At 34.1% G+C, this 230,686-nt stretch carries 184 protein-coding genes, 6 tRNA genes and 1 pseudogene (1 of these 191 only partly in view); 72 read left to right on the top strand and 119 right to left on the bottom strand.

The features are described from left to right. The 12 genes from BN863_RS01750 to BN863_RS01695 form a co-directional block, all read right to left on the bottom strand. Window positions 1-645, bottom strand: the 5' portion of a protein-coding gene (locus BN863_RS01750; RefSeq protein ID WP_038526741.1) for an N-acetylornithine carbamoyltransferase. Its footprint begins 291 nt before the window's first position; the window shows 645 of its 936 coding nt (coding positions 1-645); its start codon is at window positions 643-645; its stop codon lies beyond the left edge, outside the window. Window position 646: 1 nt separating this feature from the next. Continuing rightward, window positions 647-1,774 carry an aspartate aminotransferase family protein gene (locus tag BN863_RS01745; protein WP_038526738.1) on the bottom strand — a complete coding sequence of 376 codons (1,128 nt, stop codon included), beginning with the start codon at window positions 1,772-1,774 and terminating at the stop codon, window positions 647-649. Continuing rightward, a complete protein-coding gene (proC, locus tag BN863_RS01740) occupies window positions 1,771-2,571 on the bottom strand; it encodes a pyrroline-5-carboxylate reductase (RefSeq protein ID WP_038526735.1) in 801 nt (266 codons plus the stop codon). The genes BN863_RS01745 and proC overlap by 4 nt, the downstream gene beginning before the upstream one ends. A gap of 13 nt (window positions 2,572-2,584) precedes the next feature. Further along, the gene (gene argC, locus BN863_RS01735) at window positions 2,585-3,562 is read right to left on the bottom strand and encodes an N-acetyl-gamma-glutamyl-phosphate reductase (RefSeq protein ID WP_038526732.1); all 978 of its coding nucleotides are present in this window, start codon (window positions 3,560-3,562) and stop codon (window positions 2,585-2,587) included. Further along, window positions 3,559-4,740, bottom strand: a complete 1,182-nt coding sequence (locus BN863_RS01730) for an argininosuccinate synthase (protein ID WP_038526729.1) — start codon at window positions 4,738-4,740, stop codon at window positions 3,559-3,561. The genes argC and BN863_RS01730 overlap by 4 nt, the downstream gene beginning before the upstream one ends. 22 nt (window positions 4,741-4,762) lie before the next feature. Further along, window positions 4,763-5,335, bottom strand: coding sequence for a GNAT family N-acetyltransferase (locus BN863_RS01725; protein WP_038526726.1), 573 nt, complete (start codon window positions 5,333-5,335; stop codon window positions 4,763-4,765). A 62-nt stretch (window positions 5,336-5,397) separates the two neighbouring features. Next, on the bottom strand, window positions 5,398-6,015 hold the full coding sequence (locus BN863_RS01720) for a GNAT family N-acetyltransferase (RefSeq protein ID WP_038526723.1): 618 nt from the start codon (window positions 6,013-6,015) through the stop codon (window positions 5,398-5,400). A gap of 503 nt (window positions 6,016-6,518) precedes the next feature. Continuing rightward, a complete protein-coding gene (locus tag BN863_RS01715) occupies window positions 6,519-7,496 on the bottom strand; it encodes a ThuA domain-containing protein (RefSeq protein WP_038526721.1) in 978 nt (325 codons plus the stop codon). 26 nt (window positions 7,497-7,522) lie between these two features. Then, window positions 7,523-8,575: a sugar phosphate isomerase/epimerase family protein gene (locus BN863_RS01710; protein WP_038526716.1), complete on the bottom strand. Its 1,053-nt coding sequence runs from the start codon at window positions 8,573-8,575 to the stop codon at window positions 7,523-7,525. A gap of 66 nt (window positions 8,576-8,641) precedes the next feature. Then, complete coding sequence (locus BN863_RS01705) at window positions 8,642-9,793, bottom strand: Gfo/Idh/MocA family protein (protein ID WP_038526713.1); 1,152 nt, start codon at window positions 9,791-9,793, stop codon at window positions 8,642-8,644. A gap of 6 nt (window positions 9,794-9,799) precedes the next feature. Continuing rightward, complete coding sequence (locus BN863_RS01700; protein ID WP_038526710.1) at window positions 9,800-10,972, bottom strand: MFS transporter; 1,173 nt, start codon at window positions 10,970-10,972, stop codon at window positions 9,800-9,802. A gap of 181 nt (window positions 10,973-11,153) precedes the next feature. Continuing rightward, on the bottom strand, window positions 11,154-12,185 hold the full coding sequence (locus BN863_RS01695; protein WP_038526707.1) for a helix-turn-helix transcriptional regulator: 1,032 nt from the start codon (window positions 12,183-12,185) through the stop codon (window positions 11,154-11,156). 214 nt (window positions 12,186-12,399) lie between these two features. On the opposite strand from BN863_RS01695, the gene BN863_RS01690 reads away from it, so the two are divergent. Next, the gene (locus BN863_RS01690; protein ID WP_038526704.1) at window positions 12,400-15,225 is read left to right on the top strand and encodes a TonB-dependent receptor; all 2,826 of its coding nucleotides are present in this window, start codon (window positions 12,400-12,402) and stop codon (window positions 15,223-15,225) included. Between the two features lie 104 nt (window positions 15,226-15,329). On the opposite strand, the gene BN863_RS01685 is transcribed toward BN863_RS01690, so the two are convergent. From BN863_RS01685 to gltB, 10 genes are all read right to left on the bottom strand, one after another. After that, complete coding sequence (locus BN863_RS01685; RefSeq protein WP_038526701.1) at window positions 15,330-17,558, bottom strand: DUF7133 domain-containing protein; 2,229 nt, start codon at window positions 17,556-17,558, stop codon at window positions 15,330-15,332. 136 nt (window positions 17,559-17,694) lie between these two features. After that, window positions 17,695-17,925, bottom strand: a complete 231-nt coding sequence (locus tag BN863_RS01680) for a c-type cytochrome (protein ID WP_148304553.1) — start codon at window positions 17,923-17,925, stop codon at window positions 17,695-17,697. Beyond that, window positions 17,897-18,082, bottom strand: a complete 186-nt coding sequence (locus BN863_RS01675; RefSeq protein WP_148304552.1) for a hypothetical protein — start codon at window positions 18,080-18,082, stop codon at window positions 17,897-17,899. Before BN863_RS01675 ends, BN863_RS01680 begins: the two co-directional genes overlap by 29 nt. A 306-nt stretch (window positions 18,083-18,388) precedes the next feature. Further along, window positions 18,389-19,654, bottom strand: a complete 1,266-nt coding sequence (ilvA, locus tag BN863_RS01670) for a threonine ammonia-lyase IlvA (protein WP_038526693.1) — start codon at window positions 19,652-19,654, stop codon at window positions 18,389-18,391. Between the two features lie 31 nt (window positions 19,655-19,685). Further along, entirely contained in the window at window positions 19,686-21,164 is a 1,479-nt protein-coding gene (gene ilvC, locus BN863_RS01665; RefSeq protein WP_038526690.1) for a ketol-acid reductoisomerase, read from the bottom strand. 10 nt (window positions 21,165-21,174) lie between these two features. Next, window positions 21,175-21,702: an acetolactate synthase small subunit gene (gene ilvN / locus BN863_RS01660; RefSeq protein ID WP_038526687.1), complete on the bottom strand. Its 528-nt coding sequence runs from the start codon at window positions 21,700-21,702 to the stop codon at window positions 21,175-21,177. A 2-nt stretch (window positions 21,703-21,704) separates the two neighbouring features. Further along, window positions 21,705-23,438 (bottom strand): biosynthetic-type acetolactate synthase large subunit, encoded by a 1,734-nt coding sequence (gene ilvB / locus BN863_RS01655; RefSeq protein WP_038526684.1) that lies wholly within the window; start codon window positions 23,436-23,438, stop codon window positions 21,705-21,707. A gap of 9 nt (window positions 23,439-23,447) precedes the next feature. Further along, window positions 23,448-25,133: a dihydroxy-acid dehydratase gene (gene ilvD / locus BN863_RS01650; RefSeq protein WP_038526681.1), complete on the bottom strand. Its 1,686-nt coding sequence runs from the start codon at window positions 25,131-25,133 to the stop codon at window positions 23,448-23,450. A 515-nt stretch (window positions 25,134-25,648) separates the two neighbouring features. Then, a complete protein-coding gene (locus BN863_RS01645; RefSeq protein ID WP_038526678.1) occupies window positions 25,649-27,115 on the bottom strand; it encodes a glutamate synthase subunit beta in 1,467 nt (488 codons plus the stop codon). A gap of 5 nt (window positions 27,116-27,120) precedes the next feature. Beyond that, the gene (gene gltB / locus BN863_RS01640; protein ID WP_197539164.1) at window positions 27,121-31,626 is read right to left on the bottom strand and encodes a glutamate synthase large subunit; all 4,506 of its coding nucleotides are present in this window, start codon (window positions 31,624-31,626) and stop codon (window positions 27,121-27,123) included. Between the two features lie 451 nt (window positions 31,627-32,077). Here gltB and BN863_RS01635 point away from each other — a divergent pair, with 451 nt between their 5' ends. From BN863_RS01635 to BN863_RS01610, 6 genes are all read left to right on the top strand, one after another. Beyond that, window positions 32,078-33,148, top strand: coding sequence for an outer membrane beta-barrel protein (locus BN863_RS01635; protein WP_038526673.1), 1,071 nt, complete (start codon window positions 32,078-32,080; stop codon window positions 33,146-33,148). 80 nt (window positions 33,149-33,228) lie between these two features. Then, window positions 33,229-34,530, top strand: coding sequence for an ammonium transporter (locus tag BN863_RS01630; protein WP_038526670.1), 1,302 nt, complete (start codon window positions 33,229-33,231; stop codon window positions 34,528-34,530). Between the two features lie 130 nt (window positions 34,531-34,660). Beyond that, the gene (locus tag BN863_RS01625) at window positions 34,661-34,999 is read left to right on the top strand and encodes a P-II family nitrogen regulator (protein ID WP_038526667.1); all 339 of its coding nucleotides are present in this window, start codon (window positions 34,661-34,663) and stop codon (window positions 34,997-34,999) included. Window positions 35,000-35,019: 20 nt separating this feature from the next. Continuing rightward, window positions 35,020-36,246 carry an ammonium transporter gene (locus BN863_RS01620; protein WP_038526664.1) on the top strand — a complete coding sequence of 409 codons (1,227 nt, stop codon included), beginning with the start codon at window positions 35,020-35,022 and terminating at the stop codon, window positions 36,244-36,246. Between the two features lie 239 nt (window positions 36,247-36,485). Further along, a complete protein-coding gene (gene metK, locus BN863_RS01615; RefSeq protein ID WP_038526661.1) occupies window positions 36,486-37,739 on the top strand; it encodes a methionine adenosyltransferase in 1,254 nt (417 codons plus the stop codon). 103 nt (window positions 37,740-37,842) lie between these two features. Then, entirely contained in the window at window positions 37,843-38,292 is a 450-nt protein-coding gene (locus BN863_RS01610) for a hypothetical protein (RefSeq protein WP_038526658.1), read from the top strand. A gap of 45 nt (window positions 38,293-38,337) precedes the next feature. On the opposite strand, the gene BN863_RS01605 is transcribed toward BN863_RS01610, so the two are convergent. The 3 genes from BN863_RS01605 to BN863_RS01595 form a co-directional block, all read right to left on the bottom strand. Beyond that, window positions 38,338-38,419, bottom strand: a tRNA-Tyr gene (locus tag BN863_RS01605). 139 nt (window positions 38,420-38,558) lie between these two features. Next, window positions 38,559-41,264, bottom strand: a complete 2,706-nt coding sequence (locus tag BN863_RS01600; protein ID WP_038526655.1) for a TonB-dependent receptor — start codon at window positions 41,262-41,264, stop codon at window positions 38,559-38,561. A gap of 36 nt (window positions 41,265-41,300) precedes the next feature. Next, complete coding sequence (locus tag BN863_RS01595; RefSeq protein ID WP_038526652.1) at window positions 41,301-42,143, bottom strand: GLPGLI family protein; 843 nt, start codon at window positions 42,141-42,143, stop codon at window positions 41,301-41,303. A gap of 158 nt (window positions 42,144-42,301) precedes the next feature. On the opposite strand from BN863_RS01595, the gene BN863_RS01590 reads away from it, so the two are divergent. Together BN863_RS01590 and BN863_RS01585 are read left to right on the top strand one after the other, a co-directional pair. Next, complete coding sequence (locus BN863_RS01590) at window positions 42,302-43,081, top strand: hypothetical protein (protein WP_038526650.1); 780 nt, start codon at window positions 42,302-42,304, stop codon at window positions 43,079-43,081. Between the two features lie 3 nt (window positions 43,082-43,084). Beyond that, window positions 43,085-43,699: a deoxynucleoside kinase gene (locus BN863_RS01585; protein WP_038526647.1), complete on the top strand. Its 615-nt coding sequence runs from the start codon at window positions 43,085-43,087 to the stop codon at window positions 43,697-43,699. 4 nt (window positions 43,700-43,703) lie between these two features. Here the strand turns inward: BN863_RS01585 and BN863_RS01580 are convergent, their stop codons facing one another. The 5 genes from BN863_RS01580 to BN863_RS01560 all read right to left on the bottom strand — a co-directional run bounded on the left by BN863_RS01580 (window position 43,704) and on the right by BN863_RS01560 (window position 51,489). Continuing rightward, window positions 43,704-44,702, bottom strand: a complete 999-nt coding sequence (locus tag BN863_RS01580; RefSeq protein WP_038526644.1) for an App1 family protein — start codon at window positions 44,700-44,702, stop codon at window positions 43,704-43,706. Between the two features lie 123 nt (window positions 44,703-44,825). Beyond that, on the bottom strand, window positions 44,826-47,165 hold the full coding sequence (locus BN863_RS01575; RefSeq protein ID WP_051774428.1) for a sodium-translocating pyrophosphatase: 2,340 nt from the start codon (window positions 47,163-47,165) through the stop codon (window positions 44,826-44,828). 124 nt (window positions 47,166-47,289) lie between these two features. After that, window positions 47,290-47,817: an inorganic diphosphatase gene (locus BN863_RS01570; protein ID WP_038526641.1), complete on the bottom strand. Its 528-nt coding sequence runs from the start codon at window positions 47,815-47,817 to the stop codon at window positions 47,290-47,292. A 130-nt stretch (window positions 47,818-47,947) separates the two neighbouring features. Further along, window positions 47,948-50,440, bottom strand: coding sequence for a DUF5686 family protein (locus tag BN863_RS01565; protein ID WP_038526638.1), 2,493 nt, complete (start codon window positions 50,438-50,440; stop codon window positions 47,948-47,950). 68 nt (window positions 50,441-50,508) lie between these two features. Continuing rightward, window positions 50,509-51,489 (bottom strand): pyruvate dehydrogenase complex E1 component subunit beta, encoded by a 981-nt coding sequence (locus BN863_RS01560; RefSeq protein ID WP_038526636.1) that lies wholly within the window; start codon window positions 51,487-51,489, stop codon window positions 50,509-50,511. Window positions 51,490-51,988: 499 nt separating this feature from the next. Between BN863_RS01560 and BN863_RS01555 the strand changes: the two genes are divergently transcribed. The 5 genes from BN863_RS01555 (at window position 51,989) to BN863_RS01535 (ending at window position 57,227) form a co-directional block, all read left to right on the top strand. Then, window positions 51,989-52,735: an electron transfer flavoprotein subunit beta/FixA family protein gene (locus BN863_RS01555; protein ID WP_038526634.1), complete on the top strand. Its 747-nt coding sequence runs from the start codon at window positions 51,989-51,991 to the stop codon at window positions 52,733-52,735. A 52-nt stretch (window positions 52,736-52,787) separates the two neighbouring features. Next, on the top strand, window positions 52,788-53,750 hold the full coding sequence (locus BN863_RS01550; protein WP_038526632.1) for an electron transfer flavoprotein subunit alpha/FixB family protein: 963 nt from the start codon (window positions 52,788-52,790) through the stop codon (window positions 53,748-53,750). Between the two features lie 158 nt (window positions 53,751-53,908). Further along, complete coding sequence (locus tag BN863_RS01545) at window positions 53,909-54,526, top strand: bifunctional nuclease family protein (protein ID WP_038526629.1); 618 nt, start codon at window positions 53,909-53,911, stop codon at window positions 54,524-54,526. A 14-nt stretch (window positions 54,527-54,540) separates the two neighbouring features. Beyond that, window positions 54,541-56,256: a NupC/NupG family nucleoside CNT transporter gene (locus tag BN863_RS01540; RefSeq protein WP_038526626.1), complete on the top strand. Its 1,716-nt coding sequence runs from the start codon at window positions 54,541-54,543 to the stop codon at window positions 56,254-56,256. Window positions 56,257-56,402: 146 nt separating this feature from the next. Next, on the top strand, window positions 56,403-57,227 hold the full coding sequence (locus BN863_RS01535; RefSeq protein ID WP_038526623.1) for a thymidylate synthase: 825 nt from the start codon (window positions 56,403-56,405) through the stop codon (window positions 57,225-57,227). A 43-nt stretch (window positions 57,228-57,270) separates the two neighbouring features. Here BN863_RS01535 and BN863_RS01530 read toward each other — a convergent pair whose 3' ends face one another. Continuing rightward, on the bottom strand, window positions 57,271-57,567 hold the full coding sequence (locus BN863_RS01530) for an isoamylase early set domain-containing protein (protein WP_038533005.1): 297 nt from the start codon (window positions 57,565-57,567) through the stop codon (window positions 57,271-57,273). Between the two features lie 244 nt (window positions 57,568-57,811). On the opposite strand from BN863_RS01530, the gene BN863_RS01525 reads away from it, so the two are divergent. From BN863_RS01525 to lspA, 5 genes are read left to right on the top strand one after another with little or no spacing between them, the layout of a single operon-like run. Then, complete coding sequence (locus tag BN863_RS01525; protein WP_038526620.1) at window positions 57,812-58,732, top strand: dihydrofolate reductase; 921 nt, start codon at window positions 57,812-57,814, stop codon at window positions 58,730-58,732. Window positions 58,733-58,778: 46 nt separating this feature from the next. Continuing rightward, window positions 58,779-60,338, top strand: coding sequence for an NAD(P)/FAD-dependent oxidoreductase (locus BN863_RS01520; protein ID WP_038526618.1), 1,560 nt, complete (start codon window positions 58,779-58,781; stop codon window positions 60,336-60,338). A gap of 11 nt (window positions 60,339-60,349) precedes the next feature. Further along, window positions 60,350-60,907 carry a sugar O-acetyltransferase gene (locus BN863_RS01515; RefSeq protein WP_038526615.1) on the top strand — a complete coding sequence of 186 codons (558 nt, stop codon included), beginning with the start codon at window positions 60,350-60,352 and terminating at the stop codon, window positions 60,905-60,907. 59 nt (window positions 60,908-60,966) lie between these two features. Further along, a complete protein-coding gene (gene fabD / locus BN863_RS01510) occupies window positions 60,967-61,863 on the top strand; it encodes an ACP S-malonyltransferase (RefSeq protein ID WP_038526612.1) in 897 nt (298 codons plus the stop codon). Further along, window positions 61,863-62,363: a signal peptidase II gene (gene lspA, locus BN863_RS01505; RefSeq protein ID WP_038526609.1), complete on the top strand. Its 501-nt coding sequence runs from the start codon at window positions 61,863-61,865 to the stop codon at window positions 62,361-62,363. The genes fabD and lspA overlap by 1 nt, the downstream gene beginning before the upstream one ends. A 40-nt stretch (window positions 62,364-62,403) precedes the next feature. On the opposite strand, the gene BN863_RS18720 is transcribed toward lspA, so the two are convergent. The 3 genes from BN863_RS18720 to BN863_RS01490 form a co-directional block, all read right to left on the bottom strand. Further along, window positions 62,404-62,595, bottom strand: coding sequence for a hypothetical protein (locus BN863_RS18720; protein WP_038533003.1), 192 nt, complete (start codon window positions 62,593-62,595; stop codon window positions 62,404-62,406). Between the two features lie 244 nt (window positions 62,596-62,839). After that, complete coding sequence (gene galE, locus BN863_RS01495) at window positions 62,840-63,862, bottom strand: UDP-glucose 4-epimerase GalE (RefSeq protein WP_038526606.1); 1,023 nt, start codon at window positions 63,860-63,862, stop codon at window positions 62,840-62,842. Then, window positions 63,855-64,988 (bottom strand): DegT/DnrJ/EryC1/StrS family aminotransferase, encoded by a 1,134-nt coding sequence (locus tag BN863_RS01490; RefSeq protein WP_038533001.1) that lies wholly within the window; start codon window positions 64,986-64,988, stop codon window positions 63,855-63,857. Before BN863_RS01490 ends, galE begins: the two co-directional genes overlap by 8 nt. Before the next feature lie 115 nt (window positions 64,989-65,103). On the opposite strand from BN863_RS01490, the gene BN863_RS01485 reads away from it, so the two are divergent. Together BN863_RS01485 and BN863_RS01480 are read left to right on the top strand one after the other, a co-directional pair. Further along, a complete protein-coding gene (locus tag BN863_RS01485) occupies window positions 65,104-66,390 on the top strand; it encodes a 3-deoxy-D-manno-octulosonic acid transferase (protein ID WP_084817445.1) in 1,287 nt (428 codons plus the stop codon). 100 nt (window positions 66,391-66,490) lie between these two features. Then, on the top strand, window positions 66,491-66,892 hold the full coding sequence (locus BN863_RS01480; RefSeq protein ID WP_038526600.1) for a hypothetical protein: 402 nt from the start codon (window positions 66,491-66,493) through the stop codon (window positions 66,890-66,892). 65 nt (window positions 66,893-66,957) lie between these two features. Here BN863_RS01480 and BN863_RS01475 read toward each other — a convergent pair whose 3' ends face one another. The 4 genes from BN863_RS01475 to BN863_RS01460 form a co-directional block, all read right to left on the bottom strand. Continuing rightward, window positions 66,958-67,350, bottom strand: a complete 393-nt coding sequence (locus tag BN863_RS01475) for a hypothetical protein (protein ID WP_038526597.1) — start codon at window positions 67,348-67,350, stop codon at window positions 66,958-66,960. A gap of 148 nt (window positions 67,351-67,498) precedes the next feature. Continuing rightward, complete coding sequence (locus BN863_RS01470; protein ID WP_038526594.1) at window positions 67,499-67,951, bottom strand: GNAT family N-acetyltransferase; 453 nt, start codon at window positions 67,949-67,951, stop codon at window positions 67,499-67,501. A gap of 10 nt (window positions 67,952-67,961) precedes the next feature. After that, window positions 67,962-68,954 (bottom strand): L-glyceraldehyde 3-phosphate reductase, encoded by a 993-nt coding sequence (gene mgrA, locus BN863_RS01465; protein WP_038526591.1) that lies wholly within the window; start codon window positions 68,952-68,954, stop codon window positions 67,962-67,964. 61 nt (window positions 68,955-69,015) lie between these two features. Next, window positions 69,016-71,265 carry a penicillin-binding protein 1A gene (locus BN863_RS01460; protein WP_038532999.1) on the bottom strand — a complete coding sequence of 750 codons (2,250 nt, stop codon included), beginning with the start codon at window positions 71,263-71,265 and terminating at the stop codon, window positions 69,016-69,018. A gap of 351 nt (window positions 71,266-71,616) precedes the next feature. On the opposite strand from BN863_RS01460, the gene BN863_RS01455 reads away from it, so the two are divergent. Continuing rightward, complete coding sequence (locus tag BN863_RS01455; RefSeq protein WP_038526588.1) at window positions 71,617-73,896, top strand: patatin-like phospholipase family protein; 2,280 nt, start codon at window positions 71,617-71,619, stop codon at window positions 73,894-73,896. Window positions 73,897-74,383: 487 nt separating this feature from the next. Here the strand turns inward: BN863_RS01455 and BN863_RS01450 are convergent. The 4 genes from BN863_RS01450 to mutS all read right to left on the bottom strand — a co-directional run bounded on the left by BN863_RS01450 (window position 74,384) and on the right by mutS (window position 77,484). Further along, window positions 74,384-74,469 (bottom strand) — tRNA-Leu (locus tag BN863_RS01450). 84 nt (window positions 74,470-74,553) lie between these two features. After that, window positions 74,554-74,639 (bottom strand) — tRNA-Leu (locus BN863_RS01445). A 20-nt stretch (window positions 74,640-74,659) separates the two neighbouring features. After that, window positions 74,660-74,731 (bottom strand) — tRNA-Gly (locus tag BN863_RS01440). A gap of 131 nt (window positions 74,732-74,862) precedes the next feature. Next, window positions 74,863-77,484 carry a DNA mismatch repair protein MutS gene (gene mutS, locus BN863_RS01435; protein ID WP_038526585.1) on the bottom strand — a complete coding sequence of 874 codons (2,622 nt, stop codon included), beginning with the start codon at window positions 77,482-77,484 and terminating at the stop codon, window positions 74,863-74,865. A gap of 134 nt (window positions 77,485-77,618) precedes the next feature. Between mutS and BN863_RS01430 the strand changes: the two genes are divergently transcribed. After that, the gene (locus BN863_RS01430) at window positions 77,619-78,155 is read left to right on the top strand and encodes an RNA methyltransferase (RefSeq protein WP_038526582.1); all 537 of its coding nucleotides are present in this window, start codon (window positions 77,619-77,621) and stop codon (window positions 78,153-78,155) included. On the opposite strand, the gene folK is transcribed toward BN863_RS01430, so the two are convergent. Beyond that, on the bottom strand, window positions 78,152-79,273 hold the full coding sequence (gene folK, locus BN863_RS01425; RefSeq protein WP_038526579.1) for a 2-amino-4-hydroxy-6-hydroxymethyldihydropteridine diphosphokinase: 1,122 nt from the start codon (window positions 79,271-79,273) through the stop codon (window positions 78,152-78,154). The two genes, BN863_RS01430 and folK, sit on opposite strands and share 4 nt — an antisense overlap. A 158-nt stretch (window positions 79,274-79,431) precedes the next feature. On the opposite strand from folK, the gene BN863_RS01420 reads away from it, so the two are divergent. The 3 genes from BN863_RS01420 (at window position 79,432) to rpsU (ending at window position 81,374) form a co-directional block, all read left to right on the top strand. Next, on the top strand, window positions 79,432-80,136 hold the full coding sequence (locus tag BN863_RS01420) for a queuosine precursor transporter (RefSeq protein WP_038526576.1): 705 nt from the start codon (window positions 79,432-79,434) through the stop codon (window positions 80,134-80,136). A 141-nt stretch (window positions 80,137-80,277) separates the two neighbouring features. Next, window positions 80,278-81,141, top strand: coding sequence for a sigma-70 family RNA polymerase sigma factor (locus tag BN863_RS01415; RefSeq protein WP_038526573.1), 864 nt, complete (start codon window positions 80,278-80,280; stop codon window positions 81,139-81,141). Between the two features lie 38 nt (window positions 81,142-81,179). After that, window positions 81,180-81,374 carry a 30S ribosomal protein S21 gene (rpsU, locus tag BN863_RS01410; protein ID WP_038526570.1) on the top strand — a complete coding sequence of 65 codons (195 nt, stop codon included), beginning with the start codon at window positions 81,180-81,182 and terminating at the stop codon, window positions 81,372-81,374. Between the two features lie 64 nt (window positions 81,375-81,438). Here rpsU and BN863_RS01405 read toward each other — a convergent pair whose 3' ends face one another. After that, complete coding sequence (locus BN863_RS01405) at window positions 81,439-82,233, bottom strand: DUF2797 domain-containing protein (RefSeq protein ID WP_038526567.1); 795 nt, start codon at window positions 82,231-82,233, stop codon at window positions 81,439-81,441. Between the two features lie 40 nt (window positions 82,234-82,273). On the opposite strand from BN863_RS01405, the gene BN863_RS01400 reads away from it, so the two are divergent. Further along, window positions 82,274-83,806: a GH3 auxin-responsive promoter family protein gene (locus tag BN863_RS01400; RefSeq protein ID WP_038526564.1), complete on the top strand. Its 1,533-nt coding sequence runs from the start codon at window positions 82,274-82,276 to the stop codon at window positions 83,804-83,806. A gap of 25 nt (window positions 83,807-83,831) precedes the next feature. On the opposite strand, the gene murI is transcribed toward BN863_RS01400, so the two are convergent. From murI to BN863_RS01360, 8 genes are all read right to left on the bottom strand, one after another. After that, on the bottom strand, window positions 83,832-84,611 hold the full coding sequence (gene murI, locus BN863_RS01395) for a glutamate racemase (RefSeq protein WP_038526561.1): 780 nt from the start codon (window positions 84,609-84,611) through the stop codon (window positions 83,832-83,834). A gap of 66 nt (window positions 84,612-84,677) precedes the next feature. After that, window positions 84,678-85,187, bottom strand: a complete 510-nt coding sequence (locus BN863_RS01390) for an OmpH family outer membrane protein (protein WP_038526559.1) — start codon at window positions 85,185-85,187, stop codon at window positions 84,678-84,680. Window positions 85,188-85,218: 31 nt separating this feature from the next. Then, a complete protein-coding gene (locus BN863_RS01385; RefSeq protein ID WP_038532996.1) occupies window positions 85,219-86,298 on the bottom strand; it encodes an OmpH family outer membrane protein in 1,080 nt (359 codons plus the stop codon). Between the two features lie 169 nt (window positions 86,299-86,467). Beyond that, window positions 86,468-89,140 (bottom strand): outer membrane protein assembly factor BamA, encoded by a 2,673-nt coding sequence (gene bamA / locus BN863_RS01380; protein ID WP_084817443.1) that lies wholly within the window; start codon window positions 89,138-89,140, stop codon window positions 86,468-86,470. Beyond that, the gene (locus tag BN863_RS01375) at window positions 89,073-89,756 is read right to left on the bottom strand and encodes an isoprenyl transferase (RefSeq protein ID WP_051774425.1); all 684 of its coding nucleotides are present in this window, start codon (window positions 89,754-89,756) and stop codon (window positions 89,073-89,075) included. The genes bamA and BN863_RS01375 overlap by 68 nt, the downstream gene beginning before the upstream one ends. A 59-nt stretch (window positions 89,757-89,815) precedes the next feature. Then, complete coding sequence (gene porG / locus BN863_RS01370; protein WP_038526554.1) at window positions 89,816-90,505, bottom strand: type IX secretion system protein PorG; 690 nt, start codon at window positions 90,503-90,505, stop codon at window positions 89,816-89,818. 99 nt (window positions 90,506-90,604) lie between these two features. Then, window positions 90,605-91,489, bottom strand: coding sequence for an NAD kinase (locus tag BN863_RS01365; protein WP_038526551.1), 885 nt, complete (start codon window positions 91,487-91,489; stop codon window positions 90,605-90,607). Window positions 91,490-91,491: 2 nt separating this feature from the next. Continuing rightward, a complete protein-coding gene (locus BN863_RS01360; protein ID WP_038526548.1) occupies window positions 91,492-92,151 on the bottom strand; it encodes a CBS domain-containing protein in 660 nt (219 codons plus the stop codon). A gap of 91 nt (window positions 92,152-92,242) precedes the next feature. Between BN863_RS01360 and BN863_RS01355 the strand changes: the two genes are divergently transcribed. The 7 genes from BN863_RS01355 (at window position 92,243) to clpX (ending at window position 98,767) form a co-directional block, all read left to right on the top strand. Then, on the top strand, window positions 92,243-92,956 hold the full coding sequence (locus BN863_RS01355; RefSeq protein WP_038526545.1) for a pyridoxine 5'-phosphate synthase: 714 nt from the start codon (window positions 92,243-92,245) through the stop codon (window positions 92,954-92,956). 20 nt (window positions 92,957-92,976) lie between these two features. Beyond that, window positions 92,977-93,741, top strand: a complete 765-nt coding sequence (locus BN863_RS01350; RefSeq protein WP_038526542.1) for an alpha/beta fold hydrolase — start codon at window positions 92,977-92,979, stop codon at window positions 93,739-93,741. Window positions 93,742-93,781: 40 nt separating this feature from the next. Beyond that, a complete protein-coding gene (locus tag BN863_RS17890; protein WP_051774423.1) occupies window positions 93,782-94,840 on the top strand; it encodes an energy transducer TonB in 1,059 nt (352 codons plus the stop codon). A 26-nt stretch (window positions 94,841-94,866) separates the two neighbouring features. Continuing rightward, entirely contained in the window at window positions 94,867-95,214 is a 348-nt protein-coding gene (locus BN863_RS01340) for a phage holin family protein (protein ID WP_038526539.1), read from the top strand. 162 nt (window positions 95,215-95,376) lie between these two features. Beyond that, window positions 95,377-96,705, top strand: coding sequence for a trigger factor (gene tig, locus BN863_RS01335; protein ID WP_038526536.1), 1,329 nt, complete (start codon window positions 95,377-95,379; stop codon window positions 96,703-96,705). Between the two features lie 93 nt (window positions 96,706-96,798). Then, the gene (clpP, locus tag BN863_RS01330) at window positions 96,799-97,473 is read left to right on the top strand and encodes an ATP-dependent Clp endopeptidase proteolytic subunit ClpP (RefSeq protein WP_038526533.1); all 675 of its coding nucleotides are present in this window, start codon (window positions 96,799-96,801) and stop codon (window positions 97,471-97,473) included. 61 nt (window positions 97,474-97,534) lie between these two features. Beyond that, window positions 97,535-98,767, top strand: a complete 1,233-nt coding sequence (gene clpX, locus BN863_RS01325) for an ATP-dependent Clp protease ATP-binding subunit ClpX (protein WP_038526529.1) — start codon at window positions 97,535-97,537, stop codon at window positions 98,765-98,767. A gap of 181 nt (window positions 98,768-98,948) precedes the next feature. On the opposite strand, the gene BN863_RS01320 is transcribed toward clpX, so the two are convergent. Beyond that, the gene (locus BN863_RS01320; protein ID WP_038526526.1) at window positions 98,949-99,479 is read right to left on the bottom strand and encodes a gamma carbonic anhydrase family protein; all 531 of its coding nucleotides are present in this window, start codon (window positions 99,477-99,479) and stop codon (window positions 98,949-98,951) included. Between the two features lie 26 nt (window positions 99,480-99,505). Continuing rightward, window positions 99,506-100,507, bottom strand: coding sequence for a PorP/SprF family type IX secretion system membrane protein (locus BN863_RS01315; protein ID WP_038526523.1), 1,002 nt, complete (start codon window positions 100,505-100,507; stop codon window positions 99,506-99,508). 292 nt (window positions 100,508-100,799) lie between these two features. Between BN863_RS01315 and BN863_RS01310 the strand changes: the two genes are divergently transcribed. Beyond that, on the top strand, window positions 100,800-101,702 hold the full coding sequence (locus BN863_RS01310; RefSeq protein ID WP_038526520.1) for a NifU family protein: 903 nt from the start codon (window positions 100,800-100,802) through the stop codon (window positions 101,700-101,702). Window positions 101,703-102,109: 407 nt separating this feature from the next. Next, window positions 102,110-102,928, top strand: coding sequence for a mechanosensitive ion channel family protein (locus BN863_RS01305; protein ID WP_038526518.1), 819 nt, complete (start codon window positions 102,110-102,112; stop codon window positions 102,926-102,928). Between the two features lies 1 nt (window position 102,929). On the opposite strand, the gene tsaB is transcribed toward BN863_RS01305, so the two are convergent. The 22 genes from tsaB to BN863_RS01195 all read right to left on the bottom strand — a co-directional run bounded on the left by tsaB (window position 102,930) and on the right by BN863_RS01195 (window position 130,061). After that, window positions 102,930-103,604 carry a tRNA (adenosine(37)-N6)-threonylcarbamoyltransferase complex dimerization subunit type 1 TsaB gene (tsaB, locus tag BN863_RS01300; RefSeq protein ID WP_038526515.1) on the bottom strand — a complete coding sequence of 225 codons (675 nt, stop codon included), beginning with the start codon at window positions 103,602-103,604 and terminating at the stop codon, window positions 102,930-102,932. A gap of 16 nt (window positions 103,605-103,620) precedes the next feature. Then, complete coding sequence (locus BN863_RS01295) at window positions 103,621-104,892, bottom strand: efflux RND transporter periplasmic adaptor subunit (protein ID WP_038526512.1); 1,272 nt, start codon at window positions 104,890-104,892, stop codon at window positions 103,621-103,623. A gap of 3 nt (window positions 104,893-104,895) precedes the next feature. After that, a complete protein-coding gene (locus tag BN863_RS01290; protein ID WP_084817442.1) occupies window positions 104,896-106,248 on the bottom strand; it encodes a TolC family protein in 1,353 nt (450 codons plus the stop codon). Between the two features lie 51 nt (window positions 106,249-106,299). Continuing rightward, the gene (locus tag BN863_RS01285) at window positions 106,300-107,457 is read right to left on the bottom strand and encodes an efflux RND transporter periplasmic adaptor subunit (protein WP_038526507.1); all 1,158 of its coding nucleotides are present in this window, start codon (window positions 107,455-107,457) and stop codon (window positions 106,300-106,302) included. A gap of 18 nt (window positions 107,458-107,475) precedes the next feature. Next, window positions 107,476-108,735, bottom strand: a complete 1,260-nt coding sequence (locus tag BN863_RS01280) for an ABC transporter permease (RefSeq protein WP_038526504.1) — start codon at window positions 108,733-108,735, stop codon at window positions 107,476-107,478. A 1-nt stretch (window position 108,736) separates the two neighbouring features. Then, entirely contained in the window at window positions 108,737-109,981 is a 1,245-nt protein-coding gene (locus BN863_RS01275) for an ABC transporter permease (protein ID WP_038526501.1), read from the bottom strand. Next, window positions 109,974-110,675: an ABC transporter ATP-binding protein gene (locus BN863_RS01270; RefSeq protein WP_038526498.1), complete on the bottom strand. Its 702-nt coding sequence runs from the start codon at window positions 110,673-110,675 to the stop codon at window positions 109,974-109,976. The genes BN863_RS01275 and BN863_RS01270 overlap by 8 nt, the downstream gene beginning before the upstream one ends. A 106-nt stretch (window positions 110,676-110,781) precedes the next feature. Next, window positions 110,782-111,003: a hypothetical protein gene (locus BN863_RS01265; protein WP_038526495.1), complete on the bottom strand. Its 222-nt coding sequence runs from the start codon at window positions 111,001-111,003 to the stop codon at window positions 110,782-110,784. Next, window positions 111,003-111,551: a DUF420 domain-containing protein gene (locus tag BN863_RS01260; RefSeq protein WP_051774421.1), complete on the bottom strand. Its 549-nt coding sequence runs from the start codon at window positions 111,549-111,551 to the stop codon at window positions 111,003-111,005. Before BN863_RS01260 ends, BN863_RS01265 begins: the two co-directional genes overlap by 1 nt. Next, complete coding sequence (locus BN863_RS01255; RefSeq protein WP_038526492.1) at window positions 111,544-112,290, bottom strand: SCO family protein; 747 nt, start codon at window positions 112,288-112,290, stop codon at window positions 111,544-111,546. The genes BN863_RS01260 and BN863_RS01255 overlap by 8 nt, the downstream gene beginning before the upstream one ends. Then, window positions 112,283-112,999 (bottom strand): hypothetical protein, encoded by a 717-nt coding sequence (locus BN863_RS01250; RefSeq protein WP_038526490.1) that lies wholly within the window; start codon window positions 112,997-112,999, stop codon window positions 112,283-112,285. The genes BN863_RS01255 and BN863_RS01250 overlap by 8 nt, the downstream gene beginning before the upstream one ends. A gap of 109 nt (window positions 113,000-113,108) precedes the next feature. Continuing rightward, on the bottom strand, window positions 113,109-113,489 hold the full coding sequence (locus BN863_RS01245) for a cytochrome C oxidase subunit IV family protein (protein WP_038526487.1): 381 nt from the start codon (window positions 113,487-113,489) through the stop codon (window positions 113,109-113,111). A gap of 24 nt (window positions 113,490-113,513) precedes the next feature. Continuing rightward, on the bottom strand, window positions 113,514-114,494 hold the full coding sequence (locus tag BN863_RS01240) for a cytochrome c oxidase subunit 3 (RefSeq protein WP_038526485.1): 981 nt from the start codon (window positions 114,492-114,494) through the stop codon (window positions 113,514-113,516). A 44-nt stretch (window positions 114,495-114,538) separates the two neighbouring features. After that, window positions 114,539-115,120: a cytochrome c oxidase subunit 3 gene (locus BN863_RS01235; RefSeq protein WP_038526482.1), complete on the bottom strand. Its 582-nt coding sequence runs from the start codon at window positions 115,118-115,120 to the stop codon at window positions 114,539-114,541. Window position 115,121: 1 nt separating this feature from the next. Then, window positions 115,122-116,015 (bottom strand): heme o synthase, encoded by an 894-nt coding sequence (gene cyoE, locus BN863_RS01230; RefSeq protein WP_038526479.1) that lies wholly within the window; start codon window positions 116,013-116,015, stop codon window positions 115,122-115,124. Window positions 116,016-116,079: 64 nt separating this feature from the next. Continuing rightward, window positions 116,080-118,188 (bottom strand): hypothetical protein, encoded by a 2,109-nt coding sequence (locus BN863_RS01225; protein WP_038526477.1) that lies wholly within the window; start codon window positions 118,186-118,188, stop codon window positions 116,080-116,082. 142 nt (window positions 118,189-118,330) lie between these two features. Beyond that, complete coding sequence (locus tag BN863_RS01220) at window positions 118,331-119,050, bottom strand: energy transducer TonB (protein ID WP_038526474.1); 720 nt, start codon at window positions 119,048-119,050, stop codon at window positions 118,331-118,333. Between the two features lie 57 nt (window positions 119,051-119,107). Continuing rightward, entirely contained in the window at window positions 119,108-119,488 is a 381-nt protein-coding gene (locus tag BN863_RS01215) for a VanZ family protein (protein WP_158408960.1), read from the bottom strand. Beyond that, window positions 119,481-119,861, bottom strand: a complete 381-nt coding sequence (gcvH, locus tag BN863_RS01210) for a glycine cleavage system protein GcvH (protein WP_038526473.1) — start codon at window positions 119,859-119,861, stop codon at window positions 119,481-119,483. Before gcvH ends, BN863_RS01215 begins: the two co-directional genes overlap by 8 nt. A gap of 66 nt (window positions 119,862-119,927) precedes the next feature. After that, entirely contained in the window at window positions 119,928-127,124 is a 7,197-nt protein-coding gene (sov, locus tag BN863_RS01205; RefSeq protein ID WP_038526470.1) for a T9SS outer membrane translocon Sov/SprA, read from the bottom strand. Between the two features lie 6 nt (window positions 127,125-127,130). Next, window positions 127,131-127,712, bottom strand: coding sequence for a Holliday junction branch migration protein RuvA (gene ruvA, locus BN863_RS01200; RefSeq protein WP_038526467.1), 582 nt, complete (start codon window positions 127,710-127,712; stop codon window positions 127,131-127,133). Window positions 127,713-127,787: 75 nt separating this feature from the next. Beyond that, entirely contained in the window at window positions 127,788-130,061 is a 2,274-nt protein-coding gene (locus BN863_RS01195) for an NADP-dependent malic enzyme (RefSeq protein WP_038526464.1), read from the bottom strand. A gap of 388 nt (window positions 130,062-130,449) precedes the next feature. On the opposite strand from BN863_RS01195, the gene BN863_RS01190 reads away from it, so the two are divergent. Next, window positions 130,450-132,321 (top strand): BamA/TamA family outer membrane protein, encoded by a 1,872-nt coding sequence (locus BN863_RS01190; RefSeq protein WP_038526461.1) that lies wholly within the window; start codon window positions 130,450-130,452, stop codon window positions 132,319-132,321. Between the two features lie 76 nt (window positions 132,322-132,397). Here BN863_RS01190 and BN863_RS01185 read toward each other — a convergent pair whose 3' ends face one another. The 12 genes and pseudogenes from BN863_RS01185 to BN863_RS01130 form a co-directional block, all read right to left on the bottom strand. Continuing rightward, a complete protein-coding gene (locus BN863_RS01185; RefSeq protein WP_038526459.1) occupies window positions 132,398-133,306 on the bottom strand; it encodes a hypothetical protein in 909 nt (302 codons plus the stop codon). 61 nt (window positions 133,307-133,367) lie between these two features. Continuing rightward, the gene (gene queG, locus BN863_RS01180; RefSeq protein ID WP_394331995.1) at window positions 133,368-134,291 is read right to left on the bottom strand and encodes a tRNA epoxyqueuosine(34) reductase QueG; all 924 of its coding nucleotides are present in this window, start codon (window positions 134,289-134,291) and stop codon (window positions 133,368-133,370) included. An 86-nt stretch (window positions 134,292-134,377) separates the two neighbouring features. Then, window positions 134,378-135,400: a Holliday junction branch migration DNA helicase RuvB gene (ruvB, locus tag BN863_RS01175; RefSeq protein ID WP_038526453.1), complete on the bottom strand. Its 1,023-nt coding sequence runs from the start codon at window positions 135,398-135,400 to the stop codon at window positions 134,378-134,380. Window positions 135,401-135,457: 57 nt separating this feature from the next. Then, window positions 135,458-136,273, bottom strand: a complete 816-nt coding sequence (locus BN863_RS01170) for a DNA/RNA non-specific endonuclease (RefSeq protein WP_038526450.1) — start codon at window positions 136,271-136,273, stop codon at window positions 135,458-135,460. 84 nt (window positions 136,274-136,357) lie between these two features. Continuing rightward, a complete protein-coding gene (locus BN863_RS01165; protein WP_038526448.1) occupies window positions 136,358-138,148 on the bottom strand; it encodes a cytochrome c oxidase subunit I in 1,791 nt (596 codons plus the stop codon). Window positions 138,149-138,184: 36 nt separating this feature from the next. Further along, the gene (locus BN863_RS01160) at window positions 138,185-139,258 is read right to left on the bottom strand and encodes a cytochrome c oxidase subunit II (RefSeq protein ID WP_038526446.1); all 1,074 of its coding nucleotides are present in this window, start codon (window positions 139,256-139,258) and stop codon (window positions 138,185-138,187) included. 48 nt (window positions 139,259-139,306) lie between these two features. Continuing rightward, a complete protein-coding gene (locus tag BN863_RS01155) occupies window positions 139,307-140,662 on the bottom strand; it encodes a hypothetical protein (protein WP_038526443.1) in 1,356 nt (451 codons plus the stop codon). A gap of 28 nt (window positions 140,663-140,690) precedes the next feature. Beyond that, complete coding sequence (locus tag BN863_RS01150; RefSeq protein WP_038526441.1) at window positions 140,691-141,248, bottom strand: c-type cytochrome; 558 nt, start codon at window positions 141,246-141,248, stop codon at window positions 140,691-140,693. Between the two features lie 9 nt (window positions 141,249-141,257). Beyond that, window positions 141,258-141,791, bottom strand: coding sequence for a DUF3341 domain-containing protein (locus tag BN863_RS01145; protein WP_038526438.1), 534 nt, complete (start codon window positions 141,789-141,791; stop codon window positions 141,258-141,260). Between the two features lie 39 nt (window positions 141,792-141,830). Further along, a pseudogene (gene nrfD / locus BN863_RS01140) lies at window positions 141,831-143,252 on the bottom strand (NrfD/PsrC family molybdoenzyme membrane anchor subunit); the annotation flags it as partial. Window positions 143,253-143,283: 31 nt separating this feature from the next. Then, window positions 143,284-146,568: a TAT-variant-translocated molybdopterin oxidoreductase gene (locus BN863_RS01135; RefSeq protein WP_038526433.1), complete on the bottom strand. Its 3,285-nt coding sequence runs from the start codon at window positions 146,566-146,568 to the stop codon at window positions 143,284-143,286. A 30-nt stretch (window positions 146,569-146,598) separates the two neighbouring features. Continuing rightward, on the bottom strand, window positions 146,599-147,891 hold the full coding sequence (locus BN863_RS01130; protein ID WP_038526430.1) for a cytochrome c3 family protein: 1,293 nt from the start codon (window positions 147,889-147,891) through the stop codon (window positions 146,599-146,601). Between the two features lie 211 nt (window positions 147,892-148,102). Here BN863_RS01130 and BN863_RS01125 point away from each other — a divergent pair, with 211 nt between their 5' ends. Continuing rightward, window positions 148,103-148,498: an SPOR domain-containing protein gene (locus BN863_RS01125; protein WP_038526427.1), complete on the top strand. Its 396-nt coding sequence runs from the start codon at window positions 148,103-148,105 to the stop codon at window positions 148,496-148,498. A gap of 190 nt (window positions 148,499-148,688) precedes the next feature. Here BN863_RS01125 and infB read toward each other — a convergent pair whose 3' ends face one another. The 3 genes from infB to rimP are packed head-to-tail and all read right to left on the bottom strand — an operon-like array spanning window position 148,689 to window position 153,380. Further along, window positions 148,689-151,643 carry a translation initiation factor IF-2 gene (gene infB, locus BN863_RS01120; RefSeq protein WP_038526424.1) on the bottom strand — a complete coding sequence of 985 codons (2,955 nt, stop codon included), beginning with the start codon at window positions 151,641-151,643 and terminating at the stop codon, window positions 148,689-148,691. A gap of 30 nt (window positions 151,644-151,673) precedes the next feature. Continuing rightward, a complete protein-coding gene (gene nusA, locus BN863_RS01115; RefSeq protein WP_038526422.1) occupies window positions 151,674-152,906 on the bottom strand; it encodes a transcription termination factor NusA in 1,233 nt (410 codons plus the stop codon). A 12-nt stretch (window positions 152,907-152,918) separates the two neighbouring features. Continuing rightward, window positions 152,919-153,380: a ribosome assembly cofactor RimP gene (rimP, locus tag BN863_RS01110; RefSeq protein ID WP_038526420.1), complete on the bottom strand. Its 462-nt coding sequence runs from the start codon at window positions 153,378-153,380 to the stop codon at window positions 152,919-152,921. Window positions 153,381-153,535: 155 nt separating this feature from the next. Between rimP and BN863_RS01105 the strand changes: the two genes are divergently transcribed. Further along, window positions 153,536-154,363, top strand: coding sequence for a universal stress protein (locus BN863_RS01105; RefSeq protein ID WP_038526416.1), 828 nt, complete (start codon window positions 153,536-153,538; stop codon window positions 154,361-154,363). 81 nt (window positions 154,364-154,444) lie between these two features. Here the strand turns inward: BN863_RS01105 and BN863_RS18435 are convergent, their stop codons facing one another. The 4 genes from BN863_RS18435 to BN863_RS01090 all read right to left on the bottom strand — a co-directional run bounded on the left by BN863_RS18435 (window position 154,445) and on the right by BN863_RS01090 (window position 157,007). After that, window positions 154,445-154,582: a hypothetical protein gene (locus BN863_RS18435; RefSeq protein ID WP_158408959.1), complete on the bottom strand. Its 138-nt coding sequence runs from the start codon at window positions 154,580-154,582 to the stop codon at window positions 154,445-154,447. Between the two features lie 231 nt (window positions 154,583-154,813). After that, entirely contained in the window at window positions 154,814-155,269 is a 456-nt protein-coding gene (locus tag BN863_RS01100) for a hypothetical protein (protein ID WP_038526413.1), read from the bottom strand. A 146-nt stretch (window positions 155,270-155,415) separates the two neighbouring features. Next, entirely contained in the window at window positions 155,416-156,516 is a 1,101-nt protein-coding gene (locus BN863_RS01095; RefSeq protein WP_038526410.1) for a hypothetical protein, read from the bottom strand. Between the two features lie 418 nt (window positions 156,517-156,934). Then, window positions 156,935-157,007: transfer RNA gene (locus BN863_RS01090), tRNA-Gln, on the bottom strand. Window positions 157,008-157,159: 152 nt separating this feature from the next. Here BN863_RS01090 and BN863_RS01085 point away from each other — a divergent pair. Together BN863_RS01085 and BN863_RS01080 are read left to right on the top strand one after the other, a co-directional pair. Continuing rightward, window positions 157,160-160,471, top strand: coding sequence for a glycosyltransferase family 117 protein (locus BN863_RS01085; RefSeq protein WP_038526407.1), 3,312 nt, complete (start codon window positions 157,160-157,162; stop codon window positions 160,469-160,471). Between the two features lie 2 nt (window positions 160,472-160,473). After that, window positions 160,474-161,100 (top strand): polysaccharide deacetylase family protein, encoded by a 627-nt coding sequence (locus BN863_RS01080; protein ID WP_038526404.1) that lies wholly within the window; start codon window positions 160,474-160,476, stop codon window positions 161,098-161,100. Here BN863_RS01080 and BN863_RS01075 read toward each other — a convergent pair. The 4 genes from BN863_RS01075 to BN863_RS01060 form a co-directional block, all read right to left on the bottom strand. After that, window positions 161,097-161,393 carry a thioredoxin family protein gene (locus tag BN863_RS01075; protein WP_038526401.1) on the bottom strand — a complete coding sequence of 99 codons (297 nt, stop codon included), beginning with the start codon at window positions 161,391-161,393 and terminating at the stop codon, window positions 161,097-161,099. The genes BN863_RS01080 and BN863_RS01075 overlap by 4 nt on opposite strands. A 141-nt stretch (window positions 161,394-161,534) precedes the next feature. Continuing rightward, on the bottom strand, window positions 161,535-162,770 hold the full coding sequence (locus BN863_RS01070) for a metallophosphoesterase (RefSeq protein WP_038526399.1): 1,236 nt from the start codon (window positions 162,768-162,770) through the stop codon (window positions 161,535-161,537). A gap of 101 nt (window positions 162,771-162,871) precedes the next feature. Continuing rightward, window positions 162,872-164,275, bottom strand: a complete 1,404-nt coding sequence (locus BN863_RS01065; RefSeq protein WP_038526396.1) for an aldehyde dehydrogenase family protein — start codon at window positions 164,273-164,275, stop codon at window positions 162,872-162,874. Window positions 164,276-164,280: 5 nt separating this feature from the next. Then, window positions 164,281-164,889, bottom strand: coding sequence for a TetR/AcrR family transcriptional regulator (locus BN863_RS01060; RefSeq protein WP_038526394.1), 609 nt, complete (start codon window positions 164,887-164,889; stop codon window positions 164,281-164,283). A 200-nt stretch (window positions 164,890-165,089) separates the two neighbouring features. On the opposite strand from BN863_RS01060, the gene polA reads away from it, so the two are divergent. The 3 genes from polA to BN863_RS01045 are packed head-to-tail and all read left to right on the top strand — an operon-like array spanning window position 165,090 to window position 171,741. Continuing rightward, window positions 165,090-167,930, top strand: coding sequence for a DNA polymerase I (polA, locus tag BN863_RS01055; protein ID WP_038526391.1), 2,841 nt, complete (start codon window positions 165,090-165,092; stop codon window positions 167,928-167,930). Between the two features lie 48 nt (window positions 167,931-167,978). Further along, a complete protein-coding gene (locus BN863_RS01050) occupies window positions 167,979-169,538 on the top strand; it encodes an McrB family protein (RefSeq protein WP_051774417.1) in 1,560 nt (519 codons plus the stop codon). Next, window positions 169,525-171,741 (top strand): DUF2357 domain-containing protein, encoded by a 2,217-nt coding sequence (locus BN863_RS01045; RefSeq protein WP_051774416.1) that lies wholly within the window; start codon window positions 169,525-169,527, stop codon window positions 171,739-171,741. Before BN863_RS01050 ends, BN863_RS01045 begins: the two co-directional genes overlap by 14 nt. Before the next feature lie 53 nt (window positions 171,742-171,794). Here the strand turns inward: BN863_RS01045 and BN863_RS01040 are convergent, their stop codons facing one another. The 3 genes from BN863_RS01040 to BN863_RS01030 form a co-directional block, all read right to left on the bottom strand. Beyond that, complete coding sequence (locus BN863_RS01040) at window positions 171,795-172,595, bottom strand: tryptophan-rich sensory protein (RefSeq protein WP_038532980.1); 801 nt, start codon at window positions 172,593-172,595, stop codon at window positions 171,795-171,797. A gap of 139 nt (window positions 172,596-172,734) precedes the next feature. Further along, window positions 172,735-173,295 (bottom strand): type 1 glutamine amidotransferase domain-containing protein, encoded by a 561-nt coding sequence (locus tag BN863_RS01035; RefSeq protein WP_038526388.1) that lies wholly within the window; start codon window positions 173,293-173,295, stop codon window positions 172,735-172,737. A gap of 226 nt (window positions 173,296-173,521) precedes the next feature. Continuing rightward, a complete protein-coding gene (locus BN863_RS01030; protein WP_038526385.1) occupies window positions 173,522-174,589 on the bottom strand; it encodes a methyltransferase in 1,068 nt (355 codons plus the stop codon). 327 nt (window positions 174,590-174,916) lie between these two features. Here BN863_RS01030 and BN863_RS01025 point away from each other — a divergent pair, with 327 nt between their 5' ends. Further along, window positions 174,917-175,855 carry an NAD(P)-dependent oxidoreductase gene (locus tag BN863_RS01025; protein ID WP_038526382.1) on the top strand — a complete coding sequence of 313 codons (939 nt, stop codon included), beginning with the start codon at window positions 174,917-174,919 and terminating at the stop codon, window positions 175,853-175,855. Window positions 175,856-175,936: 81 nt separating this feature from the next. Here the strand turns inward: BN863_RS01025 and BN863_RS01020 are convergent, their stop codons facing one another. After that, the gene (locus BN863_RS01020) at window positions 175,937-176,269 is read right to left on the bottom strand and encodes a DUF2853 family protein (protein WP_038526380.1); all 333 of its coding nucleotides are present in this window, start codon (window positions 176,267-176,269) and stop codon (window positions 175,937-175,939) included. Window positions 176,270-176,642: 373 nt separating this feature from the next. On the opposite strand from BN863_RS01020, the gene rplM reads away from it, so the two are divergent. From rplM to BN863_RS00965, 11 genes are all read left to right on the top strand, one after another. Further along, window positions 176,643-177,098 (top strand): 50S ribosomal protein L13, encoded by a 456-nt coding sequence (gene rplM / locus BN863_RS01015; RefSeq protein ID WP_038526377.1) that lies wholly within the window; start codon window positions 176,643-176,645, stop codon window positions 177,096-177,098. Continuing rightward, window positions 177,098-177,484: a 30S ribosomal protein S9 gene (gene rpsI, locus BN863_RS01010; RefSeq protein WP_038526375.1), complete on the top strand. Its 387-nt coding sequence runs from the start codon at window positions 177,098-177,100 to the stop codon at window positions 177,482-177,484. Before rplM ends, rpsI begins: the two co-directional genes overlap by 1 nt. A 203-nt stretch (window positions 177,485-177,687) precedes the next feature. Beyond that, a complete protein-coding gene (gene rpsB / locus BN863_RS01005; RefSeq protein ID WP_038526372.1) occupies window positions 177,688-178,461 on the top strand; it encodes a 30S ribosomal protein S2 in 774 nt (257 codons plus the stop codon). Window positions 178,462-178,561: 100 nt separating this feature from the next. Then, entirely contained in the window at window positions 178,562-179,527 is a 966-nt protein-coding gene (tsf, locus tag BN863_RS01000) for a translation elongation factor Ts (RefSeq protein WP_038526369.1), read from the top strand. Between the two features lie 178 nt (window positions 179,528-179,705). Beyond that, window positions 179,706-180,413, top strand: coding sequence for a UMP kinase (gene pyrH / locus BN863_RS00995; RefSeq protein WP_038526367.1), 708 nt, complete (start codon window positions 179,706-179,708; stop codon window positions 180,411-180,413). Window positions 180,414-180,454: 41 nt separating this feature from the next. After that, complete coding sequence (frr, locus tag BN863_RS00990; protein WP_038526365.1) at window positions 180,455-181,012, top strand: ribosome recycling factor; 558 nt, start codon at window positions 180,455-180,457, stop codon at window positions 181,010-181,012. A gap of 141 nt (window positions 181,013-181,153) precedes the next feature. Next, complete coding sequence (locus tag BN863_RS00985) at window positions 181,154-182,401, top strand: hypothetical protein (protein ID WP_242404060.1); 1,248 nt, start codon at window positions 181,154-181,156, stop codon at window positions 182,399-182,401. A gap of 59 nt (window positions 182,402-182,460) precedes the next feature. Further along, window positions 182,461-184,872 (top strand): efflux RND transporter permease subunit, encoded by a 2,412-nt coding sequence (locus BN863_RS00980; protein ID WP_038526360.1) that lies wholly within the window; start codon window positions 182,461-182,463, stop codon window positions 184,870-184,872. Window positions 184,873-184,921: 49 nt separating this feature from the next. Beyond that, window positions 184,922-186,355, top strand: a complete 1,434-nt coding sequence (gene asnS, locus BN863_RS00975; protein WP_038526357.1) for an asparagine--tRNA ligase — start codon at window positions 184,922-184,924, stop codon at window positions 186,353-186,355. Window positions 186,356-186,443: 88 nt separating this feature from the next. Beyond that, window positions 186,444-187,907, top strand: coding sequence for an RNA polymerase factor sigma-54 (gene rpoN, locus BN863_RS00970; RefSeq protein WP_038526354.1), 1,464 nt, complete (start codon window positions 186,444-186,446; stop codon window positions 187,905-187,907). Between the two features lie 67 nt (window positions 187,908-187,974). Further along, window positions 187,975-188,571: a hypothetical protein gene (locus BN863_RS00965; protein ID WP_038526351.1), complete on the top strand. Its 597-nt coding sequence runs from the start codon at window positions 187,975-187,977 to the stop codon at window positions 188,569-188,571. Here BN863_RS00965 and BN863_RS00960 read toward each other — a convergent pair. From BN863_RS00960 to BN863_RS00925, 8 genes are all read right to left on the bottom strand, one after another. Further along, on the bottom strand, window positions 188,566-189,297 hold the full coding sequence (locus BN863_RS00960) for a porin family protein (protein WP_038526349.1): 732 nt from the start codon (window positions 189,295-189,297) through the stop codon (window positions 188,566-188,568). The two genes, BN863_RS00965 and BN863_RS00960, sit on opposite strands and share 6 nt — an antisense overlap. Before the next feature lie 105 nt (window positions 189,298-189,402). Next, window positions 189,403-189,888 (bottom strand): ExbD/TolR family protein, encoded by a 486-nt coding sequence (locus tag BN863_RS00955; RefSeq protein WP_038526347.1) that lies wholly within the window; start codon window positions 189,886-189,888, stop codon window positions 189,403-189,405. 16 nt (window positions 189,889-189,904) lie between these two features. Next, the gene (locus tag BN863_RS00950) at window positions 189,905-190,543 is read right to left on the bottom strand and encodes an ExbD/TolR family protein (protein WP_038526344.1); all 639 of its coding nucleotides are present in this window, start codon (window positions 190,541-190,543) and stop codon (window positions 189,905-189,907) included. A gap of 6 nt (window positions 190,544-190,549) precedes the next feature. Beyond that, window positions 190,550-190,897 carry a hypothetical protein gene (locus BN863_RS00945; RefSeq protein ID WP_242404059.1) on the bottom strand — a complete coding sequence of 116 codons (348 nt, stop codon included), beginning with the start codon at window positions 190,895-190,897 and terminating at the stop codon, window positions 190,550-190,552. 90 nt (window positions 190,898-190,987) lie between these two features. Next, entirely contained in the window at window positions 190,988-191,761 is a 774-nt protein-coding gene (locus BN863_RS00940) for a MotA/TolQ/ExbB proton channel family protein (RefSeq protein WP_038526338.1), read from the bottom strand. A gap of 88 nt (window positions 191,762-191,849) precedes the next feature. Next, window positions 191,850-191,937: transfer RNA gene (locus BN863_RS00935), tRNA-Ser, on the bottom strand. 73 nt (window positions 191,938-192,010) lie between these two features. Further along, entirely contained in the window at window positions 192,011-193,042 is a 1,032-nt protein-coding gene (locus BN863_RS00930) for an asparaginase (RefSeq protein WP_038526335.1), read from the bottom strand. A gap of 8 nt (window positions 193,043-193,050) precedes the next feature. Further along, window positions 193,051-193,818 carry a TatD family hydrolase gene (locus tag BN863_RS00925; protein ID WP_038526332.1) on the bottom strand — a complete coding sequence of 256 codons (768 nt, stop codon included), beginning with the start codon at window positions 193,816-193,818 and terminating at the stop codon, window positions 193,051-193,053. A gap of 53 nt (window positions 193,819-193,871) precedes the next feature. Here BN863_RS00925 and BN863_RS00920 point away from each other — a divergent pair, with 53 nt between their 5' ends. Together BN863_RS00920 and BN863_RS00915 are read left to right on the top strand one after the other, a co-directional pair. Next, window positions 193,872-194,324 carry a retropepsin-like aspartic protease family protein gene (locus tag BN863_RS00920; RefSeq protein ID WP_038526329.1) on the top strand — a complete coding sequence of 151 codons (453 nt, stop codon included), beginning with the start codon at window positions 193,872-193,874 and terminating at the stop codon, window positions 194,322-194,324. A gap of 43 nt (window positions 194,325-194,367) precedes the next feature. Then, window positions 194,368-195,000 carry a response regulator transcription factor gene (locus BN863_RS00915; RefSeq protein WP_038526326.1) on the top strand — a complete coding sequence of 211 codons (633 nt, stop codon included), beginning with the start codon at window positions 194,368-194,370 and terminating at the stop codon, window positions 194,998-195,000. A 389-nt stretch (window positions 195,001-195,389) separates the two neighbouring features. Here BN863_RS00915 and odhB read toward each other — a convergent pair whose 3' ends face one another. Next, window positions 195,390-196,604, bottom strand: a complete 1,215-nt coding sequence (odhB, locus tag BN863_RS00910; protein WP_038526323.1) for a 2-oxoglutarate dehydrogenase complex dihydrolipoyllysine-residue succinyltransferase — start codon at window positions 196,602-196,604, stop codon at window positions 195,390-195,392. Window positions 196,605-196,638: 34 nt separating this feature from the next. After that, on the bottom strand, window positions 196,639-199,398 hold the full coding sequence (locus BN863_RS00905) for a 2-oxoglutarate dehydrogenase E1 component (protein WP_038526320.1): 2,760 nt from the start codon (window positions 199,396-199,398) through the stop codon (window positions 196,639-196,641). 118 nt (window positions 199,399-199,516) lie between these two features. Here BN863_RS00905 and BN863_RS00900 point away from each other — a divergent pair, with 118 nt between their 5' ends. After that, window positions 199,517-200,044 (top strand): porin family protein, encoded by a 528-nt coding sequence (locus BN863_RS00900; protein ID WP_038526318.1) that lies wholly within the window; start codon window positions 199,517-199,519, stop codon window positions 200,042-200,044. Between the two features lie 56 nt (window positions 200,045-200,100). Continuing rightward, a complete protein-coding gene (locus BN863_RS18580) occupies window positions 200,101-200,238 on the top strand; it encodes a hypothetical protein (protein WP_038526315.1) in 138 nt (45 codons plus the stop codon). A 121-nt stretch (window positions 200,239-200,359) separates the two neighbouring features. Here the strand turns inward: BN863_RS18580 and BN863_RS00890 are convergent, their stop codons facing one another. After that, window positions 200,360-200,710 carry a hypothetical protein gene (locus tag BN863_RS00890; protein ID WP_038526312.1) on the bottom strand — a complete coding sequence of 117 codons (351 nt, stop codon included), beginning with the start codon at window positions 200,708-200,710 and terminating at the stop codon, window positions 200,360-200,362. 9 nt (window positions 200,711-200,719) lie between these two features. Further along, a complete protein-coding gene (locus BN863_RS00885) occupies window positions 200,720-201,694 on the bottom strand; it encodes a polyprenyl synthetase family protein (RefSeq protein ID WP_038526308.1) in 975 nt (324 codons plus the stop codon). A 131-nt stretch (window positions 201,695-201,825) separates the two neighbouring features. Here BN863_RS00885 and BN863_RS00880 point away from each other — a divergent pair, with 131 nt between their 5' ends. The 8 genes from BN863_RS00880 (at window position 201,826) to BN863_RS00845 (ending at window position 214,404) form a co-directional block, all read left to right on the top strand. Beyond that, entirely contained in the window at window positions 201,826-202,434 is a 609-nt protein-coding gene (locus BN863_RS00880; protein WP_038526305.1) for a TetR/AcrR family transcriptional regulator, read from the top strand. Next, window positions 202,434-203,777: a TolC family protein gene (locus BN863_RS00875; protein WP_038526302.1), complete on the top strand. Its 1,344-nt coding sequence runs from the start codon at window positions 202,434-202,436 to the stop codon at window positions 203,775-203,777. The genes BN863_RS00880 and BN863_RS00875 overlap by 1 nt, the downstream gene beginning before the upstream one ends. 11 nt (window positions 203,778-203,788) lie before the next feature. Next, window positions 203,789-204,955 (top strand): efflux RND transporter periplasmic adaptor subunit, encoded by a 1,167-nt coding sequence (locus tag BN863_RS00870; protein ID WP_038526300.1) that lies wholly within the window; start codon window positions 203,789-203,791, stop codon window positions 204,953-204,955. A 9-nt stretch (window positions 204,956-204,964) separates the two neighbouring features. Then, on the top strand, window positions 204,965-208,444 hold the full coding sequence (locus BN863_RS00865; protein ID WP_038526298.1) for an efflux RND transporter permease subunit: 3,480 nt from the start codon (window positions 204,965-204,967) through the stop codon (window positions 208,442-208,444). Window positions 208,445-208,548: 104 nt separating this feature from the next. Next, window positions 208,549-210,303 carry an aspartate--tRNA ligase gene (aspS, locus tag BN863_RS00860; protein WP_038526295.1) on the top strand — a complete coding sequence of 585 codons (1,755 nt, stop codon included), beginning with the start codon at window positions 208,549-208,551 and terminating at the stop codon, window positions 210,301-210,303. A gap of 41 nt (window positions 210,304-210,344) precedes the next feature. Next, window positions 210,345-212,138, top strand: a complete 1,794-nt coding sequence (locus BN863_RS00855) for a chloride channel protein (RefSeq protein WP_038526292.1) — start codon at window positions 210,345-210,347, stop codon at window positions 212,136-212,138. A 49-nt stretch (window positions 212,139-212,187) separates the two neighbouring features. Then, window positions 212,188-213,975: a chloride channel protein gene (locus BN863_RS00850; RefSeq protein WP_038526289.1), complete on the top strand. Its 1,788-nt coding sequence runs from the start codon at window positions 212,188-212,190 to the stop codon at window positions 213,973-213,975. Window positions 213,976-214,164: 189 nt separating this feature from the next. Beyond that, window positions 214,165-214,404 carry a hypothetical protein gene (locus tag BN863_RS00845; protein ID WP_038526285.1) on the top strand — a complete coding sequence of 80 codons (240 nt, stop codon included), beginning with the start codon at window positions 214,165-214,167 and terminating at the stop codon, window positions 214,402-214,404. Here BN863_RS00845 and BN863_RS00840 read toward each other — a convergent pair. Then, window positions 214,401-214,850, bottom strand: coding sequence for a nucleoside deaminase (locus tag BN863_RS00840; protein WP_038526282.1), 450 nt, complete (start codon window positions 214,848-214,850; stop codon window positions 214,401-214,403). The genes BN863_RS00845 and BN863_RS00840 overlap by 4 nt on opposite strands. 40 nt (window positions 214,851-214,890) lie before the next feature. Between BN863_RS00840 and dxs the strand changes: the two genes are divergently transcribed. Next, window positions 214,891-216,663, top strand: coding sequence for a 1-deoxy-D-xylulose-5-phosphate synthase (gene dxs / locus BN863_RS00835; RefSeq protein ID WP_038526279.1), 1,773 nt, complete (start codon window positions 214,891-214,893; stop codon window positions 216,661-216,663). A gap of 83 nt (window positions 216,664-216,746) precedes the next feature. On the opposite strand, the gene BN863_RS17885 is transcribed toward dxs, so the two are convergent. After that, window positions 216,747-219,953, bottom strand: a complete 3,207-nt coding sequence (locus tag BN863_RS17885; RefSeq protein WP_051774414.1) for a T9SS type A sorting domain-containing protein — start codon at window positions 219,951-219,953, stop codon at window positions 216,747-216,749. 50 nt (window positions 219,954-220,003) lie between these two features. Then, a complete protein-coding gene (dgt, locus tag BN863_RS00825) occupies window positions 220,004-221,347 on the bottom strand; it encodes a dGTP triphosphohydrolase (protein ID WP_038526277.1) in 1,344 nt (447 codons plus the stop codon). A 231-nt stretch (window positions 221,348-221,578) separates the two neighbouring features. Here dgt and BN863_RS00820 point away from each other — a divergent pair, with 231 nt between their 5' ends. Both BN863_RS00820 and BN863_RS00815 read left to right on the top strand, forming a co-directional pair. Then, window positions 221,579-224,320, top strand: a complete 2,742-nt coding sequence (locus BN863_RS00820) for a TonB-dependent receptor (RefSeq protein ID WP_038532975.1) — start codon at window positions 221,579-221,581, stop codon at window positions 224,318-224,320. A 133-nt stretch (window positions 224,321-224,453) separates the two neighbouring features. Next, window positions 224,454-226,445 carry a hypothetical protein gene (locus BN863_RS00815; RefSeq protein ID WP_038526274.1) on the top strand — a complete coding sequence of 664 codons (1,992 nt, stop codon included), beginning with the start codon at window positions 224,454-224,456 and terminating at the stop codon, window positions 226,443-226,445. Window positions 226,446-226,515: 70 nt separating this feature from the next. Here the strand turns inward: BN863_RS00815 and BN863_RS00810 are convergent, their stop codons facing one another. Further along, window positions 226,516-226,875 carry a toxin-antitoxin system YwqK family antitoxin gene (locus BN863_RS00810; protein WP_038526271.1) on the bottom strand — a complete coding sequence of 120 codons (360 nt, stop codon included), beginning with the start codon at window positions 226,873-226,875 and terminating at the stop codon, window positions 226,516-226,518. Between the two features lie 861 nt (window positions 226,876-227,736). Between BN863_RS00810 and BN863_RS00805 the strand changes: the two genes are divergently transcribed. After that, window positions 227,737-230,040 (top strand): inorganic phosphate transporter, encoded by a 2,304-nt coding sequence (locus BN863_RS00805; RefSeq protein ID WP_038526267.1) that lies wholly within the window; start codon window positions 227,737-227,739, stop codon window positions 230,038-230,040. Window positions 230,041-230,686 lie beyond the last annotated feature (646 nt).

Here is a 230,686-nt window from a genome sequence, read left to right as displayed (position 1 = left end):
GTCTTTCGTAATTTCAGGATTAAGCTCATAGCCTTCGGGATGCGTTATGGTTAAATCGACATCCATTTTTATCATCATTTCAACAAATGAATTGGGTACCGCCTGTGGCAATGCTTTAGGGTGTGGCGCCCAAGATAAGACTACTTTTGGACGTGCTTTTTCAGATAATTCTGAAATGGTAATCGCATCTGCCAATGCTTGTAACGGATGTGCCGTAGCGCTTTCCATATTTACAATAGGCACAGTGGCGTACTTTTCGAAGCTGTTAATTACCATTTCTGCATAATCTTTATCTCTATCCATTAGGCTTGGAAAGGCACGCACAGCAATCATATCGGCATATTGAGAGATCACAGCAGCCGCTTCTTTTACATGTTCGGAAGTTCCGGCATTCATAATTGTACCGTCCTCAAACTCTAAATTCCACGCATCGTTTACATTTAAACTCATGACATCCATTCCAAGATTTTTCGCCGCCTTTTCTGTACTTAACCGCGTCCGTAAACTCGAATTAAAGAACAACATCACTAAGGTTTTATTCTTACCCAAGTGTTTATGTTCGAAAGGATTCATTTTTAAAAGAATAGCTTCTTTTATGGTTTCTGAAAGATTTGAAATATCTGATATTTGCGTGTATTTTTTCATGCTAAGCTAATTCTGTTTTTAAAGCCTCAAAGAATATGTCTAAGTGTTCTTTTTGAATCGTTAATGGCGGAAGTATTCTTAATAAATTAGGATTTTTTGCACTTCCTGTAAATATATGATGGTCGAAAATAAGGTTTTTTCTAAGGTCTGAAATCGGAAAATCGAATTCTAATCCTAACATTAAACCACGACCTTTAATTGATTTTAATTGTGGTAATTGGCTTGCTTTTTCAAGAAAATATGCTGAAATCTCTTTAGTGTGCGCCAGCAAATCTTCTGCTTTTAGCACATCTAAAACAGCAATAGAAGCCGCACATGCTAAATGATTTCCTCCAAAAGTAGTTCCTAATAATCCAAATCGTCCTTTTATATCTGGATGAATTAAAATACCTCCAATAGGAAAACCATTCCCCATACCTTTTGCCATAGAAATAATATCTGGCGTAATGTTATGTTTTTGAAATGCGAAGAAATCTCCCGTTCTACCAAATCCCGATTGTACCTCGTCGGCAATAAAACATGCATTATATGTTTTACATAATTTCTCAAGTCCTTGGTAAAATGCGGTTGTACTTTCGTCTAAACCTCCAACACCTTGAATAAATTCTATAATTACAGCACAAACATCGTTATTTTTTAACGCTTGTTCTACTCCTTCTAAGTCGCCCAATTCAAAAAACTCAACATCTTGTTGGGCGTTTAATGGCGCTACAATTTTAGGATTATCGGTTGCTGCAACGGCGGCAGAAGTTCTTCCGTGGAACCCATTTTTAAAGGCAATAATTTTAGATTTTTCATTATGAAAAGATGCTAATTTTAATGCATTCTCATTCGCCTCTGCTCCTGAATTACATAAAAATAACTGGTAGTCTTTACATCCTGAGAAGTCGGCTAATTCTGCTGCTAATTGTTCTTGCAACGGATTCTGAATGGCATTGCTATAAAATGCAATCTCTTTTAACTGACGCGTTAAACGGTCTACGTATGTTGGGTGTGCATGCCCTATAGAAATTACAGCATGACCACCGTATAAATCTAAATATTCTACATTTTTGTCGTCGTAAACAAAAACGTCTTTCGCTTTTACTGGGGTAATATCGTAAAGCGGATATACTGGAAACAAACTCATATTTGTTCTTTTTTAATGTTGCTAATTTTATTGTAAGACGCTACCATTCCCTGAATTAAAGACGAACTTAAACCTTTGTGTTCCATTTCGTTTAACCCTTCAATAGTACAGCCTTTTGGCGTTGTAACCTTATCGATTTCTTCCTCTGGATGATTCCCAGTTTGGATAAGCAAACTAGCTGCGCCTTCGCAAGTATGCATCGATAATTCTTGAGCCTCTTCGGCATCGAAACCTAGTTGTATTGCCGCTTGTGTTGTGGCGCGAATTAATCGCATCCAAAAGGCTACACCACTAGCACAAATAACCGTTGCAGCTTGCATCTGGCTTTCTGGAATAATTAAGGTATGGCCTAATCGATTAAAAATAGCCTGAGAAATCTTGATACGTTTTGCTCCCTGCGTATTACTACAAATACAAGTCATAGATTTCCCTACAGCGATTGCTGTGTTTGGCATGGCACGAATTACAAACTGATTTTCGCCAACAACCCCTTCTATTTTTGGGATTGAAAATCCAGTAACAGTTGAAATTAACACGTGTTTTTCTGTTAAATACGGTGTAATTTCAGCTAATACTTTTTCAAAATGAGCAGGTTGAACCGCAAATATTAAAATATCAGATTTTTTGGCTGCTTCAACATTATCACTAGTAATAGTTACATTCGTGTACCCATTAAATTCTTCTAGTGATTCTAAATTTCTTTTGGTTAAATAAAGAGTAGTAAACGCATTATCGATAATTAAACCTTTTGCGATAGAATGCCCTAAATTTCCCGTTCCGATTATAGCAATTTTCATATGGTTAGTGGTTTTAGAAGTAAGTAGCTTTTAATTGAACCCCTTCGGTTTCTTCAAATCCGAACATTAAATTCATATTCTGAACCGCTTGTCCTGAAGCGCCTTTTAACAAATTATCAATCACACTTGTCACTAATAATTTATCGTTGTGTTTATGTAAATGAAGGATACATTTATTCGTATTTACCACTTGTTTTAAATGAATATCTTCATCTGAAACCACTGTAAATTTAGCATCCTTGTAAAATGATTTATACAATGTTTTTGCGTCTTCTAAAGTCCCTTCATATTTCGTGTAAGCTGTTGCAAAAATCCCTCTAGAAAAATCACCACGATTTGGCATAAAAATGATTTCTGAATTAAAATTACTTTGTAATTGCTTTACCGACTGATTGATTTCCCCCAAATGCTGATGTGTAAAAGGTTTGTAGTACGAAAAGTTATTATCTCGCCACGTAAAATGTGTAGTTGCAGATAAAGATGTTCCGGCTCCTGTTGCCCCCGTTACAGCATTAATATGCACATCGTCTTTAAATTTCCCGTCTGATGCTAATGGTAATAATGCCAATTGAATTGCCGTTGCAAAACATCCTGGATTTGCTAAATACTTCGCATTAACAATAGCCTCTTTATTTAGTTCCGGAAGTCCGTAAACGAATTCCATACCGTTAAAATTTGCATCGGCTTCTAATCTAAAATCGTTACTTAAATCGATAATCTTAGTCGCATCAGAAAAGCTATTATTTTCTAAAAACGCAGTAGAATTCCCATGGCCTAAACATAAGAATAACACATCTACATCGGCATTAATGGTATCTGTAAATTGTAAATCTGTAGACCCAATTAAATCTTGATGCACTTTACTCACCGCATTTCCGGCATTAGACGTACTGTAAATAAAATCGATATTCACCTGTGGGTGATACATTAGTATTCTAATCAGTTCTCCTGCAGTATAACCTGCTCCTCCTACAATTCCGGCTTGTATCATGATTTCTTATTTACGAGTTGGTATATCTTATTCTGGTTTCCAAGAATTTTTATAAATCCTTTAGCGTCATCTGCTGTCCATCCTTTGTTCTCTTCACCATAACTTGCAAATGTAGAATTCATTAAGTCGTGTTCAGACACGATTCCATCTAAAGAGAAATGGTAAGGCTTAAGTGTTACAACAACATCTCCTGTTACATTTTCCTGACTACTAGATAAGAATGCTTCCATATCTCGCATTACAGGATCTAAAAACTGACCTTCGTGTAAATGCATCCCATAGAAACTAGACAAGTAATCTTTATGTTGCATTTGCCATTTAGTAAGTGTATGTTTTTCTAATAAATGGTGTGCTTTTACTGTAATTAAAGCTGCGGCAGCTTCAAAACCAACACGTCCTTTAATTCCAACAATAGTATCTCCAACATGAATATCTCTTCCTATGGCGTATTTTGAAGCTACTTCATGTAACGCTTCAATATTTTTTTCTGGAGCGGCTTCGGTTCCGTTAAAGGCTACAAATTCACCTTTTTTGAACGTTAACGTTACTTTTTGTTCATCTGTTTTTTCTAATTGAGACGGATATGCTTCGCTAGGTAATGGTTTTTCTGATGTTAATGTTTCTTCTCCGCCTACACTAGTTCCCCACAATCCTTTATTTACAGAATATTTAGCTTTTGCCCAGTTCATGTCGATACCATTGGCAACCAAATAATCGATTTCTGTCTGTCTGGCTAATTTCTGATCTCTAATAGGCGTAATAATTTCAATTTCTGGCGCTAGGATTTGAAAAATCATATCGAAACGCACTTGGTCGTTTCCTGCTCCAGTACTTCCGTGAGCGATATATTTTGCATCGATGCTTTTTGCATACTCTACAATTTCGATGGCTTGAATAATACGTTCTGCACTCACAGATAACGGATATGTATTATTTTTTAACACATTTCCGAAAATTAAATACTTCACTACTTTTTGGTAAAATGTAGCTACGGCATCAATATTTTTATAAGTAGAAACGCCCATTTTATAAGCGTTACTTTCTATATGGCTAATTTCTTCTTTAGTAAAACCTCCGGTGTTAACACTTACTGCGTGTACATCGTACTCTTTTGATAAACTTACTGCACAGTATGATGTGTCTAAACCTCCACTGTATGCTATTACTAATTTTTTCATTTTACTATAATTTAATTACTTCTTATTTTATTTGACCTATTTCCTTGGCAAAACAGGCATTTACATAATATCTAAAATTTAATTCGTCTCTCAGTTTTCCTAATTTCTCAAGCTCTTCGACCAATACAACCGACATTTTTGATAAGGTAACATGAGTCATCCCCAACAATTCGTTGTAATAATGAACTTTAGTAGTTTGAGCTATTGAAATTAAAAAAGTATCGTTAAAGTATTCGGTTAGTCTGGCCATAAGTAATAGACCGAGATTATATTGCCTATAATCACTATCGACCCACAGTGATGATCTTTCGTATATTAAATGCTCTTTAACCTGATGCTCGTGAACAAAAATGTGTCCGCAAATACGATTATCTTTAGTTAAAATAAAGCAACCATTTTCAACACGTTTCTTAAGCATTTCTACACTCACATAATACAGCGTAGGAAGCACTCTAGATCGCTCCGAAATAATCTCTAAAGACTTATTAGAAAGTTTATAGACCAACTTAAGCTCAATACCTTCTTCCTCGCAAAAGGTTTCGGCCTGTGCAATCACTTGATCAATTTTAATATCTGTATCGACTAGTATATCCATTTTACTTTTAATGACTGCTTATTTGGTCAGACCCCATTTTATGTACAAAAACTACACCAATACTATTTATCTTGCTTTTTTAGAAATAAATGTTCCTTAATACTTTTTAAACGTTGAAATACTTTAGATTTTACTTCTTTTTGATCTTTTGGAGGTTGTTTATCTGGATCGTACAACATTCCTGTACATAAACACATTTTTTGTTCTGTACGTTGTAAAACATCATAATTCTTACAGGTTTGGCACCCGTCCCAAAAGGTTTGATCGTCTGTTAATTCTGAGAATGTTACAGGCTTGTATCCTAGATCTGAATTCATTTTCATTACAGGTAATCCTGTTGTTATACTGAAAACTTTAGCATCTGGAAACTTTGTTATAGAATGATTGAAAATTTTATGTTTTATTTGCTTTGCCAGCCCTCTATTTCTAAAGTCTGGATGTACAATTAAACCAGAATTGGCAACAAACTTACCGTGTCCCCATGCTTCAATATAACAGAAGCCTGCAAACTTACCATCTTCTAAAGCGATAACAGCATTTCCATTTATTATTCTAGCAATAACGTACTCGGGAGTTCTTTTAGCAATCCCAGTACCTCTTACTCTAGCTGAATCGGCTATGGTTTCACAAATAATTTCGGCATAAATAGTATGCGATTTGTCGGCAATAACTATTTCCATATCTTAAACTTGTATTGAATGTCTTTAATTTATTTTTTTTCGATAGCTGAACCGGACTCACCTAAGTTCAATAAAATTATAAATACACCCTAAGGGCGACGAACAAGAATACGGCGCATAGGATTCGGGTTAATTAAAAAATTAACTTTATTTAAATTTACTATGATAAAAAATTTGGACACTATGAAAAAATTAAAATTACGTAATAACTTGCTTTAGACGAAGATTAAAAGCGGCGGCGAGGTGCACTTGCGGGCAACCTACGAAATACGTAACGTATATTATTTTTTAAATTTTCCATGTTGTAAAGCTATAATTTTAAATTGAAATGAGCAACAACTATTATGCTATTATTAACGAAAATTATTGATTATATTGCTTTTAGATGCTTTTATTTAAAATAATTCAAAATTTATTGCATATACTACATTATAGAAAATAAAAACCCTCTAAAACGTTCAATTTTAGAGGATTCATAATTAATATATACTTTAAGCTACTTTCTACTTTTTATAAGTAAAATTACGCTTAGACACTTTCGTTGCTGTTGGAAAATCGCTTGGAACTTCTGTTTGAGTAACTTTTCCTGTTGCTGCCCATTCTACACCTCTATTTAAAAAGGTAATAAAGCCAACACATTCAAAAGCCTCAACATCATGACCTAAAGTGGTATGAAATATTCTTCCCTTTTTATAGTTGATAGTCATAATTACAGGTTCTTTTTGTTTTAACGCAGCATCTTTTAAAGTAGACACTGCAGTAGACAAAATACTTACATTATTTGCAGGACCTCGCATCATAGCATAACATTCGTCGTTGGCATGCATCCATACTTTAGGCAAGCCTTTAGTAATTGGGTGTTCCTCATTATAGTTAGTTACAGCAAAATCTTCACGCTTCCCATGTTTCCCTCCTGGTCCCGGCGTATAATCTTTCTTCGGATTATCGTTTTCGTCTAAATATAAATAAGGTCCACTTTTTTCGGTACGACCTCCCCAGCCTCCAATACCAATCATTTCGTTGTAAGCCTCCCATTCTGGAAAACTATTATCTGCGGCATGCACACTTACAAAACCACCTCCCTTTGCTATAAATTCTTCAAAAGCTTTCTGAGTTTTTTCTGGCCATGGAGCTGCTTTATAGCCGAAATTAGAAATAATTACATCGTATTTTGAAAATTTAGGATTAAAATCAGGGTCGGTTATTGGCTGACCTTCTTCACCCTCTTCTACATTTGCATAATCTAACCAATCTTTATATTTTTCACTTTTATGCAAAAAATGTGTTCTTGCAATATCTACAGTAAACTTTCCTGTTTCCTCTAAATATTGTTTCATCATAATTGTAGACTTTGGCCACACATCATGATTGTTTTGCCCATCAACAATAAGGACTTTTATTTTCCGCCCAACCTCATCTGCACTATATCCCTGAGAGATAAAACACAAACTCAGGAAGAGTAAAACAATATATTTTTTCATATTAAATCTATTTATTTGAAAACGAATTAAATTCCTAAAATACTCTTTAAATAATTTTCATCTGGTTTGACTCCCGCAAAATCATCGAAACTACGTTCGGCAGCTTCAATAATATGCTTTTGAATAAAAGGCGCACCCTCTCTTGCTCCTTGATCAGAAGATTTTATACAACACTCCCATTCCATGACTGCCCAAACATCGCAATCGTATTTAGTTAATTTCGTAAAAATACTTTTAAAATCAACTTGTCCATCTCCTAAAGATCTAAAACGTCCAGCACGGTCTTGCCAATCGGAATACCCCCCGTACACACCTTGCTTTCCAGACATATTAAATTCAGCATCTTTTACGTGAAAGGACTTAATGCGTTCGTGATAATAATCGATAAACTTTAAATAATCTAACTGCTGCAGTACAAAATGACTCGGGTCGTAAAGAATATTGGCGCGCTTATGATGTCCCGTCGCTTCTAAAAACCGTTCGAAACTCACACCATCATGCAAATCTTCACCTGGATGAAGCTCGTAACACACATCGACACCGTGTTCGTCGAAATGATTTAAAATAGGCAACCAACGTTTTGCCAACTCTTCAAACCCCATCTCTACCAAACCTTGCGGCCGCTGTGGCCAAGGGTATACTGTATGCCACAACAACGCTCCAGAAAAGGAGGCATGCGATTTCAACCCCAATCTTCCACTGGCGGTTCCGGCTTTTTTAACCGTATCGATTGCCCATGTTGTCCTAGCTTTAGGATTGTTTTTATATGCATCTGGCGCAAAACCATCGAACAGTGTATCGTAAGCTGGATTTACGGCAACTAATTGCCCTTGTAAATGTGTCGATAATTCTGTGATTTCTAATCCGTATGAATTTACTTTCCCTTTTAATTCGTCGCAATAGGTTTGACTCTCGGCAGCTTTGTCTAAATCTATCAATTCAGGCACCCATGTTGGGATTTGAATTCCTTTATAACCTAAATCTGCAGCCCATTTACAAATAGTATCTAACGAATTAAATGGCGCCTCACTTCCTGCGAATTGCGCTAAAAAAATTGCTGGTCCTTTTATTGTTTTCATATATTAACACTCTCCATAAAGAGCGAACTTTATTCCTCAAACTTTCTGAAAAAATTGAGTACGTTATTATTTTTTAAATGTTGTCCATGCGGCATTATTCTTATCGCTTTCTACCGCTGCATAAATAAACTGCATACCTCGCACACCATCTTTAACCGTTGGGTAATCCGGTCGCTCTATAGTTTCACCGCTTAAAATAGCCATAACATGAGTTGCGAAATTTTTATAAATTGTTGCAAATGCTTCTAAATATCCTTCCGGATGACCTGCAGGAATACGCGATACATTAAGCGCTGCGTCGTACAAATCGTTTCCGTTTGGCGTATATACTTTTACAGGTTCTTCAAGCCAATGTGTTATTAATCGGTTCGGATTTTCCTGCTCCCATTCTAAGCTCCCCTTGTCTCCATAAACCTTTATAGCCAAATTATTTTCTTCTCCTAAAGCAATTTGAGAAATAGACATGGTGCCTTTTGCTCCATTTTCCATACGAAGCAGTAAATTGCCATCGTCGTCTAAGACTCTACCTTCTCCAAATCTCCCTAAATCGGCTGCTAATTCTTTAATTTTTAATCCAGTGATGTATCCCATTAAATTCTCGGCATGTGTCCCAATATCTCCTAAAGCACCTCCAATACCGGATTTAGTTGGGTCGACTCGCCAAGAAGCTTGTTTCTGCCCTGTTTGCTCTACGGCGGTAGATAACCACCCTTGCAGGTATTGCACTTGTATTTTTCTAATATGTCCTAAATCCCCATTTTCAACCATAGCTCTCGCTTGCTTCACCATAGGATATCCCGTATAATTATGCGTTAAAGCAAAAATCTTTCCGCTCTTTTCAACTATAGATTCTATTTCTAAGGTTTGCTCCAAAGTTAAGGTCATCGGTTTATCGCACACCACATGAAAACCATGTTCTAATGCCAATTTTGCTGGCGCGAAATGCATATGATTTGGTGTTACTATAGACACAAAATCCATACGAATACTTTCGGGCAGTTCTATTTCTTTTAAGATCATCTCTTCAAAACTACCATAACACCTATCTTCAGGAAGGAATAACGCCGCTCCTGATGCTTTCGATTTTTCTGCATTACTACTAAACGCTCCACAAACCAAATCGATCATCCCATCGATAGCAGCAGCTTTTCTGTGTACATCTCCAATGAATGATCCGGTTCCTCCACCAATCATTCCCATTCTTAATTTTCTTCCCATAATAAATTATGCTTGTTCTATTTTATTTCGTTTTTTCATATACATGTTCAATCCTAAAAATGCTACAATTAGAATAGCTGGTAAAATGGACATGGTACGTAAAGCTTCAGAAGCATTAGCATCATCCATTAATTTTCCCATAATAGGTAATACTAAAGACACCGAAAACATACCTGCTCCTCCCATAATCGAGAGTCCTAACGCTCCTGTTTCTGGTAAATATTCTGCTACAAACCCTAACATAGTAGGCCAAAAGAATGTGACTCCAACAGCAAAAACAGCTGCTGCAACAAAGGTCATTCCACCAGTAGTTATGGTTAATAACCACAGACCAATAAATGTGAATATCGCCGAATATAGTAACATCCCTGAAGGCTGTAATTTATGAACGACTTGACCCGCAAACAATCTCCCTAATGCCATAATACCATTAATAAATGCTAACACTAAAAGCGGCACGGCAACAGATTCTTTTAAAAGGGATTCGATACGTTGTGTGGTTCCTAATTCGGATGCGGATGTTAACAACATACAAAACACCATAAATAGGAATAGTGGTTTACAAACACTTGAAAACATTTTTTTATTACTAATTCCCATTTGAACACGTTCTGTTACTGGAAATTTTTGACCATAAAATAAAACAGCGTATAAAAATAGAGGTACAAATAAAGTAGCCACCATAATTTGCCAACTCAAGCCTAAAACATCCATAATTAACCATCCTACAATTGACCCTATAACAATACCGCCAGGGAACCAAACATGAAACCGATTTAACATTTTAGTTTTTTCGGATGTGTACATGGATGCAACCATCGGATTTAAAGCCGCTTCTACCATACCGTTTCCAATACCTACAAATAATGTCGCTAAGAATAACGAGGTCATCGAGTCTGCTAAAATGGTCCATACAATCCCAACAGCATGCATAATGAATGCAATCCAAGTAATTTTTTTAATGCCGAGAAAATCTACCAGAGGTCCTCCAAATATCATGGCTAGAGTAAACCCAAAAAAAGCAGGCGTAAATGCATAGCCAATTTGTTCTAAAGTTAAACCAACACCTTCTGGTCCGAAAACGGTTTCTAACCGTGCTCGAATAGCAAATGTCATTGCAGTGGTTATTAGAGCCAGACAGCTCCCAAGAAAAAGTCTTTTCTTATTGATAGTTTCCATTTTTATGTCTTTGGTTAGGTTAGTTTGTGTCAGAATTAAAAGAATAACATCTTAAACAACCTAAGCCTATCTATAAACAAGGAGAACGGGAAAGGATTTGAAAACTATTCTATAAATTTCTACTTAGTGAAAATAGAAAATAGATTTCAGAATGAGGTGTATAATTATTCAGTGAAATATTTTAAACACATTCGGTATTCGCTATAGCATGTTTTAATCTATAACTATTTGGCGAACACTTTTCGTGTTTTTTAAATACAGTTGCGAAGTACTGACTTGTTGCAAAACCACAGGTATATGCAATTTCAGCGATTGTTAAATCGGTATTCTCTCTTAACATGGTCTTAGATAAAGCCAAGCGTTTCATCATTAAATATCGCATAGGCGTCACATTGGTAAGACGCTTGCAATGATGTGTAAATCGTGTAATACCCACGCCTGCAGATTCAGCCATAAGTTCTACAGTCCAATTTTCAGATAAGTTTTTTTCTAGTTCGTCTAGAAAGAATTTTACACTTCGAGAACTATCGGTAAGTTTTTCATCTAAAACAACATCTTCTGCATCTAATAAGTCTAGCAACAAAATCAATAAATAATTAATCAGTAATCTAATCCTGGACGCATTACTACCATTATCGTCGGTATTAATAGCCTTATTAATCCTTACAAAGCATTCACGAACTCTTTGATCTGTTTTCCAAATAGATTTTTCATTCTGTCTTAAAATGGCAGTCAAGCGATCTAAGTCTTTCGGAATTAAAGTTATCCAATCTGGCCACACCCATTCTTGATGTGGTCGTCGTACTCCCAGATCAATTATCACCCAATAAAACTTCCCCATACCTACATACGGATTTCCTACTTTATGGGCTTCCCATGGACGAGTAATTGTTAAGTGGTTTGGTGTTAATATAACGTCCTTATTTTCTTGTGCATAAGGCATGCTACCAGATTCTAAAAAATGAAATTCAATACCTTCATTTCTATGCCAATCTAATCCCCAATCCTGTGGTTCGTTAGCATCCCAATACCCAATACTATTAAGCCCTAACGTATTTTCGTCTAATCTATCGCCAGGATAAGTATGTCTCGCGAGGGCTTTAAATTTTATTTTTTTTCGATTATACGCATCAATTAATGGCAAACAAGTATCAGCATGATAAACCACACCATAAGCTTTATAAGGCTCAATATTTACTTTGTTTGCTTTCACTGAAATTATTTAAACACAATTCTCATGCAAAATACACTTTATTTATGAATTTAAAATTTTAGATTCGTAAAAATTAAGAATGTGTCATTTACTCATCCAATTGGTCCATATTGTATGAATTCTTTCAGTGTGTTTTAGTACACAGAAATCATCTGTAATTTTATAATTTTGCATTCAATTTTTCAAACAAAATAACTTTTCACCACTTTAACCTATGAATTTAATTAAAAGCTTAATTGCTTTCTTATTCCTTACCCAATCGTTTATAATTCACTCCCAATCGTCTATAAGCGGTACACTTTCAGACCAGAATAATCAACCCATAGAAGGCGGTACAATAAGCCTAAGTAGCCAATCTAATCGTTACACCATTTCTGGACCTAAAGGAGAATTTAATTTTACCAATATTCCTTTTGGCGAATACACTATTAATATTTCTCATTTAGGTTTTAAACCCATTTCTGAACGTATTAAAATTGATAAAGACAACATGACATTGTCTTACTTTTTAGACACCGATTTACTTAATTTACATACAGTAGTGCTTACGGGAAATTTCTCACCTAAAGCACAATTAGAATCTAGCACTTCTGTAAGCACACTCAATAGCGAACACATACAACAAGTATATCCACGAGGTACAGCTAATTTACTAGAAAACATTCCCGGAACGTTTACAGATGCCTCTGCAGGCGAGGTATTTACTAAAGTGTATACACGGGGAATTTCGGCTGCAGCCGAAGACGACATGGGATGGTATTACGTGTCTTTACAAGAAGACGGTCTTCCTGTTAGTCTAGTGCAACATTCGTATTATAGCCCAGATATTTTTAATCGGGTAGATTTAACCACGGGTAAAGTTGAGGCTTTACGCGGCGGAACCGCTTCTATAATTGCTATGAACGCGCCAGGAGGGGTTTACAATTTTATATCTAAAAACAATTCTTCTGAAGGTTTAAACGGCGAAGTTCAACTGCAAACAGGTATTCAAGGCGACGGCAATATGATGTATAGAGCAGATGCTGTTATAGGTGGCGCCTTGGGTAATAACTGGTTTTTTAATGCTGGTGGACACTACAGACATGATGATGGCGCAAGAAATACAGATTTTACATTTAGTAAAGGTGGGCAATTTAAATTTGATGTTACCAAAGAAACTTCTCGAGGCTATTTTAAACTTTACGGAAAATATCTTAACGATTACACTAACAGGTATAATGGTGTAGCTGCCACGAATTGGGATAATCCAACAGCGGCTTTTGGACAGAATTTTCATAATACAGCCTTGTTAATGCCAAGTTTTAACGCAAATATTCCAGATGGACGCACTTTGTCTGAAGGTGGAACAAATAGCTTCAATCCTGCAAATGGAGTACATGCTAAAGATTTAGCGTTTGGATTCGATTTTTCTCAAAACCTAGGAAACGATTGGTCCATTAAAAATAATATGAAGTTTTCTTCAAAAAACGCAAATTGGCAAACGGCAATAAGTAATGCATTTGTATCTATTAGCGACCCTACTGCTTATTATTTAGTAAGTAACGGAAATCCTTTTCCTGTTGGACAAATAGTATTTAGAGAAGCAAATTCTGGAACAGAATTAGCACGCATAGATAATAGCGGAATTTTTAGCGGTGAAGCTTCTCAATATTTAACAGATGGCACATTACCCAACGATGCTATTATGGGTACATCTACCTGGTATAAGGATAATGATGCAGATGAATTTATGCAGCAATTAACATTAAATAAATCTTGGGACACACACGATTTAAACTTTGGTTTTGCAACAGGATTTTCAGATACTTCGGTATTTACACAAGGAAGTTTTGCCTTTTCTACCTACGAAAACAGTCCGCAAATGCTACAGGTTACATTAGAAAATCCAGGAGAGCCTGTAATAGCTCTATCAGACGAATTTGGAGTGAGTAATTACGGTGGTTTATTCTTTACAAATAGTCGCGCTAAAATTAGTCAGGTTGCCGCTTTCGCAAACGACCAATGGGAAATCTCAGACAGAATACAACTTGATTTAGGATTACGTTTTGAATCGATTAATCACAACGGAAGTAATGATAGCTATGCGCCTTTTACTCAAAGCGGAGGATTAGATCTAGATGAAACCACTGCTTACGACAATAACATTTTAGCACCTACTGGAGAGATTCATGAGTTTGATTACACCTATAATTACTTATCGTATTCTTTCGGATTAAATTATAAATTAACGCGTGATGCATCTTTATTCGGACGTGTATCTAAAGGAAATAAAGCTCCGGAATTAAATTATTATTTTAATAATTTTTCTAACGTACCAATCAATCAAGCCGGTGAAATTCAACAAATCAATCAAGTCGAGATTGGGGTAAAATCTATACTTAAAGACTTTTCGTTTACAACAACTTTATTTTGGAGCGAATTAAATAATATCGGTATTTCTAACTTCGAGTTTGATGGCGACACAGGTAGTATTTTCTATACTCCAATGCAATTTAACACGTCTAGAACTTTAGGTTTAGAATGGGAATCTATCTACACCCCATTCCAGAACATTGCATTTAGATTTAATGGAATTATTCAAAATCCGAAAGCAACTGATTGGACCATTTACGATGCTTCTGGCACGGTTGACACTGCCGATGATAGCATTGTAGACTACTCAGGAAACACTTTGCCTTTTAACCCAAAAGTCATGTTTAACCTAGCTATTGAATATAATAAAAATAGAGTATCTTCATTCTTAAAATGGCGATATACAGGAACACGTGAAGCTAACGTAGGTAATGCTTTTCAATTAGATGCTTTTAGTGTTTTTGATGCTGGCTTAGGGTATAAAATAACCAACAATTTAAGTGCAAACCTGCTAGTAACAAATCTTTTTAACTCAGATGGTTTAGCTAATTTTATGGGAGCTAATTCTTTTGGAGCCAATGCCAACGGCGTAACATCAGAATATATAGATAACAATCCGAATGCTAGTTTTATTGTTATTCCTATTTTACCACGAGCTAGTTTACTTCAATTAAATTACACCTTTTAGTCATTTAATTCTTATTTAAACACACACAACTAGACTTGATAAATCAAAAAAGGTTGGAGATAAAATCTCCAACCTTTTTTTTCTCGCTATAAAAATCAATCTACTTACTCGTTGTATAATTCTTCTATAGTCCAATAATCTTCTCGTCCTTTAGATTCTTCTCTAGCAGCTCTTACTACTTTTCTATGCACAGAGCTTTCATCGTTCATAGCTCTTACATAACTTAACACATCTGCAATCCATTGATCACTATTAGAGTTAAGCGGCATCATAATACCGTATTCAACACCTTCAATAGAGCCAATAAGTCCATTTATTAAAATCTTACTTAATTTTTTCTGATCTCCAATAACACGTTCGCTACCAATTAAAGATGGCGCAATTAACGTCCCGTCTTCTGTAGCTACTCCTTTTAAATCTGCCCCGTGACACGTAATACATAATTGCTTATACGCATCGTAACCTTTATAAATTCCTTTTTTCTCATTTACATGTCTATTAGCAATTCTTTTTTTCAAGGTTTCAAGCTGAGAATCGTCTTTCTTTAAACTCTCTTTAACCGAATGCGACACTATTTCGTGATTACTATATTTATCGTTAATAGCATTTAATAAGGCTGTTGCTTTATCATCTTTACTATATCTTAAACTTAACGCCAATTGATTAACAACATCGACATTAGCATCTGAAACCAAATTTTCTAACACTGAAAGAAAACTAGTATCTCCAGCTTTCAAGAAGTTTTCACTTAATCTAATTGCCGTAACTCTTACTCTTGGATCGGTATCGGTTAACTTTTCTGTAATTAAAGTTTTATCGACATCTCCTAATCCTTCTAAAGTCCAAAGTGCAGTTACGCGTTCAATTCCAAAATCTTTATCTGCATTAAACAAACCATCAAAAAAGGATTCGTTATCTCTAGCTAACGCTTGCAACTCTGGGATAACCGTTTTATCATCTTTTAAAATGATTAATTTCTGAGCCGTATTTCTATACCAACCATTAGGATGTCCTAAATACACGATAAGGTCTGCAGCGCTTTTTCCAATTAGGTTAGGCTTCCCATCGGGCTCTATATCTTCATGTACAATACGATAAATACGTCCTTTCCCAATATTTTTATCTAAACCTTTACGTTCGATTACCGGACGAATGGCACTTCCTTTTTTAGTCCAATTACTCTCTTGAATAATTCCACGGTACATATCTACAATGTATAACGCACCATCTGGTCCTGTTTTAGCTTGTGTAGGTCTAAAATTTAAATCTGTAGACGCCATAAATTCTGCTTGATCGTAAGCATTATATAATACACGCTTTCCATTTTCAACCTTAACTTTAGCACGACGAATTAAACGACCAACGGGCTCTGGAATAAACAAATCACCATAGGTTGAAGGCGGTAATTTATGTCCTCTAAAAATTTCTTGACCCGCAACACCCGTAAAATGATTTAATGTATTATCTGGTCTTAATCGTTTTGGTCCTCCTTGAACATCTGGAGTTCCAACAATTGGCCATGGTTCCATAAAACCTTCAGAAAGTCTTCCTTTAGGATTAAAATCGCCATACACTGCAGGCTGCTGGAAGCCATACGCTGGGTTTTCGCTACCCGCAGAAGAGTAGTACATGACACCCATATCGTCTTGCGTTAAGCCCCATTGCCCAGAAGGCATATTATCTAAAGAATCTACGATAACTTCATTCTTTTTAAATTTAAAACGTACGGGATTATATGTGGTATACACCCAGTTATCTAAATTCCAGATTAATCCGCTTTGTTGATGCTCTAAATTTCCACCACGACGATCTGGATTATAATACACGCGTTCTTTTTTATCGGCTACACCATCACCATCGGTATCTTTATAACTCCATAAATCATAAGAATAGGTTTCGTTAACAATTAATTCGTTTTCTAGCGGAAGTATCATTCTTGGTAACAATAAACTATCTATAAAAACAGTACTCTTATCCATTTTACCATCACCATCTAAATCTTCTAGTAATTTAATTTTACTAATAGAACGGTTGGTTCCTGTACCATCTACATCTTGCATATATGTATTCATTTCTGCTACATACATTCGTCCATCTCCATCCCAAGCCATTGTAATAGGCTCATCAATCATTGGTTCACTTGCTACAAGCTCTACTTTATATCCTTCGGGTAAGTAAAACGATTTTAAACTTTCTTCTGGAGAAAGAAAATCGGCTGCTGCTTCTTTTACTATTTCTGGTTTTTCGTAAATTTTATCGACATATTCTTTTTTCTCGCAATTGAAGAAGGTTAATACTGCAAGTGATAAAATGCTAGTTTTTATAATTTTCATTGTTTGGTTAATTAGTTTGTGGGTGATACATATTAAATAGATTACATCTTAGCTATTAACATTTTTTGAACCTCAGCTTATAGGAATTACACTGAAATTCTTAAAAGATGCTTTTAGATTATTTTAAGGCACTGATTCAAGCTACAATTTTAAACGCTTCTCCCCTTGAAACATTAGGTAAAGGTGCGATAGACACTACATAATCAGGCCAATTTTGTGGTTCTGGTTTATAAATAAGTTCAACAATTCTTTCGTATGTATAATTTCTTTCAGCGATTTCTACAAATGGAGGTCTAAGATTTTTTTTATCTTTTAAATGACAAGCAACGCAAGTGTTTTTAGCTAATAATTTGAGCTTCTGCATCATAAATTACAGCAATCTCCTCGACTGTAGCTGCTTTGGAAGCCTCTAGAACTTCTGTCTTGGTTTCTTCATAAGAAAAAGTCTCTTTTTTCTTTTCTTCTGTTCCACCACAACTCATTAGTACCACACCTGAAAGCATTGCTACTAACATATAATTCATAATTGTCATTTTTAGGCTTTTTTTTACACATCTAACCTTGATTTCATCATTAAACATAAGACCAAAATCAAATATATGTATATTAAACCTTAAGACAGTGCAGAATTTTTCAGTGAAAAAAATCACACTATTTTATACTGTTAGTTAAACGAACTTTTAAGTCTAAATAAACAAGAAATCTAGAAACACTTAAATTTTAAACATAAAAAAACCACTAGTTTTTAATGTTAAAACTAGTGGTTTTTTTATATTTAAACAGACTCAGAAATTGACATCTAAGCTGTGTGTTTTTTCAATACATTTTATTTAAACCAAAAACTGAAATAGATCTGGATTATCGTTTAAATAATCGCCATAGAATTTTCTAGATTTCATTTTCTCCATTAAAGGTATTAAATCTTTACTCGATTTTAACTCTATACCTACAACAGCCGATCCGTTTACACGATTTGTTTTTTTAGCATATTGAAAATATGTAATATCATCGTTAGGACCTAATATTTCGGCTACAAATTCTTTTAATGCACCTGCACGTTGCGGGAACTTAACTATAAAGTAATGTTTTAAATTCGTGTATAATAAAGCACGTTCTTTAATTTCTTCAGTTCGTGTAATATCGTTATTACTTCCACTAATTACACAAGCTACATTTTTACCTTTAATTTCTTCAGCATAAAAATCTAGAGCAGCAATACTTAAAGCACCTGCTGGCTCTACAACTATAGCATCTTTATTATAGAGTTCTAAAATAGTTTCGCAGATTTTACCTTCTGGAACAGTAATCATTTCGGATAAATTTTGCTTACAAATTGCAAAGGTTTTATCGCCCACTTTCTTCACTGCAGCACCATCAACAAAGTTTTCAATGCTTTTTAATTCTGTATTATATCCATTTTTTAGCGATGTTTTCATAGAAGGCGCACCTTCTGGTTCTACACCAATAATTTTAGTATCTGGAGACAATTGTTTAAATACAGTAGATAAACCGGAAGCTAATCCGCCACCTCCAACCGGAATGAATACATAATCTAAAGGTGCGTTAATCTGACTTAACATTTCTAAACCAATAGTTGCTTGTCCTTCAATAACCTTTTGATCGTCGAACGGATGAATAAACGTTTTATTTAAACGTTCACACTCCAACATTGATGCATGATAAGCATCATCGTAAGTATCGCCAACTAAAACAATGTTAGTATATTCTTCACCAAACATTTTTACTTGATCAATTTTTTGATTCGGTGTTGGCGAAGGCATAAAAATAGTTCCCTTTATTTTTAACAATTTACAAGACAGAGCCACACCTTGCGCATGATTCCCTGCACTTGCACACACAATACCGTTTTTCATTTGTTCTTCGGTTAAAGACGACATCCTATTGTATGCACCACGAATCTTATAAGAACGTACTAATTGTAAATCTTCTCGTTTAAAAAGAACATTTGCATTATAGCGTTTAGAGTATTGTAAGTTTTTAACTAAAGGCGTTAAAACAGCAACCGATTTTAAACGTTCGGCTGCTGCTTGTACTGCTTTTAAACTTGGAAAATATGTTTTGTTTTCAGTTTGCATAATTGTGTTAGGCTAACACTAAAGCATCTTATTATGCTTCAGTTTTTATTGTTTTCATTGCAGTCATTGCTGTTCTTAACGATTTTCCAATCGCTTCAATAGGATGATTCCTAATAGCATCATTTACCGCAATTAATTCAATATTATCAACCTCGTTAGATGTTGAGTAAGGCTTACCAATTACATCTGTTTTAATTCCTTTCATGAAATCTACCAACATTGGTTTTGCTGCATGATCGAATAAATAACAACCGTATTCTGCTGTATCAGAAATTACACGGTTCATTTCGTAAAGTTTCTTTCTTGCAATTGTATTTGCAATTAAAGGTAATTCGTGAAGCGATTCGTAGTAAGCTGATTCTTCAATAATTCCTGCGCTTACCATAGTTTCGAAAGCTAATTCTACACCCGATTTTACGATAGCAACCATAAGTACGCCATTATCGAAATACTCTTGGTCTGAAATTTTTTCTGACGTTAATTCTGTTTTTTCGAATGCTGTTTCTCCTGTTGCTTCTCTCCATGTTAATAAGTTAACATCGTCGTTAGCCCAGTCTTCCATCATAGTTTTAGAGAAATGACCAGAGATAATATCATCCATATGCTTTTCGAAAAGCGGACGTAAAATATCTTTTAATTCTTCAGATAATTTATAGGCTTTTATTTTAGCTGGATTCGATAAACGGTCCATCATCGTTGTAATACCACCATGCTTTAATGCTTCGGTTACAGTTTCCCAACCGTATTGAATTAATTTAGCAGCATAACCTGGCTCGATACCTTCTTCTACCATTTTGTCGAAACATAAGATAGATCCCGTTTGTAACGCTCCACATAAAATAGTTTGCTCTCCCATTAAATCACTTTTCACCTCAGCAATGAAAGACGACATTAAAACTCCTGCTCTATCTCCTCCAGTTGCAACTGCATAAGCTTTAGCCTGAGCTAAACCTTTTCCTTCTGGATCATTTTCAGGGTGTACAGCGATTAATGTTGGTACACCAAATCCTCTTTTATATTCTTCACGAACTTCTGTTCCTGGACATTTAGGAGCTACCATGATTACTGTTAAATCTTCACGTACTTGAGTACCTTCTTCAACAATATTAAAACCATGAGAGTAAGATAATGTTGCTCCTTTTTTCATTAAAGGCATAATCGTTTCTACAACATTAGTATGCTGCTTGTCTGGAGTTAAGTTTAACACCAAGTCTGCAGTTGGAATTAATTCTTCGTAAGTTCCAACAGTAAAGTTATTTTCTGAAGCATTAACGAAAGAAGCACGTTTTTCTTTAATTGCTGCTGCACGTAAAGCATAAGAAATATCTAATCCAGAATCTCTCATGTTTAACCCTTGATTTAATCCTTGTGCGCCACACCCTACAATGACGATTTTTTTACCTTTTAATGCTTCTACACCATCTTCAAATTCTGAAGATGCCATAAAACGACATTGTGATAATTGCTCTAATTGGTTTCTTAATGATAGGGTGTTAAAATAATTTGCCATTTTGTTTAAATTAATTAAATGCTACTAGCATTTGTGATATTTTCATTTCTTGTTTAGTTACTGCAATTCTTCCTGAACGTACAAATTGCATAATGCCATAGGCACTAAATTCACGATACAATTGTTCGATTTCGTTTCGTTTACCTGATTTTTCAAGTACAAAAAACTCCTTATTAACCGTTACAATTCTAGCGTTACTCTCTTTAATTATATTTTGAATTTCACGTTCTTCAAACAAAAGATCAGATCTTAATTTGAACATGCAAGATTCTTGATAGATGGTTTCTTCATCTGTATGATAGTAAGCTTTTATAACTTCAACTTGCTTTTCTATCTGACCAACAATTTTCTTTATTCTATCTTCTTCTAGTTTCACAACAATTGTAAATCTTGACACCCCTTCAATTTCTGAAATTGATGTATTTAAACTTTCAATATTAATGTGGCGACGTTGAAAAATTGCTGAAATTCGATTTAAAAGACCAATATTGTTCTCTGTGTAAATCGATATGGTATATATGTTTTTGTTATCTTCCATAATTAACTTAATCTAATGTCTGAAACTGAAGCTCCTGTTGGTATCATTGGGAATACATTATCTTCCTTCTCTACACAAACTTCTAAGAAATAAGCACCTTCGCAAGCCATCATTTCTGCTACTGCATCTGCTAATTCCTCACGTTTTGTAATTTTCTTAGCATCTATATAATATCCTTTTGCAATTGCAACAAAATCTGGGTTTGTCATTTCTGTAGAGGCATAACGCTTATCGAAGAATAACTGTTGCCATTGGCGCACCATTCCTAAAAATTCATTATTTAAAACTACAATTTTAACAGGTACTTTTTGCTGAAAAATAGTGCCTAACTCTTGAATATTCATTTGGTAACCACCATCTCCAATAATTGCCACAACATCGCGATCTGGCGCAGCCATTTTAGCTCCAATTGCTGCTGGTAAAGCAAAACCCATTGTACCTAAACCTCCAGAAGTAATATTACTTTTAGATTTGTTGAATTTGGCATAACGACATGCAATCATTTGATGTTGACCAACATCTGAAACAATAGCTGCATCTCCTTTAGTTTGTATGTTTATCTGATTTAACACCTCACCCATAGTTAACCCTTCTTTAGTTGGGTGTAAGTCGTGCTGAATTACTTTTTCGAATTCTATAGCGTATAAATCTTTGAATTTTTGATGCCAATCTGTATGCGATTTTTCATCTAAAAGCGGAATTAATTCGGTTAAACTCAGTTTAGAATTTCCAAGAACGGCAACATCTGTTTTTACATTCTTATCAATTTCAGCTGGGTCTATTTCAAAATGAATCACTTTAGCTTGCTTGGCATAAGTCTCTAAATTACCAGTAACACGATCATCGAAACGCATACCAATAGCTATTAACACATCGCACTCGTTGGTTAAAATATTTGGCGCATAATTACCATGCATACCAACCATACCTATATTTAAAGGGTGATCTGTTGGAATTGCCGATGCACCTAAAATGGTCCAAGCAGAAGGGATTCCTGCTTTTTCTATAACCGCTTTTAATTCGCGCTCTGCTTTACCAAGAATAACACCTTGCCCCCAAACAATCATAGGCTTTTTAGCACTATTAATTAAATCTGCGGCTTTTTTAACAGCGTTACTATCTATTTTACAAGCGGGTTTATAACTACGTACCGAAGTACATTTTTCATAACTAAAATCGAACTCCTCAAACTGAGCATCTTTTGTAATATCTACAAGAACTGGCCCTGGACGTCCGCTTCTAGCAATATAAAATGCTTTAGCCATAACTTCTGGAATATCTGCAGCTTTGGTAATTTGCACATTCCATTTTGTTACTGGCGTAGATATACCTACAATATCCGTCTCCTGAAAAGCATCACTCCCTAACAAGTGAGAAGCAACTTGACCAGTAATACAGACTAAAGGCGTAGAATCTATTTGAGCATCTGCGATACCTGTAATTAAATTGGTGGCTCCTGGACCAGAAGTAGCCATTGCGACCCCTACTTTTCCAGAAATTCTCGCATAACCTTGGGCTGCATGCGCAGCACCTTGTTCATGACGCGTTAAGACATGATGAATTTGATCTCTATATTTATAAAGTTCATCGTAAACTGGCATGATTGCACCTCCGGGATACCCGTAAAGTGTTTCAACACCTTCGGCTAAAAGACATTTAATGATAGCCTCACTACCTGAAATACGTACTGTTTTCTCGGTAGTTGTCTTTGTCGTTTTTACTGTTTCTGTATTCATAGTAAAAAATTAAAATTCATCAGTCACACATCCTTTTGATGCAGACGATACTGTTTTCGCATATTTATATAATACTCCGCGTTCTGCTTTCAATTTAGGAGCAACCCAATTGGCTCTTCTTTTGGCTAACAATTCTTCAGAGATTTCAATATCTATTGTATTATTTTCTGCGTCAATAAAAATAATATCACCGTTTTCTACTAAAGCAATATTTCCTCCTTCTTGAGCTTCTGGTGCAACGTGCCCCACTACAAATCCGTGAGATCCTCCAGAGAAACGTCCATCTGTAATCATTGCAACATCTTTACCTAAACCGGCACCCATAATAGATGATGTTGGTTTTAGCATTTCTGGCATTCCAGGCGCACCTTTTGGTCCTTCATAACGAATAATAATCACATCACCTTTCTTTACTTTTCCGTTTGCTATTCCTTCATTCACTTCTGTTTCACTGTTAAAAACATTTGCTGTTCCCTTAAATGAAAGTCCTTCTTTTCCTGTAATTTTTGCAACGGCACCTTCAGTCGCTAAGTTTCCGAAAAGGATACGAATATGTCCTGTTTCTTTAATTGGCGTAGCAAGTGGCTTTATAATTTGTTGTCCCTCGATTAAATTAGGAACATCTTTTAAATTTTCTGCAATGGTTTTTCCTGTTACTGTTAAACAATCGCCGTGAAGCATATCGTTTTCTAACATGTATTTTAATACCCCTGGAATACCACCAACACCATGTAAATCTTCCATAGAATATTTACCACTCGGCTTTAAATCTGCCAATAAAGGTGTCTCATCACTAATTCTTTTGAAATCTTTTAAAGTGAAATCAATTTTAGCCGCTTTAGCAATTGCTAAAAAGTGAAGTACTGCATTTGTAGAACCTCCTAAAACAGTAACTAATCTAAATGCATTTTCTAATGACTTTTTAGATACAATGTCTGAAGGCTTTATATCGTTTTCTAATAAATAACGTAAAGCTTCACCAGCTTTAACGCATTCTTTTTCTTTTAATTTATCGTCTCCAACAGCAGGTGTAGACGAGTTAAATGGTAACGACATCCCTAAAGCCTCTATTGCAGATGCCATAGTATTTGCCGTGTACATTCCACCACAAGCTCCAGCTCCTGGACACGCTTTATGTACCACTTCTTTAAACTCTGAATCGTCTATAGTTCCCGCTACTTTTTTTCCGTAAGCTTCAAAAGCAGAAATAATATCAAGCTTTTCACCTTTATGACATCCTGAAGCAATAGTACCACCATATACTAAAACAGAAGGTCTGTTTAATCGTAACATTCCCATTAAAGCACCAGGCATATTTTTATCGCAACCTACAACAGTTACAACGCCGTCGTAACTCATTCCTTCTACAACAGTTTCCACAGAATCTGCAATAATATCTCTAGAGACTAACGAAAAACGCATACCTGGAGTACCGTTAGATATTCCATCGCTAATACCAATGGTATTAAAAATTAACCCGACCATATCTGCATTTTGCGTTCCTTTTTTAACATGTTTAGCTAGGTCGTTTAGATGCATGTTACATGGGTTACCTTCGTACCCTGTACTAGCAATACCTATAAAAGGCTTCTGCAAATCCTCATCTGTTAAACCGATAGCATGCAACATGGCTTGAGCAGCAGGTAATGATGCATCTTGTGTGACTGCGTAACTATACTTTTTTAAGTTTTTCATATGTTTATAAAAGCTTTTGCTCTAATTCTATTTCCTTTGAGAGCCCTAAATTAATTTTTTGTCATTTTTTAACGAATTTAATCCGATACCTTCAGACTAAACTCATCATTATAATTACATATTCAAACAGCTTATATTCAGCATTTTAAACCCCAATATATATGATGTTCAATTTATTCTTTTTATGATAAAAAAACGACTTTTTTTCAATTTTGAGTCGAAACCCAAGTTTAACATCATTTTCATGTCATTATTTTAGAAATCTACACCTTTATTGAACGTATAAAATCACTATAAATTTTAGTGCAATATTGAAACAAAAAAGCCTTCCCGAAACAGGAAGGCTTTAATTTTATTTTATAATAAACACACTTCCATTAACATTGCGAGCGAATCACAACGACATTAATAGAAATAATATTTACTAGGATGTTTTTCATATGTGTTTCAAATATCTAAATTCTTAGATTAACAACCTATAAAAAACGAAATTATTTAACAATTTTATTCCGAATTTAAACACGAGGTAAATCAATACCAGTTTTAAGAGGTAAATTAGATTCACCCATTAAATACTTATCTACGTGATAAGCCGCCTGTCTTCCTTCTGAAATTGCCCAAACAATTAACGACTGTCCACGACGCATATCTCCAGCTACAAAAACACCTGGCACGTTAGACATATAATCGTTAGTATCGGCTTTAATATTGGTTCTAAAATCCATTTCTAAACCTAATTGTTCTGGAAGTGTTTTTTCTGCACCTGTAAACCCTAAAGCCAATAATGCTAAATCACAATCCCAAGTTTTTTCGGTTCCTGGAAGTTCTTTTAATTGCGGACGCTCGCCTGGTTTAAAAATCCATTCTACCTCAGCAGTAACTAATCCTTTTAAATTACCATTTTCATCGCCCAAAAATTCTTTAGTTGAAATACTAAAGAAACGCTCTACACCTTCTTTATGAGATGTACTTGTACGTAATTTCATTGGCCAATAAGGCCATGGCTGATGTGCTGGTCTTCCTTCTGAAGGCTTATCTAAGATTTCAAAATTGGTTACAGATTTTGCACCATGACGATTAGAAGTTCCAATACAGTCTGATCCCGTATCTCCACCACCAATAACAATAACATGTTTATCTGTAGCCATGATTTCGTTTTCAAACTCTTTGGTACCGCTTACACGCTTGTTGTTTTGCTTAAGAAAATCCATAGCTTGAACCACACCATTTAATTCAGCTCCCGGAATTGGCATACCACGTCTTACCGTTGCACCACCACATAACACCACTGCATCGAAGTCTTTTTTAAGTTGTTCTGCATCTACATTTTCACCAACATGAGCATTGGTTTTAAACACAATACCTTCTTCCTCCATGACTTGAATACGACGATCAATGATTTGTTTTTCCAATTTAAAATCTGGAATTCCGTATCGTAATAAACCACCAACTTTATCGTCTCTTTCAAAAAGTGTCACCAAATGTCCTGCGCGATTTAATTGCTGAGCAGCCGCTAAACCTGAAGGTCCACCACCAATAACCGCCACTTTTTTACCAGTACGTGTTTTTGGCGGATGCGCAACAACCCAACCTTCTTTAAAGGCTGTTTCAACTATTTGTTTTTCAATATTCTCGATAGTTACAGGATCTTCATTTATACCCAACACACATGCTTCTTCACATGGTGCAGGACATAATCTACCTGTAAATTCTGGAAAATTATTTGTAGAGTGTAAAATCGCCGCAGCTTCTTTCCACTTTCCTTTATATACTTTATCGTTAAAATCTGGAATTAAATTACCAAGTGGGCAACCACTATGACAAAATGGAATTCCACAATCCATACAACGCGCACCTTGATCTTTGATATGAGGTTCAGACAAAGGAATTGTAAATTCCTTATAATCTTTAATACGATCTTCAACTGGTTCGTACCCTTCAACTTCACGTTTATATTCTAAAAATCCTGTTATTTTTCCCATAATATCTATTGCGTTACAAGGTTTTCTTGTTCTAATTTAATTAAAGCTTGCTTATATTCTTCTGGTAAAACCTTGATAAACTTAGGCAAGTATTGTTCCCATTGTTCTAAAATACGTTGTGCTAACGGACTTAAAGTTGCGTTATAATGATTTGTAATTAACGTTTTTAATAAAGTAATGTCTTCATCTAAAACTACAGGGTCTAAGTTAAGTGCTTCAGAATTACAGTTATTTCTAAATGTACCTTTAGCATCTAATACGAAAGCAATTCCACCACTCATACCTGCTCCAAAGTTTCTTCCAACTTCACCAAGTACAACTGCAACACCACCTGTCATGTACTCACAACCGTGATCTCCAATACCTTCAACAACCGCTTGAGCTCCCGAGTTTCTAACACAGAAACGCTCTCCTGCTTTACCATTAATATAAACCTCTCCAGATGTTGCTCCGTATAAGGTTACGTTTCCAGTAATTACATTGTCTTCAGGAACTATTGTTGCTTTTTCAGGAACCTTAATTATTAATTTAGCTCCAGATAATCCTTTCCCTAAATAATCATTCGTGTTTCCATTAACAATCATAGTTAATCCTTTTGTTGAGAATGCTCCAAAACTCTGTCCTGCCGAACCTGTAAAATTTAAGTTAAGTGTATTTTCTGGTAACCCTTGAGCCCCATAAATTTTAGAAATTTCGTTACTCAATACAGCACCAACCGCACGGTCTATATTTGTAATATCGAAATCTAAATATGTTTTCTCTTTACGGAATAACGCCGGGTGTGCTTGATTAATAATATCGAAGTCTAAATGCACATCTAAATTATGCTCTTGCTTCTCTGTATTATATAATTTTACGTAAGGTTCTGTTTTTACTCTATGTAATATTGGCGTTAAATCGATTCCTGAAGCTTTATAATGTTCGATAGCTCTGTTACGATCTAATTTTTGAGATTGTCCAACCATTTCATTAATAGTTCTAAATCCTAATTGTGCCATAATTTCACGTAATTCTTGTGCTACAAAATACATGTAGTTAACAACGTGCTCTGGCTTCCCTTTGAATTTCTTACGTAATTCTGGGTTTTGAGTTGCAATTCCAACAGGACATGTATTTAAGTGACACACACGCATCATAATACAACCTGAAGCAACTAAAGGTGCTGTTGCGAAACCAAATTCTTCAGCTCCTAATAAACATGCTACAGCAACATCACGACCTGTTTTTAACTGACCATCACATTCTAAAACGATACGGTTCCTTAAGTCGTTCATTACTAAAGTTTGCTGTGCTTCGGCAATACCTAATTCCCATGGTAAACCACAGTGTTTTAATGATGTTAATGGAGATGCTCCTGTTCCACCATCGAAACCTGACACTAAAATAACATCGGCTTTTGCTTTTGCAACACCGGCTGCTACTGTTCCAACACCAACTTCAGATACAAGTTTTACGTTTACTCTAGCTTCTCTGTTAGCCGATTTTAAATCGTAAATTAACTGAGATAAATCTTCAATTGAATAAATATCGTGATGTGGTGGTGGCGAAATTAATCCTACATAAGGAGTAGAATTACGTGTTTTTGCTATTGAAGGATTCACTTTTGGCCCAGGTAATTGCCCACCTTCTCCAGGCTTCGCTCCTTGCGCCATTTTAATCTGAATCTCTTTTGCACTTGTTAAGTAATTAGAAGTTACTCCAAAACGCCCTGAAGCGACTTGCTTAATTGCACTGTTTTTCCAATCTCCATCAGGATCTTTGTAAAAACGTTCTTGATCTTCTCCACCTTCACCAGAATTACTTTTTCCACCAATACGGTTCATTGCAATGGCTAAATTCTCGTGTGCTTCTTTACTAATAGATCCGTAAGACATCGCTCCCGTTTTAAAACGTTTTACGATTTCTGTCCAAGGCTCTACTTCTTCTATTGAAATTGGATCGTAGTTTGTAAATTCAAATAAACCACGAATCGTCATTAAATCTTTTGACTGATTATTTACAAGTTCTGCATATTCTTTATACGTAGACTTCTTATTAGTACGAACAGACTCTTGTAATTTAGCAATAGTTAACGGGTTAAATAAATGCTTTTCTCCGTTACGTCTCCATCTGTATTGTCCACCAATTTCTAAATCTAAATTAGCATCGATATCACGAACTGAATATGCAAATTTATGACGTTCAGAAATTTCTTTTTCAATTTCATTTAAACCAATACCTTGAATACGCGTTGCTGTTGTTGGAAAGTACTTTTCTACAACTTTAGTATTAATACCAATACATTCGAAAAGTTGAGACCCGCGATAAGAATTTAAGGTAGAGATACCAATTTTGTTCATCACCTTTAAAATTCCTTTTCCTACAGCGATATTATAATTAGAAATAGCTTCTTCGAATTCTAATCCTGTAAGATCTTGAGATTCTAATTGTTTTTCAACAATTTCGTTAACCATATATGGGTTAATTGCACTTGCACCATAACCAAATAACAGGGCAAAATGATGCACTTCACGAGGTTCTGCAGACTCTATAATTAAACTAATTTGAGAACGCTTTCCACGCTTATATAAAGCATGATTAACATAAGAACATGCTAATAATGCAGGAATTGGCGCCTTATCTTTACTTACATTTCTATCTGAAAGAATAATAATATTGGTTCCAGAATCAATCGCCTTTTCTGCTGTATCTACAATAGCTTCTAAACGATCTTCTAATCCGTTAACTCCCTTAGTTACATCATACAATATTGCAATAGATGTAACTTGATAGTCTGGACTTTTATCGTGATTTTTTATTTTATCTAAATCCTGCTTAGAAATTACAGGGTTCTGAATTTTTAATTTACGACAGTGAAATTCGTTGATTTCAAAAATATTAGTATCACTACCTAATGTTAAACTAATGTCTGTAATTAACTCTTCACGAATACCATCTAACGGTGGGTTTGTTACTTGAGCAAACAACTGCTTAAAGTAGTTATATATTAATTGTGGACGCTCAGACAAAATAGCAATTGGTGTATCGCTACCCATAGAACCTATTGGTTCTTTACCACCTTGTGCCATTGGCAAAATAATGGTATTTAAATCTTCCTGAGTATATCCAAATACACTTTGTCTTACAACTAGATCTTCTTCTTCGTGAGTAATAGGCTCATCACTATAAGGAATATCTTTTAAGTGAATTAAGTTTTTATCTAACCATTTTCTATACGGATGCTGCGTTGCAATTTTCTCTTTAATTTCTTCATCGTTAATAATACGACCTTCGTCCATATTAACTAAAAACATTTTTCCTGGCTCTAAACGACCGTGGAATTTAATATTTTCTGGCTTGATATCTACAACCCCTGTTTCTGAAGACATAATTACAAAATCATCTTTTGTAACCGTGTAACGAGACGGACGTAAACCATTTCTATCTAATACAGCTCCAATATAACTTCCATCGGTAAACGGAATAGATGCAGGACCATCCCATGGTTCCATTAAACACGAGTTAAATTCGTAGAATGCTTTTTTAGCATCAGACATGGTGTTGTTTTTCTCCCATGCTTCTGGCACTAACATCATCATAACTTCAGGCAAAGAACGTCCTGTCATTAACAACAATTCTACAACCATATCCATAGAAGCAGAATCCGACTTACCTCTTAGTATTGTAGGAATTACACGTTTAATATCGTCTCCAAACCAATCGCTTTTCATGATTTCTTCACGAGAAAACATACGCGATACATTTCCTCTTAATGTGTTAATTTCACCATTATGACACATATAACGGAAAGGCTGAGCTAAATCCCATGTTGGGAATGTGTTTGTTGAGAAACGTTGGTGTACTAAAGCCAGTTTAGCATCTAAAAGTGGGTTTAATAAATCTAAATAGTATTCTTTGATATCTTCAGGAACTAATAATCCCTTGTATATAATAGTTTTGGTTGATAAACTTGGAAAATAGAAAAATGAAGATTCAGATAATTTTGAGTTATATACTGCATGCTCAGCAATTTTACGTGCTGAAAACAATTTAAGATTGAATTCAAACTCAGATTGCTCTGGATGACTTTTACCTACAAATACTTGCTTAATAAAAGGCTCACTTGCTGCTGCAATTTTACCAATCACTTTATTATTAACCGGAGCATTTCTCCACCCTAATAATGTAAGTCCCTGTTCTGCAATACATTTTTCGAACGTATCGACACAGAATTTACGTTGGTTATCTTTTTTAGGTAAGAACATATTACTTACCGCATACTCTCCACGAGCAGGCAATTCAAAATCACAATACTTTACAAAGAAGTCATGAGGGATATCAATTAAAATACCAGCTCCATCCCCTGTTTTACCATCGGCACTTACAGCTCCCCTGTGCTCTAACTTTACTAATATCTCAAGTGCTTTATGGATAATATCGTTAGATCTACTTCCGGTTAAACTACATATAAATCCCGCACCACAATTGTCGTGTTCAAATTCTGGCAAATACAGCCCCTGTTTCTTCAACATAATCATTAATATTTTAGTTAATTTTTGCTACTAGCAAGCACTAATATAGTAGTATACTTTTTACCATAATAATTGGCATTAAACTTTTATGACATTATAGGTATACTTAAACTTTTATTTTCTTATTACAATTAATTAGGGATTTAATTTACGAATTCATTATCGTTACAAACTACAAAAACGCAACAAATTTAATAATAAGCATAAGTCTTCTTAACAGTAAGATAATTTCAATACATAATATTCACCAAAATGAATAATTAATTCAAGTTTCGCTAAAATTATATTTTTCAAAATTAACTTTTGTTAACAATTATTTAAGATACCCTCATTTTTTCAGGGGTAAAAATGATTTAATCATAAAAATAAACCTTAACCCCCTATTTTTTTGTGGGTGTAAATACTTTTTACTTAGATTTGGCTCAACATTAACTCAACAATTCAATTTAATATGAAAAAAATCTTTACACTAGCACTCCTTTTTGCTACAATCAGCATTTATGCTCAGGACACAATAATTGAAGTAGAAGAAGTAGAAACAATTGAAACTAAAAAATTTACAATTAGCGGTAGCGTAGACGCGTATTACCAAACTTACTTAACAGCTCCCGACAATGAAGGCCAATCTTTCGGAACTGCATTTGCAGACCAAAGTGGTTTCGCTTTAGGAATGGGTAATGTTATTTTTTCTTACGAAGGTGCAAAAACAGGAGCTGTCCTTGATTTAGTAGTTGGACCAAGAGGTGCTGCTGCTACTTTTAATACAGATATTTTAGATGGAATAGTAAACCAAGCATACGTGTATTGGAATGTATCTGACAAAACAACATTAACGTTTGGTCGTTTTAACACCTTTTTAGGTTACGAAGTTATTGCACCTGCTGCAAACTTTAACTACAGTACGTCTTACTTATTCTCAAGCGGACCATTTTCGCATATGGGTTTAAAAGCTGATTTTGCAATTTCAGATGATTTTAGTTTAATGCTTGCTGTAACAAACCCTTGGGATGTTAACAACACATCTTACGATGGAGAATACGCTTTAGGCGCACAGTTAGGATACAAAGGACAATACTTGAACTTGTACTACGATAGCGGAGCCAATAGCGGATTAGGTTTCGAAATAGACTACACAGGTGGTTTCGATTTAACTGATGCTTTCTACTTAGGAATTAATGCTGCTTACGAAACAACTTCTTATGTTTTTGATGATGATGGAAATGAATTAGCTGACGACTTTACCAATGGATTTTATGGCGTAGCCTTATACCCACAATATACAACTAGCGATGCTTTTGCAGTAGGTTTAAGAGGTGAGTATTTTGGGTATCACGCTGAAGAAGGGGATACCTCTAGTGTTTTTGGATTAACCTTAACCGGAAGTTACACTATTGAAAGTTTAATTATTAAACCAGAAATTAGATTAGATTCATGGTCTGACGCTACACCATACTTAGATAATGATGGAGTTGCTACAGATAATTTAGCTGCTTTCACTGTAGCTGCTATATACGCATTCTAAATAAGATAAAATAAACTCCCTAACCTAGACAACCACGTCTAACCTAACTGTCGCTAATTACTAACCTTAATATTTTATTTATGATGTTATTATTAAACTCAACACCTGCCCTACAAGATGCTGCCGCTGTTGCCGCATCTGTAAAAGATGACATGGGAATGCTTTGGATGCTTATTGCAGGTATTTTAGTATTCTTTATGCAAGCAGGGTTTTTCCTTGTAGAATCTGGAATGACAGATTCTAAAAACGCAGTAAATATTGCCATGAAGAATTTCTTGGATATTGCTGTAGGATCTTTAGCTTTCTGGTTTATCGGATACTCTTTAATGTACGGTGCCGATGTTACAGAAGGAGGATTCTTTCACTGGAGTGGATTTATCTTCTCTCAAGGACCAGCAGATTTATTCTTCCAAACAGTATTCGCTGCAACAACTGCAACTATTGTATCTGGAGCAATTGCTGGACGTACAAAATACACAACGTATGCTATTTTTAGCATCATATTAACCGCTCTAATCTACCCTATCGCAGGTGGATGGGAATGGAATGGCGGATGGCTAAATGCTGAATGGATGCCAGCTGAATTTATCGATTTCGCAGGATCATCTATCGTACACTCTGTAGGAGGTTGGGCAGCTTTAGTTGCTGCTTGGATGGTAGGTCCAAGAATTGGAAAATTCCTTAACGGTAAGCCTGTAGAAATGCACGGTCACAACCAAATGTATGCCACTTTAGGAGTTTTCATCCTTTGGTTAGGATGGTTCGGATTTAACGGTGGTTCTCAATTAGCTTGGGGAGGCGACGATTCTGTTGCTGCTTCACAAGTTGTCTTAGTAACCAACTTAGCAGCTTCTGCCGGAGCATTAAGTGCTTTATTATTTACTTGGTTTAAAAACGGTAAACCAAATTTATCAATGACATTAAACGGAGCTCTTGCTGGTTTAGTTAGTATTACTGCTGGTTGTGGAAACATGAGCGAAGGTGGTGCTGTCTTAGCTGGATTAATTGGAGGTATTCTAGTAGTATTATCTATTGGTTTCATTGAAAAAACATTAAAAGTAGACGATGCTGTTGGTGCAATCTCAGTACACGGTGTAGCCGGAGTATGGGGAACCTTAGTTATCGGACTTTGGGGTATCGACGGAGATACTGGTATTGGATTATTTAATGGTGGTGGCGCTTCTCAATTATTAGCTCAAGCTATAGGAGTTGTTGCATACGCATTCTGGGCAATCGTATTATCGTACGTATTCCTTACAATTATCAAGAAAACTTGTGGTGGATTAAGAGTAACCGAAGAAGAAGAGATTGCAGGTCTTGATATTTCTGAACACGGTTCTATTGCTTACCACGGAAAAAGAACAAGAGAGTTTGAAGAATAAACCCTTAAAGTTATAACACTCAAAAAGATGCCTTGCCCAAAACAAGGCATCTTTTAACGTAACAACATTTCAAAAACTAAAAATTTATGAATACATTCAAATTAACTAAAATGATAAACCTTTTTTAATTATGAAAAAAATAGAAGCAATTATTAGAAAATCTAAATTCACTGAAGTAAAAAAAGCACTTCATGAAATCGGTGTTAATTTTTTCGCTTACTGGGATGTAACCGGACTTGGAAACGAGAAAACAGGACATGTATATAGAGGTGTTAGCTATAGCACCAGCGACATACAACGCAGATACCTTTCTATAGTAGTTAACGACAGCTTTGAAGACATTACAATTAAAACCATCCTTAAAGCAGCGCGAACAGGAGATGTAGGTGACGGAAAAGTATTCGTGTCGGACATTACAGAATGTTACAGAATTAGAACAGGAGAAAAAGGAGGAGAAACTTTAAAATAATAAACAAATAAACTTTTAATATGGAAGGATTAACTATTAATAATGTATGGATGATGGTCTGTACAGCGCTTGTTTTCTTTATGCACCTTGGATTTGCATTTTTAGAGATAGGCTTAACACGTCAAAAAAACACCCTTAACATACTTTTTAAAAATATTTTTATAATTTGTATTGGACTCTTACTCTATTGTTTAGTAGGATTTAATTTAATGTACCCTGGAGAATTTAATGGATTTATAGGATTTGCTGGATTCGGATTAGACTCTCCGCTTACTGCAGACGGCGCATTAGATTTAGCATATAACGAAGGCTACACATACTGGACAGATTTCTTATTCCAAGGGATGTTCGCAGCTACTGCAGCAACTATTGTTTCTGGAGCCGTAGCTGAACGTATGAAAATTGTGCCTTTCATGATTTTTGCTATTGTATACGTAGGTTTCGTTTACCCAATTGCTGGATCTTGGAAATGGGGTGGCGGATTCTTAGATGAATTAGGGTTTTACGATTTTGCAGGGTCTACACTTGTTCACTCTGTTGGAGGATGGGCAGCAGTTATAGCTGTTTGCTTATTAGGTCCTCGTATTGGAAAATTCCAAGACGGAAAACCTCAAGCGATTCCCGGTCATAACATCCCATTAGCTACTGCCGGAGTATTAATTCTTTGGTTAGGTTGGTTTGGTTTTAACGGTGGTTCTGTATTATCTGCAGACCCAGGATTAACATCTTTAACTTTAGTTACAACATGTTTAGCAGCTGCTACCGGAGGAGTAGTTTGTATGTTAGTTTCTACTGCAATGTTTAAAAACTTAGACTTAACAATGTTCTTAAATGGTATTCTTGGAGGATTAGTAGGTATTACTGCTGGAGCAGACCAAATGAGTCCTACAGATGCTATTATTATTGGGGCAGTTGCAGGAGCTTTAATTGTTTTTGCTGTAAGTTTTATTGATAAAGTAAAATTAGACGATCCTGTTGGAGCTATCGCTGTACACTTAATTTGTGGTATCTGGGGAACTTTAGCTGTTGGTATTTTCGGTAATTTAGCTGGAATGGATCAGTTTATCAGCCAATTAATTGGAGTTGCTAGTTACGCAGTATTTTGTATTGTTACCTCATTTATAATTATCTTTACTCTTAAGAAAACAATGGGAATTCGTGTTTCTGAAAAAGAAGAAATTGAAGGATTAGATGCACACGAGCACGGTATGGATGCATATCCAGACTTTAGAATGAACGAACACTAAACAGTCGTTTACACATAAATTAAAGGCTTTAGAATTTAGATTCTAAAGCCTTTTTTAATTTTTAGGTTTAATTAACAGCATGATATTTTGAATTTCTAATATTATACGTACTTTTGCTACCTAATAACGAGGAAAGATTTGACTGATTGCAACCTCCATAAAAAATGCTAAAGGACAGTATTTACTTCCTGAGACGTTTTCGTCAAATCCCCTCCATATTTAATAATTTAAATTAGATTATGGCATATTTATTTACCTCCGAAAGTGTGTCGGAAGGACACCCAGACAAAGTTGCAGACCAAATAAGCGACGCTTTAATAGATAATTTCTTAGCATTCGATAGTGAATCTAAAGTTGCTTGCGAAACTTTAGTAACTACGGGTCAAGTTATTCTTGCTGGTGAAGTAAAATCTAAAACCTATTTAGACGTTCAAAAAATAGCAAGAGACACGATTAATAAAATCGGTTACACTAAAGGCGAGTATATGTTCGATGGTAATTCTTGCGGTGTACTTTCTGCAATCCACGAACAATCTGATGATATTAGCAGAGGTGTCGATAGAGAAACTAAAGAAGAACAAGGAGCAGGAGACCAAGGAATGATGTTTGGTTACGCCACTAGCGAAACCGAAAACTTCATGCCTTTAGCTTTAGACTTATCGCATATGTTATTAAAAGAATTAGCCGCTTTAAGACGCGAAAATTCAGACATTACATATTTACGTCCAGACTCAAAAAGCCAGGTTACTATTGAATATAGCGACGACAACGTACCACAGCGTATAGAAGCCATTGTAATTTCTACGCAACACGATGATTTTGGAACAGACGACGCTATGTTGGCTAAAATTCGTGAGGATATTATTAAAATTTTAATTCCTCGTGTAATCGCTAAGTTACCAGAGCAAATTCAAAACCTATTTAACGACAATATTAAATACCACATTAACCCTACAGGAAAGTTCGTAATTGGTGGACCTCATGGAGACACAGGTTTAACTGGTCGTAAGATTATTGTAGATACTTACGGTGGAAAAGGTGCTCATGGTGGTGGCGCATTCTCTGGGAAAGACCCAAGTAAAGTAGATCGTAGTGCGGCTTACGCCACAAGACATATTGCAAAAAACTTAGTTGCTGCAGGTGTTTGCGAAGAAATATTAGTACAAGTATCTTACGCTATTGGTGTTGTTGAACCTATGGGAATTTACGTAAACACTTACGGTACATGCCCATTCAACATGACGGATGGAGAAATTGCTAATAAAATTTCTAGCATATTCGATATGCGTCCTAACGAAATAGAAAAACGTTTAAAATTACGTCAACCTATGTATAGCGAAACTGCTGCTTACGGACATATGGGAAGACAACCTGAAACAGTTACAAAAACGTTTGTACAACCAAATGGAGAATCTACAACTTTAGATGTAGAATTATTTACTTGGGAAAAATTAGATTACGTAGATGTGGTTAAAGCTGCATTCAACTTATAATAATTATATCGTAATATATAAAAGCCATTTTCTTAATTGAGGATGGCTTTTTTTTTGCACATTTACAGCAGTTAGTATCAATCTTATAGCTTGACTTAATACCATGAAAACACTATTTTTTTTCTTAATCTGTACACTTCTTTGTTTTAGTTGCAGTCAAGACGATACAGTAGATTGCTTTACACCACCCAATCCGTTTTACTTTGAAATTGTTGATGCAACAACAGAAGAAAACTTATTTACAAACGGTACATTTAAGGCTGAAGACATTACACTTATCAACATCTTAAACGAAAATACTCCTGTAGAATTTACTTTTATTACTGAAGACAATTACAATATAATTGATATTAATTCTGTTGGATGGCAAACCGAAATTGTAAATTTTGAATTAAAAGTTGAAGATGAAACTATTTTTAACCTTTATGTAGATGCCACACGTAAATCTGAAGATGGATGTAATTTCACAACGTTTAATAAAGTTGAAATCCAAAATGCAGCATACTTACTAGACAATGAGCTTGATTTATACAAAATACTTATGCAACCTTAAAAAGTATAATCATAAAAAAGCAAGCTATAATAGCTTGCTTTTTTGTGGGGAGAGTAGGATTCGAACCTACGAAGACGTAGTCAGCAGATTTACAGTCTGCCCTCGTTGGCCGCTTGAGTATCTCCCCAAAACCGGATGCAAATATATACCTTTTTTTAATATTTCAAATAAAAAATTTATCGTTTTTTACAATATTTATTTTAAGCCTTGATACTGAATAAATAAGAACTTAAAATAATTTTAAAATCATCTCAGTTTAAACACCTTTATAGAGAATACACAGCTCGTAATGTAACATATCTTGGCTGAATAAAATAATCTGTTGCACTTACAGAAATATCGCTTACACTACTCTGACTTTGCGTTTTTGTATTTAATAAGTTTGTTGCTTTCAGTTCAAATTCCCATTTACTATCTTCATCTTTTCTATAAGCTAAAGAGGCATTCCAAAATTCGTAATTGTTTATTGAAGCATCTTCATCTCTAAAATCATTATACGTATAATCTGTTTTAAATGTAAGCACCTTCCAAATTAGGGCATCAAACTCTACACGAGGAGAAGATGTAAAATATTTTGTACGTCTATCGCCTTGATCTGAATCTTGTATACTATAATTATAACCAATCTCAAAATTAGGTGCATCTCTAAAATTAGAACTTAATTCTAAACCATAATTTTGGGTGTAATTCTCGTTTATAGATCTTTCATTTTGAATAAACTGATTAAACTTAGAGTAATTAAACTGTGCGTTTGCAGAAGCTCTAAATTTACCAACTTGTTTTTGAAACCTTCCGCTAGCAGATAGCGTTTCATCTGCGTAAGCCGAATTGAATGGTGAATTAGATCGAATTACACTTTCGAAATTTGTTATATTTCTAATGTTATCTATACTTTTATTATAGTTAATATTCGCAAACACATTGGTGTAATTAAATAAGTTAAAACTAGAATATCGTAATCGCACGGCGTGAGAAATGGCATTATCTAAACCTTCATTTCCGTAGAAAAATGAATTGTAATCATTCATTACTAAGCCTATTGCTAATTGCGTAACATCGGTGAATTGTGTTTCCATATTATAGCTAAGCGATAATTGTTCACTCTTTTTAAGCTGAAGACGCACATCTAAATCTGGAAGAAACTTAAAAAAGTTATCATTATACTTTTCACCAAACTGTTCGTTGTTACTGCTATAACTATGCATTGTAGCACCTGGAGTAATTGTAAATATACCTGTTTTTAACGTATAATGTGCCCCAACGTACACATCTGAAAATGTATAATCTATATTATTTACACCTAATCCATCGTTAATAGTGGGTGTAGGATCGAAAGTAGAACCATCGTCTAAAACTTGAAAAATGCTTGAATTAAATTTCTGTTGACTGTAAATTGTTCCTAAAGTGAAATTTATATTACTCTTAGCATTTAACACATTGTAGTAATCTACTTTAGCATCTAACTGATTAGATTTTACACGCTTATCCTGATTCACATTATAATCCATCTGCAAATTATCTAATCCCAATGCATCCGCAGCATCTACATAAGTGCTTTTTTCTTCAATAATTGCATTGTAAAAAGGATCTTCGTCTTGCCATAAATGCTGACCTTCAAAAGCAAAAATGTGTTTATCACTTAACGTGTAATAATAATTTAAATTCTGATTGATACTATACGGACTAGACGATTCATTTTGTAACGTATTTCCAATTATTGAGGATACCTCTACTTGATCTTGATTCTCTTTAGACAACCTACCTACAACATCGTAATCTAGCTGGTTATTTTCATTAGGCTGATAACCTACACTAAGTTTTAACATGCCCAAATCGCTACTTTGTTGTGTTTTACTTTCTGTAATTTCGTCTGGCACACCCAAATCGGTGTTTGTATAAGTAATACTATTATTTTCTTGAAGACCAATTCTATTACTTACAAAAATTCCAAAACCACTAAACGTTAGCGTTTCTTTAGGTGAGTAACTAAAATTTGCTGCACCAAATTTGGTATTAATATCCTGCGCCCTATTATTCTGAAGTGAAGCAAATCCAAGACTATTAGAACCTAAATCTATATTTGTACCACTACTTCTGCTTGGAGCTTTAAAACCACCTGTGAAATTGAAATAATCTCGTCTTGTAAAAGCTATTTCTCCTATATTATTTAAATCTCCAATAATGTTAATACTGTACTTTGGACTATAATAAAACAGTTTTGGCTGAACCACATACAAACCATCTTCGTCTGCTACTCCAGCCCCAGCAGTGATATCTCCGAACCAGAAATTCTTTTTACCTTCTTTTAATTTAATATTTATAGCAACATTATCTTGATTATTAGTTACAGTTCGTAATTGTCCTATTTCTGCAAAATTCTTTAAAACCTCAACCTTATCTACTGCATTAGAGGGAATATTTTCTGTTGCCAATTTAGAATCGCCATCAAAAAAATCTTTACCATCTACCATAACTTTAGTCACGACATTTCCCTCTACCTCGATTTGTCCGTCGTCGTTTATCTCTACTCCCGGTAATTTCTTTAATACATCTTCCAGTTTACGTTCTGTACCGTTTTTAAATGAATCAGCATTATAAACAATGGTATCTCCCTTTACGGTAACAGGCATTTCGTAAGTCAATTCGATTTCATCTAAAGCATTATCGCTACTTAATACAAATGTTTTATAGACATTTTTATCTGTAGTTTCAATAGCAATCTGTTCGGTTTTCATTCCTATATAACTCACCTGAACATTATATTTAGAATTCTTAGACACTGCTAATTTATAAACACCATCTTGATCGGTAATCCCATAAGATTCTAATGCTTGACTTTCGGTATTTATGGCAATAATATTTGCCAATTCTAAAGGGTTTCCAATGCTATCTTTAACAACACCTTCTAATTTTAATTGCCCAAAACTTAAGTTTACAGCAAACAGCAACAGTACTATTAATACATTTTTCATGTCTCGTTTTTATTCTTTAATCTTCAGTACTATTAATTAGCGTCTTCTACCTCCTGGACCACGATTACCTCGCATTTCACGCATTTCTACCATTTTCTCTGCTACAATCTTATCATATTCTGCTTGCGTAACCTCTTTTCCTTTTTTAGGTGCTGTAATTTCAGCATCGTCTTTAGAGTTCAACACAATTTTAGAACATAGAATTGTTGTTTTATCAGCATTAATTCCTAAAATTAAACCTGGTAAACCCCAGTAATCTCCTGGCCCTTGATTAACCGGAATTTGAGGCGTGTACCAAGCCGTTACTACAATTTCTTTTGTTGTTTCTTTGTCGTCTTTCTTATCGTCATCTTCACCTCTTCTAGGACCTCCAAAACCTATTACATCTGCATTACTTACTACTTTTACGGCTGTAGCTTTAAAACATGTATACTGCCCGATTTGCTTAGATTCACTTTCCATTTTCCAAGCAAACTTTGGCAAACTGTCTTTAATTAAGAATTGTTTTCCAAAAAACTCTTGATCAACAATAACCTGATTGGTTTTTATATTTTTGTATTGCGGTCCTGCAGAAAGATCTAAACCTCTAAATCCTCTTCCGCCACCACTTGAAACTGACTCTAATTTTTCTTCCTCTTTATAAATTGATTCTGAACGATTAAACGATAAAATATATGTTTTTTCTAACATCGATTTCATACGCTCTGCAATCCTTTTTTTCTGCTCTTCACTTATTTGTCTGTCTCCAAAATCTGGCATTTGGGCAGTCGTTTTAGATTCATAATACGCTTTTCCTTGAAAATCTGCCTGTGCATTTACTTGCGAAGTAATTGCTGTGATTACACATACTAATGCGAGTTTAAAAAATTGTGATTTCATATTTGATTGTAATTAATTTAGGTTCCTATATTGTATTAAGACTTTAAATTTTATGATTCGTTTAATGCTTTATCGATTTTTATTCTGATAAACAGCTTCAACAAATTCATCTTGAAGTATTCAATAAAATAATGATAGTAATTTTGTACTTTTCACCTATGAAATTTACCCTTTACATCTTCTTGCTTTCAACTCTAGTTCTACACAGTCAGACCACTGTAACAGCAACCTTGAAAACATCGTCTAAACTAGATGTTACGGAGTTTGTTGACGCTGATAATTTAGGAACTACTTATTATATCAATCAGAACGAATTTTCTAAGCAATCACCACAACAAACCTTACATTATACCAATCTTCAACTTGGACACATTAACGATGTAAACACATTTAATCCATTACGGTTAAATCTTTTTTATCGAAATTTTAATACGATTATTATTCTAGATAATCGCTTGGCCGAAATTTTCAAAATAGATTTCAATAGTATTTCACCTTATAGAAATCCTTCGCATGTATCTACGGGTTACGACACAACGCTGTGGTTATTTAATGACAACACACAACAATTAGAACTTTTCGATTATAAAACAAACACCCTTCGCGCGTCGACTACGCCTATAAACTCTGAAGTCTTAGATATTACAAGTAACTACAATTGGTGTTGGCTACTTACTAAAGAGTATTTATATCAGTTTAATTATGTAGGCTCATTGGTTCAAAAAATTAAAAATGAAGGATTTACAAAATTGGATGAAAGCAACGAAAATATTGTCCTTCAAAAAGACAACGAATTATTTTACTTAAAAAAAGACACTTCTAGTTTTATTAAAATAAACTTACCCGATTTATTAATAAAACAGTTTTTGCTTACCAATGAAACCTTGTATATTTACAACCTGAAAACTCTGAATCAATTCCATTTAAAAACCTCATAAGCTATGCATGTTGCAATTGCCGGAAATATTGGCGCTGGAAAAACGACGCTAACCAAATTACTAGCGAAACATTTTAACTGGGAAGCCCAATTAGAGGATGTTGTAGATAACCCGTATTTAGACGATTTTTATAACCAGATGGAACGTTGGAGTTTTAATCTTCAAGTGTACTTTTTAAACAGCCGCTTCAGACAAGTCCTTCAGATTAGAGAAAGCGGAAAAGATATAGTTCAAGACCGAACAATTTACGAGGATGCTCATATTTTCGCCCCTAACTTACACGCTATGGGCTTAATGACAAATCGTGACTTTGAGAATTACCGCTCGCTTTTCGATTTAATGGAATCTGTAGTTCAAGGACCAGATTTATTAATTTACTTAAGAAGTTCTATACCAAATTTAGTAGGACAAATTCAAAAACGTGGTCGTGATTACGAAAACTCAATTAGCATTGATTACTTAAGCCGATTGAACGAACGTTACGAGGCTTGGATACATGGATACAACAAAGGAAAACTTTTAATTATAGATGTAGACAATTTAGATTTTGTAGACAATCCTGAAGATTTAGGTTATGTAATTAACAGAATTGATGCCGAAATAAACGGTTTATTCTAACATATTACTTAATAAACCCACTTGCTTTTGCATGATCTATAGCCTCTTTACTAGAATTTACTAATAAAGCTGGTGTTGTTTTATAAGTGTCGAATAGCCCTTTTACACGGATACTTTTTTCCTTGTGATCTACAGATCTTAAATAAATAGCTAAAATACGTTTCGGAAATAATTCTGCAATCTCTATATAAATATCGGCATCATGTTCGCCACTATCCCCAATAAGAATAAAGTTTAGTTCGGGATACATTTTCAAAATATTTATAATCTCCTTTTGCTTTTCAGGCTTTTCGCTAGTTTTTTTCCTTTTAAAAATACTATTCATACTCCGTAACAAAATCGGTCCTTTAGGAAAATTGTTCGTTTTTAGAAAAAATTCTAAATACCTATATAAGTTCCACGGACTATGACTCACGTAAAAAATAGGATTGGCATTCGTCCCCGAAGCCCCGCGATGTAACATATGATAAAATGCCGCAGCACCTTCTAAAGGAATGCGTTTAAAAGCCCCTTTAAAAAAAGTATTTATAAGTACACGCCATTTTAGAAACGAGGCAACGCCTGTATGAATTATAGTATCGTCTATATCGCTAATTACTCCATATTCTGCAGACATAGAAGGAATTAAAATTTCGGCAGGAAATCTATTTTCTTTGGTAATTTTTCGTTTAATATTTACATCGTTATAAGACGCAATAACTTTTAACCAACCTTCTTTATTGGTAAGAGTATTTAAATCTTGAAGTGTTTCTTCTGATTTAAAATAACCGTGAGAATCTGTTTTTACTTTAACAACCTTATTATTTGGCAAACGCAGATTTAATTCTACGTTTTTCACCTCGTCACTTTCAAAGCGTTTATAAGTATTTATTAGAAGTTTGAATAACCCCTTCTGCTCCAAATCTATTGTTTCATCTTCTAGTGCACGCCCGCGTAAATAAAATCGCGAATGTGTTCCGTAACTCTGAAATGCAATTATTTGTAAAGGATCTTTTTTAAACATTTTTAACCATAAAACTTAGTGTAAAAATACCGGTTTATTATTAAATTTAATAAAAATTAGATATTAAAAAAACCGTCTAAAAAATTACTTTCTAGACGGTTTTAAATATACCTAATTCAGCATTTATTTTCTTCTGTTTTTAATGAATTGATTTACATCTTCACCTTCATAAACTACAGTTTCAATAATCTCTTTACCATCTACTGTTTTTATAACGGTTACTTCTGCAACTTTTTCGCCAGTTTCATCAACACTAATCTCAATTTCTCTTCTAACCTCTTGAATTACTTCAGTTTGATTAGTAAGACCCTCGGTATTATAATTCGCTAAATTATCTGCTGTTAACGCAATACTTGGAGCAATAACTAAAGCAACTACCGACATTAATTTTAAAAGAATGTTTAAAGACGGTCCTGAGGTATCTTTAAACGGATCCCCAACAGTATCTCCTACAACTGCAGCTTTATGTGCATCTGTACCTTTTCTACCTTGTTCTTCTATTGTTTTTTTAGCATTATCCCATGCACCACCGGCGTTAGACTGAAAAATAGCCATTAATACCCCACAAGATGTTACTCCCGCAAGTAATCCTCCTAACATTTCTGCACCACCAATAAAACCAACTGCTACAGGCACCGCAATAGCTAATAATCCTGGTAACACCATTTCTCTAATCGATGCTTTTGTAGAAATATCGATACATTTACCATAATCTGCAACACCATCGGCTTTGTCAAAAATAGCACGATCTTCTGGAGAAGCTTTAGTCATATCTGAGTCATATTTTCTCATCACACCTAAAGCCGCTTTTAATTCTGGAATATCTCTAAATTGACGACGGACTTCTTCTATCATAGCCATAGCCGCACGCCCCACTGCATTCATAGATAAAGCAGAAAATACAAAAGGTAACATAGCTCCTACTAAAAGTCCTGCCATAATTCCTGGATGAGACACATCGATAGCCGTTACGTTTGCTGTTTTCATAAACGCTGCAAAAAGCGCTAAAGCTGTTAAGGCTGCCGACGCAATTGCAAACCCTTTTCCTACTGCTGCGGTAGTATTACCTACAGCATCTAATTTATCTGTACGTTCACGTACTTCACTTGGCAATTCTGCCATTTCTGCTATACCTCCTGCATTATCACAAATAGGTCCATAAGCATCTACAGCCAATTGAATTCCTGTATTTGCTAACATTCCTACTGCTGCAATAGCAATACCATATAATCCTGCATAATGGTGTGAAATAATAATTGCAGCTGCAATTAATAAAATCGGAATTGCTGTAGACATCATCCCTACACCTAAACCTGCAATAATATTTGTTGCAGAACCTGTTTCCGATTGTTTTACAATAGACATTACTGGTTTTTTACCCGTTGCAGTATAATACTCTGTGATTTTACCAACACCAAGACCGGCAACTAAACCGGCAACAGTTGCCATAAATACACCCCAAGACCCAAAAGGTAAACCTTCTACCGACTCAGGAATTAATGACCCAATTATAAAATAAGATGCAACTACCATTAATCCAGCAGATCCAAACTCTCCAATATTTAGTGCTGTTTGTGGATTACCACCATCTTTTACTCTTACGAAGAATGTTCCTAGTATAGACATTACAATACCTACCGCTCCAAGAACTAAAGGTAAATATACAGCGCCTAAACCATCAAATTCTGGAGTTAGAATATAAGCTCCTAGAACCATTGTACCAATTATAGAACCAACATACGATTCGAATAAATCGGCACCCATACCAGCTACATCTCCAACATTGTCACCCACATTATCTGCAATAGTTGCAGGGTTTAAAGGGTGATCTTCTGGAATACCAGCTTCAACTTTACCAACTAAATCGGCACCTACATCGGCAGCTTTAGTATAAATACCTCCACCAACACGAGCAAATAGTGCTATAGATGATGCTCCTAAAGAAAATCCTGAAAGCACATTTAAAACCATTGCTAAGTTTTCTGCACCTGGCCACATGTTTTGGTATAACATAAATAAACCACTTAACCCTAGAATACCTAAACCAACAACACCTAAACCCATTACAGCACCTCCAGCGAAAGCCACTTCTAGTGCCCTGCCAAGCGAAGTTCTTGCCGCTTGTGTTGTTCTTACATTGGCTTTGGTTGCTACTTTCATTCCGATAAATCCGGCAAGTGCAGAACAAATAGCTCCTACAATAAAGGATAGGGCTACAATTCCACTTGATCCGACTTCAGAAACACCTTTAAAATACAGCAGTACGGCTACAGCAGCCACAAATACAGCCAAAACCTTATACTCTGCTTTTAAAAATGCCATAGCACCATCTGCTATGTTTTTAGCAATACGTGACATTTTCTCGTCACCTACTTCTTGCTTAGATACCCATCCACTTTTTAGAAAAACGAAAATTAATGCGAGGATTCCAAAAAACGGTAAAAATTTAATTAAATATTCCATATTCAATATTAATTTAGAAAAGTTAGTTATTTACATATCTATAAAAATACCAAAATTAAAGACACAAAAAAACCACATTTGTCAGTTTAAATGTGGTTTTTTTACTATTTTATAAAATATACGATTAAATTTTGAAATCGCCGCGTTCTTTGTGCTCGCTATTATTGTAACGTTCTACACATTCGTGATAAACTTTTAGTGCTGTTACTGCATCACTCCATCCACCGGTATCTACTTTCTTTTTTTCTAAATCTTTATACACTTGAAAAAAGTGTTCAATTTCTTTTAAACGGTGTGGGTTTAAATCTGATATATCGTTTTTGTTATTCCAAATTGGATCTGAAACCGGTACACAAATAATTTTTTCATCTGGCCCTTTTTCATCGGTCATATGAAACACTCCAATTGGACGAACTTCCATTACCGTCATTGGGTAAGTTGGTTGATGTCCTAATACAAGTACATCTAATGGATCTTTATCTAAAGCTAAGGTTTCTGGAATAAAACCATAATCTCCAGGGTACATCATTGAAGAAAATAGCATTCTGTCGAATCTAATTTTATGTAAATCAAAATCGTATTCGTATTTATTTCTACTTCCCTTAGGAATTTCTATTAATACATCAAAAGTTTCGTGTTTTTCTGGACTCATATTAACTGTGTTTTATAAAGGTAAATGTACTGAACACTATAATTATAGGCAACCTAAAAATGAATTGATTTCAGATTATCTTAATTATAACGTTGTAAATTGATAATTTGTAAATAAAAAGACGATAAAACTAAAAATAAAATCCAAAACTACCTGTTACTCCAAAATTACGAGCACTAGGATTCTCTAAATAATTACCTCTAAAATTAAAATCTATTCTAAATACTTTAAAAATATTACCAATTCCAAAACTATATTCATAATACACTTTTTCACTCGGTGCATTATATGGCACATTCGATGCACTTAGTGCAATATTCTCTTCTGAAATTTCTCCCCAAACTCCTCTTAATCCTATAATTTCTCTTAAGTTTAATTTATTTAGAAATGGAATACGCGAAAACAATCGGCCATTGAAGTTATGCTCCATGTGAGCAGACACGTATGTATCTGTAATAAACTCGTAATAATCTAGCTGAGAGAATGTATTATATACCGAAAAGTAAGCTTGGTTTCCTGGCACAACGCTAAGTAATCCTAAAGGCACTTCTCCAAAGGTCTTTCCTGCTTCTACCGTAGTTAATAACCGTCCAAAACCACCAACTTGCCAAGGCTGTGTATACGAAAATTGTAATTTTGTATAATCGAAATCACTTTTCATTAAGTTTTTTTCACCATGACTTACTTGTGCAAATAGAGTCGCAAAGTTATTATTAGCTCTTGCGCGTTCTACACCGTAACCTGTCATTCGTCTGTTAGGGTAATATGTTACAGACAATGCCGTTTCAAATTGTTTCAATTCTGAAGCAATTTCTGTAAATGTATCGTCTGTATAATAATCTAAATTAAAGGAGTCTGAAGCAGAACTCAAGGTTCTAAAATCGGCTCCCAAGCGGAATACAACATTTTTAATAGGTTCCAATTCAAATGCTAAACTGGTTAATTCTATATTAGATAATTTGTCGTTTGTCCCTTTTGCAAATAATGCAGAAGAAGCTAAACTTCGGCCTAAAACATCTGTAGACGTTGTTAAACTTGCCCCTATTTGTTCTATATCTTTACGGTGACCTCCAGAGATTATAAATCGGTTTTCTTTATTGATTAACCATTTTCCAGAAATACCGTATTTTATTTTCTTGTCTCTAAACCCATAAGCGCCAAACCCTTCTAATCGCCAAGGATCATTAGCTCCAAAATACGTACGTCCACCTCCACGAATACGCAAGCCTTCTACTTCGTTATATCCAAAACTAGAAAACAATGGTCCATAATCCATGTTTAACTCATCAATTTCTACATATCCAGATGCCAAAACTGTACCTGCACTATATAAGCGTTTAAACTTTTTAACGGTTTGTAATGTATCCAGCATTTTATAAACACCTTTTTCATCTTTGCTTAAGGTTTCTTGTCTATTAGCTTCCCAAAACTCGTCATCTCGATTGTAGGTATCTTCATTATACTCGAAAACTTCTTCATTATAAAAATCATCTGCATGAGGTTTATCAAATTGATAGTTATCGTATAGAGTAGTACGTTTTCCATATACACCTCGAGCATCATCTTTTTTCTTAAAAGCAAAATCCGACATAAAATAGTCTCGTTTTATAAGAAATATGGAATCGTTTAAAACATCAAACTCTTGTTCTATATAAATTTCTTTTACCCAATTTATATTTGCGCTTTTTGAAGCTTGCATGTTTATTTTTTTAATCGCAAACGTTGAGTCGTTCACCCAAAAATCACCTTTAAAGGTTAACTCATTTTTACGACGCGGATAATAAATAATATTATAACACCATTTATTATCTATATATGCACTATCTGACAGGACATAATTATATACGTTTATCCCTGTTTTTGATAATGGACTAACAAAACTTTTATCGAAGAATTTAAGATAGTTTTCGTACACATCGTACTGCGAATACAAGTCTTTAATGAAATCTAAAATGAATTGATTATTACTAAAACCAGACATTTTGTTTCCTTTTAAAACATCGCGTTCTTTTGAAGTTACATTATTACCATATACTTTACTCGCCGATTCGTTTACAAAAATGGGTAAGTAGGTTTTTCCTGTAACGTTAGAGGTATCTACAGATTCAAAGACAAATTCCATGCCTTTAAAAATTCTGCTTTCCATTAAAGAACTGTCTATGGTATTTAAATCGAATTCAATTTTTTCGTACTTGTCGTATTCGTACTGATCGAATTTACGAAGGCCATTTCTTCGTTTATGCTCCCATATTTTTCTTAAAATATCTATTGCGGGATTATTTTTTTTAGGTTGTTTTCCGGTTACAATTACAACTTCGTCTAATTGTGCGGTTTCCTCCTCTAAAACGACTTTTAAGTTGTAATTTGATTTTTTAGGTAATGGAATTTCTTTTGTTATATATCCAATAAATGAAACTGAGAGTGTCTCCCAATTGGAATCTGATTCCATGTAAAATTTACCATCTTCGTTGGTAATTGTTCCCTGTGATGATCCTTTAAAAATAACGTTAGCATAAGCTACAGGTTCGTTATTTTCGTCAAAGACGTTTCCGCTAACTTTTGTTTGGGCTAGTATAGATAGACATCCTAGGAGGAAAAATGTGAGGCTAAGTTTTAAATTCATAGTTAAAAAAAAACTTCATCAGCAATGAATCATGTTGATGAAGTTTTAAATATACAGTATAAAGTAATTTACTTTTTATACATTACTTTTTTTACAGCCTTAACAACGTCGTTGCTGTTAGGTAACCATTCTGCCAATAATTCTGGAGAATAAGGTGCAGGAGTATCTGCTGTATTTATTTTTTCAATTGGTGCATCTAAATAATCGAATGCTTGTGACTGTACTTGGTAAGTAATCTCTGTAGATACATTTCCAAATGGCCATGCTTCTTCTAAAATTACTAATCTATTCGTTTTCTTAACAGATTTTAAAACAGCGTTAATATCTAACGGACGAACAGTACGTAAATCGATAATTTCGCAAGACACGCCTTCTTTAGCTAAATCGTCTGCTGCTTTGTAAGCTTCTTTGATGATTTTACCAAAAGATACGATAGTAACATCTGTACCTTCTCTTTTAATATCGGCAACTCCAATTGGTAAAACATACTCACCATCTGGCACTTCACCTTTATCACCATACATTTGCTCACTTTCCATGAAAATTACTGGATCGTCATCACGAATAGCTGCTTTTAAAAGTCCTTTAGCATCATAAACGTTAGAAGGTACTACAACTTTTAAACCAGGTGTGTTAGCAAACCAGCTTTCGAAAGCTTGAGAGTGCGTTGCCCCTAATTGTCCTGCAGATGCAGTTGGTCCTCTAAATACGATTGGACATTTAAACTGCCCACCAGACATTTGTCTAATTTTTGCAGCGTTGTTTATAATTTGATCAATTCCGACTAGCGAAAAGTTAAAGGTCATATACTCTACGATTGGCCTGTTACCAGTCATTGTAGATCCAACAGCTATTCCTGCAAAACCTAATTCAGCAATTGGTGTATCGATAACACGTTTTGCACCAAACTCGTCTAACATTCCTTTTGATGCTTTGTATGCACCGTTGTATTCAGCAACTTCTTCACCCATTAAGTAAATGCTCTCATCTCTGCGCATTTCTTCACTCATGGCTTCACAAATCGCTTCTCTGAATTGAATTGTTCTCATGTATCTAATTTTATAAGACCACAAAAATAACAATAAATGCAAAACTTTCTACAAAAGAATTCTTATTAATTTATTAAATCAAAAGAAATTTTTAAAAACAGCTTAAATCAAGCTAAAACAGTGATAAGAATATTTTTATTTTACTGAAAACAACACTGCTATCCCAGCTAGATTTGCTTTAAATAAAGTAAAAATCTAAAATCAATATTTTTAACTCCATAAAACATGTGTCTCTATGTACGCAACATGTATTAAAACAGCTCCTGATTAATATGTGCTTTAAAACTTAAATTCAACGTTTATTCTTTACTTTTTTTTACATAAAAAGATGAATGGTAAAAGAGATTGGCATTTTCACTCTTAGAACCATAAATTCAACATTCGGCAAAAATTAACGCTTTTTTTAACATTTTTACTATGCATGCATAGTAAAAATTCAATAAAATTCAATAACTTCGTAACCAGATAAAACTATACTTATATATAACAAACAAATATTATGAAAATATTAGTGTGTATTAGTCACGTTCCAGATACGACTTCTAAAATAAATTTTACAGAAGGCGATACAAAATTTGATACCAACGGCGTTCAATTTATAATTAACCCAAACGACGAATACGGATTAACCCGTGCCATGTGGTTTAAAGAAAAACAAGGTGCAACTGTAGATGTTGTAAATGTTGGTGGACCAGAAACCGAACCTACGTTACGTAAAGCTTTAGCACTTGGTGCAGATGGCGCAATTCGTGTTAACACCCCAGCCTTAGATGGTTATGCCGTAGCAGAACAACTAGCAAAAGTGGTAACAGATGGTGCTTACGATTTAGTAATTGCCGGTAGAGAATCTATAGACTACAATGGCGGTATGGTGCCAGGCATGCTTGCTGGTTTAATAGATGCTAACTTTATAAATACATGTATTAGCTTAGACATTGATGGTACTAATGTTAAAGCCATTCGTGAAATTGATGGCGGTAAAGAAACTGTAACAACAACTTTACCTTTAGTAGTAGGCGCACAAAAAGGATTGGTTGATGAAAGCGATTTACGTATCCCGAACATGCGAGGTATTATGATGGCTCGTAAAAAACCTTTAACAATTTTAGAACCTGTAGACGCATCTACTGAAACCGTTTCTGTTAAATTCGAGAAACCAACTCCTAAAGGCGCTGTGACTTTAGTGTCTCCAGATAATTTAGATGAACTAGTTAATTTACTTCATAACGAAGCTAAAGTCATTTAATCACATTTCAATACAACAAACAATTTTTATTGGAATTTAAAATCAAAACATTATGTCAGTTTTAGTATATACAGAATCAGAACAAGGTAAATTTAAAAAAGTAGCTTTCGAAGTTGCTTCTTACGCCAGAGCTGTTGCCGACCAATTAGGGACATCAGTTACTGCAATTTCTATTAATGCTGAAGACCCTTCGGTTTTAGGAACTTATGGTGTAACCAAAGTATTAAATGTTAAAGACGCTAAGTTAGATGCGTTTAATGCAAAATCTTATGCCAATGTTATTAATCAAGCAGCCACCGAAGAAGGCTCTAAAGTTGTAATTGTTAGTTCTAGCGCAGACAGTAAATATTTAGCACCATTATTAGCAATCGCTTTAAAAGCGGGATATGCCTCTAATGTTGTTGCCGCGCCTTCAAGCGTATCTCCATTTACGGTTAAACGTACAGCGTTTACAAACAAAGCATTTAACGAAACAAGCATCAGTACAGATATAAAATTAGTAGGACTGTCTAAAAATTCGTTCGGATTAAAAGAACAAGCTACCGAAGCTGAAGTTACTAATTATTCACCATCTATTCCTGAAAACGGCGTTCATGTTGAATCTGTAGATAAAGCCACAGATAAAGTAACCATAGCCGATGCAGAAATTGTAGTGTCTGGAGGTCGCGGATTAAAAGGTCCAGAAAACTGGGGTATGATTGAAGAATTAGCTGAAGTATTAGGCGCTGCTACCGCATGTTCTAAACCAGTTTCGGATTTAGGATGGAGACCACATGGCGAACACGTTGGACAAACAGGAAAACCTGTAGCAGCAAATTTATATATTGCTATCGGAATTTCGGGAGCAATTCAACACTTAGCAGGAATAAACGCATCGAAAGTAAAAGTCGTTATCAATACAGACCCAGAAGCACCTTTCTTTAAGGCTGCAGATTACGGTGTGGTTGGCGATGCCTTCGAGGTTGTACCTGCCTTAATTGAAAAATTAAAAGCCTTTAAAGCACAAAACGCTTAATTTTTTTTAACTTGTAATCATAAAATAAAGACTGTTTAAAAGATTCCCATCTTCCAAATTTGAAGGAATTTACTCATTTTCGTTTTTTAATTTTCTCAAAAAACATAGAATAGGTTTGGTAAAGTCCCAATTTAAACAGTCTTTTGTGTTTTTAAATTATGAGTTTAGTTAGACTAAATATAAAAGGAATTTCCTACAGCCAAACGCAAAATGGCGCTTACGCTTTAATACTCAATGAGGTAAACGGTGATCGTAAATTACCTATAGTCATTGGGGCATTCGAAGCACAATCTATTGCCATAGCTCTTGAAAAAGAGATTAGGCCTCCACGTCCATTAACACACGATTTATTTAAGAATTTTTCAGACAGATTTGATATTACTATCAAGCAGGTTATTATTCATAAACTTGTAGATGGTGTATTTTATTCAAGTCTGATTTGCGAGCGTGATAAAATTGAAGAAATTATAGATGCTCGAACTAGCGACGCTATTGCTTTAGCATTACGTTTTCAGGCACCCATTTTTACGTATAAAAACATTTTGGATAAAGCTGGTATTTATTTAAAAGTGAATCCAGATAAAGACAATGAAACATCGCATGATGAAGATGTTTTAGTTGAAGATTTAGTGGCCGAAGAACTTGAAACCTCATCGAGTGAAGACATATACAACGCTAAAACTTTAGATGAATTAAATAAATTATTAGCTGAAGCAGTTATGAACGAAGATTATGAAAAAGCTGCCCAAATTCGAGATGAAATCTCGAAACGATAAAGCCCTCTAAAAGTATGAAACACCTTTTATTTGCACTTGCTCTTGTTTTCTCCGGATTATTTTGTGGTGCTCAAGCACAAAGTATAGAAAAACTATGGCAACTAGACCAACTTCAAAACAAAATTGAAGATTCTACACAAACTGCAAATAAAACCTTTGAAACTTTAAATCTTCAAGACGGAGAATTTAAAATTACATTTAAAGATCAAAATGCAATACCTTCTACTGGAGATTATATGCATCAGAATAAATTATTGGTGTTTTATTACAGCTCACCTACAGATGATATTCAACATTTTAAGATTTCAGAATTAACAGATTCTACTTTAGTTTTTTCAGAAAAGCAAAACACCTATACCTTCCGCAGTATAGAATCAGATTTAAAAGCTGCAATTGCTACAGCAGAACAAGACACGATAATTCCTAGTCAAGGATTTTCTACAAATAGCTTATTACGTGGTTTACTAGGAATGTTAGTTTTACTACTAATTTGTTACCTCTTAAGCAGTAATAGAAAAGCTATAAACTGGAAAACCATTGGAGTGGGATTAGGTGCTCAGGCCATACTTGCAATAGGTGTTCTTAAAATTGAATTTGTACAAGACGCTTTTGAATTTGTAGGTAAAATATTCGTAAAAACATTAGAATTCACCCAAGCTGGAAGTCAGTTTCTATTGGGAGACATGATGAATGTTGACAGCTTTGGTTTTATATTCGTATTTCAAATTTTGCCAACTATTATCTTCTTTTCAGCTTTAACATCGGTATTATTTTATTTAGGTATTATTCAAATTGTAGTGAAAGGATTAGCTTGGGTATTAACTAAATTATTAGGTATTTCTGGAGCAGAGAGTTTAAGTGTTGCAGGAAATATATTTTTAGGTCAAACTGAAGCTCCATTAATGATTAAAGCCTATCTAGAACGCATGACACGTTCTGAGATTCTCCTTGTTATGGTTGGTGGAATGGCTACTGTAGCTGGTGGTGTTTTAGCAGCATACATAGGGTTTCTAGGAGGTGAAGATCAAGCCTTAAAAATATTTTATGCAAAGCATTTATTAACAGCATCTGTAATGGCTGCTCCTGGAGCTATTGTAATTTCTAAAATGCTATACCCACAACAAGAAAAAATTAATTCGGAAATAGAAGTCACTCAAGAAAACATTGGCTCTAACATATTAGATGCTATTGCCAACGGAACTACAGAAGGTTTAAAACTTGCTGCCAATGTTGGTGCTATGTTATTGGTTTTTGTGGCATTTATTGCAATGATTAATTATGGTTTTGGAAAAATTGGACTTATTGGTGGTTTCAACACTTGGATTGCAGAACACACACCATATAAAGCCTTTTCATTAGAATTTATTTTAGGGTATCTATTTTCTCCTTTAATGTGGATTATTGGTGTTGCAAAACAAGATATGGCACTTATGGGACAATTACTCGGGATTAAACTAGCTGCCAGCGAATTTGTAGGCTATATTCAATTAGCCGAATTAAAAAACATCGCAAATCCAATTCATTTTAAATTCGAAAAATCGATTATCATGGCCACTTATATGTTATGCGGATTTGCAAACTTTGCATCAATCGGTATTCAAATTGGAGGTATTGGATCCTTAGCACCTGGACAACGTAAAACCTTATCAGAATTTGGTATCCGTGCTTTAATTGGTGGTACTATCGCCTCTTTATTATCAGCAACAATTGCTGGTATGATTATCGGGTAACAGCGTCCTTTGGGCATTCCCATAAAAGGGGAAAACTATTTATATATTAGATTTAGATTACACCTTAAATAAAATCTTCTTTTATTATTTTTGCAGTTATTAATTTTTAAAGTTTCTTCCTTTTTTGGAAGACTGAAGATGGGCTCATGAAACAATATTTAGACCTTGTAAACCACGTTTTAGAAACAGGAAACGAAAAAGGAGACCGCACAGGAACGGGAACAAAGAGTGTGTTTGGTTATCAAATGCGCTTCGATTTAAGTGAAGGTTTCCCGATGGTTACCACCAAAAAACTGCATTTAAAATCTATTATTTACGAATTGCTTTGGTTTTTAAAAGGCGACACCAATATAAAGTACTTAACCGATAACGGTGTTAAAATTTGGAATGAATGGGCCGATGAGAATGGCAACTTAGGTCCTGTTTACGGACACCAATGGCGCAATTGGAACAATGATGAAATAGACCAAATTAAAGAGATTATTGAAACTCTTAAAACCAACCCGAATAGCAGACGCATGCTTGTTTCTGCTTGGAACCCGTCTGTACTTCCAGATACGTCTAAATCTTTTAGCGAAAATGTAGCCGAAGGAAAAGCAGCATTACCACCTTGTCATGCTTTTTTTCAGTTTTACGTCGCCGATGGAAAATTATCGTGTCAATTATATCAACGTAGTGCAGATATCTTTTTAGGAGTCCCTTTTAATATTGCATCGTATGCATTATTCACGATGATGATGGCTCAAGTTTGTGGTTACCAAGCTGGAGATTTTATCCACACATTTGGAGATGCCCACATCTATAGCAATCATATGGAACAAGTAAAACTGCAGTTAAGTAGAGATACAAAACCGCTTCCTAAAATGATTTTAAATCCGGACGTAAAAGATATCTTCGATTTTAAATTCGAAGATTTTAGTTTAGAAGATTATAACCCTCATCCGCATATAAAAGGTGCGGTAGCGATATAGAATAAAAAGGCGTTTCTAACTTTAGAAACGCCTTTTTTTTATATTATAGACTTAATACGCTATTCTCTGCTCCTGCAAAATCATTCCATACTTGAGCATCTGCTTCAGCTTCATTTTGAAACTCTCCATCAACCAAATATCTAAATTCGTATGATTTTTCAGCATCTAAACTTACAGCGCCTTTAAACGTTCCGTTTTTCAACTTTTTTAAAGGATTCGCTTTCGTATCCCACTCATTAAAACAACCAACTACAGTTACCTCTTTAGCGTCCTCAGCTGGCACTGTAAATGTAACTTTACAAACAGGCTTACTTTTTAAATATTGTTTTGAAATTGCCATAAATATTATTTTTTGATAGTATAAAAGTATGAAAGAATTTTCTATCGTCATACTAATAATGCCCTCTAGTACAAATAATTATGATTTTCTTAAAAAAAAATTAAATATGACTTAATGTTCAAAATTAAAGGGTAACTTTTTAAAATTATTATTAACAATAATCGCAATAATTAATTTCATTTTACAAAAGCTTTCAAAAATTGAAGCAGAAATAGTATTTTTACCTGACTAACACATTCAACCTATGTTCGGCAATAAAAAAAAAGAAATCCCTCAAATAGATAAAGAGCAATTAGAGTTAATAAAACATGCACAAAAACGTATTAAACAAAAAAAAGGGTTATACACCCATTTCATTCTATTCTTAATAGGTTCTATAGCTGTAATTGTTGCTAATTTAGGACTTCATATTGGAGAAACTTACAGACCTTTAAATATAGATTGGTTTGTTTTTGTGATTGCTTTTTGGTCTATATTTTTAATTTATCATGCATTTAATGTTTATGTGATTCACCGCTTTATGGGAGATAGCTGGCAACAAGAACAATTAGATATTTTAGTTGCTAAACAAAAAGCTGGTATCGAAAAATTAAAATCGAAATTACCTGAAGTTGAACCTGTGTCTCAAACAACTTCTATTCCTGCAATAGAAGAAAAAAAAAAATTGACTAAGAAGCAAAATCTAACACTTATTGTAGCTGCTTCAGAAAATAATGCAATTGGAAAAGACAATCAATTAATTTGGCATTTACGAGACGACTTGCAACGTTTTAAGTCTTTAACGTCTGGGCATTGTATTATTATGGGACGTAAAACCTTTGAAAGTTTCCCGAAACCGTTACCAAATCGCACGCATATTGTTGTTACTTCTCAACAAAGATACAAAGTACCTCACGGGGTGATAGTTGTACATAATCTAGATGATGCTTTAGATGCAGCTTTAGAAGACAAACATCCATATGTTATTGGTGGTGGCGAGATTTATAAGCAAGCACTTCCTTTTGCTAATAAAATAGAATTGACTCGTGTACACGATACTTTTGATGCAGATACGCATTTCCCAGAACTAAACCTTTCCGAATGGAGAGAGGTTCAGAATATTTATCACGCCAAAGATGAAGAAAATGATCATGCCTTTTCGTTTATAACCTACGAACGTATTTAATAATCTTTGCAAGTTGGTTGTATGCAAATTTCTGTAAATTTGCAGTATGATAAAAGAAATTCAGCTTCGTGTTTCTCTTGTAGAGGAATCTAAACACCAAGATAGTTTATTATGGAAGTCGGCTAAAAAGCTAGATATTCCTAAAGAAAAAATAACAGGCATTAAAGTGCTTCGAAAATCTATCGATGCGCGTAAACCTGCAATATACTTTAACTATAAGGTCGCCGTTTACATTAACGAGCCCCTTCCTGAAACCTCATCATACACGTTCGATTATAAAGACGTCTCAAAAGCGAACCCTGTACACATTATTGGGTTTGGTCCTGCTGGAATGTATGCTGCTTTACGTTGCATAGAATTAGGTTTTAAACCAATTGTTTTAGAACGCGGAAAAAATGTTCAGGATAGACGTCGTGACTTACGTGCCATTAATCAAGACCATCACGTCGATGAAGATTCTAATTATTGCTTTGGAGAAGGTGGCGCTGGAACCTATTCTGACGGAAAATTATACACACGTAGTTTAAAGCGTGGCGATGTCCGTCGTATTTTCGAAAATTTAGTCTATCACGGTGCAACAGACCAAATATTGGTTGATGCCCATCCACATATTGGAACCAATAAACTTCCTAAAGTGGTAACAAATATTCGTGAAACCATATTAAAGTATGGTGGGGAAGTTCATTTTGAAACCCGTGTAACAGATTTCACAATTACAAATAATAAAATACAAGCCATTCAATTATTAAATGGTGAAGAGCTAACTGCTAATCGTGTTATACTAGCTACAGGCCATTCGGCACGAGATATTTTCTACTTACTAGATAAAAAGAAAGTCGCTATTGAAGCAAAATCGTTTGCCATGGGCGTACGTGTAGAGCATCCGCAACATATTATCGATTCGATTCAGTACCATTGTAGCGGAGACCGAAACGAATTATTACCTGCAGCAGCTTATAGTTTAGTACAGCAAGTAAATGGTCGTGGTGTTTATTCGTTCTGTATGTGTCCTGGCGGTTTTATTGTGCCAGCCGCTACAGCAAACGGCGAGGTTGTTGTAAACGGAATGTCGCCATCGAAACGAAATAATGAATTTGCAAATTCTGGTATTGTAGTCGAAATTAACGCGGATACAGATTTATATAAATACGAACAGTTTGGAGCACTTAAAGCTCTAGAATATCAAAAAGACTTAGAAAAATTAGCCTTTACTTCTGGCGGAAGAAGTCAGGTCGCACCAGCCCAACGTTTAACAGATTTTGTGGAAGGCAGATTATCATCAGATTTAAATCCGACATCTTATCAACCAGGCATAAAAAGTGTGCCTTTACACTCTTTGCTACCTAAGCTAATAGGGAAAAGTTTACGTAGAGGTTTTGAATCCTTCGGACAAAAAATGAAAGGTTATTACACAGCTGAAGCCAACATTATCGGTGTAGAATCTAGAACATCATCGCCTGTAAGTATTCCTAGAACAGAAAAATTAGAACATCCACAAATTGAAGGTTTATTCCCTTGTGGTGAAGGAGGCGGTTATGCTGGCGGTATTATTTCTGCGGCTATGGATGGAGAACGCTGTGCAGAAGCTGCAGTACTAGGTTTATAAGACTAGAATTGATGACTGAAAGAGAAAAAATGTTAGCAGGCGAATTATATCGTCCGTCAGATCCAGACTTAACTCAACAACGCTTGCGTGCACGATTACTTTTTCAGAAAGCAAACAGCCTACCTGAAGCTTATAAAAAGGAACGCGATGCCGTATTTAATGAGCTCTTAGATGCCGACGAAAACTTATATATAGAACCTCCTTTTTATTGTGATTACGGTTCGAATATTAAAGCAGGCAAAAATCTATTCATAAACTTTAATTGTTGCATTTTAGACGTTGCCTTAGTAACTATTGGCCATAATGTAATGTTGGCACCCAACGTGCAAATATATACAGCAACACATCCTTTACAAGCCGAACTTAGAAATAGTGGTCAAGAGCTAGGACAATCCATAACCATTGGAAATAACGTGTGGATTGGAGGTAACAGCACTATTTGTCCAGGCGTGACTTTAGGAGACAATGTTGTAGTTGGAGCAGGTTCTGTAGTAACCAAAAGTTTTCCTAAAAATGTAGTCGTTGCTGGGAATCCTGCAAAAGTGATAAAAACCATAGATAACAGCTAAATTCATAGAAATTATAAATCTAAATTTTATTCTTATTTTTACATTTTAAAACTAACATTATGAACGCATATATATTTCCTGGTCAAGGTGCTCAATTTTCAGGAATGGGACTTGATCTTTACGAAAACTCTAAAGACGCACAAGAATTATTTGAAAAAGCCAATTCAATTTTAGGGTTTCCTATTACAGATATTATGTTTGAAGGTACAGCCGAAGACCTTAAACAAACAAAAGTAACTCAACCTGCTATCTTTTTACATTCTGTAATTTTAGCAAAAGGTTTAGGTAACCAGTTTAAACCAGATGTTGTTGCTGGTCATTCTTTAGGCGAATTTTCTGCATTAGTAGCTGCTGGCACTTTAACATTTAAAGATGGTTTAAAGTTAGTTTACCAACGTGCTTTAGCCATGCAAAAAGCTTGTGAATTAGCCCCAAGTACTATGGCTGCCGTTTTAGGTTTGGCAGACAACATTGTTGAAGACATTTGTGCTTCTATAGATGGTGTAGTTGTTGCTGCAAACTATAACTGCCCAGGACAATTAGTAATCTCTGGAGAAACTTCTGCTGTAGAAAAAGCATGTGAAGCTCTTAAGGAAGCTGGTGCAAGACGTGCATTAATTTTACCTGTTGGAGGCGCTTTTCACTCACCAATGATGGAACCTGCTCGTGAGGAACTAGCAACTGCCATAGAAAACACTGTTTTTAGCAAACCAAATTGTCCAGTATATCAAAATGTAACTGCTACAGCTGTTACGGATGAAAATGAAATTAAAGCAAACTTAATTTCACAACTAACTGCTCCTGTACGTTGGACACAATCTGTACAACAAATGATTGCCGATGGCGCAACTCATTTTACAGAAGTTGGACCTGGAAAAGTTTTACAAGGTTTAGTTAAGAAAATTGACAAAACTGTAGAAACTAAATCTGCAATTTTAGAAACTACAGAAAATTAATGAAGCTATCTAGAACTCAATTTATTTTAGGATTAATTGCAATTAATATAGCGCTCGATCAAATTTCTAAATATGTAGTTAGAGCAAACGTTACACCTCATAAAGTAACCGAATTAATAGGAGATTCTTTTATTTTAACCAACGTAGAAAATTCTGGTGCATTTTTAAGTTTAGGAAGTGATTTAAATCCAACTTTAAAAAGCATATTTCTTCTAATTCTGCCAATAGCGGTATTAGGATATGTAACATATTATATTTTAACACAAAAGGCCTTAGATAAATATTCAGTAGTTGGATTCTCTTGTATTATAGGAGGAGGAATAGCCAACGTATACGATCGTATTTTATATGGATCGGTAACCGACTTTCTGCATATAGATTTAGGAGGCATTTTTAAAACGGGTGTATTTAACGTAGCCGATATGTCTGTAATGTTAGGCATGGGGCTTCTGCTCTATTCTAATTTTGTGACAACTAAAAAATCTAAACAAAACGCATAAAAAAAGCCTCAAATTAAATTTGAGGTCTTTTTTATTTTGATTAAGCTTGAAGGACACAGTCCTCGCAATCTTTTATTTTCCCGTAGTATGTTTCTCTGTATTTGTGAAGTGTTTTAACTGGTATATTTAAAAACAACATCTTAATATAAGTTACTTTAGTTTGTAAGACTCCCATTTTTTTTGTGAACCTCGCTTCATTCTTCGTCTCTCTTTTTACTGTAATCAATTTCATTGTATCATATTTCATTATAATCCAAAGGTAATTAATCGATTACACCTAACCAAGATTGCCCATCATTACTCTACTATTTTACTATAGAATTACATTTTTGTTAGCATATTCCCGAATGTGTTGAAAATAATTCATTGAAAATCAATCATAAACTAACATAAATGTCCCCTAAACCAATAAAAAATCCTTCATCACAATATAATTGTAAAGAAGGATTCTACTAAATTAACACTAATTAATTTACTTATTTGTTTCTAATTTTTTGCTCCCATTTCCAGGCAGAACGCATAGCATCATCTAATGTTAATTGAGATTTCCACCCCAATTCATTATTTGCTTTTTCTGTATTGGCATAAGCAGCAATTATATCTCCCTCTCTACGAGGTGCAATCTTATAGTTTAATTTTTTACCAGAAACGTGTTCAAAAGCATTTATAACTTCTAACACAGAACTCCCCGTTCCTGTACCTAAATTAAACACTTCAAAACTAAATTTATTTTTCGATTCTAATAATCGCTTTAAGGCAATTACATGGGCTTTAGCCAAATCTACAACGTGAATATAATCACGAATACAAGTTCCGTCTTCTGTAGGATAATCATCTCCAAACACAGATAATTGTTCACGTAACCCCACAGCAGTTTGTGTAATAAAAGGCACTAAATTTTGAGGCACTCCAATTGGTAATTCTCCAATTAAAGCCGTCTCGTGTGCGCCTACCGGATTAAAATAACGTAAGGCAATCGCATTTAAATTAGGTATTACTTTACAGCTATCTTTTATAATTTCTTCACCAATTTGTTTTGTATTTCCGTAAGGAGATTCAGCTGGTTTTACTGGTGCATTTTCGGTAATTGGTAATTCATCTGCTTGGCCATAAACCGTACAAGACGAACTAAATATAAAGTTAGCGTCTTTTAATTTATCAAGTTCTTGTAACACATACACTAATGTATTAATGTTGTTTTCGTAATACAATAACGGATTTTCAACGCTTTCACCTACAGCTTTACTAGCTGCAAAGTGAATAACACCTTTTACATCGCTATGCTTTTTAAAGAAATTTTGAACCCCTTGTTTATCTTTTAAATCAAGCTCTTCAAAAATAGGCTCTTTTCCAGAAATACTAGAAATCCCTTTTAAAACATCGCGAGAAGAATTTGAAAGGTTATCAATAATAACAACATCATAGCCTTCATTTTGAAGTTCTACTACGGTATGTGAACCTATAAACCCAAGACCACCTGTAACTAATATTTTATCCATTAATAAATGCTTTTACTTTACTCGTTATGTATTCTATTTGATCATCGTCTAATTCTGTATGCATTGGTAAAGAAATCACTTCTTTTACCAATTGATTGGTCACTTTAAAATCAGATTCGTTATAACGCTCGTCTAAATACGCTTTTTGATTATGTAGCGGAATTGGATAATACACACCACAAGGAATATCATTTTCGTTTAAATATTTAGTTAAAGCGTCACGATCTACTCCTGTTACCTTTAAAGTATATTGATGGAATACATGATTATCTTCTGCTCCACTTCTAAATGGCGTAACAATATGTTTTTCGTCTTTAAAAGCGGCATCATATTTATTTGCAGCATCTATTCTCGCTTTATTATAAGCATCTAAATTTGGTAATTTAGCACCTAGAACAGCGGCTTGAATAGCATCTAAACGAGAATTTACTCCTACAACATCATGATGGTAACGCTCGTACATTCCGTGATTTACAATACCACGAATGGTATGTGCCAATTCATCATTATTTGTAAAAATAGCACCACCATCGCCGTAACAACCTAAGTTTTTAGATGGGAAAAACGATGTCGCAGAAACATCGCCTATAGTACCTGCTTTTACTTTAGTACCATCTTTATATGTATAATTTGCACCTATTGCTTGCGCATTATCTTCAATTACAAATAAATTATTGTCTCTTGCAATCTCCATAATGGCTTCCATATTGGCACATTGTCCAAATAAATGCACAGGCACAATAGCTTTAGTATTTGGAGTAATCGCGTTTTTAATCGCGTCTATATCTATATTAAAAGTATCTGGTTCAACATCTACTAAAACAGGAGTTAATTGCAATAATGCAATAACCTCAACTGTTGCAGCAAACGTAAAATCTGTAGTAATAACTTCGTCGCCAGGTTTTAAACCTAAACCCATCATCGCAATTTGTAAAGCATCTGTACCATTAGCACATGGAATAACATGTTTTACATTTAAATATTGCTCTAAATTTTTTTGAAACTCGTGAACCTTTGGTCCGTTTACAAATGCTGTAGTTTCTAAAACCTCTTGAATAGATTCATTTACAACATCCTTTATTCTAGCATATTGACTTTTTAAGTCAACCATTTGAATTTTTCTCATATGAAAGAAATTAAAGTCCACAACTTCAACGTGTATGGACCATAAAATTAATAAATCCGTTTGGAACATTAAGCTAACGAAATTACAAAAATCATGAACGTTAACCAATCAAATTATGCCAAAGAAATCCTATTTTTGTCCAAAGCAAATTAATTTGAGAATTTTATACAATACAGGCATATTCCTTGCGCAATATTTACTTCAGGCCATTGGTGTTTTTAACCCTAAAATTAAAGCTGGAGTTATAGGCCGACGAGAAACGTTTAACAAATTAAAAAAGAGTATTTCTGCAACCGACAAAACGTTGTGGTTTCATTGTGCGTCTTTAGGAGAATACGAACAAGGTTTGCCAGTATTTTCTGAAATCAAAAAAATCTATCCAAACCATAAAGTAATACTGTCTTTCTTCTCACCTTCTGGTTACGATATTAGAAAAAACGCTCCTATTGCAGATTGCGTTGTTTACTTGCCTTTAGACTCGAAACACAATGCCAAGACTTTACTAGATTTAGTACACCCAGAACTCACTGTTTTTGTTAAATACGACATCTGGCCAAATGTTTTAAATGAATTAAAACGACGACAAGGACGTGCAATTTTAATTTCAGCATTATTTAGAAAAGAACAAATTTTCTTTAAGCCTTATGGAGGGTTTATGAAGGAGGCACTATTTGCTTTCGAACATATTTTTACTCAAAATGAAAATGCGAAACAATTGCTGGAAACTATAGGCTACAAAGCTATTACAGTTTCTGGAGATACTCGTTTCGATCGCGTAAGCAATCAATTAAAAATAGATAACACTTTAGATTTTATTGCTGAATTTAAAAATAATAAGCTCTGTTATGTTGCAGGAAGTACTTGGCCTGAAGACGAAAAACTACTTGTACATTACATAAATACAGAAGCTCCTAAAGATGTAAAATTTATTATTGCGCCACATAATATTAAGGCAAACCAGATTAATCAACTTCAATCAGATATTAAAACAAAGACGGTATTATTTTCTGAAAAAGAGTCTAAAGACCTATCTCAAGCCCAAGTATTTATTATTGACACCATAGGTATTCTAACCAAAATTTATAATTATGCAGACATTGCTTATGTAGGTGGTGCACTTGGAACAACCGGACTCCACAACACGCTTGAACCTGCTGTTTTTGGTATTCCTATACTAATTGGAAATACGTACGATAAATTTCCTGAAGCCATAGATATGATAGCAAATCAGGGCATGTTTTCGATAAAAAACCAATCAGAATTAAACGAAATTAGCACTAAACTTATTAATAATTCGGAATTTAGAACCAAAACAGGAGCTAAAAACGCTTACTATATTAATGATAATGAAGGTGCTATAGGCCTAATTACTCAATATTTAGGTGTAAATTCTTCTAAATAATGATTTTTTTCTGATTTGTTAAAAAAATTAACATTTTAAACTTTAAGATTAACTAGAAGTTAGTACCTTGGCACCTTAAAATTAACAAAACACTAAAATTATGAAAAAAGTTATTTTAAGCGCTGCACTTGTGTTTGCGTTAGGAACAACATTCACATCTTGTAGAGACGTAAAAGAACAATCTGAAAAAGCTGGAGACGCTATTGAAAATGCTGCTGAAGAAACTGGAGATGCTATCGATGGTGCTGTAGAAGATACTGCAGATGCTATTGACAATGCTGCTGATGCAACTAAAGACGCTGTTAACGATGCAGTTGACGCAACTGGTGATGCTATTGATAATGCAGGTGATGCTGTTGAAGGTGCTGCTAAAGATGCTGCTGATGCAACTGATAAAGCTGTTGATGCAACTGGAAAAGCTGTAGACGATGCTGCTGATGCAACTAAAGATGCTGTTAAAAAAACAGCTAACGATGCAAATAATGCTATCCAAGGAAAATAATTAGTATTCCTTTTTATACAAAAAAAGCCTCGTAAAATTTACAAGGGCTTTTTTATGCCGTAACCTTAAAAAATTAAGGTTGCCATTTTATACTTTCTCTTAAAAGGTGCAATTTGTTTTTTTACATCTTTTCTATATGATTGTAATGCAGTATCAGATCCAAACGCCTTTCCTAAAACACCATCACGCTGCTTCTTTCTGTCGTTTATTTTTAATTTTTTAGTTGCATCATCATCCGATCCACCCATAATGCCAACAATATCGCTTGCGAAACTTTTGTTCTCTTTTTCTACAGCAGAACTTACGCCACTAGACAATCCTAAATCTTTACCTGGTTTTAAGGCTGAAACTAAATCTGTTGAAAAATCTGGCGATGGTAATTTAATATCTTGCGCCTGTATCGTTAAAGACACAAATGCAAAGACAATAAAACATAAATAATTTAATGGTTTTTTCATAATTAATACCTTTTCTGGTTATAAAATCAAATTTAGATATTTTATCAAGAATTAAAATATATTCAAAAGAAAATTACGTTTTAATAACAAAACTGTTTAAAAGACAATGAATTAAAATTGATTTACTTCAGAATAAAAACATTAAACTTTACTTCAGTATTTTCTGGAAACATACACTATTTTCAACTTCGGCATATTGTCCATAATTAGGGATTACGTTATATCCATTTTTTTTGTAAAGCTTTATAGCTTCAGGTTGTTTCAATCCTGTTTCTAGCATACACTTTTTAAACGATAATTCTGATGTCCACTGTTCTAATTCGGCAAGTACTTTAGAGGCTATTCCTTTTCCGCGAAAAGCTTCAGAAGTATACATGCGTTTAATTTCCATAGTCGTATCATCATACGCCTTGATTGCACCACAACTAATCGCTAAGTCTCCTTGATAAGCAACAACAACATATTTAATTTCAGTCACTTTATTAAACTGATTATAAAATGCATGTTCTTCGCCGTCGCGTTCTGCTAACTCGGAATCTAAATGTTTCACCAATGCTTCAAAATCTTTATTATTAGCATCTGTTCTTACTAAGCTTAACATCTCTTTTTGGCTATTGATCTTTTAAAATAATTTCAATTTTTTCTAATTCTGAAGCTGAAAACTCTAAATTATTTAAAGCACCTAAATTATCTAATAATTGTTTTTCACTACTCACACCAACTAAAACAGAGGTTATTCTGTCGTCTTTTAACAGCCACGCCACAGCCATTTGTGCTAAACTCTGATTACGTTCCTGGGCAATAGCATCTAATTTTTTCACTTTTGATATCACGACTTCGGTTACCGATTCTTTTTGAAGAAATCCTGTAGATTTTGCTGCTCTAGAATCTTCTGGAATCCCTTTAATATATTTTGAAGTTAACACGCCTTGAGCTAATGGTGAAAATGCAATGGCACCTATACCTTCGTTACCTAAAACATCTAGCAGACCATTTTCGACCCAGCGATCGAACATACTATAACGTGGTTGATGTATTAAACATGGTGTCCCTAATTCATTTAAAATTTTAGATGCTTTAATAGTCTCTTCGGCGCCGTAATTAGAAAGCCCAACATATAAAGCCTTTCCTTGTTTAACAAGTAAATCTAAAGTAGACATTGTTTCTTCTAAAGGTGTATTAGGGTCTGGACGATGATGATAAAACACATCTACATACTCTAAACCCATACGTTTTAGACTTTGATCTAAACTAGACACCAAATATTTTTTAGACCCCCAATCGCCATAAGGACCAGGCCACATTTTATAACCTGCTTTTGTCGAGATTATTAATTCGTCTCGATACGGTAAAAAACTATCTTTTAAAATTTTTCCAAAATTGCGTTCTGCACTTCCAGGAGGCGGACCGTAATTATTAGCTAAATCGAAATGTGTAATTCCATTATCGAAAGCGGTATGTAACATTTGTTTACCGTTTTCTAAAACATCTACATCGCCGAAATTATGCCATAACCCCAATGAAATTGGAGGTAGCACCATGCCACTTTTTCCACATCTTCTGTAAGACATGTTGTTATATCTATTCTCGTTTGCTTCGTACATAATTTCTTAACTTATAAAAGTATCTTACAAATAACCAATAATTTTTCGAGTGTACATTACTCTATTCTCCAAATGCTTTCTCTTTCTTCTTCTTCCCAAAAAGACGTTTAAAAAATCCGTCTCGTTTATCTGGATTACAATCTAAAGCTTCTAAAACAATGGCAGAAGGTGTTTCAAATTTCGCATGTGTAATACTATTAAAATCACTGTTTTTGTTTAATGCTGAAATAAAATTAGCAACAATTGGCAAGGCTGAATTAGCACCTTGACCAATAGACGTATTACTAAACCCTATTCGATGATCGTCGTTCCCAACCCAAGAGCCCATTACTAAATCTGGAGTAATCCCCATAAACCAACCATCTCTATTATCTTGTGTTGTTCCTGTTTTTCCAGCCATGTTGTTCGATATACCATACGTTGAACGTATACGTTTTGCCGTACCTTCGTCAACCGTTGCTTTCATAAACTCAATCATAGTCTGCCTGGTGTTATCACTAAATGCAGGCTGCATAGGTTTAGAAGCCTTGTACTCGTACAAAATCTTACCAGATTTATCTTCTATTTTTTCGATAAAATAAGGTTTAGACGGTACACTTTCGTTCACATAACTGGTATAAGCAGCGGTTAACTCCATTAAAGATAATTCTGCTGTACCTAATGCTAACGAGGGAACATCTGGTAAATCTGAAGTAACCCCCATTTTTCTTGCTTGATTAACTACATTTGGAATTCCTACTTGATCTAGCACTTTTACAGCAATAGTATTTACAGATTGGCTCAATGCTTTTTCTAATGAATAATTCATGTATGGATCAACCTCATCTCCAGAGGCATTAGATGGTGTCCAATCGTCTTCGTTAGTATAGGTAACTTCTTTAACCGAAATGTAAGTACATGGATCCATTCCTGATTCTAATGCTGCCGTATATACAAAAGGTTTAAATGTAGACCCCACTTGTCGTTTTCCCATAGATACATGATCATATTTAAAATACTCGAAATTTACACCTCCAACATATGCTCTTATAGCACCCGTTTTAGGCTCCAATGCAACAAATCCAGCATTTAGAAATTTTAAATAGTGCTTCAAACTATCTATAGTCGATACAGAAACAATAGTGTCTCCTTGATAAGTAAATAATGGCTTCTTACTCTTTTTACGTAAAGAATCCATGATTTGAGAGTCTGATAACTTAGTTTTTTGCAAACGTTTATATTCAGGTAGTTTCTTAGTTAATTCGGTAATCATAACCTCATCTTTAATCCAAGGTGCATTGCTACCATATCCTTTCTCGAACTGGTTTTGTAAACGTTCCATATGCTTACTCATGCCCTGTTCTGCATACTCCTGCATGGTATTATCTAAAGTCGTTGTAATTTTCAAACCATCTTTATACAAATCGTACGTACTGCCAGTAGCATCATTTATGCTATCTAAAATATGTGTCATTTGTTTACGAACGTTTTCTCGAAAATAAGGAGCTAAACCTTCATTATAAGTAAATTTATGATAATCGATTTCTATAGGCTGGTTACTAACTTTAAGTCGCGCAGCTTCATCAATATATCCGTATTTCTGCATTTGCTGTAAGACCACATCTCGACGAAACTGACTGCGTTCTGGAAATAATCTTGGGTTGTAACTGTGATTTGCTTTTAAGGTTCCAACCAAAGTAGACGATTCCGACAAGGTAAGTTCGCTAGTTGTTGTATTAAAAAAACGTTGCGCTGCACTTTCAATTCCAAAGGTATTTTCACTAAAAGGCACCGTGTTTAAATACAAGGTAATAATATCCTTTTTATCGTAAACATCTTCAATACGCGTAGCAACTATCATCTCCTTAATTTTATTTATAGGCATAGAAAGTATCCAATACTGTTTTCTTCCGAAGAGATTTTTTGCCAATTGCTGAGTGATAGTACTACCTCCTCCAGAAGAATCGTCTTGAAGTAACACGCTTTTAAAGAAGACTCTCAAAAAACTTTTATAATCAATACCGTCATGTTCAAAAAAACGAGCATCTTCTGTAGCGACTAATCCATTAACTAGATATTCTGGCAAGTCGTTAAAACTGACAATACTTCTATCGAAAACAAAATACTTACCGAGTAATTCTTCGTTATGATCTAAAATAAGACTTGCTTCAGCTTGTTTTAAATCAACTAAATCTGTCCGAGAAGGAACCTTACCCCATAACCCGAAATAAATACTCCCCACAAAACCAAATACCAGAATTACACCTAAAATCACTAATTTCAGAACAATCTTTAACCAACGTCTTTTTTTATTTTGAATCTTTTTTTTCAATGCTTTTTTATATCTTAATTTAAGTTTTACCAATTAATAATAAGCGCATGGTAAATGTAGAGAAGAACAAATTACTTTCAAACTAAATTACCTACAACCATAACGCAATAAACTATTTTAAATTTTAAATAAAGAACTGTATTGTAAGAGATATTAACCAGAATGAATTTAAAAAACTAATTAATTAAATCCATTAAAAACTTATATTGCATAGGCTAAAGACCAGAAGCGTCTTTATAAATTTTACTTACAATTGTAATGTAATTATTGATGCCAAATTATTAATCTAATGATTCTTTTTCACATCTAATGAATATCTTAAAATCTCTTTTAATATTAATATGTTGTGTCTTGTCATCTACTTTAAGTCAGGCTCAGGAACAAGAAAAACCTAAAGTCGCCCTCGTTTTAAGTGGTGGTGGTGCACTTGGTATTGCACATATACCAACCTTACAAAAATTAGACTCGCTTGGCATTGTACCCGATTTAATAGTAGGAACAAGTATGGGAAGTATTGTTGGAGCACTGTATTCTGTAGGCTACACTGGCGACGAAATTGCTGCCATTTCTAAAAGCGCTGATTGGGATGCTCTTTTTAGTGGAAAGTCGGCTATTACAAGTGTGAGTAATGAAGAAAAAAGTGAATTTGGACGTTATTCTATAGGTTTTGAGGTGATTGATAAAAAACCAAAACCCGTAATTGCCATATTAAATGATCAGAACTTAAGAGATTTTTTCGGGCAACTCACCTTTCCAGTTTATAATATTACAAAATTCGACGATTACCCTATTCCGTTTAGAGCTATGGCAACAGATATAGTAAACGGACAACAAGTTGTTTTAGATCAAGGTTCATTAACAACAGCCATGCGAGCAAGTATGTCCATTCCTGGTGTATTTAAACCCGTAGATTACGAAAACACCTTACTTGTAGATGGTGGGGTATTAAACAATTTCCCTGTAGATATTGCAAAAAAATTGGGTGCAGATATTATTATAGGAAGTGAAGTCAGTGGTGGATTACAAACAAAAGACCAATTAGGAAGTTTAGAAAATTTACTCTTCCAAACCGGAATGCTTTCAAGCAATTTACTTGTTGCAAAACATAAAAAAGAATGCGACATCTTATTAGACCATGTTCCAAACCTAAAATATACCCCAGGAGATTTTGACAAGAGTAATATTATTTATGAAGAAGGCAAGAAGGCCGTAAAAGATAATGAGGACCTACTTGTAGCGCTCGCAAAAAAACTAAAACCGTTTAAACAGCGATCGCACGCTATGCCAGTTCAGAAGAAACATGTTACACTAGATACTATTGTTTACAAAGGAATTAGCAAAAACAATTTAAGATTAGTAACCACTAGATCTGGTTTAAAGGAAAAAGAAGAATACACTGTTGAAGAAGCAGAAAATCATATAAATAGAATTTTAGGAACAAATTTATTCAACTCTATTTCTGCAAATCCAATTATTGATGGGGATAAAACAGGTCTAGAAATTATTGCTGTAGAAAAGGCGCATAATCAAGTAAAATTAGCAGCTCACTTCGACGACTTTAGAGGTGTTGGCTTACTGGTAAATTATACAGGACGCAATATAATAGGGTCTTCTTCTCGGTTTTTAGTTACCCTAGATATAGCAGAGCAGCCAAAGTTTAAAGTGCAATACCAAAAAATTTATGGTGAAAACAAAAACTGGTGGTTTAGATCCGAACTCTTTGGTCAAAAATTAGATCAAGACATTTATATACGTGGAGAAGCTGCCGACGAAATGAACTACAAATATCTACAATTCGACAACGAAATTAATCGCAACATCAACACCCTAAAAAGTTATGTAGGTATTGGACTAAATTACCAACTTACCAGTCTTACACCCGATGCCGATCCAGAAATCATAAATAACATTTTAAATATTGTCGATTATAAATTCAATACAACAGAGGTATATGGACATTATATTTACAACACCATAAACCAAGTATTTTATCCAACAGACGGACTTTATCTAGAAGCTAAAATAGGACGTGCGTTAGCCAATAATGCTGAATTAAACTTCTACGACAACACTTTAAACGAAGACCAATCGGGGCACACTAACGGGTTTACAAAATTTCGTGTGAATTTTAAAAAAGTACAAAACTTTAATAATAAACTCTCTTTAATATTAGGTGCAGACATGGCCTTTACCTTTTTAGATAAAATGAAAAATAGTGATTTATCTTTTCAAGATATAGGGTACGGAGCGAATTACTATTTGGGCGGCAATTTAAAACGACCAAGAAAAGACGATTTAGTGTTTTATGGCTTATTAGAAGACGAACTTCCTGTAACTCAATTCATGGGTTTAGATATCGCGTTACAATATGAGTTTCTAAATAAATTATTTTTTACACCTCACTTAAATATAGCAACAGTAGGTTTCGGAAACTTTAAAGATTATTCAAAAGATGCCTTTTCGCCAAATGCAGAATGGCAAGATAGTTTAGATCCAAGTAGCTTGGTCTCTGTTGGAACAAAATTATCATATAATTCTATGATTGGCCCGATAGATTTAGATTTTACTTGGGTAAATAGTACAGAAAAATTTCGTTTATTTTTTGGGATTGGTATTCCTTTAGGTGAGTAAAACACAATTATTAGAAAAAGAAGACACCACATTATTTGCGCTTTAGTTGGAGATATCGATGTGCTTGTATATAAGTTCTACAATCCAAATGCAAAAAAGCTCATAGCGATGATTTAATTTCTAAAGAGCATAAGTTTTGACGTTACTAATCGCAATGTTATATCTTCTAAAATGATTGTAATACGCTGCAAGCCTGCTTACTTTATAGATTCGAGAACTGAAGCATATATCTCGAAATAATTATAAGGCTACCTAGAATCCAAACCTATCTTTTAGAACGCATAGACAGAAAGAACTTCATGATTTATATACTTCATTTAATTTTAATAAATGTGCACTCTATAATTCTTACAATACAGAAACTTTATTTTTAAGCAGAACGTATAGTGTAATGCTAATTCTGAAACAAATTCGGAAGAACAAAACAATTGGATGTTATAAGAAGTATAAAAACAAAAAAGCCTCTATCTTTCGATAAAGGCTTTAGTACTGAAAGCGGGACTTGAACCCGCACGGGCATTACTACCCATTGGATTTTAAGTCCAACGTGTCTACCAATTCCACCATTTCAGCATGGTATAAAATTTTATAATACAGTGTATTAAAAGAACTACAAGTCATAATAAAAAAGCCTCTATCTTGCGATAAAGGCTTTAGTACTGAAGGCGGGACTTGAACCCGCACGGGCATTACTACCCATTGGATTTTAAGTCCAACGTGTCTACCAATTCCACCACTTCAGCATCTTGGTATATATTCTCAGAGCGAAAGACGGGATTTGAACCCGCGACCCTCACCTTGGCAAGGTGATGCTCTACCCCTGAGCTACTTTCGCGTAGTGTTTTAATGAACGTAGCAACATTGCTATTGCGGATGCAAATTTAGGACTTTTCTTGGTATCTCAAAGCTTTTTTGAAAAATAATTTAAAATAATTTTTAAGCTACTGAAAATCAATATCAAATAATTTAACTTTTTACCGTTTTACTGGGTTTAATCAGCATACGTTTTATTTCATTCAGCTTCATTAATGCTTCAACCGGCGTTAACGTATCGATATCTGTATTTATAATTTCCTCTTTAATATTTTCTAAAAGTGGATCGTCTAGATTAAAGAAACTTAACTGTAAATCGTCCGACAAGGTTTTTACCTTATCTGTAAGTTCTTCGCTAGAATGCGATTTCTCTAACTTCTTTAAAATCGTATTTGCTCGATGCAATACTTGTTGTGGCATTCCAGCCATTTTAGCCACATGTATACCAAAACTGTGCTCGCTACCACCTTCTACCAATTTACGTAAAAATAAGACATTGTCTTTTAATTCTTTTACCGAGACGTTAAAGTTCTTGATTCTAGGGAACGTTTCGGTCATTTCGTTTAGTTCGTGATAATGCGTGGCAAACAGTGTTTTTGCTTTTGCAGGATGCTCGTGTAAATATTCGCTAATCGCCCAAGCAATAGAAATCCCATCGTAAGTACTGGTTCCTCGTCCGATTTCGTCTAGCAAAACCAAACTACGTTCCGACATATTATTTAGAATAGAAGCCGTTTCATTCATCTCGACCATAAATGTCGATTCACCCATCGAAATATTATCGCTCGCACCTACTCTAGTAAATATCTTATCGACTATACCAATTCTAGCAGATTTAGCAGGCACAAAACTCCCGATTTGAGCAAGTAATACAATAAGTGCCGTCTGACGTAAAATTGCCGATTTACCCGACATGTTTGGCCCAGTAATCATGATAATTTGCTGAGACGAGCGGTCTAAAAATACATCGTTAGCTATATAAGGTTCGCCTATTGGTAATTGCTTTTCAATTACGGGGTGACGCCCTTCAACAATTTCTAAATCGAATGTGTCATCTAAAACTGGATACACATAATTATTATCGGTTGCCAATTGTGCAAATCCGCACAAACAATCTAATTGCCCAATTAAAAATGCATTTTGCTGAACAGGTTTAATATACTGACTCATCCACGATACTAAATCGGCAAACAGTTTTTGTTCAATAGCTAAAATACGTTCTTCTGCTCCTAAAATTTTGGCTTCGTATTCTTTTAATTCTTCAGTAATGTAACGCTCCGCACTAACCAAGGTTTGTTTTCTAATCCACTCTTCCGGAACTTTATCTTTATGTGTGTTTCTAACTTCTATATAATAACCAAAGACGTTGTTAGACGCAATTTTTAAAGATGTTATCCCCGTGCGCTCGCATTCACGCTCCAACATAGCATCTAAATAATTTTTCCCTGAGGTTGATAAGCCACGAAGCTCGTCTAACTCGGCCGAAAATCCTTCAGCAATCGTATGTCCTTTTAAGACATTAACCGGTGCTTCTTCATTTAAAGTCTGCTTAATTTTCTCACGTAACACATCGCAACTTTGTATTTTATCACCTATAATTTTCAAGGCATCGTTACTCGATTGAGACGCTAATGCTTTTATCGGTACAATGGCTTCTAGTGAATTTTTAAGCTGAATAACCTCACGCGGACTCACTTTTGCAGTAGCCACTTTTGAAATTAAACGTTCTAAATCGCCTATGTGTTTTATATGCTGACGCGTTTTTTGATGTGTGTCTTGTTCTTTAGTTAAGAAATCGACTACCTCATGACGTTGTTTAACTTTCTCAGCATCTTTTAACGGCAGTGCTAACCATCGTTTTAGTAAACGTCCGCCCATTGGCGAAATGGTTTTATCTATAATATGTAGTAAGGTAATCGCATTGTTATTGGTAGAATTATACAACTCTAAATTACGCATGGTAAAACGGTCCATCCAAACATAATCATCTTCTGCAATACGCGAAATAGAGGTAATATGTTCTAATTTATTGTGCTGTGTTTCGCCTAAATAATGCAACACAGAACCCGAAGCAATAATCCCTTCTTCTAAATTTTCAACACCAAATCCTTTTAATGTTTTTGTGTTGAAATGTTTCAATAAGGTTTCATTGGTATAATCAGTTTGATATACCCAATCTTCTAAATGAAACACATGATAATCGTCTCCAAAAGCACTTTTAAACAGATTACGTTTTTGCTTAGATACTAATATTTCACTCGGATTAAAATTCTGAAGTAACTTATCGATGTATTCTTCATTTCCTTGCGAGGTTAGAAACTCCCCCGTAGAAATGTCTAAAAATGAAATTCCGATATGCGTTTTTCCAAAATGTACCGCACACAAAAAGTTATTCGATTTCGATTTCAACACCTCATCGTTAAGCGATACACCTGGCGTAATTAATTCTGTAACGCCACGTTTTACAATGGTTTTAGTTTGCTTTGGGTCTTCTAACTGGTCGCAAATTGCAACACGTTCGCCAGCTTTAACCAATTTTGGTAAATAGGTGTTTATAGAATGATGCGGAAATCCAGCCAATTCTATCTCACTTTCGCTTCCTGCACCACGTTTGGTAAGCGTAATATCTAAAATTCCCGCAGTCTTAACCGCGTCTGAACCAAAGGTTTCATAAAAATCGCCTACACGAAATAGCAACAAAGCATCTGGATACTTTGCTTTAATCGCATTATACTGTTTCATTAACGGCGTTTCTTTTTTCGTTTTTTTTGCCAAGGGTAAGACGTTTTTTAGTGTTATTTTTGCATTTTAAATACCGTTGCAATGTAACCATAATTTGATTTTTTTGAAAATATGTTCAACCCTATTCAGAAAATCAATAGAATTAAAGAATACAGAAATTTAATAATATGCGTAAATTAAAAAATAGCGAGTTAGATAGATTAAGTGTTGAAGATTTTAAAGGCACTAAAAAAACACCGCTTATTATAGTCTTAGACAACATTAGAAGTTTAAATAATATTGGTTCTGTATTTAGAACGAGTGATGCGTTTTTGATTGAAAAAATTTACCTCTGTGGCATTACCGCAACGCCACCACATAAAGACATACACAAAACAGCTTTAGGAAGTACAGAAACTGTAGCTTGGGAATATGCTGAACACACATTAGATGTGGTTGAAAAATTACAAGCTGAACATGTAAAAGTTTTAAGTATTGAACAAGCCGAAAACGCCACCATGCTTGATACCTTTACTCCAGAAGCAGACACTACTTACGCCTTAGTCTTTGGAAACGAAGTAAAAGGTGTGGCTCAAGATGTTGTTTCTAAAAGCGATATGGTGATTGAAATTCCGCAATTCGGGACCAAGCATTCTTTAAACATTTCGGTAAGTGCAGGTGTTTTAATTTGGGATGTATTCAGTAAAATGAAGGCTCTTAATTAAGCATTAATTTGTTCTAAAACAGCCAAATAATCGGCGCGATTGGCTACAAAATCCATATCGGAAATATCGATAATTTTGACTTTTAATTCCGTTTGATTCTTTAAGAACTCAAGGTAACCTAGATTGATTTTATTAAGATAATCGTCTTGAATGTGTTGCTCGTAATCGCGACCACGTTTTTTAATATTTTGCTGAAGACGCTCTGTATTTTGATATAAATAAATGTACAAATCCGGTTTCGCGATTTCTTTATACATAATATAGAACAACTTTCTGTAGAGTTTAAACTCGTCTTCTTGCAGAGTAATTCTTGAGAAAATTAAAGATTTAAACACATCGTAATCGCTTACAATAAAGTCTTTGAATAAATCTAACTGAGATAAATCGTCTGAAATTTGCTGATAACGGTCTGCCAAAAAAGACATTTCTAAAGGAAACGCATATCGTGGTGCATCTTCGTAAAATTTTGGTAAAAATGGATTGTCGGCAAAACGCTCTAAAACCAACTTGGCATTAAAATCTTCAGACATTTTAGTTGCCAAACTTGTTTTCCCTGCACCAATATTTCCTTCAATAGCAATAAAATTTTGATGAGAAAAATTAAAACGTGTAATCGGATTTACTAACTTCTGAGGTATTGGAGTTAATACGCTTGTATCTTCACAAACCTCTAATAACGAATTCACCGATTGCTTTAAAATAGGATGTTCAAATTTCGAGGCAATATCGTTGAAAGGTAATAGTACAAATTTGCGTTTTTGCATTTCTGGATGCGGAACGTTTAGTAATTCGGTATTTATAATTTCATCTTCAATAAAGATAACATCCAAATCAATTATACGAGCTTCGTAACTCGCACCTTCTGTTCGTGTACGACCTAATTCTGTTTCAATATCTAATAAGGACTGCATGACCTCGTCGGATTCAAGCTCGGTTTTAACAATTAAACACGCATTTAAAAAAGGGTCACTTTCAAAACCAAAAGCAGGCGATGTATATACTTTCGAAATATTTTCTACTGTACCCACACGGTCGAACATGCGATTTACAGCCGATTGTAAATTCTGAAACTTGTCTCCTTTATTGCTTCCTATAGATATGTAAACGTATTTTGCCATGAACTAAAATATGGACAAATTAAAGAAAAGTAATTTACTTAAACTTGAATTTCGCTATTTAAAGACAGATAAAAATTCAACATAAAATTAGAGTCTTTTAATTATGAAAATGTGATTTCGAAATTAAATATGTAGGTTTGTTTTTGAAACTTAGACACATGAATAAAAAGGACCTTTTTCTAGCACATCGTATCTACCTGTTATTGGGTGCTTTATTCATGACCTCTTTAGTTGTTTCGAATCTAATCTTCCAGAAATTCTTTTATTGGTACCCGTTTAACATCACTATTTTTGGCGCCAGTTTATTTGAAATCTCTGTTGGAATTCTTCCTTACCCTATTACGTTTTTAATCACCGATTTAATCAGTGAGATTTATGGTAAAAAGGCCGCCAACCAGGTTGTAATTACTGGGATTTTTGCCTCTGTCTTTTCAATGTTCATTATTTATGCTTCCGATGCTGTTCCCGCAACATCTTGGTCGCCGGTAAACGATGACAAATTTACGAGTGTTTTTGGAAGTACCATAATTGCTGTTTTGGCAAGTATGATGGCTTATTTATTTGCACAATTTATCGATATTCAGATTTATCACTACTGGAAAAAACTTACAAAAGGGAAACATTTGTGGTTACGCAACAATTTTTCCACTTTTTTATCACAATTTATCGACACTTTTACCGTTTTGTTGCTACTTTGTTTTTTTGGTAAACTAGAATGGACTAAATTTGCCGGGTTATTAATCAGCGGATTTTTATTTAAAGTCTTAATGGCTTTATTTGATACTCCGTTTTTATATTTAGGCGTTTATCTATTTAGAAAACGTTTCAATCTAAAGGTAAACGACGAAATCCAACTTTTTTAAGGCATGAAATTTGCTTTACGGGAGGTGTATTTATGTGAAATATGCTTATTTCTTCATTTTTAATGAATTAAGTCATGTTTTATTAGGATTTGTTAAAAATTCGGTTACATTGATAGATACGCACAAAACTAAAACAGATACATGAGGCAATTAAAGATTACAAAGCAAGTAACGAACAGGGAATCTAAATCGTTAGACAAGTACTTACAAGATATAAGTAAAATGCCATTAATTACAGCCGAAGAAGAGGTTGAATTAGCGCAACGTATACGAGAAGGAGACCAAGTAGCTTTAGATAAATTAACAACATCTAATTTACGATTTGTAGTTTCAGTTGCAAAACAATACCAAAATCAAGGTTTAACGTTACCCGATTTAATTAACGAAGGTAATGCAGGTTTGGTAAAAGCAGCAAAGCGTTTCGATGAAACACGTGGGTTTAAGTTTATCTCTTACGCCGTTTGGTGGATTCGTCAAGCTATTTTACAAGCTTTAGCAGAACAGTCTAGAATTGTAAGATTGCCATTAAATAAAATTGGTTCTATTAACAAGATTAATAAAGCCTTTTCATTTCTAGAGCAATCGCATGAACGCCCGCCAAGTGCAGACGAAATTGCAAACGAGTTAGACATGACAGTGAGCGAAGTTAAACAGTCTCTTAAAAATTCTGGTCGTCATTTATCAATGGATGCACCATTAAAAGAAGGAGAAACATCTAGTTTATACGATGTTGTAAAGTCTGGTGAGTCACCAAACCCTGACAACAACTTAATGTACGAGTCGTTAAACTTAGAAATTAACAGAGCCTTAGACACACTATCTCCAAGAGAAAGTGATGTGTTACGTTTGTTCTTTGGATTAAGTAATGAAGCACCAATGAGTTTAGACGAAATTGGAGAAACATTCGATTTAACCCGTGAGCGTGTAAGACAAATTAAAGAAAAAGGAATTAGACGTTTACGCCATAGTTCTAAAAACAAAATATTAAAAACATATTTAGGATAATCCTAAGAAACTTATAATAATTATTAAAACCAGAATTAATGCTTAAAATTATAGTAAAAGAAGGCGAGCAAATCGATCGCGCTCTTAAACGTTACAAAAGAAAACACAGAAACGTAAAGGTGATGCAAAACTTAAGAGAAAATCAGTTTTTCACAAAACCTTCAGTTAAGAGAAGAAGAGAAAACCAAAAAGCGGCTTATATCCAAAACTTGAGAGATCAGGAAGATATTTAATGTCGACTTTATACAGACCTAAAAACACGCTTAAGATGTATATCTAAAGCGTGTTTTTTTTGTTTTAAGAAATTTCTATAGATACATACATACCTTCATTTCCACGTATATTGCACACTGTTTCATCTTCAAAAATAAGGTACTGCCCTTTTATTCCTTTTAACACTCCAGTGTAGTGTTGCATTTTTTCAATATTTAAAGATTTAGGCTTTTTAGGATATTGTAAAACCGGAAACTCAATTTCTGTTTCTGTATTAGAATCAATAAAATAAGGTTTTGCTTCTTCAGGAATATAAGTCTTTAATTTATCTCTCCATGCAACTAAATTTTCATCCTCTACTTCATTTTTAAGCATGGTCCGCCAATTGGTTTTATCGGAAACATAATCTTTTAATGCAACTTCAGTAATTCCTGCCAAATACCGATTAGGAACCTCAACTATCTCTATGGCTTCATGTGCCCCTTGATCAATCCAACGGGTTGGCACTTGCCCTTTTCTAGTAACTCCTACTTTTACACTACTTGAATTTGCTAGATACACAATATGAGGTTGTAATTGCACTTTCTTTTCAAAAGCCAAATCACGATCTTCAACATCTAAATGCGCTTTACTTAATTCGGGTTTCATTATCCAATCGGCAGCCTGAGGAATTTCGAAAAAGCAACTCTTACAATAGCCCTGTCTGTAGATTTTTTTATCTAATCCACAATTCAAACATTGATATTTTATAAAATTAATATTTAATGTTTTATTTAGTAACTGATTCATATTTAAAAAGTCTGAATCGAAAACTAAATAATATTGAATAGGCTTAGCATATTCGGTTTCCATTTTTGTTAGAACACCCTCGTAAGTCATAAAAAAAGTATTATTTTTAGTTCATAAATATAATGTAAATATGCCAATTACTATAGTAAACTCAATTGCCTCTTGGTTTCTAAAAAAGCGATTCCATCAAATTGAACTATTTTTAAAATATCCTAATGAGGTACAGCAAGAATTACTATTAAACTTAATTTACACAGCGCGAGATACTAAAATTGGCAAACAGCATGAATTTCGCACCATAAAAAATTATAAAACATTCGCAGAACGTGTACCTATTTCTACATACGAAGATTATCAAGATGTAATTGAACGGGCTCGAGTTGGCGAACAAAACATTTTTTGGCCATCGCATATTAAATGGTTTGCAAAATCTAGCGGTACAACTAATGCTAAGAGTAAGTTTATTCCTGTAAGTAATGAATCTTTAGAAGATTGCCATTACGCTGCAGGAAAAGATATGCTTTGTATGTATTTAAATAATAACGAAAATTCTCAACTCTTTACAGGTAAAGGTCTTCGCTTAGGCGGAAGTAAAGAATTATACAAAGAGAACGGAACAATATACGGTGACTTATCGGCTATATTAATTGATAATATGCCATTTTGGGCTGAATTTAGTAGTACACCAAGTAACAAGGTGTCTTTAATGAGCGATTGGGAAACCAAGATGCAAGCCATAGTAGATGAAACTATATTAGAAAACGTAACAAGCTTTGCAGGCGTTCCCTCTTGGATGTTAGTACTATTAAACAATGTTTTAGAAACGACTGGGAAAGGCAATTTACACGAGGTTTGGCCCAATTTAGAAGTGTATTTTCATGGCGGCGTAAGTTTTACACCTTATGCTGATCAATATAAAAAGATACTGCCAGATCCTAATTTCAAATATTACGAGACATACAATGCATCTGAAGGGTTCTTTGCTATTCAGGATCAAAACGATACTAAAGAATTACTGTTGATGTTAGATTACGGTATCTTTTACGAGTTTATCCCTATGGATACCTATGGTACGATAGATCAAAAAATTATACCGCTTAATGAAGTCGAACTCAAAAAAAATTACGCCATTGTTATTACCACTAATGCAGGTTTATGGAGATATAAGATTGGAGATACGGTAAGATTTACATCGCTTTCTCCATACCGAATTAAGGTTTCTGGGAGAACAAAGCATCATTTAAATGTGTTTGGTGAAGAATTAATTATTGAAAATGCCGAGGATGCGCTTAAAAAAGTATGTAAACGTACCAAATCCGAAATTGTAGATTACACTGCAGCACCTATTTTTATGGTAGGCAAAGAAAAAGGAGCACACGAATGGATTATAGAATTTAAAAAGGCTCCAGAAGACTTAAATTACTTTATAGAGCTTTTTGATAATGCATTAAAAGCATTAAATTCTGACTATGAAGCTAAGCGCTATAATAACTTAACACTCAACAAACCAACCATACATATTGCCAAACAAAACCTCTTCTACGATTGGCTTAAACTACATAACAAATTAGGTGGACAACATAAAATTCCTAGACTTTCTAACTCTAGAGAATATATAGAAGAATTATTACTCTTAAACGGAAAAGAAACGGCTACAGTTTAAACATTATTTTCAGGATATACTGACTTTAGAACTTTAAATAATCGACAGGATATTTTTCGTTCAATAGTGTTTGAATTATTTCTACAGTCGCATTGGTATAAAATTGATGCGTAGCTTTAGTTGTGTGTGTGTTTAGCAAGTGTTGCTGTTCTAGTACAGCTTTAGTTTGTCGTGCTACAGCTTCACCAGAATCAATTATTTTTACATTATGAGGTAATAGCTCTAATAGTAACGGCATGAGGTAAGGATAATGTGTACAGCCTAAAACCAAATAATCTATATTAGCATCTATCATAGGCTTTAAATAGACTTTTAGTAAATCTTTCATTTCTGAGCTAGTCGCTTTTCCCGCTTCTATTAAAGGCACTATACCATCTCCTATTTGTTCAATAACATGAACATCTTTTTTATAGACATTAGTCGTTTCATGAAATAACTGACTCGTTAATGTGCCCTTTGTTGCCAAAATACCTACAGCCTTTGTTTTACTATTTAAAGAAGCAGGTTTAATAGCTGGCTCTATACCTATAAATGGCACATTATAAGACGTTCTAAGTGTCTTAATTGCATTAGTAGTTGCTGTATTACAAGCAACAACAATAAGCTTACAATTACGACTAATTAGCAACTCTGTATTTTTAATACTTAAATTCAGAATCTCTTCCGCCGATTTATTTCCATAGGGTGCATTTGCACTATCTGCCAAATAGATGGTATTTTCGAAAGGGAGAAGTGCTTCAATTTCTTTAAAGACAGAAGTGCCCCCAATACCTGAATCGAATATGCCTATAGGTTGTGTACTCATAATCTCAAAAATAAAAAAAGCCGCTTTAGAAAAGCGGCTTTTTTATATATTCTTAACGTATTAGAATTAAAATCCTAAATCTTTCTTTACGTCTGCTAATAAGTTTTTACCATCGGCCATGATTACACCTCCACCTTGAGAAGAATCTAATACATAGTCGAAACCTTGAGCTTTTGCTACTTTTAAGATTGAAGCTTTAGCTTTTTCAGTGATTGGTTTTAATAAATCAATCTCTTTTTGTTGCATATCTTTTTGAGCTTGTTGTTGGTACTGACGGATGTTTTGTTCCATAGTTTGTACCTCTTGAACACGTTTAGCATTCTCTTCTTGAGTTTTTGTAGAAGACTCAGCATCGTATTGCTTTACTTTTGTGTCAAGTTCTGTTGCCATATTTTTAATATCAGCTTCATAGGTTTTCCCTAATTTCTCCATTTGAGCTTGAGCTGTTTTCATTTCTGGCATTGAAGAAACTAATTCTTGTGTATTAATATGAGCAACTTTACTTTGTGCTTGTACAAAAGATGATGCGCCAATAAATAAAGCTGTTGCTATTAAAAGTGTTTTAATTTGTTTCATTTTTAAAGTATTAATTTGTGTTTAATTGTTGTTAATTATTATCTGTATTACTAGAGCTATTTTCTAGAGCTTCACGTTCTTGTCTAGCTTTTTCACGCTCTTCTAAAATTCTTTGCTTTCGTTCTTCTAATTCCTGTTCTCTAGCTTCGCGATCTCTAATTTTTTGTTGTTTACGCTCTTCATCAAGTTCTTCTTTAGTTTTAGGTGTATCATCTGATTTTGAATTTGTATCTAAATCATATTCAGTAGGTGCTGTCGCATTACTGTTTTCTACCTTTTCTTCAGAAGGCGCTAATGTATCAATATTTTCTGAATTTTCTATACCTTTATTACGAGCTTCTAATTTTTCTTGTTTAGCAGCCTCCCGATCATCAAGAATTTTTTGTCTTCGATCTAGTGCGGCTTGCTTATTAGCAGCTCTTTCATCTAAAATTTCTTGTCGGCGTTGTGCTTCAAGTGCTTCACGTTCTAAAATTTTATCTGCTTGAGCTTTTTCTCTAGCTTCTAATTCTGGATTGTATTCTGGTACTAAATCTTCATCTGCTGCGGCTCTACGTTCTGCTTTAGTTTGAGCTTGTTGACGTTTAGATGTTCTATTTATAGTTCGTAACACCAATTCACTAATATCATAGCGTTCTGCAGAATACAACATCACTAAATCTGCTGATTTATCGAATATAAAATCGTATTGCTTCCCTGCTGCGATATCTTGTACTGCTGAAAATATTTGATCTTGAATAGGTTGAATTAATTGTTTCTTCTGAAGCATTAAATCGCCATTAGGACCAAAACGTTTCTGTTGATGATCTAATATTTCTTTTTCTTCAAAATCGATATCTTCTTTGCGCTCTTCGTAAAGTTCGCTTGTTAAAAGTACTTTTTCGTTACTTAAATCTTTTCGTTTTTGAGCAACATCTTTTAGTTTTAAATCGATGTCTGCTTTCCAACGCTCAACCTTATCGTTTAATTGAACAGTTGCTTCTTGATATTCAGGAATATGTTCTAAAATATATTCTGTATCAATATAACCAATTCTTACTCCTCGCTGTGCATGCGAGTCAAGACTTAGCAAACCAATTACAGTCATTAAAAAAAGAACGTATATTTTCATCTGTTTCATTTTAATAAAATTATTAACTACTAAACTTTACAAACGACAGATGAATCAAAATATTCTGTCACTTCCTGAAATAAAGTTTCCAAAATTAACAAATTTTAACCTTATAAGTTTTAAATCATGAAGTAAATACGAAAAGTCTTATAGAAAATATCATGCCAAATTAAAATTGTTGTCCAATAATAAAGTGTGTCTCCCAACCGTTAGGTTCTGTTTGACCTGGAAGTGGATCAAATCCGTAACCGAAGTCAATACCTAATAAACCGAAGGCTGGCATAAATACACGTAAACCAACTCCCGCAGAACGTTTTAATTGGAATGGATTATAATCTCTAAATGTATTAAATGCAGCACCTCCTTCTACAAAGGTTAGTGCATATATTTTAGCAGATGCAGCTAATGTAATAGGGTAACGTAATTCTAAAGAGAATTTATTATAAATAGCAGCACCATCATCTGTAGTATTACCATTAGTATCTACAGGTTGAATAGATTGGTTTGGATAACCACGTAATGCAATTGCTTCTCTACCATCTAAACTATAACTTCCTAAACCATCTCCTCCTAAGTAGAAACGTTCGAAAGGAATTACACCTCTAGCTTGGTTATATGCGCCTAAGTATCCTAACTCGATAGTTGGTTTTAAAACCAATTTACCAATGATACTTGTATACCACTCTCCTTTAAATTTAACTTTATAGAATTCTAACCAGTTAAAACGTTCCTGATCAATTTCTCCCATACGCGTGTAAGCAGAATTTTGAGCAGCTGCAGAAGCATCTGGATCGTTATAAATAGCTTCTTCTTCGCTACGCTCTATTTCTAAAGCTTCGTAATCTACGCCATTCCATAATGAGTATGGTAAAGATAATTTTGCACTCACGCTAAAGTTAGATCCTCCTAATGGGAATACAGGATCGTTCCAAGTATTGTTTCTTGTTAAACCAATGGTATAAGCTAAACTGTTAGAATATCCGTCTGCGAATGTAAATAATCCTGTACTATAATTTTTAAGGTTGTAGTGTTGAAAACTAACTGCTTGAGACAATGTAAAAAAGTCATCTGGCACACTTAAACGTTTAGCTAACCCTACAGTAACACCTAATATATTAAATCGTCTATCTGTATCGGCTTCACCTGTACTGGAGTCGTATAAAAATTGATTAGAGTAAGATATTGAAGTTGAAAATTGGACTGGTTTTTTACCACCCATCCAAGGTTCTGAAAAAGAGAAACTATACGTTCTATAAAACTGACTGGCTTGTAAACGTAAAGACAACTTTTGACCATCACCCATTGGTAAAGGTTTATAAGATTCTAAATTAAACAGATTTCTTAATGAGAAGTTATTAAAAGAAAGTCCTAATGTTCCAATGAAACCACCTCCACCGTAACCACCTTGTAGCTCAATTTGACTAGACCCCGTTTCGACAACCTCGTATTCCATATCGATAGTACCTTCGTTTGGATTCGGGTTATTAAAATTAGGTGTTAATTGCTCTGCATCGAAAAATCCTAACTGACTTAATTCACGTACAGTACGCACTACATTTTCTTTACTATATAATTCTCCTGGTCTGGTACGTAATTCACGATAAATAACATGGTCGTTTGTCTTGTCGTTACCTACTACAGATACCTCATTAAAATGAACAGGCTTACCTTCAGAAATTCTAATTTCCATATCGATAACCCTTCCATCTGCATTGGTTTCTACCGAGTTGATTGTAGAGAACAAATATCCGTTATTCTGGTATAAGTTTGTAATATCTTGACCATCTGGTCTTGTTTCGTCGGCAATACCTTTTTCTAATAAAACACCGTTATACGTATCTCCTTTACGAACGCGTAAAATAGCATTTAAATATTGGTCTGTATACACCGTGTTTCCAATGAAATCTATTTCACCAAAAGTGTATTGCTCACCCTCTTCAACATTAATATTTATTGAGATGGTTTTATCGTTATTTACAAAAATACTGTCTGATACAATTCGAGCATCTCTGTATCCATTTTCTTTATACGTGTCTATTACACTAACTAAATCTGTTTTGTAATCGTCTTCAATAAATTTTGAACGTTTCCAAACACGCACAAACATTTTCTCTTTGGTATTTTTCATACTACCAAGTAAAGTGCGATCAGATAATACTTCATTTCCGATAAAATTAATGTCTTTTATCTTCACTTTTTCACCCTTATCTATAGCGACAACCATATTTACATATGGCTTATCTAAGGTGTCATTAACTGGTATAACATTAACGTTAACTTTGGTCGTGTAAAACCCTTCTTTTCTATACTTAGATTCTAAATAATTTTTAGTAGTTGTAATTAAGTTTTCTGTAACTTTTACACCTTCATTAAGATTATTTTCTTCTATAATTTCTTCAAATTTTCCTTTTTTAACACCTGTAATTTTTAAATCACTTAGTTCTGGTAAATCGTATAAATGTATTTCTAAGCTGGCAACACCATCATGTACATCTTTAATGTAAATTTCAATATCACTAAATAGACCTGATTTCCAAAGCTTCTTTATTGCTTCACTAATTTCATCTCCTGGGATTAAAATTTCAGAGCCTTTTCTAAGACCAGAATATGTTACAATTGTCTGTTCGCTAAAACTAGAACTTCCAGATACAGTAATTTCCGAGATGGTGTATTTTTCGCCTGTTGGCTTTCCAATTTGAGCATTAACACCAAGTGTTGCTAATGAAAAAAGTAAAATAAAAATGTTGGGTAAATATGTTTTCAATGATAAAAAATTAGCTAAGTTGTTCACTTGTTTTTCCAAAACGGCGTTCTCTTTTTTGATAATCAATAATAGCATCATACAAATGTTGCTTAGTAAAGTCTGGCCAAAGTACATCTATAAAATATAATTCGGCATAGGCGATTTGCCAAAGTAAGAAATTGCTTATGCGTTGTTCGCCGCTAGTGCGTATAAGCAAATCTACGTCTGGTAAATTTCGCGTGTAAAGATGCTTATTTATAACTGATTCGTCAATACTTTCAGAAGAAATTATATTATTTTTAACTTTATCACTTATTTCTTTAACTGCAGAAATTAATTCTTCTCTAGACCCATAGCTTAAAGCCAATGTAAGGGTCATTCTCGTATTATTTTCAGTTTTTACAATAACCTCCTGCAGCTCTTTAAATACCTTTTTAGGTAAGGAGCTTAAATTCCCTATGGCATTTAATTTAATATTATTGTCTTGAAGTGTTTTAATTTCTTTTTTTAGAGAACTTACTAAAAGTCTCATAAGAGTGTCGACTTCTAGTTTTGGCCGATTCCAATTTTCGGTTGAAAAAGCATATAGCGTTAGGTTTTTAACACCTAATTCGGCAGATGCTTCAACGGTTTCCCTCACCGATTTTGTTCCGTTTTCATGACCAATTGCTCGTAAAAATCCTTTTTGTTTTGCCCAGCGACCATTACCATCCATAATTATGGCAACGTGTTGGGGTAATTTTTCTATATTAATATTCTCTTTCAAAATATATTTTAATTAATGCAATAACATGGCTTTCTACCAAATGTATATGTTAGTGTAAATCCAGTAAAAACATACCAATCGTTATTGTTTAAGTTTCCATAGCGGCGATCTTCAAAAACGTCCCCACTCGCTTTTTTAACAATAATATTGCTTTCATCTATATTATCTGTAAATGTATAGCGAGCACCTACTTCAAAACCTAAATTAAAGGTGTAATTTATTCTTATTTTATATCCCAAAATTATTGGTATTCCATATCCTACTTCAATCTTGGTATCTTCTGGAAGTAAAATTGCTGTTTCACTAGCATCTAGCTTAGGGTCGGCGATGTTAAAACCAAAAACACTAACTCCTGTATAGATATAAGGGGTATGCTTAAATCCTGATTGATGTAAATTGAACTCAAAAAAATTAAACTCTAATCCAACCGACGCTTCTGCAATTGTTTTTACATTTTCGGAACCTAAATCAGGCATTTTATAATTTGTTGTTGCAGACACTCTCCATGAATGCCTAGGACTTCTGTTCCATTTATAAAGTCCACCAAAAGCAAATCTAGAGGGATTAAGAATAGAAGACTGACCATTAGAGTCGTCAATAGTATTACTACCCCCAATAAACACTCCAAATTCATGGATTTGTGAGTAACTGGTTTGAATAAATAATAGATTTATAACAAGTATGACTATGTACTTCATAAAGTTTTAAAGTTTGCAAATATAACAAATTAGGTAAGCGCTTAACAAATTGAATTAATTTGTACTAGTCTAAAAACTTAAATTACACTGTATTATTGTTTAGTTACGTTTATCTTCTCCCCATAAAAGTTTTTTTCTAAGGGTGTTTAAGAAGCTTTCGTCTAATAATTCTATCATTTTTATAGTGAAATCTGCTTTTCTTACTGTTAATATAGTATCATTATTTATGGTTGCGATTCTAGAATCTAAGGATACTAAATAATTATTTTCTCGTCCGCTAACCTTTAATTTAATCTCGGTTGAATCTGTAATCACTAAAGGTCTAGCATTTAAATTATGAGGCGCAATAGGTGTTAAAGTCAAGCTATTAGTATCTGGCGTTATTACTGGCCCACCACAACTTAACGAATACCCTGTAGACCCTGTCGGGGTTGATATGATTAAACCATCACTCCAATACGACGTTAAATATTCATCGTTTAAATAGGTTTCTACCGTAATCATTGAGGTTGTATCCTTTCTGCTCACAGCAATTTCGTTTAATGCGAAATTCATCTTTTTGATGTTCTCGTTCTCTGGTGAAGTCGTTATAGTAAGTAAACTACGTTCCGAAATTTTGTAATTCCCATTTAAAATATCGTCTATCGCTTTTTCTATATATTCCTTCGGTATTGTAGCTAAAAAGCCCAGTCGCCCCGCATTAATTCCAACAATAGGAATACCTAAATCTTTTACAAAAGTAACTGCTCTTAAAATAGTTCCATCTCCTCCTATACTAATTAACAGGTCGAAAGTTGCATCTAAAGTATCGAACGTTTTAAATACATTATATTTCTGATCATCTTCAATTTCACTATGTATTAAATCAAAGAAGTCACGTTCTATATGGATATCGGCATTCTTTTTAAGTAAATGCCTGAGTAGAACCTCAACAGGAACATCAGAATTTTTATGATAAAATTGTCCAAAAATGGCTATTTTCATAATCACATGTTTAGGTATTTATTTAAATAATCTGATCGTTCCTTAAGATTCTCAATATAACTATCGTCTTCATGCCCAGAAATAATACTATAATTATAACGTCTAAACGTTTGAATAATATCATTTAAACTTGCATTTCCTATTTTTAAAGTAAACTGCACCAATTCGTTTTCCATCTTAGAGATAAAAGCGCCAAGCAGTTTTCCTTTGTTAGATTCTACAATTTGAGAAATTTCGCTAAATGAATAATCGTCTAGTCCTTTTTCTATAACTAAAGTACCGCCGTCTTCTGCAAAAAATGGTGTCTGGTTAAATAAAGTTATAATATCATTAAGTTCATAATAGCCTAAATACTCGTTTTTAGCATTTAAAACAGGCATAATATTGGTAGAATTTTGTGCAAAAGTTTCTAAAACATCTAACCAATTAGCTTCTTCACGCACAAAAAAACCTTCTGAAGCATAACTATAATCTTTAATAAACTTATCGCTTTCAAAACAATACACATCCGTTTCCGAAAGACACCCTAAATACATGTTCTCCATATTCTTAATAGGAATATGCGTATATGTAAGCTGATTAAAGAGCAATTGCATATCGCTAATTTTATCGGCCGTACTTAACGGTTTTATATCGTTTATAATATATTCGGAAAGATTCATTTTATCCTAATTTATATGCGTGCAAATTAATTAAAAAATAGTACAATAAGCTTGTTCTACTTTGTATTTTTGCTTTATTAAAATAGGATTCATGACAAAATTAAGTGTAAATATTAATAAAATAGCAACGCTAAGAAATTCTCGAGGCGGTGATTTGCCAAATGTTGTTCAATTTGCTAAAGATGTTCAGCGCTTTGGAGCCGAAGGTGTAACCATACATCCTAGACCAGACGAACGCCATATTCGTTATCAAGATGCGTTCGACTTAAAGACCGAAGTCTACACCGAATATAACATTGAAGGAAACCCTATTAAAAAGTTTATGGACATGGTTTTAGAAATAAAACCTACTCAAGTTACTTTGGTTCCAGATGGGGACGATGCCATTACATCTAATGCAGGCTGGGACACCATAAAGCATAAACATTTTTTAAGCGATATAATTACTGAATGCAAACGAAATAACATTCGTACGTCTATTTTTGTAGACCCTGTTTTAGAACAAATTGAAGGCGCGAAAGAAACAGGAACCGACCGTATTGAATTGTACACAGAGGCTTTTGCTCATCAATTTGGTTTAGGCAATTCTGCAAGTATTGTTCCTTATACAGAATGTGCTGTTTTAGCAGAGCGCTTAGATTTAGGCGTCAATGCAGGTCATGATTTATCTTTAGACAACATTAAATTCTTTAAAGATAATATTCCTGGACTTTTAGAAGTTTCTATTGGTCATGCTTTAGTTTCCGAGAGTTTGTATTTGGGGATTGAAAACGTGATAAACATGTATTTAAATAAACTGAAATAAACGTTTCAAAATAAAAAGCGATGCAATTACATTCTAATATATTAGGCGAAGGCACACCATTTATTATTCTTCATGGGTTTTTAGGCATGAGCGATAATTGGAAAACTTTAGGCGCTAAATTTAGCGAACAAAACTACCAAGTTCACCTTGTAGACCAACGTAATCACGGAAGGAGTTTTCATAGCGAAGATTTTAGTTACGAGGTTTTAGTTGAAGATTTAAAATCGTATTGCGACCATAACAACCTTACAGATATTGTACTTTTAGGACACTCTATGGGAGGAAAAACCGCTATGCTGTTTGCTACTAAATATCCAGAATATGTATCAAAACTTTTAGTAGCCGATATTTCACCACGATTTTATCCAGTACACCACGATGCTATTTTAAACGGCCTTGGTGCTCTAGATTTTTCAGAATTAAAAACAAGAGGTGCAGCAGATAAAGAATTATCTCGATATGTAACCGATTTTGGAACCCGTCAGTTTTTACTTAAAAATTTATATTGGGTAGAAAAAGGGCAATTAGGTTTACGTATTAATTTATCTGCATTAACCGAAAATGTTTCTGAAGTTGGCGAAGCTTTACCAATACATGCCGAATTTAATGGTGACACTTTATTCTTACGCGGAGACAAATCTGAATATATTGCGTTACAAGACGAAAATATTATTAAAGCCCATTTTCCTAATGCACAAATTACAACTATAAAAAATGCTGGTCATTGGTTACATGCCGAAAACCCTGAAGATTTTTTTCAAGCTGTTATCCGTTTTATAAAATAGAAGTTTATCTTTACTAGAACTAAATTTTAACTACCTCTAAATGAAACATATTGTACTGTATCTGTTTGTTTTGTTTGCCATAAATATTTTTGCTCAAAACAAGCATGAAGATGGTCCTTTTAAAGAGTATTATAAAAATGGAACTTTAAAAACTGAAGGCACTTATAAATCAGATGAGAAGATAGGGCGATGGCAGTATTATTACGATAATGGTCAACTCGAAAAAGAGGATGTCTTTCTACCTAATGGAGGTTGGTCTGGATTCAGTCGAACATATACCTTAGCAGGTGTTTTAAAAAGTGAAACTAAAACTGACCCTAAAGAATACGGTAGTTATATAGAAAAGGAGTTTTTTAGCGACGGAAGTGTTCAGCGAGAATACAAATTAAAATATGTTAATGAAAAAAAGTATCTAACAAGAAAAGGACCTTATAAAGAGTATTATGCTAATGGTAATATTAAGGTTGAATGTATGTTAGATCAAGGAAATATAGAAGGAGTATGGAAACATTATTACCCTACTACCGAATTAGAGTGGGAAGTTAATTATACCAATAATTATAAACAAGGCATCTATAAACAGTATTATACAGACGGAACGGTTCAAATTGAAGGGACTACTGATTTAGATTTGAAAAACGGAGAGGAGTTAAGGTTTGATGCTGTAGGGAAGAGTATTCAAAAATTAAAATATAAAAAAGGGGTGCTTAAAAACACCTCAAAAAATGCCGACGTAATTATCACTAACATCCCTGATGGCGTATTAGAAAAAGTGCCTGTGTATCCTGGTTGCGAAACTGAATTAGGGAATATGGCTAGGAGAAAATGTATGTCTGTAGAAATTTCTAAATTTGTAGCTGATAAATTTAATACCACTTTTGCAGGAGATACTAATTTAAAAGGCGCACAGAAAATTTATGTTATTTTTAAGGTCGATGAAACAGGTAGAGTTATAGATATCCGGTCTCGAGCAGAACATAAAGCTTTTGAAGCTGAAGCGATTCGTGTATTAGCATTATTACCAAAAATGACACCAGGTTATGTTTATGGAAAGCCTGTAAAAGTGCCGTATACATTACCAATAGTTTTCAAAATATAATATTAATATATCTTAAAATACTGAGTATGAATCAAGTTATAAAATTCCTATTAACAGCTTTAATCGTCATGCTTTTAGGTCGATTTTTATCAGGTATACATGTAGACGATTACATTACCGCTATTATTGTCGCATTAGTTTTAGCCGTTTTAAACGTGCTAGTAAAACCAATTTTACAAATATTAACATTCCCCATTACTATTATTACTTTCGGGTTATTTCTATTTGTAATTAACGGATTAATTATCTTATTAGCAGGTTATTTCGTTGGTGGTTTTCACGTAGATTCTATATGGTCGGGTATACTCTTTAGTATTCTGTTAACCATACTTCAATCTATAATATTTAGTATTGTAAAAGAAGATAAAAAATAGTCTGAAAGACAAGACGTTAAAAACTTTGTAGGGTTGTAAAAATGTTTTATTTTTGCAGCCCGTTTTTAATTAAAAAAATCAAGGAGAATCTGTACTAATTAAGAGTTTAATCAATACAGAATCTTATGTTAAATGCCCAAGCTGGGTTTTATATCATTTAAAATGAATATTACAAGAGAGAACATTGATGCATTAAATGCTGTAGTAAAAGTAGATATCACTAAAGAAGATTATAGCGATAAAGTAGATAAAATCTTAACAGATTACCGCAAAACAGCTAACATTCCTGGATTTAGAAAAGGTCATGTACCAATGGGAATGGTTAAAAAGCAGTATGGTAAAGCCGTATTAGTAGACGAAGTAAATAAATTATTACAAGAAGCTTTAAACAAATATTTAACTGAAGAAAAGTTAGATGTTTTAGGACAACCACTTCCTAAGGCTCAAGAAGGAATCGATTGGGATTCTGAAGCATTTACTTTTGAATTCGAATTAGGTTTAACTCCAGAATTCGATGTAGAATTAAAAGGTAAAGACGCCATTACTCAATATAATATTGTTGCAGACGATAAATTAATCGACGAGCAAATTGAGAATATCAAAAAACAATACGGAAAATTAATCCCTCAAGATGTTGTTGAAGAAGACAGTGAAATTACTGGAACTTACAAAAACGAAGAAAAGGAAATTGAAAACACTGTAACTTTAACTTTAGATAAACTTAAAGGAAAAGCAAATCCAAAGAAATTTATAGGATCTAAAGTTGGTGATGTTATCACGCTTAAAACTAAAGGTCTTTACGCAGACGATCATGATTTAATGAATGCTTTAAAAGTATCTCATGATGATGCTCATGGTTTAGAAATTGAAGTAACATTTACAATCTCTGAAATCAATAAACGTGAAGCTGCAGATTTAGATCAAGAATTATTCGATAAATTATTTGCCGATGGTTCTGTAAAATCTGTAACAGATTTAAAAGACAAGATTAAAGAAGATGCTGAAAAGCAATTCGTGCAACAAGCAGATCAAAAACTTTTAAACGATGTAACTGAATACTTAGTAGAGAACACTAAATTCGATTTACCTGCAGAATTTTTACAAAAATGGATTCAAGCAGCTGGAGAAACACCTCTTGATGATGCAGCAGCTAAAGAAGAATTTGAAAAGTCTGAAAAAAGTATGCGTTACCAATTAATTGAAGGAAAATTAATTACAGGTAACAACATCCAAATTACTATGGATGATATTAAAGATCATGCAAAAACCATGATTAAAGCTCAAATGGCTCAATTTGGTCAAATGAATCCTTCAGATGAAGAGTTAGAAGGTATCGCTGCACGTGTACTTGGAAACCAAGAAGAAGCGCGTCGTATTTCTGAGCAAATTGTTAGTCAGAGACTATTAGAAGTTTACAAAGAAAAAGCAAATTTAAAAGTAAAAGAAGTGACTTACGAAAACTTTGTTAAAGAGGTTTACGGAGACAAATAAGTCAACTGTTTTAAAGAATAATCATTATATTTAGGCGTTGAATAGGTTTTATTCAACGCCTATTTTATTCATTATTTAATCTAAAAGAACATTATGAATTACGGAAAAGAATTCGAAAAATTCGCTATAAAAGATCAAGGTATTAGTAGTACTTATTACAACCAAATTATTGGTAGTATGTACCCAACTAATTTAACCCCGAATATTATTGAAGAGCGCCAAATGAATGCTGTTGCTATGGACGTGTTTTCACGTTTAATGATGGACAGAATTATATTTATGGGTACTGGAATTAACGACCAAGTTGCTAACATTATCCAAGCACAATTATTATTCTTAGAAAGTACAGATGCTAATAAAGACATCCAAATTTACATTAACTCTCCTGGAGGAAGCGTATATGCAGGATTAGGTATTTACGATACCATGCAATTTATTAAGCCAGATGTAGCAACAATTTGTACTGGTATGGCTGCGTCTATGGGTGCTGTATTATTATGTGCTGGAGCAGAAGGTAAACGTAGTGGTTTAACACATTCTCGTGTTATGATTCACCAACCTTTAGGTGGTGCGCAAGGACAAGCTAGTGATATTGAGATTACTGCTCGTGAGATTTTAATTTTGAAAGAAGAATTATACAAGATTATTAGTAAGCATTCTGGTCAAGATTACGACAAAGTATATGCAGATAGTGATCGTGATTACTGGATGAAAGCAGATAAAGCTAAAGAATACGGTATGATTGATGAAATATTAGTGAGAAGCTAATATAATTCAACAAAATAATAACAGCTCGTTATTATTTATAAAGTGAAATTTAAAAAGATTTATGGCAAAGGAAGAATTAGAATGTTCGTTTTGTGGAAGAAAAAAACCTGAGACTAGTTTATTAATAGCAGGTTTAGATGCGCATATATGCGATCGTTGTATCGAACAAGCACACGGTATTGTTTTAGAAGAATCTAAACAAACAGATAATAGTGAATTATCGGCCGAATTAATGTTGCGTAAACCACTTCAAATTAAAGAATTTTTAGACGAGTACATTATTGGTCAGGATATGACTAAAAAAGTAATGTCTGTCGCTGTATATAACCATTACAAACGTTTGTTACAATCTCCATCTAAAGATGATATCGAGATTCAGAAAAGTAACATCATGATGGTTGGACAAACAGGTACCGGAAAAACATTAATGGCTAAAACCATTGCCAAGATGTTAAATGTGCCTTTAGCTATTGTTGATGCTACAGTATTAACAGAAGCTGGTTATGTTGGTGAAGATGTAGAAAGTATCTTAACACGTTTATTACAAGCTGCAGATTACAGTTTAGAAAAAGCTGAAAAAGGTATTGTTTTTATAGATGAGATTGATAAAATTGCTCGTAAAAGCGATAACCCTTCAATAACAAGAGATGTCTCTGGAGAAGGTGTGCAACAAGCTTTATTGAAGCTTTTAGAAGGAACCACTGTAAACGTGCCACCAAAAGGAGGTCGTAAGCATCCAGATCAGAAGTTTATCGAGGTGAATACGGAAAACATCTTGTTTATTGCAGGTGGAGCTTTCGATGGTATAGAACGTAATATTTCTAAGCGTTTAAACATGCAAGCTGTAGGGTATAGTGCTTCTAAGTCTGACGATATTATCGATCAGAACCACTTGTTGCAATATATTATTCCAAAGGATTTAAAAGACTTCGGATTAATCCCTGAAATTATTGGGCGATTACCAGTATTAACGTATATGGATCCGTTAGATGCTAAAACATTAAGAGCAATTCTTACAGAACCTAAAAATGCCATTATCAAGCAATATGAAAAGTTATTTGAAATGGATGACATTGAATTTCATATTACCGATGGTGCTTTAGATTTTATTGTTGAAAAAGCAATAGAATATAAATTGGGAGCTCGTGGATTACGTTCGTTATGCGAAGAAGTATTAACCGATGCCATGTTCGAACTTCCTGGTAGTAATGAGAAGGAACTACGTGTTACAAAAGCGTACACAGAGGATAAATTGAACAAAACAACAATTAAAAAATTAAAGGCCGTTTCTTAAACGTTTCAAAACCCTTTATAAAACAAAAAACCACTCAAATGAGTGGTTTTTTATTTTGGTTGCCATAATAAACATGCAACATACTGAGTCTAAATAGATTCAAATTAATAGCAGTGTAAATGTATAGTGAATCTTAGAATTAAAAAAGAATAAGTTCTAATTTTAGTTAAAGGTGTAAGATTCAACGATTAACTTCATCTTCTTTAAACCAACTAGAATATTTCACATAATTATCTGCTATTCTATGTATTTCACCAGAAATTAATTCTTCACTAATATCTTTAACTTTCTTAGCAGGAACACCCGCATAAATACTTCCAGACTTAACAATTGTATTCTTAGTAACCACAGCACCTGCAGCAATAATAGAATTACTTTCAATAATACAATCGTCCATTACAATACTTCCCATTCCTATTAAAACATTGTCGTGAATGGTACATCCATGCACTAAAGCATTATGACCAATAGAGACATTATTGCCTATGGTTGTAGGCGATTTTTGGTACGTAGCATGAATTACTGCTCCATCTTGAACGTTTACCTTATCACCCATTTTTATAAAATGAACATCGCCTCTTAGAACTGCATTATACCAAATACTACATTCCTTACCCATACTTACTTCTCCTACAATAGTTGCATTTTCTGCAACAAAACAATCGTCTGGAATTTGTGGTGAATTTCCTCTTACAGCTTTTATAATCATAATGAAATTTTTAGTGTTTACTCACAAAGTTAGTTAACCGAAGGACAATCACAATGGTATTTCTCTTTTCTACAATTAAAATTATATCCTATAGTAAACTGATGAAAACCACCGTTACTAAACACTATAGAATTTGTCTGATAACTGTAGGTATATGCAAAAACAAACTGCTTGTATGAGATTCCAACTAAAGGAGTTATATATTGAAGTTTCTGACCTTTTATCTCGTCTCCATTAAAATCTATTGCACCATCTAAGCTTCGTCTATAAGAAATACCAAAATACATTTTAGCTTTCTCAAAATCTTGATATAGTTTAAGATTAAAATCGAGGGTAGTTTCATTTGTTCCTTCCTCGTATTGTGCCAATATAGAAGGCTCAAAGGTTAATTCTTTACGACTTGTATTAAATACATGTCCAACAGAGAATAAATAGCGCCTTAAGTTGTTTGTAATTTCGATATCATTATTTACACCCTCATTTTTTAATAGATTCTTTACTGTAGCGTGTACATAGGTGTTTATAAAATGATAAGACATTCCAAAATCAATATTAAAATTTGCAGAACTTTGATTAATACCAGAGATTATCGGGTCATATTGACCATCTAAAAACGAAGATTCGTCTAATCTGTATTGAATAAAACCAGCACTTAATCCAAAGGATAACATATTCAAATCAATTTCATTTCTTGAAAACATTAAATGGTGTGCATAAGTTACGTAGCCTCCAGATTGTGAATGATACCCATTTTTGTCTGTATATAAAATTCCTCCAATTGCAGAAGGAGAATCCCCTATCCTACTATTCACACTAGCAGTTAATAATTGTGGAGCCTCATCTTGATCTAGCCATTGTTGTCTTGCGGTAATCCGCAGTTTTGCACAATGTGCCACACCAGCCATAGATGGGTGTATTAAATAATAATTATCGGTAAGGTAATCGCTATAGATAGGTAAACCTTCTTGAGCTTCACAAAAGGGAGAAATAAATAAAAAGAAGAGAATGAACCTAAACGTTCTAAAATTCATATTAATAATTAGTTTGCTATTAGTTAAAAAGTGTATTACACGTTATTTGCTAGGGAGTTAAACATGTTTAATATATTAAGAAAAACGCTTAAAGTTTATGTATATTTTACGACTAACTAAAATACAATATACTATTGTATGGTTTAATTTACTTTGTTATCAAGTTACTCGATTTAAACAACCTATAAATTTAGTTATTCTTAATATATTATTATTTTATAGGGCTTAAATTAAAACTTATTTCAAGACAATTGAACTTTTGTTTTATTAATTTTGTAAAAATTTTTTAAAAATGAAAACATTTAGTGTTTCTGTACAAGAAACTACCAATCCAACTATCATAAAATTTGAATTAAATCAATTCATTACCAAATATCAAAGTTTCGAATTTAACAATATCGACGAGGCTAAAAACTCACCATTAGCACAACAATTATTCTATTTACCTTTTGTAAAAAAAGTATATATCTCTGCTAACTTTATTGCTGTAGAACGCTTTAATATTGTAGAATGGAAAGATGTACAAGACGAAGTTGCTACACAAATCAAAGACTATTTAAATAACGATGGAGTTGTCGTGGTAGACGATAGTGCTCCAAAGAAAACTGCTGTTACAGTATATGCAGAGAGCACTCCAAACCCAGCTGTACAAAAGTTTGTAGCTAATAAAAAATTAGTAGCGGCTATGTTTGAGTTTACATCTATAGACGAAGCCAAACTATCTCCATTAGCGTCGGAATTATTCCACTTTCCTTTTGTGAAAAGCATATTTATCGATGAAAATTACGTATCTATTACCAAGTATGATGTTGCCGAATGGCAAGATATTACAATGGAATTACGTGAATTTATACGTAGTTTCATAGAACAAGGTAAAGATGTTGTACTCGCTGAAGCTCCTGAAGCACTAGGAAAAACAACACCTCAAATTGATGAATCTTTTGATGCCTTAGACGATATTTCGAAAGAGATTATAAATATTTTGGAAGAATATGTAAAACCAGCTGTTGCTAGCGATGGTGGAAACATACAATTTCAATCGTACGATGCAGATACGAAAACCGTAAAAGTAATCCTTCAAGGGGCTTGCAGCGGTTGTCCATCCTCTACGTTTACATTAAAAAACGGTATTGAAAATATGTTAAAAGAAATGCTTAAAGACAAAGTAGAATTTGTTGAAGCTATTAACGGATAATCAGCTTTAAAAATTCATTATCGTGTTTTTAAAAGTTAAAAATGGTAGTTTATAATTAATCAAACAACTACAATTATATCTAAATTAAAAGCTATAGAAGTCTTACCTAATTATGATAAAAGTTTGGATGATACTATATAAATAACCATTACAAATGCTTATAAAACCGTAAACAATTTAAAATCTGTTTATATAAAATCCTAAGTTTAATTGTTGAATGCAGGTGCTAAAGAGAAAATTTAAAATGCATTCTAAGGTTAATTAAACTTATAAAAAACGCGAAAATCTAATAGAATTTTCGCGTTTTTTATTCATATCTGTCAAATTACAACTCTTTTTTACTTTAAAAACTATAGATATCCGACCGTTTTTTTAGATTTGTACAAATTAGAAAATTACTATAATTTATGGAAGAAAATTTAGATTACTACTTAAAGCAAATCATAGCTTTTGGAACCGAATATGGTTTAAAAGTTATTGGTGCTATTGTTGTTTGGATTGTTGGATCTTGGGCAATTAGAAAAATTGTTAGGACTTCAAAAAAATTAATGGAAAAAAGAGACTACGAAGTAAGTCTACAAAAGTTTTTAATTGATCTTATTAGTTGGTCTTTAAGAATTCTTTTAATCATTACACTTTTAGGAACCTTAGGAATTCCTACAACATCTTTTGCTGCCGTATTGGGTGCTGCTGGTTTAGCCATTGGTTTAGCTTTACAAGGATCGCTTGCTAACTTTGCAGGAGGAGTATTAATTTTATTATTTAAACCTTTTAAAGTTGGAGATTACATCACAGGAAGTGGTGAGTCTGGAACTGTAAAAGAAATTAAAATATTCACTACCGAATTAGCAACGCCTCAAAACCGTAAGGTTATTGTTCCTAACGGACCATTATCTAATAGTAATATTATTAATTATAGTGCTAACGACCAAATTCGTTTAGATATGGTTGTAGGTGTAAGCTACGATGATGATATTAAGAAAACAAAAGAGGTATTAATGAACGTATTAACGTCTAATCCTAAAGTATTAAAAGATCCTGCACCTATGGTGGCTGTTACAGAATTAGCAGACAGTTCTGTTAACTTTGCTGTAAGAGGTTGGGTTAAAAATGCAGATTATTGGGATGTTCATTTTGAGAACACCGAAGCCATTAAATTAGCACTTGATGCTGCTGGAATCGAAATACCTTATCCACATTCTGTAGAGATACAAAAAGAAGGATAATTTATTTAGCTTTAGGCTTTAAAGCCACAAAATCTTTTAAATAATAAGGTTCAAAATAAGCGACATCTTCGGTGTCGCTTTTTTTGTGCTTTAATTCTGCTAAAACTCCCATCTCTCTTGCAGATGGCAATTTACCATCTACAAAAATAGCATTAGGATGTGTAATTACTGTTTTCGTCTTTTCTACACCATTACCCACAAAATACACTTTCCCCTGTTCTAAATAAGGTTTAAAAGACGCTTCGTCTAGGATCTCTGCTTGTATCTCACGAACTTCCTTATAATTTGCATCATAAACGGCAGAATACACTTCCATTCTACGCGCATCTAACATAGATACGATAACACCTTCTGAAGCCTGAACTTGATGCGCCAATGCTTCTAGCGTTGATACAGCAATTAACGGTTTATTTAAAGCAAAACAAAGGCCTTTAGCCGTAGAAACTCCAATTCTTAAACCTGTATAAGACCCAGGACCTTTACTAATGGAAATTGCATCTATTTGAGACTTATCAATATTATTTTCCTCTAACAACGCTTTAATATAACCGTGAAGTCTTTCTGCATGCGAATAGCCTTTATCGTTATCTTCTTTTAAAGCAAAAGTCTCACCATCCTTAGATAATGAGACCGAGCAGTTTGTTGTTGCTGTTTCTATATTTAATAGTAATGCCACTATGTATACTTTTTAATTATTCTTCTATGTTACTATCGGTTTCTTTTAACCCAACTTTATCACCGCTTTTCAACGTTTTAGTCACCATATTATAAGGTCCTATAATTACTTCTTCTCCTTCTTCTAATCCTGAAATAATTTCAATATTCGAGTTATCTTGAATTCCCGTTTTAACAACACGTAACTTAGCGAACTCACCATCTTTAACAAACACACATTCAAATTTTTCTGATGAAATAGCATCTTTTGGAGTTGTAGATGTAGACGTTGTTGTATCGTTTTTAATTACAATAGCACTAATAGGCACAGCTATAATATCTTTACGCTGTTTAGTAATAATATCTACTGTAGCTGTCATTCCTGGACGAAATGGTGAATACGATTTTGGTTTTCCTTCAATTAAATCTTGATACGACTCTTCTAAAATTCTAACTTTTACTTTAAAATTTGTCACTTGATCTGAAGTTAAAGCTTCATCTGCTGAATTTGCAATTTCAGTAACAATACCTTTAAATTCCTTCTTTAAATACGCATCGACTTCAACAATTGTAGAATCTCCAATATTTACTTTTACAATATCATTTTCGTTTACATCAACTTCAACTTCCATATTGTTTAAATTGGCAACACGCATAATTTCGGTACCAGCCATTTGCTGAGTTCCTACTACACGCTCTCCTAATTCGGCATCTAATTTAGAAATTGTACCACTCATTGGAGCGAAAATAGTGGTTCTATTTAAATTATCGTTTGCTTCGTTTACCGTTGCTCCCGCACTTTGAACGTTGTAATATGCAGAGGCTTTAGAGGCTTCTGCCACTTCGTAAACAGATATGGCTTTATCCCAATCTGCTTTAGAAATAATCCCTTTTTCGAATAACGTTTTATTTCTTTCGTAACTCGCTTTTGCTTCTTTTAATGAGGCATCTGCTTGATCTAATCCCGATTTTGCATTTTGCAATGTCGCCTGAGAACGGTTTAAACTTGACTGATAAATATCTGGATTTATCTTAACCAATAAATCACCTTTTTGTATTTCTTGGCCTTCACGAACTGGTAATGCTATAATTTCTCCAGAAACTTCACTAGATAACTTAACCTCTACCTCAGGTTGTATTTTACCGGTAGCAGAAACTGTTTCAATAACATCTAGAACTGTAAGTTCTTTAGTTTCTACTTGCTTAAAATTTGTTTGCTTACCAAACCAACCTGCTTTTTTTCCGAAAACAAGTAACGCAAGAAGTGCTACAATAATTGAAACAATAAGAATTAGCTTTTTTTTCTTCATGGTTTAGTTGTAATTAATTTGATCTATTGGAATTCCGAAATAGAATTCTAAAACTTTAACTTTAAAAATATATTCATATTTGGTTCTCACCACTTCCGACTGTGCATTCTCGTAATTAATTGACGCCTGACTAAAATCGAAAGCATTAGTTAATCCAACAGTATAACGTTCTTCGGCATACTCGAAAGCTAACTTTCTAGCTTCAGAAGTTTGCGTTGCAGCTTCAAATGATTTCTTAGCATTTTTAGCATCATTATAGGCTTGATAAACCTCTGATTCTAAATCTAAATTTGCTTGCTCTAATAAATATTTAGAACGCTCTACATTTACCTGATTACGTCTTACATTATTTCTTACCGATAATCCATTAAAAATAGGCACACTAAGTTGTAACCCCATAGACGTACCATCAAACGTATAAAGTTGGTCTATAAATGGCATTTCTTGACCAGTAATAAAATCTAAATTCGTACTAGACCAACGCGTACTATATCCCATAAATGCTGTTAATTGAGGATAATACTGTGTTCTTGATAATTCTAAATCTTTTTGAGCCAATTCTAAATTTGTTTCTGCAACTTTTACATCGTAGACTTCTTCTTTAGCTTTTTCAATAATTGCTGAAGGATTTTCTTCTAATATAGCATCTGAAAATAAACCATAATCTTCGTCGGCAATATCGAACGTTTGGTAATCTTCAATTTTTAATAATTGAGCCAATCCTATTTTTGAAATAAATAAATCATTTTCGGCAGCAATAATTTGTTGAATTTGGGTTGCATCGGTAGCTTTTATTTCTAGCACATCGCCTTTAGGTAAAACACCTGCATCTACCAATTCGTTAGTACGTTCTAGATTTTCTTTGGTGATTTTATTCTGAGCATTTAAAACCTTGATTTGTTCTTTATTGTATAAAATTTGAACAAAGGCATTAGCTACAAAAATAGAAATATCATCTTTCATCTTATCTAATTGATACTGCGATGCTATAATGTTTATTTTGGAACGTTGTAAGGCTTTCCAGTTTTGAAGTCCAGAAAATAAATTTACTCCAGAATTTACACCACCACTAGCCGATCTAAACGTCTGATTTTCGAATTGATTTGTCGCTGGGTTTACGTTAGCTCCTGTATTAATATTATATGAAGCATTCGCATTTACAGTAGGCAAGAAATTCATTACAGCATCAGACTTATCGATTCCTGCTAAATCAGTATCTAATTCCGATTGCTTAATAGAAATATTATTTTCTAGTGCGTAATTAACACATTCTTCAAGAGTCCATTGCTTATTATCCTGAGCGTAAGTAAACATTACACTAAAAAGGAAAAGTCCTAAAAGGGTTATTTTTTTCATAATTACATTATCAGTCTAAAAATAGTTAAAAGTGTTACACTAAGTGTCAATTTATTGTGCATAATTTGGAGTTCCTTGTATTTGATTCCAAACTTTAATTTTATCGTCTTTTGAAATACCACTCTTTACTTGCACAAAAATACCATCACTGATGCCTAACTCGACATCTTTTCTTACGAATTCCTGATCTCCATTTTCAACTTCTACAAAAGGTAATTTTGTTTTATCATCGTATTGCACTAACGCTTCTTTAATGGCTAATACATTTTCAACCTTGTCTAAAATTATAGACGCATTGGCACTTAAACCTGCACGGATAAATGTATCGTCCATGTTTTTTAAACTTCCTTTAATCTCAAACTGTATGGCACCATTTTCTTCTACACCTTTTGGTGCGATATAATCTAAAATAGCATCGAACGTTTTATTTTCAATTGCTCCAACAGAGATTTCTAAAGGTAAATTTTCTTTAATTTTTCCTACTTCACTCTCATCTACTTTCCCTTCAAAAATCATTTTACTTACATCTGCTAGAGAAGCAATAGAAGTACCTTCGTTAAAGTTATTCGCTTCAATAACCTGATTTCCGGCTTTTACAGGTACATCTAGTACCATTCCAGAAACTGTAGATCGAATTAAGGTTTGTGCAATATTTCCTAATCCAGACGTTGTTCCGGTTTTAATAATATCGAAATTTTGCTTCGCAGAGGTTACATTAATTTCGGCTTGAGACACTGCTTGCTTCGTTTGTAAATAAGTGTTTTCAATACTATCGAAATCATTTTCTGATATTACACCTTTTTCATACAACGCTTTTTGTCTTTGATAATTAGCCTCTTGAGTTTGTAAATTAATTTTAGCGGTTTGTAAAGCCGTTTCGTTTGTCGCAATACTATTTTTTGCACTCGTTAACGACGATACATTTGGTATTACACGAATTTTAGCAATTAAATCGCCTGACTCTACATATTCTCCAGCTTCAATATATATTTCTTCGATAACACCAGAAATATTTGGTTTTATTAACACCTCTTCTTTAGGTACTATATTACCTGTCGCTACAGTTTTAATTACTATAGTTTGTTCTACAGGAACATCTGTAGTGTAAGTGATTGGATCTTCCTGATTTTTTTTCCATAAATAAAATAAGGATATAGCAAATACTACTACAATTAGGATTAATACGATTACGGTTGATGATCTTTTCATATATTAAACTTTTCTCTTTTAATCAATTCTTAATGCGTCTACAGGCTTCATTTTCGTGGCACTATTTGCTGGTATTAAACCTGCTAATAATCCAGATACTACTAATATAATTAAGGCTGTAAACACTACGGACATGCTTACACTTGGGTTTGCAAAATTCTCTACCGGACCACTATTGTCCAAAATGTAATTCATAATCCAAATAACACCTGCTGCGAAAGAAATACCAACCATACCTGAACATATGGTTAACAACAAACTTTCTTGTAAAATTTGAGATTTAATGGTCCAAGGTGTAGCACCTAATGCACGACGAACACCAATTTCTTTGGTACGTTCTTTTACTACAATTAACATGATATTACTAATTCCAATAATTCCAGACATTAATACTAAAGACCCAACAAAATACCCAACAAAGCCTAAGATTGAAAACAAGCCGTTAACGCGTCCGAAAGCTTCAGATAAATCGAAATTACCAATGGCACGATCATCATCTGGATGTATTTTATGTCTTAATTTTAAAATCTCGAATATCTTTGGTTTTATGTCTGTAATACTTTTTCCGTCTACACCAGTAAGTGCCATCCATCCTACATTATCACCACTATTAAAAGCCTGACCAAAAGATGTAAAAGGAACAAAAATAGTATTTGCTTCTTCTTCTTGATCGCCGTCTGAGTTGCTTGGTTTAAAAGTACCAACCACCATAAAGTTTACGCCGTTAATTTTAATGTAAGTTCCTAATGGATTTTCACCTTTATCGTATAAACCTTTAACCACATCGGTACCGATTACACAAGATTTTCTATTGACATTAATATCTGAATAACTAATAAAACGACCATTGGTAATATCCATAGGTTCTTGCTTTATATATTCTGGATAATCTCCATTTACTTGAAATGCGCCTGTTTTTGTACCTCGAGTAACATTATTTGCGCCATTAAAACCACCTAATTGTAGTCTAGGAGACACATATTTAAGTTCTGGTATTTGTGCTTTTAAAGCTTCTACATCTCCTAACTTATAATTAAACGTTCTTCCTTTTGGCATCCCTTTATACGAAATTGAGGTTTGCTGTGACCATATAAACATGGAGTTTGTTGCGAAGTTTCCAAAATCGGCAGTCACACCATTTTTTAGACCATTAGTTAAAGCTAAGAGTAAGACTAAAATTGCAATACCCCAAAACACCCCAAAAGCAGTCAAAAAAGTTCTAAACTTATTTGCACTTAACGCTTCTAATATTTCGTCCCATCTGTCTTTACTAAACATATTATTCGTCTCTTAAAGCAATTATCGGTTTAATTTGGGCCGCACGATAAGCAGGTATAAATCCTGCTAAAGCTCCTGCAAATACCAAAATAAAAACGGTGGTTAAAGCTGTATTAAAATCTACTTGTGGATATTTTATAAAATCACTTTCTATTAAAGGGCCAACACCTTCTAATAAACCGAGTCCGAGAATTAATCCGAACAAACCGGAGAACATGGTCACGAAAACAGATTCTTGAAGAATCATACCTACAATAGACATGGGCTGAGCACCCAATGCCTTTCTTATTCCTATTTCTTTAGTACGCTCTTTTACGATAATAAGCATAATATTTCCTACACCTACCACACCCGCAATTATAGTTCCGATTCCTACAAACCAGAATACTGCAGAAATGGTTGCAATAAGTGAATAAATTTTCTTTGCTTCTTCCATGGTGTTATACGCACGGATGGCACTAGTATCGTCTGGAGATACAATATGTTTTTGTTGTAGATCTAATATGATAGCTTCTGTTAAAGCTTCAGATTCTTTGGCAGCAACATTAAAATCGTCCGACATTTTTATAGTAAACATCATATTTCTAATGGTATCGGCTCCGTTAAAAGCCCGTTGTGCAGAAGCTAAAGGCAAAAAGACTTTACTTTCGTCGCGTTCTCCTCCTGGATCAAAAAAGACACCTACAACCTTATAACTAATTCCATAAATAGAAATATCTTTATTTATAGGATCTTCATCTTTAAATAAGTCTTTCTTAACACGATTACCAATAACGGCTACTTTTTTAGCGCCTTCAACATCGGCTTGATTTATAAAACGTCCTTGACTAACATCGGCATTTTCTATAAACTGATTGCCAGGAAGAATACCTTGAATACGATAGCTACCAGATTCATTTTTATAATTGACTAAGCCGCCCCAAATGGTATAAAACGATGATTTATGCTCGATATAAGGTTCGTATTTCCTTGATAACATGTCGAAATCATTGTTTTTAAACTGGACCTGACGTCCTGGGTTTAACCCTTTATAATCTTTAGTTGTAACACCTGCTCTAACACTAATTAAATTGGATGCATCTCTCTCAAACTGAGATGTTACTCCGTTTTGAATACCTTTACTAAAGCCTAATAAAATAACTAAAATAAAAATACCAGACGCCACAGAAAGTCCTGTAAGAAACGTTCTTAATTTATTTTTTCTTAGGGTTTCAAAAATTTCTTGCCAGCGTTCAATATCAAACATTCGCTATAGCTCTTACTTGTTCAACAGCAGTATCGTTAATAATTAAACCATCTTTTAAGTTCACAATACGCTTTGTCATTTGTGCAATATCGGATTCGTGAGTTACTATTAAAATGGTTTTACCCTCATCATTAATACCTTGAATAAGGTCCATTACCTCGTAAGATGTTTTGGTATCTAATGCTCCTGTAGGTTCATCGGCTAAAAGCACTTTGGGATCACTTGCTAAAGCTCTAGCAATAGCAACACGTTGTTTTTGTCCTCCAGACATTTCACTTGGTAAATGGTGCGACCAATTTGCTAAACCTACTTTTTCTAAATAATGCGCAGCACGATCTACACGTTCGCTACGTTTCATACCTTGATAGTACAACGGTAAAGCCACGTTATCTAATGCCGATTTATAATTGATTAAATTAAAAGACTGAAAAATGAATCCTAAAAATTTGTTGCGGTAATTAGCAGCTATTTTTTCGTTTAAGTTTTTAATAGGAAAACCATCTAATGTATAACTCCCTGAATCTGCTTCGTCGAGCATACCTAAGATATTTAGTAAAGTAGATTTACCAGAACCAGAAGATCCCATAATTGAAACGAGTTCACCTTCTTTAACACTAAAATCAATCCCTTTTAATACATGTAGACTATTACTCCCCATGTGATAGGACTTATGTAAATCGTTAATTTCAATCATATTGGTTAGTTTTCTGATTTTGTCACAACCTAAAAAGCATAGAATTTTTATAGTTGCGCTACTAAGAAGACGTGATAATTCAATATTTGTTACAGTAACAAAAGAATTATTTTTTTGTTCGGAAGAATTTTAAATACATAACGTAGAAAATTCCACCAATTAAAATATAAGGAATAGACATTAAATACACAATACCATCATTAATACCTTCTGCGGTACCTTGACCTTCTGAAGTTTCTAATACAGCTCTACACATGGCGCATTGTGCTTCTACCGAAGTTGAAACAGCAAACACCAAAACAAGTAAAATGAGATATGCTTTTTTCATTAGAAATTATAATAAGGTGAAATTAAAATATACACCACAACGCCTGTTACTGCTACATACAACCATAATGGGAAAGTTATTTTAGCAATCTTTCTATGACGGACAATATCATTGGTAATACCGCGAACATATGTAATTAATACAAAAGGAATTACGATGATTGACAAAATAATATGAGTAATTAATATAAAATAATATACATATTTTATAACCCCTTCACCACCAAACTTAGTAGAATCGCTCGTCATATGATAAGCGACATACATAACTAAAAATAATATAGAAAGAGACATTGCAAATTTAATAAGTAACTCATGTCGCTTTACATTCTTTTTCTTTATTGCAAAAAAAGCCATTATTAAAACCAGTGCTGTAATTGCATTTACAGTGGCATAAATTGGAGGTAAAAACGATAAAGGTTCTACATTAGGTATTTTAACTGCAAATAATACAGCTACAGCTATTGGAATTACTACAGACAATACAACAATCCATTTATTGTATTTTGCTACTTTTTCGGCATTTACCATGTCGTTTGTATTACTCATTTAAAAGTTTTTTAATATCTTCTTTAAGCATGCTTATTTCTTCTTCTTCTCCATCTTCATTATACTTTTCTTTTTCGGTGATTGTTCCTCTATAATAAATTCTAGGGTTTCCAAACTGATCTGATCTAGACCTAATAAAACCGTTTTTATCAATTAAAGCAAAGTTTCCAGAATGTTCAAAACCACCGGCGATGTTTTCATTTTCTGCGGCATATAAGTTAAACCCTAAATTGGCAAGTTGATAAATATCGTCTTTATCTCCTGTCATTAAATTCCAATTCGGATTGGTAATTCCGTATTTTTCAGCATAAGCCTTTAATACTTCAGGTGTATCATGAGATGGGTTTATGGTAAAAGAAGCGATACCTAATCCATCTATACCTTTAAAACGTTCTTGAATATCTACTAAATTTCTGCTCATAATTGGACAGATTGTTGGACAGGTTGTAAAGAAAAATTCAACAATATATACATTACCTAAATAATCTTTATTTGTAATGGTGTCGCCATGCTGATTTGTAAAACTAAAATCTGGAACTTTTTTAGCTTCACCATCTATTTCCAAATACATTAATTTATCCATGTTAGAAAAATTATTATCTGGCACATTACTCATTCTATCGCTTCTAACGATATCTCCATTTTTTATACGATCTACAATTTTAGGAATAAAAATAATTCCGAAAACTAAAATTGTAAACGCAATACCTACGTACGAATAATTTGATTTACTACTCATCTGTTCCTTTTAAATCGTTTGCTCGTCTAGATGTTGAATCGAAATTTCCTTTACGTTTCTGGCGATATTCGGTAAATAAAATCCTAACATCTTCGCTCATTTTATTTTTTAATTCGGCTACTTTAATAGCATCGTAAGCATACTTAGAATATGCTGTTGCATTAGCCGCTATTTCATTATCTGTTCTATCGTCTAATCGACCTCTAAGATTTAATTCTTTATCGATGATATAAACGTTATCTGTAGACAGATCATCATCTAACACATCAGGCACATTTAAGCTCTTCTGAATGGCTTTAATAGCATTTGGAGACCCATATACAAAATGCCAATACTTAAGCTCTTCATGCTTCATTAATTCGGCTTTCAATTCTTGACCTTCAGCTTGGGTACCTTCTGGAAGCACAATTACCACTTGAAAAGTTTTAAAACCTCTAAACTTATCATAGATTAATTCTTTTAAATTAGATGATGCTGTATGTTTTTCCATGGGATGATTGCCATAGAAGCCCAAAACCGTTAAATGGTCGTCTAGAACAATATCTTGATCTGTATCTGAAGTAAAACCATTTAAATCGGTCACCTTATCGCTTAAAACATCTAACGTGTTGTAATGGTGTTGCGCTGGATATAAAAACAACATAAAGGTTACAGGAAGGAAAAACAAGATACCTATTACCGCATTCCTTTTTATTTGTTTAGCATTCATAAATTAAGCTTTAAGAAAAATTAGATATCTTATTTTAAATATCGTGCAAAAATAAAAAAGACGGTTTAATAAACCGCCTTAATACTTTGATTTAACACTTAAAGTGTTATTAAAAATCGTGTGTCATATATCCAGAAGAATATACACTTTCTATATATCCACCTTCTGTTAATAATATAAAAGATAAATAACAAATTAAGAAAATACCCGTCCAAACAATTGCACGTCTTAATCCTGATGCTTCATCTCTTAAGTGCATGAAATCCCATGCAATATAATATGCTTTAACAATGGTTAAAATGATGAAAATCCAGTTTAAAACTTTCATTCCAGCAATATATCCCATTAATATTTCTGGTTTGTAAATCCCTAAAACAACTTCGATAGCTGTAATAATAGAAAGTAATATTAATACTCCCCAGATTTTCTCTTTATTAGACTTGAACTTTAATGCCCCCCTAAATATTGCTAAATTTTGTGTATGTGCCATGTTCTGAAATATTATATCTTAAAATTAAACTAAGTAGAAGAATGTGAATACAAATACCCAAACTAAATCTACAAAGTGCCAGTACAATCCAGCCTTTTCAACCATCTCGTAACTACGTCTTCTCTCGTAAGTCCCTAACACAACATTAAAGAATATAATAATATTTAATACGATTCCAGATAATACGTGAAAACCGTGGAAACCAGTAATGAAGAAAAAGAAGTCTGCAAATATTGGCTTACCGTATTCGTTAACCTGAAGATTTGCACCTTGAACTACTAATTGACCATTAGATTTTAATTGTCTTAAAGATTCTGATCTTGATAATACTGTTTTGTGTCCGTCTTCATTTAAAAGCTCTGTTCTAACCAATATATTTTCATTAGCTTCTAAACCTTTAACCACTTCGTCTACAGTAAATTTAGGAAGCGAACTTTCTGTTGTAAACCAAAGTCCGTTTTTACTTTCGTGTAAAGTTCTTTCGCTATGACCTGCAATTGCAAAATCGCTAACCGCTACACGATGTCCATCTGTATCTACAAACTGTAATAAGTTTCCAGATTTGGTTTGTACAGCTCCATATTCACCTTTAATAAACGTGCTCCATTCCCAGGCTTGAGAACCAATAAAGATAATACCACCAATAATGGTTAAAAACATATAAATAGTTACTTTCTGCTTATTTAAATGATGTCCTGCATCTACGGCAAGTACCATAGTAACAGAAGACATAATTAAAATAAATGTCATGAAAGCAACGAAAATCATTGGTAAATCCTGACCATGTAAAAACGGAACGTGCGTAAACACTTCATCTGCTATAGGCCATGAATCGATAAATTTAAATCTTGAAAATCCGTAGGCTGCTAAAAAGCCAGAAAAGGTTAAGGCATCGGAAACGATGAAAAACCACATCATCATTTTACCGTAACTTGCGCGAAGTGGTTCGTTACCACCTCCCCAAGTTTTACCTTCGGTACCAGTATTTACAACTGTAGTATTCATATTAATTATTTGGTTTTATGATTAGTCAAAAATATACAAATTATTTATTTAAAGAAATATAAAAACAAAAAGAGGTAAAGCCATAGGAAATCTACGAAATGCCAAAAGGTCGCTGCGAGTTCAAAGCCAAGCATTTTCGTGGCACTATACTTTTGTTTAAAATGATTATAAATTACAACAATCAGGCAGATAAGCCCAACAATTACGTGTAGAATGTGCATTATAGCGATAACATACACGTAAGACATGGTAATATTACTTGTTGGTCCAGTAAAATTATATCCTGCTTCTATGATTTCTTTGAACCCTGAAAACTGATTAAAAATAAACGCGAACCCTAAACCTAAAGTAACAATTAATAATATAGTTGTGGCCTGTCTATTTCCTTTTTGAAGTGATTTTTTTGCAAAATAAAAGGTAACACTACTAATTAGCATTAAAACAGTACTAATTAAAAATGCGTTAGGCAGTTGAAAATCCATCAACCAATCTGGTCTTTTACTACTTACAATAAATGCACTCGTCCAACCCGCAAAAGACATAATTAAGGATACAATCCCAAACCAAAGCATCGTTTTCTTTGCTCTATTTGTTTTTTCTTCTAAAGTACCTTCCGTTAAATCCATATTATCTTAAAAATTTATCTAGTACGTATATAATTTGAATAAGTGTAATGTAAGACACACTGGCTAACATTAGTTGTTTTGCAGCTACTGCAGTCATTTTTTTAAATAACAGAATAGCATAATATAACATTACCAACCCAAATAAAAATACAATAACGGCAGCTAATGGTGTTAAAAATAACCGTCCTGTAAATCCAAAAGCTGGAATTATTGAAACAATAATTGTCCAAACGGTATACATAATAATTTGTACTGCTGTTCCTTTGTCTCGTTTACCAGTTGGCAACATAAAAAAGCCTCCTTTTTTATAGTCGTCGAATAAAAACCACCCAATTGCCCAAAAATGAGGAAACTGCCAAAAAAACTGCCACATAAATAACACACCAGGTTCAATACCAAAACTATTTGTTGCAGCAACCCAACCTAACATAAATGGTATAGCTCCAGGTATAGCACCTACAAATACAGATAACGGTGTTTTAGTTTTTAATGGCGTATATAAACAGGTATAAATAAATATTGAAATGGCCCCAAACATTGCTGTTTTTGGATTTATGGTGTATAACACTATAATACCTAAAATTGTAAATGCAGTAGCAATTATAAACGCTGTATTTACAGACATACGTCCTGCAGGCACTGGACGATTTTTAGTCCGATCCATTAAAATATCTAAATCTTTTTCAATGATTTGATTGTATGCATTAGATGCACCAACCATAAAATAGCCTCCAAAAGCTAATAACACTAGCGTTTTTATATCTACAGTTTCCACACCAAGTAAATATCCAGTTAATGAAGAAAACACGACACTTATAGATAAGCGCATTTTTGTGATTTCTTTAAAATCTGAAATTATGGAGTATGTCTTTTCAGACGGGTGTGTACTACTCAAGGTATCGATTACTTATCTGTGTTAATTTATTAAAAGTCCGCAAATATACTTGGAAAAGTTAATACTACAAATCAAAATACCAATTAAATAAATCACTACGAATTCCTAAGTTAATCCACATGGTATCACTTTTAAAAGTCGTTGACGTTGTGGCACTTGGATTAAAATTTCGATAACTAATGTTTGTGAATAATTTTAAATTAGTCGCTGGGTTAATAAGATAACCAGCTTGTACTTCGGCATTAAATGTTTTTGTCTTTATACCCTGACCAATTTTAACATTTGTATCGTAAGGTCTATCGTTATAATCTCTGTAAATATCGCCTCCGTAACTGTAGCTATCATCCGCTGTATTAAAATCTAATCCTCTAACACCGTAAATTAGTTTCCCATCGGCAAACCAGCGCTTATAATTGTAACGCCCAATTAAAATGAACTCTCTAAAATTAGCACCCCACAAATGCGCCAAAGACTGATTGTAATTCCCGTAATTTAGAGTGATGGTGTTATGCGAGTATGTGTACGGACGTACCTGATTATATTCTGCTTGAAGATATAAATTATCAACATTAAATGCATTGTAATACTTATATCCCAACTGGAATCCGAATTTGTTTTTCCAACTTTGATTACCGGCAGTAACATCATTCAGCGAAAATTCATCTAAAATAAATTGTCCGTAAAGATTCATGTTATCGTTCAGTTTGTATTTAGAAGTAAATCCCATAATAGCATTCCCTGCACCCTGACCTGTTTCAAATTCAATTGCTCTTAAAAAGATAATCGGATTTAAATAATTCACATCAAAACCTCTATCGTTGGTATTACGCCACACAACCGATTCAAACAATCCGATATTTAAGCGTTTTGTAACATTTAAACTTAAATAATGGCTAGACATGTATTTTGTAAGATATGTCTTGTCTACAGTTACGTCTGGACGCACATCTTTAAGCCAAGACCACGTACTGGTATATTTTAGTTTCCAGAAAGACACGTTCAATTTTAAATAGGGTGAAGGTATTGACACATCACTAACTAGTAAAGAACGATATCCATCACCGATAAAGTTTTTTCCATGACCAAACTGAAGGTTTAAAAACTTGGCTGGAGTATACGACATGTATGCTTCTGCCACTGGAAAATCGTAAGCATCGTCGTTATATGCCTTGGCTATACCACGACCTGGAATTATTGCTACATCATGTGCTGCTTTTATACTTTCTGAATAGTCATTATAATATTCGGCAAATCGTCCTTGACTTTCGTAAAATGAAGTAGAAAAACTAAAATTCTTACCTAATCCACCTTGAAACACTACACCTCTAGTATTTAAATATGTGGTTCCAAAATCGGTATCGGAAGCAGAACCTACTTGTAAATCCATTACAAAATCGGCTTGAAACCAATAGTTCTTACCTTCGACCTCAGCCAAATGATCATTCCAAAATTTTCGTCCTAACCAAGTAGAAACATTTTTCTTTGTTTTTAATTCTTCTGCTTCAAAATCGTAGTAATTATCGACATCGGTATACATTAAGGGCTTAGATGCCGTATGACTATTTGCACCTATTAAATTGATGTTTCTATCGAACTTAGCATAATAACTGTGACTAAACGGAATATTTAAAGTGCTCTTAAATTGCTTTTTAGTATTAAATCGAACTGTTTTATCTATGCTGTCTAATTCTGCTTTTACACGTTGCTCAATTGGGTTTACAGCAACAACTGGCGCTACCACTTCTGTTTGTTCCTGATAAGCTGTTAGTGGAATTTTAAAAGTCACTGAATATTGCTTAAAAACTGGATTGCCGCTATAAGTTGCAGGCTGTATTTTTGGTAATAGACTAAATACGCGTCTTGCCTCGTCTTGAAGTGTGGTATAAACTGCGTCTGTATATAAGACTTTAAATTCCCCCTCTTTATTTACTTCAAACAACACCACAAGATCACCTTTGTATTGCGCCGCAATAACTTCTTCGGGCATTTGAAAAGCCTCGTAAACAAAATTATATACAGATTTATCGAAACATGATTGGAGTTCCTCGAAAACAGAATTTTCGCAAGTTGGAAACACAGGCGGTTTCTCGTAAAAAGAGCGTTCTGATTGTGGTTGTTGTGCAAACTGCAATTGTGGAACGATTAGCAGGAGCAGTACAATTAATGATCTCATATTAATATAACGGCTGATTATTAAGCCCGGAAAGGTACTATTTTTTAATTACACTAAAATTAAAAAAAAATTGAAGAATAGAGACAAAAAAAAATCCCGATGCATAATGCATCGGGATTTTAATATATAAACAATATTGTATTTAATCCTGTACTTGGAATACAATTGGAAGTGAGTAAGGTACAATTACCGCTTTTCCACGTTGCATACCAGGCTTCATTTTTGGTAATTTGTTAATTACACGAGCCGCTTCTTGCTCTAATTTTGGGTGTGGTGCTCTAGCACGTACACCTGTAATATTACCATCTTTACCAATTTTAAAGATTACGTTGATACGTTGTCTTCCTGATAATCCTAATTCTCCTGCTAAGTTAGTGTCAAAGTTTTTTCCAACAAATTTAGAAATCTTCTCAGACATACATTTTTTCTTCTCTGCATTATTTCCCTTTTCACATCCTGGGAAAACTGGTACATTTTCAATAATTGAGAAAGGAACCTCTACATCTTCTTCAACCTCTTCTACAACTACTTCTTCTACTTCAGCAATTTCTTCTTCCTGACTAGTTTCTGTAGACTCAATTACAGTTTCTTCAATTTCAACCTCATCTTTTACAACTTCGATTACTTCCGGTGCTGCTGGTGGCGGCGGTGGAGGTGGTGGAGTCTTTAGCTGTTCGGTGATTGGAATTTCTTCTTCCATTTCTTCGTCCATGCTAATCATTCCGATATCGATTGCTTCTTTATCGTAAGTTTTGTAATTAATTGCGAAATTAGTTAAGGCTAACATTATTGCTAAACCAATCGCAAAGTATAAAGCACTGTTTCGAGAAACATTCGCTTTAGGGTTTTTCTTAGGTTCCATAATATATTGTTTTCAGGATTGCTAAAATAACCATTTATTTGGCAAAAAAGCAAACGTTTATATTTTTTTATATTTAGTTTTATTATTAATCGCTAAGACTAAGAGTGTTAAAATAACACCTGCACTGTTTGCAAATATATCTAAAACATCAAATTGACGAGTTTCTGTAAGCGTACCTTGAAGGTATTCTATTAATACCCCGAAACTTATAGATACAGTCCCTGTAACTAGCAGCGATTTTGTCTGAGGCCACTTATAACCGTATTTAAATACTAAATACCATGATAAGCACAACAAACAATATGCCAAAAAATGAAACACTTTATCGCTATTCTTTGGGCTTCCTGCTGTAATGCCTCCTAAATTAACTAAACTTAGTGTTGTTAAAGCGGCGGTATACAGCAATGCTGCAGGCAATAATAACTGTTTTTTAAGCACCAATTAGGGCTTTATAATCTGCATCAGACAATAATGTTTCAAGCTCGTCTGGGTTACTAAATTTAAGTTTAATCATCCATCCACTTTCATAAGGATCAGAATTAACTAATTCTGGTTCGTCTTCTAAAGTGTCGTTAAATTCGATAATTTCACCAGATAAAGGCAAAAATAAATCTGATACTGTTTTTACAGCTTCAACAGTTCCAAAAACCTCTTCTATTGCTAAAGTTTCATCTAAAGTTTCAACTTCCACGTAAACGATATCTCCTAATTCGCTTTGCGCGAAATCTGTAATACCTATGGTTGCTACATCGCCTTCAATTTTAACCCACTCGTGGTCTTTAGTGTACTTTAATTCTGATGGAATATTCATTGTTTATTTATTTAATTAGGTTTAACAAATGTATTTATTCGTGACCGAATATCAAACTTTAATTATTTAATTCCCGAAATTATAACGTAACGTTAATCCAGAACGTAATGTGGTCTGCGGAAATGCTGTTGAAATAGCATATTCAGAAAACGAGTAATCGAAATAAAATATAGCTGACAAATTCTTACTAAACGCATAATCTGCGGTATACTTTAAACCCCAAATAGTCTGCCCAGAAGTGATCTGATTGTTTTCTAAGTCTAGATATCTAATTATAGTTTTATTTTCTCTTAAAGACACGTCTGCCTTCATATTAATATCGCTAACTATCGTTTTATTAGGCCCTGCTAATTTCGATTTCATACGAACATCTTTGATACGATATCCTAAACCTAAAATATATTCGTTACCAATAATTTCTGTCATTAAATTATTATCGAAACTTAAAGATAGTAATCTATCTTTTTGAATTTCGGCTAGTATTTTAACAGAGTTATTCATCTCGAAATCTAAACGAATTAAAGGACTAAACATTTCTGTTAAGTTGATGTTACTGTATAGGTTTTCACTTTTATAATCGCCAGACTGATTTAGAACGTCGTCTGGTTGATCTAAATAATCGTCTGAATAATCTATTCCGTTATAATCTAAATTTGTCGCAAATTGATTAATGGTGTAAGAAGAACGGTACCCGTGACCAACAGAGAACCTTTTAAAATTCTTTTTAAACCACGCCATTCTCATAAACCCTGTATATTTTAAATCCCAGTTTGGCAATGGTACATTTCTAAACGCACCCAAACTAACATCGTTAGCATCTACACCCTGATAAGCCGATAAAAACGCAGGTAATAATACCGCCTGACTTGTTTTACCAAACCCTAATACATATCCGTTTACATCGCCACCTTCAAAGTTATCTGGATTAGACATGTCTACACCGGCACGTTGTGCTAAACGTCTAGATATTTTCAATCTATTGGCTCTAAAATCATCAAACGCTTGCGAAGTTGTTTCATCGCTCTTTCCAAAAGCCGTCTTTATCATCAAGGTAGATATGTTAAAATTCCCATACGTACTTGGTGTTAGAGCTTGATACTCATAATTGTTGTTAATTTGATTAACCACAAAGTTTTCGGTTAAAGTCTCTGAATATAATCGATTAAAAATCAAATCAATTTTTAAATCTTTTGTTGGCTCTAAATTCGCCGAAATATCTAATTGTTTATTATGAATTTCTGTGTACTGTTCATTAAAATTATCGTAAACAGTTAACCAACCCTTTCTGGCCGCCAATTGTCTAATATCGCTTTGGCTTCCTATTGTATAACCAAATGTTGGTTGAATGGTTCCTAAAAATCCAGGAGTTTCTAAATACCCAGGCAAATATGTACCATTATTTTCTTGATAATTAAGCTGAATACGTTTTACCATAGTTACCAAATCAATTCCTGCATTAACCCAAGCATTACTTTTACTACTTGTTTGGACTTCGTTTCTAGGTCCGCCTGCAGCTTGTGGGTTTCTTGATGGCGCACTCCTTACAGCTGGTTTTTTAACTAACCCAATATACTTATAGAATGTATTCATATCCATAGAAGCATTTAAATTATGGGTATTTGCATTCTGAATAGAATTTCCTAAATCGTAAGTTTGTCCATCAATACTTAAATCGCCATATAAATCGGAACCTTTTTGCCATTGGAAATCTCCAGTATAACCGTAAGTCGCTTGAAGAAAGCTTAAAAATGGAATTTTATATAATGGTAATTCATAGTTAATTCCTAATTGTTGGTATTGTCTATTCGGGTCTCCAATATCTAGAAAACCATCGAAAACATCTAAGGAAGAATCCTGTTCTCCGTTTATAATATTATCCTTGAAATAATTTCTAACAATATTGTTTTTAGATGTTGTAAAGTTTATTTGAAGCGCTCGGGTTAAATTATAACTAAAGGTATACTGAAAATCGAACGTATAGTTACGTCTATATAAATCTTCTAAACCAATATTCCCTTGAGACAGCTCGACCTCTCTATAACGTTGTTTATTATAACTTCTTAAAAAGTTTGAACTAACTGTAAACGTTGTTGGTAAATAATTAAAGTTGAAATCTTTTAAAATCTTCCAATATTTACCTGTAAACAAGGAATCGTTTTTCTTGAAAGGTTCTATAGTTTTTGGCGTGAAATTATAAGCATAATTGGCTCCTAAACGTACGGTTTTATCAACAGAATTTTCAATTTCAAAATCGCGATGTTCTACCTTATTAAACGAGTAATTGAACGTAAAATTCTCTACATCGTAAAAATGAGGTTTTGCTTCGCCTGTTCTAATTTTTCTAACACCAATAAAATTAATACTCTTTCTCTTGGTATAATTTTCGTTTACATTTAAAACAGAATCTTTATTATTGGTATTATTTAAAATAGCATCTAATTCTAAATCTTGATAATACTCGTCGTATTTAGGTGTAATTTTCTCTTCGCTTATACCATAGTTAAACGGAAGTTGCACACCCCATTTTTTAGGAAGTAATTGCCCTAAGTTTACATTGGTTACCAAATCGTATTGTACCACATCTTCTAAACTACGTTCGCTAGGTCCTTGTTCTATAGTACCAAATCCGGCTGTACTTTGACGTCCTGCAGCACTTACATTTGCAAAATCTGCGATATTAGAATCTACACTCAAAACAGCAGCCCAACCACCTTCGTTGTCCATATCGGACAAACGTAATTCGTTAAACCAAAATACACCACATTGTTTACTTCTAGAACCATTTTTAACACCCAACATTAAGGTTCTAATATCTCCAAAATTTGGATTCCCTTTAATTCCTATACGGTGCTGACCTAAAACATAACCACTATATTGATCGGTTACCAAACTCAACTCATCTCCTATTACATCGTAAAATGTAGGGTCTTCGTTAGATAAAGATCCATCAGCAAGTCCAATAGATTTAATTTCTTGAAGTAATTCTATTGCTAAATTTATTTCGTTTTCCTCTGGCCAAAGTGCTTCTCTAGAAGAACCTTCGCTTGTTTTTAAAGGAATTTCTATTTGATAATAGTTCTGAGTAACATCGTTCCCCATTCGTATAAAAGCCACAGGATAGTCGGTTAAACCTGTTGCCCCATCATCTTCGGCATGGACAAACATACGGATGCGTTTGTATTGACGCATATCTATATCGATGTTTTTATATACAGCTCTAGAATCTTCTTCCTCTAAATTACAAATCTCTACCACTAAAGATTGTTCATCTTGCTCGATAACGGTATTGTTGTTATATAATTCTTCTGGTTCTACATCTGGAGGTGACTGGTAGATTCCATCATTTTCTAGTGTACTAATAACACCTACAGAGAAATCGGTTTCAGGATCATCTGGAGTTACATCGTCTTTATCTAAAGCTAATGTATAGCGTCTCCAATCACTTCTTACTAAATCTAAAGTTCCAAAACGGAATACTGTAGCTTCTTCAAATTCTTTAAGATACATACGTGCAAAACGCACAGATCTTAAATCGCTTATACCTCCAACAGCTTTAGCATTATCGCTTTCAACAGGAATTCTAAATTGATACCAACGCACATTTGTAGATTGCCCGTTTGGTAAAGCTCTTGGCTCTACTTTAATGTCTTTAATATATTCACTTAACGGATTAGATTCTGGAATATTTCCAATATCGGCCGGGTTATCTGGTAAGTTTTGAGGTGTTAAATCTAACTCGTATTCGTAATAACTATCTATGGTATTCATAGTATTATCACGGTTAATATCTTCTACATCTGGTAATGTTGTAGAACCTCTGTTGGTATCTGTAAAGGTTTCTGGAGAGTTCCCTTCTACACCGTTATATTGCTTATAACGTTGAAATATATCTCCGTTTGTATTTAAGAAATATGTATAATTATCGTTTGCTGGATCTGGACCAAATTCACTTCCAAATATTGCAGCTTCTTGTGCATCGTTATACCCATCGTAACCTACATCTTGATTTGTACGCTCGTCGCCTTGACTATCGAACGCATAGACTAATGCTTGGTTTTGCGGCACAACCGTACCCCAAGCTGTAGTGGTTAACAACTCTGTAGCACCATCTTTTGGCAATCCATTTTCATATTGCTTTCTACCGTCTTTCAGGACGTCTTCAGAAATATTTCCTAAGTTGAAAACCAATTTACCTCCTGGATTCGATTCGTTTTCTTGGAATGGATCTTGAAGCCAAAATTCAATATATTCAACATTAGATTGTTCGAAATCTGTAGTGGTTAAAGACCGTGTTATCCCTGCCCAACTATCATCTGGATTTGGGATGGTTCCATTACTAGAATTTGGTTCAAAGTTATAAGGCCCGCGCTCATCTGGATAGTAGGCTAAATCTAAAGTATTAATCACTGTAGATTGCCCTTGAGCAATACCCTGTTGAGGAAATAATTCTTGTATAAATACACGACTGGTGTACAATCCTGACATATCATTATCCGACATATCTGAAGGACGCTGACTTGTATAAAATATGGGGTCTATAGTATACCAGTTTAACATGGCACGTTGGTAACCGTTTTGAATCCCATTTTCATCCTCGTTAGGGTTTCCTGCCACATTTAAATCTAAAGGTCTACTCGATAAGAACCACGATTGTTGCGACAATAACGATATGGCTGTTTGAGACACTTCAAAATCATCTACATATGCAGTTGCTTCCCCGTCAAAATCGGTTCCTTTAGGCGATCCTGGTTTTAAATATGCAAATTCCCCTCTAACAGATACGTTAGATGGCACATCGGTATCTATGTTAGGTAACTTATTAACTAAGCGTGTTAAAAATGGTACTTCGGTAGAATAGTTTCCGTTGAATCCAAAAATTGTATTGTTAATAGGCTCATTACTATAATTAGCTTTTTGAGTAATTGGTCGTTCGCTTAAATTTAATAACGTTGCTCCTAAGACAAAATTATCGCTAAACTGATGATCCACATTGAATCCCATAAAACGTTTGGTTTGCTGACCAAATACAGAATTATTTTCTGTAGATACTTGTATTGGGGTATCTGAAGCTTTTAAAGCTTCATCTAAAATTTGAACCTGACCTAATTGATAATTCACGGTATAATCTATACCTTCTACTAAAACTCGACCTCCAGCCGTTACTGTAACAGATCCTCTTGGTACGTTAAATGCGCCAATAGAAATTCCATCACCTCCGGAAGAACTATAGCGACCTATTAATTGGAATTTATTCTTTTCGGCGTAATCTAAAGCCTTTGTTTTTGTGACTTCGTATAATTCATTGAAGACATACTTTTTCTGATTGGCATTATAAGTATTAGGATCTTCGTAATTTTCTGCGTCTGTTGGAATGTCTAATATGTCGAATAAATACTCTCCAAAAGGTTCTACTTTGGTAAATACAATTTGACCATTTGAGGAGATTACAGTAATGTTCTCTTCGTAATCAAAAAATCCATCTCCACCAGCTTGGGGATCACCATTGTAATTCAGTTTATCAAAATTAAATAAACGTAAAAGAGGGACTTCCTGAATAGGTTCTCCGTTAAAATCTGTTCCAAAATCGCCACCAACGGGTGTGATATAGTTTAATGGTGATGCTTCGGTATAAAATATATTTAATTTGAAATCTTCCTGACTTAATTGATATGCGCCAGTACTATAAATGTTTTTCATCATTAACTTCCAAACCGGCTGGTTTACAGAAGTAATTGGACTTTTAAGTAATTTTAAAACCAGGTTATTATTAGTAACTACAGTCTGATCACTATTACTATTATCAATTCCTGTAGCGTCTACACCATCGTTAGCAAACTCTCCAACTTGATACACTTTACCGCCTACAGTAAACTGAAATGCAACGGCTAAAACTTCGTCGCTACTTAATCGAGAATTTAAAGAGATATATCCCAATTGTGTATTTAAAGTATATTCACTGCCTTGGGTAAGTTTTCTAGCATTTTCTAATTTAGCATAATCGTTTCCCTCGCTAGTACCTCCTACTAAAATCCCTGACTGTACTGTTGCCACATCTCGAATAGCCGATGTTAATTGCGAATTACCCTGACCAATACTTGTAGGGTCGTAACCGTTGTTTCCGTTATCTGGATACGCAGCAGGACTTGCAAAAACATTAACCGCAGAACCAATTAATTCGGGATTAGATTCCCCTAAATCTTGAAAAGCGACTATATTTCTAACATTATCGGTTGTATTGTTTCTATTGGTAATCCAAGCTTCAATACGGGTAATTTGAACATTAGTATTTATGTATGGATAATTTGATAAGGCCGTATCATATTTTTCTCTAAAATATTGCGCTAAGAAAAAGTGACGGTTTTCATCGTAATCTCTAGCAAATAATTCAAATTCCTCTAACGTTCCTCCACCTTGAGAAATAACGGTATTGGTTTCGGACTGCTGCTCAGAGAAAATACCGGTAATTGTTGTTTTCCCAAATTGTAATTGTGTTTTTACACCAAATAAACTTTGTGCTCCCGTAATTAACGAACTGTTTAAAGGCATACTAACATTACCAACTTCAATTTTCTGAATGATATCGTCCTCTGTAGGTGTGTATTCTAATTTTACTAAATTCTGAAAATCGAAGGTAGATTGTGTATCGTAATTAGCGGTAACTTGTAAGCGTGTCCCCACTTTACCAAGTAAACTTAAACTAATACGTTGGTCGAAATCGAAACTAAAATTACTTCTATTTCTTGGTGAAAATGCTGGATTGTCTTGTTTAGAAAATAAAACTCCCAAATCCATTTCTACCGAACCTTGAGGAATAACTTCTACGGTACCACCTCCAAAAATAGATTCGAAAAAACTTGAATTGACATAAAATTCTGGAAGTAAATTTTTCTTACCGTCTTCTGTTCCTAATTTTTTTCCATCGAATGCATCGATTTTTTGCTTGTAGTACGTCTTTAAATTTTCGGCTTGCACCAACTCTTCAAACTCTCTAGGTGTTAAAATTATAGGGTAATTAATATTGAATTCGCCCACAGACTCTGTGTAAATATACCGATCTGTAAAAGCATCGTACGTATATCTAGACACAATACTTGCAGGATTACCCATATTAATACGTCCTAAACTATGGCCTGTTTTAATACTATCTTGCTCGGTTACAGGAGCAATTTGAGCAAATGAGCTAGCACTTACTAAAAAAAGTACAAAGCAAACAATACTAGTTTTTAATGTGAAATTAATAGCCTGAAAGTGGGTTGTATTCAAAATGTATTATAAATTTTTTAAAGCTTGTTTTATGATGGTTTCTACCGATGCATCAGGCTCTGCCTTAACAATCTTATCGACAGCACGTTCTGCTTGCTTCTTAACAAAACCAAGAACTTCTAAAGCAGATAACGCTTCATCTTTGTTGGTATTGCTTGTAGATACAGAAACTTCATCAATATCGTAAATCTTTAAAACTTTATCTTTTAAATCTATTATAACACGTTGCGCAGTCTTAACACCAATTCCTTTTATAGATTGAATTAATGCAACGTCTTCCTTGGCTATCCCTTCACGAACCTGTTTTGGCGTTAAAGACGATAACATGGTACGTGCCGTTCCAGCACCAATACCACTTACAGAGATAAGAAGTCTAAACATATCGCGTTCTGCAATAGAAGAAAACCCATACAAAGTATGGGAATCTTCTTTTACTAAAAGTTGAGTATATAATTTTAAATTTTCCTGATCAGGAATTTGAGAATATGTATGCAGAGAAATGTTTAAAAAGTAGCCAACACCATTACAATCTATAACGACATCTGTTGGGTTCTTTTCTACCAATTTCCCATGTATATGTGAAATCATTTGCTTGTTTTGTTATAACTCCAAATGTAACATTTTTTTTCACATTTTAAATCATTCTCTTTCAGGCATCGCTATTTAGCGTTTTGTCTTTTGATGAGCATCGACTACCGCTATTGCCGTCATGTTTACAATCTCATCTACACTAGATCCTAATTGTAAAATATGTACAGGTTTACGCATACCTAACATTATTGGTCCAATAGATTCTGTATTGTTTAAAGCTTTAAGCATTTTATAGGTAATATTCGCAGCATCTAGATTCGGAAAAATTAACGTATTCACTTTCTTTCCTGCTAATTTAGAGAATGGAAATTTTTCTTGAAGCAATTCATTATTCAAAGCAAAATCGGTTTGTACTTCTCCGTCGACAATTAATTTAGGATATCGTCTGTGTAAATACGATACCGCTTCACGTATTTTTGAAGCCCCTTCATTATTTGAAGATCCAAAATTAGAATACGACGTCATTGCAATTACAGGCTCTAAACCAAACATTTTAACTGCTGCAGCTGTCATGGTTGCAATAGTTGCTAAATCTTTTGCTGTTGGGTTTACGTTAATAGCTGTATCGCTAAAAAACATAGGTCCACGTTGTGTCATCATTAAATTGGTAGTTGCAACACGTGTTGCTCCTTTTGCCATTCCAATAACTTCTAACATTGGTTTTACCACCGTTGGATATGCTCTAGAGAATCCAGATATTAATGCATCTGCATCGCCTTCGTTAACCATCATGGCTGCAAAATAATTACGTTCGCGCATTAAGCTTTCTGCAGAATACAAGGTTACACCACGACGTTTACGTTGTTCCCAATACACTTTTGCATAACGTAATTTACGTTCGTATTCATGATCAGATTTAGGGTCTATAATTTCTACTTCGGCATCGAACTCAAGTTCGGACATCAATTCAAGAATAGTTTCTCGACGTCCTAATAAGATTGGTATTGCAATACCTTCTTCGAATGCTATTTGGGCGGCTTTTAAAACTTGAATGTTATCTGCTTCAGCAAAAACAACACGCTTCGGATTCATTTTAGCGCGGTTAAATAATAATTTTATTAATTTATTATCTGTACCTAAACGGCCTTCTAGTTCTGTTTCATAATCATTCCAATCTAAAATAGGTTCTTTAGCTACGCCACTTTCCATGGCTGCTCTTGCAACTGCTGGAGGAATTTTTGAAATTAACCTTGGATCGAAAGGTTTTGGAATAATATATTCTTTACCAAATGTTAAACGGGTTTCCCCATATGCAATATTTACTTGTTCTGGAACCGGTTCTTTTGCCATTTCTGCCAAAGCGATAACCGCTGCCATTTTCATTGCTTCATTAATTTTTGTTGCGCGAACATCTAAAGCGCCTCTAAAAATAAAAGGGAAACCTAAAACATTATTAACTTGGTTAGGATGGTCGCTACGTCCTGTTGCCATAATAATATCGTCTCGCGTATCTATAGCTAATTGGTAAGCAATCTCTGGATCTGGATTAGCCATAGCAAACACAATTGGGTCTTTGGCCATTATTAATAACATATCTGGTGTTACCACATCTGCCATAGATAAACCAATAAACACATCGGCATCCTTCATGGCGTCGGTTAAGGTATCGATATCACGGTCTGTAGCAAATTCTGCTTTTTCTGAAGTTAAATTATCACGATCTTGGCGAATAACCCCTTTACTATCGCACATGACAATATTTTCACGTCTTGCTCCAAACGCTTGGTATAAACGTGTACAAGAAATTGCTGCTGCCCCTGCTCCACTAATTACAATTTTAGCATCTTCAATTTTCTTTTCGGTAATTTCTAGTGCATTAATTAATGCTGCGGCAGAAATAATTGCAGTACCATGCTGGTCGTCGTGCATGACAGGAATATCTAATTCTTCCTTTAAGCGACGTTCAATTTCAAAGGCTTCAGGCGCCTTAATATCTTCTAAATTAATCCCTCCAAAAGTTGGAGCAATCATTTTTACGGTTTGAATAAATTCTTCAACATTTTCGGTATCTACTTCAATATCGAAAACATCGATATCGGCGAAAATTTTAAACAATAATCCTTTACCTTCCATTACAGGTTTAGAAGCTTCTGGGCCAATATTCCCTAATCCTAATACGGCAGTACCGTTGGAGATTACAGCTACTAAATTTCCTTTAGTAGTATATTTATATGCGTTTTCTTTATTTGCTGCTATTTCTAAACAAGGCTCTGCAACTCCTGGCGAATAAGCCAATGCTAAGTCTCTTTGGGTAGCATATCTTTTGGTTGGAACAACTTTTATTTTCCCTGGTGTAGGGTGGGAATGGTAAATTAATGCTTCACTTTTCTTGCTTTGTTTACTCATAATTACAATTGTTATTGACTAACAAATGTAACAATCCTAAATGTGAAACTCTAATCTATTTTTTACGCAAACGATATAATTTTATTAAAAAATCATTATATAAATGAATATTTAATAATAGCCTTCTAAAATTTAATAAAAATCATTAAATACTTAAATAATTGTAATGTAAACTTAAAAACTATCGGGTTTCAGTTTTATACACTTTTGCTTTAAAACTTTACGACAGATATTCTTTACTTTTATAGCATCTTAAAAAAAAGGGAATGCGTCAATAATCAATTTTATTACGTTAAATTGAAGGCAAAATCCGACTAAATTTGTCCGGTCTTTTTTTAGGTTAACTATTATCAATAACACCTTCACAAATTATTATTTCATAAAATCAATGAGTATAAAATATGCATATCTAATAGCCTTTATGTCGTTACTGAGTTTTTCGGTGAAGGCACAAGTAAAAGCTAAGGATAGTACTCAGATTTACGAAAAAATTCAGACCTATTCTAAAGAAAGAAAGTTTACTAAAGCCATACATAAACTTATTTTTAGGTCGCCTAATAAGAAGAATACTAAAAAAACAAATACTACTCCCAATAAAAATCATCTGCAATTTCAGGGGCAACCTATTAGAAGCATCACCATTGAAACCTTAGATCCTTTTGGCTATTCGGTTACCGATACAACTAAGACGCCCGATAAATGGATTGATGAATTTGGAAATAAAGCACATATTAAATCTAAGGTTTTCGCCATTAAAAATTTATTGTTGTTTAAAGAGAAGATGCCTTTAGACACCTTACTTTTAAATGAATCTGAACGACTTATACGTTCTCAAAGTTTTATTAGAAGTGTAAAAATTGATGCGACTAAAGCCAATCAAGCCTCAGACTCTGTAGATATTAAAATTCGTGTTTTAGATTCATGGAGTTTTATTGTTAAAGGAGCTATCTCGACTTCTAAAACTAAGGTTGTACTTAATGAGCGTAATTTTCTAGGATTTGGACATGAATTTAACAATGCCATAGAAAAACGTTACGATAACAATAATACAGGCTATAGATTTAATTATGTTGTTCCAAACATAAAAAACTCCTATGTAAGATCAGAACTTTATTACAATTTAGACATTGAAGGTTTTTATCAGAAGAAATTAAATATTGAACGGACTTTTTATTCCCCCTTAACCAAGTGGGCTGGCGGAATATATCTAGATGAACAGTTTAGAAAAGATTCATTACCAAATTATCAAGACGATTTTGGTTATGAACCTTTTAAATACAGAACCAATGATATTTGGGCAGGACATGCTTTTAGTATTTTTAAAGGTAAAACAGTAACAGAACGGACTACAAACCTTATCACCTCGTTACGTTACATTAATGTAGCCTACAAGGAATCTCCTTCTCAAGAGTATGATGCTATTAATTATTTCTCTAATGAAAATTTTTATTTAGGAAGTATAGCCATAGCCTCCAGGCAGTATGTACAAGATCGCTATGTTTTTAGAGACGGTATTATTGAAGATGTCCCTATTGGTTTACTCGCATCGGTTACAACGGGTTATCAGCGTAAAAACAAAGAAAATCGTTATTATCTTGGCACCAACTTTACTTTAGCCGAATACTTTAACTGGGGATTCTTAAGCGGTTCTATTGGTCTAGAATCGTTCTTTAATCATTCTAAATCGGAACAATCAACCATTAATATTGGCGTCACGTATTTCACGAATTTAATTTCGTTAGGTTCTAAATGGAAAATGAGACAGTTTATAAAACCTCAGGTTAATTTAGGATTCGACAGATTAAACACGCTTGCAGACCGCGTGTCTTTAAATGATAATGTTGAACCTTTGGGTTTCGATAGAAATTATTACCTACGCAATTCACATACTGCTGGTATTCCCGGTTTTGACGCCAATCTCTACGGAACCAAAAAGATGCTTTTAGCTATGCAAACCCAATTTTATTCGCCTTGGAATCTTTGGGGTTTTAGGCTAAATCCGTATTTAAACTTTACGGCAGGTACCATTGGCGGTCACACCAATCCGCTTTCTAGCAGTAAAATATACTCATCTTTTGGAGTCGGTTTTATAATACGAAACGATTATTTAGTCTTTAGTGCGTTTCAGTTATCGCTGTCTTATTACCCAGATATTCCTGGCCAAGGAAGAAACATCTTTAAAACCAATTCTTTTGAAACCGATGATTTTGGGGTTCAAGCTATTAATATTGGAAAGCCTAGCACACTTTTATACCCATAATATTATACAACAACACCCTAAGATTTACAATGTAAATCGTAGGGTGTTGTTGTATAATTACTAAACTAGATTAATACTAATCGTTTAATACTTCTGCTCCTTCTGGTTTAGAAAAATAATTATCTTCTACTGTAGGAGAAAAACTAAAATCGCTAACAAAAATATCTGTAATATATTCGCCTAAGCCATCTTTAGCATCTGCAGACATATAAGATTTAAAGCCTGTTGCTAAAACAATGCCATCTACAGTCGTTGTACCTTGCACAACCGTTGTCTTTTCTGGGGCATGTCCTCCATTTGGAAAATACTCCGGATAAGACACTATATATTTAAAGGCATCTACCAAATTAGTTTTTGCGTTTATATACAGAATGTAATAGTCGTCTGGAGCAGATCCAACACCAGCATCATAGGTTGCTTTTACTACTTTTTGTAACTCACCTTTAAATTCTACATCTGCTAATAATTCTAAATTAACACCCTCTCCGTCTAATACAAAAGGTTGTCCTGAAAAGTATATTGGTGTTAAAGCCCAAAACTGCGTATCGTAAGTAAATGATGTACTATCTTTTGCTTTTACCCAAGCAACTTCGCCATCCCAGCCATAAATATTTTCTGGATCTGTGATGCTATTATGTCGTGCTTTATTACTCCACGTATCTATAGTTTGATACGAATCTCGAACACCTTTTCCGTTTAATGGTCTGTAATCGAAATGAAAAGAAAAATAGCCATTAGAATACCACTTTTCTAAACCACCATGAGCTTCCATGGCACGCCATAAAACTTGACCTGCTTCTGTAGCATTGAGTCTTTTATTAGCTGATGCAACGCGTTTCTCAATCCATGTGTTTGGAATAGGATATGCTGCAGAAGCAACTGTTTCTTCTTGTTGTGGAGTGGATACGTCTTGTTTTGGTGCGTCCTTGCAAGCAATTACACTTAATGCTAATAATAAACCTAAAAGGCTATATGATATTTTCATGGTTTCTTTTTTATCAGAATTTAGTCGATTTATTTTTTTAAACTTTCAACACACATATATATTATTTCAAAAAATCAATATTACGTGTTAACCCCGTGAATTTTGTGCGTTTAACTGCCGATTTTTGAAACACCTTTCGGAAAATGTCCTCTGTAATTTCTTCCCAATCTTTTTTGCTCATTTCTAGTAGTTCAGGATGCGGATTAAAAAGAGGTTCCTTATGTGGTTGAGAAAATCGATTCCACGGACAAACATCTTGGCAAATATCGCAACCAAACATCCAATCTTCAAATTTACCTTTCTCTGATTCGGGAAGTTGATCTTTTAATTCTATAGTAAAGTACGAAATACATTTACTACCATCTACAACATAGGGCTCTGTAATAGCATCGGTTGGGCATGCGTCTATACATTTAGTACACGTACCACAATGGTCTGTGGTTGCGCCATCATATTCTAATTCTAAATCTATAATCAATTCGGCTATAAAATAGAAAGAACCGACTTGCTGCGTTAGTAAATTACTGTGTTTACCAATCCACCCTAAACCTGATTTGGCAGCCCAGGCTTTGTCTAAAACAGGTGCAGAATCTACAAAAGCCCGACCGTTTACAGCTCCAATTTCAGATTCTATAGTATGGAGTAATTCCTTGAGTTTTTCTTTTATTACAAAATGATAATCTTTCCCGTAAGCATATTTAGAGAGTTTATAAGTATCCTCCTGTTGAAGTTTATTTGGATAATAATTCAACAATAAAGAAATCACAGATTTAGATCCTTCAACCAGTATTGTAGGATCTAAGCGTTTATCGAAATGATGTTCCATGTAATCCATCTCACCATGGAAATTTTGATTAAGGTAACGCTCTAATCTTGGTGCTTCAAGTTCTAGAAATTCAGCTTTACTAATACCACAAGACAAAAAACCGAGGCGTTTGGCTTCGGTTTTAATTAGTGATGTATTTTTAGCTTTAATGTTCAATATTTAATTCTTACACTGAGTTATAAAATAAAAAAATCAACATAGATTTTACAACCGTTTCTCCATTTTGGAGAGATTAAGATAGGGTTTTAAAATAATCCGCCTTGAGTTGGACCTTTAGTACGACCTAAGTGTAAATAAGCCGCTTCTGTAACTTCACGACCTCTTGGTGTACGCATTATAAACCCTTGCTGAATTAAAAAGGGTTCGTAAACTTCTTCAATAGTTTCGGCACTTTCACTAACGGCTGTTGCTAGGGTAGTAATTCCTACTGGCCCACCTTTAAACTTATCGATAATAGTTGTTAAAATTTTATTATCCATTTCGTCTAAACCATGAGCATCTACATTTAGTGCTTTTAATCCGAATTTTGCAATTGCTAAATCGATGGTTCCATTACCTTTAATTTCGGCAAAATCCCGGACCCGTCTTAATAGTGCGTTAGCAATACGCGGCGTTCCGCGGCTACGACCTGCAATTTCTATAGCGGCATCAATATCCATAGGAACATTTAATATTTCTGAACTACGTTGTACTATGGTAGACAATAATTCAGTTGAATAATATTGCAATCGGCTACTAATTCCGAAACGCGCACGCATGGGTGCCGTTAATAAACCAGACCGTGTTGTTGCTCCTATAAGTGTAAAAGGGTTTAAATGAATTTGAACGGTTCTTGCGTTGGGTCCCGATTCAATCATAATATCAATTTTGTAGTCTTCCATGGCCGAATACAAATATTCTTCTACAATAGGACTCAATCTATGAATTTCATCAATAAATAAAACATCACGTTCATCGAGGTTCGTTAACAAACCTGCTAAGTCGCCAGGTTTATCTAATACAGGGCCTGAGGTAACTTTTATTCCTACGCCAAGTTCGTTAGCTAAGATGTGCGCTAAAGTAGTTTTTCCAAGTCCTGGAGGACCATGAAAAAGCGTGTGATCTAAAGCATCGCCACGACGATTCGCCGCTTCAACAAAAATACTTAGATTTTCTAAAACCTGATCTTGTCCAGCAAAATCATCGAACGACAAGGGTCTTAATGCTTTTTCAACATCCATTTCCTCTGATGAGAAATGTTCTTTTTCTGGATTCAAGTTTTCGTTCATATTTTATAAAAAAGTAAAGTAAATCAATATTTAAGTCGAATAAAAGAATTTAACTAATTATCTAAAACGCCACCCTTTGGTAGAAGCTGCACGTTCTAAATTAATTTCTAATGCATCATCTAATTTCGGAAAGAAATCTATCCCGGTCTGTGACTCTATATAATCTACAGAAACCACATAACTTTGTAAAGCCTGCGTTTCATTAGGACGGTTAGGAATAATAAATCCAATCATTTTAGATGTATCGCCTTGATCCTTAAAGATAATCTTATAAAAATAATCAGGGACTGAAACTTGGTCTTTTCCTATAGTTTTAAGGTTACCTTTTAAAACACCTCCAGTAACAACATAGACATCGTTATAAGATTTTGCCCAAGTACGTACCAGTTGTTCCAAATCATTCCAAATACCGGCATTAAAATCATGATCTTGAGGAGATATGTTACTTGTTAAAAAAGTTTCGTTATAAGAATTGATAGTCTTCCTACGATCACCAGCTGGGCATAAGTGTCCTCGATCATAACCTGAATTTTTATAACTTCTCCAATCTGCGGATTTTGTCTTTACGGCTTTGTCTTCATTAAAATAAGGACGTTTACGTTTGGTATACACGATGTCCGATTTCTTCAACATATAAGCAACCCACTCGGCTTGTTCATGCGCTTCGTTATAAGATAAAGTATAATTGTTATGAAAAACAATAGCACCTGTAGTTGATGTAGGTAAGTAATAGGTATTCTCTTTTTTATTACGAAAATCATCTTCGGGAGCATATGTATCGGTTGTATTAAAATCATCATTTTTTAAATACTGATCGTAGGCATACACACCAATAATAAATACAACACCGATAACAGTTAAAAACTTTTTCATAGTAAAAATTAAGAATTTAAAATATACAGAAAAAGCCTTTTCAAAAGAAATGAAAAGGCTTTTTAATATGTTTATAAATTACTTTTAGTGATGTAATTCTTTTTCTCCTTCTTTCATAGGAACATTCTGAGGCACGAAATCTACATCGTGTCCAGGGTTACTGTAATCGTAAGCCCAACGGTGTACTGTAGGAATCTCTCCTGGCCAGTTTCCGTGGATATGTTCTACTGGAGTAGTCCACTCTAATGTAGTCGATTTCCAAGGGTTTTGTGTTGCTTTCTTCCCGATAAACATGCTAGAGAAGAAGTTGTATAAGAATACAATTTGGAACGTTGCTCCAATAATTGCAAAAACGGTAATTACAACATTTACATCGGCTAAATCATCGAATAATGGGAACGCAGAGTTAGTATAGTAACGTCTTGGTAAACCTGCCATTCCAATAAAGTGCATTGGGAAAAATACACCATACGCACAAACTGCAGTTACCCAGAAGTGAATATAACCTAAGTTTTTATTCATCATACGTCCAAACATTTTTGGATACCAGTGGTAAATTCCAGCAAACATACCGTAAAGTGCAGATATACCCATTACTAAGTGAAAGTGAGCAATTACGAAATATGTATCATGAACGTTAATATCTAAAGCACTATCTCCTAAAATAATTCCTGTTAAACCTCCAGTAATGAAAGTAGATACGAAACCAATAGAGAATAACATGGCAGTGTTCATCTGAATATTACCTTTCCAGATTGTAGTAATCCAGTTAAAAGCTTTTACAGCAGATGGAATTGCAATTAATAATGTTGTAAATGTAAATACAGAACCTAAGAAAGGATTCATTCCAGAAACAAACATATGGTGCCCCCATACAATTGTAGATAAGAAAGCAATAGCTAAGATTGAAGCAATCATGGCACGGTAACCAAAAATAGGTTTACGTGAGTTTGCAGCCATAATTTCTGACACTAATCCCATTGCAGGTAAAATTACAATGTAAACTTCAGGGTGACCTAAGAACCAGAATAAGTGCTCGAATAAAACCGGAGAACCACCTTGGTAATGTAAAACTTCACCTTGAATAAATATATCTGATAAGAAGAATGATGTTCCAAAACTTCTATCCATAATTAATAATAAAGCCGCAGATAGTAATACTGGGAAAGATACAACACCAATAATTGCTGTAACAAATAAAGCCCAGATAGTAAGCGGTAATCTTGTCATAGACATTCCCTTAGTACGTAAATTAAGTACTGTAACAATATAGTTAAGAGAGCCAATTAAAGATGAAGCAATAAAGATAGCCATAGATACTAACCAAAGTGTCATCCCCATTCCAGAACCACCTTGTGCCATTGGTAAAGCGGATAGCGGCGGATAGATTGTCCAACCTGCTGCTGCTGGTCCTGCTTCAACAAATAAAGATGATAACATAATGATACTAGACAAGAAGAATAACCAGTAAGATACCATGTTTAGGAATCCTGAGGCCATATCTCGTGCACCAATTTGCAACGGAATTAATAAGTTACTAAATGTTCCACTTAAACCTGCTGTTAATACAAAGAATACCATTATGGTACCATGTATAGTAACTAATGCTAAATAAATATCGGCATCCATAACACCGTTTGGTGCCCATTTACCTAATAATGCTTCAAATAAAACATTAGGTTGCTCAGGCCAAGCAATTTGTATACGGAACATGATAGACATAAGGATTCCAATAACCCCCATAAATACACCCGTTATCAAGAATTGTTTAGAGATCATTTTATGATCTGTACTAAATATATATTTCGTGATAAAGGTTTGCTGATGATGTCCGTGGTCGTCGTCGTGTGCGTGAGTATCTGCGTGTGCTGACATAATCTATTTTCGGTTTTTTAAATCTAGTTGATTGAATTAATTTACTACTAATGAATTCTTGAATATCTTTTGCTCTTTAAGCCAAGCATCGTATTCTTCTTGAGAAACCACTATAATTTTCATTTGCATATTATAGTGCGATTTTCCACAAATCTTGTTACACAATAATAAATAATCAAATTCATATGGGTCTAAAGCATCTTCACCTTTAGCAACTAATTCCTTACTGTTTTCAACTCTAATTTCATTGATGTTTTTAACTTTTTCAACGATATCTGGATTCTGACGCATTTCTGCTGTAGTAACAGATGGTGTAAATCCAAACTGAGTAATCATTCCAGGAACACAGTTCATTTGCGCTCTAAAGTGAGGCATATAAGCAGAGTGTAATACATCTTGAGAACGCATTTTAAATAATACTGGTTTCCCAACAGGTAAATATAATTCTGAAGTAATAATATCGTCTTGAGCATTAGGATCAGATTCATCTAAACCTAAGATGTTCGCTTTATCGATATCAATTAATCTCACGTTAGCTTTCCCTAAGGTATTGTCGTTTCCGCCGTATCTCGCTTTCCAGTTAAACTGTTGTGCGTATAATTCTACTATAATTGGATCATCATCTTCACTAACATTCATAATGCTAGTCCAAGTAAATAAACCGTAGATAATTAAACCTGCTAATGTAATTACAGGAATAATAGTCCAAATAGCTTCTAATGTGTTGTTATCTGCAAAGAATAATGCTTTACGTCCTTTTTCACCTTTGTATTTAAAAGCAAAATAGTGAAGTAAAAATTGAGTGATTGTTTGCACAATAAAAATTAGAACTAAAGAGATAATCATTAAATTATCAATTCCAGGTCCATGTTCTGAAGCAGAATTAGATAATAAAGGTAAATCTCCCCATTTAACTACACAAAGGATGGTAATAGCATAAATGAAAATCAAGAACGCTATCATTAAATAGGCGTTCATGGTATTGTCCTTTTCTGTAGCAATTTGATTATTTTCTGGTAAGCCCACTTGAGCCAAATCGAAAATCTTAACCATTTGCCAGATAGCAATTGTTATAAATACTAAAACTAAAATTATAAATAAAGCAGTCATACTGTTTGTTATTGTTCTTTATATGTTACTGTTACTAGCGTACTAAAATTAATAATGGAAATGTTCGCTCTCCTTAATTAATGGATGACGTTTAACTAATAATGGCGCTTTCGATATTGCTGTAAAAACCACAAATATAAACAATCCAGCAAATAATAATACTGAACTTATTTCAGGAATACCAATAAACCATCTATCTCCAACACTTGCAGGCATAATCATATTGAAAATATCTAAATAGTGTCCGAATAAAATAACTAAACCTGTCATAACTACAAACCAGTTAAGACGTTTAAAGTCGCTATTCATTAAGATTAATAGAGGGAATAAAAAGTTTAAAGCAACCATACCAAAGAACGGTAAGTTATAATCTTCTATACGTGTTACAAAATAAGTTACCTCTTCTGGAATGTTAGAGTACCAGATAAGCATAAATTGTGAAAACCATAAGTATGTCCAGAAAATACTAAATCCAAACATGAATTTAGCTAAATCATGAATATGGCTATCATTAACTAGTGTTAATAATCCTTTAGATTTTAAGTAAATAGCTACTAATGCAATTACAGTAACAGCACTAACAATCATACTTGCAAATAAATACCATCCAAATAAAGTAGAGAACCAGTGTGGATCTACACTCATAATCCAATCCCAAGACATGATAGATTCTGAATAAATAAAGAATACTAAAAATGCAGCAGAGATTCTAAAGTTTTTCTTGAAGTTTTTATCGTCACTAGCTTCATCTTGAGCTAAAGAAAATTTACGAGAAAAGTGTCTGTATAAAGACCAACCTGCTATAAAAATTAAACCTCTAAATGCAAACCATCCAATATTTAACCAATTGGCTTTTCCTTGAAGTAATTTATCGTGAGCTACAACTTCTGGGTCCATCCATATAAAAATATTGTAATGACCTATAGTACCAGAGGCAACAGCTATTAAAAGTACAATTAAAGCACCAGGTAATAAATAAGCAGTAATACCTTCCATAACTCTAAAAAGTACTGGAGACCAACCTGCTTGAGATGCGTATTGAATTGCATAGAATGCTAAAGCACCTAAAGCAATCATCATAAAAAAGAAAGCAGCTACATATAATGCAGACCACGGTCTATTTGCTATTTGATGTTGAACGTGTTCGGCATGAGCATCGCCATGATGAGCATCAGCCACTTCTCCGTGTGCTGCTGCTTCACCATGCATATCTTGAGCATCTACAACATGGGTATCTTCAGCTACTGCGTGACCTCCTCCATGATGTGCAGCTTCTTCAGCCAACATAGTTTTTACTTCGTCTAAAGATTTATGAGAAGACATAAAACCATATACTACCCCTATAAATCCTAAGATTATTAGAGCGAAAGAAAATGTTCTTAATTTATTTGAAAGTGTGTACATATCTATATATAATCTTTATCTAATCGACTTACTTTTCTAAATCTGCTTTAAGTTCCATAACATAAGCAGCTACTTGCCAACGCTCTTCTTCTAACAATTGATTACTATAAGAACCCATTGCATTTTTACCGTAGTAAATGGTATGATATACACTACCAACAGTAATATTACGTCCAGCATCATCGTATTTAGGAACTCCTAAAATCTTTTCTCTTTTTACTAAAGTACCTTGACCATCACCTTTCATACCGTGACAGATACCACAATAAATATCGTATAATTCTTTACCTCTTTTAGTATCAATTTGAGTTGAATCTAAAGGGCTCATTAAGCTTTCTTTTGCTAAATTATATCCATCTAAATCGTTAGCGATTTCAAAAGGAATATGTCCTCTTGCTACCGAACCTTCAGCAGGTAATTGCGCTTCTACTCCATTTCTAAATGCAGTAGTTTCACTATATGTTTCGTACCCCACAGACTCATACATGTTAGGCATAAACTGATAGTTAGGTCTTCCGTTTTCTTGACAAGAAACGACAGATATTAAAACTACGGCTATTGCAAATATTTTTATTAAGCTTTTCATTGGTCTGTATTAATGTGCTTTATCTACTAAATTAATTTCTACTGCACCTGTATTTTTTAACAATTCAGTAAGTTCTGATTCATTGTTATTTGCTACAGCAATTTCCATTAAAAAATGGTCATCAGTAGTTCTTGGATCAGGGTTTTCAGCTTCTTTAAAAGGCCATATTTTACTACGTAAGTAAAATGTAATTACCATTAAGTGGGCTGCGAAGAACACTGTAAGTTCAAACATAATTGGAACGAAAGCAGGCATGTTTTCTAAATAACTAAAGCTTGGTTTTCCTCCAATATCTTGAGGCCAATCTTCAATCATGATAAAATTCATCATCACTGTTGCTACAATTAAACCAATACATCCATAAATAAAAGCGGTGATTGCCAAACGTGTTGGAGCTAATCCCATTGCTTTGTCTAGTCCGTGAACTGGAAATGGTGTATATACTTCTTCTATATGATGTTTTGCCAAACGTACATCTTTAACGGCAGCCATTAAAATATCGTCGTCTGTATAAATAGCGTGAATAACTTTTGAAGATTCCATATGCTACTTTTAGTTTTTTGAATTATTAACTGAGGTTCCAGAAGTTCTAGGGTCTGCACCAGTACCTGCTAAACTATCTCCTCGCTCTCTAATTTTTTTGTAACTCTCTCCTGAAGACTTTAAAATAGTCTTAACCTCTGCTTGTGCAATTACAGGGAATGTTCTAGAGTACAATAAGAAAAGTACAAAGAAGAATCCTATTGTTCCAATAAATATTCCTATATCTACAAATGTAGGCGAGAACATTGTCCAAGACGATGGTAAGTAATCTCTGTGTAACGATGTTACAATAATTACAAAACGCTCGAACCACATCCCGATGTTTACAACAATCGAAATAAAGAAAGAGAACATAATACTTGTTCTTAGTTTCTTAAACCACATAAACTGTGGAGAAAATACGTTACAAGACATCATCATCCAGTATGCCCATGCATAAGGACCTGTTGCTCTGTTTAAGAACGCATATTGTTCGTATTCTACACCAGAATACCAAGCAATAAATAACTCTGTAATATAAGCCACACCAACTATAGAACCTGTAATCATGATTACGATATTCATTAATTCGATATGTTGTACTGTAATATAGTCTTCTAAGTTACACACCTTTCTCATAATAATAAGAAGTGTGTTTACCATAGCGAATCCTGAGAATACCGCTCCTGCAACGAAGTAAGGAGGGAAAATGGTAGTATGCCATCCAGGAATTACCGAAGTAGCAAAGTCAAAAGATACAATGGTGTGTACAGAAAGTACAAGTGGAGTTGCTAAACCTGCAAGTACCAAAGAGACTTCTTCGAAACGTTGCCAGTCTTTAGCTCTACCAGACCATCCAAAACTTAACAATCCGTAGATTTTCTTTTGGAAAGGCTTTACTGCACGGTCTCTTAACATCGCGAAATCTGGTAATAAACCTGTCCACCAGAATACTAATGATACAGATAAATATGTTGAAATCGCAAATACATCCCAAAGTAAAGGTGAATTAAAGTTTACCCATAACGAACCGAATTGGTTTGGAATTGGTAATACCCAGTATCCTAACCATGGACGACCCATGTGGATAATTGGGAATAAACCTGCTTGAAAAACCGCGAAGATTGTCATGGCTTCCGCAGAACGGTTAATTGCCATTCTCCATTTTTGACGGAATAATAAAAGTACTGCAGAAATTAATGTTCCTGCGTGACCGATACCTACCCACCAAACGAAGTTGGTAATATCCCAGGCCCAACCTACGGTTTTATTTAAACCCCAAGTTCCAATACCAGTTGATACTGTGTATAAAATACATCCTATTCCCCAAAGGAAAGCAACTAATGAAATAGAAAAAACTATCCACCATAATTTATTTGCTTTTCCTTCTACAGGTCTTGCTACATCGACAGTTACATCGTGGTAAGACTTTTCTCCTGTAACTAAGGGTCTTCTTATAGGTGCTTCGTAATGAGACGCCATATCCTTATCTAATTATTTCTTAATTCGTTAATTATGCTTCTGTTGTATTTCTCACTTTTGTCTGATAAATCACATTAGGTTTTGTTCCAATATGCTCTAACAAGTGATACATACGATTATCTTCTTTAAGGTGTGCTACCTTACTTTCTTTGTCATTAATATCTCCAAATACCATGGCACCACTGCTACACGCTGCAGAACATGCTGTTTGGAATTCACCATCTTTAATTTCACGTCCGTCACGTTTAGCATCAAGAACTGTTTTCTGTGTCATTTGAATACACATAGAACATTTTTCCATAACTCCACGAGAACGTACTACTACGTCTGGGTTTAATACCATACGTCCTAAGTCATCATTCATATGGTAATCGAACTCATCGTTACCATTGTATAAGAACCAGTTAAAACGACGTACTTTATAAGGACAGTTGTTAGCACAGTATCTTGTACCTACACAACGGTTATATGCCATTTGGTTTTGACCTTGACGACCATGTGATGTTGCCGCTACAGGACATACAGTTTCACAAGGTGCGTGATTACAATGTTGACACATTACAGGTTGGAAAGCCACTTGTGGATTTTCTGAAGCATGTTCTAATTCTCCAAATCCACCTAATGAACCTTTATCTCCGAATAAACCAGAAAATTCATCCTTCTTAATATTATCTTCTTCAAAAGATTCATCTGAAGAATAATATCTATCAATACGTAACCAGTGCATATCACGGCTACGACGGATTTCACTTTTACCTACAACAGGTACATTGTTTTCTGCGTGACATGCAATAACACAAGCACCACATCCTGTACACGCATTTAAATCAATAGATAAATTAAAGTGATGTCCAATTGTACGATCAAACTCATCCCATAAATCCACATCTGGAGATGTTACAGGAGTTTCAACGTGGTTTAATGATACCACTGGAACAGAATTCCACTCTTTCTTATCTTTAGTATTAAAGATTTCTAAAGTGGTTTCCTTAATAATATCGCCACGTCCCATTAAGGTATTATGTAATTGCACACAAGCAAACTCATGTTCACCAGCAACTGCACTTACACTAACGTTTTGAATGTTATTGAAGTTTTGATATAAACCAAAAGCGTTTACACCAGTCTGCATTTCTTCTTTTAATCCTGCAGTTCTACCGTAACCAAACGATAAACCAACAGAACCTTTAGCTTGACCTGGTTGAATAAGCACAGGTACTTTTTCTAAAGTATATCCATCTACTGTAACACTAGCATAACTTCCATTTAAACCTCCGTTTGCAACGTGCTTGTTCATTAAACCTAATGCTTCTGCATCAGCTTTAGATACTGTTAAGTAGTTATCCCAAGATGTTCTTGTAATTGGATCTGGAAATTCTTGTAACCATGGGTTATTGGCTTGTTGACCATCTCCCATTCCTGTTTTAGAATATAATACTAATTCTAATCCATCTGCATTTGCTGAGCTTACTAAAGCAGAAGCTACTGCTGCACCAGAAATTTCATTGATAACAAAACCTTCACCGCCTAAAATACCGTTTCCATTAGAAACTGTTTTAGAAGTTTTAGACGTTACATATTCGTCTTTATCTTCTTTAGCAAGACCTATACCTACTGCTGCATCATGAATAACACCACCAGCCCAAGTTCTTTGCTTCTTTTCTTTTAAAGTCGTTTTTACTTCTTCAACTGTTTCCTTAGACACACCATTTACTAAAGCTCCTAGAGAACCTGCAATAAATGACCCATCGTGAATGGCTTGATTGAAAGATGCACCACCTAAAATACTAGCATTCCATGTTTCTTTAATATAATCGTGGTAAGACATTGAGTTGTCTGTCCATGTTAATAAAGCATCTTGGAATTGTTTTGTATCGAACAACGGACGGATAGTTGGTTGTGTTAACGCATAGTGTCCGCGTTTTAATTCTACATCACCCCATGATTCTAAATAATGAGGAGCTGCAGCTAAATATTCTGTTTGAGAAGCTGTTTCATCCGATTTCATCGAGAAGGTTACAGCTAATTCTGTTTTCTTTAATCCTTCAGCAAATTGTGCTGCATTTGGTAAACTATATAATGGATTAACTCCACTCATAATAATTCCACCAATACGACCCGAATTCATATCTGCAACTAATTGCGCAACATCCTTATCGTTACCTTGTCTTGTTAACACAGGTACTCTTGGCTTAAACGCTCTACTACCTAAAGCTGTATTAATTTCTAATACTAAAGCTTGAGCATTTACATCTTGTATTCCTGTTACAACAACACCTGCTGCACCAGCTTTTTTAAGTTGCGCTGCTGTAGTTTTAACTGCTGCTTCTATATGTTCTGGTAAAGTTCCTGCAACAGAACTACCAACAATATATCCGTATAATTTAGCTAAAGCTATTTTTTGTTGGCTTGGAGTAGAAGGTACACGTTTATCTGCATTTGCTCCAGTTAAAGACATATTTGCCTCGAACTGAATATGCTTAGACATTTTACCATCTTGTGGAATACGCCCTTTAGAATATCCTGCATCATAACCACCACCTTGCCAATCGCCAATAAAATCTGCTCCAAAAGAAACTATAGTTTCTGCTTGAGCAAAGTTATAATTAGCTAGACCACGACGACCGTATTTTGCTTGGTAAGCATCTAAAGCTGCAGATTCTGATATTGCATCATAAACTACATGACGTACATTACCGTATTTTTCTTTAAATGTATTGATTAATCTTTCTGTAGAAGGACTGGCAAATGTTTGTGTTAACAAAACAATTTCTTTTCCTGCACTACTTAAAGATGATAATTTAGAAGCGACTTCAGAATTAAAATCATTCCAAGATACAGGGCTCCCTCCTTTTGTAGGTCCCTGAACTCTTAAACTATCATACAATCCTAATACCGAAGCATTAACTCTTGCATTAGCACTTCCGTTAGTTTTTGCTAAGGAATTGTTCTCAATTTTAATAGGACGACCTTCTCGTGTTTTTACTAAAACACTAGCAAAATCGAAACCGTCTGCTATAGTTGTTGCATAATAGTTAGCAACACCAGGAATTATTTGTTCCGGCTGAACTACATAAGGAATCGATTTAATAACTGGTCCTTCACAAGCTGCAAGCGAAGCGGCTGCTGTACTAAAACCAACATATTTTAAGAAATCTCTTCGACTTGTTGAAGATGACTCAAGCGTTGCTTTATCACCTAAAAACTCGTCGGCAGGAATTTCTGCAACAAATTCGTTTTGTTTTAGCGCCTCAACAATAGAGCTATCTTCGTTTAGCTCTTCAACACTTTTCCAGTATTTCTTGTTTGATGACATATTGTATAATTGAATTACTTCTTAAATAAATTAATAATGACACTTTCCACATTCTAAGGCACCCATTTGCGCAGCTGTAAGCTCCTCAACACCGTACTTCTTAGATAATTCTTCGTGGATTTTTGTATAGTAATCGTTGTCTTTAACTTTTACGTTTGTTTCTCTGTGACAGTTAATACACCATCCCATTGTTAATGGAGCATGCTGATACATAACTTCCATTTCCTGAACAGGACCGTGACATGTCTGACAATCTACCCCTGCAACAGTAACGTGTTGCGAGTGGTTAAAGTAAACGAAATCTGGTAAATTATGAATTCTCACCCATTTTACTGGTTGTGTTTCTCCTGTATATTTTTGCTCAGTATCATCCCAACCTACAGCTTTATATAACTTTTGGATTTCACCATCGTAAAACTCTTTACTGTATTCGGGAGTTGCTGTACTTTCTGCTACTTCGTAAATAGACTTATGACAGTTCATACACACATTTAAAGATGGAATACCTGATGTTTTACTTACTCTTGCAGAAGAGTGACAGTATTTACAATCGATACCGTTATCTCCAGCATGTATTTTGTGAGAATAATGAATTGGTTGTACGGGTTGGTATCCTTGATCAACACCAACTTGCATCATAAAACCGTAAGCGTAATATGCTCCTACTAATAAAAACAATACAACAGTTACTAATACTAAAAATTGATTCTGAGCAAAAGCTTTCCAAAGTGGTAAGCGAGAAGAATCTTCTACCTCTACACCTTTAGCTTTAGCAAAACGATTTAATGTTTGACGTACTAAAATTAATGCCATCGCTAACAAACCAAATAACAGTACTAACGCACCTAATATAATTTTGTTAGAAATACCATCGCCTTCACCACTAGCACTTCCAGCACCAACTGCACCTGCAGCCGCTGGAGCGGGAGCAGCTTTTTCTTCAGCGGTATACGCTAATATATTATCTAAATCTTCGTCAGACAATTGTGGGAATGCCGTCATTGGCACACCATTGTATTCATTAAAGATTTTGTTGGCGTATTCATCTCCAGACTTAATAAGCCCTGAACTGTTACGAATCCAAGAATGTAACCATTCTTTATCAACTCCTGCCTCTTCACTTAATCGCGTTTCAATGTTACGCAATGCAGGACCTGTCATTTTCTTATCTAATTGGTGACATGCTGCACAATTAGAGTTGAACAATGCTTTCCCTTTTGCCGGGTCGCCTTGAGCCGAAAGAGAGGTTGTAAACGCAAGTAAAATAACTATAGCTAAACGTAAGATGTTTTTGCTTAATTTACGGTGAATCACCTGTTTCATATTATTGGTTGAATTAACTTCTTAACTTTTGTGTGATTTTTCCATCAAAAACTGATGAAAGAACAGTTATAAAATTTGGAACAAAAATAACATTTAAAGTGGATCGTAAAAACGTTATAGTTCTGTTAAGGTTAATTTAGAAAAGTTCTAAATAAAAAATTATTATAACTTTAGATGAATTACTTTTACATTTGTAGCAAATAACTTGAAAATGAAATTATTGAAATTTAAAATTATAGCTTTTACTGGTTTTTGTGTTTTTACACTCTCTACAAAAACCTTTGCACAACAAGGAAGCATTGCAATTAATCAGGATGATAAGATTAAGGAGCTATTAGATGTCAAGAAGGAAATGAATAAGGATGAGAACGCTACAGACCGTTTTAAGATCCAATTATACTCTGGGAACCGTGCAGATGCAGAAGATGTATTAAAGGAATATAATGGCGATTTTAACCAGTGGGAAGGTACATTAGTTTACGAAACACCTAACTATAAAATATGGGTAGGAAGCTATAGAACACGTTTAGAAGCAGACCGTGCACTTACAGAAATTAAAACGAAATATCCGAATGGTTTTATCTTTAAACCAAAAGCAAAAAGCTAGCATTAAAATGGTGGGCAATTCTTACTAAATAACAGTTGGTAATTGGCAGTATCTAAAACCATGACATATATCATTGTTTTAGATAGATTAATATCAGGTAAACTGCAATTGAAATACTCACTTTACAAAAACCTAAAAGCATAAAAAAAGGCGACCAAATGGTCGCCTTTTTTACTACTATATATAAAACTTATTTAAGTTTCTTTTTCACTTCTACTTCGTGGAAAGATTCTATTACATCGCCTTCTTTAATATCATTGTAGTTTTTAATTTGCATACCACAATCATATCCTTTAGACACTTCTCTAACATCATCTTTAAATCGTTTAAGCGACGCTAATTCTCCTGTGTAAACAACTACACCATCTCTAATTAAACGTACACCTGAAGATCTAAGGATTTTACCGTTTGTAACCATACAACCCGCAATGCTTCCAATTTTAGATACTTTAAAGATTTCTCTAATTTCTGCTGTACCTGTAATTTCTTCTTTAAGTTCTGGAGATAACATACCTTCCATTGCATCTTTAAGATCATTAATAGCATCGTAGATAATTGAATATGTACGGATGTCTATTTCTTCTTTATCTGCAATAGATCTAGCGTTACCCATAGGTCTTACATTAAATCCGATAATAATCGCATCTGATGCAGACGCTAATAACACATCACTTTCTGTAATGGCACCAACACCTTTATGAATAATATTTACTTGAATCTCTTCAGTAGATAATTTCTGGAACGAATCTGTTAATGCTTCAACAGAACCATCTACATCTCCTTTTAGGATAATGTTTAATTCTTGGAAATCACCTAATGCAATACGACGACCAATTTCATCTAGAGTAATATGACGTTGAGTACGTACAGATTGCTCACGTTGTAATTGTGTACGCTTAGTAGCAATTTGTTTTGCTTCACGTTCGTCTTCAAATACATTAAACTTATCACCAGCTTGAGGTGCACCATCTAAACCTAAAATAGATACTGGAGTACTTGGTCCAGCTTCTTTAACTTCTTTTCCGCGTTCATCGTGCATGGCTTTAATCTTACCACTGTTTTTACCAGCTAGTACGTAATCACCAATTCTTAATGTTCCTGCTTGTACTAAAATTGTTGATACATATCCACGACCTTTGTCTAAGAATGCTTCAACAACTGTTCCTGAAGCTAGTTTATTTGGATTAGCTTTAAGCTCTAATAATTCAGCTTCAAGTAATACTTTTTCTAATAATTCTTTTACACCAGTTCCTTGTTTAGCTGAAATATCATGAGATTGAATTTTCCCTCCCCAGTCTTCAACTAATAAGTTCATTTGTGCTAAACCTTCTTTAATACGTTCTGGATTAGCGGCTGGTCTATCTATTTTATTTATCGCAAATATAATTGGCACACTCGCTGCTTGAGCATGAGCAATTGCCTCTTTTGTTTGCGGCATAATATCATCATCGGCAGCAACTACAATAATTGCTAAATCGGTAACTTGAGCTCCACGAGCACGCATGGCTGTAAAGGCCTCGTGACCTGGTGTATCTAAGAATGCGATTTTTTGTCCGCCTTCTAGTTGTACGCCATAAGCACCAATATGCTGTGTAATTCCTCCAGACTCTCCTGCAATTACATTTTCCTTACGGATGTAATCTAGTAAAGATGTTTTACCATGATCTACGTGACCCATTACCGTAATAATTGGTGCGCGTTCTATTAAATCTTCTGGTCTATCTTCAACAACTTCAATATTATCTTCAAGATCTGAAGTTACAAATTCTACTTGGTAACCAAATTCGTCTGCTACTATTGAAAGTGTTTCTGCATCTAAACGTTGGTTCATTGTAACCATCATACCTAACGACATACATGCCGAGATAATTTGTGTTACAGAAACATCCATCATGGTTGCAACTTCACTAGCAGTAACAAATTCTGTTACTTTTAAGATTTTGCTTTCTACTTCTTGCTGATCAAGGTCTTTCTGACTTTGTTCTCTGTGAGAATCTCTTTTATCTCTACGATATTTAGCTCCTTTACCTTTGCTAGATTTACCTTGAAGTTTTTCTAAGGTTTCTCTAACTTGTTTTTGAACTTCTGCTTCACTAGGCTCTTCTTTTACAATAGGACGTCTAGCTTGGCCTGGGCCTCCTGCTCTTTTTCCTTTATAAGTACTAGGTCTAGCAACTCTTCCTGGACCTCCAGTGTTTCCTCCTGGTTTAGTGTTAGAAGTTTTATCACCTGGTTTACTAATACGACGGCGTTTTCTCTTATTCGCAGCAGCATTATCTCCAGCTTTAGCAACAGGTTTCTTTTTAGGTTTATTAAATTGAGTTAAATCAATTTTTTCACCGGCAATTTTCGGACCTGAAAGCTTAGTATATTTTGTTTCAATACGCTCATCTTCAACTGGCTTTTCAACTTCTGCTTTTGGCGCTTCACTCTTAACGGGCTCAGTTGATTTTGGTGCTTCGGTTTTTTTAACCTCTTGAACAGGTTTTGGTGGAGATGGTGGAGTAGTAACTGTAGATTTTGATGGCGGAGTAACAACTTTAGGTTTTGGCTTGTGTTCTACTTTTGGAGTGTTTTGAACTTTAGCTTCTTCCTTTATTTTAGGTTTTTCGTCCGTTTTCTCTACTACAGGCTCAGCTTTTACAACTGGTTTTTCTTCGGCTTTCGCTTCAGGTTTAACCGCTTCTACCTTAGGTTTGTCTACTTTAGGTTTAACATCTTCAGCTTTAGGCTGAACAGGTTCTTCCTTCTTTTCAACAGGTTTAGCCTCTACTTTCGGTTTTGCATCTAAATCGATTTTACCTACTTGTTTTGGGCCTGTAAGCGTAGATTTAGCTTTAACAACTGCCTGCTGCTCTCTCTTCCTAGCTTCTTCTGCTTTTTGTTTCACCTCAAGTTCGCGCTCTCGCTGCTCCCTTAGGGCTTCTTTTTCTTTCAGTTTCGCTTCACTTACTTCTTGAGAGGCCACCTTTTTATTCGCGTCTGTTTGAAATTCATCAGAAAGTACTTTGTAAACTTCCGATGAAATTTTTGTAGTAGGACGCTTATCGATGTCGATACCTTTAGATTCTAAAAAATCTACTGCACGATCGATAGAGATGTTTAACTCACGTAAAACTTTATTTAATCTTGTTATTTCAGCCATAAATTGCCTTTAATATACTCCAAATATAAGTTATTCTTCAAACTCTTCTCTAAGAATTCTAATAACTTCGTTAATTGTTTCTTCTTCTAAATCTGTTCTTTTAACTAGATCTTCCACATCTTGTTCTAGAACACTTTTTGCTGTATCAAGCCCAGCTTTGCTTAACTCGTCTATAATCCACTTATCAATTTCATCTGAGAATTCTGATAATTCAACATCCTCTTCTGCACCTTCTCTAAACACATCTATTTCATAACCAGTTAATTGACCAGCCAATCTGATGTTGTGACCACCACGTCCAATGGCTTTACTCACTTCTTCAGGCTTTAAAATAACCTCTGCACGTTTGTTTTCTTCATCAATTTTTATTGATGTCACTTTCGCTGGACTTAACGCTCTAGTGATGTACAATTGTAGGTTATTAGTATAATTGATAACGTCGATATTTTCGTTACCTAATTCACGAACTATGCCATGAATTCTAGATCCTTTCATACCTACACAGGCACCAACAGGGTCTATTCTATCGTCGTAAGAATCTACAGCAACTTTTGCTTTTTCACCAGGGATTCTTACTACGTTTTTAACAGTAATTAAACCGTCGAAAACTTCTGGTATTTCTTGTTCGAATAATTTTTCTAAGAATAAAGGAGAAGTACGAGACATAATAATACCTGGCTTACTTCCTTTTAATTCTACATTTTCAATTACTCCTCTAACATTATCACCTTTTCGGAAAAAATCCGAAGGAATTTGCTTTTCTTTTGGCAAAATTATTTCATTGCCTTCATCGTCCAATAAAATTACAGCTTTGTGACGAATATGGTGCACTTCTGCTGTATAAATATCTCCAATTAAATCCTTAAACTGCTTATAGATGTTAGTATTATCGTGTTCATGAATTTTAGAAATTAAATTTTGGCGCAATGCTAAAATAGCACGACGACCTAAATCTATTAACTTCACTTCTTCAGACACATCTTCCCCAACTTCAAAATCAGGCTCGATTTTACGAGCAGCACTTAATGAAATTTCTTGATTTGGTTCTTCCACCTCACCATCTGCAACCACAATACGATTTCTCCAGATTTCTAAATCACCTTTATCTGGGTTTATAATAATATCAAAATTATCATCGTCTCCAAATTTTTTCTTCAAGGCATTTCTAAAAACATCCTCTAAAATCGCCATTAACGTTACACGATCTATTAATTTATCGTCCTTAAATTCTGAAAAAGAATCAATTAACGCAAGATTTTCCATAACTCTTTTGAATTAAAATTTAATCATAACTTTCGCTTCTACAATATCGCTATAAGGAATATTTGCCTTTTTCTGAACAGTTACCTTACCTTTTCCTACAGGTTTAGGCTCTCTAGCTTTCCATTCTAAAACTATATCTTCTTCATTAGCATCTACCAAAACAGCCTCAATAGTTTCTGTTTTAGTTTTAACCTCTAGTGTTCTACCAATATTTTTGGCATATTGCCTACTATTAGTTAACGGAGATGCTGCACCTGCCGACATAACTTCTAGTGAAAAATCTTGTTCTTCTCTATCTAAATTATGCTCAATAGCTCTGCTTATAAACATACAATCTTCAACACTCACACCCTCATCTCCATCGACAATTACCTTTATGGCATTCTCTCCAGAAATAGTTAAACTTATCAAAAACAAATCGTTTCGTTCTTGTAAGGCGCTTTCTAATAAATTTTCAACAGTTGTTCTAAACATTTTTTAGTATAAAAAGAGGGGACTCTGTCCCCTCGCATATTCTTTTTTCTTACAACGGGGCAAATATACAACTTTTTTATTGACAATCACAAGCTTTCAAATATCAATTTTTATCCGTATTTTTATAGTGTTACTTAACTACAAAAATTACGCTCATGAAACGTATATTAGTCCCAACAGATTTTTCTAAAGAAGCTGAATTTGCTACAAAAATTGCAGCTCAGTTTGCAAATAAATTTAATTGTGAAATTTATTTTTTACACATCATCGATCTTCCAACCGGAGAAGTCGACCAAATAAATACGCCCCCAAGCGAAATTCCTGAGGCTCTTTTTTTTATGAAACTTGCATCTAAACGTTTTGACGAGCTTCTAAACGCCGATTATTTAGAGGGTATTACCGTGCATCATTCCATAAAAACCAACTCAACTTTTACAGGAATAAACGAAACCGCCAAAGAGTTAAACATAGATATGATTATCATGGGTTCTCATGGCGCAACTGGATTTAAAGAAATCTTTATAGGTTCTAACACCGAAAAAGTTGTTCGTACATCTAAAGTTCCTGTTTTGGTAATAAAAAGCTCTGAAAAAGAATTTAAAGTTAACAACTTAGTATTTGCTTCAGATTTTTTAATAGACAGCATACACACTTACGAGCAAGCAGTTAAGTTTGCTAAAAAATTCAACTCTAAAATCCATTTACTACTTGTAAACACACCTAATAATTTTTCTACAAGTGCAAATGCATCGAAACGCATACAGAGTTTTATAGACAGTTCAGACTACACAAATTATACCATTAACATCCATAATGATGATACTGTAGAAAAAGGTATTCTAAACTTTTCTGAACAAATTGATGCCGATATTATTGGAATTAGTACTCACGGTAGACAAGGTATTGCACATTTCTTTAACGGCAGCATTAGTGAAGACATCGTTAATCACGCCATAAGACCAGTCATTACATTTAAAATATAAAACTACTCATTACCATTATATTAAAGCTCCCAGATTAGTTTCTATTTGGGAGCTTTCTTTTGTGTTAATACCTGTATAACATTAATCTCTATCTGTATTGTTATTTAAAACAATAACTCCTTCTGCTTGATAATACTTTTCAGACTTAATAATATTTAGCAACCAATCGAAGTAGTTTTTAGAACGACGCTGAAATCTGTAGTGTAATGTTTTTTCCATAGAAAATTGATTTATAGGCACGTAAAATGCTAGTTATTACAATTTTAAGAGTAACTTAAAATACAATTCTTATGTATACAATTTCAACAAATTAGCTAAAATGCAATAATGTTCGACCATTTTTATCTTCTTGAAATCACCACCTACAGAGACAAAACAGTTATTTAAAAAAAGGCAAAAAAAAACCACCTAAACAAGGTGGCTTTAAAATAATGACAAGGGTATTAATTATTATTTTTCCCCAATTAAAGGTAATGCTTCTTGCAACACCTCATCTATAGACGTTTGCACGTAACGCTCGAACTGAACAAATTGAGATCCCGTTTTTGCACCTAACGCTTTTTTAATTTTTTTATAATATTTCTTCTGAAGCTTTTCATTTTTAGCTCTAATAGAAAACGTTTCCTTAACAATAGCATCTGCCTGCTCATCTGTCATTGAATCGTATTGATCTACATAATCTTCTAAAAGTGCCATACGGCTGCTTGCAATATCTTTACGCTCTAGTGTATATTGATCGTAAATTTCATTAAAAGTTGCTGCTTTTGTAGCATCTAATTCTAAAAATTCGCCAATTACAGTTTTCTTTTCAGAATTATACAAATCCTTAAAAGCTTCCAATTCTGCATCTTGAGCGTAAGTATTAAAAGCACATAATACCGTTAATACAAGTAATAATTTTTTCATTTTTATTGATTTTATGGTTATTGTTCTACACACGAAGATATCATTTTAATACCAAAATTAACAGTTAAAGAATAGCATTCTTTCAAAAACATATAAATAGAATAGTTTCTAAAATTTTCTGATATAAGTATATAAACCAGCGCGAATTACTTCATTCCTTTTTTCTTAACACCAAAACGGTATTGCAGTCCTGTCATAAGAAAACGTTGTTCATCAGACAAACTATATTCCCCTCTTAACATCCAATGCTTATTAATTTGCATATTGAATCCCATCTGAAAGGTAACCGTTTGAAGAAGTTCTTTTTTAATTTTATAATCTACTCTAGCAGAAAATAAGCCACTTTCATTTACTCTTTCCTCTATTGTAGTTAAGGCTTGGTTTTGAGCTTGAAGTTTAATTTTTTCTGCAGGAGTTGTACCAGGAGCATCTATAATTTCTTGATTACTCGCAATTTTTGCATCTACCGTTTCATTAAACGTTGCATCTAATTCCGGAAACACCTCATCTAAACCAATTCCTCCTTCATTTCCATCTGCACCAACAAAATCACGATACATAATACCTGCATAAGGTGCTATAAAAAAATCTTTATTCTTTTGAGATAATCCAAAACGATATCCTCCTCTAGCCGACAAGGTCGCGTAGCCCACTTGATCTTTTAGCAATTCTGTATCTGTACGCGAATAATTAAAATCCGTACTCAAGAAGTAGTTATTCCACCCAAAAACTAAAGTCGCACCAATACCGTATGTTCTAGCATCAAACTCGACTTCCGATGAAAATTCTGGTAACTGTAAAATAATTTCTCCTGTTGCATCTTTCCATGTTGGCTGAAGCGCAACTTGCGTTCCTCCTGTTACCGAAGACATTAATCCGTAAACACTAAGAAAAGGCAGTACCCAAGCATCTGCTCTAAAGTTTAAACCATTTGTAGTCGCACTTACTTGAGTAAAATTTAGCGTTTCTACATTTAAAACATCAGAGAAATCTCTACCTCCAATTTCCAAACCGAATTCAGTAATCTCCAAATCCATATACACATTAACGTAGTTTAAGTTAACCCCAAAAGGAAGTTGAAGCTGGTCTCCATAGCCTTTATCGGTAACTTTTTGCCCCCAAATAGGCAAAACATAAGGATATACGGCAGTGTCTTGCGATTTTAAAGCAGGCTCCTCTTGTACTTGAGCAATCGCCTGAAAATTCAAACAAAAAATCGCTAATAGTAGTATTGTAATTTGTTTCATTCTAGTGTGTTAATTTATTCTACGTTCTGGTTGTAACAATTTAAATCGTCTAGCGCAAAGATGCTATTAATACTTATAGAATCAAAATAATGATTTTATATAATATCTGTTTTTACATCAAAAAAATCCGAATTAAATTTAAATGAAAATAAACAATTAAAAGAGATTTAACGCACAGCTAATCAATAAAATCATTTTAAATAGCGTCGTTTTAATAAGATAACACCCACTAATTTTAATAATTTAAGGAAAACACGCCATACCATAGAGATAAATTTAGCGATGAGAACGCATAATAATACACGAGATAGTAAAATATAAATCCAATGGCAATTACAAGATATGTAGAAGAGTATTAACTTTCAGTAAAGCTATAAAATAACAAAACCCCAACCTTTTTCAAGATTGGGGTTTGTTGTTGGCCCACTAGGGCTCGAACCTAGACTCTTTGGTACCAAAAACCAACGTGTTGCCAGTTACACCATGGGCCATCAATAATTTGAGAGTGCAAATATAGAACATTTCATAATACACACAAACTTTTTTTTATTTTTTTTTCATCTAAATACTAACCTTTACTTAAAACGCTTCACTGTTACATATTTATTATTAAATTCGCCCTACCGAATAAACACTGAATTTCATGACACAATTCAACTTTAAAAAGTGGAATACCATCTTAGGTTGGGTCGCTTTTGCAATTGCATTAGTAACCTACGGACTAACAGTAGAACCTACCGTAAGCTACTGGGATGCTGGAGAATATATTTTAACCTCAGCAAAACTTCAAGTAGGTCACCCGCCAGGAGCACCTTTATTTCAAATGCTTGGAGCATTCTTCTCTATGTTTGCTTTAGAGCCTGATCAAGTGGGTTACATGCTAAATTTAATGAGTGCCGTTGCCAGTGCATTCACAATTTTATTCATGTTTTGGACCATTACATTATTATTGAAAAAAATTATTTCGGAAGACGACATACTATCTAAACCTAAAGCAATGGCCATTCTTGGTAGTGGTTTAGTAGGAAGTTTAGCGTTTACTTTTACAGATTCGTTTTGGTTTAATGCTGTAGAAACCGAAGTATATGCTATGGCAACCTTAATGATGGCTGCTATGTTTTGGCTTGGTTTACGCTGGGAACAAGATATGGATTCGCCGCGCGGAAACCGTTGGTTGGTTTTAATTGCCTTTGTTATTGGACTTTCATTCGGGGTACACTTTATGGGATTATTAACCATTCCTGGAATTGCACTGGTGTATTACTTTAAAAACTATAAAACCATTACGGTTAAAAACTTCATTATTGCAAATGTCGTTGCTGTTGCCATCCTATTATTCATCTTTAAGCTTTTATTACCTAACGCACTAAAATTCTTTAGTACTTCAGAAATATTCTTTGTAAACTCTTTAGGTTTGCCTTTTAATTCTGGAACTATAATTGCTGGAATTTTACTTATTGCTGCATTCTATTTTGCTTTAAAGTATACACGACAAAAAGGATACATCCATTTAAACACACTAGCCTTGTGTTTACTATTTATATTTATTGGATTCTCGTCTTGGATGATGTTACCTATTCGTGCCAATGCCAATGTTGTTGTAAATGAAAACAATCCGTCTGATGCTCGAGAACTTCTTGCGTATTATAACTTAGAACAATATCCTGAGACCCACTTATTTTATGGTCCACAATTTACAGACCAATATGCAGGGCTAGACAAAAACAATCCTTATATAGACGATAAACCTAATTACGAGAAGGATGAAGCGCAAGGAAAATATGTAATTGTAAACGATTATAAGCGTGCAAAACAGAACTACAACTCGGAACACGCTTCTATACTACCTAGAATGTGGAGTGCAGAACATGCCGAAAACTACATGCTTTTTACCGGTTATTTAGATTTTAAGCTGAAACCGGAATACCAGATGGAAAATCAACTACGTACATCTATTTCTAGTTTTAAATCAGATTTATCTCAAGGTAATGTAGACTTTCAAGACTATAATAATTTCTTAAAACAATTCGGGCAATATTTAGATATCGAAAAACCAACCTTGGCAAGTAATATTGTATACATGTTTCAATACCAGTTGGGCTATATGTATTGGAGATACTTTATGTGGAATTACACAGGGAAGCAAGACGATATTCAAGGGCGATACGATAATCACGGAAACTGGTTAAGCGGTATTAATTTTATTGACGAATGGCATTTAGGTATGCCTCAAACAAATTTACCTTCAGACGTAAAAAATAATAAAGCAAGAAACACCTATTATTTCTTACCATTAATTTTAGGTCTTATAGGTTTATTCTTTTTATTCAACAAAGACAAAAAAATGTTTTGGGTGCTGTTTGTGTTTTTCCTATTTACAGGAGTTGCCATTCAGGTTTATACCAATGTACGACCTTTTGAACCTAGAGAACGTGACTATTCGGTTGTGGGTTCTTTTTATGTGTTTGCCATTTGGATAGGATTTGGAGTGTATGCTATTTTTGAAGCACTTAAAAAATACGTTAAAACACCTCTTTTAGCACCTGTAGTTACTTTAGCATGTTTAGTTCTAGTTCCTGGTATATTAGCAGCAAACAATTGGGATGACCACGATAGATCCGATAAATACACAGCCCGTTCAATGGCTAAAATGTATTTAGACTCTTGTGCCGAAAATGCCATATTATTTACTATTGGAGATAACGATACCTTCGCCTTGTGGTATGCTCAAGAAATTGAAGGATACCGTACCGATGTTCGTATTGTAAACACAAGTTTATTCCAAACAGACTGGTATATCGACCAAATGAAACGTAAAGCTTACGAGAGTGACCCTATTCCTTCTCAGCTAACACACGAGCAATACCGTTATGGTACACGCGATTATATTATGAAACGTGTGGTGTCTCAAGATACGATGGACATTAAAGATTTTATCAATTTTGTAAGTAGCGATAACCCTAAAACAAAGTTTAAATATATCTTAGAAATGCAAGGTGAGGATCCTAGCTACTACCCTACACAACTTCAAAACTCGAATTATTTCCCGGTTGAGAATTTAACTATAGATGTAGATAAGCAAACCGTACTTGATAATGGTATTGTTGCCGTAAAAGATGCACATAGAATTGTAGATAAAATCAATTTAAACATTAATAGTTCTGCACTGTATAAAAACCGATTGTTAATGTTAGACATTATTGCTAATAACGATTGGAAACGCCCTATTTACTTTACAGGTGGTAGTTTTGGTGACGACGATTATTTATGGATGAAAGACTACCTGCAGTTAGATGGTATGTGTTACAAATTGGTCCCTATTAAAACGCCAATTAATAGAAGCAACCCATTTGATATGGGTCGTGTAGATGCCGAATTAATGTATAATAAGGTTAAGCAATGGGATTGGGGTAATAGCGGAAGTCCAGATATTTATCATGATCCAGAAACGCGTAAAAACTCAATTTCTTACAGAGGTAACTTAGCACGATTAATGGAACAATTAATTAACGAAAAGCAACTCGATAAAGCTGAAGAAATTGCAGATATTGCCATGGAAAACATGCCTGTTGAATTCTTTGGATACTACACCCTTTTAGAACCATACATTAGCGGATATTACGAAGTTGGAGCCGATGAAAAAGCGAGAAAGCTATTTAAAGACGTGTCTACTAAATATCAAGAGTATTTAAAATACTATAGCACGTTAAAAGTTGAAAAACAATATGAAATTGCTGAAGAAATTGTAACCAATATAGAACGTTATAAATCTTTAGTAGATGTGTTATTACGTAACGATTCTGAGTTTGCTAAAACAGAAATGCAGACCTTTAACAATCACTTAAAGTTATTCGAACATTTTTACGGCGATAGTCCGCACGAACCAGACCCGATACAACCGTCAGATATAGACATACAATCGAATGCGGATAGCGCAGTGGTTCCTGTAGAATAACTATGAGATTCATTCCAGTAAGATCACCTAAATTTATAAAAGGCATATTTCCAAACTACGTTTGGGATGTGCCTTTATTAGATAGTAAAACAATCTACTTAACCTTCGATGATGGTCCGAATCCGGAAATAACACCTTGGGTTTTACAAACGCTTAAAAGCTATAATGCCAAAGCAACATTCTTTTGTATAGGAGACAATGTAAGAAAGTATCCTGACGTATTTCAAAACACCATACAAGCAGGTCATAAAATAGGAAACCACACCTTTAATCATTTAAAAGGGTGGAAAACACATACAGATGTATATATAGACAATGTAGAAAAAGCAGCCGAAATTATTCCTTCTAAATTATTTCGACCTCCTTACGGAAAGATAAAAAATAAACAAGCCAAAATTTTAACTCAACTGGGGTATAAAATTGTAATGTGGAGTATTATTTCTTTCGATTGGGAGCACAACCTATCTGGAGAAGACTGTTTAAAAAATGTGATTAAACATACCGAAGACGGGCATATTATAGTATTTCACGACAGCATTAAAGCTTCAAAAAACATGCAGTACGTATTACCTAAAGTTTTAGAATATTTTAGTGCTAAAGGTTACAATTTTAATGTGCTTCCGTATTAAAGGAATTGTTGCACTACTCCAATAAGTGTATTGGCATCTTGCTCGCCACTTTCTCGCCATTTCATTTCACCATCTTTATAAACTATTAAAGTAGGCAACCCTTTTACGCGAAGTGCTTCGGCTAATTCTTTGTTTTTTTCAACATCAATTTTAATCACTTTAGCTTTATCCCCAAGAGCAGCTGCCACGTCTCTTAAAATGGGATGCATCGCTGTAGATTGTTCATTCCATTCGGTAAAGAAATTTAATAATACCGGAATGTTAACATCTATTAATTCCCCGAATTTTGACATATTTTAGTGTTTAAGAGCCTGTTTAAAAAATCTAGCCTCCCTTTTATTCATTTTTAAATAAAACGTTTAAATAGGGCGTTTGCTCAAGTTATCTCACATAAAAATAAGCAATTCTATATTAATAATAACATTTCTACCAAATTAAGCGTCTTCTGAGCCTTTTTTAAGTTCGATAACCGTAATTTCTGGCCAGATTCCAACACGGCCTGGATAACCTAAAAAACCAAAACCGCGGTTTACATTTATTAATTGTCCTTTTTCCTTATACACTCCTGCCCAATATTTATATCGCCACTTAATTGGACTCCATTTTATCCAGCCTGGTATTTCAATTCCAAATTGCATACCATGTGTATGGCCGCTTAAAGTTAAATGGTAATGGTACGCATCATCAATAACCCGATCTTCCCAATGCGATGGATCATGACTCATTAATATTTTAAAATCATTAGGTTCTATTTTAGAAGCCGCTTGCTTTAAATCTCCCGCTTTTTTAAAATGACCACGCCCCCAGTTCTCTACACCAACTAACGCAATACGTTCACCATCTTTTTCTAGAAATCTACTATCATTCAAAATTAAGTCGAAGCCAATTTGCTTTTGTATGGCTTTTAATTCATCGAGGTTCTGTTCCTTGTCTGCTTCAGAATCCCACTCGACATAATCGCCATAGTCATGATTTCCTAATACAGAGAACTTACCATCTTTAGCTTTCAATCGGCTGAAGGTTTCCGTCCACGGCAACATTTCCGAAGCCAAATTATTCACCATATCACCCGTAAATAAAATAGCATCAGACGCTTGTTCATTGATTAAATCTACTGCATATTCTATCTTTTCTCGATTATCAAAACTTCCACTGTGAATATCACTTATCTGTGTAATTCTATACCCATCGAAAGCGGCAGGCAAATCTTCAAAATGCAATGTATATTTTAACACCCTAAAATCGTACTTGCCTTTAAACATACCATACAACAAACCCGCAAACGGAATGGCCGCTATACCAATAGCTAGTTTACTAATAAACGCACGGCGTTCTGGAAAATATCCGAACTCTTGTTTTTCTTTTTTAAAATATCGGTATACGCCTTGAGGAAAACGCGTAAGATCTTCGAATCCTAAAACCACTAACAAAATTAACTTTGGTGCTAACACTGCTAATAAAAATCCAAGCGCATAACTTTTGGCATGTGTAAGCACTTTTAAATGACTCGGGTTTAGAATCATTTCGTAAATAAAATTTCCTAAAACCAATGCACTTAAAATCCAATACACCCAATAAATAAAACGCTGTTTGGTTATCGATTTAAAAGCTTGAAAAGAATACCAATCTAGAAGAATATAAAGTATAAAAAATAAAACCCAACGCATCACAAATCCTTTTAATGGGTAAAAATAAAGTTTAAGATTTTAATCGGTCCTATGAAAATGTTAAAGCTGATCATTTAGGATATTTCAAAAGCATGAGACTTCTGCTAAAACCATTTTAAAGTAAGGTCTACCAATTTTTGCTTAAAGTCTGTATAAGGCGGAAACAGCAACTCGATTGCGCCTCGTGTGTGCTGTTTTAATACGGAACGCATATTAGAGAATTCCTGAAATCCGAAAATCCCATGTGCTTTACCAATCCCACTATTATTACTGCCCCCAAAAGGCAAATTATGATTACTGTATTGCAACACGTTTGTATTTATACACGTACTTCCGGCTCGTGTATTATTTAAAACAAACTGCGTTTGTTTTTTATTTTTACTATACATATAAAGTGCAAGAGGTTTTTCTTTAGCATTAATATAATCTATAGCTTCTTGAATGTGCGTGTAGGTTTTTATAGGCAAAATAGGTCCAAATATTTCATCTTCTAGTAACGAAGTATCTTCGGGTAAATTAGAAATTACCGTGGGCTCTATAAAATTTTCGGAAACTTGAACTTGACCGCCTAGCTCTATGGTTGCGTGATGTTCCTTAGCATTTTCAATATGGTCTTGAAGTCGCTTAAAATGTCTGTCGTTTACAATTCTAGAATACGACTTAGATTGCGAAGCATCTGTTCCGTAATACGAATTAACCACGGTCTTAAACGCTTTTAAAAATTCATCTTTAACGCGTTCATGAATTAACACATAATCTGGAGCAATACAAGTTTGCCCATTATTTACAAATTTCCCCCAAGCAATTCTTGTGGCGGCATCTTTTAAATTGGCGGTCTCATCAATAATTGTTGGCGACTTCCCTCCTAGCTCTAACGTTACCGAGGTTAAATGTTTTGAAGCGGCTTTCATAACCACTTTCCCCACTTGTGGCGACCCTGTAAAAAAGATATGATTAAATGGAAGTTCTAGCAAAGCCGTAGACACCTCTACTTCACCTTGCACTAAAGCAATTTCATTTTCCGGAAATAATTTAGCAATAATATCACCCATAACTTTAGACGTATGAGGCGTTAATTCCGAGGGTTTTAAAATTGCGGTATTTCCTGCTGCAATAGCAGATACTAATGGCCCGAAGGTTAAATTTAACGGAAAATTCCAAGGTGCAATGATTAAACACACCCCTTTAGGTTCGTAAGTAAACCAAGACGAAGCTCCTATTAAAGACATGGGTGTACTCACTTTTTGACGTCCCATCCATGATTTTAATTCCGATTTCACATGCTTTATCTCCCCAAGAATAGGATAAATTTCGGTTAAATCGGTTTCTAAAAAAGGCTTTTTAAAATCGGCATAAATCGCATCTCGAATATCTTGTTTAAAATCGACTTCAATAGCGTGTTTCAAGGCATTTAATTTGGCTATTCGTGTTTTATACGTGGTATTACCAACGGTAAACTGATTTGCCTTTTGAGCATCAAAAATGTGTTGAAACCTATTTGTCATCATGCGTGTTAATTTTTAGTGAAAGCTGAATAATCTTTTAGACCATTCATAAAAACATTGGCTAAAAAGTGAGCCATTTCATCCTTAGAAGCTTCAAAATAATGATGATGTAAACAAACAAATAATTCGGAAGCTGAAGAAATAGCAACTAAACTAAACATTTTAAAATACTTTTCATCTACAAAAGACACTTCGGGAAAACGTTTTAAATCTTCTTGCATATTAAACACAATACTTAATATACTTTCACTATTGTAAGATACACTTCTAATTTGATTCTGATTGTTTTTATGAAACATAATCATCTCTTCAGAACTCACCAAATCAAAATAGGCTTTAAAAGATGCATATAAAAAATCGTAGGCTGTAGTAAGACCTATTTGTGCTTGCTTAACTTCAAAATTAATTTCACAGTTTAAACGATCCAAAATCTCGCAAAACACATCTTTAGGGGCATTAAAATAATTATAAAATGTACCGCGACCAATTTTGCTCTCTTCAACAATATCGCTTATAGACGTGTTCTCCAACCCTTTTTCAGAAAACAAACTAAGCGATGCTTTAACAATTCGTTCCCGTTTCTCAATTTTATTCTGTTCTCGTCTACTCGTCTGCATATCCCTTTTCTCTATTTTTACAAGCAATAAAAATACATAATTAAGACCAAAGCGTCTTATTCTCACCGATATAATAAACTTGAAGATAGTAATTTTTAAGACTTCCTTCAAATCACCGTTTTAAAAGTATGGGTTGTTGATTTTAATTCTAAATAACACGGCTTTTTTTGTAGTTTTGACATTCTTTCAAAACAAAACATATGTCAGATCAAAAACGTCTTTTTCTAGTTGATGCCTATGCCCTTATTTTTCGCGGATATTATGCGTTTATAAAAAACCCAAGAATTAATTCTAAAGGCTTAGATACATCGGCTATTTTAGGGTTTACCAATTCCCTTTTAGACGTCATTAAACGTGAGCGTCCAGACCATTTAGCCGTGTGTTTCGACAAAGGCGGAAGCACCGATCGTGTAGAAATGTTCGAAGCTTATAAGGCCAATCGCGACGCCACTCCAGAAGCTATAAAATTAGCTATTCCTTATATCTGTAACATTTTAGAAGCCATGAAAATTCCCATTATGGTTAAGGAAGGTTACGAAGCCGATGATGTTATTGGAACCCTAGCTAAGAAAGCTGAAAAAGAAGGTTATAAAACCTTTATGGTAACGCCAGATAAGGATTTTGCACAGTTGGTTTCTGAAAATATTTTTATGTACCGTCCTGTATTTGGTGGCGGCTACGAAACTTGGGGAATTCCTGAAGTATTGAAAAAATTTGAAGTGGAACGCCCAGAACAAGTGATCGATTTTCTAGGTATGATGGGAGATTCTGCCGATAATATTCCTGGACTTCCTGGCGTTGGAGAAAAAACAGCGAAGAAATTTTTAGCCCAATACGGCACTATGGAAAACCTTTTAGACCATACACACGAGCTAAAAGGAAAAATGAAAGAAAAAGTTGAAGCCGCTAAAGAACTTGGTTTATTATCTAAGAAATTAGCGACTATAATGTTGGATGTTCCTGTTGAATTTGATGCTGAAGATTTTGAAATGTCGCATCCCGACATCGATGCCGTAAAAGGCATTTTTCAGGATTTAGAATTTAGACGACTTGTAGATAGTTTTGAAAAGATATTTACAGCACAAACAGAAACCACTACCGAAAATACGACTGCAAAAGCAGAAACTACTGCCCCATCAGCATCGTCTGCTGGCGCTGGTCAATTTTCTTTATTTGGCGGCGATCCGGCTCCAAGTTCAGAACCGGCGACAGAGAACCCTAATCAAAGAAAAACTGCCGAAACCACACCTCATTTTTATCAGAGTGTAGCAACGGGCATGGCTACCAAACTCTTCATTAAAAATCTAATGAAGCAAAGCAGCGTGTGTTTCGACACCGAAACTACAGGCTTAGATCCGCTTACAGCAGAATTAGTGGGTATTGCTTTCTCTTGGGAAACCGGTAAAGGATTTTATTTACCATTTCCAGAAGACAAAACCGAAGCTCAAGAACTTATCGAACAATTACGTCCGTTTTTCGAGTCGGAAGACATTCAGAAAATTGGACAGAATTTAAAATACGATATTAAGGTCCTTCGTAAATACAACATCACGGTTAAAGGTAAATTATTCGACACCATGTTAGCGCATTATTTAATCAATCCAGATATGCGTCACAATATGGAAGTTTTGGCCGAAACCTATTTAAATTATACGCCAATTTCTATTGTAGATCTTATTGGTAAGAAAGGAAAAAACCAGTTATCAATGCGACAAGTTCCTATTGATAAACAAACCGAATATGCTGTAGAAGATGCCGATATTACACTGCAACTCAAAGAACATTTTGAAAACGAATTAGGACAAGCCAACACCCAAAAATTATTCGACGATATCGAAGTGCCTTTACTTCGTGTGCTTGCCGACATGGAATTGGAAGGTATTAATTTAGATATTCCGTTTTTAAATGATTTAACCACTGCTCTAAACGATGATATTGCGTCTCTTCAGGAAAAAATATTTTCCGAAGCTGGCGAAGAATTTAATATTGCATCACCAAAACAATTGGGTGAAATTTTATTTAATAAACTCAAGTTAGTCGACAAACCTAAAAAAACAAAATCTGGGCAGTTTGCAACCTCAGAAGATATTTTATCGTACTTAGCCAAAGACCACGAGATTATTCAGCATATATTAGACTATCGCGGCCTTGCAAAACTTAAAAGCACCTATGTCGATGCCTTGCCATTACAAGTCGAGCCAACAACAGGGCGTGTACATACAGATTATATGCAAACTGTAGCTGCAACGGGGCGATTAAGTAGTAATAACCCGAATTTACAGAACATTCCTATTCGTACCGAACGTGGTCGCCAAGTTAGAAAAGCCTTTATTCCAAGAAACGAAGACTACACTTTACTTGCTGCCGATTACTCGCAAATAGAACTTCGTATTATAGCCGCCTTAAGTCAGGAAGAAACCATGATTGAAGCCTTTAAAAACGGTGAAGATATTCATGCTTCCACAGCTGCTAAAGTGTTTAATGTGCCTTTAGAAGACGTGACCAGAGAACAACGTAGTAATGCAAAAACCGTGAATTTCGGGATTGTGTATGGTGTATCTGCTTTCGGATTAAGCAATCAAACCGATTTATCGCGAAGCGAATCTAAAGACCTTATCGATACGTATTACAAAACCTATCCGAAACTGAGAACTTACATGAGTGAGCTAGTAGATTTTGCTCGCGATAATGGCTATGTACAAACCGTTTTAGGACGTCGTCGTTATTTAAAAGATATTAATTCTAGAAATGGAGTGGTTCGTGGTGCTGCCGAACGAAATGCCGTTAACGCCCCAATACAAGGAAGCGCTGCCGATATTATAAAACTGGCTATGATTAATATTCATGAGAAATTAGTCGCTGGCGAATTTAAAACCAAAATGCTTTTACAAGTACATGATGAATTGGTGTTCGATGTGTACAAACCCGAATTAGAAACTATAAAAACACTGGTAAAAACCGAAATGGAAAATGCCTTTGTTATGGATGTACCATTAGATGTAGAAATTGATACTGGCGATAACTGGTTGGAGGCGCATTAGAGAAAAAGGGTTTTAAATTAAGGAGTCGAAAACGGTAATAAAACAATTATGGAAAGTTATAAAATCATTAATGAGTTCATTTCTAAATTAAAGACTAATGAAATCGAAGCTGCAAATTCAATTAAATCATTAATTGAAAAAGATAATTTCGAAAAAAACCTTAAAGTAGTTGACCGTCTATTCTTTGAAAATAAATTAAAAGAAATTAACTCTGATAATTATGAAGAAACGATTTCTTTTATTAGAGATATCCATAAAATTAAATCCGGAGTATATAATGATTTCAATATTTGGAGCGCATCCAAAACTCATTTAAATAAAACTAATAAGAATTTAATTCAAAGACATAATGAATTAAATGAAATTATTGGGTTCCCAGATAATGGCAACGGGCTTTATAAATCTTTTTTAGGAGAAAAAAACCTACTCACTTTTATTAAAAACAAATATAATAGTAACAATATAAATTCATTAGAAACCAGTTCGGAATATAATTTAAAAACCACGTTCGACTTAAATAGCTTTTCAACAAATTGCTTAGAATCAGGTTTAAACTACAATCCCGAATTAATAACAAGATACGTTGCTTCACTCGCAACCAAACCTTTTATTTTATTAAGTGGTTTATCCGGTTCTGGAAAAACAAAATTAGCACAAGCCTTTGCCCAATGGATTTCTCAAGATGAATCACAATATTGTATTGTACCTGTTGGAGCAGATTGGACAAATAAAGAACCTTTATTAGGTTATGTTAACGCATTAGATTCCACAGAATATATATATCCTGAAAACGGAGCTTTAAACTTAATAATTAGAGCAAACAACAACCCAGAAAAGCCATATTTTCTAATTTTAGATGAAATGAACCTAAGTCATGTAGAGCGTTACTTTGCAGACTTTTTAAGTGTTATGGAAAGTAAAGATAACTTTAAATTACACGATGATTCTATAACCAAGAAATCAGGTGTCCCGCACACCCTATCTTGGCCTAAAAACTTATTTGTAGTCGGTACTGTTAATATTGATGAAACCACGTATATGTTTAGTCCTAAAGTTTTAGACAGAGCAAATGTGATAGAATTTAGGATTCATGATTCTGAGATTGCTGAATTTTTAAAAAATGCTCAGGATATTACATCTATAGATTGCCTAGGTAGCGATATGGGCGAATCTTTTATAAAACTTACTGAAGCTGAAACAAATAGAACGAATCTAGATGGACTTAATTCGGAATTACTAAATTTCTTTAAAAAGCTGCAACCACTTGGTGCCGAATTTGGATACAGAACTGCTTCAGAAATTCAGACCTTATTTTCTAAAATAGATTTGATAAATCCAGAATACATTGCCAAGGAAGACGAAAAAATAGACATTGCTATCATGCAGAAATTATTACCGAAACTTCATGGCTCTAGACGTAAACTACTTGAACCTCTAAAAACATTAGCTCAAGAGTGTTTAACAGAAAAAACAGCACAAATATTTAATGAAAAAGGAGAATCTTTAGTAACCCCTGAAAGCATTAAGTACAAATTATCTTTTGAGAAATTATCTAGAATGTACAAAAACCTAATTGATAACGGATTTACAAGTTATGCAGAAGCATAATATTCCATTAAATCATATAAAAAAAGGATTATCGATAGACGTTGTTGCTATTATGGACAACACCTTGTTTCATGTCTTGGATGCTAAAGAAAACAATGAAGCCGATTACCAGATTGTTGAAGGTTGCTTTTATCAATATAAATTAAACGATAAGAGTTATAGTCTAGAACAGAGCCAAGTTGTAGAACAATCGAATTTTAATAAAACTGAAGGTCGTTTAAGTCCTAATATTTATGTAGGCACATTATCTATTCCTGTTTTAGAAGACGGTATTGCAAAAGGTTTTTTAAAACTAGAAGTACAATCAATAAAAACCACCTACCGAAAACATTATAGATTTATGTTAGAATCTATAACCAAGCATGCTACCGATTTAATATTGCAAACTAATTCACCGGTAAATCAGAGTTTAGAAGTCGATTATGATTCTGACTCAAAAACATTATATCAGCAATTTTGTTTTGTAAATTCCATAATTAACACCGAAGAGTTTGATTTAGCAATTCAGCAAATTATAAAATCTCCAGTTACCAATTGGAAAGACAAAATTGAACACAAAGATGTAAGACGATTAAAGCGCTTAAAAAGTAAAGATATCAGACAAGTTATCAATGCTAAAAACCGCATAACTCTTCCTGAACATCATCCGCTCAGAAAATCAGGTATCGATTCTATTGCTTTAAAAATTCCAACTACTACGAATGAAGAAAGTACGGATACTCCAGAAAACAGATTTATAAAACATGTTATAGAAACCTTTTTATTCTTCTGCGAAGAGATTAAATTAAGATGCACTAAAGGCTCTAGATTATACAACGAGGCAGACATAATTTCAGCTAAATTAGAAAGCTATTTACAACACCACTTATTTAAGGAAGTTTCTAGACCCACCACTTTAAAATTAAACAGTCCTGTACTTCAAAAAAAATCGGGATATAGAGATGTTTTAAAAACATGGCTTATGTTTAATCTCGCTGCCAAACTTGCCTGGGAAGGCGGTGAAGATGTCTATGAAGCAGGAAACAAAAACATTGCTAAACTCTATGAATACTGGCTGTTCTTTAAACTTTTAGATGCGATTAAAGAAGCATTCACAATAGATTCAGATGAATACAAAAAGTTAATTGGGATTACAAAAGATAAACTTGGTCTTAATCTTAAAGAAGGTAAACAAATTGCCTTAACTGGAACTTACATCTCAAGAGAAAGAGAATTATCGATAAAATTTTCTTACAATAAAACCTTTGGTAAAAATTCAGATTTAAGCAAGGAAGGAAGTTGGACGTTGCAAATGAGTCCTGATTACACATTATCCATATGGCCCAAAGATCTTGAGGAAAAAGATGCTGAATGCGAAGAGCAAATTGTACACATTCATTTTGATGCAAAATATAAGGTTAAGAATAAATCGGATAATTCAAAATTTAAGGAAGTAGATATTTTTAAAATGCATGCTTATAAAGATGCCATTAGACGCACAGGAGGAGCTTATATTTTATATCCAGGAACAGATGTAAAACCAACAAATTTTAAAGGCTTTCATGAAATTCTTCCTGGTTTAGGCGCTTTTGCAATTAGACCTACAGAAGAAAATAGTGGCATACATAATCTTGTAGATTTTATAAATGAAGTTAGAGACCATTTTTTAAATAGAGCGACCCAAAGAGAGAACATTTCCACTAAAACATATCAAATCACTAAAAACAAACCATCGGGTGATTTTAGAGAGCCAATTCCAGAATATATTAATAGTGAAAAATTAATTCCAGATGACACCCATATTTTAGTTGGTTTTTACAATAGCCAAACCCAGCATGATTGGATTATAAAAAAAAGAATGTACAATTTTAGAATGGGCTCAGGCAACGGTTCTTTGGTTCTAGATAAAGAAACTGTTTCTGCTAAATATTTATTGTTACATACACACGGAAACACATCTTCCGGAGATCTATGGAAGATTACAAGTAAAGGCCCAAAAGTGTATTCTAGGTTAAACCTAGAAGCAAAAGGGTACCCTAAAGCAACAAATAAATCTGATTATGAAAAACATTATTTAGTAATCGAATTGGAAAAGATTAACCTAAGCGAATTTGGGAATAACAATTGGAATTTCAGAAAATTAAAAAACTACAATTCAGGTCATGCATCAGCAAAACCTTTTACAACAACTTTAACTGAATTGATTAAATCAAAAATTGAATAACTCCTATTATAAAAGCCTTACCAAATATTACTATAATTCAACTCGGTTTACACTCACCGCCCCTCAAAATACTCCTTAAGTTTCACAGCAGGACTTGTTTCTTTATTTAAATACCCATGCACACTACTACTCACTACTAAAAGTATAGCCGATACCAGTGCTGTATAAGCAACAGTAGTATTAACAGCGCTATTCGCTACGTAAATAGCCACTAAAGCCCAAGCACCAACTAAGGCAAATTCTCTCATATTTCGTTTCCAAGTCACAATTAAATTTATAGCCGTTGCAATAGTAATTAAACTCACCGCCCAAAATGTTGGAGATAAACCAAAGCCATCCCAATTGTATTTTACTAACACCGCGGATACATTAGCAATACTCGCTACCGTAATCCAACCACTATAAAACACAAAAGGCCACCATAGAAAAGCGATTACAGAAATTGGAGCATCGAACAGTTCCATTTTATTTTTTAGCACAATCTGAATCAATGCAAAGAGTAGCAAAAAGATAAATACAGAAGACAATAAAGTATACTCGTAAATCCATGCTACAATCCATAAGCAGTTAGCAACACAAGACACTACAAACCACCAGCCTGTTTTTACCACAAAATCGTCGTCTCTTACAGTTACAAACAAACTTCGTCCTTGGTAAATTACAAATCCTAAAACCAGGACATAAATTAATCCCCAAATGGAAAAGGCATAACCTGCGGGCGTGAATAAGGTATTGTATTGTTTAGAAACTTCACCAATTGTTGTATTGTTTAATATCCCGGTATTCGAAACATAATTCAAAATAACCATAGCTATAAAACTAAGTCCGTTTACGATTTGTAGTTGCTTTTTCATACCATTCATTTTATGGGTTTAAATGTGTAAAAACCTATTGTAATTTAACGTATTTATCTATGTGTTTTAATTAATACATACTAAAAAGGGTTAGATTTTAGTATATCTAACCCTTTTGGGAAATCGAGTTTACCGTATTTTAAGCAGTTTGCATATCGTGCTTACCTTCCTTAATTTCTTCTATAACCTTAGCATTAAATGCTGGTAAATCTTCTGGCGAACGGCTAGTTACTAAACCTTGGTCTACCACAACTTCTTGATCTACCCATTCTGCACCGGCGTTAACAATATCGGTTTTTATTGAATGAAAAGATGTTACTTTTCGTCCTTTTAAAACATCGGCTTCTGCCAATAACCACGGCGCATGACAAATAGCAGCTACTGGTTTATGGTTTTCAAAAAACGACTTCACAAAGCTTATAGCCTTAGTGTCTCGTCTTAATAAATCCGGGTTTATAACACCTCCTGGAAGTACTAGCGCGTTATAATCTGATTGAGACACTTGGTCTAATGTTTTATCTACTTTATAAGCATCTCCCCAATCTCCATCGGCCCAAGCTTTAATCTCTCCAGATTCTAGAGACACGATGTGCACCTCTGCTCCTGCTTCTAATAAAGCTTCTTTAGGCGATTTTAATTCACTTTCTTCAAATCCGTTGGTTGCTAAAATAGCAACAGTCTTATTTTTTAAATCTTTCATTTTAATAATTTTTAATGTGCATTAAACTTTACAGATGAATTATCTATTGGGAGTTATAAATAATGACTCGACCATGTAATTCTTCCGTTTTTATCTATTACAAAGTTCAGAAACAGTTTGTATTCCAATTGACACGAATACATATAAAGTGAACGCAAATAAAAACGTCATTCCCAACGGAATGACGCTTTTCTATATATTAACATGTAATAACTACTATTATTATTTACGCATGAACCAATATCCAAAGTTCAACGTCTTCGGTTGCACGCCAATTTTGGTCGCGCTTAGTTTGACTTGAAGCTGCTTTTACTGGGCGTTTAAGGCATTGCTCTAATTTAAATCGTCCGCCCACCGCTAGTTCGTCTGCAATAGGATGCGTATCTGTAACCTGAGTGAGTTGTGCTAAATTAGAAAATATAAGAACCAACTTTCCTTCTGGTAACAAGCGTTTCTTTGCGGCCTTAAAGAATTCAGAAAATAATGTCTCTGGATAAGAAATGGCTTCATCAATATGATCTAAATCATGTGCTGCAGGCAACCAAGGCGGATTAAAAACAATGAGTTCGGTTTGCTTTTCCCATTTACCAAAGAGCGGTGCAAAATCCAATTCTATTTTTCTAGAGAGTTTGGTATCTTCCATAGATTCTGTGAGTCCTACAATAGCATTCGGATTGGTATCGGTTCCAAACACTTTCTGAAAACCAAATTTCACGAGTTGCAACGCCAAAACGCCACTTCCTATACCGACATCTATAGCCGATTTTTTTGGTCCGTTATAGCGTTTCAACCAATTATCGAAAAGGATTAAATGATCGAATCGCGTAGGGAAATACACGCCGTAATACGGGTGAATTTTACTGCGCAACACCGGCAAGTCAATTCCGTTTTTATACCATTGCCAAGCACTATTTAAACCTTGCACTTTAGTAAATGGCAGCAAAAAAGATGTCTGCTCTGGATATAGTTTAGCCAACCAACCAATGGCGGGTGCTTTTTTCACGATTAATTTATGGTCTACAATGTTTATGTAAATCAGCTTAGATAACTTCTGATAGGCTAAACGATACGCACGCTGTTCTTTAAACGTCCCATTGGGAAAACGCTTTTTTAAATGCTGATGCAATGCTTTAAGCAAATCTAAACCATCGCTATAGAATGCTGCAATTAATACAGGCTTACCCACTTCTAGAGCCTTAATTGTAAGCGCTACATTTGAAGCTCGGCTAAAAGCTATTAAAGGCTGTTCCGAAAAAAAAGGCGTGGGTTTGTTTACACGTAAATCTGCACTCATGGTTTGACTTAAATAAAAACGGATTGCAGAGTAATGAAGAACGCAAAGCGAAAGATTAAAATGACTATAACATAGTTACTTACTAGCAGTCAGGCATTAATTTGGCCACTAGAGTTTAGATTAATCAATACAAAGACTTTAAGTGAAAGCCAATATACTCCGCTGCACGTAGGCGAATGAAAACAATTAATATCAACAGATAAATTATACGATGACAAAGATACTCTAATTAAACCTCATAAAGTCCGACTAAAAGAATCTGTTTAGATTGCAACAAAGCAATTGAGATATTTACAATAACTTTGAAGATTGTAAAAAATAATAAACATGTTTAAAAAACTAGTAGCCATAGAACCCATAAGTTTGATTCTATCGGCTGAGAAAAAATTACAATCTTTAGCTGAAGACGTGATTTTATACGAAGATATGCCATCTTCTGTAAACGAGATTGTAGAACGTATTGGAGATGCAGATGCTGTACTTTTAAGCTATACAACTACACTTAGTAAAGACGCTATTGCGCAATGCCCCAATATTGCCTACATAGGCATGTGTTGCTCGTTATACACTCCAGAAAGTGCTAATGTAGATATTGAATATGCCAACTCGAGAGACATTACCGTTACAGGTATTCGTGATTACGGAGACGAAGGTGTAGTAGAATATGTAATTAGCGAACTAGTAAGTGCCTTACACGGTTTTGGTGTAAATCCTAACGGTAGCCAAAGAACACCATGGAACGGTTTACCTTCTGAAATTACAGGTCTAAAAGCAGGAATTGTTGGTTTAGGAAAATCTGGAGGAATGATTGCAGATGCACTTCACTTTTTTGGTGCTGATGTCTCTTATTTTTCTAGAACTAGAAAACCCGAAGCAGAAGCTAAAGGTTATACTTATTTACCTTTACAGGAATTACTTTCTGAAAACGAAGTGGTGATCACCTGTCTAAATAAAAACACCATCCTTTTGCATGACGCCGAATTTAAAGCATTTGGTAATCATAAAATATTATTTAACACTGGGCTATCGCCTGCATGGGACGAGCAACCTTTTAACGTTTGGTTAAATGAAGACAATCGTGTGTATTGCGACACGCTTGGTGCTTTAGGAGACAAAGCGCTTTTCGAACACCCACATGTAAACTGTGTAAATATATCTGTTGGAAGAACCAAACAAGCTTTCGACCGTTTAAGCGAAAAAGTAATTCATAATATTGAACATTTTCTTAAAGAAGAATATGCCTTAACCTGTTCAGACATGAATTAAGACTATTATAAATAGAATATATAAAAAGCGGTTACCTAATTAGGTAACCGCTTTTCTGTATTAATAATTAAAATCTATATATTAACTTAAAGCTTCAGATACTAAATAATAAAATGCGGGTCTGTTTTTCATTTTAATACCAGACATTTTATCTACAACGCTTGTAATGGCAGCCATAGCTTTGTCTTTATCTGTTACGCCTAATTTTTTTTCTACAAAATTACGTCTTACAGTTTCCAATTCAGAAGCATCCAATCCAGAAACCAAAACTGCATCTTTATTATCTACCATCGTTTTTAAACTATTTACATAGCCATCTAATTTTTCATGGTCTATATTACTTACTCCACAGTCCGTTAATTGTTTTTCAGCAGTAGCTTTAAGTTGAGCTAATTTTGATTGTACATCACTCATAATATAAATTTTTATTGATTTGATAATTTTAAGGTAGTAAGTTAGAAAATAATTTACAAAAGTGCTATGCTTTAGCTGAAAATTAATATTGGTAATTCTTACTTTTTTACAAAAAATTGATACCAAAAATTAAAAATCGGAAACTTAAAGCACGTCTTATAGAATTTTCATGAATGCGTATAGAACATCTAATAAATAAAACAAGAAGGACATGAATAGTTAAATTACTGAAACTGTTTTAATAAGCATTAATACGGAGCTAAATTATTAAAAATCAAAAAATAGCGTCATACTATTTGGTAATCAAATAGATTATCGTAAATTTGCAAACTCTTTTTAAGAGAGGAATGTTTAATAAATAAAATTAATTAGTGTGGATACATTAAGCTACAAAACGATTTCAGCCAACAAAGCTACTGTTAATAAAGAGTGGGTTTTAGTTGATGCTGAAGGTCAAAGTTTAGGTCGTTTAGCTTCTAAAGTTGCAAAACTTATTAGAGGTAAACACAAACCTAATTTCACACCACACGTTGATTGCGGTGATAACGTAATAGTTATCAATGCAGAAAAAGTCAACTTAACAGGAAACAAGTGGAATGACAAAACGTACATTCGTCACACAGGTTATCCAGGTGGTCAAAGAAGTTTAACTGCTACAGAATTGTTTGGAAAAGATCCAGCAAGGTTAGTAGAAAAATCAGTAAAAGGAATGTTACCTAAAAACATATTAGGTGCCGCTTTATTCCGTAATCTAACAGTTGTTTCTGGTACAGCTCATGCTCATGAAGCTCAAAAACCAAAAACAATAAACTTAAACGAATTCAAATAATGGAAGTAATTCACAAAATTGGCCGTAGAAAGACGGCTGTTGCTCGTGTATATGTTGCCCCGGGTGAGGGTAAGATTACAGTGAACAAAAAAGACGTGGCGGATTATTTTACTACTGCAACTTTGCAGTATAAAGTAAACCAACCTTTAACCATGACTAACAATGATGGCAACTTTGATATTACAGTAAATGTATATGGAGGTGGTATTACTGGACAAGCAGAAGCAATCCGTTTAGCTATTTCTCGTGTTATGTGCGAAATCGATGCAGAAAACAGATTAATTCTTAAGCCAGAAGGTTTATTAACTAGAGACCCAAGAATGGTTGAACGTAAGAAATTCGGTCAGAAGAAAGCTCGTAAGAAGTTTCAATTCTCGAAACGTTAATATTATCATCCTCAACTCGATTGGGAATCGCTTCTTAGCACTCTCAATCTGGTTGAATTTTTTAAAATTTAAAAATAAGTTATTGTTGTCCTAGTTGAAAAACAGGATTTAGTTTAGCATCTAAATGCAGCCAACAGCCCAAAGCATAGCGCTTAAAGCCTAATGGAACATTGCTAATTCAACAGAACGTAAACTATTACAAAATGGCAAAAGTAGAAGTAAAAGAATTACTTGAAGCAGGTGTACATTTCGGTCACTTGACTCGTAAGTGGGATCCAAACATGGCTCCTTACGTATATATGGAACGTAACGGTATCCATATTATCAATTTATATAAAACTGCAGCTAAAATTGATGAAGCTGGTGAAGCTTTAAGCAAGATTGCTGCTTCAGGACGTAAAATCCTTTTTGTTGCGACAAAAAAACAAGCTAAAGACATCGTATCAGAAAAAGCTGGGGCAATTAACATGCCTTACATTACTGAAAGATGGCCTGGTGGAATGTTAACTAACTTTGTAACTATTAGAAAAGCTGTTAAGAAAATGGCTTCTATTGATAGAATGAAGAAAGATGGTACATTCATGACACTTTCTAAAAAAGAACGTTTACAAGTAGATCGTTTAAGAGCTAAGTTAGAGAAAAACTTAGGTTCTATTAGCGACATGACTCGTTTACCAGGAGCTTTATTTGTAGTAGACATTAAGCGTGAGCATATCGCGATTAAAGAAGCTCAAAAATTAAACATTCCAATCTTTGCAATGGTAGATACTAACTCTGACCCTCGTCAAGTTGATTTCGTTATCCCTGCAAACGACGATGCTTCTAAATCTATCGATAAAGTTTTAACTCACGTAACTGGTGCTATTGCAGATGGTTTAGCTGAGCGTAAAGCTGATAAAGACTCTAAAGATTCAGCGAAAGCTGAAAAACCTTCTGCTGCTAAAGCGAAAGCAACATCTACAGAAGAAGAGGAATAAACTACAAATAATCATTACATAACATAAATAAGTCGTTTAGTTCTTTTCTTTACAGAAAAATAATTGAACGACTTTTTTTAACTCATATTACTTAGAAATTATGGTAAAAGTAACAGCCGCAGAGGTAAACAAACTAAGACAAGCTACTGGTGCAGGAATGATGGACTGTAAAAAAGCGTTAGTTGAAGCTGAAGGAGATTTCGATAAAGCTATCGATGTCTTACGTAAAAAAGGACAAAAAGTTGCTGCAAACAGAGCAGATAGAGATTCTAGTGAAGGTGCTGCCGTAGCTAAAGTTAACGATGCTAATACAGAAGGTGTATCTATTGTATTAGGTTGTGAAACTGATTTTGTTGGTAAAAACGAAAACTTCGTTGCATTAGCTAATAGAATTGCTGATATCGCAATGACTGTAGACACAAAAGAAGAGCTTTTAGCTTCAGATTTTGACGGTCTTACTGTTGCTGATAAATTAGTTGAACAAACTGGTGTTATTGGTGAAAAATTAGAAATTAAAGATTTCTCTAAATTACAAGCACCTTACGTAGGTTCTTATGTACATATTAACAAAATTGCTGCTTTAGTAGGTCTTTCTGCTGTTGTAGACAATGGAGATGTTTTAGCTAAAGATTTAGCAATGCAAGTTGCTTCTATGGGTGCTAGCACATTATCTTACAAAGATTTTGATCCGGCTTTCGTAGCATCAGAAACTGAAGCTAGAATTGCGGTTATTGAAAAAGACAATATTGAATTAGGACGTTTAGGTAAAACACTTAAAAACGTACCTCAATATATTTCTATGGCACAATTAACTCCAGAAGTATTAGCTGCTGCTGAAGAAAATGCTAAAGCTGAACTTAAAGCTGAAGGTAAGCCAGAACAAATTTGGGATAAAATTATTCCAGGTAAAATGGAGCGTTACATTTCAGACAACACAACTTTAGATCAAGAACAATGTCTATTAGACCAAAAGTTTATTAAAGACGAAAAAGTTACTGTTGCTAAATATGTAGAATCTTTCGACGGTGTATCTGTAACAGGATTTACACGTGTTGCTTTAGGATAACATAAAATCACTGATATTTTTATCGGTATATACTATTAAAGGTCATTACTCTATTTAGAGCTAATGACCTTTTTTTTTGAATCCAACTCAAGTAAAACCGATAGGTTTACGAAAGTAAATTTTAAGCATACATTTTAAAAAATTTATGTAATTTTGCACAACTTCTATAAAACAGACTATGAAATTTAAACGCATCCTTTTAAAATTATCAGGCGAAGCTTTAATGGGCGAACGTCAATACGGTATAGACCCTATACGTTTAGCCGAATATGCTAAAGACATTAAAACCATTACAGATGCTGGTATTGAAGTCGCAATTGTAATTGGAGGAGGAAATATTTTTAGAGGTGTTTCGGGAGCAAGTAATGGAATGGATCGCGTTCAAGGTGACCATATGGGTATGCTTGCAACGGTTATTAATGGGTTAGCTTTACAAAGTGCTCTAGAAGATGCCGATATCCCTACACGCTTACAAACAGCAATTAAAATTAATGAGGTTGCAGAACCTTTTATCCGTAGAAAAGCCATGCGTCATTTAGAGAAAGGACGTGTCGTTATTTTTGGTGGAGGTACAGGAAATCCGTATTTTACTACAGATTCTGCTGCTGTACTTAGAGCTATAGAAATTGAAGCTGATGTTATTTTAAAAGGCACTCGTGTAGATGGTATTTACACTGCAGATCCAGAAAAAGACAGTAGCGCCGTTAAATTTGACACCATTTCTTTCGACGATGTTTTAAAGAAAGGATTAAAAGTAATGGATACTACAGCATTCACACTTAGCCAAGAAAACAGACTACCAATTGTTGTGTTTGATATGAATAAGAAAGGTAACTTATTACGCGTCGTATCGGGAGAAAACATTGGAACAGAAGTAAACGTTTAATTTGATTTTTTTAAGTTATATCACAGTAAAGTTTTAAAACCATGAATGAAGATATTCAATTTATTATAGATTCTACAAAAGAAGCTATGGATGCTGCTCTTAGACATCTTGAAAAACAATTTGTAAATATTAGAGCGGGTAAAGCAAGTCCAGCAATGCTTGGTAGTGTAATGGTAGACTATTACGGGTCGCAAACACCTTTAAGTCAAGTCGCGAATGTAAACACACCAGATGGAAGAACAATAAGCGTTCAGCCATGGGAAAAAAACATGCTTCACGAAATTGAAAAAGCAATAATGATTGCCAACTTAGGGTTTAATCCTATGAATAATGGTGATACTATTATTATAAATGTACCACCTTTAACAGAAGAACGCAGACGCGATTTAGCCAAACAAGCAAAAGCTGAAGCTGAAGATGGTAAAATTGGTGTTAGAAACGCTAGAAAAGACGCCAATAACGATATTAAAAAACTAGACGATGTCTCTGAAGATGTTAAAAAAGACACTGAAGGAGAAATTCAAAAACTAACAGATATCTACGTTAAAAAAATAGATGAGACCCTTGCTGTTAAAGAAAAGGAAATCATGACCGTTTAAAAAAATTAAAGCGACTTTCGAGTCGCTTTTTTTATACACTTACTTCAAATTATACGTTATTTCAATTATTGTCTTAACTTTGAGTCATCTTAATTTACGACTCGCCCCAATATGCTAAAATACTGCCTAAGTCTCTTATTCTTGCTCTCTATTTTTATTAGTAGAGCTCAAGTTATAGACACGGAAATTAATCAGGCAAAAGACAGCATAAAAGCAAAACGTAAAGCCGATTTAATTCACAACATCGGAAATGGATATATTCCGCTTAAATATTTTAATCTAGATTTAAGGTACCTTATAAAATTCAATCAGTATGAAGGTATTCGTACCGGTTTAGGAGGTGTTACCAGTGATAAATTATCGAAAAAATTCAGAATAAATGGGTATACTGTTTACGGATTTAAAGACAGCAAATATAAATATAGTATTGGTGCAGGTTTTGTTATAAACCAAAAACACAACACTTGGATTAATGCGTCTTACACAGATGATTTACAAGAAACAGCAAGTACAAAATATTTAACCGATAAGCGTATTTTTCAATTTTTCGAACCGCGTTTATTAAACATTAGTTTATTCTATCACCACATCATGAAGTCTATTTCGCTTCAACACGATTTTAGTCCTAAACTCAATACAGAAACTCAGTTTTTTTCTAGTGCAATTACACCAGAATTCGATTATACGTTTGTAACAGATCAGGGAGCATATTCCAACTACGATCTTGCAGTTGTAAAAACGTCGTTGTTATGGAGTCCGTTCGATATTTATAAACCAACACCATCAGGGCCCAAAAAAACGAAAAACAGTTTTCCAAAACTTACGTTTCAATACACCCAAAGTATTAACGGCGCATTAGATGGTGATTTTAATTTTCAAAAGGTAGACTTTAAAGCGACGTATCATTTTATTCACAATAAAGAATCGCATACCGAACTCGATTTTGCTACAGGTATTGCTATTGGAGATGCGCCACTAACACATCTGTATCACGCCTACCCCAATAACATTAATAAAGCAACCATTATGCAGCGGTTCTCTGTTGCGGGATTGAATAGTTTTGAAACCATGTACTTCAATGAGTTTTTTTCGGATATGTTTTCCATCTTTCAATTTAAACACTTCTTTAAACCTTTTTACCATTCTACATTTTCTAAACCGCAATTGGTCTTATTATCGCGCTTTGCAATTGGAGACATGAGGAACCCCGAACAGCATCAAGGTTTAACCTTTAATACTTTAGATAAAGGGTACTTAGAATCTGGATTCGAGTTAAATCAGTTAGTTTTTGGTTTCGGTCTAAGTTTAACCTATCGCTATGGTGCGTATCATTTACCGGAAATTGAAGATAATATCGCCTTGAAATTTACATTTAACGTGACATTATAATACTTTAGACCTAAGTAATACATTGCTTTTTTCTACATTTGCGGTTCTTTAATAGACTTATGATTAAACAATTTACTAACGGCTTTTGGGAAGGTCTAGCTAGACTTATATTACGAAATAGGATTGCTATGTTAATTGCAATTGTTTTTGTGACTGTCCTTTTTAGCACGCAATGGAAAAATATACGATTTACATTTACCGAGGCTAATTTACTGCCCGACCACCATGAGGTAAACCAAACCTATAACGCCTTTCTAGATATTTTTGGTGAAGAAGGAAACATGATTGTCTTAGGGGTTAAGGACAGTACCTTTTTTACGGTGGAAAAACTTAACGCTTGGAATGCTCTAGCCGAATCGTTTAAATCGTCTGAAGAAATTGAAGCTGTAATCTCTATTAAAGATTTACAAAAATTAATAAAAAACGATAGCCTTAAAAAATTCACTTTAGAGCCTTTTATTAAAGATTCCTTATCGAGCACTAAGCAATTAAACACCTTACAAAAAGAATTATTTACAAAATATCCGTTTTACGATAATTTCCTTTTCAATAGAGAGACCAAGACGATTCGTACCATAATCTCTATGGATAAAAGTATAGTAAATACATCTGCACGAAAAGACTTTGTGATGGATGTACTTATTCCTAGAATTAAAACGTTCGAGAAAGAAACGAATATAGATGTTCGTATTTCGGGAATGCCTTATGTAAGAACATTAAGCTCTCAAAATATTGTAGATGAAATGGGTCTTTTTGTAGGTGCCGCTTTACTGGTAACTTCACTCATATTCTTTTTCTTCTTTAGATCCTTTAGAGCTACGTTCATATCGCTTATAGTGGTATCTGTTGGTGTAATGTGGACTATGGGTATTCTTGGCTTCTTTGAATATGAAATTACCGTTTTAACAGCCATCATTCCACCACTAATAATTGTTATTGGTATCCCGAACTGTATCTTCTTAATCAATAAATATCAGCAAGAAGTTAAGTCTCACGGAAATAAAATAAAATCGTTACAACGCGTTATTACCAAAGTTGGTAACGCTACGTTAATGACCAATTTCACCACAGCTTCCGGATTTGCTACTTTCATTCTAACAGAAAGTACATTATTGAAGGAGTTTGGTATTGTGGCCTCGTTAAGTATAGTTTCTATATTTATTTTATGTCTGCTAATTATCCCGATTTTATATTCCTTTTTACCTTACCCTAAAGAACGTCATTTAGAACATTTAAATAGACGTTGGATTAATTCTTTTGTAGGTTGGATGGAGCGTATGGTAAGACACAGACGCATCACGATTTACATTACATCGATTATTCTATTAATTGTGAGTATTATTGGAATTTATCAGATAAAAATTTCTGGTAGTTTATTAGAAGATATGCCTCAGAAAACGTCGTTCTTTAGAGATATTGAGTTTTTTGAACAAGAGTTTGATGGGATTATGCCTCTAGAATTAATGATTGACACCCAACGTAAAAAAGGTGTTATGAAACTAAGTACGCTTAAAAAAATAGATCAATTAGAAGAATCAATTATAGATATCCCAGAATTATCTAGACCACTTTCTGTAGTGAGTTTAGTGAAATACTCTAAACAAGCGTATTATAACGGGAATCCAAAATACTACCAATTACCTACGTCGCAGGAAAGTAGTTTTATCTTGTCGTATGCTAAAAATTCTTCTAACGATACAAAAATGCTTAACAGTTTTGTAGACAGTACAGGACGTTATGCCCGTATTACCACCTTTATGAAAGATATTGGTACAGATAAAATGGAAGACATAGAAGACGAGCTACAAACTAAAATAAATAAATTATTTCCAGAAGACCGTTACAAAGTCACCATGACGGGTAAAGCATTAGTATTCCAAAAAGGAACAACGTATTTGGTTAAAAATTTAGCCATTTCGTTATCGTTAGCCATTATACTTATTTCCTTATTTATGGCGTATATGTTTAGGTCGTTTAAAATGATAATAATCTCATTACTTCCAAACTTATTACCTTTACTAGTAACTGCTGGTTTAATGGGGTATTTAGGTGTACCTTTAAAGCCATCGACCATTTTAGTTTTTAGTATTGCCTTTGGTATTTCTGTAGACGATACCATTCACTTTTTGGCAAAATATCGTCAAGAATTACAAGCTAGTAACTGGAAAATTAAGCGCTCGGTTTATGGAGCGTTACGCGAAACTGGAGTGAGTATGTTTTATACATCGACCGTTTTATTCTTCGGATTTTCGGTCTTTATGATTTCTAGTTTTGGAGGCACCGTAGCCTTAGGAGGTTTAGTATCTGTAACCCTTCTATTTGCGATGTTATCTAACTTATTGCTATTACCATCACTACTATTATCGTTAGAACGTAATATTGCTAATAAAACCGTATTAAGAGAACCAGCGATAAACATCATCCCTGAAGAAAGTGACGATGAAGAAGACGAAAACAATATCAACAATTAAAATAGACTGTGCATAAAGAATTATATTTGCAGGTGTAAAATTATTTAAAATGAAACCAATTACAATTTCAGAATTATTAAAACAAGACGCTTCTCTACATGAGGTAGAAGTTAAAGGTTGGGTAAGAACGTTTAGAGCGAACCGATTTATTGCCTTAAATGATGGGTCTTCATTACAAAACATTCAATGTGTTGTCGATTTCGAAAATACGGATGAAGACATCTTAAAGCGTATCACCACAGGTGCTGCAGTTCATATAAAAGGAGAATTAGCTGAAAGTCAAGGTAAAGGTCAGTCGGTAGAAATTAAAGTTTCATCTATTGAAATTTTAGGAGATTCAGATCCGGAAACTTACCCAATTCAGCCTAAAAAACACTCCTTCGAATTTTTAAGAGAGAATGCACATTTACGTACAAGAACCAATACATTTAGTGCTGTAATGCGTTTACGTTCGGCTTTATCTTTTGCCATTCATAAGTATTTTAACGACAATGGATTCCATTACGTACACACGCCAATTATTACTGGTAGTGATGCAGAAGGCGCAGGTGAAATGTTTAGAGTAACTAATCTAGATGCTAAAAATCCGCCACTTACTGAAGATGGAAATGTGGATTATTCTGAAGATTTCTTCGGAAAAGAAACAAACCTTACAGTATCTGGTCAATTAGAAGCAGAAACCTATGCCATGTCTTTAGGTAAAGTATATACCTTTGGACCTACATTTAGAGCAGAAAACTCTAACACCTCTAGACACCTGTCTGAATTCTGGATGATTGAACCTGAAGTTGCGTTTATGGACCTTGCCGGTAACATGGATTTAGCTGAAGATTTTATGAAATCTGTGATTACATATATCTTAGAAAATAATGCTGAAGATTTAGAGTTTTTGGATCAACGCTTACAAGACGAGGATAAGAAAAAACCACAAGCAGAACGTAATGAATTAACTTTATTAGAAAAATTACGTTTCGTAGTCGACAATAATTTTAAACGTGTAAGTTATACAGAAGCAATTGATATTTTACGCAATAGTAAACCAAACAAAAAGAAGAAATTTAAATATATCATTGACGAATGGGGTGCAGATTTACAGAGTGAACACGAACGTTTCCTAGTAGAAAAACACTTTAAATGTCCTGTAATCTTATTCGATTATCCAGCAAACATTAAAGCGTTCTATATGCGTTTAAACGAAGACGGTAAAACGGTTCGTGCCATGGATATCTTATTCCCTGGAATTGGAGAAATTGTTGGAGGTGCACAACGTGAAGAACGTTTAGATGTATTAAAACAAAAAATGGCTGTATTAGGATTAGATGAAGAAGAACTTTGGTGGTACCTTGACTTAAGAAAATATGGTACTGCAGTACACTCTGGTTTTGGTCTAGGATTTGAACGTCTAGTTATGTTTGCAACAGGAATGACAAACATTCGTGATGTAATACCGTTCCCAAGAACACCGCAGAACGCAGAATTTTAATCTCATAAATTACTCATAAAAACAATCTACGTACGCCTTGTATGTAGATTGTTTTTTTTATTTTTATGTTTAATCGCCATTACATTTTATGCTAAAGCAAAATTTACAATTTAAACTATCGCAGAAGTTATCGCCGCAACAAATTCAATTAATGAAATTGATACAGTTGCCGACGCAAGCTTTTGAGCAACGCTTGAAGCAAGAATTAGAAGAAAATCCAGCGTTAGATAGCGGGAAAGAAGAACCTATAAGTGAATTTGATGATGATTTTGATAACAGTAATGATGAGTTTAATGAAGACTCGGAAACTATAAATTCGGAAGACATTAATGTTGATGAATATTTAAGTGATGACGAAATTCCAGATTACAGAACTCAATCTAATAATTATAGTGGAGACGAAGAAGAAAAAACCATGCCTTATGCTGCAGGAACCTCGTTTACACAACACTTAATTTCTCAATTAAACACCTTCCGTTTAACTGATGAAGAGCGCGATATTGCTGAATTTTTAGTTGGTAGTGTAGATGAAAGCGGATACATACGCCGATCGACACCAGACATTATGGACGATTTAGCATTTACACAAAACGTGTATACATCAGAAGAGACCATTAATAAAGTGTTTAATATTGTACATCAATTAGATCCTGCAGGTGTTGGAGCAAGAGACCTTCAAGAGTGTTTAAGTATTCAATTACATAGAAAAGAAAAATTTGCAGATATTGTTCTAGCCTGTCAGATTATAGACGATGCCTTTGATCAATTCACAAAAAAGCATTATAAAAAATTAATGCAAAAATTTGATGTGAGTGAAGATCAACTTAAAGACGCTATCGAAGAAATTGAACGTTTAAATCCGAAACCAGGTGGATCATATTCTGGAAATAATCGTATTGTAGAACATGTTGTGCCAGATTTTGCAATTCGTATTACAGATGGTGAGTTAGAATTAACGCTAAACGGAAGAAATGCACCAGAGCTTCATGTATCTAGAGAATATAACGACATGCTTAAAGGCTACAAGGACACTACCGAAAAGTCTAAGTCGCAAAAAGATGCAGTATCCTTTATAAAACAAAAACTAGATGCCGCTAAATGGTTTATTGAAGCTATTAAGCAGCGCCAACAAACCTTGTTTGTAACCATGAGTGCAATTATGCACTATCAAAAAGAATATTTCCTCACTGGAGATGAGCGTAATCTTAAACCGATGATATTAAAAGATATTGCCGACGAGATTAATATGGACGTTTCAACCGTTTCTAGAGTTGCAAATAGTAAATATGTAGATACACCTTACGGGACAAAGTTAATCAAGGAATTCTTCTCTGAATCTATGAAAAACGACCAAGGGGAAGACGTTTCTACTCGTGAAATTAAAATGATATTAGGAACTGTTATCGACGAAGAGGATAAACGAAAACCGCTAACCGATGAAAACCTAGCTGGCATACTTAAAGAAAAAGGGTATCCTATTGCTAGAAGAACAGTGGCAAAATATAGAGAACAGTTAGACGTACCTGTTGCTCGATTACGAAAGAAAATTTAGGTTATAATTTTACTTAAATTACCTATCACTTACATATTTTAATTCGTTACTCAATGTAAATATCAATATGCAAAAAAGCATTTCCTATATTTTCCATCCGCTATTCATGCCATTAGTAGGAGTGCTATTTTACTTTTCTAAATCACCACGATTTATACCTCTGCACGTTATACAAAGTAAGTTAGTATCAATTATCATACTGACTATATTACTTCCACTGTTAGTTAACTTACTTCTTAAAACTATTGGTAAAATAGAATCTATAGAATTGAGGACAACGAAAGAGCGAATCACACCATTATTAGTGTTTGCTACCATAATTCTAATTATAATAAAACGGGTATTAACCCCTTTCGATTTTATTGAATTGTATTATTTTTTCGTAGGTATGCTAGGTACAGTTTTAACTTGCGTAATACTCAATATGCTTAATTTTAAAGTAAGTATACACATGATGGCTATTTCGGGTATCTTTATGTTTTTTATTGCGCTTAGCATTCATTTTAGCATAAATATACTAGGGAGTATAGCATTAGTCATCTTTTTAATGGGAGCTATAGCAACGTCTAGATTAAGTTTAAAAGCACATACCGCTGTAGAATTAATAATTGGGAGTGCTATTGGTATTCTACCCCAACTTATGCTTATTCCATACTGGTTATAATAAATAAAATATCAATCCCAATTTAATAACACTCATATCTATGTGTTCCTGTTTAATATAGGTTTTTACATCATCTTTAAAAATAGGATTTAAAGCATAATAGACATAAAAATTCCAAGTATTATACCCCACACTCAACGTTAAGCCATATTGTAAATCATTGAAGCCATCAATATTTGTATATCGTAACTTACCTGGTTCACCTTGAAAATTACAAATATCAGAAAATGCATAACCTAATTTAAAACCGGTATAAACACGCCAAAATCGATAACTCTCAGGTGTAGAAGTTCGCCATCTAAATTCTATTGGCAACTCTACCACATGCTGATAAAAATTATTTTTAGAATAGTCATATTCAAACGTATCGTCGAGCACAAAATAATTGGTGTTACCACTATCGTCTTTAATAATTCCAAGATTCTGATTGTACGAATTATAAGAATACCCTATACCAATACCAATAGCAATATTACGTTGCTTATTTAACGGCATATCCTTTATAAACCCACCTTGAACACCAATAGAGAATCCCGATTGGCTAACACCTGAGGGCCTATTTACTAATATATTATAATTAATACCTACATAGAATTGGTCCTCTTTGTATAATGAATCTATAGCTTGGTCAGGCAAATTCAAATCGTTCTTAATTTCGGCCTGAGAAAAACTGAAATTAGGAATCCAAAGGGATAATATTAAAATAAGTATAGAATAATTTTTCATAATACGAGCTAGCTAAATTTAATATAAAACTATTGAGAATGAAATACAAAAAAAGGTGTTTTGATAAATCAAAACACCTTTAAATAATATAAAATTAAGAGTAATTTAGTTATTTAAACCAGATAGTGCATCACCCTTTCTAGTTGTATAATTTATTTTTAGCGCATTTACTTTACGTAACTCTTGCTTTATGTCTGATACTAATCCCATATTGGCTTTACTATCTACTTTTAAAGCAGTTGTTAAAAATGGTACTAATTCTTCACGTTTAGATGCTCTTTCTGATGCAATAAATGATGCAATTTCAGAAACATCCGCGAATTTATCATTTAATTGAATTCTAGACTCTGTACCAAATTGACTTTGAAATCTCTCGCTAGGTTTCCCTGCATAGATATACATTACCAAATCTTTTTTATCAAGCTTTTCAACTTGATCTGCAGCAGGTAATTTATTTTCAATCATTAGAGTATTTTGTCTCATTACAGTAGCCACCATAAAGAAGAATAATAACATAAATACAATATCTGGTAATGATGCGGTAGATATTGCAGGTAAATCTCCTCCTTTTTTCTTTTTAAATTTAGACATAAATTTTTGTGTTTATCTAATTAGACTTTTTTGGCTCTGCTTCAGAAAACTTTTGAGGAACCATTATTTTAATGCTCTCTAACTTTTCTTTTAAGCTTTCCTTTTCTGAAGATGACGTTCTTGGGTCAGAATATTTTCTATCTGCTTCAACAAAATTCATATCAAGATTAGGATAAGCTTTTTTAAACTCTCTATTTCTTAATTGATTATAAGCAGCTAATATTTCATTCTGTACAGCAATGTACACATCATATTTTGTTGCTCTATCATTTTGCAAAGAGATAATCGCTTTATCAAAATTGTCTGATGAACTAGGGTTTTTACTTCCTTGACAATTTTTACAAGCATCTTTTCCAACTCCTCCACCATTATCTAGAAAGTTAACGGCAGCTGTACGCAAATCTTTAATTTCAATAACTTTTTCCTCTCCTCCAGTAGCCAATAATAAGTCGTTATTTTTGTTTACTGTTAATTGGAAAATATTCTTCTCCTTAATGATTACATCTTCTTGTTCTGTATCGTCCAAAGGTGGAAGTTTTCTACTTAAACCTGAATCGGTTTCAATAGTTGTAGTTACTAAGAAAAATATTAAAAGTAAGAAAGCGATGTCAGCCATAGAGCCTGCATTAACTTCTGGTGCTGATCTTTTTGCCATAATTACTTAGTTTATTAATTTTTTAACATTTGCATACACCATAGATAATATAGCGATAGCAGCTAAGAAATAAAAGGCATATAATCCAGCTCCAACATACTTAGATGTTGCTTCTGTAACGTCCATCCCTTTATTATTAAATGGTGTTAAATCTAAATCTGTTCCTGAAGACATTGCATAAGCAATAAATAAAATCGCTACAAACGCTCCTACAGATATTAAGGTTTTTTTAATGTCACCTTCAAACAATCCTTTTACCACAAATATTAGAACTAAAGCTATTATTAGGGCAAGAACTGCATAAGTAACAAAAAGCATGTTGTCTATCATAGTCTCACTTCCAGAAATAATCATCAAACCGAAAATTATTCCTATCACTGATAGTATACCAACAAGTATTGTTATTATTTTATGTAAACTCATCGTTTAATGTGTTTTAGATTATTACTTCTTGTGTCTGATTAACAAGTCCATTAGTGTAATTGAAGCATCTTCCATATCGTTAACGATACTATCAATTTTAGCAATAATGTAATTGTAAAAGATTTGAAGAATAATCGCAACAATTAAACCGAATACAGTTGTTAATAAGGCTACTTTAATACCCCCTGCTACAAGTGATGGTTGCATATCTCCAGCTGCTTCAATTTTATCGAAGGCAGCAATCATACCAATTACCGTTCCCATGAATCCTAACATCGGAGCTAAGGCGATAAATAATGATATCCAAGATACGTTTTTCTCTAATTGACCCATTTGAACACCTCCGTAAGCAACAACCGCTTTTTCAGCAGCTTCTAAACCTTCGTCAGTTCTGTCCAATCCTTGGTAGAATATAGAAGCAACAGGTCCTTTTGTATTTCTACAAACTTCCTTAGCAGCTTCAACACCACCTGATTGTAATGCGTCTTCTACTTTTTGAGTTAATTTTTTAGTGTTTGTTGAAGATAAATTTAAAAAGATAATTCTCTCAATAGCGATTGCTAAACCTAGAATTAAACATAATAGTACGATTCCCATGAATCCTGCTCCACCTTCGATGAAACGTTTTTTTAATTCTTGGTGAAAACCTAAATCTTCAGTTGCAGTTGCGGCTGCATCATCTTGAATTGAAGAAACTACGGTAGTTGCTACAGCAGCAGCGCTAGTTGTAGTTGCATTAACAGTTCCGAATGCCACCATAAGTGTAATGGCTAGGATAGAAAATAATCTTTTCATTGTTCTTGATCTTAATTTTATTAGTTAAAGTGTTAAAGATATAAAAAAATTGTAATTAAAAAACAAAAAATGCTATCAGATTTATCTGCAGAGAGGAAGGGATTCGAACCCTCGATACGCTTTTGGCGTATACACACTTTCCAGGCGTGCGCCTTCGACCACTCGGCCACCTCTCTATAATTTGTATTTTAATTAACGTATGGCAAATAACAAAAAATCTTTTAGACAGGAAAGTTTTATCAGTTAATTTTAAGCCATTTCTCCTCTTAAAGATGTTTCATAGATGGTTTTGAATACTTTAGCAGAAACATTCTGTCCAAGTAAATACATCAATTTACATATTGCAGCCTCCGATGTGATGTCTTTTCCAGAAATAACACCCATTTTCTTTAGCTGTTCACTAGTTTGATATTGCCCCATAAGCACACTTCCACCCGAACATTGAGTAATATTTACAATGTGAATTCCTTTTGAAATTGCAGCTTTTAAAATATCAAAAAACCACTGTTCGGTGGTGCAATTTCCTGCGCCATATGTTTCCAAAACCACTCCTTTTAGCCCAGGAGTGTTAAAAATACTTTGTAAAACGCCTTCAGAAATACCTGGAAAAAGCTTTATTAAGGCAATATTGACGTCTAAAACTTTATGAACTTTAAAACTTTTTTTAAGATTTGGCTTAAATAAATAATCGTGATTCACTTTTAAATGCACACCAGAGGTAACTAAATCGGGGTAATTTAAAGAGGCAAAAGCTTCAAAATGTTCGGCATTTATTTTAGTTGTACGATTTGCTCGGTATAATTTATATTCAAAATATAAGGTAACCTCCTTTATTACGGGCTTATTATAACGTTGTAAAGACGCCACATGAATAGAGGTAATTAAATTTTCTTTGGCATCTGTGCGCAAATCCCCGATTGGTAATTGAGATCCTGTAAAAACTACTGGTTTTGCTAAATGTTCTAACATAAAACTTAAAGCTGATGCAGTATAACTCATTGTATCGCTTCCATGTAGTACTACAAAACCGTCGAAAGCATCGTAATTAGACTCTATAATTTCAGCAATTTCTACCCAATATTTCGGGTTCATGTTACTAGAATCTATAGGTTCTGCAAACGAAAAGGTTTCAATATCGCAATCCAACTGCTTTAATTCTGGAATCCGATCTAACAAATTTTTAAAATCGAAGGCTCTTAAGGCTCCTGTTTCAAAATCTTTAACCATACCAATGGTTCCTCCCGTGTATATAAGTAAAATGTTTGGTCTAGATTTCGTCATAATATGCTTTAAACACCAAAAATGGCTTTAGAATTTTGAGTGGTAACAGTTGCAATCTCTTCTTCTGAAATCTGATAAATTTCAGCTAGTTTTTCTATTACTCTTAAAATATAGAAACTTTCGTTTCGTTTTCCACGATGTGGTGTTGGTGCTAAATAAGGTGAATCGGTCTCTAAAACAATATGTTTTAAGTCTATTTCTTCTAAAAATTTATCGATTTTACCATTTTTAAATGTCACTACGCCTCCAATTCCAAGTTTCATATTATAAGAAATAGCTAATTGGGCGTGTTCTAAATTTCCTGTGAAGCAATGAAAAATTCCGAATAAATCATCACTTTTCTCTTCTTCTAAAATTTCGAAAACCTCATCGAACGCCTCTCTACAATGAATAACGATAGGTAATTTATGTGTTTTTGCTAGTTGAATTTGTTTTCTGAAAGCATCTTGCTGAATCCCTAACGTCGATTTATCCCAATACAAATCGATTCCAATCTCGCCTATAGCATAATATTTATGCTGACTAAGTACATCTTCTACATGCCTAAGTTCTTCTTTGTAGTTATCTTTTACATGTGTTGGATGCAAACCTGACATTAAAAAAGTGTGTTCAGGAAAATCTTGCTTTAACTGAAGCATACGTTCTGTATACGTAGAATCTATAGCGGGAATAAAAAACCGAGTGATTCCTGCATTGATGGCGCGATGTATCATATCGTGTCTATCTTCATCAAAGGCTTCGCTATACAAATGTGTGTGTGTGTCTGTAATAATCATTCTGCAAAATTAATGGTTTTACATTACTATCTTTGCTTAAATTATTTTTTTAGATGACTACACTCCAAGAATTTTTATTAGGTAGAGATTACGTAAAAATTAAACTAAAACTAACTAAAACGAATCATTTTGAAATAAAAGCAACAATTAATGGCAAAAAAGGAGTGTTTATTTTAGACACTGGTGCTTCTAGTTCTTGTGTTGGTTTTGAAGCTATAGAACGTTTTAATTTAAAAGTCAAGGATTCTAAAATCAAGGCTGCTGGAGCTGGAGCTACCGATATGGTGACTCAATTATCTAAAAAGAATATTATAAAAATTGGGAAATGGGAAAAAGATAAATTATCTCTAATTCTCTTTAATATGGTTCATGTTAATACTGCTCTAATTAATCATAATTCTAAACCCGTAGACGGAATTATAGGTGCAGATATTCTTAAAAAAGGAAAAGGCATTATAGATTACGACCGGAAGTATCTTTATTTGAAGAAGGATATAGTAAAATAAGATTTTTGTATCTTTAAAATCTCTTAATTTATACTCTCTAAGCATGAAATCTTCAATAGTTATAGCAGACGACCACCCATTAATGCTTACCGGTATGTCGAATTATCTAACTTCTATAGACTATAATATTGTTGGAAAAGCTTCAGACGGCCAAGCAGCATATAACTTAATTGTTAAACTTAAGCCTGAAATTGCCATTTTAGATATAAGAATGCCACATAGAACAGGTTTAGAGATTGCCCACGATTGTAAAAAAAATGAGATTTCAACAAAAATAATTTTAATCACTTTTGATAAGTGTCAAGATGTCTACGAACAAGCTAAAGAATTAAATATTTACGGCTACATCTTAAAAGAATTTGCGGTAGAAGAAATTGAAAATTGTATTGAAAGCGTAAGAAACAATACACCTTATTTTAGTCAGGACATTGTTCCTAATTTAGAAAAATCGGATACAGAAACAGATTTAAAAGCTTTAAATAAGCTAACAAAAACAGAAATAAAAATTATAAAACTTATCTCTCAAAACAAGACAAGTATAGAAATTTCGGAAATACTAAATGTCTCTTATCGCACTATAGACAAGCACCGAAGCAACATTGTTAACAAATTAAAACTACAAGGAAAACATAATGCTTTGTTTATCTGGGCGACCAATAATAAAGACATTTTATAAAAATACGTATAACCACGTATTTTTTAAAAGAATAATATCTCATACCTTTATAGTGCTATTAATTAGTTCTTAGGGAGAATTATTTAGAGAACTCTGCATTGTAATGGTGCAGAGTTTTTTTTAGACCACTTTTACAACAAACTAACTATAATACGAAAACAACCAACTTAACCGACCAGATTTTCAAATTTGCTCTAAGACTACAATTACTTTGACTTATGGACGATAAAATCAAACCTCAGTTCTTTTCACTTATTATAGGCCTATGTATTCTTGCTTTAATAATTATTGGACTAAACTTATTAGTGTTAAACTTGTAAAAACTTAAATATAAAAGGGCAATCTCACGATTGCCCTTTTATATTTATAATCAAAAAATTAAGTTCGCTCTATAATTCTAAAGCTCTCTTAACATCGTTATTCATTAAGAATTCTTGTGGATTTTCTAAAGCTTCTTTTACAGCAACTAAGAATCCTACACTTTCCTTACCATCAATAATTCTATGGTCGTAAGATAACGCAACATACATAATTGGTCTAATAACCACTTGACCATCTACAGCAACTGGGCGCTCTACAATGTTGTGCATTCCTAAAATTCCACTTTGAGGTGGGTTAATTATAGGCGTAGATAACATACTTCCAAACACACCACCATTTGTAATAGTGAATGTTCCACCAGTCATTTCATCTACTGTAATCTGACCATCTCTTGCACGAAGTGCTAAACGCTTTACTTCAGCCTCAACACCTCTAAAACTTAAGTTTTCTGCATTTCTAATTACAGGAACCATTAGTCCTTTTGGTCCAGATACCGCAATACTAATATCGCAAAAATCGTAAGACAACATTTCTTTACCGTCCATCATAGAGTTAACAGCAGGATACATTTCTAATGCTCTAACTACTGCTAAAGTAAAGAAACTCATAAATCCTAAACCAACACCATGTTTTGCTTTAAACGCTTCTTTATATTCGTTTCTTAAAGCAAAAATTGGCGACATGTCTACTTCGTTAAACGTAGTAAGCATTGCTGTTTCATTTTTAACAGCCACTAAACGTTCTGCAACTTTACGGCGTAACATAGATAATTTAGAACGCGACTCTCCTCTATTTCCTCCAGTTGGAGTTCCCATAGATGGTTTAGCTTGAACAGCATCTTCTTTTGTTACACGACCAGCTTTACCTGTACCCACTATACTCGCAGCATCCATACCTTTTTCTGCTAAAATCTTTTTAGCGGCAGGGCTTGCTGTACCAGAAGCATATGTTTTTTCTGCAACAGGAGCTGCTTTAGGAGCCTCTGCCTTTGGAGCAGGAGCTTCTTCTTTTTTAGTTTCTGCTGGTGCATCACCCTCTGGTTTTGCAGCACTTGTATCTATTAAACATACAACCTCACCAACGGCAACAGCATCTCCTTCTTCTGCTTTAAGCGTTATAATTCCGCTTTCTTCAGCAGGAAGTTCTAGTGTTGCTTTATCACTATCAACCTCAGCAATTGCTTGATCTTTCTCTACATAATCACCATCTTGTACTAACCATGTTGCTATTTCAACTTCTGTGATTGACTCTCCAGGAGAAGGTACTTTCATTTCTAAAATCATCGTTCAATATTTTAGTTTAATCTTATTTTATAAATTATCGTTGGTTGTTTTTTGTCTTATCGAAAACATAATCGATTACTTCTTTATGACGGCGTTTAGATCGTGTAGAACTACCCGCTGCTGGTGCACCGTAAGGGCGTCTAGCTACAAATCTAAATGATTTAGCTTCCTCAAAATGCATTAGCATATGTGCATAAGCTCCCATATTTCTAGGTTCTTCTTGTGCCCAAACTATTTCTTCTGCATTACTGTATTTTGCAATTGTTTCTCTCATAGCCGTTGCTGGTAATGGGAATAATTGTTCTATACGCACCAATGCTACATCATCTCTTCCTTCCGCTTCTTTTACTTCTAATAAATCGTAATAGAATTTACCAGTTACAAAAACAAGTGATTTTACTTTATCTGCTTTTGCTTCTGCATCATCTATTAACATTTGGAAACTTCCGTTTGCAAATTCATCTACAGTAGATACTACTTTTGGATGACGTAATAAACTCTTAGGTGTGAAAACAATTAATGGTTTTCTAAAGTTAGATTTCATTTGTTTACGTAACAAATGATAGATATTGGCAGGTGTAGTACAATCTGCAACAAACATATTGTCTTTTGCACATAATTGTAAATAACGCTCCATACGTGCCGATGAGTGCTCTGCACCTTGACCTTCATAACCATGAGGTAACAACATGACCAATCCGTTTTGAAGTTTCCACTTATCTTCTGCTGCAGAAATATATTGGTCTAACATAATTTGTGCTCCATTACTGAAATCTCCAAACTGTGCTTCCCAAATAGTTAGTGTTTTTGGACTCGCCATAGCATAACCATAATCGAAACCTACAACACCATATTCTGATAACAATGAATTATAAATAAAGAATTTACCTTGTGTGTCGCTTAAATTATTTAGCAATACAACTTCTTCTTCACTGTCTTCTACTTTTATTACAGCGTGACGGTGAGAGAATGTACCACGCTCTACATCTTGACCAGACATTCTAACATCGAAACCTTCTTCTAAAAGTGTTCCGTAAGCTAAATGTTCTGCCATAGCCCAATCTAATCTATCTTCTTCGAACATTGTTTTTCTAGTTTGCACTAGACGTTCAATTTTACGAATGAATTTTTTTTCTGAAGGTAGTTCTGAAATTACACCTGCAATTTGAGTTAATTTATCTTTAGATACTGTAGTATCTACAGGTTTCATCATATCTTGTTCGGTTACACGAACAAAATCTTGCCACTCATCTTGCATAAACGGTGTAATTACCGTTTTGTCTTCTTTTCTAGAATCTTCTAATTCTTCTTCTAGACTCGCCTTATAATCGGCTTCTAATTTATTAACATAGTCCTTATCGATAATTCCTGCATTGATTAATTTCTCTGCATAAATATCTCTCGGGTTTTTATGTTTAGCAATAGCTTTATATAGTTTAGGCTGAGTAAAACGAGGTTCATCACCTTCGTTGTGCCCATACTTTCTATATCCTAATAAATCTATAAACACATCGCGTTTAAAGTGCATTCTAAAATCTAATGCAAATAATGTTGCGTGTACAACAGCTTCAACATCGTCTGCATTTACGTGTAATACTGGCGATAATGTTACTTTAGCAACATCTGTACAATACGTACTAGAACGTGCATCTAAATAGTTTGTTGTAAACCCGATTTGGTTATTTACAACAATATGAAGTGTACCGTTAGTTTTATAACCATCTAATTGTGCCATTTGCACGATTTCGTAAACTAAACCTTGACCTGCTATAGCAGCATCACCATGAACTACTATAGGTAGTACTTGAGATGGGTCTTCTGAATACTTGTCGTCTTGTTTAGCACGTACAATACCTTCTACTACTGCTCCAACCGTTTCTAAGTGAGATGGATTAGGCGCAATATTTAAGTTTATTTTTTTTCCGCTATTGGTTTCACGATTACTTGTCCAACCTAAGTGATATTTAACATCACCATCAAAGATTTCTTCTTCGTAATCTTTACCATCGAATTCACTAAAGATGTCTTTAGCCGATTTACCAAAGATATTTGTAAGTGTACTTAAACGACCACGGTGAGCCATACCCATTACAAATTCTTTTACACCATAATCTGCTGCTTTTTCAATTACTGCGTCTAGTGCTGGAATTAAAGATTCTCCACCTTCTAGTGAGAAACGTTTCTGACCAACGTATTTAGTGTGTAAGAAACTTTCAAAAGAAACCGCTTCGTTTAACTTTTTAAGTATATGCTTTTTCTGATTCGCATCGAAGTTAGGCTGATTATCATTAACATTTAGTTTGCTCTGAATCCAAGCTTTACGCTCTGGGTTCCTAACATACATGTATTCTATACCAATAGAATCGCAGTATATTTTTTCTAAATGATTAATAATTTCTTGTAGCGTTTGAGAGCCGATACCTAAGATTTCACCTGCTGAAAAAACAGTGTTTAAATCGCTATTAGATAATCCGAAATTTTCTAAAGCCAGTGTTGGCGAATAGGTTCTACGATCGCGAACAGGATTTGTTTTAGTAAACAAATGTCCTCTGGTACGGTAACCAGCGATTAATTGAACAACTTGAAATTCTTTAGTTAGATTTTCTGAGACGTGATCGCAGGAGAAATTCTCCATTTGTTCTTCGTCTACGATATCGTTTTCGCTACCAAAATCATAACCTTGAAAGAAAGCTCTCCAACTAGGCTCTACAGAATCAGGGTTTTGTAAGTATTGGTCGTATAGTTCAGCAAAGTATGCTGTGGGTGCTGCGTTTAAAAAGGAATATTTATCCATTATATTATTTGAGAAATTCTCGCTTTGACAAAATTTTGTCAAAAATACAATTTTTACTAAACTTAGGTGTAATTTTATTATATTTATAACAGTATTTTACTCACTTTTTTTTCGAACTATGACCAAAAACAACTCATTTATTATTAATAACACAATCTTAATCCTAATATTTACATTGTGTTTTAAGAATATTTCTGCACAAACCGCAAGTTTTTCAGATAATATTAAATTTGGAGGAGGTATTGGACTAAGTTTTGGGAGTAATTTTTTTAGCGGAACCTTAGAGCCTTCTGCCATCTATCAAGTCAATCCTCAATTTGCTTTTGGTGCCGGATTAAACTTTACTTACAACTCTCAAAAAGATTTTTATAAATCGACTATTCTTGGTGGTACACTTACGGGCCTTTTTAACCCGATACCAAATATTCAACTCTCTGCTGAATACCAACAATTACATGTAAATAGAAAATACGACAACGACTTAATACTTTATCAAGATGAAAAATACTGGTCTCCAGCACTACTTCTTGGTATAGGTTACCAAACTAACCATGTAACCGTTGGTGTGCGTTACGATGTACTTTACGATGATTATAAGAGTATCTACGCTTCACCATGGGCACCATTTATTAGAGTATATTTCTAACCGATTGGGTTAATTTCTAGAATTTTAATTTTGTAGTTTTCAGAAAAAATAAAAACATGGAAAAACTACTCAGAATTATTGGAGCTGCTTGGGGCGCTAAAAAAATAGGTGGCGGAAAATGCGGTTGTATTGGAACAGTTGTTGTATTCCTAATCTTATATTGGTTATTAGGCGCTGTCTTTAATATGTTTTAACCAAAATCCTTATTATACATAGATTCCCTTAATTTAGAAATATGTTAATACATTATTCTGGTATATATAGATAAGACAACTTAAAGTAAAGAACCTATTATTCAATACTAGGTTCTAATTCTTATTTATATTGATGTTTAAACCACACTTTTTGCCATTCGCGTTTCAGTATTAGAAACGCAACTTCTTCAGACAACTTTAAGGTATCGCTACCATCTAAAGTTTTAATTTGCTCCTCAGAAACATCAATAATGTACAGCAGATTTAAATATTCAGCAAAAGCATTTTGAATTAACTGATACACGGCTTCATGAAGCTGAAGTTTTAATTCGTCTGGAAGAATAGTTTGCTCCACATCGAAATCGACATTTGCCAACCGGAAATCTTTATTAAGTTGAAATACCAAATTACCGTATAACTCGTATTGCAACGATGTATTCAACAAGTCTTGTATAGTTTCTAAATTTTTCACAACAGACGTTTAAACCTTACGGGTCATTAAATTTTCACCAAAGGCTTTTAATAAATTCTTTTTATCTGTACTTATATCTAAAGTCTCTAACACAGAAAAGGCTTGTTTTGTATAGTTTTCAATTTCTTTAGTTGTAGCATCTGCAGCGCCACTACTAAGAAATAAATTTTTTACAGACTGAACCTTATCATTACTGTCTGTTGGACTTATACTAAACAAATCTTGAAGTTCTTGCTGCTGTTCGGCTTCAGAAAACTCTAATGCTTTTAAATATAAGAAGGTTTTTTTATTCTCTATTATATCTCCTCCTACTTGTTTTCCAAATGTTTTTGGGTCTCCAAAAGCATCCAGATAATCGTCTTGTAATTGAAAGGCAATTCCTAAATTTCTACCAAAACTATAAATCCCTTGCTGTTCTACTTCCGAAGCCCTAGCTACGATCGCTCCCATTTGCATGGCAGCACCTACCAAAACAGCGGTTTTAAACTCAATCATTTTTAAATATTCCGGAATTGTAACATCATCACGATTTTCGAAATCGACGTCGTATTGCTGACCCTCGCAAACTTCTAAAGCTGTTTTACTAAATAACTTTGCTAAATCTCTAAAGACTTCAGGCTCGTAATTTTCGAACAGTTGATAGGCCATAATTAACATCGCATCTCCAGATAAAATCCCTGTATTAACATCCCATTTTTCGTGAACCGTTTGATTTCCACGACGTAAAGGCGCATCGTCCATAATATCGTCATGCACTAACGAGAAGTTATGAAACACCTCTATGCTTAAAGCTGCATTAAGCGCAAGCTTATAATCGGTGTTAAAGATTTCGGCAGACATTAATGTTAAAACAGGTCTTAAACGCTTTCCACCTAAATTTAAGATATAAGTTATCGGTTCGTATAAAGATTGCGGCTCTCTATCCGTTTTATAGTCCTTTAAGAAGGAAATAAATTCCTCTTGATAAAATAGTATGTTTTGCATAGGACAAAAATAACAGAATAAACGAAATAATAGCAAAGTGTTTAGTCAATGTTAACATAGCATTAAAACTTTGGAAACTTTATTTGTTTCTAAAGTTTCCTTGTCTATATTTGCACCGAATTTAAAAGCGAATGAAAAACAAAATAATAATGAAATCGGCAGAGTTATTCTCGAATCTAGGATTTAAGAGTGTAACTATGGACGATATTGCGAACGAGATGGGAATCTCTAAAAAAACCATTTACCAATATTTCGCAACAAAAACAAAGCTCGTTGAAGCAACTGCTATTTTCAAATTTGAATGTATTTCTGAATCGATTGATGATATCTTTAAGTTAGAAGCCAATCCTATTGACGAACTTTTCAACACCAAGGATTTTATCATCAGTCACATGAAAAACCAAAAGATATCTATAGAATATCAGTTTAAAAAATACTATCCAAAAATTTATTCCATTGTAAAACAAAAACAATTTGAAGCGATGAATAAATGTGTTAGCGATAATTTAAATCGCGGTATACATGCTGGACTTTATAGAACGAACTTAAATGTAGATTTTATTTCTAGAATATACTTCAGTGCTATGGGCTCTATGAAGGATAACGAAATATTCCCTACAGATCAGTTCAACTTAGAAGACTCACTTAGTCACTACCTAGAATACCATCTAAGAGGAATTTGTACCCCTAAGGGCTTAGATTTTTTAAATAAAAAAACACAACAATCAAAAATCCAATAATGAGAAACAAACTAATCATATTATTTAGTTTATGTCTAAATGTTGCGGTCTTCGCTCAAGAGACTCCCGTTGCCTTTAGTTTACAAGAGGCCATAGATTATGCCTTAATACATAACAGAACAGTAAAAAATGCTGCTAGAGACATAGAAATCGCCGAAGAGCAAAAATGGGAAACTACAGCTACGGGTTTACCACAAATTAGTGCTAATGTCGATTATCAAAACTGGATTAAACAACAAGTATCGTTACTTCCAGGAGAAATTGCAGGAGGCCCTGCAGGTACATTTATTCCAGTAGAATTTAGCCCTAAACAAAACATTGGCGCTATGGCTACTTTAAACCAGTTATTGTTCGACGGGTCGTACATTGTAGGTTTACAAGCCGCAAAAGTCTATTTAGAAATTTCTGAAAATTCTAAAGTCAAAACAGACCTTGAAGTACGTAAAGCAGTAATAAATGCCTACGGAAATGTATTACTAACAGAAGAAAGTCTACAGATTCTAGAAAGTAATAAAGCCATACTAGAATCTAATTTAGATGAAATTCAAAAAACATTTGAAAATGGTCTAGAAGAAGAAGAAAGTGTAGAACAAATTAAAATTACATTGTCTGGTTTAATTAGCGATTTAAACAATGTAAAACGTTTAAATGTGTTATCGTATCAAATGTTAAACATCACATTAGGTATCGATTTAAATACAGATACAACGCTTACAGACGACCTTGAAGTTCTAGCTTTACAATACACATCTTTAGAAGCGTTGGCTGCCGACGAAAGTGTAGAAAACACCATCGATTATCGTATTGCCGAAAACGATGTGGAAACAAAAGATTTATTCGTAAAATTAGCTATGAGTGATGGGATGCCAACACTAAGCGCCTTTGTAAATGGTGGGTATAGCGCTTTCGGCGAAGATTTTGGCTTTTTTAATAACAATCAAAAATGGTACGGTTCTTCAATGTTTGGTGTGAATTTAAGTATTCCTATTTTTAGTTCTTTAGGACGTTCTGCCGCAACACAACAAGCTAGAATAGATTTAGAGATAGCAAATGAGAATTTAATTGATACCGAGCAACAACTTAAATTTCAAATCGCAACTGCTAAAAGCGAATACCAATACGCCATTGAAGATTATTCTAATAAAAAAGAAAATTTAGAATTAGCAGAACGTATAGAACGTAAAAACGAAACTAAATTTTTTGAAGGAATTTCTTCAAGTTTCGATTTACGTCAAGCACAAACTCAGTTATATTCTGCGCAACAAGAATATCTTCAATCCATGCTAGACATCATCAACAAAAAAGCTGAATTAGACGCTATTTTAAGCAATTTAAACAACTAAAAAACACAACAATGAAACACATATATACACTAGCCGCACTTACTTTTCTATTCATTTCTTGCGGAGGAAAAGAAAAATCTGTAGATGAAATTTTAGCCGAAGGTAACTTAGAAAACATTCGTGCCAAACGTACAGAGTTAGAAACACAGCAAATTGCATTAAGTGATCAAATTAAATTAATCGATGAAAAAATTGAATCGCTAGACGACACCAAAAAACTACCATTAGTAACAACGGTTAAGGCGGTTTCAGAAAACTTTGTACACTATTTAGAATTACAAGGAAGTGTGCAAACCAAACAAAATATTGTGATTTACCCAGAAACATCTGGAATTCTTCAGAATGTATTTGTTAAAGAAGGACAAACAGTTAGTAAAGGACAAGCTCTAGCTAAAATAGACGATGGTGGATTAGAACAACAAGTGGCGCAAATGGAAATTCAATTGGCTTTAGCCGAAACCACTTTCGAACGTCAGAAACGTCTTTGGGACCAAAAGATTGGTAGTGAAATTCAGTTTCTTCAAGCTAAATCATCGTACGAAGCTCAAGAGCAATCGGTAAATCAGTTAAAATCTCAATTGGCTAAAACAACAATTGTAGCACCTTTTTCTGGTGTAATCGACGATATTATTACAGACCAAGGTAGTGTTGTTATGCCAGGACAGTCGCAATTAATCCGAATTGTGAATCTTAAAGATATGTATATCGAAACAGAAGTTCCAGAAAATTACATCACAGATGTGGTAGAAGGAAAACAAGTAAAAGTTGAATTTCCAGTTTTAGGAACATCTGTAGAAACAAAAATACGTCAGGCTAGTAATTTTATTAACCCAGCAAACAGAACTTTTAAAGTTGAAGTTGCTGTACCAAATAAAGAAAAGAACATTAAGCCTAACCTAACTGCAAAACTTAGAATTAACGATTACACCAACGAAAATGCGGTATTAATTCCGTTAAGTATCATTTCTGAAAACGCAAACGGCGAACAATATATTTATGCTGTAAAAAACAAAGAGGCTAACGACGAAGGTGTTGCAGAACGCGTAATTATTAAAACCGGAAAAACGCAAGGCGATATCATAGAAGTACTAAGCGGTATCGAAGCGGGTACAGAAATTATTAATGAAGGTGCGCGTAGTGTTAGAGACGGACAAACAGTAAAAGTTATTAAATATTAAGCCTAAATCATGACAAAACACAAAAAGAAAATCGACAAAGAATTCGGAATGTCGTCGTGGGCAATTAATAACAAAACCACGATATATGTGTTAATGGCTGTAATTTTCTATTTAGGAATTACTGCTTATTACCACATGCCTCGTGAAAGTTTCCCAGAAGTTGTAGAAACAAAAATATACGTGAGTTCAATATATCCTGGAAACACTGCAGAAGATATTGAAAAACTAATAACAGACCCTTTAGAAGACAAGTTAAAAACCATAAGTAATGTCGTAGAAATCACATCTACATCTCAGGAAGATTACTCTATGATTATTGTAGAATTCGACGAAGATATTTCTGTTGAAGCTGCAAAACAAAAGGTTAAAGACGAAATAGATTCTGAAACCGCTGGCGAAGACTGGCCTACATTTAACGATGCTAAGGTAGAGCCTAATGCGTTCGATTTAAACCTATCGGAAGAAATGCCAATTCTTAACATTAACATCTCTGGAGATTATCCAGTAGATAAATTAAAAGATTTTGGTGAATATCTTCAAGATGAAATTGAAGACCTTGCAGAAATTAAGCAAGTAGACATTCGTGGTGCTCAAGAAAAGGAAGTAGAAATTGCGGTAGATATTTATAAAATGATGGCTGCCCAGGTGAGTTTCGACGATGTTATTAATACCGTTCGTGGAGGAAACGTAACCATGTCTGCCGGAAATTTAATTACTAGCGGACAACGCCGTACTATTCGAATTTTAGGTGAAGTTGAAGACCCTGAATTGCTTAATAATTTTGTTATTAAAGCCGATAACGGCAACCCTATTTACTTGAAAGATGTCGCTAGCGTCTCGTTTAAAGAAAAAGACAGAACAACGTATGCTCGAGAATTCGGACACCGTGTTGTAATGTTAGATGTTAAAAAACGAGCAGGAAAAAACATGGTAGATGCTGCAGAACAAATTCAACAAATTGTTGCCGATACCAAAGAAAATGTATTCCCAGCAGATTTAACCGTAACTATTACAAACGACCAATCTTCGGTTACTATTGGGGCAGTAGACGATTTGGTAAACAATATTATTTTTGGTGTTATCCTTGTAATTACAGTATTAATGTTCTTCTTAGGATTTAAAAATGCACTTTTTGTAGGGTTCGCCATCCCGATGTCTATGTTTATGTCTTTAATGATATTAGACTTCTTGGGTTACACATTAAACACTATGGTATTGTTTGGTCTTATTATGGGACTAGGAATGCTAGTAGATAACGGTATTGTGGTTGTAGAAAACGTATATCGTTTAATGGACGAGGAAGGCATGAGCCGAAAGAAAGCTGCTAAAGTTGGTATTGGCGAAATTGCTTTCCCAATTATCATTTCTACAGCAACTACAGTGGCCGCGTTTATTCCGCTAGGACTTTGGCCTGGAGTTATGGGAAAATTTATGATTCTTCTTCCTATTACACTATCAACCGTACTAGGGTCTTCCCTAATCGTTGCCATTTTCTTTAACTCGGTATTGGTATCTAAATTCATGACTATTGAAGATGTCGATATGCCTTTAAAGAATATTATTACAGTAACAAGTATTGTTTCGGCAATTGGTATACTTATTTTAATATTTGGAGGAGACTACAGAGGATTAGGAGGATTAATGCTTTTCACCTCAGCTATGCTATGGATTTACAGATTGTTTTTACGTAAAATGGCAAACACCTTCCAAACTAAAATCTTGGTTAAGTTCGAGAATCTGTACGAACGTGAATTACGTCGTGCCCTTAGCAAAAAGTGGCCTGCATTTATTACCATTATTACGTTTGTAGGTTTAATTGTTTCATTTATCGCTTTTGGTGCTTCCTTAGCATCTCAACGTACTAAAGTTGAATTTTTTCCAGATAACAAACCCAATCAGATTATTGTATATATAGAATATCCTGAAGGAACTGATATCGAAAAAACAAATACAATCACTAAGGAAATAGAGAAAAAAGTATACGCCGTTCTCGATGATGACGAATATAAAGATGGCGACTATAATTTCTTAGTAGAAAGTGCCGTTTCGCAAGTTGGTGAAGGTGCTGGAAATCCACAAACCGATGGAGGTTCGGCAGCAGAAATGCCTCATAAAGCTAAAATTACAGCGTCTATGCGTGAGTACAAATTTAGACGTGGTGCAGATAGTGAATTACTACGTCAAAAAGTACAAAAAGCATTAGTTGGTATTTATCCTGGAGTTTTAATTTCTGTTGAAAAAGATCAAAACGGACCGCCAGCAGGTTCTCCTATTAATATTGAAATAGAAGGAAACGATTACGATCAACTTATAGGTTTAGCTCAAAACATGCGCGATTTTATCAACGAAAAAAATATCGCAGGTATCGACGAATTAAAGATTGATGTTAACAAAGGCAAACCAACCATGTTGGTAGAAGTAGACCGTGCAAAATCTGGAGAACTAGGCGTTAGTGCTAGTCAAGTAGGAACACAGTTACGTAATTCTATTTTTGGTAGTAAAGCTGGTGTTTACAAAGAAGACGGAGACGATTACGATATCTATGTGCGTTTTAATGAAGCCAATAGATATAACACAAGTGCCATTTTTAATCAGAAAATTACATTTAGAGACAATACGGGGAAAATTAAAGAAATCCCGGTGTCGGCTGTAGCAAAACAAAGCAACACTTCAGGTTATAATGCCATTAAACACAAAGACACAAAACGTGTGGTAACTGTGTATTCTGCTTTATCTCCTGGATATACAGACGCCGCAGCTATTGTGAGTCAGATACAAAGAGAAATGAAAACGTTCACTAATTTACCTGCCGATGTGAAAATTGATTACACAGGTCAGATTGAAGAGCAAAATAAGCAAATGAAATTTTTATTAGGTGCATTCTTCACTGGACTATCGCTTATCTTTTTCATCCTGATTTTCCAATTCAATTCGGTATCTAAGCCAGGAATAATTATGTTGGCTATTTTCTTAAGTTTTATCGGAGTATTTGGTGGATTAGTAATTACCGGAGATGCTTTTGTGATTATGATGACCATGATGGGAATTATATCACTAGCAGGTATTGTAGTAAACAACGGAGTTGTACTTCTAGATTACGCCCAACTGCTTATAGACAGAAAGAAAATTCAATTAGGTTTAAATGATGATGAATACTTAGAACATGATGATTTTTACGAGTGTATTGTACAAGCAGGAAAAGCACGTTTACGTCCCGTATTATTAACAGCAATCACAACTATTTTAGGACTTATTCCATTAGCAATCGGATTAAATATTAACTTCTTTACATTGGTTAGCGATTTTAATCCTAACATTTATATTGGAGGAGATAACGTGGTATTCTGGGGACCTTTAGCTTGGACTGTAATTTACGGACTATTTGTAGCTACATTCCTAACCTTGATTGTTGTACCGGTATTTTTCTACCTAATTACAAAATTTAAGGTATGGTTATCTAAAAAACGTATCGTTTCTGTAAATACCTAACATTACGTTTAAATAACAAACTAAAAAATCCGAAGTATAATGCTTCGGATTTTTTAGTTTATAATCATTTATCTTCATTAAATTTGCACAGCAAAAATTTAGATATGTATAGAAGTAATAATTGTGGCGAACTAAGATCGTCTCATATAAATAATGAAGTAACACTTTCAGGTTGGGTACAAAAAGTACGTGACAAAGGATTTATGGTTTGGGTAGATTTACGCGACCGTTACGGTATTACTCAACTTATTTTTGATGAAGAACGCACACCTAAAGCCATGATGGATCAGGCTCAGAAATTGGGTCGTGAGTACGTTATTCAAGTTAAGGGAACAGTTATAGAGCGTGATTCTAAAAACCCAAATATTCCTACTGGAGATATTGAAATTTTAGTTTCTGAATTAACAATTTTAAATACTTCTTTAACGCCTCCTTTTACTATTGACGATAAAACCGATGGTGGGGAAGAATTACGCATGAAATATCGTTACTTAGATATCCGTCGTAATCCTGTAAAAAACAACTTAATTTTCCGTCATAAAGTAACTCAAGAGGTTAGAAATTTCCTTTCTAATCAAGACTTTATTGAAGTGGAAACACCATACTTAATTAAATCGACTCCAGAAGGGGCTCGTGATTTTGTTGTGCCTTCTAGAATGAACGAAGGACAATTTTACGCTTTACCACAATCGCCACAAACCTTTAAACAATTGCTTATGGTTGGAGGTATGGATAAATATTTTCAAATTGTAAAGTGTTTTAGAGATGAGGATTTACGTGCCGACAGACAGCCAGAATTTACACAAATAGACTGTGAAATGGCGTTTGTAGAGCAAGACGATATTTTAGATGTATTTGAAGGGTTAACACGTCACTTACTTAAAGAAGTTAATGGTGTAGAGATTGAAAAATTCCCAAGAATGCTTTACGACGATGCGATGCGTTTATACGGAAACGATAAACCAGACATCCGTTTCGGAATGGAGTTTGGAGAATTAAACGCGGTAACACAACATAAAGACTTTAAAGTTTTTAATGATGCCGAACTTGTTGTTGGTATAGCAGTTCCTGGCGGAAACAGTTACACTCGTAAAGAAATAGACAAATTAATCGAATGGGTAAAGCGTCCGCAAGTTGGAGCTTTAGGTATGATTTATTCGCGTTGTAATGACGATGGATCATTTAAATCTTCTGTAGATAAATTTTACGATCAAGACGATTTAGCAAAATGGGCTGAAATTACAAATGCCAAAGCAGGCGATTTAGTGTGTGTACTTTCTGGACCAAAAGATAAAGTGCGCGCACAATTAAGCGCCTTACGTATGGAGTTAGCAGAACGTTTAGGATTAAGAGACCCTAAAGTATTTGCTCCGCTATGGGTTATGGACTTCCCGCTTTTAGAATGGGATGAAGACACTGAGCGTTACCACGCCATGCACCACCCATTTACATCTCCAAAACCAGGACAAATAGAATTATTAGATACTAATCCTGGAGAAGTAAAAGCCAATGCTTACGATTTAGTTTTAAATGGTAATGAAATTGGAGGAGGTTCTATTCGTATTCACGATAAAGCGACGCAAGCTATCATGTTAAAACACTTAGGCTTCTCTGAAGAAGATGCAAGAGCACAATTCGGATTCTTAATGGACGCTTTTGAATATGGTGCACCACCACACGGTGGGTTAGCATTTGGTCTAGACCGCTTGGTAGCAATTTTAGGCGGACAAGAAACCATTCGGGATTTTATTGCATTCCCAAAAAACAATTCTGGTCGAGATGTTATGATTGATGCGCCATCAAGAATAGACGATGAACAGCTTGACGAGCTTAGCTTAAAATTAAACATAAAATCATAAAAAATTAAATCCCGCCTATGCGGGATTTTTAAACTTTAATTATGCCAACTCAAAAAAAATCACTGCTTACAAGATTTCTTCTTTGGAAAACGAAACATGTTAGCCATAGGAATTTTGTGTATTTTTTAAGTATTGTTGTCGGTTTAATTGCAGGTTTAGGTGCTGTAATTCTTAAAAATTCTACGCACTACATTCAACATCTCATAGAAACTAAAGTGGTTAGTGGCTACCATCACCCGTTTTACTTTCTGTTTCCTCTAGTAGGTTTAACTTTAACGTATTTGGTAAAAAAATATGTTGTTCGCCAAGAATTTGGTCATGGAATTCCTTCGACACTTCGCGCCATTGCGAAGAAAAAAGGAATTATGAGACAATATCAAATGTTTTCAGCATTGTTAACCGCTCCTTTAACGGTCGGATTTGGTGGATCTGTAGGTTTAGAAGGACCAACGGTATCTACTGCAGCTGCGATAAGCTCTAACATCTCTAGATTGTTTCATACCAACCAAGCAACACGTACTTTATTAATGGGGTGTGCAGCGGCCGGTGCTATAGCTTGTATTTTTAAAGCTCCCATTGCAGCCATAATTTTTGCGATTGAAGTGTTTAGTTTAGACCTAACGTTAATCTCTTTATTACCGCTTCTAATATCGTCCATTTCGGGTGTTTTATTATCGTATTTTTTCTACGGTTCAGATACGATTTTACCGTTCCAATTGGTTGATGTTTTCACACTCGAACAAGTTCCTTTTTTTATAATCTTTGGTATTTTAGCAGCACTAACATCCATTTACTTCACTAAGGTTTATGCCTTCTTTCACGATTTATTTGACAACATTAAGTCGCCTATTAAACGATTACTAATTGGAGGAATAGGTCTAGGTGTTATCGTATTTTTTATTCCACCACTTTATGGTGAAGGATTTGAAGTGATAAACAATATGGTTACTGGTAATTTTAACGATGTTGTTACCGACAACTTCTTACATATAGACATTACAAACAATTGGGCCATTCTAGCTTTATTATTAGGATTAATAATATTTAAAGTGATAGCAAGTGCGCTTACTTTTGGAGCCGGTGGTATTGGTGGTATCTTCTCTCCTAGTCTGTTCATGGGCTCTGTTTTAGGCTTCGGGTTTGCTAAATTCATAAATACTTTAGGCTTTTTTAAGCTGCATTTATCCGAGAGTAATTTCACACTAGTTGGTATGGCAGGTGTTCTTGGAGGTGTCTTACAAGCCCCACTAACCGCTATTTTCTTAATTGCAGAATTAACTGGTGGTTATAAATTATTTATCCCGTTAATGATTACGGTTGTTATTTGTTTTATTGTTACCAAATACTTCTTACCATATTCTGTGTACAGCATGGAGTTGGCTAGAAAAGGGGATTTAATTACGCACGACAAAGATCAAGCTGTATTAACGTTAATGAATATTGAAGCTTTAATTGAAACCAAGTTTGTAAAAGTTAGCCCAGATATGAACTTAGGCGACATCGTGCATAAAGCTGTGGTAAAATCTAATCGAAACATATTCCCTGTTATTAATGTGAAGACTAAAAAAATTGAGGGTATTATTCTGCTGGATGATATTAGACCTATTATGTTCGATCAAACCTTATATAAAGAAGTGGTAGCACGTGATGTGATGCAAGCGCCACCAGAAATCATCGATTTACACAACGACAGGATGAAAGATATTATGAAGAAGTTTCAAGATTCTGGTGCATGGAACTTACCGGTTATTAGAGATGATAAATATATCGGATTCATTTCTAAATCAAAATTACTTACCGCGTATCGTCGTCAGCTTATTAATTTCACAAGCTAACGCCTGAAAACGAAATCTAATTACGAGTTTTTTTTAGTATTTTTATACTATGCCATTTAGCACAAAACCCCTTCTTCGCCAATTTTTAATTTGGAAATACAAACATATTTCCGAACGGCAGTTTGTTTATATCCTTAGTATACTTATTGGCTTTTTATCAGGAATGGGCACGGTAATTCTTAAAAACCTCACCTATTTTATTCGTTCACTTTTTGACTTAGATATATTTAAAGATTCAGAAAGCGCCTTATACTTTGTACTTCCAATTATTGGTCTTTTACTGGTTTACATTATTAAACAAACCTGGCTAAAAAAACATATCGGACACGGTATTTCATCAACTTTGCATGCCATTTCAAAACTCAACGGTATCATTCCTAGATATAATATTTACGCCTCTTTAATTACAGCGCCATTAACTGCTGGATTTGGGGGATCTGTAGGATTACAAGGGCCTGCCGTTAGTATAGGTGCAGCATTGGGTTCCAACACCGCCCAATTGTTTCATATGAATACAAAAACCAGAATGCTTTTAATAGGTTGTGCGGCTGCCGGCGCTATGGCTTCCATGTTTAAAGCGCCGTTAGCAGCAATAGTTTTTGCTGTCGAAATTTTTAGCCTGGATATTGCTTTTGTTTCTTTAGTTCCGCTTTTACTAGCGTCTATTTCGGCTGTGGTCACCTCCTATTTGTTTTTAGGAACCGATGTTCTACTTAATTTTAAATTGATAGAACAATTTATGGTTGAAGACATCCCGTTTTACATCCTGCTAGGTTTGGTAACTGCATTGGCATCTATCTATTTTTCGAAAGTATTTTTCGCCATTACAGCCTTCTTTAAGCAATTTGAAAGTCGGGCTTTGCGTCTTTTAATAGGAGGTGTTGCCATTGGTACCATGTTGTATTTTATTCCTCAACTTTACGGTGAAGGTTACGGCCTTATGAATAATCTTTTAAAAGGCGATCACATCACTGCCATTGGGCACACGCCTTTTAATGTAGATTTATCAAACATTTGGATTGTTATTCTTCTGCTTTTAGGGATTTCGGCATTTAAAGCCATTGCCATGACCACTACTTTTGGAGCCGGAGGTGTAGGTGGTATTTTTATCCCAACGCTTGTTATGGGCTCTACATTAGGACATGCATGCGCTAAAATAATTAACAATATAGGATTTGGTTTTCATGTCTCCGAAACCAATTTTACACTTATTGGCATGACCGGACTCATGGCAGGCGTACTTCATGCCCCGCTTACAGCGATTTTCCTTATTGCTGAAATTACAAGTGGTTACGAGTTATTTGTGCCTTTAATGATAGTTTCTGCCATTTCGTTTGCCATTACAAAACACTATGTATCTCACTCTATTTATACCATGAAATTGGCCGAACGTGGTGAACTTATGACACACGATAAAGATAAAAATGTACTCATGGTTTTGGATATTGATAAGGTTATTGAAAAAAATTTTATCATTTTAAAACCCGATATGAAACTTGGGCATATTTTAAAAAATGCAGTGTCTAAATCATCACGAAACCACTTTCCTGTTGTTAATGACAACCATGAATTTTTAGGATCGTTAAGGTTAGACGACATTAGACATATTATGTTTGACATAGATAAGTACGACACCGTTAATGTCTCAAACCTAATGCAAGTACCTGTAAGTCTAATTGATTACGATAAAGATTCCATGAACGTAATTATGGATAAATTTAAAACAAGCGGCGCATGGAATTTACCAGTAATTAAAAATGAAAAATACTATGGCTACATCTCTAAATCGAAGCTTTTAACGGCCTATAGACATCAACTTATAGAATTTACAAGTTAAAGTTATAAGAGTAATAAACTTCAAATAGTTACGCCAATCCTATAAATCCACACTACATCACTTAACACCGAAACCATATTAAATAGTATCGCATTTAATATTATAAGCGAGGCAAACGACTAAATAGTTATAACTAATTGGTACTTTTAACGGCTTATAAATATCAATTAATAAATAGTACAAATTAACATGAAGCAACTCATCATTATATTAGGTCTTCTTGCCTTTGGAAGTATTTTCTCAGGTTTAATTTTTGACTTGCCTTACTCTGAAAAACTTATTGGCTTTGGAGTTGTGGGGTTATTTTTAGTTGTGTTCCCTATATTTTCTTATTACCGATGGAAAAACAAAGACCCTAAAGATTATATGCTGACTAAGGAGAATTTAGAAAAGATGCGAGAAAAAGAAGGTGACGAAAGAAAACTTTAATTCAAGTTTCGTTTTTCAACAAAAAACCGCTTCATTAACGCCGAAGCCTCTTCTGCCATAACACCGCCTTTAACAATGGTTTTAGGATGCAACTTTGTATTTAAATTTATACAACCGCGATCTTCGTCTCTTGCGCCATACACTATTTTAGAAATCTGACTCCAATACAAGGCACCACCACACATCTGACAAGGTTCTAAGGTGACATACAACGTACATTTTTTAAGATATTTACCACCTAAATAATTAGCAGCTGCTGTAATGGCTTGCATTTCTGCATGTGCTGTAACATCGGTTAAGGTTTCGGTTAAATTATGAGCTCTTGCAATAATTTTATTATCTATAACAATTACAGCTCCAACAGGAATTTCGCCTTTATCGAAGGCAGTCTCAGCTTCCTGAAACGCTTTCTTCATAAAATAAGTATCATCAAAAATATTTTCCATAATGTAAAAATACAATTTCAAAACGTACATTTGTATCTGTATGACACAATTACTACAACAAATAGACTCTCCTAAAGATCTTCGTAAGTTAGCAAAAGAAGATTTACCTTTTTTAGCAAAGGAACTACGCGATTTCATTATTCATATAGTAGCTACTAAAGAAGGCCATTTAGGTGCTAGTTTGGGTGTTGTAGAACTTACAATTGCTTTACATTATGTATTTAACACGCCTGATGATATTGTAATTTGGGATGTAGGGCACCAAGCTTACGTTCATAAAATTCTTACCGAACGTAAATCACAATTCGAAACCAATAGACAATTAGGAGGATTAAGCGGCTTCCCAAAACGAGATGAAAGTAAATATGATGCTTTTGGCGTTGGCCATTCATCGACTTCCATTTCAGCAGCTCTAGGTATGGCTATCGGATCGAAACTTAAAGGCGATTTTAACACGCACCACATTGCTGTTATTGGAGATGCTTCTATTGCTAGCGGCATGGCCTTTGAAGGACTTAATCATGCTGGTGTTACCGATACTAACTTATTAGTGATTTTAAATGACAACGCCATTGGAATTGACCCCAGTGTAGGTGCTTTAAAAATGTATTTAACCAATGTTAAAAAAGGAACGCAGAAACAAGATAATATTTTTGAAGCTCTAAATTTTAACTATTCAGGTCCAATAGATGGTCACGATTTACCAAAAATAATTTCAGAATTAGAACGCTTAAAAACGGTTTCCGGACCTAAGTTTCTTCATTTAATTACCACAAAAGGAAAAGGTTTAAAACAAGCCGAATTAGACCAAGTAAAATATCATGCGCCTGGAAAATTCGATGCTAAAACCGGTGATTTATTTGCTAAATCTAAAACCATAGTCCCTCCAAAATTTCAAGATGTTTTTGGAAAGTCAATTGTAGAACTGGCCAGAACTAACGAAAAAATAATTGGTATTACTCCGGCGATGCCAACAGGAAGCTCTTTAAAATATATGATGGAGCAATTACCCGAACGTGCTTTCGATGTCGGTATTGCAGAACAACATGCTGTAACCTTATCGGCTGGCTTGGCTACACAAGGCTTTATTCCGTTTTGCAATATTTACTCCACCTTTTTACAGCGTGCTTACGACCAAATTATTCACGATGTAGCAATACAAAACTTACCCGTTATTTTCTGTTTAGATCGCGCTGGATTAGTAGGTGAAGATGGCGCTACGCATCAAGGTGTTTTCGATTTGGCTTATTTAAGATGTATTCCAAACCTCATCATTTTTGCACCTCGAAATGAAGTTGAATTACGAAACATGATGTATACTGCTCAATTAGGTTTAAAACATCCAATCGCCATTCGGTATCCGCGTGGTAGAGGTCGAGAACTGAATTGGAAACAACCTTTTTCTAAACTAGAAATTGGAAAAGGAGAAATGCTTAAACAAGGAACAAAGATTGCTATTTTAAGTATAGGGACAATAGCTTATAACATTGAAGACGCATTGAGATTATTAGAACAAAATCAGCAAGATGATATTGCCGTTTACAATATGCGATTTGTAAAACCTTTAGACGAGAGCTTGTTGCATACTATTTTAAGAACACACATTAAAATATTCACTATTGAAGATGGTACTATTTTAGGTGGATTTGGAAGTACTGTGTTAGAATTCGCTTCGAAACACAAATATACTACCAACATTGAAATTCTAGGAATACCTGATACTTTTATTGAACAAGGCACTGTAAATGAACTTCAAAAGTCTCTACATCTTGACGCTGAATCTTTAGCTAAATTGTTTTCCAAGAATTTATAACACATTAAAGTCAGCATATATTTAAAACAAAAAAGAGGAACGACCAGCGCTCCTCTTTAATATATTTGATAGTGTTTATAAATTTATTTGATTATAAACTTTTTAACTGTAGTTGTTGCCCCTTCTGTAAATCGAGCTAAATACATACCCGATGCTACATTTAAAGTAATATCGGTAGCAGTGTTTCCGCTTAAATTAAGATTCTTCACATAAACAGATTGTCCGCTTAAATTAAAAATCTGAAGATTTACTTCTCCTAAGTTCGTTTTAGAATTCACTTTAAACTCACCATTAGACACTGTAGGATATAATGAAATACCTGATGCCAACACATTGTCTTCTACGCTTAAAGATTCTCCTGTAAATTTACCTGAGAACACTCCTCTTCCGTAAGTCGCAGCATAAATGGTATTATCCTCTCTTAAATCTAAATCTAATACTTTTACGTTACTCATTCCGTTAAAGGCAGATACCCAAGTTGGTGAATCGTTTGAGAAATTTGCTGTATACCAAACTCCTAATTCTGTACCAACAACAACTTCTTCTAAGTTTAAAGGATTCTGAAGAATTGTTTTTACAGGCATATCTGGCAAGTTTCCATCCTTCTGCTTCCATGTTGTTCCGCCATCGTTAGTAGACCAAATATTATTAACACCGTAATTATGGAAGGTTACAAAAATAGTGTTAGAAGACCCACCGAATTCAATATCAGAAATACTTCCTAAAAATTGAGGTGAAGATATATCTTCCCATGTTTGTGAAGACTCGGTACTTGCATTACCTACTTTCAATAATTTTCCATTCTCTAAACCTAAATACAACGTACTATGATCCCCGGTTGTCTCGTGTGGAGACACTGCCATTGCAGTTGGTGAAGCGTTTAAGAATGCTGCATTACTAATAGTATCTACAACAAAACCTGTTTCTCCCTCCTCTACTTTAGTTCTGAAAGCGATGTAAGAATAATTATTTCCTGAAGAAAAATTAGAAAACAAATAATCTAATCTCGAGTCTAAAGCCTGAATGTTAATAAACTCTCCATTACTCGCTTCCTCTTCATCTTCAAATATAGTCGTTCTAACTCCTGTACGGTAGTCAATTTTTGTGATGAGGGCATTGTACACATAATTTGTAATTAAATATGTATCCTCTCCATCTTGATCGAAGAATGTTGCTGCACCATCACCACCTGTAATATCTGTTGTTGAATTTATACCTGGGCTAACAACCCCTTGAAACAATTGGTTTCCGTTATCTTGAGATCCTGCAAGAATTAACTCTGATTTAAATGGTGAGGTTGGAGATATTGCAACCGTATAAAATTGCGTTACATTGTATCCGTTATTTCGAGCCTCTGCATTTTCACCTGAAGCAGATGAGTAATACACACCACCATCATTTCCAAACACCATTTTAGAACTATCGTTATTACCAAAAACAATAGCATGTTGATCGGCGTGTACATTGGCTAAATCGTCATAACCATACCAGTGACTTAACTGATTCCATACTACACCACCGTTTTCACTTTTAAACAAATCTATTCCACCTACAAAAACGGTTTCGTCGTTTTTTGGATCTGTTTTTATCACTAAATTATAATACGCCTGATTTCTACAAAAATCGTCAGCACTCATATTAGGATCTACATCATCAGGTAAAGGCAATTCTGTTATGGTTGCAAATCCATCTGTGGTTTTTTGCATAATTACAGGATCTTCTGTGCCCTCGGCTAAAACGTAAATTTTATTTGGATTTGTTGGAGAAGTTGCAATTTGAGTACGACTTCCTTCTAAAGTATGTTTTACTGTAAAGACATTTCCTTCTTTAGACGATAATATGGTACCACCGCCATCGCTGTAATACAAGCTATTTCGAGTGGCTACCCAAACCGTATTATCTGCTCCTAATTCAATATCATTAGGTTCAAAACGACTTCCATTTTCCGATAAAGGTAAACTTACAGCAGACCAGTTTGAACCAGCATCTACAGATTTATAAAGTCCGAAATCATCTGGACCTAAAAGCGTAAATGGACTAGAATCGAAATATGCTGTAGAACCTGCTGCAATATAGACCTCAGACACTCCATTATTATCTCTAACTAATACGTCATTTATATGCTGATTTCCATTCAACACATAATATCCAGCGAAACTACTATATCTTATTTTTACATTTACGGTATCTCCAGAATCTATTGCCGAACGTATGTCACTACCAGCACTCATAGAAATCATAACAGATGGAATAGTAATAGCGTTATTTGTATCGGTTCCACCCATTCCTATGGGAGCTCCCGCTTCGTTATTAATAACCACTACTCCAATTGCACCTGCATCTTGCACATATTTTACTTTATCTATAAATCCACAATTTCCTCTGTAGATTAATGCGATTTTGCCTTTAACTTCTGCATTGTTTGTAATGCGACCACAGGCTTCATACGGCGATGCACTGCCATCTGATGCCATTACTAAATCTCCTGTAACAGTATTTCGTGGTCCAAAATCTGCTGTTTCTGCAACATTTCGATTAGCTATTTCACTTGGTGAATTTACAGTAACACTTGCTGCTGTTTGAATTACAGTTTCTCCTTCGGCACCACCAAATACATGGGTCCAAGAGTTTCCACCATCGGTAGATTTCCATACACCGTTTCCATTTACATCACCCTGAACATAAGACTCTCCAGTACCAACGTACATAATTTTAGAATTATTAGGATCGACAGCAATAGATGAAATATTTAAATTTTCAGGAATATTTACACTCGTCCAAACCGAAGACGCATTAGATATGTTTGTGTTTTTCCATAATCCACCACTTACTCCTCCAGCAAAAACTGTTTCGTTAGATGAGTCGTTTGGATCGAAGATAATTGCACGCGTACGGCCACCAACGTTATTTGGACCACGCTCTACCCAATTATTATTAGAATCGTCACCAGGAATTCGACCTTGAGCTAAATCGGATTTACGCTGAGTAATTAATTCTTTTTGAATAGTAGCTAAATTTTCTGGTGTTGGATGTCCAAGTGCAGGATTCATGGTAAGCTCCCACAAACGTTCCATGTAGCGTTTTGGAGGTAACCCTTTATTAGCGCGTTCCTTTTTTGTAAGTTCTTGCGTATTCTTAAAAGGACTATTCTCTAAGAATTTTTTATGAGACGCCTTCAATGCTTCTATTGAAGGTTCTTTAGTATTATCAGACTTTTCTTTGTTCGCACAACTGATTGAACAAATTAAAGTGATAATTAACACAAGTACTATTGGTAATTTTTTAGTCATATATGGATTGTTTATTGATTTAGCGACACAAATATATTATTATCGTGTTTTTAATCGTGTTTTCCTAAAAACTTTCTGAAAATTAAAATGGCCTGACTATCAGAAAATAAAGAGACGTGATGACATACATTTAACAATCTTAAATATAAATCGTCTTCACTAAAATTAATTGTTTGTGGAAGTGTTTTTAAAATTAGACCATCGTAACTAGATGCATTACCATTATAACTATTATTAACCGCAGTAATATAGGTGTCTAATAGTTTTGAAATAACAGCATAACCAGAAATTTCTTTATCTAAAACTTCCCGTGATTGGTAAATTTTTTCAACACTAATTTTTATAATGTCATTTATTTGAGCTTCATATTTGCTTTTATCTAATAAAGATACACCAAAACTTCCATTTAAAATAGCCTCTTCATTAGCCACAAAAACAGTAATCGCTTCATTTATTAGCGTATTAATAGCTAATGCTCTTAAATAGCTAATTCGATCTTGTGTATTATTTAATTGATGATATTTATTGATATCGATAACATCTTTAACTAATTTAATAAGATATTCTAGAGCGAATTCCTCTTCAATTAAACCTAAATTAATTCCATCTTCAAAATCGATTATGGTATAACAAATATCGTCTGCTGCTTCAACCAAATAAGCTAAAGGATGCCTTTTAAAGCTCACATTGCCGTTTGCTCCATTCTCTATTAACCCCAATTCTTGAGCAATATCTATAAATGCTGCTTTCTCACTTTGAAAAAAACCATATTTTTTATCGGATACATCTCGAGTTGGTTTTATAGGCAGCGATTCTTTAGGGTATTTAATAAACGTTCCTAAAGTGGCATAACACAAACGTAATCCGCCTTCGCGCCCCTGACGACTCTGAGTTAAAATTTTAAATCCGTTTGCATTCCCTTCAAAATCGCATAAATCCTGGTATTGTTTAGGTGTAAGCGCGTCTTTATATTGAAGACCTAGACCTGTTTTAAAATATTCCCCTATCGATTTTTCACCAGAATGACCGAATGGCGGATTTCCAATATCGTGCGCTAAAGCTGCCGATGCCACTATGGCTCCAAAATCGTTGGGCAAGTATCCGTGTTCTAATTTAAGCTCTGGATATTTCAGTAGTAATTTTTCTCCTATTTTACGTCCTAAAGACCTCGCAACCACGCTAACTTCAAGACTATGAGTTAAACGCGTATGCACAAAATCTGTCTGCGACATAGGAATAACTTGTGTTTTATCTTGTAAACTTCTAAATTCTGAAGAAAATATTACACGGTCGTAATCTACTTCAAACCCTAAACGCGTTTCATCTTGATCCTTCCTTAACCGTTTATTAACATCTCCAAAACGTTTTAGAGACAATAATTGTTCCCAATTCATAGTATAATTTTAAGTCCTCGCAATATACCACTTTCTATTATACATAGCACTTTGCACTATATTTAACAATTTTGTATAACGCCGCTATGTTAACGTAATGTTTACAAAAACTAAAAAAATCATAAATCTTCTAACTTTAAGTTAACCTTTTTATCACTTATCATTAACCCGTGATTCTAGCTGATTCGAAAAAACAGAAGTTTATTTGCGCCAATGAAAATAAACGACAAAATGAAACAATTTTTAATAGCTTTAGTATTTTTAACTACCGCGTTTTCTTACTCCCAAGACACCGGTTCTATAGTAGGTAAATTATTAGATAAGGAATATAATAATGAGCCACTTGCATTTGCTAACATCTTAATTAAAGGCACCACAAAAGGAACTACATCTGATATGGATGGAGTTTATGCTTTTACAGATATAGCTCCAGGGACATACACTGTAATTTATAGTTTTGTGGGTTACCAAACTCAAGAAGTGCCAGTAGAAGTTACTGCAGGTAATGCAACACAAATAGACATTACAATGGTTGCTAGCGCTGCGGCGTTAGACGAGGTTGTAATTCAAACTACTACAAGAAAAGAAAGTGAAACTGCTTTATTATTAGACCAGAAAAAAGCAGTAGTAATTAAAGAAAGTATTGGAGCAGAACGTTTACGTGCACTGGGTGTTACAGATGCTGCAACAGCTACTTCTAAAATATCTGGAGTAACAAGAAGCGAAGGTTCTGGCGAGGTTTATATTCGTGGTCTAGGTGATAGATATCTTTCTACAACCATGAATGGTTTGCCAATACCATCTGATGATGTTAATAATAAAAACATCAATCTAAATCTATTTTCTACAAATATGATTGAAAATGTAGGAATCACTAAAACCTACACCACTTCTAGTTATGCAGATCAAAGTTCTGGAAATGCAGACATAACATCTAAAGGGTACTCTAAAAAAGAATTATCTATTGGTGTAGCTTCTGGATACAATACAAACTTATTTGGTGTAAATAATTTCAAGAAAAGTGTAATTTCTAATGATGTAACTTTTGGTTTTCATAAGAAAAAATATGCTTTAGTAGATTTAATTACAAGACAAGGTTGGGATGCAGAACACCAAAAAAACTTTGGTAACTACGGTATCTCTTTACATGGAGGTACTAAATTTGATGTGTTTGGTAAACAATTAAAATTATTTGTTGCTGGTTCTCATTCAAAAAAATACAGCTATCAAGAAGGTGTTTTTAGAAGCTTTAGATCGAACATTTTAGATAATGAATTTACAGACACAGAACTTTCTAACACTAATATAAACTCTACAGGTTACATAAATTTAGCTTTAAAATTAAATAACAATAATAATATTAGAGTAAGTAGTTTATCTGTAAACAAGAGTGATGATAATGTTTACGAACAAGGTAGAAACGGAGAAGGTTATGTATTTGACCAAGATCCTCAAGAAGATGGTGCTTTTGTAAGAGACCAAAACTTTAAACAAACAACCTTGTTAATTAATCAAATTGAAGGTACTCACAATATTACAGACCGTAATACCTTAAAGTGGGCTGCTGGATATAATTATGTGCTAGCTCAAGAGCCAAATAGAATTAGAAACGAAGCTAACATCTTAGATCCTAACACTGTTCAATATGCACACGTAGGTGATTTTCAACAAAGAAAATCTGACCAAAAAATTGAAGACAACGAATACAATGCTTATATAACAGACGCTATTGAATTAGGTAAGTTTGATGACGACGCCAATACAAGACCTTTAAAACTACATTTTGGTGCAGATTATCGCCATAAAGAACGTTTATTCGACTCGCAGTTTGTTGGTGTAAGAGCACGTGATTTTCAAGTTCCTACTGTAGATGATTTTTCTCAAACATTTACTACAGAAAACTTCAACAATGGCTTAGTTCTTCGTGAAAGAGACGAAGACCTTTACGATGCTGATTTAACTATTATGGCTGGGTTTGCTAATTTAGATTTCGGTTTAAATAAAAAATTCTCTGGTAACTTAGGAGTACGTTTCGAAAGAGACGAAATAAATGTACTTTGGGATGTTGCCAACTACGTGGGACGTGTTGGATCTATAAAAAAAGAATATACAGAGTTTTACCCAAGTGTTAATTTAAAATATGAATTAAATGAAAACCAGTTCCTTCGTTTAGCTTCAAGTTTAACACAAACACTTCCAGAATTTAAAGAATTAGCACCTTTCGAATACGTATCGCCTACGGGACGTGTAACTCGTGGAGATCCAAATTTAGAAAAATCGGATGTGTTTAACCTAGACTTAAAATGGGAATTCTTTCCAAGAAATAGCGAACTTATCTCTGCAACAGCATTCTATAAGCAAATTAAAAACCCAATTAACTTAGCTCAAACAAGAGGTTCTTCTGGGATCTTTCAATACTCAAATACTGGAGAAGCTGCAGATGTATTAGGTTTAGAACTTGAAGCTCGATTAGATTTAATTACTAACGAAGATGAGGAAACACTATTAAACATAAATGCCAATGTTACCAAAATGTGGTTTACTCAAGATTTACTAGAAGACTACCAGTACAATAGCATTACTGAAACAGATTTACAAGGTGCTTCAGATTTAATTATAAACGGATCTATAAGTTATAACAGTCAAACAGAAAAAGAATTTATAGCAACATTAACGGGTAACTATTCTTCCGATAAAATATTTGCATTAGGTTCTCCTGAAGATTTTTCAAACAGCGCAGTTTTATATAATGACGCTATTATAGAAAAAGGATTTGTAACTCTAGATTTAGTAGTAAGCAAACAAATTACAGACAACTTATTAATAAAGTTTGCAGGTACAAACCTATTAAATCCTGAAATAAAACAAACTCAGGAAATAAGAAATATTAACTCTGGTATAGAAAGTAACGAAACCGTTCTTTCATACAAAAAAGGTAGCGTTTTAAGCTTAGGATTAAAATACACTTTCTAGTAATATTAACTTAACAAATAACCTAAAACACTGTTAAAACGTAACTTTTCATTAATACTAGGTTAAAGCTAAGCAAACACCTTACCCCTTTCTTTGCACAACAAAACATTTATAAAATTAAACAAAAATTGATATGAAAAAATTAGTCTTAAATTTCTTTAAAGTGGCTGGATTAGTTTCAGCTGTCGCTTTTACGAGTTGTAGTTCTGATGATCCAGAATCTATTGGACCAGAGCAATCAGATGTTATTACAAATCTTGAAGACGGTATTTTAAATGGTAAGCTACAAGAAAATTATTCTTTAAATGCAGGTACACAATACCAATTAACTGGATCATTTATTATTGACGAAAATGCAGTACTAAACATTCCTGCTGGAACAAAAATTATTGCAGAAGATGGTGGAACAGATGTTTACATTGCAACTTTAAGAGGAGGAACAATAAACATTAACGGTACAGAGAGCAATCCTGTTATTATGTCTTCTTTAGATGCTGAACCAGGAGACTGGGGTGGATTAACACTTTGTGGTAATGCGCCAACTACAGCTGGTGTAGATGCATCTGCTGAAGTAGGTGGTTTTATCTATGGTGGAACAAACGATAGTGATAGCTCAGGAATTATTAGATATTTACAAATTTCTGGAACAGGTGCTCAAATTAACTCAGAATCTCAATACAACGGTATTTCTTTTTATGGTGTTGGATCTGGTACAATTGTAGATAACATTGCAGTTATTAATGGTTCTGATGATGGTGTTGAATTTTTTGGAGGAACTGTAAGTGTATCTAACTTATACTTAGAAAACCTTGATGATGATGCTATCGACTGGACAGAAGGATGGAATGGATCTGTAAACAAAGCTTACATCTCTAACACAATTTCTGGTTTCTCTACAGTTTTCGAAGGAGATAAAGAAAATGGAAACCCTAAATTTAACAACATTACAGCTATTTCAACTGTTGGAGGAACGGCTTTACAATTCAAAAAAGAATCTGGAGGAACAATCACTAACCTTTCTTTAAGTGGTTATGATGTAGATTTAGATATGAAAGATGGAGGTGCTACATCTAATGTTGTATTTTCTGATGGTTACACACCTGTAGCTCTTGCTACTGAAGAAGGAGACTTTTTCTACGCTTTAAACACTTCAGTTGTACCAACTGTTAACGTAGACGACTTTTCATGGGTAGACACAAATGTTTCTCTTGAAAGTAATGTATTACAAGGTGCAGTTACAGGAGATGTTACTTTAGATGCTTCTATTAGCTACACATTAAACTCATCTTACATTGTTCAAGATGGTGGAAAATTAACTATTCCTGCAGGTACAAAAATTACTGCTAGAGATGGTGGAACAGGTGTTTACATCGCTGTATTAAAAGGAGGTTTAATTGACATTCAAGGAACAGAATCTAATCCTGTGGTAATGGCATCTGTTAACGGTGAACCAGGAGACTGGGGAGGATTAACAATCTGTGGAAACGCTACAACTACTGCTGGTGAGGATGCGACTGCTGAAATTGGTGGTTTTATTTACGGAGGAAATGATGATGCAGATAACTCTGGATCTATTAAAAACTTAGTAATTAAAGGCACTGGTGCTCAAATTAACTCAGAATCTCAATACAATGGTGTATCACTTTACGCTGTAGGTTCTGAAACTGTTATAGAAAATATTGCTGTAATTAACGGAGCAGATGATGGTATTGAATTTTTTGGTGGAACTGTTTCTGCAAAAAACTTATACTTCGACAATAACGATGATGATTCTGTAGACTGGACAGAAGGATGGAATGGTACTGTAACAAATGCTTACATCACTCATACTAAAGAAGGTTTCTCTACTGTTTTTGAAGGAGATAAAGACAATAACAACCCTAAGTTTGTAAACATCACAGCTATTTCTACTGTTGGTGGAACTGCATTACAATTTAAAAAACAATCAGGTGGAACAATCACTAACTTATACTTAAGTGGTTACGATCTAAATATCGACATGAAAGATGGTGGTGATTTAGCTAACGTAATTATTGATGGTGAAGCTGCTACAACAACTGATGCTTATGACGATGGAACTCAAGTAGACATTTCAACTTGGTCTTGGATTGAAGCAGGTTTATAATAACTTACTTTTTACATACAAAAAAAGCATCCTGAAAAGGATGCTTTTTTTGTATGTATATATGTTTTGTTTATTGACTTACAACACGAGTGCTTTTGTTATCCCATTCACTAACACTTGCAATAGCATTGTTTGAATAGTCTACTTCTTTTAAAGTATCTTCTCCCCAGAAAAACCATTTTCCAACTTTTTCGCCATTGTTATAATTTGCAGCAGTAAGTTTCTTTCCTGAAGTATCATATTGTTTCCATTCTCCCTGTAACTTACCATCTAATGTGTAAAAACCTGTTTGGCTTACTACACCATTATCATGAAAATAAGTAGCCTCAATTAATTGAGTATTCTCATTTAAAGTTAATTCTTTTTTATCTTGTCCGAATGACACAACAGTCATTAATAACGCTAGTAGAAATATTATTTTCGTTTTCATCTTCTTAGGTATTTTAAGTTCTATACCTCAAAGATAAGCAATTATTAACACTGAAGCAATGATTTGGTAACATTAATTTAACATTGAGATTTATTTTATTGATTTACAACACATTATCATGTTAACTTTACAAAACAACACTTAATATTAACATAATAATCTCTTCATATATAGTTCAAACACAATAACGATCTTTACAAAAATTCATATAACTATTAGTTTTTGTCGACTATTTATCATGAACAAAGAACTGTCTTTTTATTAAGGCAGTTCTTATTTTTGTAAGGTGTTATAATAACAAATAAATTCTTCTACACAAAAACACTTGAGCAACTTAACATGTTGATTGTCAATTATATTAATCACAACCATTAAGTCTAAATCAAAAATAATTATACTTTGTTTATTCCTAATGAAGTTATTGCATAGCACCTAACCACTACTGGTATTGTTTATAAATATTACAAAAGGAGAGTACTCATAGTATAAAAATAAGAACTGAAGCTTCTTAAGCTACAGTTTGCAATGTCAAGTCATTTTAAAATAAAAAACAGTATCTTTTATTTTCAAAAACAAAAAGTCGAAAACCGATTCAAAAAATCATAAATAAAATCCAGTCAGATATTTCACATTAATTTTTAACGCGAAAAAACAAACAGATAGGATGAAATTAAATCAAGACTTTACAAAAAACAAACTCAAACGTTATCTAATCGATAATTCTAAACTATATTTTTAACATAAAATGAAATCATAAAAACAGGCTTTTAAAACTTCATTTTATAATTAAAAATCATAACATTAACGTAACATATCAGTCAGAAACACTATAGATATTTGCAATCAATTTCAGAATAAAAAATGGAGAATATATATTTATTGATGATAGTCGCTTTAGCTGTTTTAGCTATTGCAGATTTAGTTGTTGGAGTAAGTAATGATGCCGTGAATTTTTTAAATTCAGCTATAGGTTCTAAAGTTGTTTCTTTTAAGACCATTATGCTTGTTGCGAGTTTAGGTGTTGCTATTGGAGCCATATTCTCGAGCGGAATGATGGAGGTCGCCAGAAAAGGTATTTTTAATCCAGGCGAATTTATGTTTAGCGAAATCATGATTATTTTCATGGCTGTAATGATTACAGATATTTTACTGCTCGATTTCTTTAACACCATTGGGATGCCAACATCTACAACGGTTTCTATTGTATTCGAACTTTTAGGAGCTTCTGTTGCTATTGCTTTAATTAAAATTGGTCATGACGGAGGAAGCTTCGCAGACTTAACAACTTACATAAACACCTCTAAAGCCACACAAATTATTGTAGGTATTTTGCTCTCGGTGGTTATTGCATTCTCCGTTGGTGCATTAGTACAATGGGTTACACGATTATTACTATCTTATAATTTTGAAAAGAAAGCGAAATGGATAGGGGCTTTATTTGGAGGATTTGCTATTACTGCTATTTCTTATTTTATCTTCTTAAAAGGTATTGGAGGAACTGCTTTTGCTAAAGAAAGCTTCTCTATTTTAGGCGGATTAACCATTTCACATTTTATAGAAAATCAAGTTTTTGTTATTCTATTAATTAGTCTTTTATTATGGACTGCGGTGTCTTACATCTACTCTGCCGTATTAAAATTCGATATATATAAACTAATTATTTTAATAGGGACTTTCGCATTAGCTCTAGCTTTTGCAGGAAATGACTTAGTTAACTTTATTGGAGTACCAATTGCAGCATGGCAATCGTACCAAGTTTGGTCTGTATCTGGAGTACCAGCAGATCAATTTGACATGAGTGTTTTATCTGAAGCGGTACAAACACCTACCCTAATGTTATTTGTAGCCGGTATGATTATGGTTGCTACATTATGGTTTTCTAGCAAAGCAAAGGCCGTTGTTAAAACCTCTATAGATTTATCATCAAGCCAAAGTACTAAAGAACGTTTTCAGCCTAATTTCTTGTCTCGAGGATTTGTTCGTGGTGCGGTAGGAATCTCAGAAGTATTCAATTACTTTATACCTAGTAAAACTAAAGAAAAAATAGATAGACGTTTCGAGAAACCAACTATCGAGCTAAAAAGAGATAAAACCTTCGAACTTCCTGCATTCGATGTTGTTCGTGCAGCTGTAAACTTAATGGTAGCAAGTGTACTTATTTCTATTGCAACGTCTATGAAACTACCTTTATCTACTACATACGTAACGTTTATGGTAGCTATGGGATCGTCTTTAGCAGATAAAGCTTGGGGAGCAGAAAGTGCAGTATACCGTGTTGCTGGTGTATTAAACGTTATTGGAGGTTGGTTCTTCACAGCATTAATTGCTTTTATATCTGCAGCTACAATTGCATATTTAATAAATTTACATGTACCATCTATGCTTGCTATATTGCTTTTATTAGCAGTTATTTTATTGGCTAGAAACTATTTGTCTATAAACAAAAAGAATAAGGAACTTAAAGCGGAAGGCCAATTGCTACGTGCTGAAAGCAGCTCTATTCAAGGAGTTATTCACGAAAGTGCGCATAACATTTCTAATGCTATAAGACGTGTAGATAAAATATATAGTAATGCAATAAATGGGTTGTCTAAACAAGATTTAATAGCCTTAAAACAAAACAAAAAGCAAGTTGAAAAACTAGGAAACGAAATTGATGAATTAAGAGACAACATCTTCTATTTCATTAAAAACTTAGACGAATCTAGTATTGCTGCCAGCAACTTTTACATTAACATTTTAGGCTATTTACAGGATATATCTCAATCTTTAGAATACATTTCTAAAGTAAGTTACAAACACGTAAATAACAACCACAAGAAACTAAAATTCAATCAGATTAAAGAATTAAAACAGATTGATAAATCTCTTGAAGAGTTGTTTAAAAACACTAGAATTGCTTTTGAAAAAAGTTCTTTCGAAGAAATTGGAAACATATTAAGTACCAAGAAAACATTATTTAACGAGATAACAGATAAAATTCAGAAACAAGTGGAGCGTACACGAACTGAAGAGGTAAGTCCTAAAAACACGACCTTATACTTTAGTTTACTATTAGAAACAAAAGACCTTCTAACAGCTACCATGAATTTATTAGAAGAATATTATCTAGCACACGATGGTACTCAAATTCCTAAAATCTTAAAACAAGAAGAAGAGGAATAGACCAGCAGTATTTATACTATAGTCTACAACGCAGGGCGCCGATTAACTAAGTTAATAACGGTACGACCGTCGCGTCGTCGTACGTAGTAGTACGTTAAACGTAAAAGTAAAGTAACGTAAACGTAAGGTTAACGTACGTTTTACCTTTAAACTTAAACTTAAACTAAACTAATACATTATTCTAACTAACAACTAATATAATTACGTCTGTCGAATTACTTACACAGAAGTAATCTTCTAACATTACAATTGTCATTCTACTTCTAATATACGTATACATTATTTAATTAAAATTAACTAAATTAAATAATAATAATACAGCTAACAATAATTAGTGTAATTAGTACATTTTAACTTACTATAAAAATAAAATTAAATTAACTAATTAAAGTAATAGTAGAATATATAATACTTATATTTATACTATATTTAGTACTTATGTATTAAGACTTGTTATTGTTAAGAGTTAGAGTAGTAACCTAAAACGGTACCAACTACAAACGGACTTACTCTTGGGGTAAATTAGGGGTAAATTTAAAAACGGTAAAGTAAGTAAGTACGTAAATTAAAACTAAACTTACTTTAACACCTACTACGAAGGCGTGGTCGGTCGTCTCGTCTAAAGGCCGAACACGAGGGAGTAGCG

Source organism: Formosa agariphila KMM 3901 (assembly GCF_000723205.1).
Taxonomy (GTDB): Bacteria; Bacteroidota; Bacteroidia; order Flavobacteriales; family Flavobacteriaceae; genus Formosa; species Formosa agariphila.
Note: the sequence above shows the minus strand (reverse complement) of the source record. Positions and strands in the feature narration are given on the sequence as shown.

Excerpts from the sequence above, each read along its gene's own strand:
- BN863_RS01745 (WP_038526738.1), bottom strand. The coding sequence starts at position 1,774 with ATGAGTTTGTTTCCAGTATATCCGCTTTACGATATTACCCCAGTAAAA.
- proC (WP_038526735.1), bottom strand. The coding sequence starts at position 2,571 with ATGAAAATTGCTATAATCGGAACGGGAAATTTAGGGCATTCTATCGCA.
- argC (WP_038526732.1), bottom strand. The coding sequence starts at position 3,562 with ATGATACAAGCCGGAATTGTAGGAGGAGCAGGTTATACTGCAGGAGAA.
- BN863_RS01730 (WP_038526729.1), bottom strand. The coding sequence starts at position 4,740 with ATGAAAAAATTAGTAATAGCATACAGTGGAGGTTTAGACACATCATAC.
- BN863_RS01725 (WP_038526726.1), bottom strand. The coding sequence starts at position 5,335 with ATGGATATACTAGTCGATACAGATATTAAAATTGATCAAGTGATTGCA.
- BN863_RS01720 (WP_038526723.1), bottom strand. The coding sequence starts at position 6,015 with ATGGAAATAGTTATTGCCGACAAATCGCATACTATTTATGCCGAAATT.
- BN863_RS01715 (WP_038526721.1), bottom strand. The coding sequence starts at position 7,496 with ATGAAAAAATATATTGTTTTACTCTTCCTGAGTTTGTGTTTTATCTCT.
- BN863_RS01710 (WP_038526716.1), bottom strand. The coding sequence starts at position 8,575 with ATGAAAACAATAAAAGGACCAGCAATTTTTTTAGCGCAATTCGCAGGA.
- BN863_RS01705 (WP_038526713.1), bottom strand. The coding sequence starts at position 9,793 with ATGGGAAGAAAATTAAGAATGGGAATGATTGGTGGAGGAACCGGATCA.
- BN863_RS01700 (WP_038526710.1), bottom strand. The coding sequence starts at position 10,972 with ATGGAAACTATCAATAAGAAAAGACTTTTTCTTGGGAGCTGTCTGGCT.
- BN863_RS01690 (WP_038526704.1), top strand. The coding sequence starts at position 12,400 with ATGAATTTAATTAAAAGCTTAATTGCTTTCTTATTCCTTACCCAATCG.
- BN863_RS01685 (WP_038526701.1), bottom strand. The coding sequence starts at position 17,558 with ATGAAAATTATAAAAACTAGCATTTTATCACTTGCAGTATTAACCTTC.
- BN863_RS01680 (WP_148304553.1), bottom strand. The coding sequence starts at position 17,925 with ATGATGCAGAAGCTCAAATTATTAGCTAAAAACACTTGCGTTGCTTGT.
- BN863_RS01675 (WP_148304552.1), bottom strand. The coding sequence starts at position 18,082 with ATGAATTATATGTTAGTAGCAATGCTTTCAGGTGTGGTACTAATGAGT.
- ilvA (WP_038526693.1), bottom strand. The coding sequence starts at position 19,654 with ATGCAAACTGAAAACAAAACATATTTTCCAAGTTTAAAAGCAGTACAA.
- ilvC (WP_038526690.1), bottom strand. The coding sequence starts at position 21,164 with ATGGCAAATTATTTTAACACCCTATCATTAAGAAACCAATTAGAGCAA.
- ilvN (WP_038526687.1), bottom strand. The coding sequence starts at position 21,702 with ATGGAAGATAACAAAAACATATATACCATATCGATTTACACAGAGAAC.
- ilvB (WP_038526684.1), bottom strand. The coding sequence starts at position 23,438 with ATGAATACAGAAACAGTAAAAACGACAAAGACAACTACCGAGAAAACA.
- ilvD (WP_038526681.1), bottom strand. The coding sequence starts at position 25,133 with ATGAAAAACTTAAAAAAGTATAGTTACGCAGTCACACAAGATGCATCA.
- BN863_RS01645 (WP_038526678.1), bottom strand. The coding sequence starts at position 27,115 with ATGGGAAAAATAACAGGATTTTTAGAATATAAACGTGAAGTTGAAGGG.
- gltB (WP_197539164.1), bottom strand. The coding sequence starts at position 31,626 with ATGTTGAAGAAACAGGGGCTGTATTTGCCAGAATTTGAACACGACAAT.
- BN863_RS01635 (WP_038526673.1), top strand. The coding sequence starts at position 32,078 with ATGAAAAAAATCTTTACACTAGCACTCCTTTTTGCTACAATCAGCATT.
- BN863_RS01630 (WP_038526670.1), top strand. The coding sequence starts at position 33,229 with ATGATGTTATTATTAAACTCAACACCTGCCCTACAAGATGCTGCCGCT.
- BN863_RS01625 (WP_038526667.1), top strand. The coding sequence starts at position 34,661 with ATGAAAAAAATAGAAGCAATTATTAGAAAATCTAAATTCACTGAAGTA.
- BN863_RS01620 (WP_038526664.1), top strand. The coding sequence starts at position 35,020 with ATGGAAGGATTAACTATTAATAATGTATGGATGATGGTCTGTACAGCG.
- metK (WP_038526661.1), top strand. The coding sequence starts at position 36,486 with ATGGCATATTTATTTACCTCCGAAAGTGTGTCGGAAGGACACCCAGAC.
- BN863_RS01610 (WP_038526658.1), top strand. The coding sequence starts at position 37,843 with ATGAAAACACTATTTTTTTTCTTAATCTGTACACTTCTTTGTTTTAGT.
- BN863_RS01600 (WP_038526655.1), bottom strand. The coding sequence starts at position 41,264 with ATGAAAAATGTATTAATAGTACTGTTGCTGTTTGCTGTAAACTTAAGT.
- BN863_RS01595 (WP_038526652.1), bottom strand. The coding sequence starts at position 42,143 with ATGAAATCACAATTTTTTAAACTCGCATTAGTATGTGTAATCACAGCA.
- BN863_RS01590 (WP_038526650.1), top strand. The coding sequence starts at position 42,302 with ATGAAATTTACCCTTTACATCTTCTTGCTTTCAACTCTAGTTCTACAC.
- BN863_RS01585 (WP_038526647.1), top strand. The coding sequence starts at position 43,085 with ATGCATGTTGCAATTGCCGGAAATATTGGCGCTGGAAAAACGACGCTA.
- BN863_RS01580 (WP_038526644.1), bottom strand. The coding sequence starts at position 44,702 with ATGTTTAAAAAAGATCCTTTACAAATAATTGCATTTCAGAGTTACGGA.
- BN863_RS01575 (WP_051774428.1), bottom strand. The coding sequence starts at position 47,165 with ATGGAATATTTAATTAAATTTTTACCGTTTTTTGGAATCCTCGCATTA.
- BN863_RS01570 (WP_038526641.1), bottom strand. The coding sequence starts at position 47,817 with ATGAGTCCAGAAAAACACGAAACTTTTGATGTATTAATAGAAATTCCT.
- BN863_RS01565 (WP_038526638.1), bottom strand. The coding sequence starts at position 50,440 with ATGAATTTAAAACTTAGCCTCACATTTTTCCTCCTAGGATGTCTATCT.
- BN863_RS01560 (WP_038526636.1), bottom strand. The coding sequence starts at position 51,489 with ATGAGAACAATTCAATTCAGAGAAGCGATTTGTGAAGCCATGAGTGAA.
- BN863_RS01555 (WP_038526634.1), top strand. The coding sequence starts at position 51,989 with ATGAAAATATTAGTGTGTATTAGTCACGTTCCAGATACGACTTCTAAA.
- BN863_RS01550 (WP_038526632.1), top strand. The coding sequence starts at position 52,788 with ATGTCAGTTTTAGTATATACAGAATCAGAACAAGGTAAATTTAAAAAA.
- BN863_RS01545 (WP_038526629.1), top strand. The coding sequence starts at position 53,909 with ATGAGTTTAGTTAGACTAAATATAAAAGGAATTTCCTACAGCCAAACG.
- BN863_RS01540 (WP_038526626.1), top strand. The coding sequence starts at position 54,541 with ATGAAACACCTTTTATTTGCACTTGCTCTTGTTTTCTCCGGATTATTT.
- BN863_RS01535 (WP_038526623.1), top strand. The coding sequence starts at position 56,403 with ATGAAACAATATTTAGACCTTGTAAACCACGTTTTAGAAACAGGAAAC.
- BN863_RS01530 (WP_038533005.1), bottom strand. The coding sequence starts at position 57,567 with ATGGCAATTTCAAAACAATATTTAAAAAGTAAGCCTGTTTGTAAAGTT.
- BN863_RS01525 (WP_038526620.1), top strand. The coding sequence starts at position 57,812 with ATGTTCGGCAATAAAAAAAAAGAAATCCCTCAAATAGATAAAGAGCAA.
- BN863_RS01520 (WP_038526618.1), top strand. The coding sequence starts at position 58,779 with ATGATAAAAGAAATTCAGCTTCGTGTTTCTCTTGTAGAGGAATCTAAA.
- BN863_RS01515 (WP_038526615.1), top strand. The coding sequence starts at position 60,350 with ATGACTGAAAGAGAAAAAATGTTAGCAGGCGAATTATATCGTCCGTCA.
- fabD (WP_038526612.1), top strand. The coding sequence starts at position 60,967 with ATGAACGCATATATATTTCCTGGTCAAGGTGCTCAATTTTCAGGAATG.
- lspA (WP_038526609.1), top strand. The coding sequence starts at position 61,863 with ATGAAGCTATCTAGAACTCAATTTATTTTAGGATTAATTGCAATTAAT.
- BN863_RS18720 (WP_038533003.1), bottom strand. The coding sequence starts at position 62,595 with ATGAAATTGATTACAGTAAAAAGAGAGACGAAGAATGAAGCGAGGTTC.
- galE (WP_038526606.1), bottom strand. The coding sequence starts at position 63,862 with ATGGATAAAATATTAGTTACAGGTGGTCTTGGGTTTATAGGTTCACAT.
- BN863_RS01490 (WP_038533001.1), bottom strand. The coding sequence starts at position 64,988 with ATGAGAAAAATTCAAATGGTTGACTTAAAAAGTCAATATGCTAGAATA.
- BN863_RS01485 (WP_084817445.1), top strand. The coding sequence starts at position 65,104 with ATGCCAAAGAAATCCTATTTTTGTCCAAAGCAAATTAATTTGAGAATT.
- BN863_RS01480 (WP_038526600.1), top strand. The coding sequence starts at position 66,491 with ATGAAAAAAGTTATTTTAAGCGCTGCACTTGTGTTTGCGTTAGGAACA.
- BN863_RS01475 (WP_038526597.1), bottom strand. The coding sequence starts at position 67,350 with ATGAAAAAACCATTAAATTATTTATGTTTTATTGTCTTTGCATTTGTG.
- BN863_RS01470 (WP_038526594.1), bottom strand. The coding sequence starts at position 67,951 with ATGTTAAGCTTAGTAAGAACAGATGCTAATAATAAAGATTTTGAAGCA.
- mgrA (WP_038526591.1), bottom strand. The coding sequence starts at position 68,954 with ATGTACGAAGCAAACGAGAATAGATATAACAACATGTCTTACAGAAGA.
- BN863_RS01430 (WP_038526582.1), top strand. The coding sequence starts at position 77,619 with ATGCGTAAATTAAAAAATAGCGAGTTAGATAGATTAAGTGTTGAAGAT.
- folK (WP_038526579.1), bottom strand. The coding sequence starts at position 79,273 with ATGGCAAAATACGTTTACATATCTATAGGAAGCAATAAAGGAGACAAG.
- BN863_RS01420 (WP_038526576.1), top strand. The coding sequence starts at position 79,432 with ATGAATAAAAAGGACCTTTTTCTAGCACATCGTATCTACCTGTTATTG.
- BN863_RS01415 (WP_038526573.1), top strand. The coding sequence starts at position 80,278 with ATGAGGCAATTAAAGATTACAAAGCAAGTAACGAACAGGGAATCTAAA.
- rpsU (WP_038526570.1), top strand. The coding sequence starts at position 81,180 with ATGCTTAAAATTATAGTAAAAGAAGGCGAGCAAATCGATCGCGCTCTT.
- BN863_RS01405 (WP_038526567.1), bottom strand. The coding sequence starts at position 82,233 with ATGACTTACGAGGGTGTTCTAACAAAAATGGAAACCGAATATGCTAAG.
- BN863_RS01400 (WP_038526564.1), top strand. The coding sequence starts at position 82,274 with ATGCCAATTACTATAGTAAACTCAATTGCCTCTTGGTTTCTAAAAAAG.
- murI (WP_038526561.1), bottom strand. The coding sequence starts at position 84,611 with ATGAGTACACAACCTATAGGCATATTCGATTCAGGTATTGGGGGCACT.
- BN863_RS01390 (WP_038526559.1), bottom strand. The coding sequence starts at position 85,187 with ATGAAACAAATTAAAACACTTTTAATAGCAACAGCTTTATTTATTGGC.
- BN863_RS01385 (WP_038532996.1), bottom strand. The coding sequence starts at position 86,298 with ATGAAAATATACGTTCTTTTTTTAATGACTGTAATTGGTTTGCTAAGT.
- bamA (WP_084817443.1), bottom strand. The coding sequence starts at position 89,140 with ATGATGCTATTATTGATTATCAAAAAAGAGAACGCCGTTTTGGAAAAA.
- BN863_RS01375 (WP_051774425.1), bottom strand. The coding sequence starts at position 89,756 with ATGGATGGTAATGGTCGCTGGGCAAAACAAAAAGGATTTTTACGAGCA.
- porG (WP_038526554.1), bottom strand. The coding sequence starts at position 90,505 with ATGAAGTACATAGTCATACTTGTTATAAATCTATTATTTATTCAAACC.
- BN863_RS01365 (WP_038526551.1), bottom strand. The coding sequence starts at position 91,489 with ATGAAAATAGCCATTTTTGGACAATTTTATCATAAAAATTCTGATGTT.
- BN863_RS01360 (WP_038526548.1), bottom strand. The coding sequence starts at position 92,151 with ATGAATCTTTCCGAATATATTATAAACGATATAAAACCGTTAAGTACG.
- BN863_RS01355 (WP_038526545.1), top strand. The coding sequence starts at position 92,243 with ATGACAAAATTAAGTGTAAATATTAATAAAATAGCAACGCTAAGAAAT.
- BN863_RS01350 (WP_038526542.1), top strand. The coding sequence starts at position 92,977 with ATGCAATTACATTCTAATATATTAGGCGAAGGCACACCATTTATTATT.
- BN863_RS17890 (WP_051774423.1), top strand. The coding sequence starts at position 93,782 with ATGAAACATATTGTACTGTATCTGTTTGTTTTGTTTGCCATAAATATT.
- BN863_RS01340 (WP_038526539.1), top strand. The coding sequence starts at position 94,867 with ATGAATCAAGTTATAAAATTCCTATTAACAGCTTTAATCGTCATGCTT.
- tig (WP_038526536.1), top strand. The coding sequence starts at position 95,377 with ATGAATATTACAAGAGAGAACATTGATGCATTAAATGCTGTAGTAAAA.
- clpP (WP_038526533.1), top strand. The coding sequence starts at position 96,799 with ATGAATTACGGAAAAGAATTCGAAAAATTCGCTATAAAAGATCAAGGT.
- clpX (WP_038526529.1), top strand. The coding sequence starts at position 97,535 with ATGGCAAAGGAAGAATTAGAATGTTCGTTTTGTGGAAGAAAAAAACCT.
- BN863_RS01315 (WP_038526523.1), bottom strand. The coding sequence starts at position 100,507 with ATGAATTTTAGAACGTTTAGGTTCATTCTCTTCTTTTTATTTATTTCT.
- BN863_RS01310 (WP_038526520.1), top strand. The coding sequence starts at position 100,800 with ATGAAAACATTTAGTGTTTCTGTACAAGAAACTACCAATCCAACTATC.
- BN863_RS01305 (WP_038526518.1), top strand. The coding sequence starts at position 102,110 with ATGGAAGAAAATTTAGATTACTACTTAAAGCAAATCATAGCTTTTGGA.
- BN863_RS01295 (WP_038526512.1), bottom strand. The coding sequence starts at position 104,892 with ATGAAGAAAAAAAAGCTAATTCTTATTGTTTCAATTATTGTAGCACTT.
- BN863_RS01290 (WP_084817442.1), bottom strand. The coding sequence starts at position 106,248 with ATGAAAAAAATAACCCTTTTAGGACTTTTCCTTTTTAGTGTAATGTTT.
- BN863_RS01285 (WP_038526507.1), bottom strand. The coding sequence starts at position 107,457 with ATGAAAAGATCATCAACCGTAATCGTATTAATCCTAATTGTAGTAGTA.
- BN863_RS01280 (WP_038526504.1), bottom strand. The coding sequence starts at position 108,735 with ATGTTTAGTAAAGACAGATGGGACGAAATATTAGAAGCGTTAAGTGCA.
- BN863_RS01275 (WP_038526501.1), bottom strand. The coding sequence starts at position 109,981 with ATGTTTGATATTGAACGCTGGCAAGAAATTTTTGAAACCCTAAGAAAA.
- BN863_RS01270 (WP_038526498.1), bottom strand. The coding sequence starts at position 110,675 with ATGATTGAAATTAACGATTTACATAAGTCCTATCACATGGGGAGTAAT.
- BN863_RS01265 (WP_038526495.1), bottom strand. The coding sequence starts at position 111,003 with ATGAAAAAAGCATATCTCATTTTACTTGTTTTGGTGTTTGCTGTTTCA.
- BN863_RS01260 (WP_051774421.1), bottom strand. The coding sequence starts at position 111,551 with ATGAGTAATACAAACGACATGGTAAATGCCGAAAAAGTAGCAAAATAC.
- BN863_RS01255 (WP_038526492.1), bottom strand. The coding sequence starts at position 112,290 with ATGAGTAGTAAATCAAATTATTCGTACGTAGGTATTGCGTTTACAATT.
- BN863_RS01250 (WP_038526490.1), bottom strand. The coding sequence starts at position 112,999 with ATGAATGCTAAACAAATAAAAAGGAATGCGGTAATAGGTATCTTGTTT.
- BN863_RS01245 (WP_038526487.1), bottom strand. The coding sequence starts at position 113,489 with ATGGCACATACACAAAATTTAGCAATATTTAGGGGGGCATTAAAGTTC.
- BN863_RS01240 (WP_038526485.1), bottom strand. The coding sequence starts at position 114,494 with ATGAATACTACAGTTGTAAATACTGGTACCGAAGGTAAAACTTGGGGA.
- BN863_RS01235 (WP_038526482.1), bottom strand. The coding sequence starts at position 115,120 with ATGGATTTAACGGAAGGTACTTTAGAAGAAAAAACAAATAGAGCAAAG.
- BN863_RS01225 (WP_038526477.1), bottom strand. The coding sequence starts at position 118,188 with ATGAGATCATTAATTGTACTGCTCCTGCTAATCGTTCCACAATTGCAG.
- BN863_RS01220 (WP_038526474.1), bottom strand. The coding sequence starts at position 119,050 with ATGGAACCTAAGAAAAACCCTAAAGCGAATGTTTCTCGAAACAGTGCT.
- gcvH (WP_038526473.1), bottom strand. The coding sequence starts at position 119,861 with ATGAATATTCCATCAGAATTAAAGTACACTAAAGACCACGAGTGGGTT.
- ruvA (WP_038526467.1), bottom strand. The coding sequence starts at position 127,712 with ATGATTTCACATATACATGGGAAATTGGTAGAAAAGAACCCAACAGAT.
- BN863_RS01195 (WP_038526464.1), bottom strand. The coding sequence starts at position 130,061 with ATGAGTAAACAAAGCAAGAAAAGTGAAGCATTAATTTACCATTCCCAC.
- BN863_RS01190 (WP_038526461.1), top strand. The coding sequence starts at position 130,450 with ATGAGTATAAAATATGCATATCTAATAGCCTTTATGTCGTTACTGAGT.
- BN863_RS01185 (WP_038526459.1), bottom strand. The coding sequence starts at position 133,306 with ATGAAAATATCATATAGCCTTTTAGGTTTATTATTAGCATTAAGTGTA.
- ruvB (WP_038526453.1), bottom strand. The coding sequence starts at position 135,400 with ATGAACGAAAACTTGAATCCAGAAAAAGAACATTTCTCATCAGAGGAA.
- BN863_RS01170 (WP_038526450.1), bottom strand. The coding sequence starts at position 136,273 with ATGAAAAAGTTTTTAACTGTTATCGGTGTTGTATTTATTATTGGTGTG.
- BN863_RS01165 (WP_038526448.1), bottom strand. The coding sequence starts at position 138,148 with ATGTCAGCACACGCAGATACTCACGCACACGACGACGACCACGGACAT.
- BN863_RS01160 (WP_038526446.1), bottom strand. The coding sequence starts at position 139,258 with ATGACTGCTTTATTTATAATTTTAGTTTTAGTATTTATAACAATTGCT.
- BN863_RS01155 (WP_038526443.1), bottom strand. The coding sequence starts at position 140,662 with ATGTACACACTTTCAAATAAATTAAGAACATTTTCTTTCGCTCTAATA.
- BN863_RS01150 (WP_038526441.1), bottom strand. The coding sequence starts at position 141,248 with ATGAAAAGCTTAATAAAAATATTTGCAATAGCCGTAGTTTTAATATCT.
- BN863_RS01145 (WP_038526438.1), bottom strand. The coding sequence starts at position 141,791 with ATGGAATCTTCAAAAGTTATTCACGCTATTTATACAGACGACGATATT.
- BN863_RS01135 (WP_038526433.1), bottom strand. The coding sequence starts at position 146,568 with ATGTCATCAAACAAGAAATACTGGAAAAGTGTTGAAGAGCTAAACGAA.
- BN863_RS01130 (WP_038526430.1), bottom strand. The coding sequence starts at position 147,891 with ATGAAACAGGTGATTCACCGTAAATTAAGCAAAAACATCTTACGTTTA.
- BN863_RS01125 (WP_038526427.1), top strand. The coding sequence starts at position 148,103 with ATGAAATTATTGAAATTTAAAATTATAGCTTTTACTGGTTTTTGTGTT.
- infB (WP_038526424.1), bottom strand. The coding sequence starts at position 151,643 with ATGGCTGAAATAACAAGATTAAATAAAGTTTTACGTGAGTTAAACATC.
- nusA (WP_038526422.1), bottom strand. The coding sequence starts at position 152,906 with ATGGAAAATCTTGCGTTAATTGATTCTTTTTCAGAATTTAAGGACGAT.
- rimP (WP_038526420.1), bottom strand. The coding sequence starts at position 153,380 with ATGTTTAGAACAACTGTTGAAAATTTATTAGAAAGCGCCTTACAAGAA.
- BN863_RS01105 (WP_038526416.1), top strand. The coding sequence starts at position 153,536 with ATGAAACGTATATTAGTCCCAACAGATTTTTCTAAAGAAGCTGAATTT.
- BN863_RS18435 (WP_158408959.1), bottom strand. The coding sequence starts at position 154,582 with ATGGAAAAAACATTACACTACAGATTTCAGCGTCGTTCTAAAAACTAC.
- BN863_RS01100 (WP_038526413.1), bottom strand. The coding sequence starts at position 155,269 with ATGAAAAAATTATTACTTGTATTAACGGTATTATGTGCTTTTAATACT.
- BN863_RS01095 (WP_038526410.1), bottom strand. The coding sequence starts at position 156,516 with ATGAAACAAATTACAATACTACTATTAGCGATTTTTTGTTTGAATTTT.
- BN863_RS01085 (WP_038526407.1), top strand. The coding sequence starts at position 157,160 with ATGACACAATTCAACTTTAAAAAGTGGAATACCATCTTAGGTTGGGTC.
- BN863_RS01080 (WP_038526404.1), top strand. The coding sequence starts at position 160,474 with ATGAGATTCATTCCAGTAAGATCACCTAAATTTATAAAAGGCATATTT.
- BN863_RS01075 (WP_038526401.1), bottom strand. The coding sequence starts at position 161,393 with ATGTCAAAATTCGGGGAATTAATAGATGTTAACATTCCGGTATTATTA.
- BN863_RS01065 (WP_038526396.1), bottom strand. The coding sequence starts at position 164,275 with ATGATGACAAATAGGTTTCAACACATTTTTGATGCTCAAAAGGCAAAT.
- BN863_RS01060 (WP_038526394.1), bottom strand. The coding sequence starts at position 164,889 with ATGCAGACGAGTAGACGAGAACAGAATAAAATTGAGAAACGGGAACGA.
- polA (WP_038526391.1), top strand. The coding sequence starts at position 165,090 with ATGTCAGATCAAAAACGTCTTTTTCTAGTTGATGCCTATGCCCTTATT.
- BN863_RS01050 (WP_051774417.1), top strand. The coding sequence starts at position 167,979 with ATGGAAAGTTATAAAATCATTAATGAGTTCATTTCTAAATTAAAGACT.
- BN863_RS01045 (WP_051774416.1), top strand. The coding sequence starts at position 169,525 with ATGCAGAAGCATAATATTCCATTAAATCATATAAAAAAAGGATTATCG.
- BN863_RS01040 (WP_038532980.1), bottom strand. The coding sequence starts at position 172,595 with ATGAAAAAGCAACTACAAATCGTAAACGGACTTAGTTTTATAGCTATG.
- BN863_RS01035 (WP_038526388.1), bottom strand. The coding sequence starts at position 173,295 with ATGAAAGATTTAAAAAATAAGACTGTTGCTATTTTAGCAACCAACGGA.
- BN863_RS01030 (WP_038526385.1), bottom strand. The coding sequence starts at position 174,589 with ATGAGTGCAGATTTACGTGTAAACAAACCCACGCCTTTTTTTTCGGAA.
- BN863_RS01025 (WP_038526382.1), top strand. The coding sequence starts at position 174,917 with ATGTTTAAAAAACTAGTAGCCATAGAACCCATAAGTTTGATTCTATCG.
- BN863_RS01020 (WP_038526380.1), bottom strand. The coding sequence starts at position 176,269 with ATGAGTGATGTACAATCAAAATTAGCTCAACTTAAAGCTACTGCTGAA.
- rpsI (WP_038526375.1), top strand. The coding sequence starts at position 177,098 with ATGGAAGTAATTCACAAAATTGGCCGTAGAAAGACGGCTGTTGCTCGT.
- rpsB (WP_038526372.1), top strand. The coding sequence starts at position 177,688 with ATGGCAAAAGTAGAAGTAAAAGAATTACTTGAAGCAGGTGTACATTTC.
- tsf (WP_038526369.1), top strand. The coding sequence starts at position 178,562 with ATGGTAAAAGTAACAGCCGCAGAGGTAAACAAACTAAGACAAGCTACT.
- pyrH (WP_038526367.1), top strand. The coding sequence starts at position 179,706 with ATGAAATTTAAACGCATCCTTTTAAAATTATCAGGCGAAGCTTTAATG.
- frr (WP_038526365.1), top strand. The coding sequence starts at position 180,455 with ATGAATGAAGATATTCAATTTATTATAGATTCTACAAAAGAAGCTATG.
- BN863_RS00980 (WP_038526360.1), top strand. The coding sequence starts at position 182,461 with ATGATTAAACAATTTACTAACGGCTTTTGGGAAGGTCTAGCTAGACTT.
- asnS (WP_038526357.1), top strand. The coding sequence starts at position 184,922 with ATGAAACCAATTACAATTTCAGAATTATTAAAACAAGACGCTTCTCTA.
- rpoN (WP_038526354.1), top strand. The coding sequence starts at position 186,444 with ATGCTAAAGCAAAATTTACAATTTAAACTATCGCAGAAGTTATCGCCG.
- BN863_RS00965 (WP_038526351.1), top strand. The coding sequence starts at position 187,975 with ATGCAAAAAAGCATTTCCTATATTTTCCATCCGCTATTCATGCCATTA.
- BN863_RS00960 (WP_038526349.1), bottom strand. The coding sequence starts at position 189,297 with ATGAAAAATTATTCTATACTTATTTTAATATTATCCCTTTGGATTCCT.
- BN863_RS00955 (WP_038526347.1), bottom strand. The coding sequence starts at position 189,888 with ATGTCTAAATTTAAAAAGAAAAAAGGAGGAGATTTACCTGCAATATCT.
- BN863_RS00950 (WP_038526344.1), bottom strand. The coding sequence starts at position 190,543 with ATGGCAAAAAGATCAGCACCAGAAGTTAATGCAGGCTCTATGGCTGAC.
- BN863_RS00945 (WP_242404059.1), bottom strand. The coding sequence starts at position 190,897 with ATGATTATTTCTGGAAGTGAGACTATGATAGACAACATGCTTTTTGTT.
- BN863_RS00940 (WP_038526338.1), bottom strand. The coding sequence starts at position 191,761 with ATGAAAAGATTATTTTCTATCCTAGCCATTACACTTATGGTGGCATTC.
- BN863_RS00930 (WP_038526335.1), bottom strand. The coding sequence starts at position 193,042 with ATGACGAAATCTAGACCAAACATTTTACTTATATACACGGGAGGAACC.
- BN863_RS00925 (WP_038526332.1), bottom strand. The coding sequence starts at position 193,818 with ATGATTATTACAGACACACACACACATTTGTATAGCGAAGCCTTTGAT.
- BN863_RS00920 (WP_038526329.1), top strand. The coding sequence starts at position 193,872 with ATGACTACACTCCAAGAATTTTTATTAGGTAGAGATTACGTAAAAATT.
- BN863_RS00915 (WP_038526326.1), top strand. The coding sequence starts at position 194,368 with ATGAAATCTTCAATAGTTATAGCAGACGACCACCCATTAATGCTTACC.
- odhB (WP_038526323.1), bottom strand. The coding sequence starts at position 196,604 with ATGATTTTAGAAATGAAAGTACCTTCTCCTGGAGAGTCAATCACAGAA.
- BN863_RS00905 (WP_038526320.1), bottom strand. The coding sequence starts at position 199,398 with ATGGATAAATATTCCTTTTTAAACGCAGCACCCACAGCATACTTTGCT.
- BN863_RS00900 (WP_038526318.1), top strand. The coding sequence starts at position 199,517 with ATGACCAAAAACAACTCATTTATTATTAATAACACAATCTTAATCCTA.
- BN863_RS18580 (WP_038526315.1), top strand. The coding sequence starts at position 200,101 with ATGGAAAAACTACTCAGAATTATTGGAGCTGCTTGGGGCGCTAAAAAA.
- BN863_RS00885 (WP_038526308.1), bottom strand. The coding sequence starts at position 201,694 with ATGCAAAACATACTATTTTATCAAGAGGAATTTATTTCCTTCTTAAAG.
- BN863_RS00880 (WP_038526305.1), top strand. The coding sequence starts at position 201,826 with ATGAAAAACAAAATAATAATGAAATCGGCAGAGTTATTCTCGAATCTA.
- BN863_RS00875 (WP_038526302.1), top strand. The coding sequence starts at position 202,434 with ATGAGAAACAAACTAATCATATTATTTAGTTTATGTCTAAATGTTGCG.
- BN863_RS00870 (WP_038526300.1), top strand. The coding sequence starts at position 203,789 with ATGAAACACATATATACACTAGCCGCACTTACTTTTCTATTCATTTCT.
- BN863_RS00865 (WP_038526298.1), top strand. The coding sequence starts at position 204,965 with ATGACAAAACACAAAAAGAAAATCGACAAAGAATTCGGAATGTCGTCG.
- aspS (WP_038526295.1), top strand. The coding sequence starts at position 208,549 with ATGTATAGAAGTAATAATTGTGGCGAACTAAGATCGTCTCATATAAAT.
- BN863_RS00855 (WP_038526292.1), top strand. The coding sequence starts at position 210,345 with ATGCCAACTCAAAAAAAATCACTGCTTACAAGATTTCTTCTTTGGAAA.
- BN863_RS00850 (WP_038526289.1), top strand. The coding sequence starts at position 212,188 with ATGCCATTTAGCACAAAACCCCTTCTTCGCCAATTTTTAATTTGGAAA.
- BN863_RS00845 (WP_038526285.1), top strand. The coding sequence starts at position 214,165 with ATGAAGCAACTCATCATTATATTAGGTCTTCTTGCCTTTGGAAGTATT.
- BN863_RS00840 (WP_038526282.1), bottom strand. The coding sequence starts at position 214,850 with ATGGAAAATATTTTTGATGATACTTATTTTATGAAGAAAGCGTTTCAG.
- dxs (WP_038526279.1), top strand. The coding sequence starts at position 214,891 with ATGACACAATTACTACAACAAATAGACTCTCCTAAAGATCTTCGTAAG.
- BN863_RS17885 (WP_051774414.1), bottom strand. The coding sequence starts at position 219,953 with ATGACTAAAAAATTACCAATAGTACTTGTGTTAATTATCACTTTAATT.
- dgt (WP_038526277.1), bottom strand. The coding sequence starts at position 221,347 with ATGAATTGGGAACAATTATTGTCTCTAAAACGTTTTGGAGATGTTAAT.
- BN863_RS00820 (WP_038532975.1), top strand. The coding sequence starts at position 221,579 with ATGAAACAATTTTTAATAGCTTTAGTATTTTTAACTACCGCGTTTTCT.
- BN863_RS00815 (WP_038526274.1), top strand. The coding sequence starts at position 224,454 with ATGAAAAAATTAGTCTTAAATTTCTTTAAAGTGGCTGGATTAGTTTCA.
- BN863_RS00810 (WP_038526271.1), bottom strand. The coding sequence starts at position 226,875 with ATGAAAACGAAAATAATATTTCTACTAGCGTTATTAATGACTGTTGTG.
- BN863_RS00805 (WP_038526267.1), top strand. The coding sequence starts at position 227,737 with ATGGAGAATATATATTTATTGATGATAGTCGCTTTAGCTGTTTTAGCT.